Source organism: Meiothermus taiwanensis WR-220 (assembly GCF_003568585.1).
GTDB classification, from domain to species: Bacteria; Deinococcota; Deinococci; order Deinococcales; family Thermaceae; genus Meiothermus; species Meiothermus taiwanensis.
On sequence record NZ_CP021130.1, the window covers coordinates 217622 to 440588 of the forward strand.

Sequence of the window (222967 nt, forward strand, 5' to 3'; positions counted from 1 at the left end):
TTCCATGGCCTGGGCGAAGGCTTTGGGGGAGGTGATACCCAGGGCCAGCATGAGTTGTACCAGTTCACGTCGGGTCACAAAACCTCCTTTCCCCCAGGCCTAGGCCCGCTGGGGAACGCGTTGCGGTTGAGAAAACTTAGCGCTTCAGTGCCGGTTTGGTGTTGAAGTCCGAAGCTGGGTCGAGCAGGTAGGCCACCACATGGGCGATCTCCTCCGGCTTGAGCAGGCCGCCATGCCCGAAGCGGTACATCACCGTGCAGGGGAAGTAGGCCCAGGTGTTGTAGATCACCTCGTAGGTGTACTTCTGCACCGCTTCAGAGGTGCCGCGCTGGCCGTATTTCTCCAGGCTGGGCCCCACATTGCCCCCGATGTTGCGGGGAGAGCCCACATGGCAGGAGAAGCAGTTGCCACGGGCCAGGGTGTTAAAGATGGCATCGCCCTGCTTCCAGTCCCCCATCAGCTTGCCGTCGGCGGGGTATTTGATGGTCTGACGCTGGGCCTCGATAAAGGGGCCCAGCACATCGGCGGGTAGCTTGTTGCGGTGGATGGAGCACAGGGCCTGGTCGGGGGCCTGTTTGAGCAGGCTATTGGCGTAGCTCTGGCCCCCAGCCTGGATGAGCCGCTGGAGTTCGGCGTCGATGTAGGAGGGGCCGGTCTGCCCGAGCGCCAGACCCAGGAGCACCAGGGGTATGAGCAGGTAGATTCGCCGCACAGAACCCTCCTAGCGTATGAAACCGGGCAGATCCATCCGCGCCCCATTGGCCTGTACGTTCATGAACAGGGTCAGGGCGATGATGGGCTCGGAGTAGAAATCGGGTGCGGGCATGCCGAGGTTGGCGTAGCAAGCCCGGATGCGGTCGGCCATGGTCCAGGCCTGGTCGTTGGAGTAGCGGAAGGCAGGCCAGTGGCTGGCGGCGCGCTTATCCTTCAGAAGATCGGAGTAAGGAAGCACCCCCGCCCGCTTGCCCACGTAGGTCACGTGGCAGGTTGCACAGCCCATATCGCGCGGGCCGGCCCGCAGATAAAAGAGCCGCTCGCCTAGCTCGTAGAGTTTTTTCTCCTGGGGCATCAGGGGACGCACCACGACCGGTTGCTCGTTGGAGAGCGAGGCGATATAAAAAGCGATGGCCACCACCTCGCTGCGACTAATCTCCTCCGGCTTGAAACCCTGCAGGCGAATCATGCAGGTGCGGATGCGCGAGTCGAGGTCTTCCACCCGGCGGGTGTCGAAGAAGTAGCGGGGCAGCCGCCCCACCACCCCCTCGAGCTTCCCCGGCCCCCGGCCAAAGTCGCAGGCCTCGAGAGAGGCGTTTTTAGGGCCGCGCTTGGCTTTGAACAGCTGCTCACCCTGTTCCACGTACAGGTCGCTGGGAAGGATCCCCCCGCTCTGTTCCAGAAGCTGCTTCTTTTGCTTCTCGGCCTCCTTGGCCGGATCGTCTTCTTCCTGGGCCAGCACCATCAGGCTAAAAAGGGCTAGGGCAACCGCCCCTACCAAACGCCAGAAGCGACCCATCCAACCCTCCTCAGGCCAGGGTGAGATCCGCGGTTCTTTCGCCGGTCTGGCCGTTTAGGTCTTTGCAGGTGACCTTGAGCTGGCCGGCTTTGTTGGCTTTCATTTTGAAAGCGAACAAGGGGTTGGCGCTGGTGCCCGGGCCCGGCTTGACCTGGGCGATGAGCTGACCGTCCATGGTCACGTTGACCTCGTTGATGTGGTCAGCAGGAATCAGCTTCCCGCTGGCATCCCGGCGGGTACCGGGCTCCATGGGGTGCTGTACGACAATCTGTACACGAACTTCATCGCCTGCTTTGGGTCTGGCTGGGTTGAAACGAACCAAGATGTTAATCGCCATGTCGTGCCTCCTTAACCGCAACCGCCTACGGTGACCCGCACCGACTGCGAGGCCATCAGCAACCTGCCGTCTTTGGTCTCGACCACGGCCCGCACCGGGGCGGTCTCGGCGACCCGCACGCGGGTGGCGTAGTAGGGCAGTACCCCGTTGAGTACGACCGTAAAGAGCAGGGGGTTGGCGTTTTTGTCGCAGAAGCAGTGAATGGCCTTGACCTGATCGGCGGGCAGGCTAGCCTCGATCTCCACCGGTACGTTGGCGCCCGACTCGGCGATGGTGGGGGCTACGAGCTTAACCTGCTGCGAGGGGGTCAGATCCTTGAAGCTTTTGCCCAAGACCTGTCGCAGTCCCTTCTCGAGGTTGGCGATGTCCTCGCCCTCGAGGCCCCCCTGGGCCAGCGCTGAAGTGAGCTGGTTGGCCAGCACGGTTCCGGCAACGGCCCCCGCCGATGCTTTTAGGAATGTTCTTCTATCCACAACCTTCACCTCCAACTTTCGCACAGATCTGCTGCAGTTCGCTCAGAAACTGTGCACGGGTGCGGCTACCAAATAGCCGGCCCGCTTCTTTCAACGTACCCCCCTGGGGTACGAAGAAGACAAAACTGGGTGTGCCCAGGGTGCGCATCTGGGCGCTCAGGGCCCGGCCCTCGGGGCTATGGCTATCCACGCTGGCCACCACAAAGCGACGCTCGAGGATGCTCGCGACCCTTGGGTCGGACAGCACATGGGTGTTCATCTGATCGCAGTACGGACAGGCCTCACCCCAGAAATAAACCATCAAAATGCGCCCCTGCGATTGGGCATACTGGCTGGCCTGGGCATAGGGATACCAGCGGTTGAAGTCCACCCCTTGGGCCTGCACCGCCATGAAAATCCCCATCACTGTGAACAGTATGTACCGCATAGCGTACCGAAGGTTTTCGATTACCTATTAATACTACCTGGGGGTATCATCGTCAACACATTCACGCGGCTGGATGTTGGTATCTAATGTGGTTAATACGCATTATCGTACAGGCTATAGCTTAGAGATATAGCCTTCATTACTTTTTGGGTGGGAGTGCGGCTGCGATCTCGACAGTGTGTAGACGGGCCCCTTGTGCCAAGCGGGATGGTTGCTGTTTAATATACCCTCTGCAGGTATTGGGACGGGAGGAAACATGAAACGCTGGCTGGCAGTTCTAACTTTGTTTGCGGTGGGCTTGGCTGTATCGCCGGGACAGAGCGCGCCCGACTTCCGGCTGCGCGATTTATCTGGCAGGGTCTATACCCTGGCTAGCTTCAAGGGTAAGCCGGTGGTGATTACCTTCTGGGCCAGCTGGTGCCCTATCTGCCGGGCCGAGTTCCCCAAGCTGCACCAGCTGGCCCAAGAATACCAGGCGGTGCCCTTTGTGGTGATCAGCCGCGAGCCCCGCGATACCGAGCAGGTGGTGCGCGACTACATGAAAAACTACCCCCGCTTCCTTCCCCTCCTGGCCCTGCCGGGTGGTGACAACCCGGTGGCTGTAGCCAATCGCTTTAAGGTGCTGGGTCACCCCTGGACTTTTGTGCTCGACGGTGAGGGCAAGGTGGTGAACCTCTACGCGGGCCGGGTGGATGTTGAGGCGCTCAAAGACGACCTGGCCCTGGCCGGTTATTCAGAGTAAAAGCCTGCGCCAGCCAACTCGAGCGCCGTCGCCTACCCATGCAGCACCCTGGGCAGGTTCTGCCACAGGATGAAAACCCCCATCACCACAAGAAACCCGGCAAAGCCGCGCCGCAGGGTGAGCTGGGGGATCGAGGCGGCCAGGCGGCCCCCAAACAGGCTGCCCACAATGCCCAGCGCTGCGAAGAGCAGCACGATATCCCAGTGCACGGTGTAGCCCTGCTCGGGTAGCAGGTGCAGGTACTTGTAGAACCCACTGGCCGACTTCATGGCCACAATCAGCAGGCTGGTGCCCACGGCCAGGTGCATGGGCAGGCCGCCCAGCAGAACCAGGGCCGGGACAATTAGAAACCCTCCACCCACCCCCACCAGGCCGGTGAGGATGCCCACCACCAGGCCATCCAGGACGATTTTTAGGTATGAGCGCTTTGGTGTGGGGGCCTCGAGCCGCGGGGGGCGGAACATCATGTAGGCGGCCAGCAGCATTACCACGGCAAACAGCCCCAGCTGCCAGACCCCCGGCACCCATTTGGAAAAGTAGGCCCCCAGGTAGGTGCCGGCCATGCCCGGCAGGCCAAAAAACAGCACGTTGCGCCAGTCTATCTGGGCCTTGAGGGCGTAGGGTATGGCCCCCACCAGGGCAATCAGGCCCACGATGGCCAGCGACTCGGCGATGGCCAGTTTGTCGGGCTCCCCCACCAGGTAGACCAGGATGGGCACCGTGAGGATGGAGCCGCCCGAGCCCAGCATGCCCAGGGCCAGGCCAATCAGAATTGCCCCCATCCAGGCTAGGAGCATGGGGCCTCCTCGGGTTTGAACGGCGCCTCATCCGCCTGGGTTGCGCTGCGCTCGAGCGGGTAGCCCTGGGCCGCGTAGCCCTGGATACCCCCCACCAGCTTCCCCACCTCGAGGCCTTCGTACCCCAGCACCTCGGCGGCCAGCCCGGCCCGGCTGCCCGTAGCGCAGATGGTCACGACGGGGCTTTTCAGGGTATCCAGCGCCTCCAGAAGCTGTTCCAGGGGAAGGTTGCGCGAGCCTGGAATATGCCCGCTGGCAAACTCCTCCGGCGAGCGCACGTCCAGGAGTAGCGCCCCGCGCTTTTGCCAGAGCGATAGTTCACTGGGAAAAACGTCCTGCATCATTTCACCGGGAGTTTGTGCCGCTTCCAGGCCTCGAGGCCGCCCGCCAGGTTGTAGGTCTTATAGCCTTTGGCGGCCAGAAAACGCGCGGCCTGGGCGCTGCGTGCGCCGCTTCGGCACTGGCAGATGATCTCCTTGTCCCTGGGTAGCTTTTCCCATTCGCTGGCCAGCCGATCGAGCGGCAGGGCCTGCGAGCCGGGGATTTTGCCTTCCTGGCGCTCCAGTGGGGTGCGGACATCCAGAATAATGGCCCCGGCCTTGGCTTTTGCGTGGGCCTCGAGGGGGCTGAGCTGGCCCACGGTCGCCCCGCCCAGCAGGTTTTTGAGCCAGCCGATCAACGTTCCACCTCCAAGCCCGCGCTCATCCAGCCGTAGGTGCCGCCCTCGAGGTTGCCCACCTTTTCCTTGGCAAAGCCGTGCCCCACCAGGTACTCCGAGGCCTGCGACGAACGATTCCCGGAGGCGCAGACCAGCACCAGCTTGCGGTCTTTGGGTAGCTTGCCCACCTCGCTCGCAAAGCGCCCCAGCGGTATGTTGACCGCGCCGGGTACGTGGCCCATGGCGTACTCGTAGGGCTCGCGCACGTCGATCACGTAGGCCCCCTCCTGGATCCAGCGCTGGGCCTCGTGGGGGGTAAGTTCGGTAAAGGCGGTGTCCTGGTAGGTGGCCTCGATAGGGGTGGTATCCAGGGGCAGCCCGGCCTGGTACCAGGCCATGAGGCCCCCCTCCAGGTTGAGCAGGTTGGTATAGCCTTTAGAGGCCAGCCAGCCGGCGGCCTGGGCGCTGCGGTTGCCGCTGCGGCAGTAAAGCACCACCGGCTGGTTTTTGGGAATCTCGCTAAAGCGCCCGGCAAACTCGGAGAGCGGGATCAGCTGGGCCCCCTCGAGGCGCACCTGGGCAAACTCCTCCGGTTCGCGCACGTCTACAAACAGCACCTTTTGCTTCTGCAGCTCGTGGGCTTCGTGTGGCTGGATGTCTTTGTATAAAGCAGTAGGCACAAGGTTCCTCCTTTAGACCGGGCTGGCGCAGGGCAGGCCGGCCTCGCGCCAGGCTTTAATGCCGCCCTCGAGGTGCCAGACCTTGGGGTGCCCCAGGCGTTGTAGCTTCTGGAGGGCCTCCTGGGAGCGGTTGCCGCTGCGGCAGTAAAGCAGTACGGGCTTTTCGCGCTCGAGGTGCAGCGGGGCCAGCGCCTCGAGTTTGGAGAGCGGCAGGCGCAGAGCACCCGGCAGCACCCCCTCGGCCCATTCCTCGGGTTCCCGGACGTCTACAACTTGAAAGCGTTCTAGCTGGTGATAGGCAACTTTTACAGGCAGATTCATGGTCTTTGCTTCACAGGGGCCCCTGGCCGTGACCAGGGGCCAGGGGAAGAACAGGGCTCAGACACTGGCCAGCTCGCGGGCGGGGCCTTTCTCCACCGGGAAGCCCTCCTGCTGCCAGGCCCGGATACCACCGGTGAGGTTGAACAGGTTGCTAAAGCCCGCGCTCATCAGGGCGCTGATGGCGGTAGAGGAGCGGTCGCCGCCCAGGCAGTGCACCACCACCGGCCTGTCCTGGGGGATGTGCTGTAGGTTGTTCATCACCCGGCCGGCGTGGATGTTTAGGGCCCCGGGGATGTGGCCGGCTAGGTACTCGTCGGCCCCGCGCACGTCCAGGATGGTGGCCTCGCCCTTTTCCCACATGGCTTTGGCCTGGGCCGCGCTGACCTGAGGAACGGTCTCCAGCTCACCCTGTGCGTAGCCCTCGAGGCTGGGGATGTACCCCACCACCCGATCCAGCCCGATGCGGATGAGCTGCCTGACCCGCTCGCCGACCTGCTCGGGGCTGGCCAGCAGGATGAGGTCGCGCTCATAAGGCAGCAGCCAGCCGGCCCAGGTGCTGAAGCTCTTACCCCCCGGGATGTTGATGGCCCCCCTGAGGTGGCCGCCGGCGAAAGCCAGCTTGTCGCGGGTATCTACCAGCAGGGCCCCTTCGCTCAGCCTCCGCTGGAACTGCTCGGGGGTGAGCAGCTGGGGCTGCGGGAGCTGGCCCAGGATGGGCATCCCGTCGCGGTTGAGCCGCTTCATCTGGGCGAAGTAGTAGGGGGCCTCGGGCTGGCCCGAGAGCAGGGCCTTTACAAACCCCTCCTCATCACCCTTCTGCAGGTAGTCGGCCCACCAGGCAAAGCGGCGCTCGTAGCCCACGGTGGTGCTGGCCACCGCCCCCAGGCCCTTGCCACAGGCGCTCCCCGCGCCGTGGCCGGGCCAGACCTGCACATAGTCGGGCAGGGTGAGGAATTTTTCCTTCAGGCTTTTGAACATGCGCCGAGCGCCCGGTTCGGCGGTGCCTTTAATGCCCGCGGCCTCTTCCAGCAGGTCGGGGCGGCCAACATCCCCCACAAACACAAAGTCGCCGGTCAGAAAGAAGCCAGGCTCGCTGGCCGCGGCCCCATCCTGCACCAAAAAGCTGATGTGCTCGGGGGTGTGGCCGGGGGTGTGCACCACCGTAAGGGTGATGTTGCCCAGCTTGATCTGGTCACCATCGCGCACCAGCTGGTAGTCGAAGCCCTCGAGGCCCTTGTACTTCCAGTTTTCGTCGCCCTCGTCGCTCAGGTAGAGCCGGGCCCCGGTGGCCTTGGCCAGCTCGCGGGCCCCCGAGAGGTAGTCGGCGTGGATGTGGGTTTCGGCCACGGCCGCAATTTTCATCCCGTTCTTCCGGGCCTCCTCGAGGTAGACCTGGATATCGCGCCGGGGGTCTACCACAATAGCAGTGCCCTGAGATTGACAGCCGATAAAGTAGCTGCCCTGGGCGAGTCCTTCCTCGTAGATGTGTTTGAAGAGCATGCGACAACCTCCTGACGGCCAGGATATATCCCCAGGGGGTATCTTGTCAAATACCCATAGGGGATATGTGTAACCGGGGTAACCCCATCCTTGAGAAGATGCGTGATACAGGGGCTGGCCCCTCGACGAGGGGATGGGTAAACCCCCGTTGCGGTTTGGGTTGTGGGCGGACTTTGTGGGGGTGATGAGGCTGTATACTGCATTGATTTGTCCTTATGCGTCTAAATCCTCGGTACTTGGTGGTATTTTGCGTGGTAGCCGAACTGCGCAGCCTGAGCCGTGCTGCCGAAGTTTTGCACCTGAGCCAGCCTGCGGTGAGCAAAACCCTCAAGGCCCTCGAGGATGCCGTCCGTCAACCCCTCTACGAACGTACCCCTCAGGGTATCACCCTGACCGAAGCCGGCAAAGCCCTGCTCCCGTATGCCTGTGCGGTGAGCCGCAGCCTGGCCCAGGCCACCCGCTTTATCGAGGAAAGGCGGCACCAGCGCATTCCCAGCCTCGAGGTGGGCCTGGCCTGGAGCCTGATTCCGCGGTATCTGGCCGCGCTAATAGGCTGGGCGGAAACCCAGCAGGGCCGTTGCGAGCTGCAACTAAAAAACGGCACCACGCTCGAGCTCATCGAGCAGGTGTACCAGCGCGACCTGGATGCGGCCCTGGTGTTGGGGGGCACCGACGCCCTGCCCGAGCCGCTGCTGGCCCGGCGGCTGACCAGCGACGAGATGGTACTGGTGGTGGCGCCTTCCCACCCCTGGGCTCGGCTGGGGGGGGTGGCGCTGGGCCAGCTCGAGGGGATGACCCTGCTGGTTCCTCAGCGCAATTCGCGCCTGCGCCTGCGGCTCGAGCAGTTTCTGGAACGCCATGGCATTGTGCCAGCACGTCTTTTGGAGTGCGGCAGCCTGTATGGGGTCAAGGCGGCAGCCGCCGCCGGGCTGGGGGTGGGGCTGGCCAGCCGCTCGTTTGTGGAACCCGAGCAAAAGGCTGGCTTGCTACGGCTTTTATTCATTGAAGACGCAGGTTTTTCCCTGGGGGTGCACTGGATCTCCTACCCCGATTCCTCGGTGGACTTTGCCACCCGCGAACTGCTAGGGCTGCTGTGGCGCTCTCTGGGTACAGCCCCTGATCTGGTGGGTGCCTAACCCTCCAGGCCCTACTGCAGAGCCTGCCTGCTGCAACAGCCAGGACGGCCACAGCAGGGCAGAATACCGGTGGACTCCTCCGGTATGCTGGTGGGCATGAAGATCACCACCATTGTGCTGGATTCGGTGGGCCTGGGCTACCTGCCCGACGCTGCGCAGTTCGGCGATGAAGGGGCCGATACCCTCGACCACACCGTGCTCAAGACCGGGATAGAGCTGCCCCATCTGGCCGCGCTGGGGCTGGGCCACGTACCGGGGGTGCACACCCTGCCCAGGGTTGCGAAGCCACAGGGGGCCTTTGGCCGGATGCTGGAGGTCAACCCTGGCAAAGATACCTCTACGGGCCACTGGGAGTTTGTGGGGATTCGGCTTACACACCCCTTTCAGGTTTTTCCACAGGGTTATCCACAGGACTTTTTGGCCGAGTATTGCCGGCGCATTGGCGTGGGGGGTTATCTGCTCAACCGGCCCTACTCGGGTACCGAGGCCATCCGCGACTACGGCGACGAGCACCTGCGCACCGGCTTTCCCATCGTGTACACCTCGGCCGACTCGGTCTTTCAGGTGGCGGCCCACATCGGTAAGGTACCCCTCGAGACCCTCTACGACTGGTGCCGGGTGGCACGGGAGATGCTGGTGGGGCCGCTGGCCTGCGCCCGGGTGATCGCCCGCCCCTTCGAGGGCGAGCCCGGCCGGTATTACCGGCGCGAGGATCTGCGCAAAGACTTTGCGCTCGAGCCCCCGCACAACGTGCTGGACGAGATCAAGGCCGCGGGGCTGGAGGTGGTGGGGGTGGGCAAAATCCCCGATATCTACGCCCACCGGGGTTTTACCCGCGAGGTTAAGTCGGGCAGCAACGAGGAGGGCCTGGCGCGCACCCTGGAACTCATGCGCCAGGACTTCTCCGGCCTGATCTTCACCAACCTGGTGGACTTCGACGCCAAGTATGGCCACCGCCGCAACCCCCAGGGCTATGCCCAGGCCCTTGTGGATTTCGATGCCCGCCTGCCCGAACTGCTGGCCGCCCTCGGCCCGGACGACCATCTCTTTATCGTCTCCGACCACGGCAACGACCCCACCTACCGCGGCACCGATCACACCCGTGAGTACGGGATGCTGCTGGTAGCCGGGCCGGGGATGGCCGGGCGCGACCTGGGCACCCGCGCCACCTTTGCCGATCTGGCGGCGAGCTGGGCCCGGTTGTTGGGGGTGCGCTGGAACGGAGAGGGGGTTTCAATCTGAGGTCTGGGTGCGGGCTACCTGATACCCGGCCAGCGAAAAAGCCAGATAGCTCACCACCCCTGCAAGCAGCGCGGCCACGGCAAAGCTGGCCCGTACGGTGCCCACCTCGGCCACGATGCCCAGCAGCATCGGCCCCACCAGCCCACCGAAGGTGCTCATGGTAGAAATGCTAGCTATCGCGGCGGCGGGGGGCATGCCGGGGGTTTGGGCCGCGGCAGCAAACATCAGAGGGAACAGGGTGGCCATGCCAAGCCCCATGCAAGCAATGCCGAAGAACATACCCTCCACCGTGCCCGAGACCACCGCTACGGCCAGTCCAAAGCTCCCCAGCAGCGAGCCATAACGCACCACCTGCACTGCCCCGAACTGCTGCACCAGCCAGTCTCCGCTCGAGCGCCCTACCAGCATGACCGCCTGATGTACTGCAAAGCCCAGTGCGGCCAGTGACTCCGGGGCGCCCAGGCTACGCAGATACACCCCACTCCAACCGGCAATCGAGCCGTCGCTTATGGCGGTGCAAAAACCCATCAAGCCCAGCACCAAAAGCGCCCCCTTGGGCAGCACAAAGCCTTGCCGCTGCGGAGAGGGCGAGGCCGCTAGCAAGCGGCTACCCGCCTGCCAGGCCAGCCCAGCGCCTGTCCCGCCAACCAGCAGGAAGTGCCAGAAAGGTGAAAGCCCCAGCCCTGCCAACCCGGCACCGGCCAGGGAGCCCAACAGAGCCCCAGCGCTCCAAAGCGCGTGGAAGGAGGAAAAGATCGGCCGACCGTATCTGGCTTCCAGGGCGGCGGCCTGGGTGTTCATGCCGATGTTGAGGATGTTGAGTAGAAAACCGTACAGTACAAGTCCAGCAAACAACCATGCCGGAGTGAGCAGCGCCCCCAGTAGCGGTAGGGAGAGCGATGCGGCCACGCCAAAGGTGCGGGCTACCCGGCGGCTGCCCCACCAGGCTACCCAGATGCCGGCGGTCAGGCCCCCCAGCAGCGCCCCCAGCATGTTGCCCAGCAACACCAGTCCCAATACTGCTGCGCTCATCTCGAGACGCTCTTTCTCAGCGGGTATGCGTGAAATCCAAGTAGCTGTCACAAACCCGTGCAGGATGAAGAAGCTGGAGATTGCAATGCGCGTTTGGAGGAGGGTAGGCGTTGGCAGCATGCAAAGCTGAGTATACGCCTGCAAGCTCAGGGCCTCGGCCCCAAATGCCGGGGTGAAGAGGGTGGTGTGTCTAGGGGCAGGCCTGCTAGCACCCGCTTGACCTGCTCCACCCGTTCCTCCAAACTGCCACGCACGACGCTATACTCGATGCCACGGCAATCGAGGTCATGAAGTATCAGCCCCTGCATCCGGCCCCGCCAGACGGCGTTGTCGCGCCAACCATCCTGCTCGAAAGGAATGTCGTCGTCGCATACAAAAAAGTAGTGATAGCGTTCTTTGCAGGCGTTGGCCAGTTGGTGTAACCGGGGTAGGCCGCCTTGGTTGTAGTAGTAACTGAAGAAAAGGGTGGTGAGGGCATTGGTGTCTACAAACAGGTAGCTGCTACCTTTGGTGTGGGCCAGTTCAAGGCGGGCACGGTTTTCCAATTCCAGGTGTTGACAGGCGATTTGTACGTAGTCTTCCAGAACCAGCTTTCCGCCTTTTCGTTCGTAGTACTCGCGCCCGTACTCATGCACAAACAAACTGCCGAATTCCTGGGCCATGCGCTGGGTTAGGGTGGTTTTACCGGTAGACTCGGCCCCCAAAAAAACCACCTTCTTCACCGGGTCGAGCCAGTGCAACAGGTCTCTGACGACCTGGGGGTGAACCCACTGCGTCAGTCTGGCCTGGCTGTGGGAATTCTCCCACGTACCGGTTACTTTGACTTCGATACTTTCCGCGATCTCCTTAACCCACGTCCGTACCTGTGTACCCGAGATGGGGAACCGCTCGCGCTGCAAGTCCACCGATACATGCTCGGCGCCGATGTGCTGGGCAAAACCTGGGCCGTAGCCTTCACTGGTGTAGACCTTCCTCACCTCGAGCTTGTGCTGTGCCAGCCATTCTTTTACGAACTCACGCTGAGTGTGGTCGTCGGCGTCATCCGGTGGTGGGTTTTCGGGTACGTAAACCTCTGCTTGCGGGTAGAGGGCCCGAATCCAGCCAGCGCGGCGCTGGCTGGACATCCAGGGAAAGTCGGGGTTGGCATAGACCAGCACCAGTAAGCGGTCGAGGGTGGGGTCGGCCAGGGCCGTTTCGATCAAGTACTGGTGGCCCTTGTGCAGCGGGGCGAATTTCCCCACGATCAAACCAGTGATCCGGGGGTCGTTAGACATCTTCAGGCCCCCGTTCTGGCTTCGCCCATCGGGGCCGGCTCGAGCGCATCCTTTCGCCACTGCTGCCAGCCCAGAACGCTGAGCGCTGCCAGTACAAACTGCAATCCGAACAGCGCCCATAGTTCCAGGTGCCAGAAATAAACCGCGTTGATGGCGTTAACCCCAATCCAGATCGGCCAGCTCCAGATCCACTTACGGGTAGTAGCAAAATTCGCTACCAATGCCAGCGAAACCGCAGCAAACTGCACCCAGTTCCAGGCCTCTGAGAAGTCGGTGACAGCGATGGTGTAGACAAAGATGACCAGCGAAGCCACCCAGGTCACGCTGTACCAAAAGGGCTCGTTAAAGCGAATCTGGCCCAGGTCGCGGCGTTTTTCCAAATACCACAGGTATAGTCCATGGATGCCAAAAACCAAATAGGTGACCTGCAGCCCTGCCAGCAGGTACTGCTGACCCGACATGAACAACCAGAAGTAGGGTAGCAGGCTGGCGTTCGACCAGTGCCAGTAGGCCAGGTGTTTGCGAAACAGATAGAACAGCGAGACCACCACACACAGCGAGCCGCTCCAGTCGAGTACAGCCTGAGGAATGGGGATGTCAAATAGATTCATAGAGTTTTGCCCTTCCTAGCGGTTTCATTGAAACCCATTTGGGGTGCGCTTTTTGTCAGGCTAGCGCCCCTTTTCTGCAAGGAACTGGCTTGCCCAACCTGTTTTCCAGCAGCCTGTTTCCTATCTTCATCGTACAGAGCTCGTGTAGATATCCCGTGCTGCTTCAGCCGTTGCGCCGCACCTCCTCCCAGGTGTAGCGCCGCTTGATCTCACCGTTTTCGAAAACGGTTTGCAAAATGCTCTGGGGGTGGGGCTGGGGGTCGTCCAGGGGTAGCTCCACCGTGCGGATGCCGCGTTCGTCCTGGATGACGTCGAGGCGGCCCTTCTTGGAGAGTTTGCCGGGGTCGTCCACCGGGCTCTTGCCCACCCCGTAGGTCTCGCCGTCCACCGTGACCAGGTGCAGCTTCTGGGCGAACTTCTGGGTGTCGCGGTGGGGGTGCTGCAAGAGGGCCCCGCCCATGCCAAAGGCCACGTTGGAGGCGCTGTAGCCCCACTGCTCGAGCAAAAACAGCACCTTGCGGATGGTGTCGGCGTTCACCCCGTCGCCCTGGATGACCCGCACCCCGTTCAGCACCTTGTAGCCCTTCTGGTTGAGGGTGGCACCGAACTTGGCCTCGAGGGTCTGCACGGTGCGCAGCACCACGAAGGGGGGGTCGCCCGAGTCGGGCCGGATGACCACGGTGGCCCCCGACTGCTGGATGAGCTCGCGCAGCTCCTCGCCGATGATCTGGCCCACGGCGTGCTCGCGGTTGTACGAGTCAATCACCATGGCCAGCAAAGCCCCCGGCTTGGCAAAGGTCTCGAGCATCTGGCGGTAGGCCTGGGCCTCGCCGGTGCGGCCAAAGCTGGTTACGGTGCTGTGCTCCATGGCCGGGATGCTGTAGCCGGCCATCTCGGCCCCGTAGTAGTTGCGGGCGTAGATCAGGGCAGTGACGGTATCGGTGCCCATAAAGTTCACCAGGTGGGCCATCCCGCCCAGCCCGGCGCTCTCCAGGCTGCTCACCCCCCGCGCGCCAAAGTCGTGCAGCTTGAAGGGCAGCTCGGCCTCGGGGTCGTCGGCGGTTTTCTCCAGGTACTCCTTGATGGTGTTGCGGATGCCCCAGGAAACCGTGCAGACCGTGGTGGGATACCAGACCGCCCGTAGCAGCGCGGTCTCGAGCCAGCCCGGCAGCCAGGGTACTTTGGGGTCGGTGCTCTCGATGATCACCAGGGGGTTGTGTACGGGCACCACCCGACCCTCGGGCACGGCCCGGATGCGCACCGGCAGCCGCCCCCCTAAGTCCTGGGCGATGTAGCGCCAGCCTTCCTCGGGGAAGGGCAGGCCGTGGGCCAGGAAGACCGCTTTGGCCTCCTCCACGTCCTCTAGGCTCACCCCCTTGCTCAGGTACTCGATCAGGAAGGCCTGCAGACCAAAGAAGCGCACGAAGTTGGAGTCGCCCCCGCGGCTTTCGATGTACCAACTGGCATAGGTCATGCCCTTGGGGAACTGGGCGTAGTGGCTGGCCTTGTAGCTGTCGGTGTTGAGGATGAGGTTGTGGGGGTTGAGGGGTTTCACAAAAGCTCCTTTCCTTGGGACAGCGCGGGTTGGTGCGGTGCGCGCCCCAAAAACCAACAAATCTGCTGATAGTGATCCTCAAAAAAGCGGGCCTGGTGGCGCTCGAGCTCGCTCAGGGGAAGCCAGAAGGCCCCTTCGTTGGCAAGTGCTGGGGCCTCCTCCAGCTCGAAGAAGTGGCCCAGGCTAATCACCCGTCCGCGCAGGCTGCGGCCCGGGTAGTCGAAGGCCTGGGTGGCCTTGGGGTGCTGGGCTTCCAGTGCCAGGCCGGTCTCCTCGCGCAGCGCGCGCAGGGCCGATGCCAGCAGGGTTTCCTGGGGCTCCAGGTAGCCCCCCGGCAGGGCCCAGGCCCCCTTGCCGAGGGCCCCGTTGCGCTCGACCAGCAAGACCTGTTCCTGGGCCAGCACAAAAGCGTCGGTGGCGACGTGCAGGATGGGGTAGGGGTAGTGCCGCTCGAGCGCGCGGTAGTGTTGAATGGTTCTCCATTCGTCCTGCAAGCGTTTGAACTCGAGGGTGGTGGCAAACTCCTGCATATACTGCTGCACTGCCTGCGGAACCATGGCCTTCCAATCGGTGCTGCCGCCAAAGTAGCTGTTGCGCACCTCGGTGGCGCTCAAGGGGCTTACCACCCCGCTGGGCTCGAAGGGCCAGTCACCAAAGCCGTGCAGGTAGTAGCTGCTCTCGTCCTTGTCGTAGCCGGTGATGGAGATGCGGGCTTGGGGGCCCGCGAGGGCCTCTACCGCGGCCCGAACAGTACGGAACCAGCGGGGGTCGTCGTAGTAGTCGTCGGCGATGGCTACAAACTGCAAGCGGGCCGCTTCCGTACCCAAGCTGGCCCGGATCATGGCCGCGCGCGCTTCGGCGCTGAAGGGGTTTTTGGGAGTGGGGTAGCAGTAGGCGCTGCCCAGCACCACGATCAGCCGGTCGAAGCATTCCAGGGCGCGCGAGATGGTCTCGAGGTGGGCCAGGTGCGGCGGTTGGAAGCGCCCGATAAAGACAGCGGTCTTCATACCTCCCTCCGGAAGCGGTAAAGCTCGGCCGGCCGGCCCAGGCCGCGCTCGAGCTCGCCGGTGGCCTCGAGCATCCCCGAGGCCAGCATCTTGCGGCGAAAAGAGTCCTTGTTGAGCTTTTTTTGCAGGATGGTTTCGTGCACGGCTTGCAGCTGGCGCAGGGTGAAGCGCTCCGGAAGCAGCTCAAAGCCGATGGGGGTGTACGAGAGCTTGCCCCGGATGCGCCGCAGGGCCACCCCCAGTATCTCGGCATGGTCGAAGGCCAGGGAGTACTTTTTGTTTTTGCTATCGAAAATTTCTACACTGCTGGCTCCTTCCGGTGTGCGCAACTTGAACAGCGCAATCTCCTCGCCCGCCTCGCGGATGTGGCTGGCCTCGACCAGGGCGTAATAGGCCACGCTAATCACGCGCATGCGGGGGTCGCGCCGGGGGTCGCCAAAGGTGTAGAGCTGCTCGAGGTAGACCGGGTGCTTATGGGGGCTTTCCCGCTCCATGCCCACCATACCTTCCAGCCCGGCTTTTTGCCGCAGCACCCGCGCGGCGGCCTCGTCGAGCGACTCATGAGTTAGCACAAAGCCACCCGGCAGGCTCCAGTAGTTGAGATATGGATGCTCCTTGCGCTTGACCAGCAGGGCTTCCAGATGCCCTTCCCGCAGGGTCAGGATGACCACATCAACCGTGACCGATGGCCGGTCGAAGGCGTTGGGGTCGTAGCTGCTCAGGTATTGCTGCTCTTCTGGGTTGCGCTGAATCAAGGGAACCACCTGCTTATATGCGAAGAGCATATATCTAAAATGCATATAAGTCAAGTGTAAACAACAAAAGGGTAAATAGTTGGCTTTATTTCTGACAAAAGTTCACTTGCAGTGGTACATTTTGCAATTTATTGACGAACATGGTGTTGATTTTTATGGATTTATGCTATTGTGTTGTTCCAAGTGGTGCTGGATAATCGGCCCATTTAGATACACATAACATCTAAATATGCGCCGACCAGCACCACCCCCCAGGAGACCCTATGACCCACGATTTTGACGTTGTTTCGGCGGCCCGCAATTGGCGGTTTAAGGACGTTCGGCAGGTTTCCAGCGATATCGCCGGCCAGGTGTTTGCCAGCGATGTGCTGGATATGGACGAGTTGCGCGAGCTGGTCTCCAAGCCGGTTTGGAAGTCGCTGCAGGCCACCATCGAGAAAGGGGCCCCGCTCGACCCCAGCATCGCCGATACCATCGCCCTGGCCATGAAAAAATGGGCCCTGGAAAAAGGGGCCACCCATTACACCCACTGGTTCCACCCCCTCACCGGCTATACCGCCGAAAAGCACGATAGCTTTTTCGTCCCGATTTCCGAGGGCAAGGTGATTGCCTCGTTTAGCGGAAAAGAGCTTATTCAGGCCGAGCCGGATGCCTCATCGTTTCCTTCGGGGGGCTTGCGTGCGACCTTCGAGGCCCGGGGCTATACGGCCTGGGATCCCACCTCGCCGGCCTTCATCATGCGCCACTCCAACGGCGCCACCCTGTGCATCCCCACCGCTTTTGCTAGCTGGACGGGGGAGGCCCTCGACCTCAAAACCCCCCTGCTGCGCTCCATCGAGGCCCTCAACAAAAGCGCCCAGCGGGCCCTCAAGTACTTTGGAGTGGAGGCCAGCAAGGTTTCCTCCACCCTGGGGGCGGAGCAGGAGTACTTCCTGATTGACGAGGAGTTCTACTTCCGCCGCCCCGATCTGGTCATGACCGGGCGCACCCTGTTTGGAGCCAAGCCCCCGCGCGGGCAGGAGCTCGAGGATCACTACTTCGGCTCCATTCCCGACCGGGTGCTCTCCTTCATGACCGATGTGGAAAACCAGCTCTACGCCCTGGGCATCCCGGTCAAGACCCGCCACAACGAGGTGGCCCCCGGCCAGTACGAGATTGCCCCCATCTTCGAGCCCTCCAACATTGCCGCCGACCACCAGCAGCTCATCATGCAGGTGCTCAAGAACACCGCCCGCCGTTACGGTTTGGTGGCCCTGCTGCACGAAAAGCCCTTCGCCGGCATCAACGGCTCGGGCAAGCACTGCAACTGGAGCATGAGCACCGACACCGGCATCAACCTGCTGGAGCCCGGCGACACCCCGCACGAAAACCTGCAATTCCTGTTTTTCTGTGCGGCGGTGATCAAGGCGGTGGATCTGCACCAGGATCTGCTGCGCATTAGTGTGGCCTCGGCCTCCAACGACCACCGCTTGGGCGCCAACGAAGCCCCCCCAGCCATCATGTCCATCTTCCTGGGCGACCAGCTCACCGATATCTTTGAGCGCCTGGCCAACGGCAAGGGTGGCTCGAGCAAAAAAGCTGGGGTGCTCGAGCTCGGCACCCCCGTGCTACCCCCCCTGCCCAAGCACGCCGGCGACCGCAACCGTACCTCGCCCTTCGCCTTTACCGGCAACAAGTTCGAGTTCCGCGCGGTGGGTTCCTCGCAGAGCATCTCCTTCCCCATCACGGTGCTCAACACCATCGTGGCCGACGCCATTGATGCCCTGATGGACTCGGTTGAGGCCAAGATGAAGAAGAAGATGAGCTTCGAGCAGGCCGCTTTGGAGACCATCAAGGAGACCTACGCCCAGCACAAGCGCATCGTCTTCAACGGCGACGGCTACTCGGCGGCCTGGCACAAGGAAGCCGCCAAGCGGGGGCTGTTGAACCTGCGCACGGCTGTCGATGCCATCGAGCGCTTTACCGACGAGAAGAACATCAAGTTGTTTACCCGCCTGGGGGTGCTCAACGAGCGCGAGATTCACGCCCGCCAGGAGATCATGTACGACATCTACTTCAAGCAGGTCAACATCGAGGGCGAGACCACCGAGTGGGTGGCCCAGACCCAGATTCTGCCCGGCGCCCTGAGCTACCTGGCCGAACTCTCGGAGATCGAGGTCAAGTCGCGGGCGGTTGAGCGCACCATCAAGCAGGTGGTAGAAGCCACCGATGCGCTGTCGGATGCCCTGGAGAAGCTCAAGGCCCAGAACGCCGAGCTGGGCGGCGACGAGGTGCACGAGAAAGCCCACCACATGCGCGACAACGTGCTGCCCGCCATGGCTGAGGTGCGCAAGGCCGCCGATGCCCTCGAGCGCATCCTGGCCGATAAATACTGGCCCCTGCCCAGCTACCGCGAGATGCTGTTTGTGAAGTAAGCGCCGGCTTCTTCTGCCTCCAAACACCCCCGGGCCTGGGGGTGTTTTTGTGCTCCAATCGCAATAGAACGCTAGTTCTCTCGACGATCCTGCACGAGGTGCGCTAGACCGCTCTAGTTTCGCTGTTGCACATGCCCACCTGCTTTGGATTTGCTGTGGTTTTTGCCCACGTCGGCGCGTGACTCATGAAGGGTGTTTTGCTATAGCATCCTGGGCCAAAATGCCCTACACTCTGTTCTGGACAGCGCACGGTGAATGCCCCCTGACATTCCATCCGTAGCCTGTGTGAGGAGACCCGGATTCAAGTTGGAGAAGCTCAAACGTTTCACTGCCAAGGATGCCGAAGAAATCTACCTCGTCCCCCACTGGGCGGCGGGGTTTTTTCGGGTAGGGGAGGATGGCGAGCTCGAGGTCACACCCGAGGGGGCGGAGGGCCCCAGCGCCTCGCTCTTTGAGATCGTGCAGGACCTGCGCGATGAGGGGCGCCCATTGCCGGTGATGCTGCGCTTCCCCCAGATTCTGGAAGCGCGGGTGGTGGCGCTCAACGAGGCCTTCCGCCGGGCTATCAAAAAATACCACTACAACGCCAGCTACCAGGGGCTGTTCCCGGTCAAGGTCAACCAGCGGCGCATGGTGGTGGAGACGGTAGCCAGGGCGGGAAAACCTTTTGCCTATGGCCTCGAGGCCGGCTCCAAAGCCGAGCTGGCCCTGATCCTGGCCCAGGATCTGCACCCCGAGTCCATCATCGCCTGCAACGGCTTCAAGGACGACGACTTTATCCGGCTGGCCCTGATGGGCAAAAAGCTGGGCCGGAACGTGGTGATCACCCTGGAGAAGTTCGCCGAGCTGGGGCGGGTGATCCGCATCGCTAAAGAAATCGGGGTGGAGCCGCAGATTGGCATCCGCTACAAGCTCAAAACCAAAGGCTCGGGGGCCTGGGAGGAGTCGGGGGGCGAGGCGGCCAAGTTTGGCTTCACCACCCCCGAGATCATCAAAGCGGTGGATATGCTGGCCGAGGCCGGGATGCTGGGCACCATCGCCATGCTGCACTCGCACATCGGCAGCCAGGTGACCGATATCCGCCGCATCAAGCAGGCCGTGCGTGAGATTGCCCAGACCTACGTGCAGCTGCGCAAGCTGGGGGCCCCGGTGCGCTACCTCAACCTGGGTGGGGGGCTGGCGGTGGACTACGACGGCTCCAAGACCGCCTTCTACGCCTCGGCCAACTACACCCTGGAGGAGTACGCCGAGGATCTGGTCTATGTGACCAAGGAAATTTGCGACGGCCACGGGGAGCCCCACCCCATCCTGGTCACCGAGTCGGGCCGGGCCGTGACCGCCTACCACAGTGTGCTGGTGCTCGAGGTGGTGGACACCATCCGCCCCCCCGGCGAGGAGAAGCTCGAGCAGCCCAAGGACGCCCACCCGGTGGTCAAGGATATGTTCGAGCTGGCCCGGAGCATCTCGGCCAAGAACTATCGCGAGGTCTACCACGACGCCTTCGCCAACAAGGACACCGTCCAGAACCTCTACGACCTGGGCCTCATCTCCCTGCGCGACCGGGCCGCAGCCGAGGCCCTGTTCTACCAGATTGCCCGCAAGACCCTCAAGCTGGCCCTCGAGCTCGACTACCCCGCCGACGAACTCGAAGACCTGCAAAAGATGCTGGCCGACAAGCTGGTCTGCAACTTCAGCCTGTTCCAGAGCCTGCCCGATACCTGGGCCATCAAGCAGATGTTCCCCATCGTGCCGCTCACCCGCCTGAACGAGCGCCCCACCCGCGAGGCCACCCTGGTGGACATCACCTGCGACTCCGACGGCAAGATCGACCGCTTCATCGACACCCACGATGTGCGCAACACCCTGCCGGTGCACGAGATCCGCCCCGGCGAACCCTACTACCTGGGGGTTTTCCTCGTGGGGGCTTACCAGGACGTGCTGGGCATGAACCACAACCTCTTTGGCCGCATCGGCGAGGCCCACGTGGTAGTGGATGAGCACGGCTACGAGATCGAACGCTTCATCCTGGGTGAGAAGGCCCGGCGGGTCATCGAGAAGATGGGCTATGAAGAGGACAAGCTGGCCGGGGCCGTGGAAAAGCTGGTGCGATCCTCCAAAAAACTGACCCCGGCCGAAAAAGGTGCTTTTATGGAGCTGTACGCGCGGGAGCTGGTGGGGTATACCTACCTGGAGGACTAGCAAACACAGCGGCTCGTGCAGCAGGCCTCGAGGTCGTCGGCCCACATCCCGCGTTTACGGTAGGCTTCCAGCGGCGAGGTATCCAGGCCCAGGCGCTGCCCTATCTCCAGGGCCACCACCGGGAAGCGGGCGCGGAACTTGTAGATAAAGCAGAAAGCGGTTTGGTGATGGTTGACCTTGGGGCCGACCAAAAACAGCCCACGGGCCACGGTGGACTCGTCTTTTTCCGAGAGAAGGGGTCTTCCCTCGGTCACCTCGAGCAAACCCTCCAGCGGCTCCAGCCCATTTCCAAAACCCGCGGCCAGGATGGGTCGGTGGGGGGCTTGGAGTACGCCGTGCGTGTGATGCACAAGGTAGCCCCCCCGCTTTTTTTCAATGCGCTCCACGCCCAGCTCTACCAGGCTTAGCCGCCGGGTGTCCAGGGCTTTTTGCAGCCGCTCGAGGGTAAAGGGTGAAAGATCGAGGGAAGGCTCCCCCGTCCGCCTTTTCCAGGGGGCTTTGGGGTCGAAGACCATCACCTCCTTTCCCAGCATCACCAGGTGGTATGCAGCATCTATACCCGATTCGTACCCTCCAATGATGACCTGTTGCTGGCCCTCAACCGAACCCCAGGATCTGACCCGGCTGTAGGGCAGCCCGTGTTGCGCGCCCTCAAAGGGCCAGTGGGGAAAACTAAACTCACCCACCGCCCAGACCAGGAAGCGGCTTCGGAATAGGCCCCGGTTGGTATGCACCAGGAAGCCCTCGGTGCCCTCGAGCCGGGCCACCTTGGTCACCCGCGTTCCCTCCACCACCGGTAGCTCATAATGCCGCGCCAGGGCTTCGAGGTACCGGGCATACTCCCGGCCCGAGGGGTGTTCCCGGCCCAGCGAGTAGGCCGGTGAGGTCTCCGGGGTGAGGGCGTTCAGGTCGGGCAGGTTGAAGGCATTGGAGGTGAACGAGGGGGTGATCATGCGGGTTTCTTGCGGCCAGCGGCGGAACGATGCGCCTGTTTTGGCGCGCTCCAGGATGCCAAACCGCGCAGAAATTTTTTGCAAAGCCACCCCCAGGCCAATGCCGGCGGGGCCGGCGCCCACAATCAAGATGTCCTTTTCTTCCACCATCTCCCTGCTGTTTACGTCTCCACAGGCGCCAGGCACGCATTGAGGCGGCCCTCGAGCACCCGCCGCTGTTTCCGTATGCCTCGACCGATAAAGACGATCTCGGTGGGTTCTTGGTTGAGAGCTGCGAGCAGCTGTTGGTAGTGGGTTTGCTCCTCGGGCGGCAGGGCCGCGAGCTCATGCTGCTGCAGCGGCTCCATGCGAGGCTCGAGCACGATCTGTTTTCCAGCCTGAGAGAGCGTGACCGGCACATGGTTGACGAATTTGACCCAGCCCTTGGCGCGCACGATGTTCTTGGGCCAGTTGTGTAAAAACTTTTCGAAAGCATGGGCATCGAAGCCCACTTCACTGCGGTAGACGAAGCTCTCGAAGCCGTACTCCTCAACCTCCGAGCTGGGCTTGTTCCACTCGGCTTCCCAGTCGGGGTGGGCCAGACCCAGTTGGTAGTTGTAGAGGCCGGTGTGCAGGAGTTTCTCGGGCTCAATCTGGCCCCGCACCGTGCGGTAGATCCGCGCGTAAGGGTTCAGTTCGTGGATGAAGCTTTCGAGTTGAAGCAAAGCCACTTCGTCCACCCGGTCGGCTTTGTTGAGCAGCACGATGGAGGTGAACTCGAGCTGATCGGCCAGCAGGGGTGCCAGGGGTTGCTCCACCGGATTGCCTTCCTCGTCTTCGACCGTATCTTTACGGTTCCAGTCGTCCCAGAAAGCCTCGGAATCCACCACGGTAATGATGGCGTCGAGGCGCACCCGGCTGGGCAGGTCTTCCATGTGGAAGGTCTGGGCGATGGGGAGTGGCTCCCCGATGCCGGTGGACTCGATCAGGATGTAGTCCAAATCCATCTGCGAAAGCTCGCGCAACTCCAGCAGCAAGTCCTCGCGCAGGGTGCAGCAGATGCAGCCGTTGGACATCTCGACCATGCGTTCGGTGGTGTGGCGCACCAGCCGGGCATCTACGTTGACCTCGCCGAACTCGTTCACCACCACCGCTATTTTTTTGCCGTGCTTGCTTGAGAGCAGATGGTTGATCAGGGTGGTTTTGCCAGCGCCCAGGAAACCGACCAGGACGCCAACCGGAATCGGGCTGGTTCTCACAGTTCATCTCCTCAGAGGTTTTGATCGACAGAACCTAAATGCGGGGCAGTTCAGCCCCGCAGCTAATAAAGCCTGGTGGCTGTCAGTGCCGCACCCCATCCACCCACAGCCAGGCCAGGCTGCCGGGTGTGCCGTCCACCTTGAAGCGGCGCTTGATCTGCAGGCTGGAAAGCTCGACCTCGAGCACCTCTCCCTTGTCGGGCAGGGTTACAAAGGCCTTACCATCCCCCAGGGCCAGGCCGGGCCGCACCGCACCCTCGCCGCTGGCGGTGATGGGTTCGGAGACCTTCAGGCTGGCGATTACCTTGCCGGTGGGGGCCTCGAGGGTGTGCAGGCTGCCGTCGGCGGTCAGCACCACCAGCACCCCGTCCTTATCGAAGCCAAAGCGTACCGGGTTGGCAGGCAGTGGATACACGCTTATCTGGCTGTCTACCCTTGCCAGACCCTGTGCAAAATTGCCGATGAAAAAGGGGTATTTGCCGTGGCTGACCAGGGTGCCGATCCGGGCATTTTGCGGGGCTGCGGCGGGGTTGGGCAGCTTGCGGCTCACGAAACCATTGCCCTGGCGCTCCAGCAGCAAGACCCCATCGCTGCACCCGTAGGCGATCCGGTTGCCCAGCACAGCCTGGCCGTGCAGGCGCGGGCAGCCGCTAAAGCTGGTGATCTTCTGCCCGCCCCGGCTGAACACCTCCACCACCCCCCGGTTCAGGCTACCGGCCAGCACCAGGTTGCCCACCGCCAGCGGTGCGCCGTGGTCGGGGGCGCCGGTGGCGATCTCGAACATGCGCAGGTTGAGGCCCAGGCTCTTTTCATCTATTACTGCCACCGTGCCGTCGCCATCGTTGAAAATGGTAGCCATCCCATTGTGGCTGCTGAAATGGGTGGGCTTGGGGCCGGTGGTGAAGGTCTGAAGGATGTAAGGGGCTTCCACCACCAGGTCTTTGTGGTCGCCGTGGTCTTCCTGCCTCAATCCACCGTACACCACGCTTACCCGGTTCTGCTCGCGGTGCAGCGCGAAGGCATACATCCCGTTGCCGGCGGTGTACACGTTGGCGGGGCCGGGGGCCGAGAAGGAGGCCATCACCTCGCCCTTCTCGAGGTCAATTACCCGTAGCATCCCCACCTTGCCATCGGCCACCACCAGCCGCCCGGGGTGCTTGGCATCATCCGGCCCTGCCCACGCGGGGAGGCCCAGCAAGAGGCTTGCCACAAGCCATACAGTTCTTCGGTTCATCATGCACCTCCGAGATAATATTGATAACTCATTATCAAAAACTTTGCAAGCCGCCGGTGTTGTTCTAGCCCTTTGAACAGCCTAGCGGAAGGCCTCGCACATGGTCTGTCCGTTGTGCTGGATAAGCGCAAGGTAGCTGGCCACCTGGGGGGTGAGCGCGTCGGAATACAGCGTGAAAACACGGGCACCGGTGGCCTCGGCCAGGGCCCTGGCTTCGGCCTGGGCAAACTGCGGTTCGGTGAAGATCACCCGCACCCCGCGCTCGCGCATGGCTATAGCCAGGTTGGCAAAGGCGCGTGCGCCCTGTTGCTGGCCTGAGAAGTTGGCGATAGAGCCCACGAACTCGACGCCATAGTAGCGCCCGGCGTAGCGGTAGGCGTCGTGCTGCACCACCGCTTTGCGGTTGGCAGCAGGGGTGCGCGCGATACAGGCCTTTACCGCGGTGTCGGCAGCGTTTAGTTTGGCCCGAAACTCGGCCAGCCGGGTCTCGTACAGGCCGCGGCCTGCAGGGTCGAGGCGGGCCAGTGCGTCGCGGATGCGCTCGGCGTAGGCGAGGCCGTAGGTGGGGTCGAGCCAGAGGTGGGGGTCGCAGGGGCCGTGCAGGTGGGCGCCGGGGGCCTGGCGGTCGGCCTGGGTGTAGCAGATGGGATTGGGCAGCCCTTCCGCCAGCCGAACCAGCGGTGCGTTGCGGGGAAGCTGGGCGGCGATGCGATCCAGGAAGACCTCGAGGTTCATCCCGTTGGCGAAGAGCGCCCGGGCCTGGGCGAGGGCCTGCACCGTGGAAGGGCGCGGCTCGAAGCTGTGGGGGTCAGCCCCCATCGGTACCACTGTGACCACCCGCACCCGGGGCCCTCCCACCTCACGCACCAGGTCGGCTATCACGGTGGTGGTCGCGGCCACTTGAAGCGGCTGGCCCAGAGCCAGACCGCCGAGGACAATCAGCGCAAACCAGCGTTGCATATTCATATGATAATGCATTATCAAAAAGCGCCGGCCAGCGGCGCTACCTGCTCAGCCCCTCTGGGGCGCGGGTGGGAAGCCGTGTGGGTGTGGGCCCTGGGTTGAGGCTTCTGGCGTGCACCTGTGTGGAAAGGTGCGTATGATGTGGCCCGTGGACTACGACGTGCTGATTGTGGGGGCGGGGTTCGCCGGTTCCGAAGCGGCCTACGCCCTGGCTCACAAGGGCCTCAGGGTGGGCCTGGTCACCACCAGCCTGGACTCGGTCTACCTGCCTTTTACCCCAATTCAGGCCCCCTTCCCCCAGGGCTCGCTGCTGGCTTTGGTGGGTGAGGCCGGCTTGAAAGGCTGGGAACTGCACAGCCGGGCCAAGTACCGGCTCGAGAACCACCCGCGGATTCACCTGTTGCAGCTCTCAGTCACCCGGTTGCTGCTGGAAGGCCCGGCGGTGGTGGGTGTTGAAAGCTGGGAAGGGCCGCGCAAAACCGCCCCCAAGGTGGTGCTGGCGGTGGGTAGCTTCCTGAGCCCCCGGCTGCACATCGGTCAGGTGGTCGAGGAAGCCGGCCGCCTCTCGGAGGTGGCCTACCCCGATCTGTATCAGCACTTGCAGCAGCTCGGCTTCAGGTTTTCTACTCGCCACGCCGAGGTGCCCGAGCAGGATGGAACCCCCGGTTACCGGGTGGAGTACGCGGTGTTTGCCGAAGGGGAGTGGGAGCCCAGCAGCATGCGCTTGATCCGCCTCGAGGGCCTCTATGCCGTGGGGCTGTGCGTGCTGGGGCAGGGCACCTACGCCCAGATGGCCGCAGAGGGCATGCGGCTGGCCTCCTTGCTTTAGGCTACTGGATGGGCTCGAGCCGGCCCTCCACCGCCAGCCAGCCGATGCCTTTTTCTAAGGCGTATTCCTTTAGCTCGCGCAGATTATCGGTCCAGGCCAGCTCCACCCGCCTGCCCTCGGCCCGTAGCTGGCGGGCTAGGGCCCGATCCAGCGCCAGAACTTCTGGGGGGGGCTCGGACAGCGGCAGGCGCAGGGCCTCCATCACCCGTTCCAGGCCCAGGGCGAAGCCCGCGGCATAAGGGAGCAGGGCCCCATCGTAGCGGCCTCCGCCCAGGAGGGGCAGGCCGAAGTCGGGGGTGTAGGCCTGGAAGTTGAGGCCGGTGTAGAAGTTCAGAAGCCGGGCCCGGCCTAAGTCGAGCAGCAAGGGCACCTCGGGCAGCAGGGCCAGCACCGCCTCGAGCCAGTCCAGGTCGGCCTGGGCCTTCTCCGATAGGGGCAGCCGGCGGGCCTCGGCCAGCACCTCGCGTCCGCCGTACAGGTCGGGCAGGGCCAGCAGAGCGGTTTGCAGGCCCGGATGCACCTGGTAGTCCTTGAGCAAGGCCTCGAGCTCAGGGCTGTTCTTGCGGTGGATGGCCTGGCGCAGGCGCTCCTTTTGCTCGCCGGGCAGGCCTGTGGCATCCAGCAGATCCCGCACCAGCGCGGGGAGCCCCACCTCGATCCTGGCCTCGGCAAAGCCCACCAGCTGCAAGCAGGCCCAGGCCAGCTCGAGCACCTCGGCGTCGGCGCGGGGGCTCGAGACCCCCACCAGCTCGGCCCCCACCTGGCAAAACTCGCGGCTGCGCCCCAGCTCGGCGTTGGCCTCGCGCAGCCAGAGGTTTCCAGCGTACTGCAGGCGCACCGGCTGGCCGGCTACCAACCGCCCGTTGCTTTTGAGCAGCCCCGCCACCGCGGTGGTGAACTCCGAGCGCAAGGCCAGCACCTCGCCGGTTTTGTCCACCAGCTTGAAGGCCCGCTCGGCCAGGGCGTGCTGGGGGTCGTAGAGCTCGAGGGCCGGCAGCTCCACCGGCTCGTAGCCCCAGCTATACAGCAGCCTGGCCAGGCGTTCTTGCAGTTCGCGGCGCAGGCGGGCTTCCGGGGGCAGAAAGTAGCGGGTGCCTTCGGGGATCATTTACTTTTACTTTTAGCAAAAATCTTCACCGAGAGGATCTTGTCGCGCTCCCGGCTGGCCAGAGGGCCCTCGGTGGGGGCGATGCGCTCGACCACGTCCATCCCCTCCACCACCTGCCCGAAAATGGTGTACTGCTGGTTAAGGTTGGGCGTAGGGCCGTAGGTGATGAAGAACTGGCTGCCGTTGGAGTTGGGGTCCATGGTGCGGGCCATGCCCAGCAGGCCTTTTCTGTCGTAGTTGAGCCTGGGGGTGACCTCGAGGCCAAACTGGTAGCCGGGGCCGCCCATGCCGGTGCCGGTGGGGTCGCCGGTCTGGGCCACAAACCCCGGAATCACCCGGTGGAACACGATGCCTTCGAAGTAGCGGTGCAGGGCCAGAAACACAAACGAGTTAACGGTGATGGGGGCCTCGGTTTCGAACAGGTCTATGCCGATTCGGCCTTTGCTGGTCTCAATCTCGGCGTAGTAGTCGAACTTGGTCGGGTCGATCACCTGTTCGGGCTTGGCAAACCGGGTCACCGGCCGGTCGGACTTGTAGGGCAGGGCTTCCATCTTTCCTCCAAAGCCACTCTTTGCTCCGCCGTTGCCTTGCCAGAGGAAGAAAGCGGCGATGGCCAGGGCCAGCAGAGCGGCGATTAGCAAAGCAGCGCGCATCCCATCCAGTCTACCGGCCCGGATGAGAACACGCCAGCTCAGATGCGCGGCAGGGTGATGCCCCGCTGGCCCTGGTACTTGCCTTTGCGGTCGCTGTAGGTCACCTCGGGGCGCTCGCCCTCGAAGAAGACCAGCTGTACCACCCCTTCGCCGGCGTACATCTTGGCCGGCAGGGGGGTGGTGTTGGAGAACTCGAGCGTGACGTGCCCCTCCCAGCCCGGCTCCAGGGGGGTGATGTTGGCCACAATGCCCACCCGCGCATAGGTGCTCTTGCCGATGGCGATGGCCATGACGTTGTCGGGCATGCGGATGTACTCCATGCTGCGGGCCAGCACGAAGGAGTTGGGCGGGATGATCACCTCGTCGCCCTCGTAGTCCACGAAGCTCTTGGGGTCGAGGCCCTTGGGGTCGGCGATGGTGTGGAATACGTTGGCAAAAATTTTCCACTCCCGGGCCGCCCGCAGGTCGTAGCCGAAGCTCGAGAGCCCATAGCTAATCACCCCTTCGCGCACCAGGCGTTCCTCGAACGGCTCAATCATGCCTTGTTTGGCCTTTTCACGTATCCACCAGTCGGGTTTAATGCTCATGCCCCCCACTATACAAGGGGCTTCAGGGTCGGAGAACCTGCAGCCAGCAACGAGCGCAGCAGGCTTTGGGCTGTTCTCACAACGAAGGTTCATCTTGCTGCCTAAACTAATACTATGCGCCAGCGACCGGTATTGGGCAGGGTTTTATTGCTAGGTTGGTTGGTTTTCCTTGGTATCTTGCTCGCGGCCTGCGGCTCGGACAGCCAGAACAACCAGAGCCGCCAGCCCTTGCGCCTGACCCTGCGGCTCGAGCCCGGCTATGTGGACGAGCCCTACAACACCACCCTGACCGCCGATGGGGGGGTGCGGCCCTACCGGTTCACCCTCGAGGGCAGCCTGCCCAAGGGTCTGGTCTATAGCAACGGCCGCATCAGCGGCACGCCCCAGGAAAAAGGTAGCTTCGAGCTTACGGTGAGCGTAGAGGACGCCAACCTTTCCAACCGCACCCAGAAGGTCACCCTGGTGATCGGTGAGACCCCGCCGCCCCGGCTCGATCAGGTCTTCCCGCTGGCCGAGGTTGCCGACCCCTTCCCCTACCTGTTCCGGGTGCGCGACCGCGAGGCCCGGGGCTTTCAGGCCCAGATCCCCCTCAGAGACCTCAAGCCGGCCCTGGACAGCTTCAAGGCCGATGCCAGCCTGCTGTACGTGCTGCGCTACGACGAAGAAAAGGGCGTGCTGGACATTGATGCGGTCTTTACCAGCCCGCGCAAGGACCTCGAGGCCTTCCGCTTTACCGCCACCCCCCTACCCGACAAAAAAGTCCGCCCCGAGGCGAGCTTCCGCGAGACCCGGGTGGCCTTCTACGACAAAAACGGCAAGCTGGCCGGCAACGCCCCGGCCATCGAACGGGTGGCCAGCGAGGGAAAGTACAGGTACAGCGACCTCGAGGCCATCGCCCGCAACTGGGGCCGCCGCCTAGCCCCAGCCACCCCCCGCCCCACCGCGCCGCAAGCCCCTGAGAGCAACCCGCCCCAAAGCCAGGGAAGCCCCACCTCGCCCGCCAGCGAGGGCCAGGCCGTCGAGAATCCTCCGGCAGCGCCCGCCGATCCAACAGCCTCGGAGCCGGCGCAGCCACCCCAACCTGGACAAGCGCAGCCTCCTCAACCTGGACAAGCACCGCCAACCCAACCTGGGCAAGCGCAGCCTGTGCAACCCGGACAAGCGCAGCCCGCTCAGCCCGAACCCACGCAACCGGCCAACGCTCCACAGGGCCAGCCAGCGCCTACCCCGAAGCTCGAGGGCGACCTCAACGGCGATGGGGTGGTAGACCAGAAAGACCTGGATTTGTTGCGCGCCTCCTATGCCTGGGCCCGCGTGGGCGCGGGGCAGACCACCCCGCCTTCCAATCCCTCGAGCCCCCCGGGCAACACCCAGCCGGGAAGTGGTGCGCCGGGCTCGAGCAGCGCCAACCCAGGGGATAAGCAAAACCCCGAGCAGTCGGAAGGTAAGTAATCCGAGGATGGAGAGCCCCCTTCTATTTGGCGTGGAGCTTCGCTGCTATCCTGAGTAGACTGTGGGCAGGGCGCTGGTGGTTCTGGCGTTTTTGTGGGTCGTGGCCCTGGCGGGCTTTCTGGCCCTGCGCCGGACTCCCAAAACCTCGCCGCTGTGGGGGCTGCGCGACTTTTTCTGGCTGCTTTTGCAGGCCCTCAGCGTGGTCAGCCTGCTGGTCATCGTGGCCTTGGCCACCGGCCTCATTACCCTCCAGTGGAATCCCTTTACACCAGCCAACTAACCATGCGCGTCGCGGTGCTCTCGGATATCCACGGCAATCTCCCGGCCCTCGAGGCCGTCCTGGCCGATCTGAAGGAGGTGCGGGCCCAGATGGTCATCGTCAACGGCGACCTGGTGAACCGGGGGCCTTCCAACCGCGAGGTGCTGGAGCGTTTGCTCAACCTTTCCGCCTCCAAAGAGGGCCGGGCCCTGGCCCCTGAGGGGTTTTGGTTTACCCTGGGCAACCACGACGACCTATTGGTCAAGTGGGCCCAGCGCGATCCCTCGCTCAACGACCTTTACACCGACCCCCTGTTCGAGCCCACCGCCTGGTCGGTGGCCCAGCTATCCCAGGATCACCTAAACTGGCTGGACAACCTACCCTTTCAGGTGGTTATTGGAGAAGCCCCCCGGCGAACCTTTGGGCTGGAGAAGGCCGAGGGCCTGGGTGAGCAGGTATTGCTGCGGGCCACCCACGGCTCGCCCCGCCACTACCGCGAGGGCTACGACGAACACCAGGCCCCGAGCACCCTCAGCGAGATCAGCGAGGACTTCCCGGCGCGGCTTTTGGTGGGCTCGCACACCCATCGCCCTTTTATGTACCAGCTGGGCGAGGCCCTGGTGCTCAACAGCGGGGCGGTGGGGGCTCCCTTCAACGGCGATGTGCGGGCCCAGTATATGGTGGTGGAAATAGGGGAGAACCACGTGCAGGTGGACTTCCGCCAGATTCCCTACAACCTGCAGGCCGCTTTGCAGGCCTACTACGACTCTGGCCTGATGGAAACAGGCGGCCTGGGAGCCGATATCTTCTACCACGAGACCCGCACCGCGCGCTCGCTGTTGATGCCTTTCTGGTACTGGGCCGAGTCGCAGGCCCTCCCCCGCGACTGGGAGGCCTGGCGGCTGTACCAGGCGGCCCATCCGGAACGCTTCGCCTAGCCTGCGGTAGGCTATGACCATGCACCCTACGCCCGAACGCATCCGCGAGTTTGTGCTGGCCGCACACGGCGACCTAAGCAAAGTGCAAACCATGCTGGCCGAAACCCCCGAGCTGCTCAATCTGGCGCACGAATGGCGGCCCGGCGACACCGAGACGGCCATTCAGGCAGCGGCCCATGTGGGCCACCGGGAGATTGCCCTGTATTTGCTGGCTCGAGGCGCCCCCCTGGAAATCTCCACGGCGGCCATGCTGGGGCAGCTAGAAACCGTCCGGGAGATGTTGCAGCGCGAGCCTGCGCTGGCCCAGCACAAAAGCGCCCACGGGATTCCGCTATTACCCCATGCGGCCCTCTCGAGCCAGCCCGAGATGCTCGAGCTGGTCTTTTACCATGGTGCGCGGGAGGGCAGCGGCCTGGCCCTCAGCCTGGCGGTGGGCCGGGGTGATACGGCGGTGGCGCGCTGGCTGCTGGAACACGCGCACCCCGACCTGGGCTGGAAGAACTTCCAGGGCAAAACGCTGATGGATATTGCCCTGGAGGCCGGCCATGAGGAGATGCTGGCGCTGCTGCGGGCCTTTGGGGGCCGGCCGTAGCCCCAGCGGGAGGTAAGCCGGTATGGAAAACCTGCGCGAGTTTTTGCTCCAGGCCCGCACCATAGCGGTGCTGGGCGCACATCCCAACCCCGCCAAAGCCGCCTTTTACGTGCCCGACTACCTGGCCCGAAGGGGCTACGCCGTGCTACCGGTTAACCCGGCCTACGCCGGGCAGGTGCTCTGGGGGCGGACGGTGGTGGGCAGGCTGAGCGATCTGGATGGCCCCATAGACATCGTGAACGTGTTTCGCCGCAGCGAGGTCCTGATGGGTCATCTGGACGAGCTTCTCGCAACCAGGCCTAAAATGGTCTGGCTGCAGTCGGGCATTGTGAACGATGCTTTTGCAGATAGCCTGCGGCAGGCCGGGGTTGAGGTGGTGCAGAACCGCTGCTTGATGGTGGTGCACCGGCAGCTTTTAGGCTAGATCTCGCCATCAGCGCCGCCGGCCTTTGGTGCTCGAGCTTCCTATGTCCAGCGATCTACACAGCGCCCTGCTTACCTGGTACCGGTGCCACAAGCGCGAGCTGCCCTGGCGGGGGGAGCGGGATCCCTACAAGGTTCTCCTGTCGGAGGTGCTCCTGCAACAAACCCGGGCCGGGCAGGCCATTCCCTACTACCATCGCTTCTTACAGCGCTTCCCTACCCTCGAGGCCCTGGCCCAGGCCGAGCAGGAAGCGGTGCTACAGGTCTGGCAGGGGTGTGGCTACTACACCCGGGCCCGCAACCTGCACCGCCTGGCCCAGCAAGTTGTTGCTGCCGAGGGCACACTCCCAACAACGGTGCAAGGGCTGCGGGCCTTGCCGGGCATTGGCCCCTACACTGCAGCGGCGGTGGCTTCCATTGCCTTTGGGGAGCCGGTGGCGGCGGTGGATGGCAACGTGCGGCGGGTGTTGTCGCGCCTTTTTGCCTGGGAGCATCCCACCCCAAAGCAGGTGCAGGAGACCGCCGATGCACTTTTATCCGCTACCAATGCCCACCCTGGCGACTGGAACCAGGCCCTGATGGAGCTGGGGGCCACGATTTGCACACCCCAAAATCCGGGCTGCGGGGGCTGTCCGGTGGCTGCCTTCTGCCGGGGGAAGGCCAGCCCGGGGCGCTACCCCGCCGCCAAAGTGCGCAAGCAGAAAAGCCTCGAGCTGGTTGCGCTGGTACTGCAAGGGCCCGCAGGGGTTTATCTGGAACGGCGGCAAGGGCCGGTTTTAGGCGGGCTGTGGGGGGTTCCGATGGAGGAAGGGCCGGGGGCCCTGGAGCGCTTGCTGGCCCGATTTGGACTGGATTCAGCCGAACTGCTAGGCCCCGTGCACCACGAGTTCACCCACCGAAAGCTGCATATTCGGGTTTACAGGGCCCCTTGGATGGCCGGAGAGAACCCGCTGCACCGGCCCCTATCGAGGCTGGATCAGAAAATTCTGGCCCTGGCCGGAGCGGGCCCTGCTCACTTGGTGTAGGGCGCGGGGGTCGGGCCATTTGTGTGGGCTCGAGTTGAGCTGGTATACCAAAGCCGATAGCATATTCTGCATACGCTATGCTTGCTCCGCAAACCGAAGAAGCCTATCGTCGTCTGCGCCGGATGATTCTCTCGCTGGAGTTGAAGCCCGGCGAGCCCCTGGTTGAGCGCAAACTGGAAGAAATCTTGGCGGTTTCCCGCACGCCCATCCGGGCGGCCATCCAGCAGCTATTTCGGGAAGGGCTGGCGCAGCGCACCGGGCGGGTTTATACGGTAGCCCCCCTCGACCTGGCCGAGCTGGAGGAGGCCTTCGAGTTTCGCCACTGGCTCGAGGGCCAGATTATCCGGGTGGCGGCGGCCCGACGGCCCAACGCCCGCCAGCTCCGGGAGCTGCTGGCCTCGGTGGAGGCCGACCTCGACCCCGAGGTGGAACTGGAGAAAGCCACCGACTTTCACCTGGCCCTGGCCAAGCTCACCGGGAACCGCTTTGTGGTGGCCTCGCTGGCCCAGGTTCTGCAGCGCATCTACCGGGCCCGCTACCTCGAGATCACCCGTCCACAGGGGGCCGACCAGGCCCTGAGCGATCACCTGCAGCTGATTGAGCTGGTACAGCAGGGGCAGGCTGAGGAGGCCGCGAGCTTCTTACAGAAGCACCTCGAGCGCTCGAGGGAGGCCCTGCTAAAAAGCCTCGAGGGTTCTATTCTGCTGGGCGCCCGGCGGTCTTGACGGGCAGGGCCAACGGGATAGAATCTTAGACACTCAACACCTCAGGTGATTTTTGCTGAACATAGGAGGACAGACGATGCGATGGGTAACGTTGGCTGTGGTTGTACTGACTATTGGTGGTGCGCTGGCCCAGTTCACCCCGCGCAACCCTGAGTGTATTGCGCCCGCTGGTGCCGGTGGCGGCTGGGACTTTACCTGCCGCAGCGTGGCCCAGGTCATGCAAGACCTCAAGATTGTGAATCAACCGATTAAGGTCACCAACGTAACCGGGGGTGGTGGGGGGGTGGCCTACGCCAACGTGGTCACCCAACGGGGCGACGACCCCAACCTGATTGTGGCGGCCAGCCCCGCCACCACGGTGCGCCTGGCCCAGGGGCAGTTCAGCCGCTTTACCGAGCGCGACGTGCGCTGGCTGGGCGCCGTGGCTGCCGACTTTGGCCTGGTAGCAGTCAAAGCCGATGCCCCCTGGAAAACCATGCAGGAGCTGGTGGCGGCCTGGAAGGCCGACCCCAGCAAGATTGCGGTGGGGGGTGGGAGCGCCGTGGGTGGTCAGGATCACATGAAGGTGCTGCTGCTGGGCCGGGCGGTGGGACTCGAGCCGCGCTCGATCAAGTACGTGCCCTTCGACGGTGGCGGCCAGGCCCTGACCTCCTTGCTGGGGGGCTTTATCCAGGTGTTTGCCGGCGATGCCTCGGAGCTTCGCGCCCAGGTCGAGGCCGGCACGGTGCGGGTGCTGGGGATGATGTCACCCCGCCGCCTCCCCGCGCCTTACGCCAACGTGCCCACCCTCAAGGAGCTGGGCTACAACGTGGAGTGGGTGGTCTGGCGGGGCTTCTATGTGCCCAAGAACATGCCCACCCCGGCCTATGAGTTCTGGGCCAACGCGCTGCGCCAGGTGGAGCGCAGCCCCGAGTGGGCCAGGATTCGCGAGCAGAACAGCCTGGGCCAGTTCTTCATGATCGGCGCCGAGTTCCAGGTCTTCATTGACCGCCAGGTCAACCAGTTCCGCAACCTCTCACGCGAGCTGGGCATCATCCGCTAGCCCCTAAGCATCATGGCCGATAGCCCAGGGCCCACCGCTGCTGGCTGTCGGCCATACGTTTGAGCCTCCCTTATGACCGATCGCATCGTAGGCATCCTGATTCTGTTCCTGGCCCTGGGGTATGCCCTCGAGGCCAGCCGGATGCAGGTGGGTTTCCTCTCCGACCCCTTAGGCCCCCGGCCTTTCCCCTACATCATCGCCATTCTGGTGGGGCTTTCGGCCCTGTGGCTAATCTTCAAGCCCGACCCCAACCCCACCTGGCCCCCCCCGCGCTTCTGGCCGGTGCTGGGTCTGGTGCTCCTGAGCCTGGTGGCCTACGCCTACCTGGTGGTTCCGCTGGGCTTTATCCTCACCACCACCCTCGAGATGACCCTGCTCTCGGTTTTGTTTGGGGCGCGCTGGTGGCAGGGGCTTTTGGGGGCGCTGGCCTTTACCCTGGCGGTCTACTTCCTGTTCACCGAAGGCCTGGGTGTAACCCTGCCGGTGGGCCGGATTTTCGGATAGGAGCGGCCTATGGACATCCTGCAAGCGCTTCTAAACGGTTTTGGAGTGGCCCTGGAGCCCTTCAACCTGCTCCTGGTGGTGCTGGGCTGCCTGGTGGGTACGCTGATCGGGGTGCTGCCCGGCATCGGCCCCATCAGCGGGGTGGCCCTGCTGGTGCCCCTCACCTTTGCCCTCAAGATGCCGCCCGAGTCGGCCCTGATTCTGCTGGCCGGCATCTACTACGGGGCCATGTACGGCGGCTCCACCACCAGCATCCTGCTCAACATCCCCGGCGAGACCTCCTCGGTGGTCACGGCCATCGACGGCAACAAGCTGGCCAAACAGGGCCAAGCCGGCCCGGCCCTGGCCATGGCGGCCTGGGGTTCGTTCATCGCCGGCACCCTCTCGGTGGTGGGCCTGATGACCCTGGGGCCTTTGCTGGCCCAGTGGGCCATCCGCTTCGGGCCGGCCGAGTACTTCGCCCTGATGGTCTTTGGCTTCTCCACCCTCTCGGCCCTGGCGGGCAAGAACCTGTTTAAAGCCCTGATTGCCACGGGCTTTGGCCTGATGCTGGCCACCGTGGGCCAGGATCCCCAGTCGGGCATCTCGCGCTACACCTTTGGCTTTTTGCAACTGGAAGACGGCATGGATTTTCTGGTGGTGGCCATCGGCCTCTTCGCGGTGAGCGAGGTGCTGATGCTATTGGAGGAGAAAACCCCTGGGGCCGTGCGGGCCCAGGTGGGGCGCATCTACCTCTCCTTCAAGGACTTCATGGGCTCGCTCTTCACCATTCTGCGCAGCAGCGTGCTGGGTTTTCTGATAGGGGTTCTGCCCGGCGCGGGGGCCTCCATTGCCAGCTTCGTGGCCTACACCACCGAGAAGCGTCTGCTGGGTTCCAAGGCCCGCTTTGGTGAGGGCGACCTGCGCGGTGTGGCGGCCCCCGAGTCGGCCAACAACGCCGCGGCGGGCGGGGCCATGATTCCCCTGCTCACCCTGGGCCTGCCCGGTAGCGGTACGACCGCCATCATGCTGGGGGCCCTGATGAGCCTGGGGGTAACGCCGGGGCCGCAGATGTTCCAAAAGCACCCCGAGGTGGTCTGGGGTCTGATTGCCTCGATGTACGTGGGCAACGCGGTGCTGTTGCTCCTGAACCTGCCCCTGGTGGGCCTCTTTGTGCGGCTTCTGGCGGTGCCGGCCTGGTTTTTGGTTCCGGCGGTGCTGGCCATCAGCTTCATTGGGGTCTATGCGGTCAACAACAACCCCTTCGACCTGTTCCTGATGGCGGTGTTTGGGCTGGTGGGCTACCTGATGCGCAAGCTCGAGTTTCCCCTGGCCCCGGTGCTCCTGGGGTTGGTGCTGGGCTACCTGATGGAGATCAACCTGCGCCGGGCCATGACCATCAGCAACGGCGACGTGGGCTATCTGTTCAGCAGCCCCATTGCCGTTGGGCTGTGGGTGCTGGCGGGGCTCTCGTTGCTCGCACCCGTGCTGGTGGCCCGCTTCCGTAAGCAGGGCTTGGGTGGCGATGAGGAGCTTTGAAGTGTGAGGGGGCTTACGACCCCCACCCCCGGATGCGCTACCCTCAGGGCATGCAACTACTCGGGTGGTCGCTGGTGGTGCTGGCCGTTCTGCTGGTCACGGGTTTGCTGGGGCCCATCCTGGGGGTGGTGCTGGCCGTTGCGGCCCTGCCGGCCTTGGCGGTGCTGGGGGTAATGCTCTTCCCGCTGCTGCTGGTGTTGATGGTTCTGGGCCTGGTGCTGTGGGTGGTGGGCAGTGCCATTGGCGTGGCCGCGGGTCTGCTGGGGTTCTTGCTGCAGTGGGGGCTGCCCCTCCTGCTGCTCCTGGCCGGCATCTGGCTTCTGCTCCGGGCGCGCCGCCCGCGTTTGCAGGCTTAAAAAAAGCCCCCTCGCTCGAGGGGGCTTTTGCTTGTAGATCGTTTATCGGTACACGACCCGCCGACGCTCCCCTTCGCGGCGGTCTTCGGCCGGGCCTTCGAAAAGGCGCCCACCCTGGCCGCGGCGCTGTCCACTGCCTTCGCGGTGACCCTGGCCCTGGCGTTTGCCCTGAGCGCGCACAAAGCCCTGTGCCTGGCGTTCGGACGGCCGGGCTTCGGCGGGAACCTCGGTGGCCCTGGTGAGGCGCAGGTCGCGTAGGGCGGTGTGATCCAGCTTGCCCAGATCCTCGGGGCGGATGTCCACGTATGCGGCCACATCCCCATCCAGGCGAATCCGGCCAATCTCCCCGGCTCCGGCGCCCTTCAACACCGCCACCGCCCGGTTCACGCTGATACGCGAGCCCGAGAGCTTGACCGTGACCCAGTTCTCCTCACCGGTCAGCAGGCTCTTGGGGGTGGGTGCGCCGCCCAGAATCAGGGCCAGCATCCCGGCCACGGCGTCTACGCCGCCCTCGGCAATCAGGCGCTCGGCCTGTTCGCGCCAGAGCTTTTTATCGGCCTCGGGCTGCCTTGCGATGCGGCGGGCCAGCCCGGCCCATTTGGCGGCCATGACCTCCTCAGGGGTGGGCGGGTTCACCCGCTTGAAGTTGCGCTTGAGTTCGCGCTCGAGGGTCTCCAGTTCACGCTTCTCCCGTGGGCCATAAAGAATCACCACCTTGCCCGAGCGCCCGGCCCGCCCGGTGCGGCCCGAGCGGTGCAGGTACGACTCGTTTTGATCGGGCAGGCGGTAGTGCACCACCAGGTCTACCTCGGGGATGTCCAGCCCTCGAGCGGCCACATCGGTCGCCACCAGCACGCTCACCGCCCCACTGCGGAAGCGCTCCATCACCCGCTCGCGGTCAATCTGGCTCATATCGCCGTGGATGGGGGCCGCGCTATGGGCCCGGCTCTCCAGGCCCAGGGCCAGGTCGTTGCACTCGGCCTTGGTGCTGGTAAAGACGATGGCGCGCTCGGGGGCGTAGGCGAACAGCAGATCCGAAAGCACCGAGAGGCGGTTGTGCAGGGGGGCCTGGATCGCTACTTCCTCGTAGGAGATGGCCTCGTCCTTGATGACGTTGATATGAATGGCCGCCTTCTGGTAGCGCTCCGAAAGGCGGCGGGCCCAGGTGGGCAGGGTGGCCGAGAACAGCAGGGTCTGGCGGGTGGGCGGGGTGGCTTCTAAGAGCTGCTCCACCGCTTCCTCGAAGCCCATCGAGAGCATCTCGTCGGCCTCGTCGAGCACCACCATCTCAACCCTGGAAAGGTCGAGCACGCCCTGCTCCAGGTAATCAATGGCCCGGCCTGGGGTGGCCACCACCACATCGCTGCCGCGCCTGAGGGCCTCGGCCTGCTTGCCGTAACCGGTGCCGCCGTAGATGGGGGTGATGGTCAGGTGTGGGGCCAGCCACTCCAGCTCCTTGGCCACCTGAAGGGCCAGCTCACGGGTAGGGGTGAGGACGAAGGCCCGGGGGGCGCGCCCCCGCTCACGGGCCGCGTCCAGCCGGTGGGCGATGGGTATGCCAAAGGCCAGGGTCTTGCCGGTGCCGGTGCGGGCCTGGCCCAGCACGTCTTTGCCCTCCAGGGCCAGCGGGATGGCCGCGGCCTGGATGGGGGTGGCGGTGGTGAAACCTTTGGCTTTTATAGCCTGGGCAACCTCGGGTCTTAACGTAAATGCAGAAAACTCCATGTTTCTAACGTCCTTTTGGGTGTGGGCTGAATGCCACGCTGGGCGAAACCAACCCCATAGGGTTCGAGCCGCTCATCCCAGAAAGAACCGAATGTCCAAACTGTACAGGGGTAGGATGTACGGCTTTGTTGAACCATGCGCCCGACCGCACCCTGCGGTTTTGAGTAAGCGCAACCCTTGCAGTGTGGGGGATGGGAGGGGTTTTGTCAAGTCGTGCCGGGGAAAGGTATTACTTCCACGATCTCGCCCGGCTGAGCTGAAACGCCGGCCTCGAGCACCACCAGGGCATTCCCCACCGCCATTGACCGCAGTACCGCACTCGACTGGTTCCCGGTGGTGGCCACACGGTAGCCCTCCTCCGTCCAGCGCAGCACGGCCCGGCGGTAGGCCCGGCGGGTGGGGTTGGCCTCAAAGGGGGTATCGGCGATGGCCCGGCGCCGGCTGAGGGGTGGGTCGGTGCGCCCGAGCAGCTTGAAGAGCAAAGGCCGCCCGAAAAGCAAAAAGGTAACCATGGCCGAGACCGGGTTGCCCGGCAGGCCCAGCAGGGGCAGTCCATTCCAGGTGGCAAAGAGCAAAGGGCCTCCAGGCTGCATGCGAACCTTCCAGAAATGGATCTCCCCCTCGCGCTCGAGCATCCGCCGCACGATGTCGTACTCCCCCATCGAGACCCCCCCGCTGGTAAGAAGCAGGTCGAGCTGCCCGGCCCGCTGTAGCTGGGTGCGCAAGCCTTCTACGCTGTCTGAGATCTTGGGCAAAATAACAGGCTCACCCCCGGCCTCCACCACCAGTCCCGCTAAAGAGTAGCTGTTGGAGTTGTACACACCCCCATAGGGCAGCGCCTCCCCGGGCTCAACCACCTCATCCCCAGTAGACAAAATGCCCACCCGGGGCCGCTTCACCACCGGCAGGGTGGCATACCCCATGGCCGCGGCCAGCCCCACCCGTCCTGGCGTAAGCAGATCGCCTTTGCGCAGATAGGTCTGCCCCTCTACCAGATCGTCCCCCTTACGGCGGATATCCGTAGCTGAAGCAGGTTTCATCAGCCATACAAACTCGCCTTCGCGCAGGGTATCCTCCACGCGAATTACCGCGTCGGCCCCAGGGGGAATGGGGGCACCGGTAAAAACCTGCACAGCCTCACCTCTCCCAATCCTTCCAGAAAAAGGTTTGCCTGCGGGGGATTGCCCGATGACCCTTAGCCGGACTGGGTTGCCCAGAGAAGCGCTTCGAGTGTCGGCCTCGAGGCAGGCGTAGCCGTCTACCGAGGTGTCGTCGGCAGAGGGGTGATGCACCTTCGAGATCAGATCCTCCCCTAAAACCGCACCATAGCTTGCGGCTAAAGGCAGGTGCTCGATGGTTTGCCGGGGCCTGGCCTCCTGCAATACCATCTCCAGGGCTTCCTCGACAGATAGATTCTGCTTCATATTCATAAGCATAAGCGGTGCTCGAGGCGCTAATTTTCAGCGTGCCCCCCCCTCCAAGCCAGAACCCCTATTGACAGCTTTTACTGCCTTTGATATTCTTCTCGTTGCGCCGCGATAGGAAGCAGGCGCGAGGATCATGAAAAAGGGGTAGTAAGGAGTAGGAAGGAAGTCCATTCTGGGCGCTTTCATATGCGTGAGCGATGGGGGCGTTGCAGGGTGGTGTGAATAGGCCTTTATCTTCGGGGGGAATCCCTGAGGAGGAGAGTAAGGTCAAGATAGAACGGGCACACGGTGGATGCCCTGGCACCTAAGCCGATGAAGGACGTGATTACCTGCGAAAAGCCCGGTGGAGCTGGTAGTAAGCGTTGATACCGGGATGTCCGAATGGGGGAACCCGGCCTGTGGGAACACAGGTCACCACCTACGGGTGGGGGGAACCTGGGGAACTGAAACATCTAAGTACCCAGAGGAGAAGAAAGAGGAATCGATTCCCTGAGTAGCGGCGAGCGAAAGGGGAGGAGCCTAAACCGTTGAGCGTGCTCAGCGGGGTTGTGGGGCTGGCGATATCGAAGCGGAAGTCTAGTCGAAGGGTTTTGGGAAAGCCCACCAGAGAAGGTGAAAGTCCTGTAGACGAAAGGCGGAGGCTAGTAGCCAGTACCCGAGTAGCCTGTGGTTCGTGGAGCTATGGGTGAATCTGCGCGGCCCACCGCGTAAGGCTAAATACTCTAGGTGACCGATAGCGGACCAGTACCGTGAGGGAAAGGTGAAAAGAACCCCGGGAGGGGAGTGAAATAGAACCTGAAACCGTGTGCTTACAAGCAATCAAAGGACTATCTACGCGAGTAGCGGTCTTTTGGTGTGCCTATTGAAGCATGAGCTGGCGACTTACGGTAGTCGGCGAGCTTAAGCCGGAAGGCGGAGGCGTAGCGAAAGCGAGTCCGAACAGGGCGCATAGTCGGCTGCCGTAGACCCGAAACCCAGAGAGCTAGTCCTGGCCAGGCTGAAGCGCGGGTGACACCGCGTGGAGGGCCGAACCGGTGGGAGATGCAAATCCTTCGGATGAGCTGGGGTTAGGAGTGAAAAGCTAACCGATCTGGGAGATAGCTGGTTCTCCTCGAAATGACTTTAGGGTCAGCCTCGGATGCTTATTTGGGCCTGTAAAGCACTGATAGGGCTAGGGGGCCTACCAGCCTACCAAACCCTTTCAAACTCTGAAGGGTCCGAAATGGAGTCCGGGAGTGAGGGCACGAGTGCTAACATCCGTGTCCGAGCGCTGGAACAACAGAGACCGCCGAATAAGGTCCCCAAGTACAGGTTAAGTGGATAAAGATGTGGGGTTGCCCAGACAGCTAGGAGGTTGGCTTAGAAGCAGCCATCCTTTAAAGAGTGCGTAATAGCTCACTAGTCGAGTGACCCTGCGCTGAAAATGATCGGGGCTTAAACCTGTCACCGAATTCGCGGACTTAGCCGGGCTTTGCCTGGTTGAGTGGTAGAGGAGCGTTCCCTATGCCGATGAAGCCATACCGTGAGGAGTGGTGGAGGTACGGGAAGTGCGAATGCCAGCATGAGTAACGATAAAAGGGGTGGGAATCCCCTTCGCCGTAAACCCAAGGTTTCCTACGCGATGGTCGTCATCGTAGGGTTAGGCGGGGCCTAAGGATAAGCCGAGAGGCGAGGCCGACGGACAACTGGTTAATATTCCAGTCCTACTGCGCAGTGCGATGGGGGGACGCTTTAGGCTAGGCGAACCGGAGCCATGGACGAGCCCGGACAGAAGCCCAAAGGGGACTACAGGCAAATCCGTAGTCCGTTACCGGTGGGTGGTGTGGAAGCCGCAAGGTGACAACTCGCTGAAGCCATGGAGCCGAGAAAAGCCTCTAAGCATAACTGCGCAGTACCCGTACCGTAAACCGACACAGGTGGGTGGGTGTGAATGCACCAAGGCGCGCGGGAGAACCCTCGCTAAGGAACTTTGCAATCTAGCCCCGTAACTTCGGGAGAAGGGGTGCTCGCGATGAGCGAGCCGCAGTGAATAGGCGCTGGCGACTGTTTACCAAAAACTCAGCTCTGTGCGAACACGTAAGTGGAAGTATACGGAGCGACGCTTGCCCGGTGCTGGAAGGTCAAGGGGAGGGGTGCAAGCCCTGATCCGAAGCCCCAGTGAACGGCGGCCGTAACTATAACGGTCCTAAGGTAGCGAAATTCCTTGTCGGGTAAGTTCCGACCTGCACGAAAAGCGTAACGATCAGCGCGCTGTCTCAGCGAGGGACCCGGTGAAATTGAACTGGCTGTGAAGATGCAGCCTACTCGTGGCAGGACGAAAAGACCCCATGGAGCTTTACTGTAGTCTGGCCTTGAGATTCGGCCGTTTCTGCGCAGGATAGGTGGGAGCCTATGAAGCCGGGGCTTTGGTCTCGGTGGAGGCGACGGTGAGATACCACCCTGAGACGTCTGGATTTCTAACCCGTTGACGGGGACAGGGCTTGATGGGCAGTTTGACTGGGGTGGTCGCCTCCCAAAAGGTAACGGAGGCGCCCAAAGGTTCCCTCAGGTGGGACGGAAACCCACCAGAGAGCGCAAGGGTAGAAGGGAGCCTGACTGTGAGGCCTGCAAGCCGAGCAGACGCGAAAGCGGGGCCTAGTGAACCTGTGGTTCTGTGTGGAAGGGCCATAGATCAACGGATAAAAGTTACCCTGGGGATAACAGGCTGATGATTCCCGAGCGTCCATAGCGGCGGAATCGTTTGGCACCTCGATGTCGGCTCGTCACATCCTGGGGCTGAAGAAGGTCCCAAGGGTTGGGCTGTTCGCCCATTAAAGTGGCACGCGAGCTGGGTTCAGAACGTCGTGAGACAGTTCGGTCTCTATCCGTCACGAGCGCAAGAAGGTTGAGGGGGGCTGCTCCTAGTACGAGAGGACCGGAGTGGACGTACCGCTGGTTTTCCTGCTGTTCTTCCAAGGGCATAAGCAGGGTAGCCAAGTACGGGAGAGATAACCGCTGAAAGCATCTAAGCGGGAAACTTGCCCCAAGATGAGCCTTCTCACGGAGTCAATCCGGTAAGGACCCCGGTAGAATACCGGGTGGATCGGCGGGAGGTGTACGCGCAGCGATGCGTTGAGCCGACCCGTGCGAATCGTCCGAGGTCTTGACCTTTATGCACTGATCTGGATACCCCTTCCCTCCTCTACCCCTTTTTCAATCCAACTTTGAAAAGTAAAACATTGGAAACCTCTGTGCTCATAGCGGCATGGTACCACCCGTTCCCATTCCGAACACGGAAGTGAAACGTGCCTGCGCCGATGGTACTTGGCTCGAAGGGGCCTGGGAGAGTAGGGCAGCGCAGAGGTTTTTTTCTTTGCGGGAATAGCTCAGTTGGTAGAGCACAACCTTGCCAAGGTTGGGGTCGCGGGTTCGAGTCCCGTTTCCCGCTCCAAATCACCATATCCCCCTGCTGGCATGGCAGGGGGTTTTGTTTTCAACACCCTAAAGGAGTTTGGCTTAGCGGGGATGATCCATATCAGGCAGATAAGTGCGCCAGGCCTCGGGCAGGTGGGGTAGGTCGGCCACCAGCAGCAGGCTATGACGCGGCGCGATGGGGCGGCGAGCCAAACGCATCCCGGCTTCCTCGGGGGTGCGGTTTTTCTTTTTAAGGTTGCAAGGACGGCAGGCGGTAACCAGGTTTTCCCAGATGCTGCGCCCCCCCCGGCTTTTGGGGAAGACGTGGTCTACTGTGAGATCGCCCCCGCGCTTACCGCAGTACTGGCAGGTGTAGCCATCGCGGCGCAGAATATTCCGACGGTTAAGGGCAAGCCGCCCCGGAGGGCGGCGAACAAGGCGTTTGAGGCGGATAATGCTGGGGATGGGGTAGGGGGTACTGGGAGTTCGTAGGTATTCGCCGCTTTCCTCGACCACCTCGGCGGTTCCGTTCATAACCAGGATGACGGCGCGCTTGACGCTGGCCAGGCCCAGGGGTTCGTACCCGGCATTGAGCACCAGAATACGGGGGGAGTCGAGGTTCATATGGCCCAGGATACTCGAAACATGTCAGAGTATTCTAGAGCAACACGGCACAATGAACTACGGCTGGTATTGTTTGGTGATGGATTTGCAATCGCGAAACCCTGAACCAACACCCTTTTGCAGGGGATGTTGCTGTTAGAATCGGAAAGTTATGGGTCGTTTGATTCGTGGGCTGGCTGCAGAGGGAAACCTGCGGGTGCTGGCCGTAGAAACCACCGATATTGCTGAGGAAGCCAGGGAACGCCATCGGCTTTCGCCCACCGCGACCGCTGCGCTGGGCCGGGCCATGAGCGGGGTCTTGCTTCTAACTTTTCTGCTTTCTAAAACCCCCAAGGAGCGGATAAGTTTGCAGTTTATGGGGGATGGGCCGCTGGGTGGAGCGGTGGTGGAGGCTGCGCCGGATGGGTTTGTGCGGGGCTATGTTAAGAATCCCCAGGCCAATCCACCCCTAAGGTTCGATGGCAAGCTTGATGTGGGATCGGCCATTGGTAAGGGTGAACTCAGGGTTGACCGGCTTTTATCCAATGAAGAGATATACCAGTCCAGCGTGGAGCTGGTAAGCGGCGAGATCGCTGAAGACCTGGCTCGCTATTTGTGGCAGTCGGAGCAGATCCCCTCGGCGGTGCTGCTGGGGGTGCGGTTGCATGGACAGGGTGAGGTGCAGATCGCAGGGGGTGTGGCAATTCAGGTATTGCCGGGCTGCCCCGACGAGGTGATTGAGAGGCTCGAGCGCAACCTGCAGGGTCGTACCGGTATCACCGATTTGCTTCTAGAAAAAGGGTTGAATGGGGCCGTCGAGACCTTATTGGAGGGCCTGGGCTATGATCCTACCGATCTGAGCGCGGTGGGCTTCCGTGAAGGATATATTCCCCTGGCGTTCCGCTGCCGCTGCAGCCGGGAACGGGCTCTCAGCGCCCTGGTCTATTTTTCGCCGGAGGAACGTGAAGAAATGATCGAGCAGGACGGGGGGGCTGAGGTGCAGTGCCACTGGTGCGCGGAGAAGTACCAGATCACCCCGGAGGAGATCCGTTCCCTGCCGTGGGGTGAGGACTCCGGGCGCGAGGCGCCCAAAGCCTGAGTGCTTTACAGACCATCGAACAGATCCTGCAAGGGCCAGCGCGGGATGGGGCCGCGGGTTCCGCCCAGGGCGAAGGTTTCTACTGATACCAACTCTACGACGAGGTGACACATAAAGCCTCTTGAATCCAAGGCCAAAAGCAAAGCCGCTTGACCCTGGTTGGATCAGCCGCAAGCTGGGTGAGGAACTCCTCGGCAGCCAGGCGTTTGTGTTCCAGCGAAGGGTACACTTTGCCTTCAATGGCCCGCCTGACCTCCTCAAACACCCGCTCGGCAGGATTGAGCTCGGGCGAATAGGCCGGTTGAAGGATACGACTCCCCGCTAGCTCGGATAGGCTACGACCCCGATGAACCCCCGCCCCATCCCAAACGTTGATGGCTAACCCCCATTGCTCCAGCACCGGTTTGAGGTGTTCTTGCTTCAGGCGGGGAATCCAACCCCACCTCAACTGACCGATGGCCGGTATCACCGCCAGCAGCAGGTAGGCATACTGGTATGCCCGCTGTACCGTTTGAACGACCTTCACCCCCCGAGGCGCCAGCACCCGTCGAACTTGACCCAGCAGTCCCAACCGCAGCTCATCGCTAAACCCAATCCGGCCCAGAGCCTCCCCCAGGGTCTGACCCCCTCGGTGGAGCTGCTCGGCTATCAGGGCTTTGAGCCCCCCTTTTTCCAGCGCGCTTGCGCTGCCGCATCGGCCTTGGCAGCACTCGGTCGCGGTACTTTGGGGTGAATCTTCCATCGAGCCATCAGCCCATAGAGGCCTTTATAGCTGTACTGCACCCCAAAGCGTTGTTGCACCCACTGCCGCGCTTCTTCGTAGGTGCGAAAGCTTCCTTGGGCACTCTCGGCTCGCAGTTCCAGTTGTTGGTCTTGATCCAACCAGGCTCGACTGACCTTGACCCCCCAGCCCGGTACGCGCTTCAACACCTCCTGCAATCCCCCGGCCCGATACCAAGCCAGCCACCGGTTGAGGGTTTTACGTCCAATCCCCACTTCTTTGGCCGCATCCTGTGCAGCTTTGCCTCGACGTACCAGCCACATCGCCTGCAGCCGTTTACGTCGTTCCAGGTGCTTCTCCCGTCTATACTGTGCCTCCAGCTCCTCTGCGCTTTCAGTCCAATCGATTGGGGCAATCCTACGACCCATTCCCCAATCCTACTATAGGTGTCACCTCGAGGGAGATTTGGTATGAGATCAACTGCTCCATGAGGGTTTGCTGCTCGAGGGTGGCGTTCATGGCCTCTATGCGCTCGGTGAACTGCGAGCGGTGGGCGGCGATGGCCGCTCGCTTTTGGGGGAGGTAGGCCTGCACGTTCATCCGCACCGCCAAGGTGTTCTCGGCCACGCCGAAGACCTGGGGGTCGAGGCCGCCCAGGATGCTGTTGGCCTGGCCGCTTTGCTGCATGGCGGCGGCGTATTCGCTGGTGAAAACGCTGTAGAAAAGGCGCGCTGGAGGGTTGGGCAGGTGGCCTGTGGAGAAGAACGCGGCGGTGGTGGCGCGGTGAATGACCAGATGGTCGGGGTGTCCGTAGCCCCCGTGAGGGTCGAAGGTGATCAGGATTTTGGGTTGAAGCTTGGCTATAAGCTCGCGGATTTTGGCCTCCACCTCCCACAGGTTGGCGTTGTGGAGGGCCTGGGGGTCGTCGCGGCGCAGCCGCTCGTTGCAGCCCGAGTCGTGGTAGCCCAGAAAGATGGGGGGCTGGAGGCCCAGGGCCCGGCAGGAGGCCTCGAGCTCCCGGGTGCGCCATGCGCCCATATCCTCCACGGGTAGGGCGGGGTCTTTGAGCTGCCCGGCCTCGCCCCGGGTGGCGCAGGCCAGGTAGACCGGATGCCCCTGCCGGGCGTAGTGGGCCAGGGTGCCGCCGGTGGGGAAGGCTTCGTCGTCGGGGTGGGCGAACACCGCCAGGATGGGGGGAAGATCGGCCATGGTCGGGATTATACCGGAGAGGCTCGAGCTCAAAAAAAGCGTGCCCTGGGGTAGTCCTGCAAGACGCCCTTTTTGAAATCTTCGTATTTAGAGGCCTCGACCAGCGCCACCGTCGAGCCGCCAAAGCCGGCCCCGGTCAGGCGGGCCCCCACAGCCCCGTGGCGCAGCTCGGCCTCCACCAGCCGGTCGAGCTCGGGGATCGAGACCTCGTAATCGTCGCGTAGCGAGCGGTGCGAGGCCACCATCAGCTCGCCGAAGCGCTGGATATCGCCCTGCTCCAGCGCCGCCACCCCCTCCAGCACGCGCTGGTTCTCGCTGACCACGTGGCGGGCCCGGCGGTTCAGGGGCTCGGGCAGGGCCTCGAGGCGCGGAAGGTCGGCAGGGGAGAGTGCGCGCAACGACGGCACCCCCAGGAGCGCGCAGGCCTGCTCGCACTCGCTGCGGCGGGTGTTGTAGCCCGACTCGGCCAGGCGGCGCGGTACCGAGGAGTCCACCACGGCCACCCGGTAGCCGGGCGGCAGGGGCACCAGCCGGGTCTTTAGGCTTTGGGTGTCCAGAAACAGCCCGTACCCCAGCCGCCCCACCGAGGAGGCCATCTGATCCATGATGCCGCAGCGCACGCCCACGTACTCCACCTCGGCCTGCTGGGCCAGCAGGGCGATCTGCACATCGTCGAGGGGAAGGCCATAAAGCGCGCGCAAGGCCCGCAGGGTGGCCACTTCCAGCGCCGCCGAGCTCGAGAGCCCCCCGCTCATGGGCACCTCGCTGCGGATGTAGGCCCGCAGGCCCGGCACGGCATACCCCTGCCGGCGCAGCGCCCACACGCAGCCTGCGAGGTAATCCAGCCAGTCCCCCTGCCGGGCCACCTCCAGCCCGCGGCTTTTGTGCTCCTGAAAGTTTTCGGCGTAGGCCTCGAGGCCCTCGGCGGGGGCGGCTTCGATATAGGTCTGGTAGGGGAGGGGGGTGGGGAGGACAAACCCCCCGTTGTAATCGGTGTGTTCGCCCAGCAGGTTGACGCGGCCGGGAGCCGCGACGGATACGGCGGGATCGGTGCCAAAGATATCTTTGAACATAACCTGGTCAGGATAGAGAAGACAGGGGTATTAGCCCTCGAGCACCATCGGACGCCAGCGCCCACTTATCTGCATCGTCGGCCAGTTCGGGTCTTGAGTGAGGTTTTCCAACCCCGTTTCTGTCAGCAAGAAGGTGTCCTCGACCTTGGCGCCGGGCAGGCTGGGGTTCCAGGCCAGGGCCATGCCGGGCTCGAGCCGGGTGGGGTTGCCGGGCCGGGCCAGCACCTCGCGGCTTTTGTAGCCGGTCAGGCCGCCCTGGTGGTGGTTTTCAAACTCCTGGGGCTGGCCGATGGCCTGGTAGGCGGTGCGGATGCTTTCCAGCACCTCGCCCAGGGTTGCGCCGGGCCTCGAGGCCTCGAGGGCGGCGGCCTCGATCTGGCAGACCTGCTGGTTGAGGCGCTGGGCCTCCGGGTGACCGAAGCTGCGCAGGCGGCTCACATTGGCGATCAGGCCGTGCCGCCGCCCACAGATTACCCCCATAAACAGCCGCCCCAGGGGCTGCTGCTTGGGGATGGGGTGGCGGTAGCGGAAGAGCCGTTCCTCACCGGCGACCAGCAGAACCAGGGGCTGGATGCCCTTGGACAGGAGCTCCTCGCTGATGGCCCCGGCCAGCTCGTACTCGCTCCAGCCGGGGTCGGCGAAGCGGAGGCTCTCGCCCAGGGCCGCCGCGGCATCCCGCCCCAGGGCGCGGTAGCGGGCCTGTTCTTCCGGCGAGAGCACCAGGCGCAAAGGGGTGAGGTCGTGCTCGCTGTCGCTGGGCCCCTGGGGGGCGGGCGGGCTGTACCAGGGGTAGCGCACGACCTCGAGGCCCGGTACCTCCTCGTCCAATAGCCGCCCGGCCTCGATCTGCGAGGCGTGGAGCCGCACGCCGTCGGGGGTGACCTCGAGCCAGGCCGCCACCGGGCGAAAGGCGACCACGGTGTTGTCGCCGCCGGTAAGCCAGGCGAAGTTCTCGGGCTGCTGTACAAAAAAACGCGCAAAACCCTGGCCTTCCATCCAGGCCCGCAGTCGGGTGAGTGCAAAATCGTTCATACCTCAGGCTATCGCTTTCTTGTTAGGCACACTCATAAAAAATCCAGGGTAGACCAAGGGCCGTGCTCAGATCGCCACCTCGCGCAGCACCCGCGCGGTCTCCTCGGGCAGGGCATCCATGGCAAAGGTGCCGGCGGCCAGCTCGGTGCCGGCCAGGTACTTGAGCTTGTCGGCGGTGCGCAGGGCCGGGTAGAACTCCACGTGAAAATGGAAAACGTCCTCCGCGCCTTTGGGGGCGGCGTGCAGGGCCATCACGTAGGGCATGGGCTTGTGGAACAGGTTATCCAGCTTCTGCACCACCTGGCCCAAGGCTTTGGCGAAACTGCGGATCTCCTCCTCGGTAAAGGCCCACAGGCCGGGGCGGAACTGTTTGGGGAAGAGCAGCACCTCGTAAGGGTAGCGGGCAAAAGGGGGGATGCAGGCCAGCACGTGCGCATCCTCCAGCACCGTGTAGGGCCCCAGGTGCGGCAGCAGATTGAGCAGCAGGGGGCTTTTCTGGAAGGCCTCGAGCTCCTTTTGCAGGATGGGTGGAACCCAGGGGTAGGCGTAAATTTGCCCGTGGGGGTGGTGCAGCGTGACCCCCATCTGCTCGCCCCGGTTCTCGAAGGGCATCACGTACTGGATCTGGGGGCGGGCGTACAGCTCGCGGTAGCGGTCGGCCCAGACCCGCACCAGCAGCTCGCGCCGCTCGGGGCTTAAAGAGGCCAGGCTGCCGCTGTGCTCGGGGGTATACACCACCACCTCGCAGTCGCCTTTCGCATCACGGGTGGGGATGACCAGGCCCTCGGGCGGAGCCCCGGCGTGGGGGGAGAGGGAGGGCCAGCGGTTCTGAAAGACGGCGATCTCGAAGTCTTCGAAGGGAATCTCGGTGGGGAAGCCGCCGGGCCTGCTGGGGGCCAGGGGGTCATATTCTTTGGGAGGCAGGAAGGTGCGCCCCTGGCGGCTGGCGGCAAACACCACCCACTCCTGCCGCAGGGGGTGCCAGCGGGCGTGGGACTGGGCCTGGCCGGTGTTTTCGCCTTCCTCGAGCGCCGGTAGGGTGTGGGGCTTCAGGCCGTACAGATACAGCATCCGGCCGTCTTTTTTTGTATACACGCGCTTATGCATGGTCTCCTCGAGGGTCATAAGGCGCGAAGCGGGGCTAGATCTCCAGCCAGCTCGAGAAATCCACTTCACGCCCACCAATCTTGAAGGTGTAGGGGCCGGTCTGGAGGATGGAGGGGGTGGCCTCGAGCCACTCCCTGAGCTGTTCCCGCTCCTCGCCGTCCAGCCACTCGGGGGGGTCGGAGGTGGCCTTGAAGCCCGCGACCAGGGCCAGATCCTGCAACGCCGCGCGCTGGGCCGGGGTGAGCAGGTTGTAGCGGGTGCGGAAGTAGGCCACGTCGGGGTCGGTGTGCACCAGCGGCTTCAGCCAGAGGCGGTGCAGACTGGTGCGCAGGGCGTTGTAGGCGCTGGGGCCGGTGGGGTCGTGCAGGTACACCCGCCGGTCTTCGTTGTCCCAGTAAGGGGCCACGTCCGGCCCGATGCGCAGCCCATCCACCAGGCCCAGCGAGGCCAGGATGGGGGCCCCGCAGGCCAGGATGTACACATCGTCGCCGGCGGCCTCGCGGATGAGGCGCAGGGCTTCGCGGTAGGCCTCCTCGCGGGACTCGTTGGCGTGCCGTTTGCCGGGCAGCGCAGCGGCGAACAGAAAGTCCAGCTTCAAGTAGCGGTAGCCCCAGCCCCGCACCTTCTGGATCAGGCTCTGCAGCCAGCTTTGTACGGCTGGCAGGGTCACGTCCAGCGCGTAGTAGCCGCCCCAGTTGCTGCCCGCCGAGACCAGCTCGCCCTGCTCGTCGCGCAAGAACCAGTCGGGGTGCTCCTTGAACAGGCTGGAGCTGGGCCGGGCGATAAAGGGGGCCAGCCAGAGGCCGGGGGTCAGGCCCTGGCTCTGGGCCCGCAGGGCGATGGTGCTCATGCCCGAGGGGAACTTGTGGTTGGGCTCCCAGTCGCCCATGTTTTGCTGCCAGCCGTCGTCGAGCTGGAACACCTCGAAGGGCAGGCCCTGCAAACCGGCGATGGTCTCCAGCATCTTGCTTTCTGAGATATCGCTGTAATAGCTATACCAGCTACACCAGACCCGGGGGGCGGGCTGCTGGCCCCGGACGCCCAGGGTGTTGGCCAGCAGTTCGGCGTAGCGGGTCAGCACTTCTTGCTGTTCGCCGTAGGCCAGAAACCACTGGGTTTCGTGGTCGCAGATACCCTTCAAATAGAGGCGGTCGGCCTCGATGCGCGCCCCCGGACGCAGAGCCCCCAGGAAGAGCATCCGCCCGTCGTGGCCCTCGAGGCCCCCCAGGCCGCTGCCGCCGTGCACTGGCGAGAGGGCGTAGGCGGGGTCGTCGCACTGGGGCCGCCGCTCGGGGGGCTGGATGGGCTGGGGGCTCTCCTTCAGGCTCACCCAGCCGGCCTCGCTCCAGCTCTGCCAGCCGTGCTTGAAAAATAGGGTGCGTCCAAAGGGATGCCCGATCTGGACGGTTTTGCCGCTCAGCAGGTAGCCGCCCAGGGTCTCCTCGAGCCGGCCCGCGCTGATGTTGAACTCGTAGCCCTGAATCTGCACGGCGTCACTCCTCGATCCAGATACTTAGATCATAAGGGGCCACGGTGGGGCCGCCCAAAATGAACCGGGCGCCTGGGGGGGTTGGGGCGGGCTGGGGCTGGTTGGTGTAGTTGAAGGCAAACGCCCAGGGGCCCCGCCGCCGCATGCGCAGGCCCTCGGGCAGGGGTTGGATCGGCAAGCCCAGGCCCTGGGCCACCCCGGCCAGATAGCTTTGCAGAAACTCCCGGCCCGGCCAGAAGGCCAGGTAGTGCCGGTTGTGGTGCTGGTAGATGGCCCCCTTGCCATCGGCAAAGGTGGCCACCGGGGTGAGGCTGGACTCGAGCCACTCCTTCCAGACCCCCACCGGCCAGGGCCGGCCCTGCCAGACAACGGTCTCGCTCAGGCCGGGGCGCCAGCTTTCCACCCGGGTTACCTTGATGGGCAGCAGGGCCTGCAAAGCGCCAGGGGGCAGCTGGGCCGGTATGCCCAGGGCCTCGGTTTTTGAGCCGGTGCGCGGCCCAAACACCACAGCGCCAGGGGCCTCTTGGAAGGCCTGCAGGGCCGCTTCGCGCAGGATGGGCAGGCTGGGCACCACCACCAGCCGGTAAGGGCTCAGGCGGGCCCCCGGTGGCACGATGTCCACATCCAGCCCCAGGCTGCGCAGGGCCTGATAAAAATTCCAGACCAGGTCGCGGTACACAAACCCCTGGCCCTGCGGCTGGATCCGGTAGACCCAGTCGGCCTCGTAGTCGAAGACCAGGGCCACAGGGGCCGGGGCGCTTGGGGGTAGGGGCAGCTGGCCGAGCTCCTGGGCTACCTGCCGGGCCTCGAAAAAGCCCAGGTCGGGCTCGAAATCGGGCCGGTTCAGCCCGGCGTGGAACTGCTCCTGGGCCTGGGGAAACTGCCGCCAGCGGAAGTAGCTCACCACCTCGGCGCCGTGGGCCAGGGCTTCCCAGGTCCACAGCCGCACCATGCCGGGGGCCGGGGAGGGGTTGTGGTGGGCCCAGTTGACCGGCCCCGGCTGCTGCTCCATCACCCACCAGCGCGGCTTGACCCCGCGGTAGAGGTCGTGGTGGAAGGCGGCCATATCGGGGTGGCCGCTGTGGGCGTAGCGGAGCTTTTCCTCTGTTGTGCAGGGCAGCACGTCCATGTCGGTGAAGCCCAGGGGGTAGCTGTCCCAGCCGGCGATGTCGAGATCCTGGGCCAGCTTGAAGTGGTCGAAGTCCGGGGTGTAGCCCATGAAGTTGTGCACGATGAACTTCTCGGGGGCATACTGCCGCAGGATTTCAGTCTGCATGCGATTAAAGGCGGCCACCTGATCCGAGCTAAAGCGGTAAAAATCCAGCCAGTGCGAAGGGTTGGCCTCGGTAACGGTCTGGTTGGGCAGGTCGATCTCACCAAAAGCCCGGTAGGCCATGCTCCAGAACACGTTGCCCCAGGCCTGATTGAGGGCCTCGATGCTGCCGTAGCGGGCCTGTAGCCACAGCCGGAAGGCCCGCAGGTCTTCGGGGCCGTAGCTGCGGGTGGTGTCGTGGCAGCCGTACTCGTTGTCGGTCTGCCAGCCGGCCACATAGGGGTTGGGGCCGTAGCGCTGGGCCAGCAGGGTGACGATGCGGCGGGCCTCCTCGCGGTAAACCCGGCTGCTAAAGCTGTAGTGCCGGCGCGAGCCAAACTTGCGGGGCCGTCCCTGGATGTCGTAGGCCAGGATGTCGGGGTGCTGGTCGATGAGCCACTTGGGTGGGGTGGCGGTGGGGGTGCCCAGCACCACCTTGAGGCCGGCTTGGCCCAGGGTTTCTATGGCCGCATCCAGCCAGTCCCAGGTAAAGCGGCCCGGGTCGGGCTCTATGGCGCTCCAAGCAAACTCGCCAATGCGTACGTAGGTCAGGCCCAGTTCGCGCATGCGCCGGGCATCCTCGGCCCAGCGTTCGCGGGGCCAGTGTTCGGGATAGTAGCAGACGCCTAACATAGCTCAGGGTAAAGTGCGCGGTCGCGCAGAAGGGGGAATGGGCTCGAGGGATCAACCTTCACCGAAGGAATCCCAGCCGCGGGTGGGCTTTGTAGAGTGCGGAACAGGGTGTGTATCAATCCTTCACCCCTCCCGCGGTAATGCCCGCAATAAAGTAGCGCTGCAGGAACAGGAACAGCACCAGGAAGGGCAGGGTGGTCATGACCGCCCCCACCATGATGCCCCCCCACGAGACCCGTGTAAGCCCAATCAGCGAGCCCAGCGCCACCGGGGCGGTCTGCATCTCCCGATCCGAGAGCACCAGCAAAGGCCACAGGTAGTCGTTCCAGGAGGCCAAAAAGAGGATGATGGCCAGGGCGGCCATGGCCGGGAGCACCAGCGGCACGGCTATGCGGAAGAAGATGCGAAACTCACCGGCCCCATCTATACGGGCGGCCTCGAGCAGGCTTGCTGGCAGGCTCAGGAAGTTCTGCCGCATGAAAAACACCCCCAGGCTGTTGGCCAGCGAGGGCAGAATCACCGCCCACCAGGTGTTGGTGAGGCGAAAGTCGAAGGTCATGGCCTCGCGCAGCGCCGGCACCCCCCAGAAAGAGGTAGGCCAGGGCCGCCAGCGCATACCCCACCCACAGCACCCGCCCGAGCGCGGGTGAAAAGCGGAGCCAGGCCAGCAGGGCCGCGATACCACCAAACACCGCCATCCCAATCAAAATTGCCAGCAGGGTTTTGGCCTCGCGGGCTACCAGGATGAACTGGGGGATCACCACCGCAAAGTAGGGGATGGTCAGGGTGGCAATCACCAAGGAGAACAGCAGTCCCTTGCCCCAGAACTCAAAACGCGCGAAGGCGTACCCGGCCAGGCTGGTCAGGAAGATGGAGAGCACCGTGTAGATGCTGGCCACCATCACGCTGTTGAACAAGGTGCGCAGGAAGTTGGTGTCGGACTGCAGGCTTTGCAGGTTGGCGGCAAACTGGTTGCTCGGCAGGATGGGGGTGGGGGTGCTGAAGATGGCGGTCTCGGGGTGGGTCGAGAAGACGAACATTAGCCACAAGGGGGCCAGCCACAAGAGGGCCAGGGGGGTCAGGAACAGGTGCAGCCAGAAGCTGCGCCACCAGAGCCGCCGCTTCATGATTCCCTCCCAAAGAGCCGGAGCTGGATGATGGAGAAGACCAGCGCCAGCAGGGTGATGGCGTAGGCAATGGTGGAGGCGTAGCCGAAGTTGATGTTCTGGAAACCCTGGCGGTAGAGGTAGACCCCCAGGGTGGTGGTGGCGGTGCCGGGGCCGCCGTTGGTAATGAGCCAGGGCTCGGTAAAGAGCTGCAGGGTTCCGATAATGGAGAGCACCAGGCAAAACAGCAACACCGGACGCAGGCTGGGTACGGTAATGCGCCAGAACTGCTGCCAGGGGCTGGCCCCGTCAATCTCGGCGGCCTCGTAGAGGTCCTTGGGGATGCTCTGCAGGCCGGCCAGGATGATGATGGCGTTGTAGCCGGTCCAGCGCCAGGTCAGGGTGATGATGATGACCGCCATGGCCCCCACGGGGTCGAAAATCCAGTTGAGATCGAGGCCCGTGGCCGCATTAACTGCGCCGTTTTGGTTAAAAAGCAGACGGAACACCGCCGAGTAGGCCACCGCCCCCACCACCACGGGCGCAAAGAAAGCGAAGCGAAAAAAGCCCCTGGCCCGCAGCAGTTGCGAGTTCAGCGCAACGGCCAGCGCGGTGGCCAGGGCCAGCATCAGGGGCACCTGGATGACCAGGATCAAAACCGTGTTGCGCAGGGCATCCCAAAAGGCGGCGTCGCCCAGGATGCGCCCCCAGTTGACGCTCAGGTTCCAGACCGGGGGGGAGACCCGGGTGTTCTGGAACGACAAAAGCAGCGACTCGAGGATGGGCCAGGCCCAGAACAAAGCGAAAATCGCCAGGTAGGGCAGCAGAAAAAGGTAGGGGGTCGCGCTACGTTTCACGCGTCCTCCAGGTCAAAAGTCTGGGTATATTGCACCTCACGGGAGGCTCCAAAGCGATTCTACTGTTGTAAAAGCGAGGGGGTGGGGCTGCCCCCACCCCCAAAGTGGTTTTAGCGTGCGATGGGCAGACCGGTGGCCTGCGAGATCTGCTGGGCGGCGGCGTCGAGGGCGGCCTTGGCGCTCGGGAAGCGCCCGGCTACGTAGTCGGCCTGGGTCTTGACCATGATGGCGCGGGCTTCCTGGAAGAACTGGGTGCCACGGGCGGCGGGCACGTTACCCAGGGTGCCCAGGATCACCTGCCAGATGCGCTGGTTGCCCCAGTAGGGCTGAGGCTGGTTTACATAGGGGTCGCGGGTGGCGGCCAGCAGCGAGGGCACCAGGCCGAACTCCTTGAGCATGGTTACCTGGCCCTCGGTGGTGCCCAGGGCATAGCGGACGAAGGCCCAGGCGGCTTCCTTGTTGCGCGAGGAGGCCGGGATGGCCAGGGCCGAACCGCCCAGGTTGGCGGCGCGCACCCCACCGGGGCGGGAGGCGGGCATCGGGTACACGCCCCACTTGCCGCTCTGCTCGGGGGCGTTGGAGCGGATGGTGCCTTCGTACCAGGCCCCGAACATGCTGGTGGCCACGGTGCCGGCCTTGAAGGCCTGAATCTGCTCGTTCCAGCCGCCTTGCATCACGATACCGGCGTCGATCAGCTTTTTGACGGTCTCGAGCGCGGTCACACAGCCGGGCTGGTTCACGGTTACCGCGTTGGCTTCGTTGTTGAAGTAGAAGCAGCCGTTCTGGTTGGCCAGCATGCGGAACCATTCGTCGTCCTGCCCGTTGGCAATCACCCCCACCTTGACGCGGTTGTTGGTGGCCTGGGCTATGCGGCGGCCCGCGGCGATGAAGTCGTCCCAGGTGCGGATGGTGGCTGGATTGACACCGGCCTGGTTGTAGATGTCACGCCGGTAGAACATGACCACCGGGCCGGAGTCCCAGGGCATGGCGAAGACCTTGTTGCCCACGGTGAGCTCGGTCCACTTGAAGGCGGGGAACTGGTTGCGCAGGGTGGAGGCGGCGGGCTGCAGGGTGTTCAGGTCGGTAAAGCAGTTGGGGAAGCGGGCCCAGAACACCTCGGCCTCGTTGTTTTCAACGGAGTAGACATCGGGCAGGTCGCCCCCGCCGGCGGCGCAGCCGGCCAGGCCGCGGTCGTAGGTGGCCTGGTTGCCAAGATCAAGCACCCTGACTTTTACGTTGGGAAAGAGCTTGTTGAAGCCGGGGATGTTGGCCTCCAGGGCCTTGGCCGCAATGTCCCAGCTCCACACGGTGATCTCGCCGCGCAGGTTGGGGTTCCCCTGCATTTGTTGAGCCGAGGCCACCGTGAGGGCCAGGGCCGCTCCCATAACCAGTAGACGTTTCATGTATCCCTCCTTAGATACCAGCCTTTTCGGGGCCACACTTCAAGACAAAACCACATTGGATGGGCAGGAAGTTTTTCCCCGTTAAGGTTCAAGCGGAGTCTAAGGGCGGAGCCCAGGGCTTGTCAATAGTTGTGAACACTTACGAAGGTTTTCGAAAAAGCCCCCCTGCTTTAGGGTTGCCGCGCTACCGCGACCTCGAGCCCCCGCTGCCGCAATAGCTCGATGTCTTCTTTTTTAGCCTTGCGGTCGGTGATGAGCAGGTTGGCTATTTCCAGCGGCCCGATGCGGGCGGCGGCGATCTGCATGATCTTGCTGTGGTCGGCCAGCACGATAATCTCACGGGCCGCCTCGATCATGGCCCGCTTGATCTCGGCCTCCTGCAGGTTGGTGTTGGTGAAGCCTTTGTCGGGGTGTACCCCGTTGCAGCCAATAAAGGCTTTGTCGGCGTTGATCTCGCGCAACAGCAGGGTGCCGTAGGGGTTGACCAGCGAGTGCTGCAAAGGCCGCAGCGTACCACCTGTCACGATGACGGTGAGGCCGGGGTGCGACTCCAGCAGCAAGGCGATGTTAAGGGCGCTGGTAATGACCACCACGTTCTTCAAAGAGGGCGGGAGGGCTTTGGCCAGCTCGGTGGTGGTGCTGCCCACGTCCACAATAATTGTCTCACCGTCGCGCACCAGGCTGGCGGCGTAGCTACCGATGTTTTCTTTTTCCCTGGCGTGCACCTGGCGGGTTTCCTCCAGGGGAAGCTCGAAACGTTTGGTCTCGGCGGGTACAGCACCCCCCCGCGTGCGCCGCAGCGCCCCCTGTTGTTCCAGGTACTCCAGGTCGGTGCGGATGGTGACCGTAGAAACACCGAAGTGCTGGGCCAGCTTGCGTACCTTGACCCGTCCATCCCGGCGGAGCATCTCCAGGATGTCTTGATGTCGGAAGGTGGCCTCGAGGGAAGGCATAGCGAAAGAATACGAAAGTTTGCGAAGGGATGCAAACAAAAACTATTCCTCTTCAGCCAGCAGGGGCAGGAACACGGTAAAACGGGTCTCGCCGGGCCGGCTGGCTACGCGGATCTCGCCCCCATGGGCTTCGGCAATTTGCTTGGCGATGGCCAGCCCCAGCCCGGTGCCCCCCTCGGGGCCGCGGGCAAAGCGGGTAAACAGGCGCGGCAGCACCTCGGGGGCGATGCCCGGCCCCCGATCCACCACGGCAAAGGCCGCCCAGGGCTGCTTGGGGGGCTTCATCTCGGGGGTGGAGGTGGTGCGCAGCTCGTCGGCGGACTCGTAGGGGTCGGGGGGGTTGTCGGTGGGTTCCTTGACCATCCAGACCCGCACCTGCACTTTCTCCGGGCTTCCTGCGGCCCGCACGGCGTTGGCAATCAGGTTGCGGGCCAGTTGCAGCAAGCGGTCGGGGTCGCCTAACACCTCGGGAAACTCGCGGGGCATCTTGAGAACCACGCCCGGATATTCGCCCACCGCCTGCCGCAGCAGGTCGCCTAGGTTGATGATGTGTGGGTTTACGCTTCGTTCGGCCTCACCGCGGGCCAGGGCCAGGAGATCCTGCACCATGCGCACGGTATGGGCTGCAATCTTGCGGGCGCGCTCGAGCATCTCGGTATCGCCGGGGTTGCGGCTGAGGCGCTCGAGGTAGCCATTGAGCGAGGTCAGGGGGGTGCGCAGTTCGTGCGAGACCTCGGCCAGGAAGGCCCGCTCGCGCGCCTGGGCCTCGCGCAGCTCGCCCAAGAGGTCGTTGACCTTTTCCACCATCACCCCCAGGTCGTCCTTGGGGCCGGTGTAGTGGATGGGCTCGAGGTTGTGCGGGCCGCGCTTGTCCACCTCCGAGGCCGCGCGGTGCAGCGGAATGAGTGAGAGGCGGGCCGCCAACACAATCAAAAGAGCCCCCAAGGGCAATAGAAAGGCCATGCCCTGGATCAGGGTGTTGCGCACCGTGCTTGAGATGCTCTCGATGTAGCGGGTGTCCTGGCTGACCACCACCACCGCCCCTGGTATGGCCTGGTAGGCCGCCATAAAGGTAGGGGCGTAGTAGGGCTTGGCGGTGCTGCTGGCGGAACGGATAAAGTGTTTGGGTACGATTTGCTCAAAATCGGGGGTGGGGGCTATCAGGAGTTGCCCGCCTGTGCTGTAAAAGCTCACATTAACCGGGCCGCGGGGTAAGCTAATCTCCCCAGCCCGCCCTGAAGCGTACAGCAAGGCCACCTCGTTGACGTAGCGCAGGAGGGTGCGCTCGACCTGTCCATACAGGCCAAAGTTGATGCTGTAGACAGCGATGCTCAGGGTCAGCAGCAGAATCAGCACCCACAGGATCGTATAGGCCAGGATCAGTCGGGTGCGGAAGGACATAGGGGAATGGGGTGCTGGAGCCCCGGCTCACTCGGCCTCGCGCTGCCGCAGGGCATAGCCCACCCCGCGCACGGTGCGTAGGTAGCCGTAAGCACCGGCCTCGCGCAGCTTGGCGCGCAGGTTGGCAATATGCACATCGACCACGTTGGAGTCACGCTCGAGCTGCCTTCCCCACAGGTGCTCCTCGATCTCCTGACGGCTGAACACCTTGCCGGCACGGCTCACCAAAAGCGACAGCAACTCGAATTCCTTGGGTGAAAGGCGCAACTCCTGGCCTTCGAACAGCACCTGTCGCTTGGCTAGGTGGACTTCTAGGCCCCCTACGCTGATCTGCTCACCCCCCTCGCGGTGGCGGAGCTGCACCTGGATGCGGGCCAACAGCTCGGCGGGGTGGAAGGGTTTGACGATGTAGTCGTCGGCCCCGTCGGAGAGCAGGCTGACCTTGCGCTCCACCGCGTCGGCAGCGGTGAGGACGATGATGGGCACCTCGTAGCCCGCCCGGATGCGGCGGGCTACCTCACCGCCGTCCAGGTCGGGTAGGCCCAGGTCGAGGATGACCAGATCCGGTGTGGCCTCGCGTAAGCGTACCAGGCCCGACATTCCTCCCGAGGCCCAGTCCACGGTGTAACCGGCCTCGCCCAGCTCGAGTTGCAAGAGGTGTGCGATCTCGGGGTCGTCTTCAATTAGCAAAATACGTTTCATCGTACCTCCGGCAAGACACGCCCGTTGGGCAGATTCAGGCGGTATGTGCGGGTTAAAAGCTCGTTAAGGCTCACGCGTTCTCCTTGAATGACTAAGGCGACGTCCCCCCTAGGGGTGGTGATTCCATTGTAGGGCGGGCGATAGCCTCCATCTACCCGGAACAGCACCCGCACCTCTCGGTTGGCAGGGGCGGGCAGCTTGCTTTGTAAAACCAGGTTGCGTTCCTCCACTTGCCAGACCACATACACCGTGAGCAAATCTGGAGACACCACCCGAATCTCGCTGCCTGACGGAATGAAGGGCAGGTTGGGTAGCGGTGCGAGCGCTAATACGAAGGCCAGCAAAAGACTGCGCATCGTCTCACCACTATGCAAGCCTACCCAAATAGACGCATGGGATTCCAGTAAAGGGCATTTTATACGCGCTGAGGGGGTGCTTCATAGGTCTTTGGCGCTACCGCTGGCAATACCCACCGTCATGGTAGTGTAAATGGAAGCCCTAGAAGTTTAGCATTTCTTAAGCCGCGAATGCCCCGGCGAGCCATATAGCAACCAGCCCCCCCAGGGTGGTGGCCAGCAGGTTGGTGAGGTCGTTGCTCCACCAGGGCAGTTGATCTTCGCCCAGCCCCAGCAGGGTATCGGCCAGCGCGCCGGTGATGCCTCCCAGCACCACTGCCCAGATGGGTACCTCGAGCCAGGCCGCCCAGGGGGCGAACAGAAGCGCCCCGCCCAGCAGGGCCAGGGTGCCCGGCCCGCTGATGGCAGCGTTGGTTCCACTCTCCACGGGGCCTTTTAGCAGATGCCAGGCCCGCGGGCTTCGGCCACCCAGTTCAGTCGCCAGGGTATCGGCTGCGGCGGTGGCCAGGGCTGCGAGGAAAAAGGTCGGTGATCCCAGCACCAGGCCCAGGGCAGCTGGAAGCCCATTGGCCAGCACCTGTAAAGCCGTTCGGCCTGCGCGGTCGCGGCTGCGCGAGTTGAGCCGGCTGGCCAGACTGCCCAGGGCCACAAAGAACAGCACGGCCAGGGCCGCGGGGATTCCGCCGGCCCACAAGGGTAAGCCCCCCACCAGCGCGGCCGCCCAGGAAGCCCCCGGCTTGAGCCAGCCTGTGCGCTCGGCCAGCAGCCCGATTCCAAAGGCGATGAACAAGGCCAGGAACAGACTCATCGGGGCTTCCTGGGGTTGCGCGTACGGTTCACAGCACCTGCGACCATCGCACCGAGCGCACGTTGGGCACGCTGCGCAGGCGTTCGTCCAGGGCTTTTTGCTCGCCCTCGCTCAGGTCGATGCGGGTGCTGATGCGAAACAGCGAGGAAAGCGGCGAGGTGGGGCTCGAGTTTACGCCCATGGCGCTTTTGCCCATCCAGGCGATGGCATCCATGATGTCGCGTAGCAAACCAGCCCGGTCGTCGGCCAGCACCTCGAGCTGCATTACCCGGCCCAGCCCTTCCCAGTAGGCCGGCACCACCCGCCCGGAGTCGTGCTCCATCAGCCGGCGCATGTTGGGGCAGCCCGCTTTGTGAATCGTGACCCCCCGGCCCCGGGTGATGTACCCCAGGATGGCATCGCCCTTGGCGGGCTCACAGCAGCTGGCCAGCTTGATGGGTGCGTTGAGGCTGGATTCCAGGCGGATGCCCAGGGTGTTTTTAACCGGTCTGGGCCTGATGGCGGCGGATTCGCTTTTAGGTGCCAGGATGCGGGCAACTTGCTGGGGTGCCACCCGCCCAGTTGCGATGGCGGCGTAGAGGTCTTCTGGCGACGAGCTTTTGATGAGCTTGCGCCCCACCTCCTCGAGCTGGCTTTCCAGCGGCCGGGGCAGGCCCCGCCGCTTGAAGTACTTCTCCAGCATCCGCATGCCTTTTTCCAGGGTCTCGGCCCGCTCAAAAGCCCGGAAATACATGCGAATTTTTTGCTTGGCCGAGCGGGTTTTGGCGTAATCGATCCAGTCTTTGGAGGGGTGGGCGGTTTTGGCGGTGAGAATCTCCACGATCTCACCGTTTTGCAGTTCGTAGCTAAGGGGTACGATGCGCCCGTTGACCTTAGCCCCCACCATGTGGTGGCCCACCTCGGTGTGGATGTGGTAGGCAAAGTCTACCGGGCTCGAGCCCTTGGGCAGGTTGATGATTTTGCCCTTCAGGCTTTTATCACAACCCTCGGATTAGCTTCAGTAGAGCCTTAGGATTAGCCGAGAACTTTCTAACCGAGCGCAACACCGGCCACTTTTTGAGATGCAAGAGGCTCAGGATTACATCCCGTAAGTACATCAGCCCCACCGCCCCCTTGCGGCTGCGGCAGGCATCTTCTCCCAACACCGTGTCTCGTTTATGGTGTAAGCGGTTCTCCACCTCCCAGTGTCCCCGCCACAGGGTATACAGCTGCTTGGCCGATGCTTGCAGGCTGGTCAGCGCATAGGCACTCTCCTCCCGCAGCTCCCCGGTATTTTTGCGCACCACCCTCCGCCGCATCCGCAAGGCCATCTGCGAGCCCCGCCAACCGCTGACCGCCTCCGGCAGGGGCAGCACCTCTAGGTGCCATGTCCAGACCTCTCCACCCCGAACCTGGTGCTGAATATGCTGGTCTGTAGCCTGGTAGCTGGCAAAAGCCCACTGGATCAGCTCCTTGAGCTCCGCCTGGTTCTCTTTGACGCTGAGCAGATACCCCCCTTTTGCGCCACCACCGCTGCCGCCACCTCCTGGGTGCACAAGGCCGCATCCCCCGTCAGCACCCAGTCCACCCCCAGCCCCTCCATGCGTACCACCCATCCCTGCGCCGCCGCTGCCTCACCGGCAACAACCCCCTGGCTGCCCAGGGAGAGCCCCAGCCCCTGAACCAACGCCGACAAAAAGACCAGCGCCTCTTCCCCTCGCCGGATGCGCCGGGTGCCCCGCAGGTGTTTACCGTCCACGGCTACGCGCAAAGGTTCATCGCCCTCCTTGCCCAAGGCCTTGAGTACCTCCTGAGCCCAGGATAGTAGGGCCTTTTGCAAGGGTTCTAAGTGCTCGCTCAAAAACCAAAAGAAGCGGTAGAGGGTGGCTTGCGCAGGTAGTTTGCGTTCACCCCGGCGGGTACGGATATGCACCTCGTTCAGCAAGAAGCGTCGCTGGTCTTTCACCCACTGGCTGATGGCCAGGATGTTGTGCCGTCCCGAACCCACCGCCATCAAGCAGATGAGCAACAGGTCTTGCCAGCGATGTTGGGTTTTCAGGTACTCGCGGGGATCGGGTATCTGGGCTAGATATGGCAACGGACTGGGAATGGAGACAGCTTTCATATGTGATTATGATAAAACCCTGTTTGCCCTTGGGGGTGAAGACAAAAACCCGATCCCCTAGCAGCTCTTTGGTCACGGCCTCGACAAAATCGCGCGAGCTGCTGTACTCCTGCTGCCAGTCCTGGATGCTTTTGAGCCAGCCCACCCGCCGCCGGAGTTCTTCGGGGTCGGTTACACCTTCCTTGTACAGCCAGTGGGCGGCCACGCCAAACTCGGCGACCCGGTGCATCTCCCGGGTACGAATCTGCACCTCCAGCGGCAGCCCGTTCACCGCGATAACGGTGGTGTGCAGCGACTGGTAGCCGTTGGGCTTGGGCACCGCGATGTAGTCCTTGACCCGGCCCGGAATGGGCTGCCACAGGGCGTGCACCAGGCCCAGCACGTGATAGCAGACCTGCTTCTCACGCAGGCTGGTTTCCTCAGGATCCTGCCCCTGGCGCGGATCCAGAATCACCCGCAGGGCCAGCAGGTCGTAGATTTGCTCGATGGTTTTGCCTTCCCGCTCCATCTTTTTCCAGATGGAGAACAGGTGTTTGGTACGGCCGGTGACCTCGAATTTTTTGATGGACTGCTTGAGGATGAAGTCGCGGGCCAGGGCCTGTTCGAGCTTTTCCCTGGCGGCCTGCACCGCGGCTTCCCGCTCGGCCCGGTGGCTTTTGAGACGGCGCTCGAGGGCCTGGTAACTTTCGGGGTCGAGGTAGCGGAAGGAGAGGTCTTCGAGCTCGAGCTTGACCTGCCCAATCCCCAGCCGGTGGGCCAGCGGGGCGTAAATCTCCAGGGTTTCGCGGGCGATGCGCTGCTGTTTGTGGGGGGGCATGAACTCCAGGGTGCGCAGGTTGTGCAGCCGGTCGGCCAGCTTGACGATGATGATCCGCACGTCCTCGGCCATGGCGATGAACATCTGGCGCAGATCCTCGGCGTGCTTTTCCTCAGCGTGCTTGTCTTCCTGGGCGGCGTGGGCCAGCTTGTAGAGTTTGGAAACCTTGGTCTCACCCTCCACAATCTTGCGCACCGCAGCTCCGAAGCGCTCCTCGATTTCCTCCGGCCGTACCTGGGTGTCCTCGATGGTGTCGTGCAGGAGCCCGGCCAGCAAGGTCTCGACATCCATACCCAGCTCGGCCAGGATTTGCGCGACTGCCACGGGGTGGACAATGTAGGGGTCGCCGCTCTTGCGCTGCTGGCCTTCGTGGGCACGGTAGGCGAACTCGAGGGCCTCCCGCACCTGGGCCTTGGACGCATCGTTCAGGTAGTGAAGGTGGGGCTCGAGCTGCTGCCACAAGGCCTCAACTGCAGAATGCGCTGTGGGCGATGGGGGCGCCGCGGTAGGCTGGGTAGGCTCGGTCATATTGAGGTTTCAAGGTTCCGGGTCTGCGCAGGTCAGCCCTTATATGGACACGCCTCTCAGTCTAGCACCTTGCCAACAACTAGCCAATTTCGCCCTGGACGCTGCATGGGTGTGGATGGGGCCTGGTGTGTTATACGCCAATTTTTTGAAGGACAGGATACACTGGTCGCATGCTGCGGCTAGATCTGGCAAACGTACTATTCGAACGCATTGGCCCAAAGGGCATCGACTGGCCTTCGGCCCTGGCGGCCCATGCCCGGCGCTTAGAAGCGGCCCGCGATGCGCTCTGGCAGCGCAAGTCCAACCCTGCCGAGTTCCTGGGCTGGATTGACGTACCCGAGGACACCGAGACCCTGCGGCGGGTGTTGCGCTTCCGCGAGGCCCAGGCCTGGGTCGAAGATCTGGTGGTGCTGGGCATTGGGGGCTCGGCCCTGGGGGCCCAGGCGGTGGCCGCGGCCCTGGGTAAAGGCCCGGTGCGCCTGCATTTTGTGGATAATGTCGAGCCTGAACCCATCCTTGAGCTGCTGCGAAAGCTCGAGCCTTCCAAAACCCTGGTCAACGTCATCTCCAAGTCGGGCTCCACCGCCGAGACCATGGCGGCTTTTCTGGCCTTCCGCAGGTGGTTGGAGGATCGCCTGGGGCCGGAATGGAAGCGGCATGTTGTGGTTACCACCGACCCCGTCAAAGGCATCCTGCGTCCCTACGCCCAGGCCGAAGGGCTCCCGGCCTTCGAGGTGCCGCCTGCGGTGGGGGGGCGTTTTAGCGTGACCTGCCCGGTGGGCACCCTGCCGCTGGCGTTTGCCGGGGTAGACCTGGACAACCTGCTGGCCGGGGCCCGCAAGTCCAACGAACAGGCCGGGGCGGCCCTCGAGCACAACCTGCCAGCCCAGACCGCGCTGCTGCACCACCTGTTTAGCCAGAAAGGCCATCACATCGTGGTGTTCATGCCCTACTCCACCCGCCTGCGCTACCTGCCGGACTGGTTTGTGCAACTGCACGACGAGTCGCTGGGCAAGATGCACGACCGGGCGGGCCAGGAGGTGCGCACCGGCACCACCGCGGTACGGGCCATTGGCACCACCGACCAGCACGCCCAGGTGCAGCTTTTCCGGGAGGGGCCGTACGACAAGCTCATCAATTTTGTGCGCCTGCTAAGCCCCAGCGAGGATCTGGAAATCCCAGCGGTGCGGGGGCTCGAGGCCCTCGACTACCTCTTTGGCAAAAGCTTCTTCGAGCTGCTGGACGCCGAGGCCAAAGCCACCGCCCACGCCCTGGCCAAGGCCGGCCAGCCCAACTACACCCTCACCCTGGACAAACTCGATGCCTACCACCTGGGCTGGCTGCTGCAACACCTGATGTGGCAGACCGCCTTCCTGGGCGAGCTGTGGAACATCAACGCCTTCGACCAGCCGGGGGTGGAGCTGGGTAAGGAGTACACCTACGCCCTGATGGGGCGCCGGGGCTGGGAGGTGCTGGCCCAGGAGTTGCGTGCTGAAGGGGTGGAATAACAGCACCCAACCAGCTCATACCGGATTCAAAAAGATAATCTTCAAAACAAAAAACATTCAGAGGCTATCTTTTTGAATCCTAGAGCACACCCCTCGCTACGCTCGGCGAAGAAAGCGTATCCCTTCGGTCGGGTTAGTTCGCCACCATTCGGTGACGAACTAACCGAATCTGGTATCAGTGACCCAGCAGTTGGCGCATGGCCTGCGGAACGGTCTGGGGCTGGCGCGTCTGGGGGTGGGCCGCCACGTAGATGACCTCCCCGCTAATCAGGTGGGCCTCGCCCCGGAAGATGCCCAGCACAAACTGCATGCTGCTATTGCCGATGCGCCCGACCCGCACCCCGATATCCAGCTCGTCGTCGTAGTGGGCGGGGGCGTGGTACTCCACCGTTGCCTTGACCACGAATAAATCCAGCCCAAAGCGCTCCACCGTACTGGGGTAGGGGATGCCAATGGCCCGCCAGTACTCGGTGATGGCCACATCAAAATAGGTCAGGTAGTGCCCGTTGAAAACGATACCCTGGGGGTCGGTCTCGGCCCAGCGAACCCGCAGGCGATGGAAGAAGCTAAAATCTGTGCGCTGCATGTTCATCAATATAGCGCCATAAAGAAAGCCTCCCCTGTCCCCAGGGGAGGCCAGTAGTGGGTGATTGTTACTCTTCTGTACCGTTCACGTCCCAGTGCTCGGGGGAGCGCCAGAGGTTGGAAATCAGCAGCTCGCGCATGGCCAGAAACTCCTTGGGCATCCGCTCGTAGAGCTTGATGAAGAGTTCCTCGTGTGAGAGGATCTCCTTGAGCCACAGCTCGCGGTCGATGGCCATGAGTTCCTGGAACTGCTCCTTGCTGAAGTTCAGGCCGCGCCAGTCCAGGTCTTCGTAGTGGGGCACATAGCCCAGCGGGCTTTCGGTGGCGTAGCCGCGCCCGTTGGCCCGCTCCACAATCCACTTCAGGACGCGCATATTCTCACCATAGCCGGGCCACAGGTAGTTGCCATCTTTGTCCTTGCGGAACCAGTTCACGCTGAAGATGCGGGGCGGATCCACCACCCGGCGGCCCATGTCCAGCCAGTGGTTGAAGTAGCTGGCCATGTGGTAACCGATGAAGGGCAGCATGGCGAAGGGATCGCGGCGCACCTCCCCGATCTGCCCGAAGGCCGCAGCGGTCATCTCGGAGCCCATGGTGGCGCCCAGGTACACCCCAAAGCTCCAGTTGAAGCTCTGGTAGACCAGCGGCACCACCGTGGCCCGGCGCCCGCCAAAGATGAAGGCTTTGATGGGCACCCCCTTGGGGTTTTCCCACTCGGGGTCGATGGCCGGGTTCTGTCGGGCCGGGGCAGTAAAGCGGGCGTTGGGATGGGCGGCTTTGCGCCCACAGTCCGGCGTCCATTCGTTGCCCTGCCAGTCGATGGCCCTGGCCGGCGGGGGGCCGTCCATGCCTTCCCACCAGACGTCGCCCTCGGGGGTGAGGGCCACGTTGGTGAAGATGGTGTTGGCCTTGATGGTTTCCATGGCGTTGGGGTTGGTGGCGTAGGAGGTGCCGGGGGCCACCCCAAAGTAGCCGGCCTCGGGGTTGATGGCGTAGAGTCGTCCGTCGGGGCCGGGCTTGATCCAGGCGATGTCGTCCCCCACGGTGGTCACCTTCCAGCCTTCCTCCTGGAAGGGCTTGGGCGGGATCAGCATGGCAAAGTTGGTCTTGCCACAAGCGCTGGGGAACGCGGCCGCCACGTAGGTTTTCTGGCCTTTGGGATCTTCGACCCCTAGAATCAGCATGTGTTCGGCCAGCCAGCCCTCGTCGCGCCCGATCACGCTGGCGATGCGCAGGGCCAGGCATTTTTTGCCCAGCAGGGCGTTGCCACCGTAGCCCGATCCGTAGCTCCAGATGCTGCGCTCTTCGGGGAAGTGCACGATGTACTTGGTGGTGGGGTTGCAGGGCCAGGGAACGTCTTTTTGTCCGGGCTCCAGCGGCATCCCCACGCTGTGCATGCAGGGTACAAACTCCCCATCCTCGCCCAGCACGTCGTAGACAGCCTTGCCCATGCGGGTCATGATGCGCATATTGACCACCACATAGGCCGAGTCGGTGATCTCGATGCCGATGTAGCTGATGGGGGAGCCCAGCGGCCCCATGCTAAAGGGCACCACGTACATGGTGCGGCCCCGCATGCAGCCATCGAAGAGGCTCTGCAGGGTGGCGTGCATTTCTTTGGGATTGACCCAGTTGTTGGTGGGGCCGGCGTCTTCTTTGTTGATGGAGCAGATGAAGGTGCGATCCTCTACCCGGGCTACGTCGCTGGGATCGGAACGAGCCAGAAAGCTGTTTGGGCGCAGCTTGGGGTTGAGGCGAATAAAGGTGCCGGCCTCAACAAGCTTATCACACAGGGCGTTGTACTCCTCTTCCGAGCCGTCGCAGAAGTGCACCGCATCGGGTTTGCATAGTGCCACGGCTTCGGTGATCCAGTGTTTGACCCGTTCACTCTTGATATAAGGAGGGAACTCGAGGTTTAACATAAGCTCCTTTACTCTAACGGTAGCTTTGAGATATTTCACGGGTATGCGAGCCTTCTCGAGGTCAGTTTCTGCTTTTCGTCGGTCTGGCTGCCGGGCTTAAATGTCCTAAACTGGGCGCGTGCGGATTCGCTTGCGTGAGAACGGGCCGCTGGTGATAGACCTGCCCGAGGGCAGCCGGTACCTGCTAGGCGGCGAGGAGCGGGTGCTCGAGCGGGCCAAGCTGGCTTTATGCCGGTGCGGTCATTCGCAAAACAAGCCTTTGTGTGATGGCAGCCATAAACGGGTGGGTTTTTTGGCAACGGGGGGCGAGCTGGAGTTAGATCCCCGGTAGCTTTTTGTTATGCTGGGTCTGCCCATGAAGCCAGGCCGATTTAACGCCATCACCGATGTTCCAGGTATCCAGGTGGGCCACTACACCGACCTCGAGCACCTCACGGGGGTTACGGTCATCTACCCTGAAAACGGTGCGGTGGCAGGGGTGGATGTGCGAGGCAGTGCGCCGGGCACGCGCGAAACCGATTTACTGAACCCGGTCAACCTGGTTGAGCGGGTTCAGGCCGTCGTGCTCTCGGGGGGGAGTGCGTATGGCCTCGAGGCCGCCTCGGGGGTGATGCGCTGGCTCGAGGAGCAGGGCCAGGGCTTCCCGGTAGGCCCAGCCGTCGTGCCCATCGTACCGGCGGCGGTGATCTTCGACCTCTTGGTGGGCAGCGCTGCGGTGCGGCCCAATGCCCAGTACGGCTACCGAGCGGCCCAGAACCTGAAGGGCGGGCCGGTGGAGCAAGGGGTGGTGGGGGTGGGGACGGGCGCCCGCAACGGTGGGTTGAAAGGGGGGGTGGGCACCGCCAGCCTCGAGCTGCCCGGCGGGGTGGTGGTGGGGGCCATTGTGGCGGCCAACGCCTTGGGGCGGATCCACGACCCGATAACCGGCGAGCTTTACGCGCGTTTTTTGGAACAACAGGGCGAGTTCCGGCTCAAGCACCCCCCCCGGCGCCTGTCGGCCCCGGATTACACCGAGGTCTTCACCGATACCTTTGTGCGCAGCAACACGGTAATAGGCTGCGTAGCCACCAACGCCCGACTGAGCAAAGCCCAGGCCCAGAAGGTGGCCCAGATGGCCCACGACGGCATCGCTCGAGCGGTTTTCCCAGCCCACACCATGTTCGACGGCGATGTGATTTTCTGTCTGGCTACCGGCGAGGTGGAGATTGCCGGCCCTGCCGAACTCAGCCGGATTGGTGCGGTGGCCGCCGATGTGTTTGCCCGGGCCCTGGTGCATGGGGTGCTGCACGCCCATTCGGTAGGGGGGCTGGTTGCCTACCGGGATCTGTACGACTGCTGAAAACCCTAGAGCCTGCTAACTAGCTGTTCGTAAAAGCTCCACAGTTTTCGCTGTCATCAGAATCGAAAAAGCCAACCAGTGCCAACCTCGCAAGGTCTCAGCCAGCCGCTCATAGTCTCGCGCCAGCCTGCGAAACCGGGATGTCCAGGCAAACGAACGTTCCACCACCCAACGCTTCGGCAGCAGCACGAATCCTCGTTTGGCCCCTTCCACCTTGACCACACACAGGGCGATGCCTTCCGCCTCTGCCGCTTGTGCCGCTTCCTCCCCAGTGTAACCCTGATCCACAAAGGCCACTTCCACCTGCTCCCCCGTCACTTCCTGCACCTGTTGACTGAGGGCTCCCACCTGGGCCCGTTCCTGTTCACTGGCCGCCGTTACTACCAGGGCCAGCAGATGCCCCAGGGTATCTACCGCCAGGTGAACTTTGCTTCCCTTGCGTCGTTTGTACCCATCGTATCCGGCCCGCTCCCCACTTTGCGGGGTGGACTGTAGGGTGCGAGCATCGTAGATGGCAGCGCTGGGATGGGCGGCTTTGCCCTGGAGCATTCGCAGGGTCATGCGCAGGTCGTGTACCAGGTCTTCGAAGACCCCCCGGTTCATCCAGCGGTAGGCTTGCGCCTGAACGATATGGGGGGGTGGGAAGTCGTGGGGCAGGTAGTCCCACTGAGCACCGGTTCGAACCATCCAGCGCAGGGCGTTGAACACTTCGCGCAGGTCGTACTTGCGCTGGGGTGCTTCCAGCGGGGCGAGGGTCAAATAGGGCAGCACCAGAGCCCATTCCTCATCACGGACGTCCGATGGGTAAGCACGGCGGTTCATGCTCTAAACATAACTGCAGTGCCTGATTTGGGTAAGGTGGTTTGTAGATTCTAGCTGTGGGGATGTGCTGAAATGGACAAGCAGCAGCTGGCCCAAAGCGCGGCCCAGGCCGTAGACGCCGACGAACTGGTGCGCCTGACCCAGGCCCTGGTTCGCATCGCAAGCTATTATCCGGGGCCGGGGGAGCAGCCGGTGGTGGATTTTCTGGAGGCCTACCTGCGCGGGCGCGGTTTCAAGACCACCGTGCAGGCGGTGGCGCCGGGCCGCCCCAACCTGATTGCCGACCTGGGGCAGGGCGCGGGGGGCCTTATTCTGGAGGGCCATACCGATGTGGTCACGCACGGCAGCCTGGATCAATGGACGATCCCCCCCTACGAGGCCCGAATCGTGGACGGCAAAATTTACGGGCGCGGGGCCTGCGATATGAAAGGCGGGCTGGCCGCGGCCATCTGCGCGGCGGTGGCGGTGCAAAAGGTGCTGGGTACGCCCCAGAAAACCCTGCGGCTGTGCCTGCCCTGCGACGAAGAGGGCCTGATGATCGGCATCAAGGCTTTTATTCGTGCGGGTTATGCCGAGGGCTTCGCCGGGGCCATCGTCTGCGAGCCCGAGGAAAACCAGGTGTGCCTGTGGCAAAAGGGGGCCATGCGGGTCTGGGTGCACTTTCAGGGGAAGATGGCCCACGGGGCCATGCCCTACGCCGGGGCCAACCCCATCCCGTCGGCCTCCCGATTTGTGCTCGAGCTCGGCAGGCTGCAAGCGGCCTTGCAGGCAGAAAGCCGGCACGAGTACCTGGGCCTGCCCTGGATTACCCCGACTGTCTTTCAGGCGGGGGCCGGGGAGGGACAGTTCAACGTGATGCCCGACCGGGTGCGGGTGGGGCTGGACATCCGCACCAACCCCGGACAGGATCACCGGGTTCTCGAGGCCCGGCTTCGGCGGGCCCTGGATGAGAGCCTGGAGGCTGGGATAAGCGCGCGCCTCGAGGTCTTCGAAGACCGCCCCGCCACCGAGACCCCGCGCGAGGCCGCGCTGGTGCAGGCGGTGGAACAGGGCTTGCGGCTTTTGCAGATGCCCATCCGGTACGGGGGTGTGCCGGGGGCCACCGACGGCACTTTCTTGCGGGCCTGGGCTGGCCTGCCCATCGTGACCCTGGGGCCGGGCGGTAAAACCACCCCGCACCAGGCCGATGAGTACATACAGATTGAAGAAATGCTGGCCGCAGCCCGGCTGTACGCCGCCGTGGGGGTGCTGATGCTGGCCGAGTAGACAGGCTTTTTCCCTGGGGGGAAATTGTGGTATTGTCTCCTTGCGAGCGAGGCCGAAAAAAGCGTATCGGGTAGGCTTTTTTCGGATAGGAAGGGTGGAGAAAGCCCGACCTAGCATGGTGAAACTCGAGATACCGGGTTCACCCGCGCGACGCGGCCATAAATCGCGACATTCCCACAACAATCCAAGGAGGAATCGTGATGAAACGTTGGTTGCTCATCGGTGTCTTGGCTCTTGTTGGGCTGGCCTGGGCCCAGCAGCGCGGTGGTAGCATCACCATCGCCATCCAGACCGAGCCCGCGGCCTGGGATCCGACCCAGGTGGCCGGGGCGGACATCTCCCGTGTGGTCTACGACAACGTGCTGCAAGGGCTGGTCAAGCGCAATCCCAAGGGTGAGATCGTGCCCTCGCTGGCTACGCGCTGGGTGGTTTCCAACTCAGGCCTGACCTACACCTTTACCCTGCGCCAGGGCGTAAAGTTCCACGATGGCTCCGACTTCACCGCCCAGGACGTGCTGGCCAAGTTCAACCGGGCCCGCAACCCCGATACCCGCGCCTCCGGCCATTTGCGTCCTGATCTGTACCGCGACATCGCCAGCATCACCAGCCCCAACCCCAACACGGTGGTGTTCAGCCTGCGCCAGCCCAACAACGACTTCCTCTTCATCCTCTCGCGCCCCGAGTCGCTCATCGGCCCCCGCAACCGCCCCCTGGCCGAGCAGCGGGTACAGCCGATTGGCACCGGCCCCTTCCGCTTTGCAGCCTGGGAGCGGGGGGTGGCGGTGCGCCTCGAGCGCAACCCCAACTACTACATCCAGGGCCTGCCCTACCTGGATCGGGTCAACTTCCGCTTCCTGGGTGATGGGGATGCCCAGCTGGCCGGTCTGCGGGCCGGCGACCTGGACGTGATCGCCTACAGCCTGCTGCCCGAAAACGCGGTGGTGCTTTCGCGGGATAGCAACTTCAAGGTGTTCTCGGGTTCCGGGACGGCCGAAGCGGTGGCTGGTTTCAACAACAGCCGTCCCCCCTTCAACGATGTGCGGGTGCGCCGGGCCATCACCCTGGCGATCAACAAAGATGAGCTGATCCAGGGGGCCATGCTGGGCTATGGAACCAAGATCGGCTCCATGCGCTCGCCGGGTGAGGCCTGCTACGTGGGTCTGAGCAACTTTAACGCCTACAACCCCGACGAGGCCCGCCGCCTCTTGGCCGAGGCCGGGTTCACCAACCAGAACCCCCTACGCTTTACCTTTAACCTAGCCGCCGAGTTCCCCTACGAGCGCCGCATCGGCGAGGCCCTGGTGGCCCAGCTCAACAAGCTGGGGCCGCTGCAGGTGACCATCCAGGTTACCGACTTCAACACCTGGATCCAGCGGGTCTTCACCCAGGCCGACTACGCCATGACCATCATCGGGCACGTGGAGGCCAACGACATTGGCAACTACGCCAACCCCCGCTACTACTGGCGCTACAACAGCCCGCGCTTCCAGCAGCTCTTTACCCAGTACCTGCGGGCCCCCAACCAGACCAAGGCCTGCGAGGCCCTGGCGGCGGCCCAGCGCCTGCTGGCCGAGGATGCCGCGGGCGTCTGGGTGATGAGCCTGCCCGCCCTGGGTGCCTACCGGGCCCGTGTGCAGAACTGGCCCGATGGCTTCTTGTCGCCGGGCATCAGCGTGGCCGAGGTGTGGGTACGGCCATAGCGGGCTAAGCATGCTTTGAGGGTCGGGTGTCAAGGGCGTTTCAGCCTGAGACCCTCGACCCTCGGCGCTTGACTGAGTATGTTGGCCTACACGGTTCGTCGCCTTGGCTTGGCCCTCGTCACCCTGTGGCTGGCAACCCTGCTGGTCTTTGGGGCGCTGCTGCTGATTCCCGGCAACCCGGCCCAGGCCATCCTGGGGATTGAGGCCACCCCCGCCGACCTCGAGGCCCTCGAGGCCCGGCTAGGGCTGGATAAACCGCCGCTCGAGCGCTACATAAGCTGGCTGGGCGGGATCCTGCGGGGTGACCTGGGCCAGTCCATCCGCTACGAGCAGCCCATCTCGGAGCTGATTGTGGCCCGGCTGGGCATCACCCTGCCCATTGTGGTGGCTTCGCTGCTGCTGGCCACCATCCTGGCCGTGCCCATAGGCATCCTGGCGGCCCGCAAGGCCGGCAGCCCCATCGACCTGGGGGTCTCGGTGGCCTCGTTGCTGGGCATCGTGCTGCCCTCCTTCTGGGTGGGGCTGATGTTCATCTATATCTTTGTCGTCTGGCTCAAGCTGCCCCTGCCTACCAGCTTTCCCATCGGGGGTTGGGAGAACCCGGAGCGCGCGCTGGCGGCCCTGGTGCTGCCGGTGCTCACCGTGGCGCTGGCCAGCGCCTCGTTTCTGGTGCGGCTGGTGCGGGGGAGTGTGCTCGAGGTGCTCTCGCAGGAGTTTATCCGCACCGCCCGCGCCAAGGGGCTGGCCGAACGGGTGGTGCTGTACAAGCACGCCCTGCGCAACGCGGCCTTACCGGTGGTGACGGTGCTGGGGCTGGAGTTTGCCAGCCTGCTCATCGCCACGGTGGTGGTGGAGACGGTCTTCGGGATTCCGGGCCTAGGCTCGCTCTCGCTCACCGCCATCAGCGCCCGCGACTACCCGTTGGTGCAGGGGGTGGTGCTGGTAATTGCGGCCTTTATTGTGCTGATGAACCTGCTGGTGGACCTGCTGTATGGCCTGCTCGATCCGAGGGTGAGTTATGCCTAGCCAGGTTGCCCAAGCCAAAGCCTTCAAAAAACCCTCGAGGTGGGCCCGGCTACCCATTGCCCTCAGGGTGGGGGCCTTCCTGATTGCGCTCATTCTGCTAATGGTGCTGGCGAGTGCGCTCCACCCCACCGACCCCAACGCCACCACCCCCCACCGCCTGGCCCCCATCCTTTCCCCGGGGCATCCCCTCGGCACCGATATCCTGGGCCGGGACACCCTGGCGCGGGTGCTGGCCGGGGCCCAGAATGCGCTCTATGTGGGCCTGGTGGCGGTGGGCATCGGGTTGTCGGTGGGGCTTCTGCTGGGGGTGCTGGCGGGGTACTTTGGTGGCTGGCTCGACCAGGTGCTCTCGGTGCTGCTCGAGGCCCTCTACGCCCTTCCGGCCCTGCTCATCGCCCTTTTGCTGGCAGCCATCTTCAACCCCGGCGTAACCACCTCGATGGTGGCCATTGGCCTCTCGGCGGTGCCGGCCTTTGCCCGGGTGGCCCGGGCCAGCGTCTTGTCGGTCAAAACCCTGCCCTACATCGAGGCGGCCAGGGCCCTGGGTATGGGCAACGGGCGCATTATGCTGCGGCACGTGCTGCCTAACATCATGGGGCCGCTGGTGGTGCAGGCCAGCCTGGCCTTTGCCGTGGCCATTCTGGCCGAGGCCGCGCTCTCCTACCTGGGCCTGGGCACCCAGCCCCCCAACCCCAGCTGGGGCCGGATGCTGCGCGAGGCCCAGAGCTACCAGGAGCTGACGCCCTACCCGGTGATTTTCCCCGGTCTGGCCATTGGCCTGGCGGTGCTGGGCTTCAACCTGCTGGGTGATGGGTTGCGGGATTACCTCGACCCAAGAAAAAGAAGCTAGCGGGGTGGGTATGAACTACGCAGAGATGTTCCGGCTGGATGGCAAGGTGGCGCTGGTGGTAGGGGGCGGCTCGGGGATTGGGCAGGCCTCCTGCGAGGCCCTGGCGGCCCAGGGGGCGAGCGTGGTGGTGGCGGATGCAAAGGCCGAGCTGGCCGCCGAGACCGCCGGCCGGATTGAGGCCAGTGGCGGCCGGGCCGAGGCGAAGCAGGTGGACATCACCGACCTCGAGGCGGTCAAGGGCCTGATCCGGGGTATCCTGGAGCGCCACGGGCGGCTCGATGTGGCCGTGACCACGCCCAGCATTAACGTGCGCAAGCCGGCTTTGCACTATACCGGCGAGGAGTTCGACCGGGTGGTGCAGGTCAACCTCAAGGGCACTTTCAACGTGCTTGTGGAAGCGGGCCGGGTCATGGCCGAGCGGGGCGGGGGCTCGCTGATTGCCTTTTCCTCCATCCGCTCGCTGGTGGTGGAGCCGGGGCAGTCGGTCTACGCCATGACCAAGGCCGGGACGGTGCAGCTGATCCGGGGCCTGGCTGTAGAACTCGGCCCCAAAGGGGTGCGGGCCAACGCGATTGGCCCTGGGGTGATTGACACCCCCCTCACCGCCCCCATCAAGAGCAAGCCCGACTGGTACAAGGCCTACGCCGAGCGCAACATCCTAAGGCGCTGGGGCCGCCCCGAGGAGGTGGCGGCGGCAGTGGTTTTTCTGGCTTCGCCGGCGGCTTCCTACATCACCGGCACCATTCTGTTTGTGGATGGGGGCTGGACGGCCATCGACGGGCGGTTTGATCCGCCGCTGTAGGTTGAGCTTCAGCGATTGTTCAGGAAGATGCCCTAAACTTGGCTCGTGAACGCTGTGTTTCGGGCCTTCCTTTTGATCTTGTCGCTGGGCAGCGCCGCTTACGCCCAGCGGCCGGTGGATATTGCCTTCTGGCACACCCTCGAGCCCCCCGCACGGGAGGCGCTGGAGAAAATCGTGGCCGAGTTCAACAGCCGCCAGCGCGACTACCGCGTGCTGCCGCAGTATGTGGGCGACCTGCGCGAGGGGGGGATCAAGCTCACCGGGGCCATCCGGGCTGGCAACGCGCCCCCGCTCTACTACGGCGAGGTTTCGTTTGTGGGCCGGGCGGTGCAGGAAAACCTGGCCTTGCCGCTGGACGAGTACCTCGGGGCCCTGCCGGGCGACTTCTATCCGGGGCTGCTCGAGGCCGGACGGTTCCAGGGCCGCACCTACGCCCTGCCGGTGGAGCTGCACCTGCCGGTGCTGTTCTTCAACGCCGACCAACTGGCCAGCCGCCGTCTCAACCCCCCTCAAAGCTGGGAGGCCCTGGCCGCGGCGGCCCAGCAGCTCACCACCCGCTCGGCCAAGGGTTTTATTGTGGTAAGCGATGTGTACAGCTTTAACGCGGTGGTGATGAGCCGGGGCGGGCAACTGGTGCGCGAGGGCCGGCCCAACTTTACCGATGCCAAGGTGGTGCAGAGCCTCGAGTACCTGCAAAACCTGGTGCGCTCGGGCAGCGCGGTGAGCCGCAACATCGCCGAGGCCCCCTTTGCCATGGTGGATTTTGTGCGCACCAAGGTGTTTATGGGGGTGGCCCCCATCACCCTCTGGCCCACCCTGGAGAAGCGCACCCCCATTCCTTTCCGGCTGGGGGTAGCCCCACTGCCCCGCACCCCCGACGGCAAGCTGCCGCTGGCGGGGGGCACCCTGATGGTGCTGCGCGGGGCCAGCGAGGCCCAGGCCCGGGGCGCGGTGGCGCTGTGGCGCTACTGGATGGAGCCGGCGGTGCAGGCGGCCTGGGTTCAGGCCACCTACTGCCTGCCCCTGCGCCGGGGGGCCCAGCCCTTGCTGGAGGACTTCTACCGTGAAGACCCCCGCCGCCGGGTGGTGCTGGGGGGTCTCGAGCAGGCCGCGCTCTGGGTGCAAGACCCCGAGGTCACCCTGTGGTATGGGTTCTTAGAGGAGGCCCTCGAGCGTGTTCTGAAGGGCGGTGCCAACCCCCGACAGGCCCTGGAAGAGGCCCAGCGTAAAGCCCTGACGGTGGAACGCCGCTGATACCAGATTGGGCTGCTACCCACCACAGGCCCGGTGCGGTACCCGGTTTTTTACAGGTGCCGCTCGAGCCAGTCGGTTATATCGTGCAGCACCTGTTCTTTTTGCAGGTCGTTGTGGGGCTCGTGGTAGCCTTCGGGGTAGATGCGGAGCTCTTTATCGGTGGAAGATACCTCGCGGAATAGCCAGTGGGCCCCTTCTACACGGTTGATGCGGTCGGCTTCGCCGTGCAGGATGAGCAAGGGGTCGCCGATGTTTTTGACCTGGGCCTTGACCGCAGCGATGGTCTTGAGCACCTCGGTGCCCCAGCGGGCGCTGGCCCGGTTGTGTACCAGCGGGTCTTTGCGGTAGGCCTCGACCACCTCCGGATCGCGGGAAAGGGCCCGCACATCAAGCCCTAACCGGAGCGAGAAGGTGGGCAGGTATCTGGAGAGCAGTTGTGCAGCAGCTATCAGCAGGGGGTTGGCTACTTTGCCGGGCTCGAGCAGCACCCCGCTCAGGATGGCACCTTGCAGGCCTGCTATCTGATAGGTCAGGTAGTCCAGCACCACCAGGCTGCCCATGCTATGGCCGTAAACGAACATGGGCATCTGGCGTTCGCGGCCCGCGACAAAATTGCGAAACATCGACAGGTCGTACCAGTAATCGCGCCAGCTGTCGATGTGCCCTCGCTGACCGGGGGAGCGGCCATACCCCCGCAGGTCAGGGGCATACACCGCGAAGCCCCGGTGCACCAGGTGCGTGGCTAGACCGTCATAGCGCCCACTATGCTCACCGAAACCGTGGATCACTATCACGATTGCTTTTGGGGTGTCGGGCCGCCAGCAGCGGTAGAACAAACCTGTTACGAATGTGCTGGAGAAATAACCTTCGTGGATGTGCATAGTTCTGTCAACCCAATGTGGGTTTACTATACGCGATTGACCGAAAAAATTCTAACGGGCTCCAGCAGCCACTGCCCCTGAATGGGTGGGGTCTGACCCCCCGAAGGCCGCTGGTGGATGCTGCGAACCACCTCCATGCCCTGCACCACCCGCCCAAAGGCAGCAAACCCCTGACCATCGGGGTTGCGTCGGCCACCATAGTCGAGTTCGGGTTGGTCGCCAATGCAGATGAAAAATTCGGACTGGGCCGAGTTGGGCTCGAGGCGGGCCATCGAGATGGTGCCGTCTCGGTGCCGAAGCCCGGTCTGGGCGGTGGTTTCCAGGGCGATGGGCGGCAGCTTGGCCGGGTGATCACCCATGCCCAGCCCGCCCTGAATTACCTCGATCTTGATGGGGCTCTGGGCCTGGTTGTCCAGGCGCACGCTGCGGTAAAAGCTTGCGCCTTGGTAGCGCTGTTCGTCCACATAGCGCAGAAAATTAGCCACCGTGTGAGGAGCCTGGGTGGGGAAAAGCTCGAGGACGATCTCGCCTAGCTCGGTTTGGATTGACACCTGTGGGTTGCTCGGGTTCATGGGTGGGCGGCTCCTTTGTTGGAAATAGGGTACCCTTCCCAGTCGGCTGGGCGCTCCGCCAGGCCCAGGCGCCAGGCCACTCCCTGGGCGCAGCGTTCTCCAGCCCGGCCGTCGCCGTAGGGGTTGGGGCGGTGGCGCATGGCCTCCAGGGCGGCCTCATCCGAGAGCAGGGTGTCGATGGTGGCAAACACCTGCTCGGGGTCGGTTCCAGCCAGCTTGAGGGCTCCTACCTCGAGCCCCTCGGGCCGCTCGGTCACGTTGCGCAACACCACCACCGGCACCCCCAGGGTGGCCCCGCTCTCCTGAACCCCACCGGAGTCGGTTACAAGCAGGGTCGAGCGCTTCATTAAACCGGCCATGGCCCCAAACTCCAGGGGCTCGAGCAGTGTGAAGTTGGGTACCTGTTGCAGCGCTGGGTAGACCGCCTCCCGCACCGCCGGATTGAGATGCACCGGGTACACAAAATGACACTCGGGGTGGGCCTGGGCCACCCGCGCCAGGGCTGCTGCCAGCTCGTGCATAAAGGGGAGGTTTTCGCGACGGTGCATGGTTACGGTCACGATGCGCTTATCCTTGGGTAACGGGGGTGGTGTGCCGCGCTCGCTGGCATAGAGCACCGCATCCACCTCGGTCTGGCCGGTTACGATGATGTTCTGGGCGGGTTTACCCTCGCGTAGAAGGTTGGCCTTGGAGGTGTGGGTGGGGGGTAGATCCAGGTCGGTGAGCACATCGGTCAGGCGGCGGTTGGCCTCCTCAGGGAAGGGCTCGAACATATTGAAGCTTCGCAGCCCAGCCTCCACGTGTGCTACCGGAATCTGCTCGAAGAAAGCGGCCAGGGTTACGGCAAAAGTGGTTAGGGTGTCTCCATGAACCATTACATAATCGGCCTGAAGCTCCCTGAGCTTGGCGGCTGCCGCCGGCACGATGCGCCCCATCAGGTCGGGGAGGGTCTGGCGGTCGGTCATTACCTGTAGATCGCTATCGGGTTTGATGCCAAACACCCGCAGGGCGTCCTCGAGCTGGGTGCGGTGCTGCCCGGTTGAAAGCACCACGCTCTCGATGCCGGATTGTTTGCGCATAGCAAAGATGACCGGGGCCATCTTGATGGCCTCCGGCCGGGTGCCAAAAGCCAGCACCACCCGCTTCACAAGCCCTCCTGCCCAGTGAGGTTTTTCTGTATGAGGGCTATGAGGGCGTGAGGAAACATGGTTTTTGCCGTAATTGAACCGCGTGTTCTGTGGTTTTTTGGAAAATCTAACCAGAAGGCCATCCTATCGCACCATAGTACAGCCTTGTATACTGTCAAAACGAGTACAGTAGCCTTGGGATACTGCCATGCTGAGCCGCCTTGCACCGCTGGTAGCAGCCGGAATCGGGCTGCTGGTGCTGGCCCAGGGTGTGCCATGGCCGCCTGGCGAGCGGCTGACCTACAACCTAACCTGGCAGGGGATCGGCGTGGGTAGGGTCTATCTCAGCGCAGACCCGGTAGAGGGAGGGTGGCGTTTTCGAATGAAGCTCGAGCCCACCGGGCTGGCTAAAGCCCTGGGGTATGGGCTCGAGGCGGAAAGCCGGGTGGGCTTCGACTTTCGCACCGACCGCTTCTGGCAAAACCTGACCGAGCCGCTTAAAGGCACCACCCGCCTCATGTATGAGCGGCAGGAAAACAGCGGTTCGTGGGCCCGGGTGATTCAGCCCGATGGCAGCCAGACCGGCTGGGTCAGCCCAAACGATCAACTGCTGGATCAGCTCGCCCTTATCTACTACTTGCGCCTGCGCCCCGAGACGCGGCAGATCGTCGCGGTGGACTACCCCAAGCCTGCCCAAGGGCAACTGGAGGTCTTGCCAGCCAGCAACGGCCTGGTGGGCTATCGTTTTGCTCGAGACGATGTGCTGATCGAGGTCTGGTACCGCCAGAACGCCCAGCGCACCCCCGTGCGCTTTGTTTTTGGGCGCGACTTCGGTCGCCTGGAGGCCACGCTGGTCGAAAACGGGCGTTAGCGTTGATGTGAGCCAGGATTTGGTGCGCCACGGTGCAACCGATGGCTTGGAAACTGCTTCTGGGTGCGTTATAGTTGCCCTAACCCAGCCAACCCTGACATATATCCCAAAGGGCTATAGAAAAGGCTGAGGTTGCAGGCAAGACCAAGCAAATCTGGAGGCATGTGTTGAAAGGAGACATCACCGTAACGGAAGGTGCGCTGGCCGCCATTCTGGCTTTGGCCGCGCACGAGGTGCCGGGTGTGCTGGGCATGAGCCCTGCAGGCATCCGCGAATCCATTAGCCGTATCCTAGGGCGAAGTGAGGCCAGCGAAGGGGTGGTGGTAAAGCCCGACCCGGCTGCTGGTGGAAAATACCAGGCCGATTTGTACGTGGTGGTTGCTTTTGGAGCCCGCATACCCGCTGTGGTCGACAGCATTGGTGAGCGGGTGCGTTGGGCAGCCAAGAGCCTGGCTGGAGCCGAGCTTTCTAGCGTGCGTGTGCACGTGGTAGGGGTGAGCCGTGGCTAATAGCCTTTCACCCGCCGAACTGGCCAAGGCCTTTCGCTACGCCACCGACTGGTTTGCGGTGTACGTAGAGGAGGTCAATGCCCTTAACGTCTACCCGGTACCCGATGGCGATACCGGCACCAACATGCACCTCACGCTGCAGTCGGTGCGGCGGGAGCTGGATCTGACCGATACCAGCAAAATGGGAGAGGTGGCCAGGGCCATCAGCTATGGCTCGTTGCTGGGTGCTCGAGGCAACTCGGGGGTCATCACCTCCCAAATCCTTAAGGGTTTTGCTGAGTGCATCAAAGACGCCGCCTCGATCTCACCCACACTGCTGGCGCAGGCCCTCGAGGAGGGTTCCCGTATGGGCTACAGGGCGGTGATGAAACCGGTGGAGGGTACCATCCTGACGGTTTCCCGTGCGGTGGCTGAAGGGGCGCGTGAAGCAGTTGAAAAGGGGGCTGCCAGCCTTGAGGAGGTCTTACAAGGGGCTTTGCAGAGGGGCCGTGAAGCCTCCCTGCGCACCCCTGAGCTGCTGCCAGTGCTCAAGCAGGCCGGGGTGGTGGATGCCGGTGGGGTGGGCTTGCTGCACTTCATCGAGGGCCTCGAGGGCTACCTTGAGGGCCTGCCCCTGCCCGAACCGCCCAAAATTGAGCGCTACGCCCAGACCGCCTTCGAAGAAGAGGATTTCGGCTACTGTACTGAGTTCCTGATGGAGGGGGTGGCGGAGCCCATCGAGAAAATCCGCGAAGCGGTTTTGTCCTTTGGCGACTCCTTGCTGGTGGTGGGAGCCGAGGGTTACGTCAAGGGCCATATCCACACCAACGATCCCGACGGCTTGCTGGCGACCGTCGCTCGCTACGGCCGGATGATCCGTACGAAGGTTGAGGACATGTCCCAGCAGCACACCGAAATTCTTTCCATGGCCGGGGCCGCTGACGAAGCACCGCCGCCCACCGGCCTGGTGGTGGTTGCCAACGGCTGGGGGCTGGTTAAGGCCTTCCGGGGGTTTGGGGCGCGGGTGGTGGCCGGGGGGCAGACTGCTAACCCCAGCGTGCAGGATATCCTGGACGCCATCCGGAGCCTGCCCAACCCTGAGGTGATCGTGCTGCCCAACAACAGCAATGTGATTATGTCGGCCCAGCAGGCTGCGAGTCTGGCTGAGGGGAAGACCGTCCACGTGATACCTACCCGCACCATGGGGCAGGGCCTGGCGGCCAGCGTAACGTATCAGCCCGACCTACCCTCGAGCGAGCTCTTACCGGTGATGGAAGAGGCCTCGAAGCGGGCCGCTACCCTGGAGGTGACCCGGGCCAGCCGCAGCGTGGAAATTGGCGGGGTCAGCGTGACCGAAGGACAGCCCATTGGCTTGCGTGACGACAAGCTGGTGCTGGCCGCTGATAGCCCCGAGGAGGTCTTGTTTAAGCTGGTCAGCCTGGCCGTTCAGGAGAACGAATACGAAATACTCACCATTTTCCACGGGGCCACGGTGAGCAAAGAAGCCCTGGACGCGCTGACCGAGCGAATTACCCAGGCTTTCCCCGATCTTAGCCTGGAAGTCCACCCCGGCGGCCCTGACCTCTACGACTACCTGGCTGTGCTGGAGTAGTGTGGATGGGGATTCCTTGAGGGTTGTTTAGAACAGGATAACCATTGCAGAGGGCCGGCTGCAACAAGTTCAGCCGGCCCTCGAAGCTCGAGAGAGCAATAAAGGCATTGCGAGGGATGCTGCCAACGCCCCGATCCGCAGCGTTGCGGTTGGTTCGGTGAACCCCCCCGACCGAGGAGATACGCTTTATTCGCCGGGTGTAGTGTAATCGGTCAATACATTTGAGACTCCAGGGGAACCGACACCTCCTGTAGCTTAGCCAGGTACTCCACCGGCGCCAACCCCCCCAGGGCCATGTGCGGCCGGTGCAGGTTGTAGTGCTCCAGATAACCCTCCAGCTCCCCTTGAATAGCCTCTATCCCCAGCGGTAAAGCCCGCGTGTAAAACTCATCCCGAAACGTCCGCTGCAGCCGCTCTACCATCCCGTTCAGCTTCGGACTCCTCGGCGGCAAAACAAAAAGCTCTATCCCCAATACCCGACAACCCTCCTCAAACTCCGCCATGAACTCGCTGCCCCCATCCACCTGGATCGCACGGATGACACAAGGACATCGCCGCACCAGCTGCTGCAGAAAATCCAGCGCCGTCTTAGCACTCGCCCGGCTGTACACCCCCGCCGTCCCCCAGCGGCTTACCGTGTCCACCGCCGTAAACTGCCGCAGACCCGTCCCGTCCCCCAGATCCACCCACAGCGTATCCACCTGTACCAGATCCCCAGGCCGCAGCGCCGTGTACTCCGCGGGCTTCCTCCGGGCATAGGGCCGCTGGCTCTTCCTGCGCAAACGGGCCTTACGGTTTCTGGCCAGGAAAGCGCTCACCGGCTCCACCCGGCCGCTTCGCTCCAGGTAGCTCAGGATGCGTCCTACCGTGCGTTCGCTTAGGGTGTAGCCCTCTCTGTGCAGTCTCTGCCCGATGCGCCAGCGGCCCCAGGTGGGGTTTTGTTTGCGCAGCCGCTCTATGCGTATGAGGACATCGGGTTTCCAGTGTACCTTCCGGCGCAGCTTCCTGGGTTTGCGGCTTTTGGGTTTGAGGCCGGCAAGGTCTTGTTCTTCGAGTCTTTTTTTCCAGCGGTGGTAGGTGGCCTTGCTGATGCCTACCAGCTTTTGGACTTCGTCCCAGGGAACTTTCTTTTTTCTGAGGGTCTCTACCAGTTTGAGCTTCCGCAGGCGCTCGGCCACGACGGGGTCGCCGGCGCCTGCTTGTTCGAGCTGGCTGGCTTGGTTGGCGGCTTTGAGCAGGGGTTTTCCAACTGTAGTAAGCTGCATCTGGGGGAACCTCCTTTCCAGAGTCGGTTCCCCCTATTCTCTTTCGCTCAGAGTCTCACATGTATCCGGCCGAGCACAGTAGCGAGGGGTGTGCTCTAGGATTCCCAAAGATGGAGGTCTTTGCTTTGGGTGATTATCTTTACGGATGCATTTTTTTGAAGAAAAACCGTTTGGCACAATAAAGCAACCCTCTCAAAGCCCACGAATTTTGTCAGGGAGAGATCAGGGCTAAAATGAGAAAAATAAAGAAAGGCTTTAGGTTACACTCATAAAACAAAACTGCGAATAGCTCTTATTTGAGATAAAAAAAACAAGCCCCATCTGACAACCCCGCCCACTGGCCCCATTAAATGAGAGATACACGGCTTCATTCTAAGAGAACCTGAGAACTACCCTCCTAACCTCAGGGGCGTATGAAACGGCTATTGCCCCGAGCAATTTCAACTTTAATCTTGCTGATTACGGCGTTTGGATTGAGCTGGGCCCAAGCACCCAAGGTGATGACCCTCAAGGCCACGGCCTATACCTCCTCGGCTCGTGAAACCGACAGCACCCCCTTTATTACCGCCACCGGTGCGCGCACCCGCATCGGCATCATCGCAGTGAGCCGGGACATGCTGCGCGAGCTGCCCTATGGTTCAAAGGTGATGCTCGAGGATATGGGCACCCCTGGCGGTAGGAACAAAGGCCGTTTTGACTACTTGTTCAAAAACCGGGTTTTTGTTGTGGAGGATACCATGCATCCCCGCAAGCGCGAACAACTCGATGTCTGGTTGCCCGACCGTAGTACGGCCATCCGCTTTGGGGTGCGTTATGTTCGGGTAACGGTTATCCAGCGGGGCCGGGGGTAAGATGATGCTCGGCCGGGGGAACCGCGCCTTGGGTTGACAGGGGCCTGACCCGACCCGGGCAGCCGTGCGCGATCCGACCCTCGCCCTGAGCGTATGCGTTTTGTCTGGTTCCTTGCTTTACGCCACCTGCGCCACCGCCGTACCCAAAGCTTGATCAGCCTGTTGGGGGTGGCGGTGGGCATTATGGTGCTGACCACCGCCCTCTCCTTGACCAACGGTTTTATCAAAGGCCTGGTTGAAGCCACCCTCAAGGCGGTGCCTCACATCTACCTGCAGAGCCTGAATCCCGAGGAAAGCCCTCCACCCCCCCCACACCCCCAGGTGGTGGGCCAGGCCCCGGTCTTTCTGACCAAAGCCCTCCTGACCCGCAGGGCAGGGGATGGCCGCAGCGCTGGGGCCGACTTCGCCACCCTGATTGGGCTTGGCGAAGGGGGCCAGGCGGTTTATCCCGAGCTGGATCTGGGCCAGCTAAAGCCCGGAACCATCGTGCTCGGTAGCGCCCTGGCGCGAAGCCTGGGAGCTTACCCGGGTGACCGGTTGTTCCTGGTCTCCATCAATCAAAAGCGCATCGAACTGAGGGTGGTGGGCACTTTCCAGACGGGGAACTACCTCCTGGATGCGGGCTTTGCTTTCACCGCCCTGCAGGATGTTCGCGCCCTGATGGAGGCCCCCAGCGCCCTCTCAGGTTACCAGCTGCGCCTGCGCGACGCCGAACAGGCCACCCAGGTGGGGCAGGCCCTGGCCGGTTCGCACTACTTTCCCCAAACCTGGCAGTCCAGCAACCGCACCCTGATTGAGCAGCTGGCCTTGCAGAAGCGGGTAATCGGCATCGTGGTCTTCTTGATTGTGGTGGTGGCGGCTTTGGGTATGGCCAGTGTGTTGGTGCTCACGGTGATCGAGAAAACCCCGGATATCGCCCTGCTTCGGGTGATGGGTGCCAGGGCGAATCAGGTGGCGGGGGTGTTTGCCCTCGAGGGCCTGGTGCTGGGCGTGCTGGGCATTGCCTTGGGTAACCTGCTGGGCTTTGGCCTCTCCAGCTACTTTGCCTGGCGGCCTGTGGAGATTCCCGGCGAGCTTTATTTCCTGACCCGCCTGCCCGTGGAGATCAGATACTCAGACTTTATCTGGGTCTCAGCGATGAGCCTGCTGGTGGTGATTTTGGCCTCTCTCTTACCGCTTTGGCGGGCTCTGCGGATTAAGCCCGGAGAGGTGCTGCGCTAGGGGCGTAAACTAAGGGTATGTTCGGCTTTTTCCGCAAACCGGATGAGCATGTTCAGCGGGAGGGTGAGTCGGCTTTCCGTGTGCGGGTGCGTACGGCGCGTAGCGGTGACGTTGTGGAGCTGCGGCTTACCAAAGGCAACGAGATCTCCATCTCCGATGAAGGGGGGTACTATGTGCGTAAAATCATAGTATCACCCCAGCACCTGGATCGGGCTGTGCTGGAGATCTGGTTTGACCGTGCGTACCGCCCCACACGCAAGGTGGTGGAGGGGGGTGAGCTGGTTCCCATCAAGGAATGGGAGTAATTAGTTCGGCGCCGGAAGGCGGCCAACCAACCCGACCGAAGGGATACGCTATGTGGTAAAAAGCCCCTACCCAACGGGTAGGGGTATACCTGCTGAGAAAAAGGTCAGCGCAGTTCGTCCTCGAGGTTATCCATCAACCGACGGGTGAGGCTGCTTTGCTCCTCACTGGTAAAACCATCGTCGGCGACGCTGGGATAGCTACGCCGCCCGCCCCCGGTGCGCTCGAGCTGGGCCTGTAGCTCGCGCAGATCGAGGTAGCGGTCGCTCTGGTTGCGCAGCTCGAGGTCGGTAAGCTCGGGTACCCCCAGCAGGTGAATCTCCTTGCCCTGGGCCCGCAAGGCCGCCAGGGTATGGGCCAGGTCACCCGAACCGCTGGCTACCACCGCCCGTTCCCAGCGGGGGGCAGTAACAAGCAGGTCAGTGGCGATCATGGCCTCGAAACGCGGATCACCATGGGTCTCGCGGCTGCGCACAGTGTAGCCCATGAACACCAACGCATCGAGGAATTTTTGCTGACGCTCATCGTTGCTGTCGGTGACGGGGGCGTAATAGAAAGCGTTATACAGATCCTCGGGCTTGGAAAAAACCCCAATCGCCTTCCGGTGGTCAATGTTCCACCCTAGACGCTTGGCCGCATCGTACATGTAGGAACCGTCAATAAATAAAGCCGTCTTCATTTTCTTTTGTCTCACTTCCTGGTTTGCGGAGGGGCCATCCGCTACGCTAGATGTGTATGGTACACCTAGACGGCCCAATCTACTACCTCGGTACGCTCGAGCGACCGCTACTAATCAAGACAGGGCCACCCCTAGCTCTGCTCTTTACATCATGCGACATGGCCCGTCAATTTCCAAGCAACGTAACGGTTTTGGCAGGGCTGGATGTGCAGGTGGCGAACGACTGGCGAGCAAAAGAAGAACTTTTCAAAACCCTCCTTTTGCACGGCATCGAGGCTTATTTGCTCGACCCTTCCCCAGACCAGCCTCTGCAGGCACAACCCCATGCGGTGCGCGCTGCCTTGGTGTACGTGCAGAGCCACAAAACCCAGACCGCCTGCTTGTGAGCGAAAATGGCAGGCGGTTGGCAGATTTTGATGGGCGTTATTCGAACTGAGTATTAAGAACCAAAGGCAAATTTGATTTTTATAACTAAAGCAAGCCTGGCGTGCCAGCAGACCTAGCCCCAGCTACACTTCCAAGACCACCTTACCAAACACGCGGCGCTCCTCCAGCAGCCGGTGGCCCTCGGCGGCCTGGCTGAGGGGTAGGGTGGCGCCGACCACAGGCTGTAACTTTCCCTCGGCTACAAACTGCAGGATGGGGAAAAGGCGGCTTTTGGAAGCCATGGTGGAGCCAAAAATGGAAAGCTGCCGGTAAAAGATGTGTGAAAGCGGGGTTGTGGCTTCATACCCGGAGGAAGCCCCGACCAGGCTGATCCGCCCGCCCCAGGCTGTGGCCTTGATGACCCCCTCCCAGTACTGGGCCCCGGTATGGTCGACCACCGCATCGGCCCCTTTACCCCCGGTAAGCCGACGAACCTCTTTGTACCAGTCGGGATGGCTGTAGTTAACCCCCTCGTCGGCACCGAGGGCTTTAGCCTGGGCCAGCTTTTCGTCGCTGCTGGCTGTGGCGATGACCCGCGCTCCGTGCAGCTTGGCAATCTGGATGGCAGCCACCGAGACCCCAGCACCTGCTGCCATCACTAGCACATCTTCACCGGGCCGAACCTGTAGCTTATCCACCACCATCTGCCAGGCGGTCAGAAAAGTAAGGGGCAGCGAGGCGGCCTCGAGCCAGCTTAGCCGGGCAGGTTTGGGCAGGATGTTGGCCGCCGGGACGACAACCAGTTCTGCATAGCCGCCCCAGCGGTGCTCGCCCAGAATTTGATACTCGGGGCAGAGGTTGTCCTGTCCGCCCAGGCAGCGCTCGCAACGGCCACAGGAGATCCCGGGGCTTACAACCACCGCATCCCCAGGGGCGACCCCGCGGACACCTGCCCCAACCGACTCCACCACACCGGCGATGTCACACCCGAGGATATGGGGCAGGGGGAGCTTGGGGCTGGCGATGCCCTTCCGCACCCACACATCGAGGTGGTTGAGGGCCACGGCTTTCACAGCGACGCGCACCTGCCCGGCTTCCAGCAGGGGAGGGGCGATCTCTCCGTAGCGCAAAACCTCCGGGCCGCCCCTGGAGGTCATCCATACCGCCCGCATAATGGCGATTCTGACACCTATGGCTATGAGCCGTCAAACTTTACCCGCCCACAATCCGGGTGCCGGCGCTACCCTCCAAAACTTGTTGCAGGATGCCCTGGGCACCCCTGGCGATGGCGGCCCAGGGGGCGCCTTTGTGCACTGCGTTCAGGGCGGCCTCCACCTTGGGTATCATGCCCCCGGAAATGGTGCCTTCCTGCATCAGAGCCTGTACCTGGGCCTGGTGGAGCTGGGGGAGGCGGCTCGAGGGGTCTTTGGGATTGCGCAGCACACCCACCACATCGGTTAGGAAGATGGCCGGCAGGTGAAGCGCTCCGGCTATGGCGCCGGCGGCGGTATCGGCGTTGATGTTGAGGGGGCCCTGGGTATCCAGGCCGATGGGGGCGATCAGGGGGGTCAGGCCGGCCTGCAACAGTTTGTGAATAACCTGGGTATGCACCGTTGTGACCTCACCAACCCGGCCCAGGAGGGGGTCTAGTGGCTGGGCCTCGAGCAGCCCGGCATCCCGTCCGGTCAAGGCTATGCTGGGGCGTCCGCGCCGGGAAAGCCCCTCGGCGAGGTATTTCCCGAGGGTGGTGAGCACCATCTCGACCACTTCCATCTGCTCTGGGGGGGTGATGCGCAGCCCTCGATGGAAATGGGTTTCAAAACCCATGCGGTTTAACCAATCAGCGATGCGCGGGCCGCCCCCATGTACCAGCACCAGGGGGCCCGGGTAGGCGCTGATCTCATCGAGCAGCTCACCAGCCTCTTTGAGGCTGCCGCCGATTTTTACAAGCAAGGCCTGTTCCATGGTGTTCATCATACCCAGCGCAGCCTGTGCTCGGCCGGATACATGTGAGACTCTGAGCGAAAGAGAATAGGGGGAACCGACTCTGGAAAGGAGGTTCCCCCAGATGCAGCTTACTACAGTTGGAAAACCCCTGCTCAAAGCCGCCAACCAAGCCAGCCAGCTCGAACAAGCAGGCGCCGGCGACCCCGTCGTGGCCGAGCGCCTGCGGAAGCTCAAACTGGTAGAGACCCTCAGAAAAAAGAAAGTTCCCTGGGACGAAGTCCAAAAGCTGGTAGGCATCAGCAAGGCCACCTACCACCGCTGGAAAAAAAGACTCGAAGAACAAGACCTTGCCGGCCTCAAACCCAAAAGCCGCAAACCCAGGAAGCTGCGCCGGAAGGTACACTGGAAACCCGATGTCCTCATACGCATAGAGCGGCTGCGCAAACAAAACCCCACCTGGGGCCGCTGGCGCATCGGGCAGAGACTGCACAGAGAGGGCTACACCCTAAGCGAACGCACGGTAGGACGCATCCTGAGCTACCTGGAGCGAAGCGGCCGGGTGGAGCCGGTGAGCGCTTTCCTGGCCAGAAACCGTAAGGCCCGTTTGCGCAGGAAGAGCCAGCGGCCCTATGCCCGGAGGAAGCCCGCGGAGTACACGGCGCTGCGGCCTGGGGATCTGGTACAGGTGGATACGCTGTGGGTGGATCTGGGGGACGGGACGGGTCTGCGGCAGTTTACGGCGGTGGACACGGTAAGCCGCTGGGGGACGGCGGGGGTGTACAGCCGGGCGAGTGCTAAGACGGCGCTGGATTTTCTGCAGCAGCTGGTGCGGCGATGTCCTTGTGTCATCCGTGCGATCCAGGTGGATGGGGGCAGCGAGTTCATGGCGGAGTTTGAGGAGGGTTGTCGGGTATTGGGGATAGAGCTTTTTGTTTTGCCGCCGAGGAGTCCGAAGCTGAACGGGATGGTAGAGCGGCTGCAGCGGACGTTTCGGGATGAGTTTTACACGCGGGCTTTACCGCTGGGGATAGAGGCTATTCAAGGGGAGCTGGAGGGTTATCTGGAGCACTACAACCTGCACCGGCCGCACATGGCCCTGGGGGGGTTGGCGCCGGTGGAGTACCTGGCTAAGCTACAGGAGGTGTCGGTTCCCCTGGAGTCTCAAATGTATTGACCGATTACACAGCCTTGACAGGCCTCGAGGGGGGTGTTACCCTTTTGAGTGCGCTTGGGTGAGCGGGCGATTAGCTCAGCGGGAGAGCACACGCTTCACACGCGTGGGGTCGTAGGTTCAAATCCTACATCGCCCACCAAGTCCAGGACGCAAAAACCGGAGGTCGGAACAGGCCTCCGGTTGCGTTTTACCCCCATTGAGGTTCACGCTCGGTGTTTGACCCCACCCAGAAGTTCCTCGAGGGGCAGGGCTCCAGCTCGGCATTTTTCCCGCAAGGGGTGGTGGTAATACCGGATTCAAAAAGATAATCTTCCAAAGCAAAGACCTCCAGAGGCTATCTTTTTGAATCCTAGAGCACTCCCTTCGGTCGGGTTAGTTCGCCACCATTCGGTGACGAACTAACCGAATCTGGTATAAATGCTGGGGGGTGCTTGGGGTGGCGTGGCCCGGCATTTCACCGGCCAGGGATGCGCCCAGGCCTCGAGCCAGCAGCAGGGGAGCGGTGCTAATCGGACCGGAACCGGGGGGGCGTGGACAGGGTGCGCAGGGACTCCTTGTACAGCCGGGTCTGAGCGGCGATGCGGATGGGGGCGTTGACCGCGCCGTAGCCCTGGTACGCACCCCGGCGTTCGACAATTTCGATAAAAAAGAGATCGTCGAAGGTCTGGGTGTAGGCGTGGAAGAACTCACCCTCCGGGCTCTGGTCGTACAGCACGTTGAGGGCCTGCATGCGCTCTAGAAGGGCGGGCTCCAGCGCGTAGCGGGCCTCGAGGTCGTGGTAGTAGTTCTGGGGGATGGGGAGGAGCTGGAGGCCGTTGTTCTGTAGGCGCTCGAGGGTGCCAAAGATGTCGGAGGTAGCCAGGGCGATGTGCTGCACCCCGCCGCCGTAGTACTCGTTCAAGAAGCGCGCGGCCAGGGTGCCGCCGGCCTGGGAGGCGTTGAGCACCAGGCGCAGCGAGCAGTCGGGGCTTTCGGCGGCCTGGCTTTGAATGAGGCCGCCGGGGTCGGGAATCTCCAGCAGGTTGGAGGTTTGCAGGCCCAGGATGGTGCGGTAGAACAGAACCCAGGAAAGCACCTGGGCTGCCGGCATCACCTGGGCCAAATGGTCAATGCGCTGTAGAGCGGTGGGTGTGGGCTGGGGTGCGGCCAGCTCGAAATCCACTGCCCAGAAGCTGTCCATCTCCTGCTGGGCTTCAATCAGGTACAGCAGGCTTCCATCCAGACCGCGCAGGGCCGGGATCTGGTGCTCACCGGGGCCGGTTGGGCCGTAGAAGATGGGGGCCTTGTAGGTCTGGGCCCGTTGCAACACCTCCTCCACCCCCTCGACCAGAACCGCCACCGCGCAGACCGAGGTGCCATGCACCTGGTTGTAGGCCTGGGCAAAGCTGCCCGGCTCGCTGTTGAGAATGAAATTAATCTGCCCCTGCTGCCACAGGCTCACCTCCTTGGAGCGGTGCTGGCCGCGCTTCTGGAAGCCCAGGGCCCCAAGGAACTGAGCCAGGGTGGGAGCCATCTCCTCGCTGACGGCGAACTCCACGAAGGCCACCCCGCCGGTTTGCACGGGGAGCTTTTCCAGGGGGTTTTCCTGCAGGTAGACCAGCGAGCGGTAGCCGTCCAGGGCGGTTTCCTTGGGCGGGGTGGTGCGAAACTGGTCGTTGAAGACCTCGAGGGAAAGCCAGCCGTCGTAGCGGGTCTCCCTGAGCACCTGCATGAAGCGATCCAGCGGGAGCTGGCCCTGGCCGGGGAAGCTGCGGAAGTGTCGGCTCCAGGGCAGCACCCCCATCTCCAGCAGGGGGGCGTCGGCGATCTGCACCAGAAAAATCTTTTCCTTTGGGATCTTGGCGATGGCCGAAAGCTCGAGGTTTCTGGAGAAGATATGGAAGGTATCGAGGATCAGGCCTACCGCGGGGTGGTTGGCCCGGCGCACTACCTCCCAGGCGTCGCGGTAGTCGTAGATGTGCTTGGACCAGGCCAGCGCCTCGTAGCCGACCCGGAAGCCCCGCTGTCGGGCGCGTTCGCCCAGCTCATAGAGGTCTTCGGCAATGCGCTCGAGGCTCCCCGTGCTTTGCGGTGAGGTGTTGGCGCAGACGAAGAACAGGTCGGTGCCCAGCTCGGCCATCACGTCCATCTTGCGCTCGGCCCGGTCGAAAGCCCGGCTGCGCTGGGGTTCGGGCAGGCCTTCAAAGTCGCGGAAGGGCTGTAGGGTTACGATGGTAAGCCCCAGATCCTGGGCCATCTGCCGGATTTCCTGGGTGGAGCCCTCGAAGCTCAGCAAGTCGTTCTCGAACAGCTCGAAGCCCTCAAAACCAGCGGCGGCAATGGCCTCGAGCTTGCCCCGGAGGTCGCCGCTCAAACAAACCGTGGCCATGGATCTACGCATTGCATCCTCCATGCAGCAATACCACCTTGGCCTCGGCCAGCCGACCGGCCAGCAGCTCTTCGAAGCTGGTCTGGGCCATGGCAAAAGGCCGCCGGACGGCCAGGGTATCCGGCAGATGAGCCAGCAGCGCGGTGGCCCGGGCAAACTCGGCCTGGGTGAACACATACGAGCCCTGGATACGAATCTCCTGCAAGACTGTGCGCTGCAAGGGGAGGGGGGCCTCGAGGTCGCTCAAACCCACCAACACCACGCTACCCCCCGGCCGGGCGGCGTTCACGGCCAGGGCCAGGGTGCTCTGGGCCCCTACGGTCTCGAGCACCCGGTCGTACTGTCCGCTGGGGGTCGGCACCACCTCGGCGATAAAGCCCAGCCCCTCGAGCCAGGCCGCGCGCAGCGGGTTGCGCTCGCTGACCGTCACCCGCGCCCCGGCCTGGGCCAGCAGCCAGGCCGCCAGGGTGCCGATGGCCCCCCCGCCCAGCACCAGCACCGACCTTCCCAGCACCGGCCCGGCCAGCTCCACGGCCCGCAACGCTACCGCCAGCGGCTCGGCCAGGGCCCCTTTCCACAGCGGTACCCCGGCGGGCAGCCGGTGGAGCTGGGATAGGGGCACCCGGATCTGCTCGGCGAAGCCCCCCCAGTAGTGAAAGCCGATATTGGTGCGATGGGCGCACAGGTTGCTCAGCCCCTCCCAGCAGGCCGGGCACTGGCCGCACGCCACCAGCGGGTTGACCGTCACCGCCTGGCCCAGCCAGTCCGGGGGGCCCTCCTGCACAGTACCGGCAATCTCGTGCCCCAGCACCAGGGGCGGTTTCCAGCGGGCCCGCATGGCCGGGGCCCCCTTGTATACGCTCAGGTCGCTGCCGCAGATGCCGCAGGCCGCGACCTGCAAGAGCACCCCTGCCCCTTCCGGGGTCTCGCGGTGGTGCACGCTGAGTCGTCCGTAGTCCTCTAACACCCATGCTTGCATCCGGTCACCTCACGGGTTGCTGGGCCTGGCCCGCTGCCTGCGCAGCCAGAGCATGCCCACAATGAGCAGCAGGTTGCATACTGCCAGCCCAACGGCCACGGGCCGGCTGAAAAACGCGGTCAGATCCCACTGGGTTTTGATCAGGCTCATCATCAGGTACTGTTCCAGCAAGGGCCCCAGCACCATGCCTAAAATGAGCTGCCCCACCGGAAAGCCCCCCCGCTGCATCAAAAGCCCCAGCAGGCCCAGCACCACCAGCAGGTACAGGTCGAAGGGGTTGCGGTTGATGGCGTAGGTGCCCACCAGGCACAGGCCCATCACCGCGCCCAGCAGCAGGCGCAGGGGAATGCGCAACAGGGTGCTGATCAGGGCCGCCCCCAGGTAGCCCACCAGGGGCATCATGAGCAGGCTGGCCAGTATAAAGGCCATGTACAGCTGCACCACAAAGCCCAGGTTTTTGGCGAAGAGGTCGGGGCCGGGGGTAATGCCCATGGTGAGGAACATGCCCAGCACGATGGCGGTCAGGGTGTCGCCGGGGATGCCCAGCGAGAGGGCCGGGATCCAGGTGCCGGCCACCGCGGCGTTGTTGGAGGAGGCCCCGCTCAGGGTGACCTGTTCCTTGCTGCCCCGGCGCAGCCGGGTGAAGTTGCTGCTGATCCAGGCCGCCAGGTCGGAGCCGGCCCCCGGCAAGAAACCGATAAAAGTGCCCAGCAGGCTCGAGCGCAGCAAGAGCCGGCGCTCCCGCCAGACCAGCCGGCCCGCTGCCCCGAAAAACTCCTGGGCCACCGAGCGGTTCTGGTTGGGGTTGGGGGCGGGCGGAGGGCCCTTTCTGTAGCTGTAGATGTTGTTGAGCACCTCGGCCACGCCAAAGAAGGCGATGAGCGCGACGATAAAGGAGATCCCCCCCAGCAGGTTGGGGTTGCCAAAGTTGAAGCGAGGGGTGCCCAGGGCCGGGTCGTAGCCGATGGTGGCGATGAGCATGCCCACCCCGAAGGCGATCAGCCCCTTGGCCATGGAGGGCGAGGCAAACACCCCGCTCACAATGCCCAGGAGCACCAGCCAGAAGTACTCGAAGGAGGAGAACTGCTTGGCCACCTGGGCCAGGCCCAGCGAGCCCCCAATCAGGATGGCGATCCCCACCAGGCTGCCCAGGGCCGAGCTGAGGGCCGAGATGCCCAGGGCAAAGGCGGGGGAGCGCTCCTTGCCGATCTGATGAATCTCCTCGGTATAGGCCGCCGAGGCCGGGGTGCCGGGGATACGCATGGCAGTAGCCCCGATATCCCCGGCGAAGATGGCGGTGGCGGTGATGCCGATGATGGCCGAAAAGGCCACCGCCGGGTCTAAGAAGATGGCGATGGGGATAAAGAGGCTGATGGCCAGGGTGGCGGTAAGGCCTGGGAGCGAGCCGAATAAAACCCCATATAAGGCCCCCAAGATCATGGCGATAAAAGACTCGAGGCTAAAAAAACTCATAGCGGCACCTTGAGGAGCTGTACAAAGACCACATACACGAAGGCCACCATGAACAGCGCGGTCAGCAGGGCCTCGAGCCAGCGCGCACCCAGCAGCAGGCAGGACAGCAGTACCAGCAACCCGGCAGAGCCCAGCAGGCCCAGCTTGTCCAAAGCCCAGGGGGTCAGTAGCAAGGCCAGCAGAACGCCGCCGATGCGCAGCAGGTTGCCCCAGGCCAGCAGCCCGAACGAGGCCGCCAGCCCGGGCAGGCGCAGGTTGCGGTAGATCAGGCCTAAGCTGGCCGCGGCCAGCCCCACCGCCAGCAGCTTGGGGAAGAGCGCTGGCCCTAGATACCCTTCCGCGGTGCGGGGGAAGGTATCGCTAATGAACCAGGCGGCGAGCCCCAGGGCCAGGGCGATCAGGCAAACCAAAAGCTCAAAAGGGCGGGCCGGATTGACCATTGGAATCTTCCTTTCTGTTTCTGTTGTGCCTCCAATATAACCCTGTCGTGAAGAGATATGGCTTACTTGAGGCTGGACGCTAAATCGCGGCAACTTTTCAACGTACCTGGGCAGACATGGGTCTGCCCAGGTTATGTTGCATCTTCAAAGGCTATTTCAACTCGTCGGCCAGCTCGGCCATGGCCCGGTTGCGCTCGGCCAGGAAGGCTTTGGTTTGGTCGAAGTTGAGGTGGTTGATGACCAGGTTGGCGTTGTTCATGAAGCGGACAAACTCCGGATCCTGCACGGCCTTGGCGAAGGCCTGGTCGAGCTGGCGGGCGACCGAGGGCAGGGTGTGCTTGGGGGCCGCGGCCATCAGGAAGGAGGCAAAGGTCCAGTCCACGCCCAGCTCTTTCAGGGTGGGTACGTCGGGGAAGGCCGGGAAGCGCCGGTCGGTCATGAAGGCCAGGTAGCGGGCCTCACCAGCCTTGACCAGCGCGCTGGCCTCGCCAATCGAGACAAAGGCCACATTGATTCCGCCGGAGATGAGCTCTTGCAAGGCAGCAGCGGCACCCTGTGCGGGTACCCAGGGCAGGGCCGCGTCCCTCAGTCCCAGCTTTTTGAGGAAGCCCAGCCGGGCGTAGTCGTAGGAGCCTGCGCGGGCGGTGCCGGAAGCCTTGTACTTGCCGGGGTTGGCCTTGATATCGGCGATGAACTCCTGGGCGTTTCTCCAGGGAGCGTCTTTGCGAACCACGATGGCCACGGGGTTCAGCACCAGAAGTGCAATCGGCGTAAAGGCATCGGCGTTAATTTTGGTCTGATTGACCCAGGCCGGGAGCACCACTTCCAGGGTGATAATCCCGATGGTGTATCCGTTGGGGTCGCCCTGGGCGATGGCGGCGTGGCCGATGGCCCCACCTCCACCAGTGCGGTTGACCACCTGTACCGGCTGGCCCAGGATGTTGCCCAGCACCGGGGCCAGAGAACGGGCGGTGAGGTCGGTGCTACCGCCGGGCGACCAGGGCACGATCAGGGTAATGGGTCGGACAGGGTAGCGCTGCCCCAGCGCCACCAGGGTAAGCGCCAGCACAGCCACAACCGCTATAGTGCCAAAAACTCGCTTCATGTAGACTCCTCCCTTGCTCGATAGCATCAAAGGTAAACCGTATTGTGGATGTCCTTTGGGACGCTGGACAATCTAGCACAGTTTTTATAAAGATGCAACTGGCATCTCAGTTGAGTTTTAGTGCGTGGCTTGTTAAACTGGCCTCATGGTTCAACCCAGTGATGTGGAGGAGCTGCCCTTACGGGAGCGGGCCTACCTGCACATCAAGCGCCTGATTCTCAACGAGGAGCTGCCACCCAACAGCTTTTTATCGGAACGGAGCCTGGCCCAGCAGCTTGGCATGAGCAAAACCCCGGTGCGGCTGGCTATTGCCCGCCTCGAGAACGAGGGTTTTGTGCGGGTCTCGCCCCAGCAGGGCATTGTGGTGCTGGCCCTGAGCTTTGAGGAGGTGCTCGAGCACATCGATTTTCGCCTGGCCCTGGAGAGCTTCGTGGTCAGGCGCCTGGCCGGTAACCTGAGCCGTAGCCAGGCCAAGGTGCTACAGGAGCATATTCGGGAGCAGCAGGCCCTGGCCCAGCACCCCCAAACCCAGACCGAACAACTGGTGTACGCCGATATGGCGTTCCATCGCCGGCTCGCCACCACGCTGGGCAACCGTCAGATCGTGCAGGCCCTCGAGCGCCAGCAAGACATGCTGTACCGGGTGGCCCACCGTGTTTACCAGAAACACCCCTCCCGGCGTGAGCAAAGCATTGCTGAACACCAACGCCTGCTGCAGTTTTTGGTCGAGGGGGCGCAGGCCGAGGCCCTGGAACTGATTGAGCAACATATCAGCCGCATTAAGTCTTTGTTGATCAGTGCCGCTGGGAGCTAATAAAAGATAGTCCTCCAAAGCAAGGACCCTCAGAGGCTATTGTTTTGAATCCTAGAGGGCTTCCTTCGCTCGGGCGAACTAACTGCATCTGGTATAAGGTTTCCCAGGCCGGGTTTCACGCGATTATGGCTGGGCGCTCATGGGTGTTTGGGTGTCCCAGCAGGCCAGGGCTTTGAGGACGGCGTTTCGCTCGTTTTGATGCGAAAGTCGCTTAAGGGCCTCGCGTACAGGGAACCAGGCCACCCCGTCTACCTCTTCTTTTTGGGGTCGGGGTGTGCCACCTACGTAGCCCATCAAGAAGTGATGGACTTCCTTGGTGACAGTGGTTTGTATCCCGTCATCCTTGACAGTGAAGTGGTAGCGGATGCTGCCCAGGGGGGCCAGTACCTTGGCCTCGATGCCAGTCTCCTCACGCACCTCGCGGACGGCCGTTTGTGGATAGCGCTCGCCCGGCTCTACCTGGCCCTTGGGCAGGCTCCAGACCCGCCCGTCTTTGATGGCGATGAGGAGCACCTCGAGGCCCTTCCCTCCGGCCCGCTCCCGCAACACCACCCCTCCAGCCGAGGTCACCCGGCGACGGGACTGCGGCAGTGCTTGGGGCCTCGAGCCCCCCGCCATGCCGCGTTTAGGTCTACGGCGGCGTAAACTTACCGAATAACGCATACTGCAACTACTTTCCAATGACCCAGTAATGGGTACCTGTTCTCAGTTTACTAGGAACCGGCGCTTTTGTCGTGTGTGAAGGCACACATGGGCTATAGGCCGACCCTGCAGAATCCGGGTAAAAAGAAAAAGCGCCCCAAGGGGGCGCTTGCCTTGAACAAAGAAAGATCAGCCGAGCTATTTATGCTCCTTAGAAAGGAGGTGATCCAGCCGCACCTTCCGGTACAGCTACCTTGTTACGACTTAGCCCCAGTCATGAGCCTTACCCTAGGCGCCTGCCTGTGGCTCCCGGCGACTTCAGGCAAAACCCACTCCCATGGCTTGACGGGCGGTGTGTACAAGGCCCGGGAACGTATTCACCGCGGCATGGCTGATCCGCGATTACTAGCGATTCCGGCTTCATGGGGTCGAGTTGCAGACCCCAATCCGAACTGAGCCTGCTTTTGTGCGATTGGCTTCCCGTTACCGGGTCGCAGCGCTTTGTGGCAGGCATTGTAGCACGTGTGTCGCCCAGGTCGTAAGGGCCATGCGGATCAGACGTCATCCCCGCCTTCCTCCTACTTTCGTAGGCAGTCTCGCTAGAGTGCCCAGCCGAACTGCTGGCAACTAGCAACAGGGGTTGCGCTCGTTGCGGGACTTAACCCAACATCTCACGACACGAGCTGACGACGACCATGCAGCACCTGTCTCTGGGCTCCCTTGCGGGCACCCCCGGCTTTCACCAGGGTTCCCAGGATGTCAAGACCTGGTAAGGTTCTGCGCGTTGCTTCGAATTAAACCACATGCTCCACCGCTTGTGCGGGCCCCCGTCAATTCCTTTGAGTTTCAGCCTTGCGGCCGTACTTCCCAGGTGGAGTGCTTAACGCGTTAGCTACGGCACCCAACAGATGTCGGACACCCAGCACTCATCGTTTAGGGCGTGGACTACCCGGGTATCTAATCCGGTTTGCTCCCCACGCTTTCGCGCCTCAGCGTCACAAATCGTCCAGGTAGCTGCTTTCGCTATCGGCGTTCCTTCCGGTATCTGCGCATTTCACCGCTACTCCGGAAATTCCGCTACCCTCTCCGACCGTCTAGCCTCACAGTATCCAACGCACCCCCGGGGTTGAGCCCCGGTCTTTAGCATCGGACTTGAGAGACCGCCTACACGCCCTTTACACCCAGTAAATCCGGGTAACGCTCGCACCCTCCGTATTACCGCGGCTGCTGGCACGGAGTTAGCCGGTGCTATTACCTCGGTACCGTCATTATCGTCCCGAGTTCAGAAGTTTACACCCCGAAGGGCTTCGTCCTTCAAGCGGTATCGCTCCGTCAGGCTTTCGCCCATTGCGGAAGATTCCTAACTGCTGCCTCCCGTAGGAGTGGGGTCCGTGTCTCAGTACCCCTGTGGCTGATCGTCCTCTCAGACCAGCTACGCGTCGTCGGCTTGGTAGGCCATTACCCCACCAACTACCTGATGCGCCGCAGGCCCATCCCAAAGCGCCCGAAGGCTTTAGACACCCACCAAGGTGAGTGTCCACATCCAGGATTAGCTAAGATTTCTCCTAGTTGTCCCAGACTTTGGGGTAGGTCACCTACGTGTTACTCACCCGTCCGCCACTGGCTGCATAAAACAGCCCGTCCGACTTGCATGTCTTAGGCATACCGCCAGCGTTCACCCTGAGCCAGGATCAAACTCTCCAAAAATGCTCGCTTTATGGCGAGATTTGGACGTTTTCTCGTTTGTATATATCCGAGAAAACGAGGTATGATTCGTGTTTCTGCTGATCTTTCTTTGTCAAGGTGCTTGGCTACCTCGCGGCAGCGCAACGAGAAGTGTACAGACTACCCCCAAACCTGTCAAGCCCTAGGGCTGGGGCGACTGGATAAGCTCATCTGAGCGGCGCGAAGCTGGAGGGCTCGCAGCAGGTCGGTTTTGCTTAGAATGCCGATCAGGCGGCCCTGTTCGTCGGTAACCAGGAGCCTCGAGAAACCCTGCTCGGCCATGCGCTGCAGGGCGACGAGGGCCTCGGTGTCTTGGTTTACCTGCAAGGGGGGGCGCATCCGCTCGAGCACCCGGGTCTGGGGCGAGGCCCCGTGCAGGTCTTCCAGGCTGATCAGGCCCAAAAGCCGCCCTTCCTCCACCACCGGGTAGCCCACATGCCGCTCGAGCATCATTTTTTCTAGGAGCTCGGCCACGGTCAGACTGGGGGGCACGGTGCTTACCTCGCGGGTCATCAGGTCGCGCACCCAGAGGCCCTCGAGGGTGCGGCTAAGCACAGCTTGTTCGGCCTCGGCGCTGGCCGCCATAAAGACGAAAAAGGCGATCAGGAGCATGAAGAGGTTGCCGATGAGCAGGCCCAGCAAGCCCAGGGCAAAGGCCATCACCTTGCTGACCGCAACAGCGGTGCGGGTGGCCTCGAGGTAGGGTTTGTACAGGGCCAGCAGGCTGCGCAGGATGCGTCCACCGTCGAGGGGTAGGGCCGGTAGCAGGTTGAACAGGGCCAGGCTCAGGTTGATGAAACTCAGGTAGCCCAGCAAAAACTGCCCTTCGGCAGCAGGGGGTGCGATGTTGCGTAAAAAGGCAAACAGGCCCGAAAGCAGCAGGCTCACAATGGGGCCGGCAATGGCGATGACGGCCTCGGCCCCGCGGGCGCGGGGGATCTGCTCGAGCTGGGCCACCCCACCCAGGAGCCACAGGGTAATCTCGCGGGTCTGCACGCCATAGGCCCGCGCCGTGAGGGCGTGCCCCAACTCGTGAACGAGCACGCTCAGAAACAGGCCCAGGGCGGCCAGCAGGCCCAGCACATAGGGCATGGGGCCTTGGAGCCAGTCCGGTGGGGCGCTGATCTGCAGCAGCCGCAGGTAGACTGGAAGCTGGCTGCCAATCAGAAAGGCCAGGAGGGGCAGTACAACCAGGAAGCTCAGGTCGAGCGAGACAGGAATGCCCAGAAGCCGGAAGGGCAGGCGGAGGGTTTTGGCGAACATTTGGACGTATGGTACTACATTGCGAGGAGCTCCCGGCAGGCAGTGCAGGGTTTCTGGGTGAGGGGTGATGGGTTGTAGGATACGGAAGCTCATGCGCTTGAGTCTGGTGCCCACCCCCATCGGCAACCTCGAGGACATCACCCTGCGGGCCTTGCGGGTGCTCAAGGAGGCCGAGGTGGTGGCCTGCGAGGACACCCGGCGCACCGGTATTCTGCTCAAACACTTTGGCATCTCCAAGCCGATGGTGCGCCTTGACCAGCACACCGTGGGCCAGGCCCGGCGGCTTTTGCAGGGGTACGAACGGGTGGCCTACGTGACCGATGCTGGCACCCCCGGCATCTCCGACCCCGGCGCCGAGCTGGTGGCGCTGGCTCTAAGGGAAGGCTGGCAGCTCGAGGTGCTGCCCGGCCCCACCGCCCTGATTCCGGCTTTGGTGGCCTCGGGCCTGCCGACCGCCCGCTTCGCCTTCGAGGGCTTCCTGCCCCAGAAGCGCTCGGAACGGCGGGCCCGCCTGGCGCAGGTGACCGGCCGTACCGTGGTGCTCTACGAGGCCCCCCACCGCCTGCGCGAGACCCTGCAAGACCTGCTACAAATCTACGGCCCCGAGCACCCGGTGGCGGTGGCGCGGGAGCTTTCCAAGCTGCACGAGGAAATTTGGCGGGGCCGGCTGGCCGACGCGCTGGAATACTTCAAAGAACCCCGAGGTGAGTTTGTGCTGGTGCTGGGCCCCAAAGCGGAGCCTACAGCAGGTCTCGAGCAAGAAGCAGAAGCAGTGCTCGAGCACCTCAAAGCCCAGGGCCTGAAAGGCAAGGCGCTGGTCAAGGCCCTGACCGAGGCCGGGGTTCCCCGCAACCGGGCCTACGAACTCGCCCATAAGCCGGATACACCATAGTTGCCAGGTGGGTGCTACAAATAGACTTTCTGGGTAAACTAACAGGCAGTTTTGGCTGAGGGCTCCGAGGCTCTTCTTTTGAGGAACGATGGGATGAAGCGAATCGCGGTTTTTACCAGTGGAGGCGACGCACCCGGCATGAATGCGGCCATCCGGGCTGTGGTGCGTTCAGGTGTGGCCCACGGCCTGGAGGTTATCGGCATCCGGGGTGGTTACCAGGGCATGATTGAGGGCGACTTTATACCGATGGGGCCGCGGGATGTGGCCAATACCTTGCAGCGGGGGGGCACCATTCTGCTCACTGCCCGCAGCAAGGAGTTCATGACCCCCGAGGGCCGGGCCAAGGCCGCCGATAAGCTCAAAAAAGCCGGCATAGATGGGGTGATTGCCATTGGGGGCAACGGCACCTACGCCGGCGCGGCCAAACTGCTGGCCGAGCACCACATCCCGGTGGTGGGCGCGCCCGGCACCATTGACAACGACCTCTACGGCACCGATTACACCATTGGCTTCGATACAGCGGTGAACACCGCGCTGGAGGCTATCGACCGCATCCGCGATACCGCGGCCAGCCACTCGAGGGTCTTCTTTATCGAGGTGATGGGCCGCCATGCGGGTTTTATTGCGCTCGAGGTGGGCATTGCCGGGGGGGCTGAGGTAATCGTGATTCCCGAAATACCCACCAACGCCCAGGCCTGCGCTGAGGTAATCAATAAGTCGGCGGAGAAGGGCAAGCGCTCCTCCATTGTGGTGGTGGCCGAGGGCGGTTACGAGGGGGGCGCCGAGCAGTTAGCTAAAGATGTGCGGCAGTACTCGGGCTTCGACGCGCGGGTTACGGTGCTGGGCCATATCCAGCGCGGCGGCAGCCCTACCGCCAAAGACCGGGTGCTGGCGAGCCGCCTGGGGGCTGCCTGTGTAGAAGCCTTGCTAAGCGGGGCCAGCGGGGTTGCAATTGGTGAAGTGAACGGTGAAATTCGCCTCACCCCTTTCAAAGAAGCCATCGAGAAGCGCAAGGATATCAACCACAAGAAATACGAGCTGGCTAAGGTGCTGGCTTTATGACCGTTGCCTGTCTCACATTAGCCTGCACGGTCTCGGCGTAAGAATGCCACCATGCAAGCCTTAGAACTCGCTACCCTGGGCGGTGGGTGTTTTTGGTGCCTTGAAGCCGTTTTCGACGAGCTAAAAGGTGTGGTGGATGTGGTTTCGGGGTATTCGGGGGGGCATGTGCCCAACCCCACCTACGAGCAGGTGTGCAGCAAGCAGACCGGCCACGCTGAGGTGGTGCAGATCGCCTTCGACCCCAGCGTCATCTCGTACCGGGAGGTGCTCGAGGTCTTCTTCACCATCCACGACCCCACCACGCTCAACCGCCAGGGCAACGATGTAGGGCCGCAATACCGCTCGGTGATTTTCTATCACTCCCCGGAGCAACAGGCCGTGGCCCGGGAGGTCATGCAGGCCCTGACCCAGGCCAGGGTGTGGGACAACCCCATTGTGACCGAGCTGGTGCCGTTTGAGCGGTTTTACCCTGCCGAGGATTACCACCAGGAATACTTCAAACGCAACCCCTACCAGCCCTACTGCGCGTTGGTGGTGGGCCCCAAGGTGGCCAAGTTCCGTAAGCAGTACTTCGACCGGCTCAAGCGCACGGTTTGAGTGGGGTTCCGGGGTTATGGCTCGAGCGGCGAAGAATCAAAGCAAGCATTACGTGGTCTGGAAGGGCCGAAAGACCGGTATATTCTCCTCCTGGCCCGAAGCCGAGGCCCAGGTCAAGGGTTTTGCGGGAGCCGAGTACAAGGCCTTCGATACCCTGAGCGAAGCCAGAGAGGCCTTTTCTGGAAGATACCAGGACTACCTGGGCCCAAAAGCCACGCAGAACCGCCTCCTGGAAGTTCCCCCACCGATTACCCCCAGCTACTGCGTGGACGCAGCCTGCAGCGGCAATCCGGGGCTGCTGGAGTACCGCTGTGTAGAGACCGCTTCGGGCAAGGAGATTTTTCACCGGGGCCCCTTTGCTCAGGGCACCAACAACGTGGGCGAGTTTTTGGCGATTGTCGAGGCCCTGAGGCTTTGCAAAGAAAAGGGCTACACCTGGCCCATCTACTCCGACTCGATTAACGCGATTGCCTGGGTCAAGGCCAAAAAAGCCCGCACCAACCTGGTGCGCACCCGGCAAAACGCCGAGCTGTTCGAGCGCATAGCCCAGGCCGAGGCCTGGCTACGTTCTAATACCTACCCCAACCCGATTCTCAAATGGCAGACCGATAGCTGGGGAGAAAACCCAGCGGATTTCGGGCGGAAATAATCGGGTTTAGGGGTGATGCACGTGCGGGATTAAGGCGGTTTTGAATAGGGGGTTGCCCGCTGCCCAATCGAACAAAGGGCGGGCAAAAGCGCTACTAACGATGCCGTCCTTGACCCCGCTGGAAATTTGTTCGGAGGGGTAGCGTAAAGCGCCGGTGGAGGCCACAAATTCGCTGGGGAAGCTCACCCAGATCACAGAGGCCAAGAACAGGCCCCAGACCAACCCCCCAAAACCGCCGACGACGCCCTCGAGAAGCGGACTGAGGGGATTAACCGGAATGAAATGGCGCACGTAGGCCGTACCTAAGCTCAGGGCCAGGGCCAGCACCGGCAGGGCCGCGATTGGCAGCAGAGACCCAACCCAGGCCGTGAGCAGTATGTAGAGCAGCAAAGCGGGTACTACCGCCAGCGTAAAAGCAACCCCCTGGCGAATGCCTACGCCGAGGGCAGCCGAAAGGACTAGAAGGGCCACTAAGTCGAGCCAGCTAAGCATCAAACCGGAGTATACCCGCCCTGAGGGGCTTAGAGGCGCTATTTTGACCAGACCGGCTCGAGGTGAATTGAACCGTTATTTTTCCGCTTGTGGCTGATATGCTGCTACTATGCGACTTCCGATTGGTTTTCGCGCCGGTGCAACCCGGGCTGGTATCAAGCCTTCCGGCAAGCCCGACCTGGCCCTTCTGGTTTCAGGCACGCCCTGTAGCTGGGCTTTTGTGGGAACCCTGAACAAAGCCGCTGCGCCTTGTGTGGCTCGAGGCCGCCAACTGCTGCATAGCGGTCAGGGCTTGCAAGCCATTGTGGTCAATGCCGGCAACGCCAACTGCGCCACGGGTGAGCAGGGCATCTGGGCCGATGCGCGCATGGCCGAGCTGGCAGCGGCACAGCTACAGCTTGCACCCGGGATGGTTCTGACCGCCTCTACCGGTGTGATTGGGCAGCCCTTGCCGGTGGAAAAGATCGAGGCGGCCCTGCCCCAGATTCGGCTGGGGCTGGAAATAGACCCCTTTATGGAGGCCATCATGACCACCGACCTGGTGCCCAAGATGGCCGAGGCCACCCTCTCGAGCGGGGCGCGGGTGGTGGGGGTTTGCAAGGGGAGCGGCATGATTGCCCCCAACATGGCCACCATGCTGGCCTATATCGTTTCGGACGCGGCGGTGCCCCAGGAAGAGCTGCGCCGGGGCTGGCAGGGCGTGGTGGATAAAAGCTTCAACCAGGTGACCGTGGACACCGACACTTCCACCAACGACATGGCCGTTCTGATGACCAACGGCGCGGCGGGGCCGGTGGATTTGGCTGAGTTCTGGCAGGCGGTGGAGCGGGTTTGTGTGGAGCTGGCCCGCAAGCTGGCCCGCGATGGCGAAGGGGCTACCAAGCTGCTAACTGTGAAGGTAACGGGGGCTGTTAGCGACTCAGAGGCCCGGAAAGCCGCCCTGTCGGTGGCGGCGAGTCCTTTGTGGAAAAGCGCGGTCTACGGCAACGACCCCAACTGGGGCCGCGTCATGATGGCGCTGGGCAAGGCGGGGGTGGCGCTCGAGCCCGACAAAGTGCGCATTACCCTGCAGGGCATTCCTCTTTATGCCGGGAAGGTGCTCGAGTTCGACCGGGCCCGGGCCAGCCAGGCCATGCAAGCCGAAGAAGTGCTGGTCGAGGCCGACCTGGGGCTGGGGGAGGGGCAGGGAACGGCCTGGGGATGCGACCTCACCGAGGGCTACGTGCGAATTAATGCGCTCTATACCACCTAGAATAACGCAAAAATAACGCAAAGGTGCTAAACTACCCTTGGAGGTGAGCAAAAGATGAAACGTGTAGCGCCCCTGGTTGTGTTGTTTGCGTTGCTGTTTGGCTCTCTCGGCAAGGCCCAGTCGGATGGTTTTGGCCTTTACTCGGGCTTCCCGACCTGGATCGGTGTGCAGTACCAGGTCAGCAGCTTCCGCCTGGGGGCCGGCCTGGCCTTTGCAGGCTTGGGGGCTGGGGCCGATTACATCGTGCTCGAGCAGGCCATCCCGGCTGCACCGGGCTTTGACCTGAGCTGGTACGCCGGCGCCGGGGCCTCGGTGGGGTTCTGGACGATTCAGAGCAACACCGGTATTTACGTCTTCCCCCACGGTTTGGTGGGCATCGAGTACGCCTTCCCAGCCCAGCCCTTCAGCGTCTATGGTGAGCTGCAGGTAGGCTTCGGGATTGGTACCGGGGCGCTCTCGAGTGTGATTGGAGGCGTGGACTTCAACGCGCGGGCCGGCCTAATTTTCAGACCCTGAGCAACTGTTAGGATGAAGGGGTGCGGTACGCGCCCCTTCTTTTTTTGTTGCTACTTGCGGGATGCCAGCGGCCGGGGGATACCCAGCCACCGCTCATTGGTATTACCCAGCCCAAAAGTGGGGTGCTTTCCCAGCGCTCGCTGCAGGTGCAGGGGTACGCCCTCGACGATGTGGGGGTGCAGAGCGTGAAGGCTGGTGGGAAGGAGCTGCTTTCCGAGGCCAGCCGGGGGCAGAAGCTGGTGCGCTTCAGCTTCCGGGTGCAGGCCCCCCAGTCGGGGCAGGTGGAAATCAAGGTGGAGGCCACCGATATGAGCGGCCAGACCCGCACCGTGCGCCTGCCGCTGGTGCTGGACGCCCGCCCGCCGCAGATTGTTATCGAGCGGGCTGAGCGCGTTGTTACCGTGGTGCAACCAGCCCGCAAGCGCACCCTGCCCGATGGCACCGAGGAGGAGATCCCGGCCCGCACCGAGTCCACCCTGCAGATCTCCGGGCGGGTGCTGGACGACACCGGGGTGGATCGGGTTACCTTGCAGTACAACCGCACCTTTAGCCCGCTGTCGCTACCCAAAGGCAAAGAGGTCAGTTTTTACGTGGAGCTGCCGGTGCGGCGCGTGACCCTGATTGCCGTGGACGCGGCTGGCAACCGCACCAGCGTGGATGTGAGCCGCTGACCTATGGGTTGGGCTCGAGCTGAGCGCTGCTCATGGCGAGGCCGCGCGCTGTCGGGCGCAGCCCTTCCCGCACCACCTCGAGCCAACCCGCTTGCAGGGCTTTTTCCCTGACCTGCCCGAGAAACCTGGGGTTCCACCCAAACTCCTCGAGCACCTCCTGTTCGGGCACCGGCTGGCTGTGATGGGCCAGGTGCGCGACCAGCAGACGGGCGGCGACCTCGAGGCGCTGCCGTTCCCGGCGCAGGCGGGTGGTGAGGTAGCCCTCCACAGGCGAGAAGAGGAAGGCCAGGGCAAAGCAGAGGCCGGCTACCGTGGCCATCATGCCGGCGATGGAAGCGTCCAGCCAGATGGCCAGCGCATACCCCGCCAGGCTGGAAACCACCCCGACCCCCACCGCCAGGGCCAGCATGACCGGCAGGCGCTGTGTGAGCAGATAAGCTGTAGCGGGGGGGATGATCAGAAAGGCCACAATCAAAATGGCCCCCACCGACTGGAAAGCCCCCACCGAGGTGAAGGAGACCAGGGTCATCAGGCCGTAGTACAGCGCACCGGGGGCGAAGCCCAGCGCGGCAGCCAGGCCGGGATCGAAGGTGGCGAGCTTGAGTTCCTTGTAAAAAAGCAGCACGAACAGCAGGTTGAGCAGGGTCAGCGAGCCCATCACCAGCCACGACTCGGGAACTTCCCGGCCCCACAGGCTCAGGGTGTTGAAGGGCGCATAGGCGATCTCGCCGTAGAGCACGGCGTCCATGTCCAGGTGCACGTTGCGGAAGAAAAGCGAGACCGCCAAGACCCCCAGGCTGAACAGCGCAGGGAACACAATGCCGATGGCTGCATCGTTTTTGACCCTGCCGGTGCGGGTCAGCCACTCCACCAGGACGACAGTCACCAGGCCTGCGGCGGCGGCCCCCAGCAAAGCTGGCAATGTGGCCCGCTCGCCACCGGAAAGCCAGTAGGCCAGCACGATGCCCGGTAGCACCGCGTGGGAGATGGCGTCGGACAGCAGGGCCATGCGCCGCAGCACCAGGAAGCTGCCCACCAGGGCCGAGGCCGTGGAAACCAGGATGGCGGTAAGGATGATGACCAGGTCGGCGTTCATGACGAACCCTCCACCCTATGCAGCAAAACCCGCATGGCCTGCTCGAGTTCGTGGGCTTTCTGTTCGCCGGTCGGTGTGAGGATAAAGCCCTGCGGGTGTTCCTGTACCCAGCCCAAAGACCGCAGGGCCTCGAGGTTCTGTAAGGCCACCGCCACCGGCTCGCGGCGGCGCTCTGCCAGGGACTGCGGGGTCAGGGTGCCGTGGGCGTGCAGCACGTGGGCGTCCAGCAGGAGGCGCTCGAGGTACACCCGGCGGCGGTGCTGCCGGGTGCGGGCCCAGTCCCACACCAGCCCCCTGAGTGGGGCAAAAAAGAGCGAGACCAGCAGGATGGCGCTCATCGAGAGCACCACCAGCGGGCCGGTGGGCAGGTTTTCGCGGGTGGCCGAGATCAAAGCCCCGCTCACCCCGGCCAACGCCCCAAACAGCGCCGAGAGCCCGATCATGGCCCCCAGCCGGTCGGTCCACTGTCTTGCGGCAGCAGCCGGGGCAATCAGCATGGCCGCCATCAAGACCACCCCCACGGTTTGCAGCCCCACCATGACCGCCAGCACCGTCAGCGAGGTGAGGAGGGTGTTCAGCCCCCGCACCGGCAGGCCCAGGCTGTGGGCGTAGGCGGGGTCGAAGGCCAGCAGCTTGAACTCCTTGTAGAAGAGGCCCACGGTGAGGAGGGCCAGCCCGCCCAGCACCGTAAAGTTCAGCACGTCGGAGGCCACAATGGTCGCGGCCTGCCCGAAGATGTACTGATCCAGCCCGGCCTGGCTGGCGTTGTTGCTGTGCTGGATAAAGGTGAGCAGGGCCACGCCAAACCCAAAAAAGCTGCTGAGCATCACCCCCAGGGCCGAGTCCTCGGGCAGGCGGCTATGGCGCAAGACGGCCAGCACCAGCCAGGCGGCCAGCCAGCCGGCCAGGCCCCCGCCCACCAGCAGAATGAGCGGGGCCTTGGCGCCGGTGAGGATGAAGGCCAGGCAGATGCCCGGTAGCGCGGCGTGGGCCAGCACATCCCCCAGCAGGCTCTGGCGGCGCAGGACGGCAAAAACCCCCAGCACCCCGCCCACCACCCCCAGCATGGCCGAACCCAGCGCCACGTTGCGCAGGGTGTAGTCGGTAAAGATGAGCAGGAGGTCGGACATACCCACTCCCGTTTAGGCTTCCCACCGCATCCGCTCCCCGTAGGTTCGCTTCAGGTTCTCGGGGGTGAAGGTCTCGTCCATGGGCCCGCTGGCAATGACCTGCACGTTGAGCAGGGTCAGGTGGTCGAAGTAGTCGCGCACGGTTTGCAGGTCGTGGTGCACCACCACCACGGTTTTGCCCTGCCCTTTGAGCTGGTGCAGGACGTGCAGGATGGCCTCCTCGGTCACGGCATCCACCCCGGCGAAGGGCTCGTCCATAAAGTAGAGATCGGCGTTCTGGGCCAGGGCGCGGGCCAGAAACACCCGCTGCTGCTGCCCGCCCGAAAGCTGGGAAATTTGCCGCTCGGCGAACTCGCTCATCGAGACCTGCTCCAAGCAGCGCAGGGCCGCCTCGCGCTCGAGCCTCCCAGGCCGCCTGAACCAGCCCAGCCGGCCGTAGAGCCCCATCATCACCACGTCCAGCGCGCTGGTGGGGAAGTCCCAGTCCACCGAACCCCGCTGGGGCACATAGCCGATGCGTTTGCGGGCCTGTTCCAGGCTCTGGCCGAAAAAACGCACCTGCCCCGAGGCCACCGGTACCAGCCCCAGGACGGCCTTAATCAGGGTGGATTTGCCCGCCCCATTGGGGCCCACAATGGCGCAGAGCTGCCCGGCGGGCACTTCCAGATCCACATCCCACAAGGCCGGCTTCTCCCGGTAGACCACGGTCAGGTCGCGCACGCTGAGGGGGCTCGAGGCCCCGGATTCCGGGTGCTGAACGGTTTTGGGCTGGGCGATCACGGCTCCCTCCCCAGCAGCCCGTTCACGATGGTGCGGATGTTGTGCTCCATCATGCCCACATAGGTGCCCTCGGGGGTGCCGGGGCTGCCGGCGGCGTCGGAAAAAAGCTCACCCCCGATGGTTACGCGCCAGCCTCGAGCCCGCACCGCTGCCACCACCGCCTCGATGGCGCGCCGGGGCACGCTGGACTCCACGAAGATGGCGCGAATCCTGCGCTCGACGATGAAGTCGGCCAGGGCCTGCACGTCGCGGGTGCCGGCCTCGGATACGGTGGAGATGCCCTGCAAGCCCCGCACCTCGAGGCCATACCGCCTGCCCAGGTAGTTAAAAGCGTCGTGGGCGGTGATCAGCACCCGTTGCTGCGGCGGAACCTGGGCAATTTGCTGGCGGATGAAGGCATCCAGTTGCTCGAGGCGCTTGCGGTAGGCTTCGGCATTGGCCCGGTAGCGGCTGGCCCCGGCGGGGTCTACTCTGCTGAGCGCATCCCGTACCTGGTTGATGGTGAGCTGCCAGAGGGTTACATCGAACCAGACGTGGGGATCGTAGGTGTACTGCCCCTGGAAGCCGCCAGCAGGCCGAATCAGGCGCTCGCGGGGGATGGTGTCGGTCACTGCGATGGCCTTGGGTAGGCGTTCCAGCAGTTCCACCATCTTGCCCTCGAGGTGCAGCCCGGCGTAGAAGACCAGGTCGGCCTGCTGGAGCCGGCGCACATCGCCCGCCGAGGCCTTGTAGAGGTGGGGGTCTACCCCGGCCCCCATCAGGCCCTCCACCCGGACGCGGTCGCCCCCTACCTGCTGCACCAGGTCGGTGATGAAGTTGACTGTGGTCACCACCCGCACCGGGGTTTGCCGCACCGGCTGAAGCTGGGCGATTTTGTCCGGCTGGGCGGCGGCCTGGGTTGCCAGGCCCGGCGCCAGCAGGGCCAGCAGTACAAGAAGTCTTAGGTGGTTACGGATTTGCATCCTGATCCTCCTCGATCTGTATCCACAGCACCTGGGCCAGGCTGGTGGGTAGCAGGTAGCGCTGGCCCCCCACCTGTATGCGGCTGCCCTCGGCCCCCTGCTCGAGCAGGTGCAGCGTAGCCCCGGGCTTGAGGCCTAGCTGGGCCAAGAGGTTAAGGGCGTCCTGATCCTGGGTGGCCACCCGCGCCACCGTGCCGCACTGGCCGCTTTGCAAGGCCGCCAGGCGGCGGTTGGGGGTGGTGGGGGGGAGCTCGAGGGCCGCGCTGGGGATGACGTCGCCGTGGGGGTCGTGGGAAGGGTGGCCCAGCCACTCGGCGATGCGCTGTTCGAAGGCTTCCGAGATGTGGTGCTCGAGCTTTTCTGCTTCGGCGTGCACCTCCTCCCAGCCATAGCCCAGGGCCTGGTGCAGATAGGCCTCGATGAGCCGGTGGTGGCGGAGCACCTCGAGGGCCACCTTGTAGCCGGCCTCGGTAAGCCGCACGCCCCGGTAGGCCTCGTACTCCACCAGGCCGAGCTCGGCCAGCTTCTTGAGCATCCCGGTGACGGAGGCGGGCTTGACCTGCATCCGGTCGGCCAGCGACTGGGTGGATACCGGCAGGGTGTCCTCCAGCCGGCCCATACCCTCTCCACTGCCCAGCAGCAAGACCTGCTTTAGATAGTCTTCCTGGGCTTCGGAGAGGGGGGTGCGGTGGGTGTTTCTGCTCATAAGACCATATTTAGGCGAGGCTCTATAATCAGGCTTTTATTTTTAGGTAAAACTAAAAAACTGTCAAGCCTGCCCACCCTCACGGTTGGTTTAAGGTATCTGTGCCAGACTGGGCCCGATGACCTACGAAGCCTTTGTTGAAACAGCCGAGCGCTTGTGGGACGAAATTCCAGCCGAGTACAAGCGAGGCTTGCACGGCCTTCATGTGCTTGAACAGCTCAAACCCGACCCCGACGAGCCCGAACTGCTGCGGCTGGGGGAGTACTACGACCCTGGCTATCCTTCGGTGCTGGGGGGATTTGAGGGCATCGGGCGGCACATCGCCCTGTTTTACGGCTCTTTTGCGGCACTGGCTGCCGAAGATCCCAGCTTCGACTGGGAGGGCGAGATCTGGGAAACCCTGCTGCACGAACTGCGCCACCACCTGGAGTCGCTGGCCTGGCGGGACGACCTGGTGCAGGAAGACATGGAGAACCTGCGGCGATACCGCGAAAGCCGGTAGCCTGCAACAGCAAAAGCCCCCATACGGGGGCCGCCGATTTTGCCGAGGAACCTGTGGTTTCTGGCCCACTTCGCCGGCTTCTGAACACTAAGCTCCAGCACCGAGCGAAGGTGGGCAGTCATTATCCCAGCGTGAGCGGGTGGCTGGTGAGGCTAGGCCAGCTCGAGGCTGCTCAGGTCACCCAGAACCAGCTTGTGGGCTTTGGGCAGGCCGTGGCGCCTGGTTACCCGGGCCTTTACACCCAGGATGCACTCGTGTAAGCGCAGCGGTACGTCCTCGACCACTGCACCGTCTTCAAGGATGGAATACTCCACCTCGGCCTGCCGTACCACAGCGTTGGGCCCCACCGAGGTAAAGGGGCCGATATAAGCGCCCTCGATTATTGCGTTGGGGGCGATGTGCACCGGGCCCAGAATGGTGCTGTTTTTGACCACTGCGCCCTTTTCAATAACCACGCGCCCTGTTACCTGGCTTTCGTAGACCTGCCCTTCGATGACCGGGGTGGGGCTTTTTTGCTCCACCAGCAGGAGTCGGTTGGCATCCAGCAGGTCGGCGGGGCGTCCGGTATCCTTCCACCAGCCGGCAATTTCCTGCCCCAGCACGGTGTGGCCCTGATCCACCAGGGCCTGGATGGCGTCGGTAATCTCATACTCGCCCCGGGCGCTGGGTTTCAGGTCGGCAATGATGTCCATGATGACCGGGCCAAACACGTACACCCCGGCCACCGCCAGATCGGAAGGGGGATCTTGGGGTTTTTCGAGGAGCTGCCGGATCCGCCCTTCCTCCAGCACGGCCACCCCAAACTGCCGGGGATCGGGTACGCGCACCAGGGCTATCACCGCCCCCAGCCCAGGTGTATAGGCTTCCACAAATGGTTTGACGCCTTTTTGAAAGAGGTTGTCGCCCAGGTACAGCACAAAAGGACTCTGCCCCAGCCAGTCTCTGGCCGTGCCGACCGCATGGGCAATGCCCAGGGCTTCCTCCTGCACAATGAAGCTGATCTGAACCCCTGGGCAACCTTTGAGGGCCTGCTTGATATCTTCGATGGTGTCGGGAGAGACCACCACGCCTATTTCGGTGATACCGGCCTCGAGCAGGTTGTCCACAGCATAGCGAATGATGGGCTTGCCAGCCAGCCGGATGACCGGCTTGGGGCGCGTATGGGTGAGGGGACGAAGCCGGGTGCCTCGTCCAGCGGCAAGAATGAGTCCTTTCATGTCGCCCATCATCTTATCAGTAGGCAGGCTGGCCCAGCTTTTGTAAGCGTTTACAAAATGCTATTCAGTAAAAAATATTTTGCCTATTGACATAGATTTTTGAGAGGTTTTATTATAAACGAAACTCTGTAAGCGTTTACAAAACCGGCTATGAACAACCAACAGACCCCCACCATTCAAGATGTGGCCCGTCTGGCCGGGGTATCCACTGGCACGGTCAGCCGGGTGCTCAACCAGCGGCCCGGGGTGCACCCCGAGACCAAAGCCCGGGTGCTCGAGGTGGTGCAGCGCCTGGGCTACGTGCCCATGCAGGCCGCCCGCGAGCTCACCGGCAAGGGCGACACCGTGGGCATTCTGCTGGCCCCTGGGGTGCGGCGCTACATCCCGTACTTTGTGCTGTTGTTCGAACGCCTTTCCGAGGCGCTGTGGCAGGCCGGGCTGCGCCTGGAGGAGACCCCCACCGACCCCGCCGGCCTGCCCCTCAAGCCGGCCAAAGGCTACATCCTGCTGGGGGCGCACGACCACGACCCCCGGCTCGAGGCCCTGGCCCAGGCCCGGACGCCCCACGTGCTGGTGGGGGTGTATCCGGGGGCTTTCTGGGTGGCACCGGACGACGAGGGTGGGGCCTATGCGGCCACCCGGCACCTGCTCGAGCTCGGCCACCGCGAGATTGCCCACCTGACCGGCCAGCCCCAACACCAGGCCGGACGGGAGCGGCTGCGCGGCTACCGACGGGCGCTCGAGGCCTACCAGGTACCCTACCGGCCCGAGCTGGTGCTGGACGGCGACTTTTCCACCCTTACGGCCTACCGGGTGGTGCGCAAGGCCTGGGAAGGGGGCCTGCGCTTCAGCGCCCTTTTCGCGGCTTCCGATGAGATGGCGGTGGGGGCCCTGGCGGCCTTGGAGGATCTGGGCCAGCGGGTGCCCCAGGACGTCTCGCTGGTGGGCTACGACGACCTGCCCGAGGTGGGCGAACAGCTCACCACCGTGCGGCAGGAGATCGCAGAGATTGCCCGTACCACGGCCCGTCTACTCAAAGAGGCCCTGGCAGGGGCCGCCCCCCATGGAGTACGGGTGCCGGTGCGCCTGGTGGTACGGGGCACCACCTGTTTGAAGGAGGTGGGAGGGTAGGAAGATATCCCAACAAAAGCGGACAAATCGGTTAAAGGCTTCATTTCTATAGGAGGAACCTATGAAGAAAATACTGGTAACCCTGGCCCTGGCTGTGCTGGGCCTGGCCTCGGCGCAAACGGTAGTGAAGCTACAAGGTTTCGGCGGCAACGATACCGCCATCATGAGCAGCCTGGTGCGGGAGATCGTAAACCCGGCCCTGGAAAAAGAAGGCATCCGGGCCGAGTACCAGGGCATCGAGGGCGATTACCGCGCGGCCCTGCTCAACGCCCTCTCGGCAGGCACCGCCGCCGACCTCTTTTATGTGGACATCTTCTGGTCGGAGCCTTTGTTTGCTTCGGGCCGGGTGGAGCCCCTGAACAAATACTTCACCCCGCAGGAGCTGGCCGTCTTCAACCGCAACCTGCTGAACGCCTTTACCCTGCGCGGCAACGTCTACGGCCTGCCCAAGGACTTCAACACCCTGGCTGTGCAGTTCAACAAAGACCTCTTCGACGAGGCCAAGGTGCCCTATCCCAACCAGACCGACACCTGGGACACCTTCAAAGACAAGCTCAAACGCGTACAGGCTGCCATTAAGGACGTGGCCGGGCTCTGCGTGGTGGCCGACCACGCCCGCTTCGGGGCTTTCGCCCACGCCACCGGCTGGCGGCCCTTCAACGCCCAGGGCCGCACCGTGCTGGACGCCAACTTCCGCCGGGCCTTCGAGTGGTACACCAGCCTGGTCAAGGATGGGGCGGGTAAGTACGCCCAGGATCTGGGCGAGGGCTGGACGGGGGGCTGCTTTGGGGCCGAGAAGGCCGCGGTGGCCATCGAGGGGGCCTGGATTGGCGGCTTCCTGCGCGACAAGGCCCCCAACATGCGCTACGGCACTACCCTGATCCCCCTCGATCCGGTCACCAAGCAGCGGGGCAACTTCATCTTCACGGTCTCCTGGAGCATGAACGCGGCCTCCAGAAACAAGGAGGCAGCCGCCAAGGTGCTGCGGGCCCTGACCAGCCCCGAGGCCCAGAACTGGATTCTCTCCCGCGGCCTGGCCCTGCCCAGCCGCAGCGCGCTGGCCAACAGCCCCATTTTCCAGCGCCCCGGCAAGGAAAACGAACTGAACCGGGTGGTCTTCCAGGGCTCGACCAGTGTGGGCGGGGCGGTGCTGCCCTTCAAGTTTGGGGCGCTGGACGGGGGTAACTGGATGCGCCCCATCAACGAGGCCTTGCAGGCGGTGATTACCGGCAAGAAGACGGTGGATCAGGCCATTGCCGACGCCCAGGCCGAGCTGAACCGCATCGTCCGCTAAAGGTTGGAGGTCTGTGGAGCAGGGCCGGGCCCTGCTCCAACCCTTAGGGGGTGTGCATGCTTCGCTCACAGCGAATAGAAGCGCTGTATGCGCTCTTGTTTCTGGCCCCGTTTTTGATTCACCTGGGCATTTTCTTCGTCTTCGCCTTTGTCCGCACGGTGGGCTTTAGCTTTACCGACGCCACCCTGATTGGGCAGTCGAGCCGGTTTGTGGGCTTTGCGAACTTCGTGGAGCTTTTCCGCGAGCCGCGCTTTCTGGCCGCCCTTACCCACTCCATCAGCTTCATGCTGGTGGTTACTACGCTGCAAACCTTTCTGGCTTTGGCCCTGGCGGCGGTGCTCAACCAGCGGCTGCGCGGGATTACCTTTTTCCGCACGGTTTACTACATTCCCAGCGTGCTCTCCTCGGCCGCGGTAACGGTCATTGCCATCTGGTTTTTCCAGAAAACCGGTTTTCTGAACACCTTTATTGGGTATATCGGCTCGCTGAGCCCGGTGCTACTGACCTTTGGGGTGCTTTTTGTGCTGGCCCAGGCGGTGCAGGTGGGCCTGGAGCGCTGGCGGGGGCTGCCAGTGCCCTGGCTCGACCCGGCCCTGGCTACCATCTCGCTGGTGGTGGCGCTGGCCCTCACCTGGGGGCTGGTGGGGCTGGGGGTGGTGCGGCCCCTCGAGGCCCGCCCCCCCGAGTTCACCTGGCTCACCAACCCCGACCGCTTTCTGGGGGTTCCCATCCCGCTTTGGAGCATCGTTATCCTCAACACCTTCACCACCATCCCCACCCTGATGCTGATCTTCCTGGCGGGCTTACAGGACATCCCCAAGAGCCTCTACGAGGCGGCCTCCATTGACGGCGCAACCCCATTGCAGCAGTTCTTTAGCGTGACCGTGCCCATGCTGCGCCCGGTGACTTTTTTGGTGATCACCCTGTCGCTCATCGGCACCTTGCAGATGTTCGACCAGGTGGCCCTGATGGGCGATGCGGCCCCGCTGGACTCGATCATCGTGCTGGCCTATTACGTCTACAACAACGTGTTTAGCGGGGAGGGCAAGGTGGGGCTGGCCTCGGCGGCGGCTTTGATTCTGGCGGGGCTGACCTTCGCCATCGTGCTCTTGCAACGGGCTTTGGGCATCTCGGAGAAGGCCCACTAGGGGGTGTGGGATGGCGACACAAGCAGTCCGACCCATGCGCAAACCGGACGAGCGCCACCTGGCCCGCCAGCGCTGGGCTCGAGCGGGCTGGGTGTATGGCACCATGCTGGCGCTGGCGGTCTTTTTTATCGGGCCCTTCTACGTGGCCTTTCTGGGTAGCCTTAAGGACAACCCGCTCGAGTGGCCCTTCCGTTACTCCTTTCCCCAGACCCAGCCCAAAAACTGGGCGGCGGCCTGGCGGCTGGGGCAGCTGGGCGCGGGCAACCCCTGGACGGGCGGGTTTGCACCGGGCGCCGAGGTTCCCTTCCAGATCAGCTATTTTGTGGAGGAAGGGCAGGAGCCCGAACCCCCCACCGTCACGGTGCCCACCCGGCGGGCCGGGGCCGGCCTGGGGGCCATCTTCGACGAGGTGCAGGCGGCCCCGTACGCCCAGGTTTCCGAGGTGCAGGAGGTGAGCCGCCGTCCGGCGGTGGTGGGGGGTCAGCCGGGCCAGATCGTGACCTATGCCTTCACCATCCGCTATCCCAGGGGCGATGCTACGGCGAGTTTACCCACGGTGCCCCGCCTGCCTTTGGATATAGAGGCCCCCAGGGGCCAGCGGTACTACGCGGCCACCCTCGACCCCAACCGCCTCGAGCGCCGCGGACGGGTGGCGAGCTGGGATAGCATCACACCGGGCTTCTTCGGCTACGTTTTCCGCAACTATGTGCGGGTCTTCAACGAGGCCCGCGACCCCAACACCGGGGCCAGCTTCTTTCTGCGCTGGACGGCCAACAGCTTTTTTGTGAGCCTGGCGGTGGTGCTCACCACCCTGCTCTTTGCCTCGCTGGGGGGCTACGCCCTGGCCCGCATGTACCTGCCGGGCAAGAACTACCTGTTCGCCTTCATCGTCTTTACCATGACCGTGCCCGGCCAGGCCACCTTTATCTCCAACTACCTGGTGCTGCGCGACCTGGGCTTGCTGGGGAGCCTGTGGGGCATGATCGTCTGGAGCGCGGTGGGGGCGGGGGCGGTGTTTATCATGAAGCAGTTTTTCGAATCCATCCCCCGCGAGATCGAGGAGGCGGCCCTGATCGACGGGGCCACCCCCGTCACCACCTTCTTCCGCATCATCCTGCCCATGGCCACACCCGCGCTGGGGGCGCTCACCATCCTGACCTTCCAGGGTATGTGGAACGAGTTTTTCAAAGCGGCGGTGGTGCTCTCGGGCCAGCAGGCCAGCTACACCCTGCCCCTGGGCCTTTCCTTCTTCCGCAGCGCCTACGGAGTGGCGGGCGACTGGGGCCTGATGCTGGCCAGCGCCTTCCTTTCCATGATCCCCATTATCATCTTGTTCGTGGTGTTTCAGCGCTACTTTGTGGAAGGGGTTTCCACCAGTGCGCTCAAGGGATGAGGCCGGTACCTACCGCCAGTCCATACCCTACTGGAGCCTTAAGATAGAGGGTTTTTAATGCTTCCGCTCAAAGAAGACGATACTTACGCAGTTTTATCAGACCAGGGCCTGGTGGAAGCGGGGGAGCAGGGCTTTTACCGGCACGATACCCGCTACCTCTCGAGGTACACCTGGATGCTGCCGGGCTTCAGCCTGCTGCTCTCGCACAGCCCCCGCCCCGACCGCCTGGTGCAGCACTGGAGCTGGATTAAAGGCCCCGATCAGGTGGTGGGGGTGCGGCGGGAGCTCCAGATGGAGCGGGGTGGGTTCTGGGAGCGGCTGGAGCTGGAGAACACCGCACTGGAAGCCCAGGCCGTGGAGATTGCCCTGCAGGCCCAGGCCGATTTTGCCGACCTGTTCGAGGCCAGGGGCTGGCACAAGGTTAACCGCAAGATCCAGGGCCTCGAGTACACCGCCCCCGACGGCCTGCGGCTGGCTACCCGCCTCACCTTCGACCCCCCTCCGGTTCAAGAGACACCGCTCGAGGGCGGCGCGGTGTACACCTGGCGCTTCGACCTAGAACCCAAGCAGAAAGTGCTTTTGCACCTGAAGGGCCGCTTCGAGAGCCCCTTCGAGCCCCACACCCCACCCCTGCCCAGCTACCAGGAGTGGCGGCAGCGCTTCCCCCTGCAGATGGAAAGCGGGCGCAGCCAGCAGGTTCTGGAGCAGGCCATCGCCGACCTGCGGGCGCTGCTTTTCTCCCTGCCCGAGGGGCTGTTTCCGGCGGCGGGGATCCCCTGGTATGTCTGCCCTTTTGGCCGCGACTCCCTGCTAACGGCCTACATGATGCAGCCCTGGGCCAGCGAGGTAACCCAGGGGGTGCTGACCTACCTGGCCAAGTACCAGGGCCGGGAGGTGAACCCGTTTTTGGACGAGACCCCCGGCAAGATCATCCACGAGATGCGCCTGGGTGAGCTTTCGCGCACCGGCCAGGTGCCCTTTGCCCGCTACTACGGCACCGTGGACGCTACCCCGCTGTTTGTCATCCTGCTGCACCGGTACTGGAAAGACAGCGGCGATATGGCCTTTGTGCGCCGCTTGCAGCCCCACTGGGAGGCGGCCCTGGCCTGGATGACCGACTACGCCGACCCCGACCAGGACGGCTTTCTGGAGTACGCCCCCAACACCCAGAAGGGCCACCTGGTGCAGTCCTGGAAAGACTCCTTCGACTCCCAGAGCCACCAGGACGGCTCGCTGGCCCAGGGGGCCATTGCCGTATGTGAGGTGCAGGGCTATGCCTATATGGCCTATCGGTGCGCGGCGGAGTTTTACCGGGCGCTGGGCGAGGCCGCTCAAGCCGAAGCATGGGAGGCCAAAGCCCAGGCCCTCAGGACGCGCTTCCACCAGGCCTTCTGGCTGCCCGAACTGCGTACCTACGCGGCGGGCCTGGATGGGGAAAAACGACCCATGGCCATCCTCACCTCTAACCCCGGCCACCTGCTGTGGAGCGGCATCGTGCCGGAGGAGGTAGCCCCCCAACTGATCGAGACCCTCTTCTCCGAGGCGCTTTTTAGCGGCTGGGGGGTGCGCACCCTGGGCGCGGGGGAGGTGCGCTACAACCCGCTCTCGTACCACAACGGCTCGGTCTGGCCGCACGACAACGCCCTGTTGATTGGGGGGCTGGTGCGCTACGGCTTTTACGAGGAGGCCCTGCGGGCCATGGAGGCCCTCTTCCGCTTAGCCATGAGCCAGCCCGACGGGCGCCTGCCGGAGCTGGTGGGGGGCTACCCCAAGCGGGAAGGGGAGCCGCCGGTGCCCTACCCGGCTTCTTGCCGGCCCCAGGCCTGGGACGCGGCGGCGGTGGTGTATATGCTGCGGCTTCTTCAGGAGATTGACCGTAAGCATCCGGTGCAGGGGCTTTTGGCGCTGGCCACACTTCGGGTGTAGCTACAGCCGCACGCGGCCGGGGTAGGGGTTAGCCCCCGACCCCGCCTGTCCCGGTGCTCTCGCTGATCCAATCCAGGTAGCTCATTGACCCCTGCTCGATGGCCAGGGCGATGATCTCGGGCACCTGGTAGGGGTGCAGCGCTTTGATGCGGGCTTCCAGGGCGGGGTAGCGCTCCTGGCGGGTTTTGATGATGAGCAGCAGTTCGCTGCTCTCCTCGACCTGGCCCTGCCAGCGGTAGACCGAGGTGAGGCCTGGCAGGAGGTTGACACAGGCCGCGAGTTCCTCGTGTACCAATGTGCGGGCAATGCGCCGGGCGGTCTCGAGGTCGGGAACGGTGCAAAAAACCGTGAGGTACATGCCTACCAGCTTACCGGATGCCCAGCGATTGCACCGCCAGGCGGGCTGCGGCCAGATCCCACAGCGCATGCCCCACGCTCTTGAAGAGCACCGTACTCGAGGCCGGCCTGGGTTGCTGCAGGGCCGCCTCGAGCGGCTGCACAAGGTTCCAGTCCGCCCCGGCCTGCAAAAGGTCGCCGGCCTCCGCACGGGCCCCCTCGAGGGTATCCACGTACAGCCGGGCCTGCCGCACCAGCTCCGGGGCCACCTCGGCCATCTCGGGACGGTAGGCCCCCACGGCGGCGATAAAAGCCCCCGCAGGCGCTCGCCGCAGCACCGGGGTGGGGCTGGTGGTGGCGGTTACGATCAGGCGCACCTCCTCGAGGACGGGCTCGAGGCTGCGCACGGCCTGGGCCCGCAGGCCGCGCCCACGGGCGTAGGAGGCCAGGGCTTCGGCGTGTTCGAAGTGGCGCGAGTGCACGTATACCTTGTCGGTGCCCAGGCCCTCCTGAAAGGCCTCCAGGTGGCTTCTGGCCTGCACGCCCGCCCCGATGATGAGCAGGGTGCCGGTGGGATGGGGGGCCAGGGTCTGGGCGGCCAGCAGCGAGACCGCCGCCGTGCGCCGGGCCGTGACCACCGCGCCGTCCAGCAGGGCCAGCCGCTCGCCGGTATCGGTGCGCATCACCCAGACCTCGGCCCGCACGCTGGGGCGCTCTTGGGGGTGTACCGTCACCAGTTTGGTCACGGTGATCTGGGGGTCGGTGGCGGGCATCAGCAGCAGGGTGGCCCCGCCCGCCAGCGGTACCACCAGGCGCTCGGGGGCCTGAACCAGCCCCTGGGCACGGGCCTCGAGCACCCCGGCGATGGCCTGGGCCAGGGCCGGGTAGGGGAGGGCTTGGGCGGTTTCTTCAGCGGTGAGAATGCGCATGACCCCAGCCTACCCCATGCGGGGCAAGGGGTTGGGGGTGAGCACCTCCACCGGGTCACCTATGCGCACCACCCCACCATGTAATACCCGCGCATACATTCCACGGGCCTTGTAGAGCAGCTTGGGCAGGCGCAGATCGAAGGCCGAGAGGGCCTCGCAGACCGTGCAGATGGTGGTGAGCTCGAGCACCGCCGTTCCGATCTTCAACCGACTGTGCGGGCCCAGTGCATGGGGGTCGAAGTCCACCAGCAGGTTCTCCCCCAAGGCCCCCCAGGGCAGCTCGATGCCGGCCTGGCGTGCTTTGGCGTAGCTGGTCTGCCCGGCGATGAGCACCGCCCGGTCGGGGTGCTTGCCAAAATGCCGGTCGCCCAGCACGCCCTGGCCCTCCACCAGACGAGCCTGCGCCAGGGCCGGCTTGGGCAGCGCAGGCTCTAGCCCAGCATGGAGGGAGAGGATCCGGTTCATCGCAGGCCGAGCTGTTGTCTTGCCGCCAGCACCTGCTGGGCCGTCAGGTTCTTGTTGCGCTGGGCCTGGATCTCCTCCGGCGTAAAGGGGGATTGGCCGCTGGGGAAGGCATTGCCCCACTGGGTTGCGATGTGGTTGAGAAGAGCGGCGATCTCGGCATTGCTGAGCTGGGGGTAAGCGGGCATCATGCCGTTATAGTTGGCCCCCTTGACGCTGATGCTGCCCTGTAACCCGTAGAGTAAGACCTGGACAAGCCACTCCCGCCCCCCTTTGGCCGCCAGAATGTCCGGTATGTGACCGGCCAGCGGAGGAAACACCCCGGGTACACCCGCCCCGTTGGCCTGATGGCAGCCTACGCAGTTGCTGTAAAGGGCTGCGCCATTGGCAGGCGCTGAGGCTGCAGGACTGGCCGGGGCCGGGGCGGCAGCCCCTGGAGCCAGATAGGTGGCCAGGTAATTCAGGATGGCCGCCCGCTCCTCGTTGGTGAGGCGCAGGCCGTAGCTTTGCATCTCGGTGATTATCGCGTCCCAGCGATCCCGGGGCTGGCGCTCCCGGGATACAAAGCCTATGTCATGGCAGGTCTGGCATTTTTGCAGAACCAGCTCACGCCCAGGGCCTTCGGGCAGGGCATTCTGCCCCAGACCCATCAGTATTCCAGCGGTCAGTAAGAGTCCTGCCCACACAAACAAACGTTGTTTTATCAAGAGATACCTCCCTGGGGTTTAGGGTAGCCTGGGTGTGCGAAAAGGTTATACCGGCGATGTTGCCGGTCGAACCTGCTACCCTGCGGCTTCAGGTAACCGTAAACTTGACCCGCATGATGCCGTTCCACTCGTAGCCGCGCTCGTTCCACCAGACGTTGCCGTTAAGGGGTTGGGTACGGCCCACGGCGTCGGTGGCCCGAACCATGGCTTCGTACTCCCCCGGGGCCAGGAGCTGGGGCGAGACCCAGTGGTACCAGCCATACTTGCCATTGTCCCGCTCGATGAGGGCCTTGCGCCAGGTGGTACCCCCGTTCAGCGAGACCTCGATGGTCTCGATGGGGGCCAGACCGTCGTTCCAGGCTACGCCGCGGATATCCACCCGCCGGCCTCTAACGCTGGCACCCGGCAGGGGGGAGAGGATGAAGGAGTTGATGTTGGCCATCCAGTTGGAGCGGGAGTTCTCCAGGGTGTAGTTGTAGCGGCTGCCGGGCTGGGTGGGCAGGATGGGGATGTTGACGCCCGGTAGCACCGGCACCCGGTAGCGCGGCACCTGCTCGTTGCCGCTGCTTTCGCTGGCGGTGAACTCTACCTTGGCGATCCACTTTACGTTGGCAGTGCCAAAGGTACCTGCGGCAACCAACCGCACCGGCCCCCCGTGGACAGCCGGGAGGGGCTCGCCGTTCATGCCCAGGGCCAGCATGGCGCTGCTGTACTCCATGACGCTGATGGGGAAGCTCTTCTCGTAAGGGGCGGCCCCGCCCTGGGTGGAGGCGTTCATGGTGATGAAGCGGGCCTTGGGGTCTAGATTGACCCCTTTGGCCTCGAGCAGGGTCTTGAGTAGCACCCCCCGCCAGGTGACCTGCCCCACGCCGCCATACGTCCAGGGGTTGCCTGAGGGGCGTGGGTTGAAGAAGCTGCGGCCGTTGCCTGAGCACTGGAGCACGGTGGTAACCTCGGTCTGGGGCAGCCTGGAGAGCTCCTCCACCGTGACTTTGAAGGGCTTGTCGATCAGACCGCTGAACTCTACCTCCCAGCCCGGCTGCACATTGGGCTCGGTGGTATTTAGACCGGGTAGGTCGATGTTGTTACGGACGAAAAGGTTGGCCTTGCTGGTAATACGTTCGCTTCCCAGGAGTTCCAGCGTCGACTCCAAAACCACCGGGCGCGGGGAGAGTACCACCAGCTTGGGGTTCTTACCCCGGACGACCTGGTCGGCGGTGGGTTGCTGCTGGGCAAAGCTGCTGCCCATCAAGCCTACTGCGCCTGCGGCGGCTGTTGTTTTCAGGAAGGTGCGCCGATCCATCTCGAGCTGTTCCAGGTTTTTATCTTTCATGATGGCCTCCTTAGATTACCCAGCGGATGAAAGGAGTCTGGGACTGATTTATAGATTCCCCCCAACTATACCCCTCGGCCCTAGGATACTCAAGAGGGGTATATTACAGGGCTACTCGGTGCGGTGCGGGCTGGGTTCCACCACTGCGCGCACGCCCCGCCGGCCAAAGCGCCGGGCCAGCTCGCCCTCGCCCAGCACCAGCACCGTGGGCCGCCCATGCGGGCAGACCCAGGGCAGCTCGCACCCGGCCAGCGCGTCCAGCAAGGCCTGGGCCGAGGCGCTGGCGAGTGGGTGTCCGGCCTTGATGGCGGGCAGGCAGGCCAGCCGGGCCAGCACCGTGCGCCAGGCAACGGCGAAGCTCGAGGCCCCCAGGCTGCCCTTCACCACCTCGCCCACCAGCGAGGGGTAGCCGGCCAGGAAGGCCGGGATGGTGCGGACGCGGTACCTGCCGGGGCCAAAGGGTTCGATCTGCAACCCGGCCTGCTCGAGCGCCTCCAGCCGTTCGGCCAGGTTTATCTCTTCGCCCAGGCTCAAGGAAAGCAGCTCGGGGTGGGGCAGCTCGAGCGGAGGTTCCTCGAGGTAGCGGCGCGACAGCTCCTCGTAGAGGATGCGCTCGTGGGCGGCGTGCTGGTCCACCACATACAGCTCGTCCCCGGCCTCGGCCAGCAGGTACAGCTCGCGGAAGCTGCCCAGGTAGCGCAGGCGGGGAAAGCGGGCCCGCTGCACCGGGGCCGGGCCGGTGAGGGGGGTGGGTTCGGGCAGGGCGCGGGCCAGGGGGTGGGCCGAGAGCAGCCCCTGCACGGCCTGGGAGACAAAGCCCAGGATGGCCTCGGGCCGGATCAGCCGAACCCTGGACTTGTCGGGCGAGGTGTTGACAAGCAGGTGTTCGGTGGGAAGCTCCAGGTTCAGCACCCCCACCGGAAACTGGCCCGTTGGGAGGAGCTCCTTGTAGGCGGCCAGCACCGCTTGCAACAAAGGCTCGGGCCACTCCACCGGGCGCTGGTTGAGCGCCAGCAGCAGCCGGTCGCGCCGGGGGCGGGAGAGTTCCGGCCTGGAGAGCAGGCCCCGCAGGGTAAAAGGCCCCTCGGCGGCCTCGAGCGGCAGCAGCCGGTTGGCCACCACCGAGCCCCACAGCAGCTTGACCACCTCGGCAAAGCCACCCCCGGCGTGGGCGATCTTCTCCTCGCCGTCCACCACCAGCCGCAGGGCTATTTCCGGGCGGTGCAGCAGGTAGCGCGAGACCAGGTGCACCACCTTGCGCGCCTCGACGGCGGGGGCCTCGAGGGCGTTGCGGCGGGCGGGCAGGTGACAGAAGAGCGCCGTCACCTCGACCTGGGTTCCGGCGGGGGCGGGGTGTTCGTGCAGTTCGGTTTTGTCCTGAAAAGCCGTCAGGGTGGCCCCGCCAAGCTGCTGGGGGGGCCTCGAGGTGAGCCGCACCTGGGCGGCCTGGCGGATGGCCCACAGCCCCTCCCCCCGAAAGCCCAGGGTGCGGATGTTTTGCAGGTCGGTGAGCTTGCTGGTGGTGTGGTGCTCGAGGGCCAGTTCCAGCTCCTCCTTGGGGATGCCCAGGCCGTTGTCGCGCACCAGGATTTTGTCCAGCCCCCCGCCCCACAGCTCGATATAAAGCCGGGTGGCGCCCGCGTCCAGGGCGTTCTCGAGCAGCTCCCGCACCACGTCGGCGGGGCCCGAGATCACCTCACCAGCGGCAATCTCGCGGATGAGTTCGGGCGGCAGTTTGCGAATCATACCTGCGAAAGGCGTTCCGCTTCGGCCTCCTGAGGGGCCAGGCCCCGGAGCTGGTCTTGCAGCCGGCGCAGGAACAGCAGGGCCTCCAGGGGGCTGGTGCGGGCCAGGTCGAGCTGCAAAAGCTCTTCCAGAATCTCTTTGGACAGCCCCTTCTGGCTGGCTTCCAGGCTGTCCAGCACGCTTCTGGCCCGCTGCAAGACGGCCTGGGGGAGCCCCGCCAGCCGGGCTACCTCGAGGCCGTAGCTCTGGCTGGCCGGGCCGGGCAACACCTGGTGATAAAACACCAGGCCCCCTGCTTCCTCTTTGGCGGCTACGTGGGCGTTGCGGGCTGCGGCCATGCGCAGGGGCAGGGCGGTGAGCTCGAAGTAGTGGGTGGCAAACAGGGTGTAGGCCCGCACCTGGTCGTGCAGGTACTCGCAGGCCGCCCAGGCCAGGGCCAGCCCATCGTAGGTGCTGGTGCCGCGCCCGATCTCGTCCAGCAGCACCAGGCTCCTGGGCGTGGCCCCCTGCAGGATGCCGGCCAGCTCGTCCATCTCCACCATAAAGGTGCTGCGCCCGCCGGCGATATCGTCGGAGGCTCCAATCCGGGTGTAGATGCGGTCGAAGAGGGGCAGGGTGGCCGACTCGGCCGGCACGAAGGAGCCCACCTGGGCCAGCAGGGCGATCAGGGCGGTCTGCCGCAGGTAGGTGGATTTGCCGGCCATGTTGGGGCCGGTCAGGATCAGCAGCCGGGCCGCCGGGCTCATCGTGAGGTCGTTGGGGATGAAGGGGTTGTTGCGCTCCACCACCGGGTGACGCCCGGCCACAATCTGCAAGGTTCCATCCCGGGAGAAGCGGGGGCGGCTGTAGCCGTACTCCACCGCGGCCTCGGCCAGTGCGGCGTACACGTCCAGCTCGGCCAGCACCTGCGCGGCCTGGCGCACCTCGTCGGCGGCCTGGGCCACCCGTTCGCGCAGCTCGAGGAAGACCGCGTACTCGCGCTTGACGGCCTCGGTCTCAGCCTGCAGAATTCTGCGCTCCTGCTCCTTAAGTTCGGGTGTGCTGAAGCGCATGCGGTCTTTGAGGGTTTGCAAGGCCCGCCAGTCCTTGGGCACCAGGGCGTAGTGGGGCCGGGTGACCTCGAGGTAATACCCAAACACCGCGTTGTAGCCCACCTTCAGGTTGGGGATGCCGGTCTTTTCGCGTGCCTCGCTTTCCAGCCGGGCGATCCAGGCCCGCCCTTCCTCGGCCCGCTGGCGCAGCTCGTCCAACTCGGGGTCGAAGCCCTCGCGGATCAGGCCGCCGTCGGTAATTTTGAGCGGTGGGTCTTCTACCAGCGCCGCGGCGATCTGCTCGGCCACCTGGGATAGATCGGGCAGGCGCTCGGATACGCTCAAGAGCGGCCCCACCCCGGCCAGCAGCCCGGCCAGCTCGGGCAGCAGGGCCAGGCTGCGCTGCAAGGCCGCAAGGTCGCGGGGGCTGGCCCGTCCGGCCAGCAGGCGGGCGGCCAGGCGCTCGAGGTCGTGCATCCGGTAGAGCACCTTGCGCACCTCGGCCCGCAGCACCCCGTCCTTCACCAGGGCCTCCACCGCATCCAGCCGGGCTTGCAGGGGGGCTTCCTCCACCAGCGGATGCCGCAGCCAGGCCCGCAGCAGGCGTCGCCCCGGCGCGGTGCGGGTCAGGCCCAGCACCCCCAGGAGGGTGCGCTCCTCGCTGCGGTCGCCCACAAAGCTGGGCTCGAAGATCTCCAGGGTGCGCAGGGTGGCCTCGCTGAGCTGCATGAAGGCGCCGGGGTCGTAGCGCACGAAGCTGCGCACCTGGGGCAGCCCGTTTTCCTGCACCCGCAGGGCGTAGGCCAGCACCGCCCCCGCCGAACGCTGCAGCGCGGGGTGCTCGAGGCCGGCGGGCAGGGGGTCGAACTGCTTGTGCAGGGCGGCTTTCCCCACCCCGTCCTGAAAGCCCTCCTCCGAGAGCATCACCGGAAAGCGCCGCTGGAACTCCTGCAAAAAGGTGGGGTTGTGGTACAGCTCCGGGGCCAGCAGCACCTCGGCGGGCCGGAAGCGGAAAAGCTCGTCGTAGAGGGCGCTTTTACTATAGAGCACGCTGCCTCGAAACTCCCCGGTGGAGACGTCCAGCAGGGCCAGGCCGTAGCCGTCGCCGGTGCTGATGGCGGCCAGGTAGTTGGCTTCGGGCTTCAGCAGGTTCTCGCGCAGGATGGTGCCGGGGGTGAGCAACTGCGTGACCTCGCGGCGCACCAGCTTGTCGGCCTCTTCGGCCAGCTCGACCTGGTCGGCCACCGCCACCCGGAAGCCCAGCTTGAGCAGTTTTTCCAGGTGCACGTCCACCGAGCGCACCGGAATGCCGGCCATGGGGGTGGTGAAGTCCTTGGCGGTTTTGTGGGTTAGGGTAAGGTTCAGGGCCCTGGAGAGCCGCTCGGCGTCCTCGCCGAAGGCCTCGTAAAAGTCGCCCACCTGGAACAGCAGCAGGTAATCGGGATAAGCGTCCCGTAGTTCGACGTACTGTTCGAGCAGAGGTGGTAGGGGCCCGGGCCCCTGGCCCTTGAGGGTCATGCTCCCCATGATACCCCCAAGCAGCCGGGTTCAAGGATGGGCGCTTGTGTTGTGCAGGACAAAGGAAGAACTACCGGGCCACTTCCCAGGCCAGGTGCTCGAGTTCGGGCTTGATCAGCTTCTCCCAGGCCACCTTCACCGCATTGGGCGAGCCGGGGGTGGAGATCACCACCTTTTTGCGGTAGGTGCCGGCGGTGGCCCGCGAGAGCATGGCCGCGGCCCCCACCTCGCTGTAGGAGAGCATCCGGAACAGCTCGCCGAAGCCTGGCATGGGTTTCTCGATCTTGCGGGCCAGCACGTCGTAGGTGGTGTCGCGCGGGGCGATGCCGGTGCCGCCGTTGAACAAGATAATCTGCGCCCCGGCCTGCACCATCTCCTCGAGGGCCTGGGCCACCTGGTCGGGCTCGTCCTTGATGATGCGGTAGCCCACCACCCTGTGCCCCAGCGCCTCAATTTCGGGCTTGAGGTAGTGGTAATTGGTGTCGGTCTCGGGGGTGCGGGTATCGGAGACCGTCACGATGGCAAGGCTCACCGGGCCCCGGGCCCTGGCAATCTCCCTGTGCTTGGCGGTGCTCTCGGACATGCCAGTTATTGTATGCCGCTCGAGGGCGCCTAATCCTGCGGTGCAATCACAAAGGCCGAGGCGATCTCATCCCGATCGCTCAGGTTCATCACCTTGACCCCACTGGTGGCCCGCCCGTACTGGGCTATGCTGGAAACCTTGGTGCGGATGGCGTTGCCCCGCCGCGAGAGCACCAGCAGGTCTTCGTTCCCCTGTACGCGCATCAGGGCCGCTAGCTGGCCCACCTTTTCGTTGGTGTTGAAGGTGATCACCCCCATGCCGCCCCGGCCCTGCACGGGATACTCGGAGACGGGGGTACGCTTGCCGTAGCCGTGCGTGCCCACCGCCAGTACCTCGCCTTCTTCGCCCTTGGGCAGAATGACCAGCGAGACCACCCGGTCGTTGCGGCCCTCTTTGAAGCGGATGCCGGTCACGCCCTGGCTGGCCCGTCCGGTGGCCCGCACGTCCGACAGCTCAAAGCGAATGGCCTGGCCGCTCTGGGTTGCGAGCATCACCTGGTCGCCTTCCTGGGCGATAGCCACCCCCACCAGGGCATCGTTTTCTACCAGATTGATGGCAATCAGGCCGGCGCTGCTGAGGTTTTGGTATTCCTTAATTTCGGTCTTCTTAATCAGGCCGTCCCTGGTAGCGAACACAAAGTAGCCTTCCTGGGTCAGGTCGCGCACGTTGAGCAGGGCCGCAACCTCCTCGCCCTCTTGCAAGGGCAGCAGGCTCACGATGTGGGTGCCTCGAGCCTGCCGGCTGGCCTCGGGCAGCTCGTGGACTTTCTCGCCGTAGACCCGGCCGCGGTTGGTGAAGATCAGCAGGGTGTCGTGCATCGAGGCCACAAACACCGAGATGGCCTCGTCCTCTTCCTTGGTTTTGCTAGCTGTGCCCCCCGAGCCGCCGCGGCCCTGGGCCCGGTAAGCCTCGAGCGGGGTGCGCTTGACGAAGCCCTGGCTGGTCAGGGTGATGACCATCGGCTCGTCCTCAATCAGATCCTCGAGGCTGAAGCCCTCCTCGAACTCGGTAATCTGGGTGCGCCGCTGGTCGCCGTATTTGTGCTTGATTTCCAGCAGCTCGTCCCTCACCACCTGCCACAACCGCTTCTCGTCGCCCAGGATGGCCTCGAGCCGGCCAATCTCCTCCATCAGCTCGCGGTACTCGGCCTGGAGTTTGTCGCGCTCGAGGCCCACCAGCCGCTGCAAACGCATGTCCAGGATGGCCTGGGCCTGCACCTCGGTCAGGCTAAAGCGGCTCATCAGCCCGCTGCGGGCTTCGGCGGCATCCTGCGAACCCCGGATCAGGGCGATCACCTCGTCGATGTGGTCGAGGGCAATCAGGAGTCCCTCGAGCACGTGGGCCCGCTCTCTGGCCTTACGCAGCTCGTACTCGGTGCGCTTGCGCACCACCAGGCCCCGGTGGTCGAGGTAGTGGCGCATGAGTTCCAGCAGGGTGAGCACCTTGGGCTCGCCCTTGACAATCGCCAGCAGGTTCACGGTGAAGCTGGTCTGCAGGCGGGAGTGTTTGTAGAGCTTGTTGAGCACCACCTGGGGGTTGGCCCCGCGCTTGAGCTCCACCGCAATGCGCATCCCCTGGCGATCCGACTCGTCGCGCAGGGCTGCGATCTCGTCGATCACCTTGTTGCGCACCAGCGAGGCGATCTGGGCGATCAGGTCGGCCTTGTTGACCTGGTAAGGAATCTCGGTAAAGACCAGCATGGCCCGCCCGTTTTTCTCCTCGTGGCGCACCCGGGCCCGCACCTTCAGGCTGCCGCGTCCGGTGGCGTAGGCCTCCTTGATACCCCGGCGCGAGAGCTTGGCGCCGGTGGGGAAGTCGGGGCCGGGCAGCACCTTCATGACCTCCTCGAGGGTCACCCCGGGGTTGTCGATCATCAGCACCAGCGCATCCACCACCTCGCCGAGGTTGTGGGGCGGGAGGCTGGTGGCCATGCCCACGGCGATCCCCGCCGAGCCGTTGACCAGCAGGTTGGGCAGGGCCGCCGGGAGCACCTCGGGCTGGAGCTGGGTGCCGTCGTAGTTGGGCACGAAGGGCACGGTTTCCTTGTCGAGGTCTTGCAAAAGCTCGAGGCCTATATTGGAAAGCCGGGCCTCGGTGTAGCGCTGGGCCGCCGGGGGGTCGCCGTCCACCGAACCGAAGTTACCCTGCCCGTCGATCAGGGGGTAACGCAGGTTCCAGGGCTGCGCCAGGCGTACTAAGGTGTCGTAGATGGCGGCGTCGCCGTGGGGGTGGAACTTACCCATCACCTCGCCCACAATCTTGGCGCATTTGACGTGTTTGCGGCTGGGCAGTACGCCGTCCTGGTAGGCCCCGTAGAGGATGCGCCGCTGCACCGGCTTGAGGCCGTCGCGCACATCGGGTAAGGCCCGGTCTACAATGACCGACATGGCGTAATTGATGAAGCTTTGCTTGACTTCGTCGGTGATTTCAACGGGTAAGACTTGGGACATTCAATATCTCCTGTGTGCGACACAAAAAAAGCGCATGTGGGCGCGCTTTATATCCAGCGCTCCATTATACTCCAATCGGCGTGATTATGGAATAAACATAAAAATCCTCCAGTGCACAGGGCGTGTACTCGAATGTCCATGATCCGCCTTGCAGCCACTACCGTATACTCAACCCGGGCGTAGTGCTCGCGAATGCCTGGGACGGCTTTTTAGTCCACGGGCTGGAAGCGGAAGGTGCTCGAGCAAAGTACAATTCTGCGCGAGCTTGCAGCCTGTCCTGTGTAGCCAGCTTTAGGAGGAATCCATGCCCTACATCCTTGCCCTCGACCAGGGAACCACCAGCAGCCGGGCGATCGTCTTCGACCTGGAAGGCCGGCCCCAGGCCATGGCCCAGCAGGAGTTCATGCAGCACTTTCCCCAGCCGGGCTGGGTCGAGCACGACCCCCTGGAAATCTGGCAGACCCAGCTTCGGGTAGCCCAGGAGGCCATCCAGCGGGCGGGTATTCAACCCGGCGAGATTGTGGCCCTTGGGATCACCAACCAGCGCGAGACCACCGTGCTGTGGGAGCGGGCCACCGGCCGGCCGGTGCACCGGGCCATCGTCTGGCAGGATCGCCGTACCGCTCCCATCTGCGACGAGCTGCGCAAGGAGGGCTACGAGGCCCTGTTCCGCCAGAAAAGCGGGCTGGTGCTGGATGCCTATTTCTCGGGCACCAAGGTCAAGTGGCTTTTGCAGAACGTACCGGGGCTTCGGGAGCGGGCCAGGAAAGGGGAGCTGTGCTTTGGCACCATCGATAGCTGGCTCATCTACAACCTGACCGGGGGCCGGGTGCACGCCACCGATGTCTCCAATGCCTCGCGCACCCTGCTTTTCAACCTGCACACCCTGCGCTGGGACGAAGAGCTGCTGGGCATCCTGGGCCTGCCTGAGGCCCTGCTGCCCGAGGTGCGCCCCTCGGCGGGGCTATTCGGTGAGACCCTGCCCGAGCTGTTTGGGGCCCCCATCCCCATTGCCGGGGTGGCGGGCGACCAGCAGGCGGCTCTGTTTGGCCAGGCCTGCTTCTCCCCCGGCATGGCCAAGAACACCTACGGCACCGGCTGCTTCTTGCTGATGCACACCGGGCAGGAGCGGGTGGCCTCGCAGAACGGCCTCTTGACCACGCTGGCCTGGCAGTTGGAGGGGCAGCCGCCCGAGTACGCCCTGGAGGGCTCGGTGTTTGTGGCCGGGGCGGTGGTGCAGTGGCTGCGGGACGGACTCGGCATCATCCAAAGCTCGAGCGAGGTGGAAGACCTGGCCCGCCAGGTGGAGCGCACCGACGGGGTCTACCTGGTGCCGGCCTTTGTGGGGCTGGGCGCGCCCTACTGGGACGCCTACGCGCGTGGAACCATTGTGGGTCTGACCCGTGGCTCCAGCAAAGCCCATCTGGCCCGGGCTGCTTTGGAGGCCATCGCCTACCAGAGCCGGGATGTGCTCGAGGCCATGAAGGCCGATGCCGGGCTGAAGCTCTCCGAGCTGCGGGTGGACGGGGGCGCCACCGTCAACGATCTTTTGATGCAATTCCAGGCGGACATCCTGGGTACCCCGGTGGTGCGGCCCCAGGTGACCGAGACCACCGCCCTGGGGGCCGCCTACCTGGCTGGGGTGGGGGTGGGACTGCTTACCCAAGCGCAAATTGCCCGGCGCTGGGCCGTGCAGAAGCGCTTTGAGCCGGCCATGGGCCAGGAGGAACGGGCGCGGCTGTACAGCGGCTGGAAGAAAGCGGTGGAGCGGGCTAAAAGCTGGGCGGACGCTTAGCTTTCATACCCAGGTCATGCCGGGGTGCTAGGATTGGGGTTGGAGGAGACCATTATGGACTTCAAAGAGCTGGTCAACCAGGCCCGCGAAGCTGCGGAAAACGCGCTCAAACAGGCCGAAGCTAAATTCAACGAGGTCAAGGCCAGCCTCGATAAGGACGGCGACGGGGTGCCGGATCAGCTCGAGGGGGTGATGAACCAGGCCAAACAGGCCGCTGAGCAGGCCAGGGCCAGGTTCGAGGAATTCAAAGCCAGCCTCGACAAGGATGGTGACGGCATTCCCGACCAGCTCAAGAACCTGGGCGAACAGGCCAGGCAAGCGGCTGAGCAGGCCAAGGCCAGGGCCGAGGAGCTGGCCCGGGCTGTTCAGGAGCGCCTGGGTAAGAAAAGCTAGTTGGGGCTGTAGGGCTTTTATAGCGACGGCCAGACCAGCACCTCCTGCCCGACCCGCAGGTTATAGAAAAAGAGCGCATCGGAAGAGAGTAGTAGCTGCGGGCCCGCGTTGCTTGCGGCGGCTACAGGCATTTGCAGGGTGCGGTCTTCCGCGCGCACTTCAATTTGCGTGAAGGAGCCAAAATGACTGCGCCAGGCCCGCAGCAACTGGGTGTCGATGCGGGCTTCGGGGGTTCCCTCGAGCCGGGCGACCACCAGGCGCACGGTGTGGGGGGTGCGGGGGGTAATGCGCACCAAACCCAGGCGGGCCAGGCGGCTCACGTTGAGCTGCACCACCTCGCCAGAAAGACCGCTGGCAGCGGCCAGATCGAAGAGGCTAATGGGCTTGCCCATGTGCCGCAGCAGCTCAAACTCGTCGGGGGAGAGGGTGAGATGGGTGGTGCGTTGGGCGTCGGTGAGCTGCACCTGGTCGAAGGGGCTTAGGTCGAGCCGGGCATCCATAAAGCGGATGGCCTCGAGCAGGTAGTTGTCGAGCGTGCCCTGTAAGCTGGACTGTTTGGCCCGTTCACCGACTAAAAAGCGAAACTTGCCCTCTTTGAGAGCCAGAATCTGAAACAGCCCATCTTTGCCAACCTGGCCTCTGTACTGCGCATGCACTGGCTGGCCGTGCTCGAGGTAGACCTCCCCGCCCGGAACTTTGAAAGCACCGGTCTGCCGGGCCTGTGAAAGGAGCTGCAGAAGCTCAATGGGCCCTAAAAGTTCGAACGTACCGTCCATAGAAGCTGTTTGTATCTCTCCTGTGGTGCCTTTGAGAAGGGTGGGCTGGGGGAGCCTCCACCCTAAAGCATAGAACTATTTTGATGGGCGATTCGCCTGTAAAAAGTTTTGCCCGGTCTCCAAACAGCTTGCTCGAGGCACCCTTGCGGCAGCGATGACATATCACACGCGAAAAAAGCCGCTCAGGTTTTTCCTGAACGGCTTTTTATTGGTCGAGGCGAGAGGATTTGAACCTCCGACCACACCCACCCCAAAGGTGTGCGCTACCAGGCTGCGCTACGCCTCGATTGGTTGTACCTGAGTTACAGCCTCAGGCGCATCCACAAGTTTAGCCACCAAAAGCCCAAACGTCAACACATTGGCTTGACCTCTGGCGGGGCCACCGCTATACTCATAACTCGCTGTGGGCGGTTAGCTCAGCTGGTTAGAGCACACGCCTGATAAGCGTGAGGTCCCGGGTTCGAGTCCCGGATCGCCCACCAAAGCCCTGAGGTAGTGGCCCCCCTAACCCATGGGGGGCTTCTTCCTTGTGCCGGGAAGATTCGGTTAGTTCGGCCCCGGAAGGCGGCGAGCTAACCTGACCGAAGTTATCCGCGTAGCGGAGGGCGATACCGCCCCTTGGAAGGGATACGCTTTCTTCGCCGAGCCTAGCGAGGGGCGTGTGCTAAGATGCAAAAAGATAACCCCTTGAATCCGGTAGGACTTACGCAGTTGGGTGAAGGATGTGTATGGGATTGGCCAGGTAACTTCGTATCGCCTCGCGGATAATGCTTGCCTTGGACTCATACCAACTCACCCCCGTTCGCAAGCGGTACACCTCCAGCCTCAGAAAAGCACGTAGGGACAGAAGAAGGTGGCCCAGGATAGAGGCCCTCTTTCTCACCTGGGCCCGCTCCACCCCGCAACACCCCTTGAGCCCCCGGTGGTAGACCTCGATACCCCAGCCTGCCCGCTCCAACTCCCCCCGCCGACCTTCAGTCATCCCCAGGTCGTTGGTCGCCCAGTGCTCCGCGTCCCCGTCTTTCGAAACCGTCCGGAACACCCTGACCAGACCAAAACCCCTCAGGTGCACCACCCGCCCCTCCGGCGGTATCTCCACCTCGCTCACCGGCCGAAGCCCCTCCCTATCCGGGTTCACCTGCCGGTTCCCCTTCAGCCGCGTGAGGAAGCGCCAGCCCAGGCGAGCAATCTCCTTCAGGTTCTCCAGCGAAGCGTACCAGCTATCCATTAGCACGTACGCTGGAGCAAACCCCCGTCCCTTGGCTACCCGCAGCATCTCCATAAAGTGCTCGTTCTTGGTCTTCCCTTCCCAGGGCTTGTCATAAATCCTGAAGTCGCAGGGGATGAGGGCCTGGCCCTCCGTCCACAGCAGGGTCATGAGGGCGATCCCCTTGACCACCCGCTGGTGCTTGCCGCTCCAGTGGTAGGTCACCAGCTCCATCCGCTGGGCGTAGGGTTTATCCAGGGTGGTGTCGTCCAGGATCAGAAGCCCCCGGCTGGGCTCCACCACGGCCCTGGCCTCCTGCCACAGCGCCTCCGTGTCGGGAGGCTGTCGCTGGAGCAGGCGGGTGAAGGCGTCGTGGGCGGGAGCGCTGGGTTCCTCGGGTTGGCAGCGGGCGGCCTCGGTACAGGTGAAGACCCTCTGGGCGGCGATGAGGAAGTGGATATAGTCCAGGTCGGTGCACTTTGGGGGGTTCATGGCAGCTAACTCCTCTTGGCCTGTTTGCTTTGCAGAAAAGGGTAGCCGAGTAGAGGGGTGAGGGGCAACTGCGTAACTCCTATCCGGTATAAAAACCAGGCTAGTAGTAACGAGACGGGTCTACATAGCGAAAGCTACCGTCGCTGTCGATTACAATTACCCGGAACCACATCTGGTTGCTGGGGATTAGCACACCTCCTCCGGTAAAACCAATCACCTGGCCCTGGGCGACCCGTTGGCCTACCGAGACGCGGGGCTCGAGCACATTGACATACTGGGTGGCCATCTGGTCGGAGTGGCGAATGGTGAGGGTGTAGCCCAGATTGGCGATGAAAAGGCTATCAATCACCACACCGTCGGCGGCGGCTACGATGGGACTGGACGCTTCGCTTCCTTGAAGGGTTTGCCAGTCGTTGCCCTGGAATCCGTAGGGCTCGGCTACACGGCCACCGCGAACGGGGAATTGCAATGCTCCCACCACCTCACGCGGAACCGAGGGAAGTACCAGCGCAGCCTCCCGTTCCCGCTGGGCTTGTAGCTCCCGACGGCGGCGTTCCTCGGCCTCCCGACGGCGGCGCTCCTCCTCGGCGCGGCGGCGCTCTTCAGCGATGCGGCGTAGCTCGGCGGCAATACGACCTTGCAATACCTGCAGCTCGGCCCGTAGCTGAGCTTGGGCCTGCAGGGTTTCGCGCAGAATAATCTGCCGCCCGGCCTGCTGCCGCCGCAGGTTGGCGAGGGTGAGCTGTACCGTCTGTCGGTTCTGCGCCAGGGCAGTTATGCGCTGCTGCCGTTCGGCCCGGCGTTCGCTAAGGGTATTGACGAGCAGCTCGAGCCGCACCCGTTCTTCGTCTAGCTGCCGTACGGTGGTTTTGATGCGATCCATCAGGTCGGTCTGGTGCTGTCCTAACACCCCCACCCATCGGCTCCGTACCGATAAATCGGTGAAAGATTCGGCTCGCAAGAGAGGTAGATAGCGCCCGGCCCGCTCACGGTGCAGGCTCTGCAACAAGGCCGAAAGCCGCTCGCGGAGTCCCGCGAGCTCCTTTTGTAAGCTGGCTATACGGGCTTCGGCTTGCTGCTTTTGGCTTTCCAGCAGGGTGATCTGGCGGGTGAGTTCGGCACGTTCGCGCTCGAGGCGGGTCATCTCGGCCTCTAGACGCCGCAATTCCTGGATTTGCTGCTTGGTGGCTGCATCAAGGTTGGCTAGGTCGCGGTTGAGCTGTTCGATGCGCTGTTGTTGCAGCTGCAAAAGCCGCCGGTTTTGTTCAGCTTGCTGCTGCAGCTGGTTGAGGGTGGTTTGTCCCAGCGCCCAGGGTTGGAGAACTAGCAAAATACCTGCAAGCCACAAGACTGTGGCAATACCCCCAGCGCCATGGCGGAAGCACAGGGCCGCTGATCCGGTTGTTTGGGCTTGCCTCATAGATCGGTCTCCCGCAGGTGGGCCCGGCTGGCTAGAATCTACAAACCACCTTACCCAAATCAGGCACTGCAGTTATGTTTAGAGCATGAACCGCCGTGCTTACCCATCGGACGTCCGTGATGAGGAATGGGCTCTGGTGCTGCCCTATTTGACCCTCGCCCCGCTGGAAGCACCCCAGCGCAAGTACGACCTGCGCGAAGTGTTCAACGCCCTGCGCTGGATGGTTCGAACCGGTGCTCAGTGGGACTACCTGCCCCACGACTTCCCACCCCCCCATATCGTTCAGGCGCAAGCCTACCGCTGGATGAACCGGGGGGTCTTCGAAGACCTGGTACACGACCTGCGCATGACCCTGCGAATGCTCCAGGGCAAAGCCGCCCATCCCAGCGCTGCCATCTACGATGCTCGCACCCTACAGTCCACCCCGCAAAGTGGGGAGCGGGCCGGATACGATGGGTACAAACGACGCAAGGGAAGCAAAGTTCACCTGGCGGTAGATACCCTGGGGCATCTGCTGGCCCTGGTAGTAACGGCGGCCAGTGAACAGGAACGGGCCCAGGTGGGAGCCCTCAGTCAACAGGTGCAGGAAGTGACGGGGGAGCAGGTGGAAGTGGCCTTTGTGGATCAGGGTTACACTGGGGAGGAAGCGGCACAAGCGGCAGAGGCGGAAGGCATCGCCCTGTGTGTGGTCAAGGTGGAAGGGGCCAAACGAGGATTCGTGCTGCTGCCGAAGCGTTGGGTGGTGGAACGTTCGTTTGCCTGGACATCCCGGTTTCGCAGGCTGGCGCGAGACTATGAGCGGCTGGCTGAGACCTTGCGAGGTTGGCACTGGTTGGCTTTTTCGATTCTGATGACAGCGAAAACTGTGGAGCTTTTACGAACAGCTAGTTAGCAGGCTTAGGTAGGCCCCGGTGGCCCCCAGCAATACCGCCAGTACAAGCATGGCTAAGGCGGCACGAGCCAGGTCGCCATCGGCCAGCACGGGTACAAAGGGCAGTAGGTTTTGTAGGGCCTCTGCCAGAAAGCGATAGGAAACCGTCCCCAGCCCCAGCGCCACCAGGCCGGCGGCCAGGGTTAGGAGGGTTCCTTCAGCCACAAAAGGCCCCTGGATGAAGCGGCGGGTGGCCCCTACCAGCTGCATGACCCGCAGCTCCTCGCGGCGGTTCTCGATGGATAGCCGAATGGTGCCCATTACGCTAAAAAGCGTATCCAGCAAAAGTAAAACCACCAATATATTGACCGCTACCCGTAAGCCTGCCAGTACACGAACCAATTGCTCGGTGAGAGCACCGCCGTACTCCACGCTATCGACACCGTCCAAGCGGGCCACCCTTCGCCCCACCTCACGCACCGCCTGGGCGTCGTTCAATTTGATGCGAATAGTGTCGGGAAGGGGGTTTTGGATAAACTCACGGGCCTGGGCCAGGTAGGGGTAATCCAGCTGCAAGGTGGCGAGGGCTTCTTCTTTGGTTTGCAGTCGAGCCTCGCTGACCTCCGGCCAGGTTTTGATCTGCTCGAGCAGCGCATCCACCCGAGCCTCGGGTTTGAGGAAGGCCGCCACCTCCAGCTCGCGCTCGAGTGAGGCCACCACCCGATCCAGGTTCCACAGCAACAAACCCAACAAGAACAGGAGCGAAAACGATACCAGGGCGGTAAAGAAGGTGGCTAGGGTGCTGGTTAGGTGCTGGCGCAACGATCGCAGAGCCTGGAGAAGGGCGTACACAACCATAGTGTATCGGTTGTGGGCTGTGGGTGGGTGAATTCCTGCTAAGTGTGTATTTGCAGGGGGCTGGCTGGTCGGGGTTTGCACCAAACCCCCGCTGGCTTCCTGTGTAGAATAGGCTTGTTGTACGACCGCGGGCGGTTTTTGTAGCTACAGGAGGCCGGAATGTGCTAAGTGGAAACCTGGCAGAGTTCCCCCTTTTGCGGCTCTTGGAGACCCTGATGGGGGCGGCCAGGGGTGGGGTTTTACGCATCGAGCACCCCAGTTTTGTGGGCAGTATCTACCTTGAGGGTGGGCATCCCATACACGCCGAGGCTGGTGGGCTGCGGGGTTTAGAGGCCTTGGAGCTGCTGGCTGGTCTCAAATCGGCGCCGTTTCGCTTCGATTCTGAACTGAATACCCGTGAGCGCAGCATTGAGCCTGGCCTCGAGACCCACCAGCTCATCGTGCATCAGTTTGAAGCCTGGAACGAGATCAATCTGCCTGATAACTGGATGCTAACGCTTCAGGCCGGCGCGGTTCAAGGGCCAACCCAGCTCAGCCCCCTCGAGGCCAGTGTTTTGGCCCAGGTACAGGGCAAAAGCCTGGCCCAGGCCTTGATGAATGGAGGCCTTTCGCCCCTCGAGGCCGCCCAGGTGCTCAGCAAGCTATTGCGGCTGGGTTTGCTCGAGGCCCGGAACCACCTCGCGATTGAGCCAGAGCCTTTGGTGGTGCTCACTTTATATGGTAGGGAGCAGGGGGTGGCTGCCATTGACGAGGAGCTGTTTGTGCGCTGGCAGGGCCTGGTAGGTGGGGGCTTTATGGTGCGCTTGCGCGCCAAGAACCAGGAGGCCACCCTGCGCCCGGAGCCCCGCATTAACATGCAAGGCCGGGTCGGGTTGTTCGAGCGTGATCTGCGTCAACTGCGCCTCAGCCGGGGTGTATCGGTGAAAGTCTGGCCGGAGGCCAGGTAGAACAAAGGCAGCCTATGGATATACTCACGCTTAACGACTACGTTAATCGAGCGGTTTATGGCGAATGGATGATGCTGGTGTTCATCCTGGTGGGGCTATACCTCTCCTTGCGCACCGGCTTTCCGCAGTTGAGCCGGCTGGGGGTGGCGCTCCGTGAGACGCTGGGGGCCATCCGGGAGCGCTTTCTGAGCTTTGGCGGCCAGATTACACCCTTCCAGGCCGCGATGGTGGCTATGTCGGCCACCATCGGAACCGGGCACATCATCGGCATGGTGGGGGCGGTGGTGCTGGGGGGCCCCGGTGCGGTGCTGTGGATGTGGGTGGCCTACCTGGTGGGTATGGCAACCAAGTTTTCCGAGGCGGTTCTGGCAGTGCACTTTCGCCGCCAGTACACCGACGGCTCGGTGCTGGGGGGCCCTATGGTGTACATCCGCTATGGCCTGGGCCGACGGATGGCCTGGCTGGCGGCTTTGTTTGCCCTCTTTACCGCTATTGCCGCTTTTGGGATTGGCAACCTTTCCCAGGCCGGGGCGGTGGGGGCAGCCCTGGCGCAGGAGTTCAACGTGCCGCCAGCGGTTACCGGCCTGCTGGTGGCCTTGCTGGTAGGAATCCTGCTGGCTGGCGGCATCCGCTCGGTGGCCCGCTTCGCCCAGATGATCGTACCCCTCAAGCTGGTGTTGTTTTTGCTGGCGATTCTGCCCCTTATTTTCATCCACCTCGAGGGCCTGCCCGCAGCCCTGGCGCTGGTGTTTTCCTCGGCCCTTAGCTTTCAGGCGGCTGCCGGGGGGGCTGCGGGGGCGGCGGTCTCGCTGGGGCTGGCTGAAATTTTGAAGGCGGGGGTGGGACGGGGCATCTTTGCCAATGAAGCGGGCCTGGGTTCGGCTGCCATTGCCCACGCGCAGGCCCAGGTCGATCACCCGGTGCGGCAGGGTTTCTGGGGCCTCACGGAGATGCTTTTGAGCCTGACCGTGACCACCCTGATGGCCCTGACCTTTATCGCCAGCGGGCTCTGGCAGCGCTTTCTGGGCGGCGACCGGGTAGAAGCGGCCCGTGCCCTGTTCGCCGAGCACCCCCTGGGGGTGGCTATGCTGGGGCTGATGCTGGCAGTTTTTGCCCTGGGAACCATGGTTTCCTGGGGGTTTTACGGTGAGGAAGGCGCGGCCTATCTGTTTGGTGAGGGTATCCGTTGGCCTTACCGCCTAACCTTTGTTACGTTTGCATTTGTAGGGCCGATGGGTGGCCTGGCAGCCCTGACCAGCGTGGCCGACACCCTCAACGGCTTGATGGCTATCCCCAACCTGGTGGCCCTGCTGGCCCTGGGGGGGCTGGTAGGCCGGCTGGTGCGGGAGTTCTTCAGCGGAATGCCCTGGCAGCCGCCGGAGGAAGACTAGGGTGACAACCCGGCCTCGCAGGCAAGCCGGTTTTCATCTAGGGCTGCATTCGCCGCACGGGCCTGACTGTACACTTGGCGCATGAGCGTACCCAAGCGACTGGTGGTGGGGCTTTCGGGCGCCTCGGGGATGCCCTATGCCCTGGATTTACTGCAAACCCTGCGACGGATGGGTGGGCTGGAAGTCCATCTGGTGATGAGCCAGGGGGCCAAGCGGGTGCTGGCGGAGGAGGCAGGGCTTGGCCTCGAGGCCGTGGAGGCCCTGGCCCATGTGGTGCACAAGAGCAGCGACCTGGGGGCCTCCATCGCCTCGGGGAGCTTTCGTACCCTGGGGATGGTGATTGTGCCGTGCAGCGCGACCACCCTGGCCAAGGTGGCCTACGGTCTGGCCGACAACCTATTGACCCGGGCGGCCTATGTTACCCTCAAGGAACGCCGCCCCCTGGTGCTGGTACCGCGCGAGGCCCCGCTGCCCTTGCCGAGCCTCGAGGCCATGGTTCGAGCGGCCCAGGCCGGGGCCACCATTTTGCCGGCAGCCCCTGGGTTTTACCACAAGCCCAAAACCATCGATGATCTGCTGGCTTTTATGACCCAGCGCATCCTGGATCTGTTTGGTCTGGAGTACGCCAGGGCACCGCGCTGGGGTGAGCTACGGGAGCTCGAGCTCGACTAGCGCAGGAAAAACACCCCGTACACCACCCCGATCAGAATGCGGTAGATGGCGAAGGGTACGAAACTGTTGCGGCTTACGAAGGCTAGAAGCCAGCGTACCGTTAGCAAAGCCGATACGAAAGCGGCCAGAAAGCCCACCGCCAGCAGCCCCCAGCTATCGGCGCGGAACTCGTCCATATGGCGCAGCAGGGAGAAGCCGGTGGCCGAGAGCATGGTGGGTACGGCCAGGATGAAGGAAAACTCGGCAGCGGCCCGGCGGGATAGCCCCAGGGCCATACCCCCCACGATGGTGGCCCCGCTACGCGAGACCCCTGGCATCATGGCAATGGCCTGAAACAGGCCAATCAGCGCAGCGTAAGGTGCTGGTAGCTGGTTGACATCGTCGTAGCGCTGATGGGATTGCAGCCAGCGATCCACAAACAGCAAAAGAACGCCCACACCAATCAAATTAATCACCACAATCAGGTCGTTGCCTAAAAAGACGTTTTCGATCACATCGGCCAGCGCAAAGCCCAGGATGCCGGTAGGGATGAAGGCTACGATAATGCGCTTCCAGACCTGCATGTCCTGTAGGAAACGCTTGAAGTACAAAGCTAAAACAGCCAGAATAGCCCCCAGTTGGATGACCACGATGAAACTTTTGATAAATGGGTCGTTCTCAATATCCAGATGGAGCAGGTGGGCAGCCAGGGTGAGGTGGCCGGTGGAGGAGATGGGGAGGAACTCGGTTAAGCCCTCCAGAATGCCCAGTATGAGCGCCTCAAAAACAGTCATGCCCCAGAGGATAACACGCGGGCCTGTGGGCTGTATGGGAGGGCTTTTTACGGTACGATGCCAGGCATGAGGGTCTCGGTACTGCTGCCGGCAGCCGGCCAGGGTGAGCGGATCGGGCGGGGGCCCAAGGCTTTTTTGCGGGTGGGTGGAAAGACCCTGCTGGACTGGGCCCTCGAGGGCTTTGCCTGGGCCGACGAGGTGGTGGTGGCCCTCCCGCCGGGTTTCCGGGTGGATGGCCTGAAAACCGTTCCGGGCGGCCAGACCCGCCAGCAAAGCGTGTTTAATCTGGTGCAGGCGGCCACCGGTGAGGTGGTGCTGGTGCACGATGTGGCCCGGCCCTTTGTGGTGCGGCCCGCAATAGAACGGCTTCTGCAGGCGGTGCGGGCCACGGGTGCGGCCACCCTGGTGGTACCGGTGCCCGATACCCTGGTACGCGAAGACGATGGGCGCTACGGGGGGGTGATCGCCCGCGAGCACCACCGGCTGGTGCAGACCCCCCAGGGCTTCCGCCGCGAGCTCTTGTGGCAGGCCCACCAGCAGGCCCGGGCAGCTGGGATCGCCTTCACCGATGACGCACAGCTGGTTCGCTGGTTGGGTCATCCAGTGGCGCTGGTGGAGGGCGACCGTCGGATGTTCAAGGTGACCTATCCCGAAGACCTGATTCTGGCAGAAGGGTTGGCCCAGGTATGGAACTCCTAGCCCCGGCCAAGGTGAACCTGGGTCTTTCGGTGCGGGGCCGCCGGCCCGATGGCTACCATGAGCTGCACACCCTGTTTGCCGCGTTGCGGGTGGGCGACCGGCTCTGGGTGGAGGCCATTCCCGAGGGAATTGAGCTGGAGGTGCGGGGCTGGGGCCTGCCCGCTGATACCAACAACCTGGCATACAAGGCTGCACAGGCTTATCTGCAGGCTGCTGGCTGGCCCGGCGGGGTGAGGGTGGTGCTGGAAAAAAAACTACCCCTGGCCGCGGGGCTGGGCGGGGGCTCCTCCGATGCGGCGGCGGTGCTGCGGGCTTTGTCCCAGCTCTACCCATCCGCTCTCGAGCTTCCGGCCCTGGCCCTTGGGCTGGGGGCCGATGTGCCCTTTTTCCTGGAGCCGGGCCTGGCCGAAGGGCGGGGGGTGGGTGAACAACTGACCCCCCTGCCCCCTCTTCGGGCGGCGTTGGTGCTGGTCAACCCTGGTATTGCGGTTTCGGCGGCTGAGGCCTACAAAGGCCTCACGCCCGAGATGTGGCAGCCCGAGCTGGATATAGCGGGGATTATAGAGGCCATTCGGGCAGGGGAGGAACCCCTCTACTGGAACACCCTCGAGCGCCCCGTATTCCGGAGGCACCCCCACCTCGAGGCCCTCAAGCAAGAGCTGTGCCGCCTGGGGCTGAGGGGCGTGCTGATGTCGGGCTCAGGCTCTACCCTGTTTGGTCTGGCCCGTGCGGCCGAGGAGGCGCTGTACCTGGCGGGGGTGCTGCGAGGCAGGTACCCGAATTTCTGGGTGGCTGCTACCGAGACCGTAAGCTGAGCGCTGTACATTTGGGGGTGCAAGCCGTATTATCCGGGCGTCATCGGGGGTGCCTGGGCAGCCCAGGCTGAGAAACACCCTTTGAACCTGATGCGGTTTGTACCGCCGTAGGGAGCATGACGCGGAACCCTCCCGATGACATGGAGGGATTTTTTTATGCAAAAAACCCCAAAAGTTGGATGGTCGGTCTGGCTAGGTGTGCTGTGGATGCTGCTGGTGTTATGGCCCGCGTGGGCGCAGCAAACCACCCTGACCGTTCTTACCCACGATAGCTGGAGCCTCGACAAGAACCTGATCGCTCGCTTCGAACAGCAGAGCGGTATCCGGCTTCGCTTTTTGAAGGGCGGCGATGCAGGCGAGATGCTCAACAAGGCCATCCTGAGCAAAGGCGCACCCATTGCCGATGTGATCTACGGTTTCGATAACACCATGCTCTCGCGTGCGCTGCAGGCCGATATTTTACAACCCTACCGCTCGCCTGAGCTGCCCAACCTGCGCCCCGAACTGATCATTGACCAGACCTTCCGGGCCACGCCGGTGGACTTTGGCTATGTGGCCCTTAACTACGACCGGGATTTCTTCAAGGACAAGCCCCTGCCCCAGCGCTTCGCCGACCTGGCCTTGCCGGAATTTGCCGGGCTGCTGGTGGTGCAGAACCCGGCTACGAGCTCGCCGGGGCTGGCCTTCCTCCTAGCCACCGTGGCGGCCTTTGGCGAGGAGGGTTACCTGGATTTTTGGGAGAACCTGCGCAAGAACGGGGTGCGGGTGGTGAGCGGCTGGAGCGAGGCCTACTACACCCACTTTACCCGGGCTGGCGGCGACCGCCCGCTGGTAGTCTCCTATAGCACCAGCCCGGCCGCCGAGCTGTACTACAGCGAGGCCCAGCCCAAGCCCAGCGAGCCCCCCACGGCCAACCTTTTCCTGCCCCGCAGCTCGTTTTTCCAGGTGGAGTATGTGGGCATCTTGAAGGGTACGCGCAATCTGCGGGCGGCCCAGCGTTTTGTGGACTGGCTGGTTTCCAAGCCCGCACAGGAGAACATCCCCACCCAGATGTGGGTCTATCCAGCCCGGCGGGATGCCAAGCTGCCGGAAGTGTTCCGCTTTGCCCAGGTGCCCCCTGAGCCCGCCCGCCTGACCCCCCAGCAGATCGCCAACAACCGCGAGCGCTGGATCCGCGAGTGGACGCAGGTGGTGGTGCAGGGGCAGACGGCGCAAGCGGTAAAGGCGCGGCGTTAGGCTGGCGGCGGGTATGGCGAAGGCCTCCCGCGCCGCTGCTTGGCTGGCCCTGCCGGTGCTGGTCTTCCTGGCCCTGGCCTTGCTGTACCCTTTGGGGCGAATCGTGGCCTTGGGTCTGGGTGAGGGTATTGTGCCTACGCTGGCCGACCCCTACTACCGCTCGAGGCTGCTCTGGAGTCTGGTCTACGGCCTGGGCTCCTCGCTCTTGTGTGCCCTGGTGGCCCTGCCCCTGGCTTATGCCTTTCGTTACCGCTTCCCGGGCCGGGACTTTTGGCTGGCCTTCTCGGTGGTGCCCTTTGTGCTGCCTACCCTGGTGGTGGCGATGGGTTTTTTGAGCCTGGTGGGCCCCCGGGGGCTGCTGGGGGTCAACCTCTACGGCACGCCCTGGATTTTGTTCTGGGCCAGCCTGCTCTATAACCTGGGCCTGGTGCTGCGCCCCCTGGTGGCCCTGCTGCCCAAGCTGAACACCCCCATGCAGGCGGCCCGCACCCTGGGGGCCAGTCCCTGGCGGGCCTACCTGCGGGTGGGGGTTCCTCTCCTGGCCCCTGCTCTACTGTCCGGTGGGAGTCTGGTTTTTTTGTTTTGCTTTACCAGTTTTGGTGTGCCCTTGCTGCTGGGAGGGCCGGCCTGGGCCACCCTCGAGGTGGCTACCTACCAGGCCCTGGCCCAGCGCCTGGCCTTCCCTGAGGCCAGCGCACTGGTATTGATGCAGCTGGGGGTGACCGGGCTGGTATTGTGGCTGTACCTGCGCTTGCAGGCAGGATGGGCGGTGGGGCTCGAAGGCACCGAAGCCCCCCTAGCCCTCGCACGGGGGCCTGCATTAATGCTGAGCATCGGCGTCTCGGGGTTTTTTTTGCTGCTGTATAGCCCCCTGCTGGCGCTGGTATGGCGGGCGCTGGAGCGCCCTGGGGCCTGGCTATCGGTGTGGCACAACCCCGACTTCACCCCCGGCCTGCTGGCCTTGCAAAACACCCTGGTCTTTGCCGGAATGGCCCTGCTGGGAGTGCTGCCCGTGGGTCTTTTATACGCTTATGCGGTCTGGCGGGGGGCCCGCTGGCTGGATGGGCTGGGCCTGCTGCCCCTGATGGTCTCACCGGTGGCCCTGGGCCTGGGCTACCTGCTGGTCTACCCTGGGCTTAGGGGCTCTATCGGGCTTTTGATAGGGGCCTACATCCTGCTCAGCTACCCCTTACTCACCCGCGCCCTGTTGCCGGCCCTGCAGGGGCTGCCCAGGGGGGTGCTCGAGGCCGCCCGGGTGCTGGGGGCCTCGCCCTGGCGGCGGTTTATACGGGTGGAGTGGCCCCTGGTTCGATCATCGACAGTAGCCGGGCTGGCCCTGGCCCTGGCGGCCATCCTGGGGGAGTTTGGGGCCACCCTCACCCTGCAACGCCCGGAATGGGCCACCCTGTCCCTGGCCATCTACGAGCGCCTGGGCCGGCCTGGGGCCACCCCCTTTTACGAGGCGGTGGTGCTGGCGGTGGTGCTGATGGTGCTGTGCAGCGTTTTGCTGCTGGGGTTGCAGAAGGGCTCCTGGGATCGCTGATTTTTCCCCCAGCAAACGCTATTGACTGCGAGCAGCTAGGGCTCCTCCTAGGCCCGCACCTCCCGCCGCTGGAAGAGCACGTAGGCCACGGCGAAGAGCCCTATGGTGAGGGCGATCAGGCCCGTGAGTTGCGGCCAGGCCAGCAGAAAACTCTGCCCCAGGGGAAGGGGTGAGCCCAGCAAGGCCCCCTCGAGCTGGCTGATGAGCACCGGCCCCAGGCTGCGCACCCCAGGGTTGAGCAGGGCCTGGATGGCCTCGGCGTATAGGGTGTTGGGCGAAAGGCGCGAGAAAGCCAGCAGGGCCTCGGTCTGGCGCAGCTCGCTCTCGGGGTCGAAGGGGTCGAAAGGGGCCACGGCCTGGGCCAGCAACTGGGCGATGATGCCCCAGAACAGCGCGAAGAAGAGCCAGACCGCAATGGCCGCCAGCGCCGAGGTGGCCGCGCTGCGGAAGAGCACCGAGGTGACCAGGGCAATGCCCAACCAGACCCCGGTATAGGCCAGGGTGGCCAGCAAGAAGAGCAGGGCCCGCGCAACCTCCTCGCTGCTGGGGGGTACGCCCAGGAAGATCAGGCTCAGGCCCACCACCAGCAAAAACAGGGCCAGCAGAATCAGGGCTATGGTGGCCAGCCCGGCTAAAAACTTGCCCCACAGCAGGGCGTCGCGGTAGATGGGCTGGGCCAGGATGCGCGAGAGGGTGTTGCGGTTGTACTCGCCGTTGATGGCATCAAAACCCAGGGCGATGGCGGCCAGGGGCAGAAAGAAGCTCAGGAAGGCCACAAACGAGGGTAGCGGATCCTGGGCCGCAGTAAAAACCCGCAGCAAGAGGAAGGGGTCTTCGCTGATGGTCTGGCGCAGGGTCTGGGCCCCGGCATACACCGCGCCCACCGCCGAGAGCAGGATGAGCACCTCCAGGATGCGCATCCGGGTGCTGGAAAGGTGGTCGGCCATCTCCTTGAAGAAGACTGCCCACAGCCCTGTCCAGGGCGAGCCTTCACGACGACGCGAGGTAGAACTACGCTGCATGGCGCACCTCCTGGAAATAGCGGGCGTACACCTCGTCCAGGCTGGGCTGCTCCAGCACGAGGCTCTGCAGGGCGGCCCCGGCCTCGAGCACGGCCCGCGCCACCTGTGGGCGGATGTCCTGGGTGGCTTCCAGCCGCAGCCCCTGCGCCTCGGCCTGTACCCGGCTCACCTCGGGCAAGGCCTGAAGCCGCTCTGCGAGGCCTTGTAGGGGGGTGGCCTCGAGGCGGATGCGGTAAGCGCCCCCCAGCACCCGCTGGGCCAGCTCCTCCACCCGCCCCTCCAGCACCAGCCTCCCCTTATGGAACAGCCCCACCCGGTCGCAGATGGCCTGCACCTGGTGCAGCAGGTGCGAGGAGAGCAGCACGGTAATGCCCTCGGATTTCAGGCTTTGTATCATCTTCAAAAACTCCTGCGCGGCCTCGGGGTCCAGGCCCAGGGTGGGCTCGTCCAGAATCACCACCTTGGGTTCTTTGAGCAGCACCTCGGCCAGCCCCAGACGCTGGCGCATACCCCGGGAAAAGGCACCCACCGGGCGGTGGGCCACCTCGGCCAGCCCCATGCGTTCCAGCACCCGTTCCATGCGGGCCTTGGCCAGGGCGGGGGGCAGTCCGTTGAGCCGGGCGATGTAGGAGAGGTTCTCCCAGGCGGTCATCTCGCCGTAAAACCCCACCGAGTCGGGCAGGTAGCCCACCTGCCGCTTGAGCGAGAGCGGTTCGCGCACCGGGTCGAGGCCCAGCACCCGCACCTGGCCTGCGCTGGGCTCGGTGAGGCCCAGGAGCATCAGGATGGTGGTGGTTTTGCCGGAGCCGTTGGGGCCCAGGAGGCCATACACCTCGCCCGCTTCGATGCGCAGCTCGAGGCCCTCCACCGCCACCACCCTGCCGTAGCGTTTGGTTAGGCCTTGGGTCTCGATGACCATAGGCCCTCCTAGCGCCGCCCAAAGCGCGAGACCGCAAAGCCCACCGCGCCCACCGCCACCGCAATCAAAAGTACCCCGATCAGCCCCCACAGCGTGGAGGTCTGCACGGTGACCCGGTAATCGGCCGAGGCCTGGGCTCCTTCGGCACTGGCCCGCAGGGTCAGCATGTAATCGCCTGCAACGGCCCGGGGGGAGGGCTTGATGCGGGCGGTGACCTCCGACTCGGCCCCGGGGGCCAGCCGCTCGATCTTGTTGGGTTCAAACTTGACCTCCCAGCCCGTAGGCTCGCTGGCGGAAAGCTCGAGGTTCTCCGCCGGGGCGCTGCCGTTGTTCTTAATCACCAGCTTGATGGGGTTCTCGCGCCCGGCATAGGCCCGCCCGGAAAGCCGCCCCTCGGGGGTGGAGAGGCTCAGTTCGGCCTGGCCGGTGATGTCCAAGTTCACGGCCAGCTCGGCCCTGGCCTCCCCGGCCAGGGCCCGCAGGGTGACGGCATACACTTTGGCCTCCACCTGCCGGGGAGGGGTAACCTGGACGTCCAGCTCGCGGCTTTCCCCAGCCTTTAGGGGCAGGCTGTTGACCTCCTGCCCGCCAAAGGCGGTGCTGAAGCTCACCCGGAAGTTTTCGGGGGCGTCGGCCTCGAGGTTGACCAGCAAGTCCTGGTCGCTTTCGTTCCTGAGGGTCACGCGGTAGCGGAAGCTGGCGGTGGGGGTGCCCTTGAGCACCGGAAGCTCGGTCTCGAGGGAGAGCCGCTTGGGCAGCACCTGGCCCAGGGTGAGGGCAATGGGCAGCTCGGCCCGTACCCCGCTGCCCTCGGCCACCAGCCGGAAGCGGTAGGTGCCGGCCCGCACATTTTGTGGCGGCTCGAGCCGCAGGGAAAGGCTCTGCTCCCCATCGGGCAGCACATACACCGCGCCCACCACCCGGCCCCCGCCCAGCAGGCTGGCCTTCCAGCCCGGGGCCAGCTCGGCGACCCGTACCTGCACGGTCTGGGGTGGTAGGTTGTAGCCCTTGAGGGTGATGGGCAGGCTGATGGTTTCACCCAGCCGTACGCTTTGCGAGGGGTAGGGGGTGTACAGGGCCAGACCGCGGAACCCCTGGGCCAGGCCCAGGCTCATCAGCAGTAGCAAGAGCGCAAGTAGGCGTGGCATACTTCACCTCCAGACGAAGTTTTTCACCTGTGAATCTAAAAAAGAAAGATGAAATATACATTAAAATCATAACAATACTTGACAATATCATGCTCAACTTTTATAATATGTGACTGTAGGGAATCTGCCAACACAACCCTACGAAAGGAGGTTTCAGTATGCTGGACATTGTTCGGAACATACCTGTTCAGACGATGCCTCTGCGGAGCTGGAATCTCTCGAGCGTAAACGACTTCTTCCAAGAGTTCGACCGGCTCTGGAACGAGGTGACGACATCTTTAGGCAGCCCAGTGTCTGTTAGCGCCTATCCCTACGATCTCTACGAGACCGGGGACAGCCTGGTGCTGGAGATGGCGGTGCCGGGCCTGCGCAAGGACGACCTCGAGGTTCGCCTGGAGGGCAACCGGCTGACCATTCGCGGCACCTATCCGGAGGCCCAGGGCAGCGATGAGCGCCGCTACTGGTCGCGGGGGCTGCCGCGCGGGAGCTTCGTACAAAGCCTGACCCTGCCCGCCTCGGTGGAGGTGGATAAGATTCAAGCCACCATCACCGATGGCCTGCTGCGCCTGACCCTGCCCAAGGTAGAGCAGGCCCGCGTGCGCAAGATCGCCATCAGTGCGGCCTAAATAAGCTGGCTTTCCCCAAAGCGCAGTTCCAGTTACTGGAACTGCGTTATTCCTTCTTAACTTGCAGTAGACCGGCCAGCAGGGTAATCACCACGGCCAGCCCCGCCACCGCTGCAAAAGATACCCGCAAGGATGTGGCCTGTGCGATCAGACCGATTACGGGTGGCCCGCTCAAAAAACCCAGGTAGCCCAGCGTGGCCACCGAGGCCAGCGCCACCCCAGGCTGCACCCCCGGTACCCTGCCGGCGGCGCTAAATACCAGGGGAAACAGGGTGCAGTAACCCAGCCCGATCAGTGCAAAGCCTAGCATGGCGACCTCGGGGCGGTTGGTAACAAGCGTAATTATGAAACCGCTGGCAGCCAGCAGCCCACCGGCTCGCGCCATCGCCACCGGCCCAAACCGATGTATGAGGGCGTCGCCGCTCAGGCGGCCCACCACCATGGACACCGAAAAGGCCGAGAAGGCCAGCGCAGCCACGGCCTCGCTGGTGCCCATCTCATGCTTCATAAATACCGCGCTCCAGTCGGCCACAGCCCCCTCGCCCAGGCCGGTGCAGAAAACGATGAACCCCAGGCCCAGCAGCACCCCTCGAGGCCAGACAAAGCGCGGCCCGCTGGCGGCTGGCCGAACCTCGAGCAGATATCGAATGGCTGCCAGCATCAGCAGCCCCATGAGCAGGGCCGTCCAGGCAAAGAAGGGCAGCGGCTCCAGTCCGCCTGCTGCGGCGGCCCCTCCCAGCGCGGCACCCACCAGACCCCCCAGGCTAAACAGCGCGTGGAAACTGGACATAATGGGCCGGGCATAGCGTTTTTCAACCTCCACGGCCTGGGCGTTCATGGAGATGTCCATGGCCGCGTTGGCGAAGCCAAACACAAACAAGGCCAGGCCCAGTGTCCAGCCAGTGGGGGCCAGGGCCAGCAGGGGTAGTGCAGCGCAGTTGCTCATGGCGGCCCAGGCCAGCACCGGTCGGCTGCCCCAGCGCGCGATAAGCCAGCCGGTTAGGGGCATGGCCAGCACCAGCCCGATGGGGCTTCCCATCAGCACCAGGCCCAGCTCGCCGGCGTTCAGGCCTAGCTGCTGCTTGATGGTTGGAATGCGCGAGACCCAGGCAGCCAATACCAGACCGCATATAAAGAAAGTTACATAGATGGCGATCCGGGCCTGAGACAGTTGATTGGGTGAAGACTTATCCAATGGGTGTTCCTTTCTTGGAGCATTGTCTTTTAGCGGGTCAGCCGTTCGATGAGGGGGCGGTGCTGCGGAAACTGCCGGGCCAGGGTCTCACGCTCAGCCAGCTCGAGGTCGGCGAAATCGAAGCCAGGGGCCATGGTGCAGCCCACCAGGGCGTAGGTTCCGGGGGTGTCCAGGCTGGCTGCAAACCAGCAGCCGGCAGGAACCGTTGCCTGAAAGCGCTGTCCTTTGCTGGGATCGGGGCCGAGAGATAGCCTCGAAAGCGCGCCCTGGGGCGAGATGAGCCACAGGGTCAGGGAAGCGCCGGCGTAGAAATGCCAGATCTCGTCGCTTTTTAGCCGGTGGAACGCGGAAAAGTCGGGGTGCTCGAGCAAAAAGTAGATGGCCGTGGAAAAAGCCCGCGGGCTGTCAAAACGAGGGGGTAGGTGGGGCTGCGCGATAAGCTCGCTGGATACGTAGGTCTGACGATAGAAGCCGCCCTCGAGATGGGGTTGCAGACCGAGGTGTTCCACCCAGAATTTGGCACTATACATACGAGCAGCCTCCAGTTCATCGTTGGCGACGGCGCCTGCTTAAAAAAATCCGACCGCTATCCGGCCAGATGCCGTCGGCGATAAGGTGCAGCCATTGTGAGGCATAATACCCCAGCACCAGTGCCCAAATAATCTCCTGGGGTGGGGCCTTGAAGTGGGGTTGCAGGTGGATGTTCACCCCCAGGTAGCTCGAGAGGGCGGTGAAGAGCCAGTACACCAGCACGCCCATCGCCCCCAGGTACAGAATCCGGGTTAGGGGGCCCACCACCCAGGTGTGCGAAAGGCCCCGATGGGTGAACATCCAGCCATAGGGCACCCAGATCCAGCCCAAAAAGCCCCAGCGCCCCTTGGCCCGCACCTGTTGTTCAGCCAGATCCAGGTCGGGGGTGATGAGGAAGGTTCCCAGCAGGTAACTGCCCATAAAGGCCAATGCAACCGGCTGGGGAACCTCGAGTTCTTGCCGATAGACCCAGTAGACGGCTGTGGCCAGTCCCAGGACGCTGAGATTGATGGCTTCGTGAACGCGACCCGAAGGCACGGCCGTAGTTTACGTGTTTGGGGGAATAAGAGGGGTTGTTGATTCCCAATTGACCCTGGGGTGGCCTCCAGGGGTAGATTGGCGGCAAATTTGTTTTAATCAGAAATTTTGTGCAAATATAGCAAATGACGAAATGTGACAAATCTTGGAAAAAGCTGTTTTGGACGGCCTTACAACCACAAACGCCCGACTGAAAAAATAGGTCTCATCTTTGCCCTTCGGGGTTCTGGTACACTTTGTAGCCGTGACCGTGGAGGCTCGGACTGCCCCCAAACGCGAAGCAATCCTCGAGGCAACCATCCGAGTGTTGAGGGATCGGGGGTTGTCGGGGCTCAAAGTCGAGGAGGTGGCCCGAGAAGCCGAGGTTGGCAAAGGCACGGTTTATCTATACTTCCAAGATAAACAGGATCTGCTCAAGGCGCTGGTGGAACACCACACCTTTGCCTACTACCGCAAGGTGGAGGAAGTGGTGAGCCGTGGCGGCCCCTTTCGTGAGCGCCTGGCTGAGGTGCTGCGACTTCGGGTGGATTGGGTTGAGGAGTGGCGTGGTTTGTGGGCGGCTGTAGCCCGAGAGGCCCAGCCTGAGGACACCACAGGCTGGCTCAGGGGTATGCATGAGCACTACCAGCGCTTGCTGGAGAGGCTGGTGCAGGAAGGTAAAGCCAGGGGTGAGGTGCGGCCCGAGCTCGACACCTGCCTTACCGCCGCCAGCATTGCGGCACTGGCCTGCAATCCCCAGCTCGAGTTTCCACGGGAAGCCTACCTCGAGCACCTGCTCGAGGTGTTACTGAAAGGAGTGGCGTTGTGAGCGAATACCGTCCAGGAGACAAGGTTGTTTTGCCGCCGTATGGTGTAGGTGTGGTGGCGGGGATCGCCCAGCGTTCGGTGGCTGGCTCAGACAAATCCTACTATCAAGTCGACTTTCCTGGAACCCGCTCGAAGGCTTATGTGCCCGTAGAAGCACCGCAAACCACCCGTTTGCGCCGGGCCTTGTCGCCGGATCAGGTAAACGAGATTCTAGCTTTGCTACAAGAAGGCCGACTGCCCCTGCCCCGGCAGTGGGCCGCCCGTCACCGCAAGACCACCGAGATTCTGGCCGATGGCGATCCTTTTCGCATCGCCACCCTGGCCGGTCAGCTTCGGGCCTGGGAACAGGAAAAAGGCCTTCCTGATCTCGACCGCCAAGCCCTTCGCCGGGCCATGCACCTTCTGGCAGAGGAAATTTCACAGGTGCTGGAGATTACCCTTGACGAAGCCCGCAAACTCTTTGAAGAAGCTGTGGGCGAGAGCCTAAACTAATACCAGATTCGGTTAGTTCGTCACCGAATGGTGGCGAACTAACCCGACCGAAGGGAGTGCTCTAGGATTCAAAAAGATAGCCTCTGGAGGTCTTTGCTTTGGAAGATTATCTTTTTGAATCCGGTATAAAAACCAAGACAATTTTTATCGGTAGGGCCTACAAGCCCCACCGATTAAGCACAGTGGTACTAGGCCCCGTACTTTTGCAGCTTGCCGGCATGGGCCAGCAGCAAGGGCATCAGCTCCACCCCGCGCAGGTGGCCCAGGCTGCCTTTAGCGGCTTCGTCCTCGGTGAAGCGCCGGGCGGCGTCGTTGCGGAGGTAGGGGCCATGGAGCAGCAGCGGCACTGGGTGCCAGGAGTGGGCCTTGAGCACGCTGGGGGTCGAGTGGTCGCCGGTGATGGCCAGCACATCCGGCTTCAGGGCTAAAAGCTCGGGCAACAGCTGATCAAAAAGCTCGATCTTATGCACTTTTTCCTCGAAATTGCCGTCCTCACCGGTGCTGTCGGTTTTCTTGAAGTGCAAATAGAAGAAATCGTACCTGGCCCAGTTTTCCTGTAGGGCCTTGACCTTGCCCTCTGGGGCGTCCTCCACCCCCTCCACCTGCAGCACCTCCATGCCCACCAGGCTGGCCAGCCCTTTGTACATGGGGTAGCTGGCAATGCAGGCCGGTGTGAGGTGGTACACCTCGGAGAGCAGAGGGAAGCGGGGGCGTTCGGAGATACCCCGGAACAACGCACCGTTGATCTGGGGTTCATCGGCCAGCACCTCGCGGATGCGCTCGGACAGTCGGTTGAGCACACGGGCGGTGCGCTGGCTTTCGTCGCTGGCGGTTTTGGGCTCGGCCTGCAAGGGCGGCACGCCGGTTTTCTGGGGGTCGGTGTCGGAAACCTGCTCACTCAGCCCCTCGCCGCGCAAAATCACCACAAAACGGTGCTCGCTTTCGGTGTAGAAGCTGACCTGCACCCCCTCGAGCTCCTGTATGGCGGCTTTTAGCCTGTCCACCACCCGCCGGTTCTCCGCGTCGCTGGGCCGGCCTGCCCGGCGGTCTTTGACCAGTCCGGCGGCATCCAGGGTTGCAAAGTTGCCACGCACCGCCACGTCGCCGTCTTTGAACTCGGCCCCAATCCCGATGGCCGAGAGGGCCCCGCGCCCCACCAGGTATTTGAAGGGGTCGTAGCCAAACAGCGAGAGGTGGCCGGGGCCGGAGCCGGGGGCCATGCCGGGGTAGACCGGGGTCAAAAGCCCCAGGGCGCTCTTCTGCGCCAGAGCATCCAGGTTGGGGGTGTGGGCCGCGGCCAGCTCGGTGGGGCCGCCGGGGGTCTGGGGTAGGCCGCCTACCCCGTCCAGCACAACCAGGAGAATCTTGGAAGGGGTCTTTTGCGATAATTCTTTGATGATGGGCAGCATGTCCATGCGCCCATTCTACCGAGGGAAAATCGTCCGCCTAGCTCTGGGGTTCATACCGGTTCCGCTTGAATCCTTCACCCGGGTGTAACCAAAGGTGAAGGGTTCGAGCCGACCGAAGGGAGTAGAAGTGCATTTCGGCAGTATCGTTCACTTTTGAAAGCCTAGACGATACTGCCAGAATGCGTATCAGAAGCGGAAGACTCCCAGCCGCACCCGCCCGCTGGGGGTGTCCAGAAACTGCTCGAGCAGGTTCCCAGTCAAAGCTTGTCCAAAACCCCCTACCCGCGTGTTGCCCCGCAGCAGGTCACCCTCGGCTGTCCAGAAATCGAGCTCGATGGGGTTGCCGTCGCGGAAGACCCGCTTGATCAGGCCGTTTTGCAGGCGGAACTGCTGGCCGCCCTCGCTCCAGGCGTTGTTGAGGGTGCGGATGGTCTGCATCACCAGGCTGTCACTGCCCACCAGGCGGAAGTCGTAGGTTTCGTTCACCTGAATCTGGAAGCTGGGGCCCTGCAGGCTGCCCTGGAGGGTGTCCTGGTGGTGGAACAGGATGGAACCGGGGCCAAAGTCGGAGAGCACCTGCTGGGCGTAGTTCAGGTTCAGGGTGTGGGTCTGGCCGTCAAAGACCGCTGTCCCACCCAGGCTCACACTGAGGGTGCTACCCTGCCGCTGCGAGCGGAGGCTGAGGTTGACCGGGCCCATCTCGTTGTCGGGCTTGAGCTGGGCGCTGTACTGCAGCAGGTGGTTGCCCTTGTAGAAAGCGGTGGCCCCGCCCGCTAGGTTGCCCTGGAACTGGGTGATGACAAACTCGTAGACCACCCCATCGCTCCAGACCACCCGCAGGCGGTCGGTGGGGGTGGAGCTATAGGTGAAGGTGTTGCCGCTTTGCGTGAGGGTGCCGGTGAGGGTGGCGGCATTCTGGCTCTTGCTGCGGGCCAGCTCAACCAACTCCACCAGCAGGGGCGAGAGTTCTTGCTCGAGGTTCTTCAAACCCTCGGGCAGCACCGCCGCGGTTTTGAAGCCGGTAGCGCCTGGGTTGGGCGTACCGGGGTTGGGGTTGCTGGGGTTGCCGGGGTTGGGGTTGCTGGGGTTTGGGCCGGTGGTGCTGCCACAAGCACCAAGGACGGCAACCAGCAGACCGACGAAAATCCAAGCTAGGGGTTTCATGCGCTCCTCCTTTGTGAATGGTCTTTGCCCATTTGGTTCAGCGATAAGGGTTGCTGGGCATCTGAGCGCAGAATAGGAGGCTGGCGTTACACCAGCGTCTCAAGGAAAAACCCCGCCGAAGCGGGGCTTTTCTTTGGGCAACGGGCTGCTTACGGGTATAGGTCGATACCAGATCCGGCCCGCTGCCCTCAAAAAATGCAGAACCCCGCTCTTGCAGGGCTCTGCGATGAATTCGGGTTGAACTCACGGATACTCGTAAGTAACCCTGAGATAGGGTTTATTGCTTGAGGCATCCCCACTATAGAAAAGAGCTAGATCCCTTCTGCCATCGACATTGGTGTTGGTAGGGAAGCGCAGGCGGAACTGAGAGCGGTTGCCCCGGGCTGCCCGGTTGGTGTAATCGTCGCGTACTTTCGAGGTAACTGTGGTGCTTTTCCAGCCAGCAGTAGCGTCGCTGCTTAGGATATAAGTGTAGGTAAGCACGGGGGTCTCGAAGTCGGCAGTATCCAGGCTGGGGCCATAATAAACGCTTTCGGCGCGCACGCTACCACCCAGGTCGGTGTAGGGATTTCCAAAATCAGGACCCTGTAAGGCGTAGAGGGTAGCCGAGTTGATGAAGGTAGCGCCATCGGTCACCAGGGGGCTGAGGTCGAAGCTGAGGAAGCTACGCACGTAGGTGTTGTCCGTAGTATCGCCTACCGACAGCAAACTCGAGGTAGTGTTTACGGCTCCGGTGTTGTAAACATCCCCGTCCAGCGCGGCCTGGCTTAGGAGGTCTACGGTTTTCTGCCGGATGACCCGGAAGGTGCGGGTTACCGTAGCGGCCAGGGTATTGCCCGCCAGGTCTTTGGCCGCAGTGGTTACTTGCCAGGTCACGTTGGTACCATAGGCGAAATCGCTGCTGGGGTTAAAGACCATGCGGTTGCTGCTGGGCCAGCTGAAGGTTCCTGTCACACCGGCCGGGCTGGTGATCTGGAAGGCGGTCTGGGTGGATGCTTTATCCATCGGCTCGGAAAAGGTGACCTCGATGTTGGTGTTGCGGGCAATCCCGGTAGCCTCGTTGGCCGGAACATGCGCGGTTACGGTGGGCGGGGTGGTATCGGGCGCGCTGGCGGTTGTGAAGCTGAAGTTGTAGGGCGCACTCATCGGGTTGCCGGCCTGGTCTCTGGCCCCAGTACCCAGGGTCACGCTGTAGTTGGTGTTGAAGCTAAGATTGCTGGGGGGGTTGCAGGTGGCCAGCCTGCTGTCGGATGTCCAGCTCCAGGCGCAGGTGATGGCGGGGCTGCTGCTGAACGCTCCCTCTACCGAGGCACGGTCCATGGCTTCGGAGAAGCTGAAAGTAATGTCGGTGTTGACCGGAATGTTGGTGTCGCCATTGGCCGGTGCCGTGCTCGAGACCGTCGGGGGGCTGCCCACGGTGGTGAAGCTGAAGGTCTTGCTGCCCACCAGGGCGTTGCCCGCAGGGTCTTTGCCCTCTACCGTCACGGTATAGGTGGTCTCGCTGTCCAGGCTGGTGGCCGGATCGAAGCTGACCTGGGTGTTGCCGGGGTTCCAGGTGGGGTCGCCCAGGTCGAAGCTAGGATCGATGGTCACCGTAACCGTTCCCACGTCCATGGTCTCGCTGAAGTTGATCTGGAGGTTGCTATCCGGCGCGACCAGGGTGGCTCCGTTTGCAGGAACTGTTGAAACGATTTGGGGTGGGGTTCTGTCGGGTTCGAATGGAGTTGCGGCCACTTCATTGGTTTTGGCCGACTTGAGGCCTCCTGTATTCAGAGCTTCCAGGACAAAGAAATAGGTGGTGCCGTTGGTCAGGCCGGTGATGGTCTTGCTGGTGGCGGATCGTGGGGCATTCTCCACATTGGTCAACGCACCCGAGGCGCTACCCCAGTAGACGGTGTAGCCCTCGAGGTCGGGCTCGGTGTTGGCGTTCCAGTTGAGTACGACCTGCCTATCGCCCGGGATGGCCACCAGGCCGGTGGGTGTGGCGGGCGGGTTGTTGGCCGGAGGGTTGTTACACCCGGCTACTACCAGCAAGTTACCCAAAATGAATAAAAGCCAGCTTCCAATACGCATAAGATCTCCTTTCTCGTTGCTCTGTTGAGGTTGCAAGGTGGGCGATGGGTTGAAGGTTCCCGAACCAGGGTAGGTTGGCTGAGAGTCTGCTCTGCTTCGCACGTACCTCCTTTTTATGGGCGCCCAAAGCCAAGGGCCTTGTTGGGAATTTGGGCTCCCTTTGGGGTAAAGGTAGCGAAGCAGCGTTACACCAGCGTCTCAAGGAAAAACCCCGCCGAAGCGGGGTAGGGTGGGCTGGGCCGTTGGGCTACCGCAGGGCAGCGTCCAGGAAGGCAAACACCTCGGGCCCCCAAATTGGGTGGCCCTGGAAGCAAAAGTTGTGCCCGTCCTGGTTAGAGGTGCCAAAGGGCGGGAAGACCCTGGCCTGGAAGGGTTTGCCGGCCCTGCGCATCTCCTCCGAGAGGGCCTCGAGGGCGCTCAGGGAGTAGTCGTTTTGGGCCTGGATAAAGAAGACCGGCATGACGGCGTTCCGGGCGGCCTGGATGAGGCGGGCCCGTAGCTCGGGGGAGTTGTTCCAGGTCTGGGCTGCCCCGGCGCAGTTCACCGCGGCCTTGTACCCCGCGTCGGCGCGCTCGACGGCCAGCATGGTCTGAATCCCACCAAACGAGAAGCCGAACACCCCGATCCGTGCCGCGTCCACAAAGGGCTGGGCCTTTAGGAAGGCCACGCCCTCGAGCTGATCGGAGAGCTGCTCCTCGTGCAGGCGCACCAGGGCCCGGCTCCACTCGGCTCCCCGTAGCTGGTTCAGCTCATCCACAATGTAGGGGCCGGGGGAGCGCCCGTGGCCCCGGCGGTTGGGGGCAAAAAACACATACCCCCGCTCCACAAAAGGCACCGCCAGCCGGTCAATATAGGCCAGGGTTTTCTCGCTGCCATGGTTGTAAACCACTGCCGGGAACGGCCCCGGCCCCGGCGGGCGGTACAGAAAACCGCGCAGCTCGAGGTCGCCGTTCTTGTACACCACGGTCTGCACCACCATCCCCTGGCCCCAGGCCAGGCAGCCGACCAGCAACCCAACCACCAAAAAAATCGTCCTAATCCCCATAATGCACCTCCTCGTTCAGCGCAGGCGACGCGGCCTGCGATGTTGCAAAAACCCCCTCAGCTCCTCCCAGGTGGCAAACGCTCGCTCCTCGCCAGTTTTAAGGTCGAGTACTACAAAGCGGGGAGAGTGGTCAGGCCGGGTATGAGCTGGCGCTGTGTATAACACCCGCACCACAAAACTGCGATGAAGTTTTGGTGCCATGAGCCGAGCTTATAAGGCGAGCATTACACTATCGTCTCAGACCGTTTCGGGCGGCATGTTCGGCTAAAGCCTGCTCGAGCTCTTCTTGCAGCCAGGGTTCGATGTTCTGGTCACGCAAGTAGGGCATCATCTGCGCCACCTGGGCCTCGTTGCCGTACTTGAGGGTGGAAATCAGCACCCGGATGTGGGCGATGTACAGGTCGGTCTGCTCCACGCTCGCAATGGCCTGGTTCAGTGCCTCTGCCGCCTGTGCGGTAAGGTTTATCCTGGCGTAGAGCGCGACCAGCTGGGCCCAGGCGATGCAGCGGATGCTGGGGTCGGCGGCGTGCTGGGCCAGCCACTCGTAGTGCTCGCGGGCCAGCTCCCAGCACCCCAGGTCGGCGTAGGCGAAGGCCAGGTTGTTGCGCAAGACCTCGCTGCCTCCGTACTGCCCCAGCTTTAGGGCTTCCTCGCCCAGCGCCAGGGCTTCCTTGGTGGGGCGGGGGTCGTTCCGCACCTGGGACAAAGCTATCGCCGACCACAACAGGTTGAGACAGATGTCCACCTGCACGTGCTTGGCCCCCAGATCCCGGGCCAGCGCTAGGGCCTGCTGGTGCATAGGCCAGGCTCGCTCGGGGTCGCCCAGCTCGTCGTAGGTGGCCCCCAGGCTGGTCAGGATGGTGGCCTGCAGAGGGTCCCGGGCGGGTGCCCCGACCAGGGGCGCCAGCAACCGGGCCGCGGCTTCGGCCTGGCCCAGATAGTGGGCCACTTTGGATTCGATGAGCCAGAAGGGGCGGCGATCCACTATCGCGCCCGCTTGATCTTGTTGATCCAGTTGGTCTAACAAAAGCCGCAGGACCTGGACGGTTTTCTCGGCCTCGCCAACCTGCCCAAGCGCGATGTGGGCCTCGGCCTGGATATTGGCGGCCTTGGCCTGCTGGTACAGGGTCTGCCCCTGCGGCTTCACCCCCTGCACCGCTGCCAGCGCCTCGGCAAAGCGACCCAGCTCGAGCAGAACCTCGGCCCTGAGCAGCCCGGCCTCGCTGGCCTCCAGGGTCTCGGAAGCCCGCTGCAGCACCACCAGAGCCTGCGTCTGCATTCCCTTTTGGCGGTAGCTGTGGATGGCCTCGAGCCACAGTTCACGCGCTTTACCCTTCTCCCCGGCTCGCTGCCAGTGCTCGGCCAGTACCGCAGCCTCGGCCTGGGTGCCGAGTGCTCGTGCGATCTGAGCGTGCAATATTTTGCAGCGGGTGCTGGGGACTGCCCCATACACGCTTTGCCGCAACACGTCGTGGACGAACCGGGTTCCCGCCAGTATTCCCGCTTGTTCGGCCTGCTCGAGGCCGTCCAGCACCATCCACTCCGAGAGCCCGGTCGCGTCCGCCAGCAGCCCCGGGGTGAATCCTTCCCCCACCACGCTGGCGGCCTGCACCACCCGCAGCGCGGCCTCGGAGAGGCGGCCCACCCGCCGACGCACCACCTCGGCCACCTTGGGCGGAATTTGCAGCTCCGAGTAGTCCTGGGTGATCTCGTCGAGGTCGGTGTGCCACTGGCCGCCCTCGGCGCGCAACACCCCGTTCTCGAACAGCGACTTAAGGGTTTCCAGGGCGAAGAAGGGGTTGCCCCCGGTCTGGCGGTGCAGCCAGCTCGAGAAGAGGGGCGGCCCCTCGGGGGTTCCGATCAGGTCGGCCAGAAGCGCCTGTACCGTGCTGTTTTCCAGGGGTTCCAGGGCCAGCTCTTCCACCCCGCTGCTGTGCAGGGCCTCCCGCACCTTGGCCAGGGCAGGCCCGGCCTCGTGGGTGCGGAAGGCCCCCACCCAGGCCTGGCCCCGGTTGTGCAGGTAAAGCAGCAGCTCCAGGGTGCTCTCGTCGGCCCATTGCAGGTCGTCGAAGAGCAGCCGCCCGGCGGGGGCCAGGGCGCGGGCCAGGGCTTCCAGCAGCCGGGCGCGCGCGCTGCTGGGCTCGGCGGGGGGTGGGGTAAAGCCGGGGTAGGCCTCCGGCAGCAGCCGGGCCAGATCCTCGCGGTAGGGGCCCAGGTCGGGCAGGGTGTCCAGGTGATGCCTGAGGTAGTCCAGCACCGGATAAAAGGGCAGGTTTTCCAGCCCCTCGCGGCAGCGCAGCAGGGGGGCCTGGGGGAAGACTTCCTGCAGCAGGCGGGTTTTGCCGATGCCGGGCTCGCCGTGGACGAGCAGGGCGGTGGAATGGCGCAGGCGGGCCTGCTCGGCCTCGCGGCCTACCAGCCGGGGGGGCCTGAGCACCTCGAGGGGAATCCGGGGCGGGGGTTTGGGGGCCGCCATGGGCGGGGGTTCGGCCCGCCGCAGGGAGGCGGCCAGCTCCTGGGTGGCCCGCATGGGCTCGAGGCCCAGTTCGCGCTCGAGCTCCTGCACAAAGCGCTCGTACAGCCGCAGGGCGGCCTCGCGCTGGCCGGCTAAGTAGGCGGCCCGCAGGTAGTTTTGCAGTACGTCCTCCGACAGCAGGTTGTACCGCAGAATTTCCGCTAAAAGCCGGCAGGCCTCCGGATGTTGCTGGGCCTGTTGTAGGGTCTCGGCGTGGCGCTGGGCGGCCTGCTGCCAGGCCTCCAGCAGGCTTTCGCGCTCGAGGGCGGCCCAGTCCTCCAGCGCGGGGGTGTTATGCCAGGGAAAGCCCTGCAAAAAAGGCCGCCGGTGGAGCTTCACCGCGGCCTCCCAGTCGGCCCGGCCCAGCGCGGCGCGGAACAGAGCCACATCGGTCTGAACGGCAAAGCGCAGCCGGTCGCGCTCGACCTCGAGGGCCTCGGCCCAGGGCAGGCTTCTGGCCCGGTGCAGATTAACCCGCAGGTTGTGCCGGGCCTCCTCCTCGGGGCTGTCGGGCCACAGCAGATCGGCCAAGCGTTCCCGCTCCACCCAGGCCCCCTGGCAGGCCAGGTAGACCAGCAGGTAGGTCGGGCGCGAAGGGGTGAGCTCGAGCCGCGCCTCACCCAGCCGCACGTGGGGCTCGTCCAGCAGGTACAAGCAGGCAGAGGGCATACAGACTCCAGCGGGTTTGGCCCTATTGTAGCGCCGGCCCCTTGCAAGGGTGTAGTGGCAGAGCCTTCAGTAAAAGATAGGGGGCCGGCTCGACATCCACTCCTCGGGCAGCAGGCTGTACATGTAAAAATCCCAGGGCTCCCCCCGGATCCAGCGCCAGCGGCGCAGAAGCCCCTCGCGCTGGAAGCCCAGTTTTTCCAGCGCCCGCTGCGAGCGGGGGTTGTGCACATGGGCAATGGCCTGGATGCGGCGCAGATCCCAGGGCCCAAAGGCAAAATCGAAGAGCAGCACCTTGGCCTCGGTGTTAATCCCACGGCCCCAGTAGGGCCGCCCCAGCCAGGTCTCGGTCTCGCCCAGCTTGTTGGGCCAGTCCAGGTGCAGCCCGATCACCCCGGCGGGCCTTCCTCCGGCCTCGATGATGAAAAAGCCCTCTTTGGCCTGCAAACTCTCCAGGTACTGGTAGGTTTCGTCGGGGCTCTGGTGGGGGTTCCAGTAGACATACGGGGCGAGCTCCGGGTCGGACATCAGCGCGAACAGCGCCTCGGTGTCCTCGAGCCGGGGAGGGCGGAGCAGCATGTGGGGGCCGCGCAGTTCCATGTGGCTCTAGCATACGGAAAAAGGCCCGCCGAAGCGGGCCTTTAGGGGGTTTGCTTTTCTATGGGCGGGCGATGGTGATCACCGGCGAGGTCCAGCTCTCCCAGTCGGCGGGGTTGCTCATCCTGCCGGTGGGTTTGAGCACTCGGATCTGCAGCTTGTACTGCCCGTTGGGCACCGCCTGGAACTCGCTGGGTACCGGTATCTTGTTGCCGTAGATATCTTCCCGGGCGTACTTGGTGATACGGGTGCCGTCCCAGGCAATGGCGAAGAAACCATTGGCGCTCGAGTTGCGCGGGAGGTACTCACCGTAGTCGGCCCGGTTGAACTTGGGATGGATGGGGGTGTTGGTGGCCGCGTTCAGGATCACCATCTCGTAGGCCTGGGCCCCGTGCTCGAAGTGGGCCAGAATCACCGGAACGTCGTTGCCCTGCAGGGTGAAGGTGCCGCCGCTGGGAAGGATGTCGTAGCCGGTGCCGGCGGCGTTAAGCCTGCCGAGCAAGGGGAAGCCGGCAGAGGCCGGGGTCAGAATTTGCACGGCCTGGTAGCCGCCTTGCATACCCACGTAGGGCACGTTCATCATGATGCCCGCGCCCACTGGCTGCAAGAGCACATAACCGCCGAACAGGCCTTTGCTGGGCAGGCCTGCCGGTGGGGTGATGGTGACCGTAAGCACGGCCTCGCCCCGGGCCGGTACGGTGATCTGGGTGTGGCTAAAGTTCACCGTGGCTGGGGCAATGGCAAAGCTGGGGCTGTAGATGCTGCCGAAGGCCGAGGGGCCGGGGAGGTGAACGGGTTTGTAGATGAGGGGTACGTTGCTGCGGTTTTTGAGCACCAGCCGCTCGGTATGGGCACCGGCCTTCTCGGCGAAGGAGATGGCCGAGGGGGTCACGGTCACCCGGTTCTGCACCGCTGCCACGATGTCGATCATGCCCGCGCCTTGGCGGTAACTGGTCTCGGGCAGGCCACTGCTCGGGGCCAGGGCGAAGAGCTTGGGCATGGCGGTGTTTTGCAGGTACTTGCGCACCTCGCTGGGTTTTTGCGGGCCCCAGAAGGCCGGGTTGCCTTCCAGCAGCAGTGCCACCGCACCGGCCACGTGCGGAGCCGACATCGAGGTGCCGCTCAGAATGGCGTAGCCGCCCTGCTCCAGCGGAACTGCTGAGCGGATCAGGCCGCCCGGAGCGCCCAGGTCGGGCTTGAACTTCAGATCCTGGCTCAGACCCCAGGAGCTAAAGCTGGAGATCAGGTTGCCGGTGGGGTTGCTAACCAGGGTGGTGTCGGGTGTCCAGGTGAGGGTGGTGGGGGTGCTCAGAGCACGCAGGGCCAGGCCGTCGGCCTGGGAGATGCTAATGCCAAACTTGCCGGCCACACCGACCACGCCGCCGCCGGCAAACAGACCGGGGGCGTTGTTGTGGATGATCACGCCCACCGCTCCAGCGGCCACAGCCCTTTGGTACTTCTCGTTGAAGGTGCAGGCCCCGCGTTCCATCAGGGCCACCTTGCCACTGGGGTTGGCCAATAGCGCATCGACGTTGCAACCCCGCCCCACCCAGACCACCTCGGCGCTAATGCCGCTGGTGGGGGGTGCTTCGGCCCCGCCTAAGACCAGGTAGCCCAGCGGGGCCCCGGTGGCATTAACCACAGCTTTCTGGGCATTCACCGCAATGTTGTCGAAAGAGGCTACGCTCAGCACGCCCTCGGTGGCGGCGGGATCGCCGGTGGCGAAGAGGCCCAGGTTGCCGTTGTTACCGGCCGAGGCCACCACTACGGTGCCCCGCTTGACCATTTTGGTGATGGCCTTGCCCAGGACGCTCCAGCCGAAGGGCGAACCCAGGCTCATATTGACCACATCCATGCCGGCGGTTTCGGCCCGCTCGAGCGCGGCCAGGATTACGTCGTCGCTGGTAGAGCCCTCACAGCCGAAGACCTTATAGGCCCCGAATTGAACCCCTGGGGCCACGCCGGTAATCTGGCTGTCCTTGCCCCCTACAATGCCGGCCACATGGGTGCCGTGGCCGTCGCAGTCGTCGGGGTTGGGGTCGGGCACGGGGGTGGATCGAGCGGGATCGGAGGCGTCGTAGGCGTCGCCCACAAAGTCGTAGCCGTCCACGATGCGGCCCGCAAAAGCAGGGTGCTCGAGGTCGATGCCCGAGTCGATGATGCCCACCTTGACACCCCGCCCGGTCAGGCCCAGGTCGTTCTGGGCGATATCGGCCCCGGTCTGGGTGATGGCGCTGGCCAGATCGGGGTTGGCCGCTTCACGCGGGGGGAGTTTGTAGGTGCCGATGGGGTAGATGCCCTCTACCCCGGGCAGGGTGTAGAGCAGTTTGCGGTTTTTGCCAGGCACCTCCACCGCGAAGCCGTTGAAAAGCTGGGTGTAGGCAAACAGAATTTTCACCCCGGCGGCCTGGGCGGCCTGGCGGAAGGCGGCGTGCTGGGCCTGGATGCTCTGTAAGCTGATGCCATCGCTCACCGCCCCCCCGGAGAGCTCCACAAACCAACGGCTGGGGGTTTCGTCCACCATCGGGCCGGCAGGGGCCGGGGGTAGGGCGGCGATGACCTCGAGGCTGGGTTTACTGCTCCTAGGGCCGCCGCAGGCTGCCAGTAGAGCAGCCACTCCGACTAACAAAAGTAGCTTTCGCACATAAACTCCTTCTGGACTTTTACACAGACAAAGCTTCTATTGGCCTAATCCGCACGACAAAGCTTCTATATCCCCACGAACTTTGCTTAAATCGTCAATAATTGACCCAATCACCCCCTTCCCCGAAGACCTTTATAGGACTTACGCAGTTGGGTGAAGGATGTGTATGGGATTGGCCAGGTAACTTCGTATCGCCTCGCGAATAATACTTGCCTTGGACTCATACCAACTCACCCCCGTTCGCAAGCGGTACACCTCCAGCCTCAGAAAAGCACGTAGGGACAGAAGAAGGTGGCCCAGGATAGAGGCCCTCTTTCTCACCTGGGCCCGCTCCACCCCGCAACACCCCTTGAGCCCCCGGTGGTAGACCTCGATACCCCAGCCTGCCCGCTCCAACTCCCCCCGCCGACCTTCAGTCATCCCCAGGTCGTTGGTCGCCCAGTGCTCCGCGTCCCCGTCTTTCGAAACCGTCCGGAACACCCTGACCAGACCAAAACCCCTCAGGTGCACCACCCGCCCCTCCGGCGGTATCTCCACCTCGCTCACCGGCCGAAGCCCCTCCCTATCCGGGTTCACCTGCCGGTTCCCCTTCAGCCGCGTGAGGAAGCGCCAGCCCAGGCGAGCAATCTCCTTCAGGTTCTCCAGCGAAGCGTACCAGCTATCCATTAGCACGTACGCTGGAGCAAACCCCCGTCCCTTGGCTACCCGCAGCATCTCCATAAAGTGCTCGTTCTTGGTCGTCCCTTCCCAGGGCTTGTCATAAATCCTGAAGTCGCAGGGGATGAGGGCCTGGCCCTCCGTCCACAGCAGGGTCATGAGGGCGATCCCCTTGACCACCCGCTGGTGCTTGCCGCTCCAGTGGTAGGTCACCAGCTCCATCCGCTGGGCGTAGGGTTTATCCAGGGTGGTGTCGTCCAGCACCAGAAGCCCCCGGGTGGGCTCCACCACGGCCCTGGCCTCCTGCCACAGCGCCTCCGTGTCGGGAGGCTGACGCTGGAGCAGGCGGGTGAAGGCGTCGTGGGCGGGAGCGCTGGGTTCCTCGGGTTGGCAGCGGGCGGCCTCGGTACAGGTGAAGACCTTCTGGGCGGCGATGAGGAAGTGGATATAGTCCAGGTCGGTGCACTTTGGGGGGTTCATGGCAGCTAACTCCTCTTGGCCTGTTTGCTTTGCAGAAAAGGGTAGCCGAGTAGAGGGGTGAGGGGCAACTGCGTAACTCCTACCTTTATTTAGGACGTCTGCTATCCTAGCGCTTTTAGTGCAGGGAGTGGGTAACCTGCTACAGTTACTTAGACGTTTCATCGAGACTGGATTCGTTACAGCTTTATTTTCATTGCCAGCACCGGATTGTGTGGCATCGGCTATGATGGGTCGGTATGGCGAAGGACAAAGGCCTCACCCCACAATCGCAAGACTTCAACGAGTGGTACAACGAGGTGGTGCTCAAAGCCGATCTGGTGGACTACGGCCCGGTGCGCGGCACCATGGTGGTCAAGCCCTATGGCTATGCCATCTGGGAGAACATCCAGCGCGAGCTCGACCGCATGTTCAAGGAGACCGGCCACCAGAATGCCTATTTCCCACTATTCATCCCCATCAGTTTTCTGCAGAAGGAAGCCGAGCACGTGGAGGGCTTTGCCCCGGAGCTGGCCATCGTCACCCAGGCCGGCGGCGAAACCCTGGAAGAACCCCTGGCGGTGCGCCCGACCTCCGAGACCATCATCGGGCATATGTGGGCCAAGTGGATCCGCACCTACCGCGACCTGCCCCAGCTTCTGAACCAGTGGAACAGCGTGGTGCGCTGGGAGCTGCGCACCAAACTATTCCTGCGCACCACCGAGTTCTTGTGGCAGGAGGGGCACACCGCCCACGCCACCCAGGAAGAAGCCGAAGAGGAGGCCCGCCGCATGGCCGGGGTGTACGCCACGGTGCTGCGCGACTGGTGCGCCATTCCGGGCTGGGAAGGCCCCAAGACCGAGTCGGAGAAGTTTGCCGGGGCAGTCTACTCGATCAGCTACGAGGCCATGATGCGCGACGGCAAGGCCCTGCAGTCCTGCACCTCGCACTACCTGGGCCAGAACTTTGCCAGGGCCTTCGACATTCAGTTCCAGGATAAAGACCAGCAGAACAAGTACGTGCACACCACCTCCTGGGGCTTCACCACCCGCGTGGTGGGGGCCATCGTGATGACCCACGGCGACGACAAGGGCCTGATTCTACCGCCCCGCCTGGCCCCCATCCAGGTGGTGATCGTGCCCATCTACAAGGCTGAGACCCGTGAGCAGGTTCTGCCGGCCACCGAGCGGCTTTACCAGGAGCTCAAGGCCGCCGGTATCCGGGTGCACCTCGACGACCGCGACCAGTACAGCCCCGGCTACAAGTTCAACGAGTGGGAGCTGAAGGGGGTGCCGCTGCGCCTCGAGCTCGGCCCGCGCGATGTGGAGGCGGGCACCGCGGTGCTGGCCAGCCGCCTGGGGGGTAAGGAAACCGTGCCGCTGTCCGAGCTGCCGGGCCTGCTGCCGGCCCGGCTCGAGCAGTTCCAGCGCGACCTGTACCAGCGGGCCCTGGAGTTCCGCGACGCGCACACCTGGGCGGTGGACAGCTACGACGAGTTCAAGGAAAAGGTCGAACAGGGCTTCGTGAAGGCCTTCCACTGCGGCGATGCAGCCTGTGAAAAGCAGATCAAGGCCGAGACCACCGCCACCACCCGCTGCATCCCCTACGACGAGCCCGAGGCCCACGGAAGCTGCATCCGCTGCGGTAAGCCCAGCGCCTATGGCCAGCGGATTCTGTTCGCCAAGGCCTACTGAGCGATGCCGAAAACCTCGAAGGCCAAAGCACAGGGCTCGAGCGGGCCGCGCCTGCCCAGGGAATCGCTCAAGGCCAAAAAAGAGCGGGCCGCGCGAATTCTGGTGGTCATGGAGCAGCTCTACCCGCAGGCCGCCACCGAGCTATGGCACCGCAACCCCTTCGAGCTGCTAATTGCCACGGTGCTCTCGGCCCAGGCCACCGATGCCTCGGTGAACAAGGCCACCCCGGCCCTCTTCCAGCGCTACCCCGACGCTTTTGCCCTGGCCCAGGCCACCCCCGAGGAGGTGGAGCCCTACATCAAGACCATCGGCCTGTACCGCTCCAAGGCCAGGAACATCGTGCTGCTGGCCCGCCGCCTGGTGGAGCAGTACGGGGGGGAGGTGCCGGTAGACAAGGCCCAGCTGCGCGCGCTGCCGGGGGTGGGCTGGAAGACCGCCACGGTGGTGCTGGGGGCGGCCTTTGGGGTGCCGGGCATTGCGGTGGACACCCACCTGACCCGGCTGGCCCGGCGCTTAGGGCTTTCGGAACAGAAAGACCCCGAGAAGATCGGGGCCGACCTCGAGCGCCTCTTCCCCAAAGAGAAGTGGGTGTTTGTGCACCACGCCCTGATTCTTTTTGGCCGCTACCGCTGCACGGCCCGTAAGCCGCTGTGCTTGGGCTGCCCCCTGTACGACGACTGTCTGAGCAAAGGGGCCTGGTAGCTAGTCATCCCAGCGGCGGATTTTTTGTGGCAACCTGCGCCAGCGCCTGGGGCGAAAACGAACCTCCAGGCGCCGCCAGCCATAGGCCAGCGCCCCCACCAGGCCTGCGCCCACCGCCAGCACCCACAAGGTGGTAAGGAGCCACAGCACCAGGAACAAACCCACCGTTCCCGCCAGCAGTAGTATCAACACCCCCAGGGGGCCCTGTGGAAGCCTGAACTGAAACTGTCTCACACTAGACAGGGTAAAACAAAAGGGATGAGGAGGGTGATGGCCCCAGCGCTCGAGCCCGGCCTGGCTCTGAACCTGCTGTGTAGCACCTGGCCCTTGGTGGCAAGAGGGGCGGAATCGCTGTGATTTTTTGGCCGCCTTCTGCCCGGATGTGGCCTATAATGCGCCTTATATGCCGGGCTCCGACAGCCTACCCATGGTGTTCACAGCGGCCCTGACCGACCCGGGGCGCAAGCGGGCCCTCAACGAGGATGCGGTTACCCAGCTAGTAACGCCCTACGGCGGTATTTTTATCGTAGCCGATGGTATGGGGGGCCACCGCACCGGCGAGGTGGCCTCGCAGATGGCCGTCAGTCAGATATTGGAAATCCTTAGGCATAAGGAGCCCTCGCCCCAAGGCTTGCTGGAGGCCTACGAGGCGGCCAACGAGGCCATCTATCTGGCTGGGCAGAAGCCCGAGTCGCGGGGGATGGGCACGACCTGCACAACCCTCTGGCTCGACCTGCCCTATGCCCTGATCGCCCATGTGGGCGACTCGAGGGCCTATCTGCTGCGCGACGGCGAGCTAATGCAGCTGACCCAGGATCACTCCTGGGTGGCCGATCGGGTGCGGCAGGGCCTTTTGAGCGAGGAGGAGGCCCGCAACCACCGCTGGCGGAACGTGATTACCAATGCCCTGGGCTCTTTCTCCAGTGCGCGGGTGGATCTGGTGGGTTTGAAGGTGCGCCCCGGCGACGTGTTTTTACTCTGCTCCGACGGCCTCAGCGGGGTGCTGGAAGACAGGGTGCTGGCCGAGATGATCCTGACCAATCCCCCTGAGCCGGCGGTGGTTAAGCTGGTGAAGCTGGCCAACGACTGGGGAGGCCCCGACAACATCAGCGCGGTGGTGGTGACGATTGGCAGCCAGGTGGCTGAGAATCCCAGGCCCTATGCCTTACCGCTGGAAGCCAGCGAAGGGCGCCCTGTGCGACTGCAGAGCGGTAGCGACCCTGAGGTGCTCACCACCCAGATTGTAGAGCCGGAGAGGAGGGTTACTTTTTGGCAGCGCTGGGGTAGTTTGATTCTGCTCCTGCTGTGGTTCGGTCTGCTGGGCTTTGTTTTGTTCAACCAATTCGGTACAGGGTCTACCCCATAAAGGACATTTTTCCGTCCCCCACTGCCTACAATGCGCTGCGGGGGTGGGTATGCCTATCCAGTGGAGCCAACAATACGAAGTAGGAGACCCTCGAACCGATAGCCAGCACCAGAACCTTTTTGAGTACATCAATCGCATCGAACAGCTGATTGAGCAGGGCAGAACCGGGCAGCTCAATCGCCAGGAGGTGGAGCATGTGTTTATTTTTTTGGATGCGTATGTGAACACCCACTTTGCCTATGAGGAGCTGTGTATGACTTTGCGCGGCTGTAAGATAGCGCAAAAAAATAAAGAAGCCCACGACAGGTTTCTGGCTTTCTGGGCAGAGTTTAGCCATGCATATGCGCCGCAGAACATCACGGTCGCTGCTCTAGAGACCCTGCACGCCACGCTGGCCAGCTGGCTGACCCAGCATATCTGCAAGATAGATGTGGCCTTGCGGCAAAGCTCCTAATAGGAGCGCTGCACAACCTGGAGTCCCTGACCCTCGAGCCAGCCCACCAGCCACTCCACCGCAGCTTTGACCCCCGCGGTGCTCAGGGGCGCACCAAAACGACCGATGCCCACATACAGGCCGTGGGCGCTGGGGCGAACCTCCAGAAGCACGTCCTGAATGAGATCCTCCTCTTCGAGGTGGGTGTGGAAGTAATAGCCGCCTTCAGGGCCAAGGGCGCGGGCGGCCTCGAGCAGCACCGCCGTACCCCCATCGAAGCGAACCACGGTTTTCTCGAAGCTTCCAAGTTCGGGCAGCGTACCGGACATCAGGGCATGGGGCATAGGGTACCTCGGAAGGGGCGGCCAGGGGGCGGGGTCTTCGGCGATCTTGCGAAACACCGCATGATAAAACTGGCGGCCCTGGGCTTTCCATTTGAGTGCGTACTTGGTGGTGAGGTGGTGTTCGGGGGGCGGGGGGGTCTCGATCTCGAAAAGCCCGCTGGCCCGGCCCTCGGCCTGGGCGAACCTCCAGTACTCCTCGTGATCGGTGGTGAGGAGCAGCTCGCCCCCTGCGGCCAGGCGGGTGGAAAGGCGTCGAAAGAAGCTCTGCTGCAAAAGGCGGTTTTCCTGGTGCTTGGACTTGGGCCAGGGATCGGGAAAATTGACATAAACCCGCTGTAGGCTCTGGGGGGCGACCAGGTTGCGCAGGGCAAAGCCTGCAGCACCGTGGTAAACCCGCACGTTGGTGATGCCCTCACGCCGCAAGCGCTTGAGGGCCCGGGCCACCGAGCCTGCCGAAATCTCCACCCCCAGGATTTGCCACTCAGGGTACAGGCGGGCCACCTGGGCGGTAAAGCGCCCGTCGCCAAAACCAACCTCGAGCACCTGCGGTGCTGCGGGCAGGGGAAACTCGGTCTCGCCCAGACGAATCAACACAAGAGGCTATTATATCCACAGGGGTGGTAGACTCGAGCCAGCTATGGTAGACGTGGGCCTCGAGCAAGCCTTTGCCAAGGTGCGGGCTTTTCTGGAGGGCGATTTTGAGCACCCCGGCCTGACCCTCTACGATTTGCAGAACCTGGTGGGCTACAACAGTCGCCTCAAAACCGATGGCCCGCTCTCCTATACCATGCCGCCCGAGCCGGCCCTGAGCGGGGTGGCGGCGGTGCGGTTGTACTACTACCCCAAAGACCCCGAGGTCAATCTGATTGTCGAGATAGAGGACAAGGCCCGCAAGCGCCACCTGCGCCACTTTAAGTGGAACGGTGTTTCCTGGACAGCGGCCCGGGGTCTTAAGGCCGATCTGACCGCCACCCGCGAGGTGCTGCCCTCTATCGAAGAGGTAGGCGGTGATTTCTTTTTAGGCTATGCCTCCGAAGAGGCCAAAGAGCTGGCCGAGGCCATCCGGCGCGGGGAGGCCGCGGGGGCCAAGTACATGCTCTGCACACGCGACAACACCCGCATCTTTTATGCGCCTGCCAGCTCGCCTCCGGCAGTGCCCTGCCCGCGCTGCGGTAACACCAACATGATCTTCAAAACCCTCACCCTGGCTACCCCAGAGGATCGCATCGAGGCCATTCTGCGTGAACAACGGGCTTTGCGTACGGCGTTGGAGGATTTGTTGCTGTACTTGAAACGCAAGCTTGGGCCGTGATGGGCCGGCTTTTGGGCTGCCGTTCCCCTCACCGTTGGACGCGCTCGGAGGCGAAGGATTCAAGCGAACCGATCGCTACGCTCGGCGAAGAAAGCGTATCCCTTCCAAGGGGCGGTATCGCCCTCTGCTACGCGGATAACTTCGGTCGGGTTGGTTCGCCGCCTTCCGGCGGCGAACCAACCGAATCTGGCGTGAGATATCAAAAAAGCCGTCTGACACAGTTTTGCATGCAGTATTATTTGTCATTTGGTAAAAGTTTTTTATGAGCCGTAAAAAACATACCTCCTTACGATTGGCCGGCTAGGAATCTGCTGTAATGTAAGGTTGATGACAAAGAACCGCCGGCAAAAGCTGAAAACCATCTGTCCGGAACCAGAAGGAGTACCCCATGGTTGAAGACCGCGAACTGATTGCCGCCCGTGCCGGGCTGTCTGCCGAGGAGCAGATCAAGCTCGAAGACCTCGAAAACCAGGAGTGGCGCGAGAGCCTCGAGTACGTCCTGCGCACCGCCGGGCGCGACCGGGTGGCGCAGCTCATGGAGATGCTCGAGAACTACGCCTACCGCAACGGGGTGGTGATCCACGACAAGGTCAACACCCCCTACGTGAACACCATCTCGGTGGAGCATCAGCCCCCCTATCCGGGCGACCTCGAGCTCGAGCAGCGCATCGCCAACATCCTGCGCTGGAACACCATCGCCATCGTGCAGCAGGCCAACAAAAAATCCGACGGCATCGGAGGGCACATCGCCACCTACGCCAGCATTGCCGAGCTGATGGAGATGGGCTTCAACCACTTTTTCCGCGGGCACGACTCTCCCGACCGCGACCTGGTCTTCTACCAGGGGCACATGTCGCCGGGCATCTATGCCAGGAGCTACCTGGAGGGCCGCCTGAGCGAGGACGACCTGGGCAAGTTCCGCCGCGAGCTTTTGGGCGGGCCGGGCCGGGGCCTTTCCAGCTACCCCCACCCCTGGCTGATGCCCGACTACTGGGAGTTCCCCACCGTGAGCATGGGGTTGGGGCCCATACAGGCCATCTACCAGGCCCGCTTCATGCGCTACCTGGAAGACCGGGGCCTCAAGCCAAAAACCAACGCCAAGGTCTGGGCTTTCCTGGGCGACGGTGAGCAGGACGAGGTCGAGACCCTGGGGGCTTTGCGGGTGGCCGCGAGCGAGGAACTCGACAACCTGATCTTCGTGATCAACGCCAACCTGCAGCGCCTCGACGGGCCGGTGCGGGGCAACTCCAAGGTGATCCAGGAGCTCGAGAGCGTCTACCGGGGCAACGGCTGGAACGTGATCAAGGTGGTGTGGGGCAGCGCCTGGGACGAGCTTTTTGCCAAGGACACCGAGGGCGTGCTGCTCGAGCGCATGGAGCAGCTGGTGGACGGCGAGAGCCAGCGCTACGCGGCCTACGGCGGCAAAGAGCTGCGCGAGAAGTTCTTCAACACCCCCGCCCTCAAAAAACTGATCGAGGGCCTGAGCGACGAAGACCTCGACCGCCTGACCCTTTCGCGTGGGGGCCACGACAACCGCAAGATCTACGCCGCCTATAAAGCCGCTATGGAACACCGCGGCTCGCCCACCGTCATCATCGCCCGCACCGTCAAGGGCTACTGCTTAGGCCCCACCGCCCAGGCCAAGAACGTGGCCCACCAGGTCAAGAAGCTCACCCTGGAAGACCTGCGCGAGGCGCGGGATCACCTGGGTATTCCCATCCCCGACGAAGACCTGGAGAAAACCCCCTTCTACCACCCCGGCAAAGACTCGCCGGAGGTTAAGTACATGCTCGAGCGCCGCCGGGCCCTGGGCGGTCTGATCCCCGAGCGGCGGGTGCGCGAGTACCGGCTCAAAACCCCCGACCTGGCCTTCTTCGAGGAGTTTCTGGCCGGCTCCGGTGGACGCGAGATCTCCACCACCATGGCCTTCGTGCGGATGCTAACCAAGCTGGTGCGCCACCCCGAGGTGGGCAAATACATCGTGCCCATCGTGCCTGACGAGGCCCGCACCTTTGGCATGGAGGGCGTGATTAGCTCGGTGGGCATCTACTCGCCCAAGGGTCAGCTCTACACCCCGGTGGATGCCGGCACCGTGACCGTCTACCGCGAGTCCGAGACCGGCCAACTGCTGCAGGAGGGTATCAACGAGGCCGGGGCCATGAGCAGCTTCATCGCTGCCGGAACCGCCTACGCCCACCATGGCATTCCCACCATTCCCTTTTACATCTACTACTCGATGTTTGGCCTCCAGCGGGTGGGTGACCTGGTCTGGGCGGCGGCCGATCAGCGCACCAAAGGCTTTTTGCTAGGGGCCACGGCTGGCCGCACCACCCTGAACGGCGAGGGCCTGCAACACGAGGACGGCCACAGCCACGTGCTGGCCCTGCCGGTGCCCAACATGCCGGCCTACGACCCGGCTTTCGCCTACGAGCTGGCGGTCATCCTGCAGGATGGGATGAAGCGCATGTACCAGGACGGCGAGGACATCTTTTACTACATCACCCTGATGAACGAGAACTATGTCCAGCCCGCCATGCCCGAACCGCGCGAGGAAACCCGCCAGGGCATCCTGAAGGGCCTGTATTTGTTCAAGAAGAGCGAGCTGAAAAGGCCCAAGGCCAGGGTGCAGCTCCTGGGTAGCGGCACCATCCTGAACGAGGTGATCAAAGCAGCGGAGATGCTCGAGCGCGACTACGGTATCGCAGCCGATGTCTGGAGCGCCACCAGCTACAAGACCCTCTACTACGAGGCCCTCGAGACCGCCCGCACCAACCGCCTCAACCCCAGCAGCAAGCCCAAGCAGTCTTATGTGGCCCAGTGCCTGAACCCCACCGAAGGCCCCATTGTGGCGGCCTCGGACTACATGAAGGCCCTGCCCGATCTGCTATCGGGCTACCTCAACCGGCCCATCCACAGCCTTGGTACCGACGGTTTCGGGCGCTCCGAAACCCGCGAGGCCCTGCGCGACTTCTTCGAGGTGGACGCCAAGCATGTGGTGATAACAGCCCTTTCGGCGTTGCGCGGTGAGGGTAAGGTTAGCGCCGGTACCTTTACCGAAGCCATCAAGAAGCTCGGCATTGATCCCAAGCGGGAGCACCCGCACAAACGCTAAAAGTTTAGGTTGTTGGCGCGATATACGGGAGCAAACATGGCTGAATTGAAACTACCCGATCTAGGCGATAACGTAGCCTCCGCTGTGGTGGTGGGGGTGCTGATTAAGGAAGGCGATACCATTGCGGCAGGCCAGCCGGTGTTGGAGCTGGAAACCGACAAGGCCGTGATGGAGGCCCCTGCTTCTGAGGGGGGTACGGTTTCCAAGGTTTTGGTTAAGCCCGGCGACGAGGTAAAAAGTGGGCAGGTAATTGCGGTGCTGGGGGGGGATGCCGCACCCAGCGCGGAGCAGCAAGAGCCCCAAAAACAGCCGGAACCCAAAGAGGAAAAAGTCGCGCCAGCGCCGGCCCCCGCAGCCGCACCCAGGCCGTCGGTTCCGGCGGTACCGGCAGGCCAGCGCAGGCTGATTCCGGCAGCTCCCAGCGTACGCAGGCTGGCCAGGGAGATGGGCATCAACCTGCTGGAAGTGGTGGGCAGCGGCCCGGCCTACCGCATCTCGGAAAACGACCTTAGGCGTTTTGCGGCCGGGGAAGTTACCGCCCCGGCACAACAGCCCCCCAGCACACCCGCGCCTGCCCTGCCCGATTTCAGCAAGTTTGGGCCGGTGCGCCGCGAGGCCATGTCGGGGGTTCGCCGGGCCACCGTGCGCAGCATGGCCCAGGCCTGGAGCACCATCCCCATGGTCACCCATTTTGACCGGGCCGACATCACCGAGATGGAGGCCCTGCGCAAGCGGATGGCCCCCAGGGCCGAACAACGGGGGGCCAAGGTTACCATGACCGCCATCCTGCTTAAAATTGCCGCGGCGGCCCTCAAGCAGTTCCCCAAGTTCAACGCCTCGATTGATACTTCGAGCAACGAGATCATCTACAAGGACTACATCCATATCGGCGTGGCGGTGGACACCCCCACGGGCCTGCTGGTGCCGGTGGTGCGCGATGTGGACAAGAAGGGGGTGATTGCCCTGGCCAAGGAGCTGGGCGAGATGGCCGCCAAAGCCCGCGAGCGCAAGCTCACCCCCGAGGAGATGCAAGGGGCTACCTTTACCATCTCCAACCTGGGGGGTATTGGTGGTACGGGTTTCACCCCCATCGTCAACTGGCCCGAGGTGGCTATTATGGGCGTTTCGCGCAGCAGCCTGGAGCCGGTGTGGAACGCCGAGAAGGCGGTCTTTGAGCCGCGCAACATCATGCCCTTCTCCCTCTCCTACGACCACCGCCTGATTGACGGGGCCGATGCGGCCCGTTTCTGCCGCTTTGTGGCCGAGATGCTGGAAGACCCCTTCCTGCTGGGGTTTGAGGGCTAACCTTTAGGTTTTTCATCCGGGTGGGAGGGTCGGCTGGGCGGGCTGGAGCCGACCCTCCCTGCCCTGGCCTGTCCGGCTAGGAAAGGGGATGGATGTGCTCGAGCACCCTTTGCACCACCCCATCGAGGTCGAGGTAGCTGGTGTCCAGGATGATGGCATCCCTGGCCGGGGCGCTCTGGTGCTTATCGGCCTCGTCGCGCCGGATGATTTCGGATAGCACCGTGTCGAAGGCGGCGCCCCGCTCGGGGACGCGGCGCTGGGCCCGCACCTCGGGGGTGGCGGTGAGGTAGAACTTGTAGCGGGCCTGGGGAAACACCGTGCTGCCCATGTCCCGGCCATCCACCACAAAAGGGGGCGGTATCCTGCGCAGCACCTGGTTGACGTATTCCCGGATGGCGGGGCGCACGGCTACCGCCGAGACAACCTGGTCTACCTCGAGGCTGTGCAAGGCCTCGCTCACCTCGTGGCCGTCCAGAAAAACCAGGTTCTGGGTGGGGGTGGGTTGGAGCTCGAGGCGGTGCTTTGGCAGGCGTTTTTCAATTTCTTCGGCTGAAACATTCTCGAGCAAGCACATCAGGGCCACCGCCCGGTACAACAGGCCGCTGGAGATGTAGGGAATGCCCAGGCGCTGGGCTACCAGTTTGGCTACGCTGGTTTTGCCCGAGGCGGAGGGGCCATCTATGGTAATAACCTCGTTCATGGGTGAAGGGCTGGAAGGGGTGGGGCAGAAACTATACCTGGCCGGCCAGGCGATCCAGATCCTGCCAGAAGCTCGGGAAGCTGATGCTGGCCCACTCGGCGTCCTGCACCGTGACCCCTTTGGGCAGGCCACACACCGCAAAGGCCATGGCGATGCGGTGGTCGTGGAAGGGCTCAACCAGGCCGCCCCCCGCCACGCTGCCGCCGCGAATCCGCAGCCAGTCGGGGCCTACCTCGACCGGCACGCCCAGGTTTTGCAGGTTTTTGGCGATGGCCGCCACCCGGTCGGACTCCTTGACCCGCAGCTCCTCGAGGCCCGGAATATAGGTCTCACCCTCGGCCCAGGCCGCCGCCGCCGCCAGGATGGGCACCTCGTCCACCATCAGCGGAATCAGTCTGGGGTCTACCGCCACCCCCCTAAGCGCCGACGAACGGGCCCGAATCCAGCCCACCGGCTCGCCCTCCTGTCCCTCGGTCACTTCCCAGCTCAGGTCGGCCCCCATCTCTTTGAGCACCGTGAGCAGCCCGGTGCGGGTGGGGTTGAGGCCCACACCCTCCAAGGTAACCTCGGAATCGGGGGTGATCAGGGCGGCCACAATGAAAAAGGCCGCGCTGCTGAAATCGCCGGGTACGGTCAGGTCTTTGGCGGCGAAGGGTTCGGCCCGGCGGGTGCGGATCAGGCGGCCCTCCACCTCGATCGGCAGGCCGTAGTGCCTGAAGACCCGCTCGGTGTGGTCGCGGGTGGGGGCGGGCTCCAGCACCTCGGTGTCTTCTTCGGCGAAAAGCCCTGCCAGCAGAAGGGCGCTTTTGACCTGGGCGCTGGCTACCGGCAGCTCGTAGTGGATGCCCCGCAGCCCGCCGCCCCGGATGGCCAAGGGGGCCAGCTGGCCGTTCTCGCGGCCTTCGATGCGGGCACCCATCTGCCGCAAGGGGAGGGTCACCCGGCCCATGGGCCGCCGCCGGAGCGAGGCATCGCCGGTGAGCACCGCGAATATATCCTGCCCCGACAAAAGCCCCGCCACCAGCCGCATCAGGGTGCCGGCGTTGCCGCAGTCGAGCACGTCGCCGGGTTCTTTGAGCCGCAGGCCCACCCCTTTAATGTGAAAATGCTCGCCCTGCTCGGTAATTTCCGCCCCAAGCTGGCGCATCACCTGCGCGGTGGAGAGGGTGTCGCCGGCCTTGAGCGGGTAGTAGAGGGTGCTTTCGCCCTGGGCCAGCGTGCCCAGCATAAGGCCGCGGTGGGTGACCGATTTATCGCCGGGAACGCGAAGGGTGCCCTTGAGGGAGGAGGTAGGGGGAATAAGCCGTTCCATAAGTCCAACCGGGATTATAGCCTGTACGCGCACGAGGGGAGTTGGCGAATAGCGTACTCGCCTGGCTGGATGATTTGCCGTTATAGTGGGGTGTCATGGACGCTGCACACAACGCCCCCGAGCCCCGCTACTGGGAGAAGATTCGAACCGTGGCTGATACCTTACGCGAGCTCGAGGGCCCCATCATCGTGGTCTCGCATGTAGACCCCGATGGCGACGCGATTGGCTCGTCGCTGGGGCTCTTTCGAGCCCTCCAAGCCCTGGATAAAAAAGTGACCTGGATTGCCGACCCCCCGCGCTTCCTGCGGTTTTTGGTGCGGGAAGACGAGTACAGCGACCCCATCCAGCACGTGCCGGAGGGGGCCACCCTGGTGGTGCTGGACTCGGCGGAGCCCAGCCGGGTGGCGGGCGCGCCGGTGGAGGGATTCGTGATCAACATTGACCACCACGGCACCAACCCGCGCTTTGGCTACCTTTCGGTGGTAGATCCCTCCAAGGCCGCCACCGCCCAGATTGTCAAAGACCTGATTGATGCGCTGGGGGTCACCTGGACGCCTGAGATTGCCACCCCGGTGCTCACCGGCCTGATCACCGACACTGGCAACTTTCGCTTTGCCAATACCACCCCTGAGGTGCTGCACACCGCTGCCGAGCTGGTGGGGTACGGGGTGCAACTGGCCGAGCTGACCGACCGCCTGCAGTGGCGGCCGGTGGGCTACTTCAAGGCTATGGGGGCGGTGCTTTCCACGGTGGGGTTCCATTTTGGGGGGCTGCTGGTGACAGCCCATATGCCCCCTGGGATCAACGAGGAAGACTCCGACGACTTCGTGGGCATCATCCGCTACGCCGAGGGCAGCCAGATCGCGGTTTTTCTGCGTGAGCGCGAGGAAGGGGTGAAGATCAGCATCCGCAGCCGCGGCGGGGTTTCGGCCCAGGCGGTGGCGGTCAAGCTGGGCGGCGGGGGCCACGTGCCGGCGGCGGGGGCTACCCTGCGCGGCCTGACCCTGGAAGAGGCCTACCCCAGGGTGCTGGCGGTGGTGGAGGAAGAGCTCCGGCGGGCAGGCTACCTGTAGCACGGAAGCTGCTTGTGGACAAAACCGGCCCTGCCCAAGGCTGAAACAGCCGCATCGGTACCGATGCGGCTGTTTGGTTGTCTTTTTGACCCTGTATTTATCTTGACGATGACCCTTCCAGCCCATACCATTGCATAGAACCTTACCCGCCCAGGGTAAGCAGTTCTTCTATCCAGAGCAGCGGAGGGAACGGCCCGATGAAGCTGCGGCAACCTGCGGGGGCAATCGCCCATTACCGAGAAACCCCCGCGCTTGGTGCCAAATCCGCCCCGGTGTCGCTAGGCACAGCAAAGGCACCAGGGGAAAGATGGAAGAAGGGAAAAAAAAGCCCTTCTTCGCGCAGGACTGAAGGAGGGTAGATGGAGTTTTCCAGTCTAGCTGTTTTGAGTGGGCTTCCCCTACAAGATCCCCATAACGCGGTGGGCGTGCCGATCTATGCGACGGCGGCCTATGGCTTCGCCGACCTGGAGGACGGCGCCCATAAGTTTGCCACCAACCAGGGCTATACCTATGCCCGCATCCAGAACCCCACGGTGGCGGCCCTCGAGGCCCGTCTTACCGCCCTCGAGGGGGCTTTGGGGGCGGTTTGTTTGGCCTCGGGGCAGGCTGCCAGCTTTGCCAGCCTGCTGGCCCTGGTGCGCTCGGGCGACGAGATCGTGGCCAGCCCCGGCCTGTTTGGCGGTACGGTGGGCCTTTTGAACCAGGTGTTTGGCCTGATGGGGGTGCGGGTGCATTTTGTAGCGCCCGAGGTGGCGGCGGTGCAGGCGGCCTTGAGCGAGAAGACCCGGGCGGTTTTCGTGGAGGTGCTGGGGAACCCCTCGCTCGAGCTCCCCGACCTGCAAGGACTGGCGGAGCTCTGCGAGGCCCACCGGGTGGCCCTGGTGGTGGACAACACCTTTGGCGCGGTGGGGGCCTTAGCCCGCCCCCTGGAGCACGGGGCGCACGTGGTGGTGCACAGCCTGACCAAGTGGGCCAGCGGCCACGGCTCGATTCTGGGGGGGGCGGTGCTCTCGCGGGAAACCACCCTTTGGCAGCATTACCCGCAGTTCACCAGCCCCGACGCCCAGGGAAAAATCCCCTGGGAGCAGTTTGGGGCGCGGTGTTTTCTGGAGCGGGTGCGCCAGTTGGGGCTCTCGCTGGGCGGGATGGTGCTCTCGCCCTTCAACGCCTATTTGCTCTTCCAGGGCCTCGAGACGGTGGCGCTGCGCATCGAACGGGCCAGCCAGACCGCGCTGATGCTGGCCCGCTGGCTCGAATCCCAGCCCCAGGTGGCCTGGGTGCGCTACCCCGGCCTGCCCACCGACCCGGCCCACCCCCGGGCCACCCAGTACCTGCGCGGTGGGTATGGCAGCATTCTGACCTTTGGCATCCGGGGCGGGCTCGAGGGGGCCAGCCGCTTCCTTGCTAACCTGAAGATCATCCAGGCGCCCAATGTGGGGGACGCCCGCACCCTGGCGGTGCACCCCTGGACCACCACCCACAGCCGCATCCCCGAGGCGGCCCGCCGGGCGGCGGGGGTGGGCCCGGAGACCATCCGCCTTTCGGTGGGCCTCGAGAGCCCCCAGGATCTCCAGCAGATGCTCCTGGAGGCGCTGGCTGGTGTGGAGCAGGTGGGCCATGAAGATTAGCACCCTGCTGCAAAGCGGCCGGCCGATTTTTTCCTTCGAGTTCTTCCCGCCCAAAACCCCCCAGGGCGAGGCCGCGCTCTTCCGCACCCTGCACGAGCTCAAGCCCCTGAATCCCGCCTTTGTCTCCATCACCTATGGCGCTGGGGGCAGCGAGCGCAACAAAACCGCCGAGTGGGCCGCCCGCATCCAGAAGGAGGTGGGGCTGGTGGCGATGGCCCACCTGACCTGTGTGGGCAGTACCCGCGAGGAGCTGCTGGCCCGCCTGCACGAGTACGCCCAGGCGGGGGTAGAGAACATCATGGCACTGCGGGGCGACCCCCCCAAAGGCGTGCGGGAATTCCAGCCGGTGGCGGGGGGGTTCCGCTACGCCGCCGATCTCATCGCCCTGATCCGGGCCGAGTTTGGCGACCGCTTTGCGCTGGCCGGGGGCGGCTACCCCGAGGGGCATCCGGAGGCGGTGAGCCTCGAGGCCGACCTGCACCACCTGAAGCAAAAAGTGGAGGCCGGCCTCGACTTCGTGGTCACGCAGCTCTTCTTCAACAATGCCCTTTACTTTGGTTTTGTGGAGCGGGCCCGCCGCATTGGCATCGAGGTGCCCATCGTGCCGGGCCTGATGCCCATCACCGACCTGGCCCAGGTGCGCCGCTTTATGGATCTGTGCGGGGCCAGCATTCCGGGGCCGCTGCTTTCGCGCTTGGAGCGTGCCCAAAGCCCCGAGGAGGTGCTGGAGATTGGGGTCGAGCACACCACCCGCCAGGCCCAGGAGCTGCTCGAGGCCGGGGTTCCGGGCCTGCACCTCTACACCCTCAACAAATCGCCGGCCACGCGAAGGGTTATGCAAAACCTGCAAATGGTTCTGCGGTGACTTTTCCCCAGGCCACAAATGGGAGCAAAATGGAGGGGCATGCAAACCTCGACAACGGCGCCAACCACCCAAAGCCTGACCCGTTTAAGCGCTGGTTCGCGGGTGCTTATGCGCGGTTTGCTTTTTACACCCTCGGTGCCCCGCTATGTCGCCGCCAGGCTGTTGGGTAAGCGCTACCCGGCCCGTGCGCTTTCCCTGCAGCTGGCCACCCTGGCCGAACCCGAACGGCCCGCGGGTTTTGAGCGCCTCAAGGTGCGGCTATCGGGCATCTGTGGGAGCGACCTGGCTCTGCTTTACGGCAAGCAGGCCCCCACCCTTTCCGGGATGTTCTCCTTCCCGGCGATTCTGGGGCACGAGATTCTGGCCGAGCTGGGAGGGGTGCGGGTGGCGGTCAATCCGGTGCTGGCCTGCCTCGAGCGCGGCCTGCCGGACTGCCCGGCCTGTGCCCGGGGTGACGATCACCTCTGCCTCAACGTGGCCGAAGGCAACTTTGGCCCCGGTATGCTGGGCTTCTGCAAAGACCTGGGGGGCGGTTGGGCCCAGCGCATGGTAGCCCACCGCGAGCGCATTTTTCCCATTGCCGAAAGCGTACCCGACGAGCGCGCCGTGCTGACTGAACCGGCGGCGGTGGTGCTGCACGGACTGCGGCAGGCCTGGGGGGAAGGTAAACCCCGGCCCAACCCAGCCATCCACCGCATGCACTGGCCCGCTCAGATACTGGTCATTGGGGCCGGAACCATCGGTCTGCTGGCTGTGAAAATGCTGCGTGTGCTGGGGTTTGAGGGGCCTTTGTGGGCGGTGGCCCGCCACCCCCGCCAGGCCGAGCTGGCCCGACAGTTTGGTGCCAGCCAGGTCTTTCCCTCCACCCAGGCGGCCCAACAAGCGGCCGGTGCCCGGCGTTACCGAGGTATTTTGCGAGCCACCTCCTGGCGGGGGGGGTTTGAGGGGGTGGTGGAGGCCTCGGGCTCCCCCCAGGGTTTGCAGGAGGCCAGCTGGGCTGTGCAGGAAGGGGGGCGGGTCTTGCTGCTGGGGGCCCCGGCCACCGCTTTGCACGACTTTTCGCCCTACTGGTTCCGCGAGGTGGGGCTGGTGGGCAGCTATGCCTATAGCTGGGACGACTTCGCCGAGGCGGTCAAGCTGCTGCCCGAGATGGAGGGTGTGGAGGCCATGGTCACCCACCAATTTGGCCTCGAGGCCTGGCCCGAGGCCATCAAAACCGCGGCCACCCGGCGGGGCATCAAGGTGGTGTTCAAGCCGTAACTGCTTTCGCGATCTCATCCCCGAGGCCTCCTTTTTTCTGTGTGGGGTTTTGCGCTACTCTGAAGGAAGTATGCCCATCCGCGAGTTCTGCATGGCCGACTACACGAGTGTACTGGCCCTCTGGCAAGACGCGGGCCTGGAGCTCAACCCCTCGGATAGTTTCGAGGGTCTACAGAAGAAGCTCGAGCGCGACCCCGATCTGTTCTTGGTGGTCGAGGAAGACGGCCAGATTCTGGGGGCCTTGCTGGCAGGCTACGACGGACGGCGGGGCTGGCTGTACCACATGGCCATCCACCCCTTCGGCCAGGGGCAGGGCTGGGGCAAGCGGATGCTGGAGGAGCTCGAGGCCCGCCTCAAAGCCAAGGGCTGCCAGAAGCTCAACCTGCTGATAGAGCCTTCTTACACCGGAGCCCAGGACTTCTTCGAGCGGCTGGGCTACCGCTGCGACGAGCTGATCTTCATGGAGAAGTGGCTGGATTAAAGTCGCTGGGCAGGCCTGGCGATAGTCTGGAGCTTTGCCCTCTAATACGCATTTAGGTGGTGTTGCCCATCTTGGCAAGCCTCAATGCCGCTACCGAAATGCTTTTCTACTCCCTTCGGTCGGGTTGGTTCGTCACCGAATGGTGGTGAACTAACCCAAGCGGAATGGCCTCCATGCGGAACCATATGCTGTTTCTTTTTCGCGCCCCCAAAGCAGGCTACTCTAGAAGCGCAGATCGATGTCTATAGGTTCCTGCGCCTTTCTTTTGCTTTCCAAGGCCCCACCCACGATGGTGAGCGCGATGCCCACCATCAGATAGACGTCACCCAGGCTAATTACGTTGGTGTAGCCCAGTATGCGCACCGGAATTATGTCGGCCAGGAACCATAGCCGCGTGGAATCGGTCATCAGGGTATGGACGGCGTCGTACTGCTGCTGGAGCCTGGGAATATAGGACTCCAGACCTACCTTGTACAGCGCCTCGCTGCTTACAGGCATGTGCCCGCGGTTGGCAAAAATTACCAGCGCGTTGCAAAAAAGACCCAGCCCCACAAACCATAGCCCGCGCAGGTGGGCGTTGGCCCACAAACCATAGCCCACCAGCACCAGCACCAGGGTTTTTGCCAGCGGGCCGGCAATTTCGGGGGCCACCAGGCCGCGAACGGTGGCAAAGGCCAGGCCCCCTTCCAACAGCGCCGCGGCTACAAAGACCCAGGCCGACCTGAGCTCGAGGTTGGCGATGTCGCGGAGGCTGGCCCGGAGTCCAAGAGCGAGGACAACCCCGATAAGTGCGCTGGCAAGGTATAGCGTCGTAAGAACTCCCCCCGATCCTTCCAGATCAGATCTTCGTGCCACAAAGCCTCGAAATGCCGCACCACCTGCGGGTCAAACTGCCGCCCCGCCTGCATGATTATCTCATTAAGGGCCTCCTGGGGCGTTTTGGCCGGGCTGTAGGCCCGGCCCGCGGTCATGGCCTCGTAGGCGTCGGCCAGCGCTATAATGCGTGCCCAGAGCGGAATTTGCTCCTCCTTGAGCCCGTGGGGATAGCCGGTTCCATCCCAGCGCTCATGGTGATGCAAAATAACCCCCTGGATATCTTTAGACAAGCGGCTGAGCATGGGTCGGAGCACCTCGAGGCCCTTGGCAGGATGGCTCTTGATCAGGGCAAATTCTTCCGCAGACAGCTTGCCGGGCTTGAGCAAGACCGAATCTGGAATGGCCACCTTGCCAATGTCGTGGATACGCGCCGCATAGGTGATGCGCTTGGTGTCCTGCTCGTCGAAGCCCATGCGCTTGGCAAGGCTGCTGGCAATGGCTGCTACCCGCTCGGAGTGCAGGCGGGTAAAGGGGTCTTTGGCATCCAGCGCCGATACCAGCAACTCGATGGTGGTATCGAACGACTCTTCCAGCTTCACCTTCTCGTCCCAGTAGTAGCGCGAGAAGTAGAGGAGCAGCATCAAGAAGAGCACCGTAAAGCCCCCCCAGCCCCAGACCAGCGGAGTCTGATAGGCCTTGGCCAGCAGCAGCCCCGCCGGTGCTTGCACGAGATAGCTCACCCAGAGCCAACTGTAGTTCTCAAACCAGACCTTGCGCAGCCCCACCCCGCTGGCCAGGTGGATCACGTAGGTTACGCTGCCCACATTGACAAAAAAATACACCAGCGAGGCAGCCACGATCCCCACGGCCTCCTGCAGGTAGGGGTGGGAGCCAAGGTGGGCCTGCGCCCAGCCCCAGGCCCAACCGGCCAGACCGGTGGCCAAGCCCGACTGGGTGCGGTTGAAGAGGTCTTTGTACCAGGTGTAGCCGGGCCGGCCGAAGTCCTTGTTGAAGCTAAAGATAAACATCAGGCCCGCAGCCAGCCAGGCGGGGAAGAGGGTGACCGTGGCCAGGGCCACCACAAAGGCGTGGGACATGGCCGCATTGAAGGGCAGGGGTACGTGGATGCGCCTTGCAAGGACGATCAACACTGCCCAGAAGACCATGTCCAGGGCTTCTGGGGGGTAGGGGCCTGGCTGCAGGCGCAGCGCGTACAGCAGGCCCACAAAGGCCCCCAGCAGGCACAACAAAAAGAGTAGGACGCGTAAAGGGGGCAGTGGCAGCAGGGCCTTCACTGCTTCAGTCTATGGCACCAAAAAAAGATAGCGGGTGCGGTTTGCACATCCGCACCCGCTGAAGCGTTACGTGATTACTGCCAGGTCGTGTCGGCACCAGCGGCTACGGCCAGGGCGACCAGGGCGGCGATCAGGGTGGCGATTTTGAAGGCGAGCTTCTTCATAGTTTCCTCCTCCTAGACGATGTGGAAGCGCTTTTATTTTTTGACTTCCAACCTTGGAGAAGAAAATACCCCACGACCCCCTGTGCGGTCAATACCGACAAGGCAAAACCTGCACTTCGTTTACAAAGTGCATAAATCACATTGTGCTACCCACCCCGCTCGACCGAGGCAGATGAGTTCAGTCTAGGGGCAGCTTGCTGGCCGGGCTGTGATATTTGCACCACCCAGCACAGCCGGGCCTTATGCGGCTCAGGAAAGGGCTATATCGAAGGTGGTCTGGTCGAGGGTGAGCTCGAGCCGGTGTGCGGTCAGATCTCCAACCACCATGCGGAAACCTGCTTTGGGGGTTAGTTCTGCTACCTGAACGGGTGTTCCCTTGGGGTCTAGCAGCGTGGCTTTGGCTGAGGTGAAACTAACCCCGCCCTGACGGAGCAACTGCCCTAGCAGTAGACTCTGCGGGCCGTCCTGTTTGTAGCTGAGATCGAGGTAGCAGTCGGCGGCCTGGTAGAGTTTGCTCCAGCCCGTGCCGGTGGTGGAGCGCATGGAAGACGGGTTATTCTTTGATGTCATTATGAGAATGGCAGCCTGTTTCATAGGTTCTTGCCTTTTCAATGCCCGGTTCTGCACAACGCAAATTGCGGGTACGCGAATGGCTTTGTGGCACCCTTTGTGTCATTATAATCTAAAACCGTAGGAGAGTTCCTAGTATATATGCCTAAAAAAACGCCGGGACAATATTTTCTGAGTAAGGGTATATCACCAAGCCAGCTGGCTGACCGCCTTGAGCTACTCTATCCGCTCGAGCGCGAGGTATTGCTGGCCCGGGCGTCGGGCGAGACCCTGCGGGCCATTGGAGGGCGGCTCGACCTGACCCCCGAGGGGGTGCGCCAGGTGGAGATTCGCGCCCTCAAAAAACTCCGTGAAGAAGACAATACCGCGCAAATCCAGGGCCGCCGCTTTCGTCTGGCCGTGGAACAGCGCCTGGGGGTACCGCTGGAGAAAGCGGTTGAGGAATTGCCCGAGCCCCAGCCCATGCTGGTTTTAGCCTACGCCCGGGGCGAATCGCTGGCCGATCTGGCCCCCAGCCTGGGTTTGAGCATTATCGAGGCCACCGTCTTGCGCGACCAGGCGGTGGCCTGTTTGCTGGGTGAAGACCGGGGCTCGAGGGCCGGCAAGTGGGCCGAACTCAAAGCAGCGGTGGCCGCTGCGCTCATCGAAAGCCCCCTTACCTACGACGACCTCGAGGCCCGCTTCCCCATGTCCCGCCGACGCCTGATGAAGCTGATGCAGGAGCTGGTCAACGAAGGCCGGGCCGAGCTGAGCGACGAGTATCCGTTTCGCTTTTTGGGTGTTAAACCGGCCCAACAGGCTTTGGAGTGAGCCGGCCGAAGGTAGCCTGGCTGCATCTAAAAACCCCCTTTATGCGCTCTTTGCATAAAGGGGGTTTCTCGTGCTGGACGTGGTGGGCGCGATTGGACTCGAACCAACGACCCCTACCGTGTCAATGCTATTTTTGGCCTTCCAAGGCGTTCTGTATAATGCCGGGACACCCCACAGAATACATGTCCAGGACACTAAAACTCCCTTTGCCGATTCTACCGCTTTCCACCCCTTACCAGGGTATTCCGGGCTTCCCGTTGCACCACGGTTGCACCATGAGAAAACGAGGGAACCCGGTGGTACAATCGAACAAAACCCCGGCCATTAGCCGGGGAGCCTGTGCGGGGCTTCCCCTATTCTACCGGTGGCCGGGTGGAGGGGGCAATTGCTGACAGCCTACGCACCCAAAAACGTCCGGGCCTGGGAATACTGGCAAGCATTCCTAGCCATAATCGCCAAAGAGCATCGTGAGGTGTTAGAAGAATTGCGCAAGCTGCTCCCGGCCTACATCGAAGCCGTGAAGCTGACCAAAGAAACCGGCTGGCGGATCGGTGACGGCTGGCGCGTCAGCCTCGACCGCTTGCGAAGCCACGTGGAGGAGGCCCCCGACTTGGCGGAGATTTCTCCGGCTCTAGCTCCTGCCCTGGAGGCTCTTACCGGCTTGTACCACGGACTCGAGGAGTGGGCTAGGCGCTGGTGGATTTATCATCCGCAGGCCCTCGAGGCCGGGCTAGCCCGGCTCGAGCTAGGAGTTACGCAGTTGCCCCTCACCCCTCTACTCGGCTACCCTTTTCTGCAAAGCAAACAGGCCAAGAGGAGTTAGCTGCCATGAACCCCCCAAAGTGCACCGACCTGGACTATATCCACTTCCTCATCGCCGCCCAGAAGGTCTTCACCTGTACCGAGGCCGCCCGCTGCCAACCCGAGGAACCCAGCGCTCCCGCCCACGACGCCTTCACCCGCCTGCTCCAGCGTCAGCCTCCCGACACGGAGGCGCTGTGGCAGGAGGCCAGGGCCGTGGTGGAGCCCACCCGGGGGCTTCTGGTGCTGGACGACACCACCCTGGATAAACCCTACGCCCAGCGGATGGAGCTGGTGACCTACCACTGGAGCGGCAAGCACCAGCGGGTGGTCAAGGGGATCGCCCTCATGACCCTGCTGTGGACGGAGGGCCAGGCCCTCATCCCCTGCGACTTCAGGATTTATGACAAGCCCTGGGAAGGGAAGACCAAGAACGAGCACTTTATGGAGATGCTGCGGGTAGCCAAGGGACGGGGGTTTGCTCCAGCGTACGTGCTAATGGATAGCTGGTACGCTTCGCTGGAGAACCTGAAGGAGATTGCTCGCCTGGGCTGGCGCTTCCTCACGCGGCTGAAGGGGAACCGGCAGGTGAACCCGGATAGGGAGGGGCTTCGGCCGGTGAGCGAGGTGGAGATACCGCCGGAGGGGCGGGTGGTGCACCTGAGGGGTTTTGGTCTGGTCAGGGTGTTCCGGACGGTTTCGAAAGACGGGGACGCGGAGCACTGGGCGACCAACGACCTGGGGATGACTGAAGGTCGGCGGGGGGAGTTGGAGCGGGCAGGCTGGGGTATCGAGGTCTACCACCGGGGGCTCAAGGGGTGTTGCGGGGTGGAGCGGGCCCAGGTGAGAAAGAGGGCCTCTATCCTGGGCCACCTTCTTCTGTCCCTACGTGCTTTTCTGAGGCTGGAGGTGTACCGCTTGCGAACGGGGGTGAGTTGGTATGAGTCCAAGGCAAGCATTATCCGCGAGGCGATACGAAGTTACCTGGCCAATCCCATACACATCCTTCACCCAACTGCGTAAGTCCTAGAGCTTTGGGAGAGATACCCCGAAGACAGATCGTTGTCGCGAGGGTGGGGGATAGGCCCGGCTGTGGTGTATGACCCCCTGAGCTTTGGCCCCCCGCGCCTCCCCGCGTGGAATCCTGAAGACGAGTCAGAGGCGGCATACCTGGAGCGGATGGTGTGGCTTCTGAAGGACTACATAGCCGAGGTGCGCGAACAGGCCGAAGCACAAGGCTGGGACCTCGAGCGCAAGCGCGAGCTTGAAGAGCACCTGAGGTGGCTAGCTGAACGGCAGTGCAAAGGAACCCCTAACCAAGTGCTAGCCAGACGGCTTAAGTCCAGGGGTTACCGAGGGACCGAACGGCCAGACTTGACTATCTTGAAGGCTCAAAAAGAGCTTGCCGAAGCGCTAGGGATTGAGCTACGCCCACTTAGAAGACGTTAACTTCCCGTCAAAAAACACGAGTTTACATGCCCGGCCCCACGATGGGGCCGGTATGCTTAGGGAACCGACAGCAACCACCGGAAAACGGCTACTGGCCCCCTCTGATATCCGGCGCACCTACGGGCTATCGCGCCAAATCGCGTACGCGCTGGCGAAGCGCCTCCCGCACGTGCGGGCCGGGACGCGCTATCTGGTGCGGGTAGACGACCTCGAGGCTTTCCTCGAGCAGGCTAGCCGTGAGGGGGCCGACCTCGTGGCACTAATCAAAAACCCCGCCGGGGCTGGCGGGGCTGAGTAGGGGGGCTGACTGTGGGAATCCCTAACGACATTCTACATGCTCGGCTGGCCTTCCTCTCACACTTCCCCCCCGAGCAACGGAGCACCGCCGCTAACAGCCTGCTCGAGGCGGTACGCGCCGGGTGCTCCGAGCCTCACCAGGTGGTGGGCTACGCCCTCGAGAAGGCCGCCCGTCGCACCTGGAACGAGGCCGCCCACACCTTGAGGTTGCTGGCCGAGCTGGACCCCGAGGCCCTGCTAGCCGGGGCTCGCTGGGCCTTGTGGTGGGAAAGCTTGCCCCTGCGCGAGCGACAACGGCTCAAGGCCGAGCGGTCGGAAACCGCTATAGAGCGCTGGATGGCGGGACAGCCCCCGACCGAAAAACAGCTACGCTACCTCCACAACCTGGGGTACCGTGGGCCGACACCCGCTAATCGGCTCGAGGCTTCCAAGCTCATTGACGGGTTCATGAAGGGGTGGAAGGATGCGACTCGCTAGCGTGCCTTCCTCCCTGCGTTCATTGAACCAATGGGTGCTGTGGCGCTTTGTCGAGCGGGACGGCAAGCGCACCAAGGCCCCCTATCAGCCGTCGGGCAAGCCCGCGAGGAGTAACGACCCTACCACCTGGACTGATTTTGAAAGCGCCGTGAAGGCCCTCAAGGCGGGCAACTTCGACGGCCTGGGCTTCGTCTTCGCCAAGGATGGCGGCATCGTGGGGGTGGACCTCGATTGGAAAGCGTGGGCTGGGGAAGGCGTGCCCCTCGAGGCTCAGACCATCGTGGATAGGCTGAACTCCTACACCGAGTGGAGCCCAAGCCGGAAGGGTTGCCACGTCCTGCTAAGGGGCAAGCTACCCGACGGGATCGGCAACCGCAAGCAGCTAGCCCCCGGTGTGGACCTCGAGGTGTACGACCACGGGCGATTCTTCACCGTCACGGGCTGGCACTGGACGGGGTACCCCGAAGACCTCGAGGACCGCCAAGCCGAACTCGAGGCCCTGTTAGCTGAGATATTCCCGCGAAAGCAGGAAACGCTCAAAGGAGCCCCCCAACCTGTGGCCCTCGACGACACCGCCCTGCTCGAGCGCATGTTCTCGAGCAAGCACGGGGCTAAGATTCGCCGGTTGTGGGACGGCGACACCAGCGGCTACCCCTCCCAGTCTGAAGCCGACTTGGCCCTGACCCAACACCTCATGTGGTGGTGCGGCAACGACACGGGCCGGGTGGATCGGCTCTTCCGGCAAAGCGGGCTCTACCGCCCAAAGTGGGATGAGAAACGCTTTAGCGACGGCAGAACCTACGGAGAGGGCACGTTGGAGAAAGCCCGGGCGAGCGAGGCTGCGGAAGCGCCCACATGCCCCCTGGATGGCCGCACCGGAGGCGGGCTGGTGCTCGGGGAACCGCGCTACAAGATCGAGCGCGGGCAGATTTGGGCCGCCAAGCCGGAAAAGCGGGGCGAACAGCAGCGGGTGGGCTACTACCCGCTAAGCAACTTCTGCGCCGTCATCGAGCGCGAAATAATCGCAACCGACGGGCTCGAGGCCGAGACGCTGTTTGAGGTCAAAGGCTACACCTCCACAGGCCGGTCTCAGCCCGTGGCCTTAGTCAGGGCGGCTGAGTTTTCCGCCCTCAACTGGGTAGCCCGCCATTGGGGAAGCGAGGCTGTGGTGTTACCGGGCCAGTCCAACCGGGACCACCTGCGCGCCGCGATCCAGTTCTTGAGCCTGGAGGGGCTACGCCGCGCTACCGTGTACCGCCACCTGGGTTGGGCGAAGGTTGGCGAGCAGTGGGTGTACCTCCATGCTGGGGGCGGTATCGGAGCAGAGGGGAGTGCGGAAGCCCTCGAGGTTGCCCCTGGCCGCGTCTTCGAGGGTTTCGCCCTACCCGACCCCCCCGAGGGTGAGGCCGAGCGCGAGGCCATCCCCACCTTGTGGGGCTTGCGCGAGGTGGCCCCCTCACGGGTGAGCGTGCCCCTGTTGCTTTACGCCCTGGCCGCACCGCTGGGCCACAGCCCCTTCTCGCTCTACCTAGCAGGGCCTAGCGGAAGCCAGAAAACCAGCCTAGCCCTGGTGGTTCAGTCTTTGTGGGGCTGGCACGAGGCCCCACCCGCAAGCTGGGAAGGTACCGCCAACGCCCTCGAGGGCTACGCGTTCACCGCTAAGGATGCCTTGCTGCTGGTGGACGACTACGCACCACAAGCGTCTGAGCAGAAACAGAAGGAGCTACAGGCCAAGGCTGCCCGGCTGTTGCGCTCCCAAGGCAACGCCACAGGCCGTGGGAGGATGCGGGCTGACGGCTCACTGGCAGGGGATAGGCCCCCTCGAGGTAGCCTTCTGGTCACCGGGGAGGACTTACCGCCGGGTCATTCCATCCGTGCCCGCTGCCTCTTCCTCGAGCTAGAGAGGGGCGAGGTGCGCTTACCCCTGCTCACCGAGGCCCAAACCCAAGCCCGTGAGGGGGTGTACGCCCGTGCCCTGAGCGGCTGGGTGCGCTGGCTGGCCCGAGACCTCGAGGCCCACCGCGACCGCTTGCGGAGTCAGATAGAAGCGCTCCGACCTCGCTACAGCAGTAGTCACGCCCGCACTACGGATGCGCTAGCCCGCCTTCACGCTGTGTGGGAGCTTTACCGCGCTTATGCCGCCGCCGTGGGGGCAGACCAGGCCGCCCTCGAGGGCGAAGTGCTCGAGGCCCTGGGCCACGTGCTGCAAGCACAGGGGGAGCACCAGCGCGGCTCGGACCCCGTAGAACGCTTCGGTGGGCTACTCTTCTCCGCCCTACGCATGGGACGGGGCCACCTCATGCCCTTGAACTGGCGACCCGGGCGGGACATAGAGGATTACCTCTCCGACCCCTCCCACTGGGGCTGGCGCTACCGGGAAACCACCAGCGGCCACCCTGACGCGCACGGCGTGTGGGAACCCCTAGGGCCACAGGTTGGGTGGCTACCGGACGACTTCGAAACCCACGGGTTGTACCTCGACCCGACCCCCACCTATACCGTGCTGGCCCGTTTGGCGAACGAGTCGGGCGAACCTTTACCCACAGAACGCACCCTGTGGAAGCGGCTAGCGGAGCGCGGGGCTATCCACGCTCGGGTTGAGGCAGGGGTAACCCGGTATCAGGCCCGGGTCAGGGTTGGGGGTGAGCTGGCCCGAGTGATTCACCTGGCAGGGGTATATATCGCTAAAAGTGGGAACAGTGGGAACAATGAGCACAACACTGTCCAGGACGGCATAAACCCTGTTCCCACTAATCCGGGTGTTCCCACTCAGGAGTGGGAACAAAAACCCCCTTCTGGTGCGGCTTCGGAGGTGTTCCCACTCGCGAGTGGGAACAGCGGAAAAAGTGGGAACAGCCTAAACCACGTCCAGGACGGCACAAAACACACTGTTCCCACTGTTCCCACTCCTGGAGATATAAGGGGTAGCCGCGCTACGCAAGCAGCGGATGAGGAAGAGGGGGGGGACTGGGAGGTGAAACTGCTGTGAACCCCTGGCACGCGCTCTACCCCCTGCTGCCCCAACTGGTAGACAAGCTCGAGGAGATAGGCCACCCCCTGCTAGTTGTGGAAGCGGACGGGGAGGTGGTGGCCCGGCTGGTGCGCCCTAGCCGGGCTGACCTCGAGGCCCACGCCCGCTGGCCCGGTATGCCCACCCACACTCCTGAGGGGTGGCTATTCGAGGCCCTGAACAAGGTACGCCGCTACTACCCCGAGCCACGGGAGGGGGTGGCCCTATACGCAGGCAATCACCCTGTGGCGGTGGTGCGACGCAAGGAAAAGGTGGGCCATGCCGCCTAGGTATCCCCACCTACCCCCCGCCCTGCTCCGACTGCTCGAGGCTGGCCCCTGGGAGGGAACCCCTACCGAGCTATACGCCACCCTCGAGGCCCACCGGGTGGGAGCCATGACCCGCGTTACCCTTGCCCTATCGGCTCGAGCGCCCCCTACCCCCGCCGCAAGCCCTCAGGCCCTCGACCCTAAGTCCCCTCTCAAACCCTCATAGGAGTACGCTCATGTTGACCAACAGCACCCAGACCCTTCTAGCCGCAACCAGCGAGGAAATCGTCTCCAAGCTCAACCCCCCTGACTCGATCACCGGCCCGGTGCGCCAAATCTTCGCCGCCCTTGCCGATTACCCCCGCCGGGCCGCGCTGATTGACCGTGACGAGTCCCTTTCCCCATTGGGCAAATCGCAAGCCTGGGACGCCCTTCGTCAGTCGTTCAAGAACCGCCTTGAGGCGCTCGTGAACGAGTACCGCCAAGCCCGCGCCACCTACCTCGCCAACCTCGAGGCCCGCTCCAAGCCCAACCCGCCGAGCGAGACGGCCCAACTGCTCGCGGCCACGAACTTTCAAACCCTCTGGGCCAACACCCCCGGTCGTCTTGGCGAGCGCTTCGATAAGCTGGTGAAGCACGCCCTCGAGCACCAAGACACCGCGCTACAGCACTACTTGGCCTCCCCAACGGTGGGTAAGCTCGTCCAGGACGGTGACGAGGCCGATAAGTACCAGTACAAAGAGGCTATGGCCCGCTTGCGCCGGGGCCTGGCTGGACCAGAGAAGGCCGCCGCTGTGGATGCGCTCGAAGCGGCTGAGGAATACCTGCCCAAGCTCGATGAGACCCTAGCCGCCGCGCTGCACTTTGGTGCACAGGACTACAAGATCCCGGTGCCGCCGGTTCAGAAGATGTTCAGAGGGGAGGGGGGGTAGCCCCTCCCCGGAGGTGAGATAATGCCGCGCCCGCCGTCAAAAACCACCGATCTGAACGTGGCCCGAAGCGCCCTTAAGCGGGGCCTGAAAACCGCCGTAAACCTGCTCGAGGATGGTGACCCGCAGGTGAGGCTTCGGGCCGTTCATGCCACCGCCCAAGCCGCCTCAGCCCTGATCAAGCTAGCCGAGTTGGGCGACCTCGAGGCCCGCCTTGAAACCCTCGAGCGCGCTCTATCGCAGTACCGAGGTGCCGCATGAAGACCCGACTCGCCAAACTCGAACAAGCCGCGCAAAGCCTGCTAGATGCCGACGCACCTTTTGTCGGACTGTGGCTTGATGCTCGAGGGGATACCCCGTCCTGGTTCGCGGTGCGGGCCGATGAGGCCGATTCGCCGGGTGTGAAGGCCCTCGAGCAGGGCCGCCCGGTGATGGTCTTGTTGCTGCTGCTAGCCGCCGACCGCCCAGAGGCACTCGTGCCGGTAGAGGTTCACCCGGCTCTGGTGAAGGCCATCCAGCGTCACCGGGCCGCTGACGGGGGGCTTTTGGTGCTGCTGAAGCCCTAGCAAAGCTCGAGCCCCCGGTGATGAGCCGGGGGCTCTGTGTTTGGACTTGAGCCTACCGCACCCTTATAATAATCAACTGATGGTTGATTATAGGTGAGAACATAAACCGGGCTGAATGATGGAGGGGTGACTAAGGTGCAATGGCGACTTGAGCAAGTCCTGAGCGAACACCGGATCAGCGCTTATCGGCTGGCAAAGGAATCGGGCCTGACCCCGCAAGCGGTGCATAAGATCGTTCATAACCGTGTGGGTGGGGTGGACTTCGGAACCCTCGAGCGCATCCTTAGCGCCCTAGAACGGCTCACGGGTAAACGGCTCGAGGTGGGTGACGTGCTGGAGGTGGTGCGGGATGGGCAAGAGTAAACCAGAACCACGCAAGCGAGCTAACGGCCTTGGCTCCAAGCCGGTGAAGCGCGGGGATTCGTGGAGCGTTCAAGTGACCGTAGGCCGCCGCCCGGATGGGAAGCTGGACCGCCGCCGGGTGACGGGCCACACCCCGGAAGAGGCCATGCAGAAGGCCCGTGAACTTCAGGTAGCTGCCGCCCAGGGGATGCTAGCCACGCACGAACGCCTGACGGTGGGCGAGTGGGTGAAGACCTGGGTCGAGGCCAAGGCCACCCGCGCCGCGCCCACCTACCGGCTCAAGCTCGAGGCCCACGCCAAGCACATCACCCAACACCTGGGGAGCATGGAGCTTCGCAAGCTGAGGCCGGGGCACGTCCACACCTTCGCCCGCGCCCTGGAGGCCAAGGAGTTAGCCCCTTCCTACCGCCGTGAGGTGCTGAGCACCCTCGAGGCCGCCCTTGAACGCGCCGTGGTCATGGAGCTCATCCCGCGCAACGTAGCCCGCCCGGTGAAGCTGGAGGCCGCCCCCGCGACCCGCAAGGTCAAAGCCTGGGACGCCGCGACCGTGGCCCGTTTCCTCGAGGTGGCCCGCCCCTACCGGCTGTATCCGCTGTTCTACCTGGGGTTTGCCACCGGCCTGAGGCGAGAGGAGCTGCTAGGGTTGCGTTGGGTGGACGTGGACCTGGAGGGCCGCACCCTTCGGGTGGAGCAGACCCTAACCCCGGACAAGGGCGGTGTCCACATCGGCCCGCCCAAGACCCGCACCAGCCGCCGGGTGGTGGGCTTCGGGCCGGACGTGGCCGCCGTGCTGGAGGAATGGCGGGCCAAGCTAGCCGAAGAGCGCCGCATCCTGGGGAAGGAGTGGTACGATTCGGGGTTGGTGTTCCCCTCGAGCACCGGCCACCCCCTGCACCCGCGCAACGTGAACCGGGACATGGGCCAGATCATCAAGACCCACAATGCGAAGCGGGGCAAAGAGCTTAGAAAGGCCATGCGCGGCCAACCCGAAGAGGAAGTGACGCGGGCCATCGAAGCGGCCATGCTGCCCCACCTGTCGCCGCACATGATGCGCCACACCCACGCCACGCTACTCGCCCAGAAGACCCGGCAAATCGAGCTGGTGAGCCGCCGTTTGGGACACGCCCGGCCCTCGATCACCCTGGACATCTACCGCTCGGTTTCGGCGTGGGAACTCGAAGAGGTGGCCGTGCCCCTGAGCGAGCTGCTGAACCCCACCCCTCGCACCCTGAACTAGGCGCGTTGCACCACGGTTGCACCAAAAACCCCCTTATGCAGTCTTTGCATAAGGGGGTTTTCTCGTTGGGAACGTGGTGGGCGCGATTGGACTCGAACCAACGACCCCTACCGTGTCAAGGTAGTGCTCTAGCCATCTGAGCTACGCGCCCGCATAGGGCTTCAATCCGGTATTCTCGCTAAAACAAGCGGAGAATCTTTGGAGGCGCTGACCGGATTCGAACCGGTGAATGGAGGTTTTGCAGACCTCTGCCTTACCACTTGGCTACAGCGCCGCGCCCGCTGCCCCTTGAAGGGGTTCAGCAAGCGTTAGGTTAGCACCTGCGAATGGGGTGTGTCAAACCTTTTTCGGGTACGATTGAACCGTGCGCGAAGTGTTTATCAAGACACCTGGGGGGTTTCGGTGGCCGTTTTCGAAGGGGCTTTTGGTGGAGTCCATGATGATGGCGGGCCTCAAGATGGAGCCGGCCATGTCGGTAGCCCACACCATCGAAGAACAACTGCGGGCCCGCAAAAAGCCAGAAGTTACTGCCCTTGCGCTTAAGAAGATGCTGATTCAAGAGGTGGAAAAAAACTTTGGCCCCGAGATGGCCGAACGGCTTAAGGGCCAGACCCAGGCCTTTGAAGACATTGTGGTCAGGGAGGGCTACCGCCGCCGGCCTTTCTCCAAGGGGGTGCTGGTGCGCAGCCTGGAGGATGCGGGGTTTTCTATGCGCGAGGCTCAGACCATTGCCCGCTCGCTGGAGAACCGCCTGCGCCGCAGCGGGGTGCGCTCTATTGACGCCGACGAGCTGGAGCAGCGCATTGCAGCCGAGATTGAAGAGTTGTTTGGGCCTGCTGCAAAAAACCGCTATGCCGGAAGGCAGGCCCTGGCCGGAGAAATTTTTGTGGAAGAAGGCGAGGGTGAGCCGCGGGTGCCTTTTTCCAAAGGGGTGCTGGCCCAGTCGGTGATGGCGGTGGGGCTTTCACCCGATGCGGCCTACCGGCTGGCCCGCGACGTGGAACGCCGTCTGCGCGATAGCGGTTCGACGGTGGTCAAGCGCGACGACCTGCGCAAAGCGGTCGCCGAGGAGCTGATGGAGGAGGCAGGGGAGGAGGTGGCCCGGCGCTACCACCTGTTGCGCAGCATCCGGCGGGCCGTGAAGCCGGTGCACCTGTTGATTGGAGGGGTGGCGGGGGTGGGGAAGAGCGTGCTGGCCTCGGCGCTGGCCTACCGGCTGGGCATTACCCGCATCATTTCGACCGACGCGGTGCGGGAGATCCTGCGGGCGACCATCCCCAAAGACCTGCTGCCCACCCTGCACACCAGCAGTTTTGAGTCGTGGCGGGTGCTGGCCATGCCCCAGAAAGCCGAACCCAGTGCGGCCCTGGTGATGCAAGGGTTCCGCGATCAGGTCTCGAGGGTGGCGGTGGGTCTGCGGGCCATTCAGGAGCGCAGCGCCCGGGAAAAAACTTCGCTGGTGGTGGAGGGTGTGCATGTGGTGCCGGGCTATATGACCCACCAGTACCAGCACGAGGTCATTCAGATTCCTATCATGCTGGTGCTCGAGGACGAGGCCCTGCACCGCGACCGTTTTGCCCTGCGCGAGCGGGAGACCGGAGGGTCGCGCACCAGTGGGGCTTATGCGCAGTACTTCAGTGAAATTCGCCTAATCCAGCAGCACCTGGTTGAACTGGCTCGAGGCGCCGGGGTTCCGCTCATCCCGGCAGAAAACCTCGACCGGGCTATAGACAAGGGCCTCGAGGTCATCGTGAATCGGCTGCAGGAGGCCTATTTCGATGTGGTGCAGGGGTAGCCGGGCTGCTCATATGTCACATACCTGGGCCGGATGGGCAGGGTAGGCTCGAGGGGTGAGCGAACGGATTCAAATCAAGGGGCTTCCGGCGATTCCACCCCTGGGTATCGGCACCTGGCAGTGGGGCGACCGGCTGGTCTGGGGCTACGGCCAGGGCTACCAAGCAGACGATACCGAGGCGGCCTACCGAGCGGCCCTGCAGGGAGGGGTGCGGCTTTTTGACACCGCCGAGTTCTATGGCTTTGGTCTTTCGGAAAGGCTGATCGGGCGCTTCTACCACACCTATGAGCCCAAGCCCCTGGTGGTCAGCAAATTATTTCCCTACCCCTGGCGGCTCTCCCGCAAGACGCTCCTGGGTGCGCTCAAGAAAAGCCTGCAGCGCTTGCAGCTGCCCCAGATCGACTTGTATTTGCTGCACTGGCCCTGGAGGCCGGTGCCGCTCGAGCAGTGGGCCCTTTCGTTGGCCGAAGCCTACGAGCAGGGGCTGACCAGGGCGGTGGGGGTCTCCAACCATAACCTAGAGCAGCTCGAGCGTGTGGCCAAGGTGCTCGAGCAGCACCGGGTTCCCCTGGCGGTCAACCAGGTGGAGTACCACCTGCTCGAGCGCAAACCCGAGCAGACGGGCCTTCTGCGCGCCATGCAGGCCGAGGGCATCGTACTGATGGCCTACAGCCCGCTGGCTATGGGCTGGCTCACCGGCAAGTACAGCCTGGAAAACCCTCCACCCGGCCGCTACCGGGCCCAGCGCTACGTCACCCACAAGGCCCGGATTCCCGCACTGCTCCAGGCTCTTCACAGGATCGCTGAATCGTTGGGCGCCACCCCTGCCCAGGTGGCCCTGCGCTGGTGCATACAAAAAGGCACCCTTCCCATTCCTGGAGCTAAAAACGCCCGCCAGGCCGAGGGAAACGCAGCGGCTTTGCGAATCTGTCTTTCCGAGGCGCAGATGGCCTGGCTGGATGCCTCGAGCAGTGGAGAAGGGCCGGGCTAGATCTCGCCGATCTCGATGGCTGCGGTCAGGGCCGCCCCCAATAGCCCGGCTTCGCCCCCCAGCTTGGCCAGGTGGAGGGGCGGCGTAATCCAGTTCTCCATGTAGCGGTGGTAGCTGCGCTGCACCTCCTCGAGGTAGGCCGGGCCTGCGTTGAGGGCCACTCCGCCACCCAGGACAATTACTTCGGGGTCGTAGCACTTGACCAGGGAAGCCAGCGCGATGCCCACCCAGCTTGCTGCCTGCAACACGATGCGGCTGGCACGGGGGTCGCCTTGCTGGAAAAGCGCGAACAGCTCGCGGGTGCCCATTTCACGCTTGAAGGAAGCCAGCGCCATGCGCTCCATGGCCGGGCCGGTGGCCAGGGCCTCGAGGCAACCGTCCAGCCCACAGCCGCACAGGGGGCCGCCCGGCTGCATGGTGATGTGCCCGATCTCGCCCCCCTGTCCGTTCACGCCGCGCAGCACCTTGTTGCCCCAGACAAAGCCGCCCCCCACCCCGGTTGAGACCGTCATGTAGAGGGTGCTTTCGGCGCCCTGGGCGGCCCCCAGCTTGTGTTCGGCCAGGGCTGCGGCGTTGGCGTCGTTTTCCATGTAGACCCTGAGGCCGGTGGCCTGCTCGAGCCGCTCCACAATGGGGAAATCGGTAAAGTTGGCGATGTTGGGGGCAAACTTGATCCGGCCCCGCTTGAAGTCGAGGGGCCCCGGGGTGCCCAGTCCAATGGCCTGCACCCCCACGCCCGCGGCCTCGATGGCGGCCTTGGCGGCCTGGGCCATGGCGTCGACCACGGCCTGGCCGCCTTCCTCCGGCGTGGGTACGGTCACCTTGGCCTTAATCACGCCCTCGCTGAACACCCCGGCCATAATCTTGGTTCCGCCTAGGTCAATTCCCACTACGCTCATGACGCTTCTCCTTGGTGGTCTCGCTCGAGAATCAGGGTGGCCTCGTGGTACAGCGCCTCGGGCACCCAGAGGCTCACATTCCCGGTGTAGGTGCCCAGGTAGGCCTCGGGCAGGCTAAAGGGGGTCTCGAGGTGTACCGGAATCCGGCGCGCTTCTAAGTGAGCCCGCACCCCATCGGCAATCACCCTGGGTGCCGATAAAAACAGCACGTACGACACTTCTCCAATCCGGCGACGGGGAAGGCTGGGGTCTTCTGCACCGCTCATCGGCTAACAGCATAACAGCGCCAGTACCCCAGGGTTATCTACCCCACGGGAAGCCTTGCCCCTCCAGAACGAGGGAGAAGCGGCGGTCGAGCACGTAGACTGAAAGGCATGTTGGCGCAGGTACGCACCTACAGTCTGTTTGGCCTCGAGGCCCAGCCCATCACGGTCGAGGTGGACGTTTCCCAGGGGATGCCTTTTTATGCGGTGGTGGGCCTGCCCGACAAGGCCGTGGAGGAGTCGCGCGAGCGGGTGCGCTCAGCCCTCAAGAACGCCGGGTTTCCCTACCCCCAGGGGCGGGTGGTGATCAACCTGGCCCCGGCCGAGCTGCGCAAGGAAGGCACCCACTACGACCTGCCCATCGCGTTGGGGCTGCTCTGCGCGCAGGGGGTCATCCCGCTCGAGGCCCTGCAAGGCTTTGCCGCGGCGGGCGAGCTGGGCCTGGACGGCGAACTGCGCGCGGTGCCCGGCGCGGTGAACCTGGCCTTGGGGGCCTACCAGGAGGGCTACCGGCTCCTGATGCCCCAGGCCTCGGCCCAGGAAGCGGCCCTCATCGAAGGGGTGCAGGTCTTCGGGGCGGCCCACCTGGCCCAGGCGGTGCGCTTCTTGCAAGGCCAGGAAGACCTGGCCCCCACCTGCCCCAGCCTGGAGTCCGAACCCGCCGAAGCGATCCTCGATCTGCTGGACGTGAAGGGCCAGGCCAAGGCCAAGCGGGCTTTGGAGATCGCCGCCGCCGGTGGCCACCACCTGCTCATGACCGGTACCCCGGGCTCGGGCAAGACCATGCTGGCCAAGCGCATGGTGGGGCTGCTCCCGCCCTTGCAGAACCAGGAGGCGCTCGAGGTCACCCGCATTCACTCCGCTGCCGGACGGCTTTTGCGCGGCCTGATCCAGACCCCGCCCTTCCGCAGCCCGCACCACACCGTCTCCGATGCGGGCCTGATCGGCGGGGGCACCGTCCCCAAGCCCGGAGAAATTTCCCTGGCCCACCGGGGGGTGCTCTTCCTGGACGAGTTCCCCGAGTTTTCCCGCGATGTGCTGGAGGTGCTGCGCCAGCCCCTGGAGGACGGGGTGGTGACCATCGCCCGGGCCCGGGCTAGTTTTACCTATCCCGCGCGGTTTTTGTTGATTGCGGCTATGAACCCCTGCCCCTGCGGCTGGTACGGCGACCCTCAGAAGAGCTGCACCTGCACCCCCACCCAGCGCACGCGGTATGTGGGCCGCATCAGCGGACCTTTGCTCGACCGCTTCGATCTGGTGGTGGAGGTGCCCCGCCTCACCCCCGAGGAGCTGGCTCGAGCCCCCGAAGGCGAGCCTACCGCCGTTGTCAGGGAAAGGGTGCTGGCGGCCCGGGAGCGGATGAAAGCCCGCCAGGGGAAGCTCAACAGCGAACTCTTTGGCCGAGCCTTGCGCCAGCACACCGCGCTCTCCCCCTCCGGTGAGGCCCTCTTGCAGGCCGCTACCCAGCGCCTGGCGCTCAGTGCCCGAAGCTACGACCGCATCCTGCGGGTGGCCCGCACCATCGCCGACCTCGCAGGAGCCGAGCACATTCAGGAAGCCCACCTGGCCGAGGCGTTGACGTATCGCAGGGCTTTGCTCTAACGCGCTGCCCTACAACATCACCGGTGCGCGAGGTTCCTGGCTGTACGGGGGCTGAATCGGAGTGGGCTCCTTCGCTACCTGCTTGCTACCTCGAGCTGGCTAGGTTGAGGAAAAACGGAGGTGATCGAGGGGGTGGCACAGGTGCTCGGAGGGTTATGGACATACCCTGTTTCGACAAAGCTTGGTCTGGGTTGTTTCTTCACAAGGGCGGTCAGCGCCGCGGATATCGAGTCCGATCTGGGCCTGGACGGTGCACAGCAGGGGGTGATGGCCTGCGGGCCACTCCGGGGTTCGGCCCGTTTGTTTCTCGGAGGATCTGAAGTGGGCATCCTCGAGGTCTCCGACCTGCGCAAACAGTACGGCTCAATTCCGGCGCTGAAAGGCATCAGCTTTACGGTGGGGGTGGCCGAGCGGGTGGTGGTACTGGGGCCGAACGGATCGGGCAAAACCACTACCCTGGATATTTTGGGTGGTTTTCTGCGGCCCACGGCGGGGTGGGCCAGGGTTCTGGGGGCCTATGTCCCGCACCTGCCGCCTGGCGTGCGGAGGCAGATGGGATTTGTCTTCCAGGACAAAGCAGGGCTTTACCCAGAGCTGACCGTCCGGGAGACCCTCGAGCTCTTCGGCGGCTACTACCCCGACCCCCTTCCAGCCCCGGAGCTTTTGGAAAAGCTGGGCCTCGCGGATCGGCGGGATCGCTGGGTGCGCAACCTGAGCGGGGGCGAGCGTAGGCGGCTCGAGCTCGCCGTAGCCCTATTGGGCAGGCCCCGCCTGATCTTCCTGGACGAACCCACCGCCAGCCTTGACCCGGAAGCCCGGCTGCTCATCTGGGCTCTTATCGAAGAGCTAGCGGATCGCGGGGTGACCTTCGTTCTGACCACCCACAACCTGGAGGAGGCCAGACGGCTGGGTCGGCGGGTGTTGCTGCTGCGAGGAGGGGAGCTTATCTTCGACGGTTCCCCCCAGACCATGATCGCCCAGGCCGGCCTTCCTTACCAAATCAGCTTCCGGCGGACTGAGGCTACGCTGCCTCCTGCGTTGGCTGTGCGGGCCAGGGTCGAGGGGGATCGGGTCACCCTTCCCAGCTTGCGGCCCGACGAAGACCTTATGGCTTTGCGGGGAAGTGGGGTAGGGCTCGAGGAGGTAAGCATACAACCCCCCACCCTCGAGGAAGCCTACCTGGCCCTGTTGAAAGGAGCCTCACATGAACATCACTCGCCAAACGCCGTCGCCCCTTCGCTTGCTGGCCAGTGAGACCGGCTGGCAGACCCGCCTTTACCTCAGGGACCGGGCCGCCACCTTTTTCACCTTTGCTTTCCCCCCGCTGGTGCTGCTCTTCTGGAGCCGGCAGTCCGGGCCAGATGTTCTTTCGGCTACGGCCCTGGTAGCCGCGCTGGCGCTGGCTATGGCGGCGTACGCGGGTCTGGCGATGGGCATTGCCTCGGCCCGGGAAGTCGGCTTACTCAAGCGGCTACGGAGCACACCCCTGCCTATGGTCGTGCACATTGCGGCCAGGGTGGCGGCCTGTGCGCTGCTGGGGACGCTTGCGCTGGCGCTTACCCTGGGGCTGGGCGCCTTTGGGCTGGGCCTGCCCCTTGGCCTGGCCAACTTCGCCGGGTTGCTGCCCGGCCTGGTGCTGGGCTTTGCGGTACTTGGGAGTTGGGGACTGGTGGTGGGCAGTCTGGTACGCACCGCGAGCGCAGCCTCGTACCTGGTCAATGCCACCCTCTTTCCCTTGTTTCTGCTCCCGGTGGCGGCCCAGCGTGGGATGCTTCCGGAGTGGGCAGCGGCCCTGGCCTCGCTGCTGCCGATACAGCACCTGGGCCTTCTGATCCAGGCCGCCCTCAAAGGCGATGGGATAGGGCTGTACCCGTTGCTGGTGCTTCTCGGCTGGGCGGTGCTGGGGGCTGTTATTGCGGCCCGGCGGCTGTCCCGGCCGCTGTAAGCGGGCGGTTTGCGGTTGCTTGTACGCCTGCGCACACCCCCATAAGATGCTTCCATGGATCTGGAGGCGGCCTGGGCCGCAGGCCAGCACCGGGAAGGGCTGGCCTGGTGCTTGGAGCGGCTTCGCCAGACCCCTGTTCCCGACCCGCTGCTTTTGCGCTATGCCCTCGAGTTTGCCCTGGAGCTCGGCCAGGAAGAGGCGCTTTTGCACTTCCCCGACCTAAGCCACACCCCGCCCCCCGAGGTACAGGCCCTCCTGAGCCAGATCGCCTGGCAGCGCGGCCAGCTTTCCCAGGCCCTGGAACTGGCCCAGCAAGCCTATCGGCAAAGCCCATGCTTCCTGACCGCTTACGCCCTGGCCACCGCGGCCTTTTTGCGCAGCCCCCAAGAGGCGGGGCGCTGGCTGCGCGAGGCCTTACGGCAGGCCGAGGCCGCGGGCCAGCCGCAGCGGGCGGCCCAGGCGGCCGCGGCCCTGGCCCTGCTCGAGGTGACCCTGGGGGCTTATGCCCAGGCCGAGGTCTGGGCGGCCTGGGGCGTGCGGGTTGCTGAATCCATTGGGCTAAAGCACCCCTCCCTGCGCAACGCCTTGTACATGGCGTGGGGCTACGCCCGGATTTTAGGGGGACGGCTGGAGGCGCTTCCGCCGCTGGAGACAAAGCATCCAGAAGCCCTGCTGGCCCAGGGGGACTTTTGGCTGGCTATGGGGCAGGCCGAGGCGGCCCTTGGGGCTTACAGAGCTATGGACGATCAGCTGCCGCCCATCCGGGCTCGTCGGCTGCCCCTTCTGGCCCGCCAGGTGCGAGCACTTTTGGAACTGGGCCGGCTGGAAGAGGCCCGGGCGCTGGGCCTGGAGGCCAGGGTGCTGGGGGCGGAAACCCCGGAGGCGCTTCGCGACTGGGGTGAGCTGGCCTACCTGATGCCGCTTTCCTTAGCGAACCCTTCGGAGGCGGTGGAGCCCCTGGCGGAGCTTCTGGGGCGTTTCCTGCGGCGACCCAGCGCGCCCCGCGCGGCCATGACGGCCCTGTACCTGGCCCGGGCCTACCTCAGCCTGGGCCTGGCGGCCAGGGCCCGCGCCACCCTGGCCGAGGCCTCGTGGGCCCTCGAGGGGTTGAGCCCAGAGGGGCGGGCCTTTCTGGCCGGTTCGGCGGCTTTTTTTCGAGAGGTTTTTGCCCTGCTCGAGCCGGCCCCGCGGCTCCGGCTGCACTTTCTGGGGGGTGAGGGCGTTTGGCTCGAGGGGGCCCCGCTCCAGCTCACCCCACGGCAGCGGGAGATTCTGGTGGCCCTGGTCCTCAACCCCGCCGGTCTGAGCGCAGAGCAGCTGGCCCTTAGGGTCTGGGGCGAGGGGGGTAGGGCCGAGGTGGCGAAAGCCGAGGTTCGGCGACTGCGGCAGCGGCTCAACCTGGTGATGAGCCGTCCTTACCGGCTTATAGGCCGGGTCTGGGCCGATTTCGTCGAGCTTCGGGAGCGGCTCTTGCGCGGCAGTCTGCAAGGTGCACTGGCGCTTTATGGGGGGCCGCTCCTGCCCGGCTCGGACGCCCCGGTGGTGATAGAAGCCCGCGAGGAGATCTCGGCGCTGCTCAAGAAAACGCTGCTTTCCCAAGGGGCGATCCAGCCGGCCTTCGAGCTGGCCATGCAAGAGGAAGACCCGGAATTTTGGCAGGCTGTCCTGGCCCAGCTGCACCCCGGCGATCCCCGCCGGGTTCTATTGGAAGCACGCTGGCAGCGCTTCTGGTCTGCTGTGTGACTGAACTCTGCACCCACACCACCAGGCCGTTGCGCTGCTCACCCCGTACTTCCGGGCCAGACTGTGGGCGCTGGCGGTGCTCCGAGTACCCCGATTGCCCTGCACGCCTGCCCCTATGGCGGAGGCCCAGCTGGCCGAGGCACTCGGAGTTTGTCCTAACGCACGACCCGCACCTCAACCCCTGCCTCGAGGTGGTTCCAGGCGCTGTCGGTGGTGACGGCTGGCAATCCCAGCCGCATAGCCAACGCCAGACAGACCCAATCCCCCAGGGCTTTTGTCAGGGGTTGCAGGGTTGCCACGAGCTGGACGTCTTGGGGGCCAAAGGGCACTACTTCTAATCCCAGCAAACCCTGACGTACCAAGGTCTGCTCCAGCAGGTGCGCGTCCAGGCCCCACTCGGTTACCTTGCTGTAGACTTCGGCCAGATTGACGGCGTTGATGCCTCCAACCATCTGCCCAGCGACTTCCTCGGCCCCTGCCTCCTGGTTGAGGTAGGCCAGCAAGGCCGAGGCATCCAGCACCACGCTCATTCCTGCAGGGCCTCCCGGCGCCGTTCCTGGTTCAGCTCTCGAGCCAGTGTGTTTCCCTTCAGGGCAGGATAAAGACGTTTCAGAAGCCCCTTGCTTCCCATTGCAATGTCCTCTGCCTTGACCAGCTCGATCACCCCATCGTCCCGCAGCCGCAACAGCAGACGATCCCCCTCCCGCAGCTGCAAAACCTTACGCACCCCAGCCGGTAGCACCAGGCGCCCTTTGACGGCTTGTGGAACCACGGGGTGTTTCACATTCGTATCGTACCGCACTCTGAAATGTCCCACTTTGCTGACACTTAGGCTTTTATCACGAAGGGCACAACAACCGGTAGAGTTCGTTGGGGTTGGCAGAGAAGTAGCGAATGGAGCGCAGTGGGGATAGGTTGTGGAGATGTAAAAGGTTGATGAGCACATCACGGAAATACATCAACCCAGCGGCCCCCTTGCGACTGCGGGAAGCGTCTTCACCAAAGACGGTATCGCGGGGGTGGTGCAGGCGGTTCTCTACCTGCCAGTGCCCGCGCCAAAGGGCATAGAAACCCTGAGGGGTGCGATCCAGCGAGGTGATGGCATCGTCGGTCTCCTCGCTGACGTGGAACCGGCAAAGCCACTGACGCTGGGAGGCATGGGGGCGATGCTCAGTGTCCAGATCCACAACTGACCGCTCCGCACCTCGTGGTGCTGGTACTGCTCAGCCGGGTGGGGTGGGTATGTGTCCAGGGCCCAGGCTATCAGCTGCTGCAGGTCTTTCTGGTTACTCTTGACCGTGAAGAGGTAGCCCCCTTTTGCGCCACCACCTGCTGGGCCAGGGTCGGGCTCATCACCCCAGCATCCCCCGTAATCAGCCAGTCCACCCCCAGGTCGCTCATCCGCACCAACCAACCCTCGGCTGCCTTGGCCTCGCTGGTCGTAACCGCTGTGCTACCCAGGCTCAGCCCCAATCCCTGCACCAAGGTGGAGAGGAAGACCAAAGCCGCCTCACCCTTGCGGCCCCGCCGGGTACCTCGCAGGTGTTTGCCATCGGTGGCTATGGCCAGCGGCTCTTCCCGGCCCAGCGCCCGCAGCACATCCTGGGCCCAGGCCAGCATGGCCTCCTGCAAGGCTGCCAACTGCCCATCCAGGAACCAGAAGAAGCGATACATCGTGGCCTGGGCGGGCAGTTTGCGTTGCCCGAAGCGGTTGCGTAGCTTCAGGGTGTTCAGCAGGTACTTCTCCTGATCCCTGATCCAGTGGGCGATGGCTAGGATATTTGTCCGACCGCTGCCCAGGGCCATCAGACTGATCAGCATCAGGTTTTCCCATTCATGCTCGGTCTTCAGATATTCCCTCGGATCGGGTATCTCCGCCAGGTATGGCAAGGGGCTGGGTATCTGTGTGGGATTCATAGGCTCTTATGATAAAAGCCTGGCTGACACTGGCTTGGGCTGCAAAAGCCAAAGGGTCATCATACTGCCCTCGAGCGCAGCCCAATAGGGACATTTGCTTGGGTACAGATTCACCTACTGCTGCTTTGCTTTTGGTCGTACTTTGAATTTCGAAATAGGAGGAGGTAGGTATGGCAGCAGCAAGAATCAACACCAACCTGCAGGTTCCCGAGCCCAGGATCACCCGGTTTCTCTTTGCGGATGTGCGGCTCGCGCCCATCTGGCTGGTGCTCAGGGTGTACCTAGGCTGGCAGTGGCTCGAGGCGGGCTGGGGCAAGCTGAATAACCCGGCGTGGGTGGGTGACAAGGCCGGTGTGGCGGTGGGGGGGTTTCTCGAGCGGGCCCTGACCAAGACCACCGGCGACCACCCCGACGTAACCGGCTGGTACGCCTGGTTCATCCAGAACGTGGCCCTGCCCAACAAGGTGCTCTTCAGCTACCTGGTGACCTTCGGCGAGATCCTGGTAGGACTGGCGCTCATCCTGGGCCTCTTTACCGGTCTGGCGGCCTTCTTCGCCGGCTTTATGAACGCGGCCTTCCTGCTGGCGGGCACGGTAAGCTCGAACCCCTGGATGTTCATCGTGGCGACCTGGCTGGTGCTGGCCTGGCGCACGGCGGGCTATATCGGCCTCGACTACTATGTGCTGCCCCGCTTGGGGGTGATGCTCCGGAGGAACGCAGAGCCGGCCTCGTAGGCCTAGGGCGGGCCTAGAACCCCGCGCGTCCGACGCGGGGTTTTTTAGCGCCGATCTGCATTTAGTGTGGTGAGGGTGGTGCCGGGGTAGAAGTGCTCCAAGATCTGCTGGTAGCCGTACCCCCGCCGGGCCAGCCCCAGCGCACCGTACTGGCTCATCCCCACCCCATGCCCAAAGCCCCCACCCCAGAAGGTGAGGCCCAGAAGATTTCCGCGCTCGTCACGTTCCTCTTGCAGGGCAAAGGCCGCACTGGGCAGGCTGGGGAAGTTGAGGCGTGGTTCCCCTTGCCACAGCTCCAGCCGCACGTCGTTCCCTCCGGTCAAAGCCTTGTCGGGCCGCAGCAGGCTGCGGATATGCGACTCCCGCTGCACCACATAGCGCCCGGTGGAGGTCTGGATTTCCAGGGCGGTCACGTAGCCGCCGGTGGTGCGCCTCAGCACGGCGATTTTTTGCAGGCTTCCCAGCTCGAACCCCGGGGCGTCCGGCGAAAGCGGGCCTTCGGGGGTTTGTACGAACTGGGGGGCCAGCCGGGCCCTTTCCGGGAGGGTGCGGCGCAGGAGGGCCTCGAGCTCCTCCCGGCTCAGCCTGAGCTTCCAGCGCCAGAAAGGTGAGATGGCATCGTAAAAGCCCTCGGGGTTCCAGTCCTGAAAAAAGGCCAGCGCTTCGCTTTCGCTCTCGAGCGAAACCCGGGCGGGGTTGGTCTGGGAACGGCCCTTCAGGTAGGGTGCGGGGGGCCGATCCATCCAGACCTCCTCGATGCTGGCGGTAGCACCGGGGCTGGTGGAGAAGAAAAAGCTCTGGATGGGCCGGCCCTCAAAGGTCAGGATCTGATTGCGGGTGGCCTCTACCGCAGCGTCGGTGGCGGGGTGGCGGCGGGTTTGGTGGTAGACCTGCTCGCTCGAGGAATCGTCCACATCGGCTCCAAACTGCTTCCAGTAGGTGCTGGCCTGCTGCCGGACGAAGGCATAGGTGCGGGCTGCCACCGCCTGGGCCTTGAGGGCCTCGGGGTGAAAGTGCGGGGGCATCTCGCTGGGCAGCACCCCCTTGAGGTAGTCCTGGTAATCCACCCGATTGACCACCAACAGGCCGTTGCTGCGCAGCTCGAGCCAGAGTTCGCCGGGGTACTCCGATAGGCGGTTGGGCCGGGAGGTGAGCAGGCGGTACAGCACGGGCTGGGCGGGGTTGGCGGCTTTGAGCTGAACCACGCCCTCCAGGGCAAAGGTAAGCCCCTCGAAGGAAGCCACCAGACGGCCATTCTGTGGGGTGAAGGTGAGGGGTTTGTCGGCAAAAACCGTTACCACGGGCCGCAGGTTTGCGCGGTCGGGGCCGCTCGAGATCTGTACGCTTCCTCCCAGCGGAACCAGGCCCAGGGTAGGGAAGAGGTACTTCGCCTCGAAGGACGCCGCCCCCGGCTGATAAGAAAGCAGCACGCGGATCTCCTGGCCGCTGGGGGCGGGGGGCGGCGGGGTTTGCTTTGGATTGAGGGTGCCAAACAACAGGGCTGTGACCATGGCAGGTACCAGCAAAAAGGCCAGCTTCATCCGCGTCATTCTTACCCTTTGGTATGAGAACCTGAGAGGAGCTGGGCTGCACCAAGTTCCCCCACGGCATAGCGCACGTGGGCCAGCAAGGCCAGCAGCAGGCGATCCAGCGGCGCGCCTTCTTCCAGTACCGCAATGGCCTCGCTGCCAGGCAGACGCAGGATGGCAGTTAGGGCCTGTATACCCTCGAGCCCCAGATAAACCCCGCCCCGCTCCACCCGCTCGCCATCCAGCAGATACAGGCCCGTGCCCCCCAGGTTGGGGGCCAGCCCCGCGGCTTTGAGGATTCGCCAGCCAGCCCACAGCAGAGCGATGCGGGGGTTGGGGTGTTTGGCGATGCCTTTCAGCCCCGAGGTGAGCAAAGGCCAGATTTTGCCGCCTACCTCGGGGGATGCGATGCGAAAAGCCAGCTCGGCCAGGTAGCTGGCATAGGGGAAGCGTGTGGGGGCCTCGAGCCCCTCGAGCCGCCCCACCAGCTCCACCTGGGTGAGGGTGGGGAGGTCGTTGCCGGGCTTCTGATAGACCTGGTACCGGAGGTGGTGAAACAGCGAGAGCCGCCCGCTGCGCCCGGTGGGCCGCAGGGCTTTGCGGGCGATGGCCTGGGCTGCGCCTTCCGGCCCCACAAACGAGAGAATCACATCGCCGGCCGGGAGCGGTTTGCGCCCTACCACCAGTCCTTCGCTGAGCCGATAGCGTTCCACTGCCCTCATGGTACGTGAGCAGAGCACCGATTGGGATAAGGCCGGGTGGGGTGGCTGCGGATCGTTTTCATCCGAAAGGGGGATGAAGCCAGCCGGCATTGTGCTATCCTGAGCCTTATGAACGAGCGGTCGTTGCAGGACATCCTCGAGTGGGTGGTGTTGGGCCTCCTGATAGCTGTAGCGGCACTGGTAGTACTGTGGGTGGGGGGTTGGCTTTTCACTTTCCTGGGCACCATTCTCAAGGGGCTGGCCGGTATTGTCTGGGCGCTGCTGCGGGTGTTGGTGCCGGTGCTGATTGTAGCCGCGGTGGTTTACTTTGTGATGCGCTTTATTCAAAAGCCCAAAACGGCTTGAAGGACTTTCTAGAATAGCCCATCGGTAGAGTCGTCCTGACCCTACCGACTGCTATTGCACCCAGCCCAGGGGGCTGCTCTGCTGCCTGGAGCAGTGCGAGCCACAGTAAGCTTCGACCGCGCAGGACTTGTGCGCATTCCGCCAGTATCGTTTGCTTTTGATAGTCTAGAGCGTTTCCCACGAGTACCCAGTACAGCGTTTTTTGCTGTATGTGGATAAGTTGCTCGCTACCGTGGGGCGAGTAATTGCGGAAACGCGATAAACGATACTGTCGATCGGATTGAATTTTTCACTTTATGAAACCGGATTCAAAAAGACAGTTATCCAGGCTTTTATCACAACCCTCGGATTAGCTTCAGTAGAGCCTTAGGATTAGCCGAGAACTTTCTAACCGAGCGCAACACCGGCCACTTTTTGAGATGCAAGAGGCTCAGGATTACATCCCGTAAGTACATCAGCCCCACCGCCCCCTTGCGGCTGCGGCAGGCATCTTCTCCCAACACCGTGTCTCGTTTATGGTGTAAGCGGTTCTCCACCTCCCAGTGTCCCCGCCACAGGGTATACAGCTGCTTGGCCGATGCTTGCAGGCTGGTCAGCGCATAGGCACTCTCCTCCCGCAGCTCCCCGGTATTTTTGCGCACCACCCTCCGCCGCATCCGCAAGGCCATCTGCGAGCCCCGCCAACCGCTGACCGCCTCCGGCAGGGGCAGCACCTCTAGGTGCCATGTCCAGACCTCTCCACCCCGAACCTGGTGCTGAATATGCTGGTCTGTAGCCTGGTAGCTGGCAAAAGCCCACTGGATCAGCTCCTTGAGCTCCGCCTGGTTCTCTTTGACGCTGAGCAGATACCCCCCTTTTGCGCCACCACCGCTGCCGCCACCTCCTGGGTGCACAAGGCCGCATCCCCCGTCAGCACCCAGTCCACCCCCAGCCCCTCCATGCGTACCACCCATCCCTGCGCCGCCGCTGCCTCACCGGCAACAACCCCCTGGCTGCCCAGGGAGAGCCCCAGCCCCTGAACCAACGCCGACAAAAAGACCAGCGCCTCTTCCCCTCGCCGGATGCGCCGGGTGCCCCGCAGGTGTTTACCGTCCACGGCTACGCGCAAAGGTTCATCGCCCTCCTTGCCCAAGGCCTTGAGTACCTCCTGAGCCCAGGATAGTAGGGCCTTTTGCAAGGGTTCTAAGTGCTCGCTCAAAAACCAAAAGAAGCGGTAGAGGGTGGCTTGCGCAGGTAGTTTGCGTTCACCCCGGCGGGTACGGATATGCACCTCGTTCAGCAAGAAGCGTCGCTGGTCTTTCACCCACTGGCTGATGGCCAGGATGTTGTGCCGTCCCGAACCCACCGCCATCAAGCAGATGAGCAACAGGTCTTGCCAGCGATGTTGGGTTTTCAGGTACTCGCGGGGATCGGGTATCTGGGCTAGATATGGCAACGGACTGGGAATGGAGACAGCTTTCATATGTGATTATGATAAAACCCTGACAGTTATCCAGAGCAAAGACCTCCAGGTGGTTAGTTTTTGTATAGCTCGAGCACCTTTTCTACCGCCTGGGCATAGGCTTTGCGGAGGGCCTCAAGGCCCTCCAGCGGGGGGGTGGCGGGCTGCTCACTGGGAGCCGTGGCCTCCAGGGCCTCGCGGAGGCTGGGATACACCCCGGCCCCCACCAGGGCCAGAATTCCGGCGCCCCGTGCTGCGCCCTCATCCCCCACCACCCGGTGGATGGGAACCCCCAGGGCCCCGCCCACCAGCGCCAGCCACAGATCGGAGGCCGAGCCGCCCCCGGTGGCCAGCAGCCGCTGGGCCTTGGCCAGGGGGCGCATCACCCGGTAGACCTCGCCCAGGCTCAGGGCCACCCCTTCCAGCACGGCGCGCACCAGGTGGCCCCGGCGGTGGGCCAGCGAGAGGCCCAGGAAGGCCCCGCGCAGGTGGGGGGACAGGTAAGGGCTGCGCTCCCCGGCCAGAAAGGGCAGAAAGTACAGGCCCTCACAGCCCAGGGGGGCCTGGCGGGCCTCCTCGAGCAGGGTTTCCAGGCCCACCTCGGGAAAGAGGCCCCGCAGCCACTCCAGGCTGCCCGCCGCGCTGAGCGTCACCCCCAGCAGGTGGTACCCCCCGTCGGCGTGGGCAAACAGGTGCACCCGGCCCTCGGGCTCGGGGGTGGGCTGCTCGGTGGGGATGAAGATCACCCCGCTGGTGCCCAGGGAGAGGCTGCCCACCCCCGCGCGGTAACGCGAGACCCCCAGGCCCAGGGCCGCGGCGGCGTTGTCGCCGGCCCCGGCCACCACCGGGAGGCCCGCCTTGAGCCCGGTGGCCTGGGCCCAGGCCGGGCTCAGGTGCCCCACCACCCGCTGGCTTTCACCCACCTCGGGGAAAAGGTCGGGGGAAAGCGAGAGGGCTTGCAGAACCTCGCGATCCCAGCTTTTTTGGGCTAAGTTCAGGGCCCCCACGCCCGAGGCATCGGAGTACTCGCTGGATAGGGCGCCGGTTAGTAGGAAGGCCAGGTAGTCCTTGGGTAGCAAGACCTTATAGAGCCGGCGAAATAGCTCGGGGTGCTGGTTTCTCAGCCAGAGCAGCTTGGGGAGCTGGAAGCCGGTCACCGCCGGGTTGCCGGTGCGCCGGATGAGCTCGCTGCGCGGGATGGCCTGTTCGATCTGCTCGACCTCGCGGGCGGTGCGCTGGTCGTTCCAGAGCGGGGCCGGGCCCAGGGGGTTCCCGGCTTTGTCCAGGAACACCGCCCCGTGCATCTGGCCCGAAAGCCCGATGCCCACCACCTCGGCGCCCGGCAGCTGCTCGCAGAGGGCGCGCAGGGCTTCCTGGGCGGCGCGGGCCCAGTCCAGGGGGTCTTGCTCGGTCCAGCCGGGGCGGGGGGTGTGGAGGGGGTAGGCCGCCCGGGCCTCGGCCACCTTCTGGCCCCTGGCATCCAGTGCCACCGCCTTGAGGCCGCTGGTGCCCAGGTCGAGGCCCAGCACCAGGCTCATCCCCGTACCCCCAGCAGGTGTTCTACCGCGAGCTGATCGAGCTGCTCCAGGGCATAACCGCGGCTGCGGCGGGCCTCGGGCAGCTCGAGCTGCTTGAGCCGCTGGGCTTTTTCCCGGCTGTAGGCCCCCAGCAGGGCCTGAGGCTCGGGGTCGGCCTGGTAGTAGGCCTCGAGCAAAGCCTGCACCTCGGGGTCGGCCCGGAAGGCCTGGGCTTTCTCCTTCAGAATCAGGTAGGTGCGCATGCAGCCCTTAGCAAAGGCCCAGACCCCGGCCTCGTCCTCGGTGCGCAGGGCGTGGGCGTCGAAGTGGCGGGGGCCGTCGTAACCGCTGGCCTCGAGCAGATCCACCAGGAAGAACGCGGCCTTGAGGTTCTCCGAGCCAAAGCGCAGATCCTGGTCGAAGCGGCTCATGCGCTGGTCGTTCAGGTCGATGTGGAAGAGCTTGCCCATATCGAGAATCTGGGCCACCGCGTGCACGAAGTTGAGCCCGGCCATGGTCTCGTGGGCGAACTCGGGGTTGAGGCCAAAGCGCTGCGGGTGCTTCAGGGTGCCGATCAGGGCCAGCATGCTGCCCACGGTGGGCAGGTAGATGTCGCCTCGCGGCTCATTGGGCTTGGGCTCCAGGGCAAAGCGGTAGTTGTAGCCCTGCTCCTCCGCATATTCGGCCATAAAGTCGAGGGCCTCGCGGAACCAACCCCATACCCGCGGGGCCTTGCCGGTGGCGTCCACCTCGGCCCCCTCCCGCCCCGGCCAGACCACATAGATCTGGGCCCCCAGCTCGGCGCCCAGGTCGAGGGTCTCGAGGCTCTTCTTCAGGGCGTAGGCCCGCACCCAGGGATCGGGGCTGGTCAGGGCCCCATCCTTGAAGGCCGGGTCGGAGAAGAGGTTGGCGGTGACCATGGGCACCTTAAGGCCGGTCTCCTGCAGGGCCTTCTTGAAGCGGCGCAGGATGGCCTCGCGCTCGGCGGGGGGCGTGCCGCGGGGAATCAGGTCTTCGTCGTGCAGGTTGACCCCGTAGGCCCCCAGCTCGGCCAGCTTGTGTACCACGTAGTCGGGCTCGAGCCGTTCCCGCACAGCCTCGCCAAAGGGGTCGCGCCCGATGTTGCCTACCGTCCAAAGGCCAAAGGTGAACTTGTGCTCGGGTCTGGGTTCGTACATTATGCCTCCTCGTAGCTCATCTGCTCTATAAACACATCGGCGGCCAGCGCGCCCACCCCCAGCAGGGCGGCCTCGCGGCCCAGGGGCGAGACGGTGATCTGCGCGGGGTCGTGCACCGCCAGGGCATAGCGGGGAAGCCGGGCCTGCACCGCTTCCAGCAGGGCTTCACCGGTGGCCTCGATGAGGGGCCCGCCCAGCACGATGCGTTCGGGGTCGAGGGTGGCCAGCACCATGGCCGAGAGCTGGGCCAGCCGCTCGGCCATCTCCTGCAGGCGGGCTGGGCTGGGGTCTTCCTGCCAGCGGCGGTAGCTCAGGAAAGCCTCGGCGCAGCCCCGTTTGCCGCAGCGGCAGGGGGGGCCTTCCGGGTCGAGGGGGATGTGCCCCACCTCGCCGGCGTGGAAGCGGGCCCCGTGGTACACCTTGCGCTCCACCACCACCCCGCCCCCCACGCCCACCCCCAGGTTCAGGTAGACGCAGTGCTCGAGGGCCAGCCCCCCCAGGGCGTACAGCCCGTAGGCGGCTGCGTTGGCCTCGTTTTCCACAACGGCCGGGATCCCCACCAGGCCCAACGACCGCAGGGCCTCCTGGAAGCGCTCGAGCAGCGGCAGGTCGGCCCAGCCCAGGTTGGGGGCCAGGGTCAGGTGGCCCTGGGCGGGCTCGAGCAGCCCCGGCAGGGCAAGGCCCGCCGAGAGCACCCGCACCCCCGCCAGCAGCGGGGCGGTGTGCTGCTGGAGCAGGGCCAGGGCCTCGTCCAGTTGCATGGGGGCCGGGGGCAGCACCACCCGGGCCCGCACCTCGCCCTTCAGGTTCAGAAGGGCCACGGCCATCCGGTCTACGTCGATTTCCCAGGCCAGCGCCAGGTGGCGCTTCTCTTCGACCTCGAGGGCCACCGAGGGGCGGCCCTGGCCTGTGGGGGGCAGGGGGCGCTCGGTCAGGAGGCCCTCGTTCAACAGCTCGGCCACCACCTCGGTCACCGCCGAGGGCGAGAGGCCCAGCTTGCGGGCCAGCTTGAGGCGGGAGATGCCGGCCTCGGCCCGGATGGCCTGCAGGATGCGTGCGCGGTGCCAGCGCCGTAATTGCCGTGTGCTGCCCAGGGGGGTGTGCTCGAGGTACTTAGGCATCCTGCATGCTCCGTTAAGGCTTTCCGCTATTTATTTCCCGACTCAAAATAACAACTTTTGCACGGGGTGTCAATCAAAGCCGTGTCGGCTCGAGGCAATCGGTGCATCGGTTACCTTTGTTATGCAGCCGCGGTGGCTAGAATCGGAATTCATGCAGGCTACCCCGCTGCTGCACAGACTGTTCAGGTGGGGCCTGGTTGGGCTGGTGCTGGGCGTGCTGGGCTTGCTGCTGGCCCAGCCGCTTACGCCCGAGGGGCGCTTTGCCCTGGCCATGATTCCCCACCATGCCCAGGCGGTTGAACTGGCTAAAATTCTGGAGCCTCGAGCCACCGATCAGAACCTGCGCTATTTTGCCCAGGATGTGGCCCAGACCCAGGCCGCCCAGATCGCCCAGATGCGGCGCTGGCTGCCGTGGTGGCGGCAGCTCACGATTGGTTTTGAACGCCCCAGCCCCCAGGCCGCTGCTGCCATGGGCATGGCCTCGCAGCAAGAGATTGCCGAGCTGCTGGCCCTGCAGGGCCGCGAGGCCGAGATCAGGTTTTTGCAGCTTATGATTCGGCACCACCAGGGGGCGCTGCCCATGATTGAGCAGGGTCTGGCCGAGGTGCAGTCCCCAGGCCTCTCGCGCCGGCTTATCGAGGCCATGGGCCAGAGCCAGGCGGGTGAAATTCAAACGATGAAACGCTGGTTGCTCGAGCGCGGGGGAACGCTCCTTCCCTTTGATCCCACCACCCTGCCCATGCATAACCACTAGAGCGTTTCCCACACATACCCAGCACAGCGTATTTAGCTGTACTGGGTAAATTGCCTGCCACCGTGGGGCAGGTAATTGTGGAAACGCGATAAGCGCCGCGGTCTAGCCGCCTGGTGAGCGGGCTGCAGCCAGGCCACCGCTGGATGATGTCCACAAGCCCTGGATACCCAAAACTAGGACGGCAATGCGAATCCATAGAGGGCGAAGGTGAAGGATTCAAAAAGATGGCCTCTGGGGGGTCTTTGCTTTGGATGATTATCTTTTCCGCTATAAGGCCGGCCCTGTAGAACAGGGCCGGTGGGTCTGGGCCCTGCGCCTGCCGGGACAATTGTCCTAATGGTGCATCCTGGGGCCTTCTGGCAGAATAAAGGCACTGCCCCCAGGGGGGGTCTTTTCCTTATGTCCAACCGACGGTTTACCTACTACGCTTGGGGGGTGGTGGTTTTTACCCTGGTGGTCATCTTGTGGGGCGATGTGGTGCAGGCCACCGGCTCCGGGGATGGCTGCGGTGCCCACTGGCCCACCTGCAACGGGGAAGTGCTGCCCGCTTTTAGGGGCCTCGAGACCTTCATCGAGTTTTTCCACCGGGTTACCAGCGGTCTTTCGCTGCTCCTGACCATCGGGCTTCTGATCTGGTCACGCCGGGCTTTTCCCAAGGGCCACCTGGCCCGGCTGGGGGCCGGTCTTGCCATGTTCTTCATGATTACCGAGAGCCTGGTGGGGGCCGGGCTGGTGCTCTTCCGGCTGGTAGGGGAGGATGCCAGCGTGGCGCGGGCCATTGTGGCACCCGTTCACCTGATCAACACCCTTTTCCTGATCGGTGCGCTGACCCTCACCGCCTGGTGGTCGCGCCACCCCGAGCAACGCCCGGTCTTGCAAGGCCAGGGACTGATGGGTTGGGCCCTGGGTCTGGGTTTTGGGGGCATCCTGCTGGTTGCAGCGGCCGGGGCCCTGACCTCTCTGGGCGATGCCTTGTTCCCGGTGCGCAACACCGCCGAGGCGGTGGGGCGGGCGCTCACCCCCGGCGAGCATTTTTTGGTACAGCTTCGCATCTACCACCCCTTTATCGCGGTGGTGGTGAGCGTGTACGTGGTTCTGGTGGCCAACCTGGTTGCATTGCTGCGCCCCAGCCGCCACACCAAACTATTCGCCCGCATGGCCGGCCTTCTGTTTATCCTGCAGCTTGGGGTGGGCTATCTTAACGTGCTGCAAGCAGCCCCGCTGTACACCCAGCTTCCCCACCTGTTGCTTTCCGATCTGATCTGGGTGACCTGGCTCTTGCTCACGGTCTCGGCCCTCAGCCTGGGCTACCCTGTGAGGCCATCTAGGGCCGAAGTGGCTAAAGCGAGGTAGACTGCTGTGGTGGTTTCTATTGCTAGCACCGAGCGCGCCACATGGCGGGACTATTTTTGGCTAACCAAACCTCGAGTCATCAGCCTGCTGCTGTTTACCACCCTGGCGGCCATGTTCATTGCCGCAGGTGGGTGGCCGGGCCTGGGCTTGTTCCTGGTGGTTTTTGTGGGCGGTTATATGGCGGCTGGTGCGGCCAACGCCTTCAACATGGTCATTGACCGCGACATCGATGGCCGCATGAAGCGCACGGCCCAGCGCCCTACCGTTACCGATAAGATCAGCAGCCGGGATGCCATCCTTTTTGCTACCACCCTGATGCTGCTCTCCTTTGTACTGCTGTGGTGGGGTGCAAACCTGACCACCGCGCTTTTGGCTATGGCCGGGCTGGGCTGGTACGTGCTGGTCTACACCCTTTACATGAAGCGCCGTTTCTGGAGCAACATCGTAATTGGGGGGGCTGCCGGGGCTTTCCCGCCTTTGGTTGGTTGGGCCGCCGTGACCGGTGGACTGAGCCTTTTTGCCTGGTATCTGTTCTTGATTATCTTTTTCTGGACACCCGTGCATTTCTGGGCGCTCTCGCTCATGATCAAAGACGACTACGCCGCGGTGGGCGTTCCCATGCTCCCAGTGGTGCGTGGTGAGCGCGAGACGGCCTATCAGATAGGCCTTTATGCCATTCTGACCGCTGTCATTACCCTTATCCCGGTGCTGATGGGCGAGCTGCGCTGGGTGTATTTGCTGGCGGCACTGCTGCTCAACAGCTTGCTTTTGCTGTATAGCTGGCGCTTATACCGAACCTTGGCGCGAAACTGGATGCTTACGCTGTATAAGTACTCGATGTTATACCTGGCATTACTATTTGTCGCGATGGCCATAGACCGGGCCCTGTGGATGTAGCTAAAATATCCTATCGGGATAGGATATAGGATGCTTGGAGGCGAGTATCCTAAAATGGTTCCAAATAAAATGCTATAGAATACCCCAAGACCAAGGGAGGATGCGAGGAATGCTGCAACGAAGTTTAGGTTTGATCGTCCTGCTGTTGCTGGGTTTGGTGCTAGCAGCAGAGCCAGGCCAGGCCGGGGGGCACACCCTTAACATCCTGGATCGGGATGCTTCGGCTTTTAACCGGGAAGTCCGGGGGTTGCTGGTCTGGGTCATGGGTTTTGCGGCCCTGGTGTTTGTGGTGGTGACCGGGGCCCTGGTGTACGTAACCGTTAAGTTCCGGCGCACTGGTAAAGAGACTGGCGAACCCGAGCAGCTGCACGGCAACGATCGCCTCGAGGTGGCCTGGACGGTAATCCCCACAGTGATTGTGCTTATCATCTTTGGTCTTACGGCTCAGAGCATGTTCAAACTGGATCGCCCGACGCCGGGGGCCATGGTGGTGGAGGTGCGGGGCTGGC

Annotated in this window: 214 protein-coding genes, 6 tRNA genes, 3 rRNA genes, 5 pseudogenes and 2 riboswitches (2 of these 230 cut by a window edge); of the genes and pseudogenes, 103 read left to right on the top strand and 125 right to left on the bottom strand. The window is 63.7% G+C overall.

What is annotated here, in order from left to right; genetic code table 11:
• The 6 genes in view from soxB to MTAI_RS01185 are tightly spaced (at most 58 nt apart) and all read right to left on the bottom strand, a layout consistent with a single transcriptional unit that may run on beyond the window.
• Positions 1-78, bottom strand: the start of a protein-coding gene (soxB, locus tag MTAI_RS01160; RefSeq protein ID WP_027886564.1) for a thiosulfohydrolase SoxB. Its footprint begins 1629 nt before the window's first position; only the first 78 of its 1707 coding nucleotides appear in the window; the start codon lies at positions 76-78; its stop codon lies off the left edge, out of view.
• Positions 79-136: 58 nt separating this feature from the next.
• Positions 137-712: a sulfur oxidation c-type cytochrome SoxX gene (soxX, locus tag MTAI_RS01165; protein WP_027886563.1), complete on the bottom strand. Its 576-nt coding sequence runs from the start codon at positions 710-712 to the stop codon at positions 137-139.
• Between the two features lie 9 nt (positions 713-721).
• Positions 722-1513, bottom strand: coding sequence for a sulfur oxidation c-type cytochrome SoxA (gene soxA / locus MTAI_RS01170; RefSeq protein WP_027886562.1), 792 nt, complete (start codon positions 1511-1513; stop codon positions 722-724).
• A gap of 10 nt (positions 1514-1523) precedes the next feature.
• Positions 1524-1850: a thiosulfate oxidation carrier complex protein SoxZ gene (gene soxZ, locus MTAI_RS01175; protein WP_027886561.1), complete on the bottom strand. Its 327-nt coding sequence runs from the start codon at positions 1848-1850 to the stop codon at positions 1524-1526.
• A gap of 11 nt (positions 1851-1861) precedes the next feature.
• Positions 1862-2323 (bottom strand): thiosulfate oxidation carrier protein SoxY, encoded by a 462-nt coding sequence (gene soxY / locus MTAI_RS01180; protein ID WP_027886560.1) that lies wholly within the window; start codon positions 2321-2323, stop codon positions 1862-1864.
• Positions 2316-2750 carry a thioredoxin family protein gene (locus MTAI_RS01185; RefSeq protein ID WP_027886559.1) on the bottom strand — a complete coding sequence of 145 codons (435 nt, stop codon included), beginning with the start codon at positions 2748-2750 and terminating at the stop codon, positions 2316-2318. Before MTAI_RS01185 ends, soxY begins: the two co-directional genes overlap by 8 nt.
• Before the next feature lie 256 nt (positions 2751-3006).
• Here MTAI_RS01185 and MTAI_RS01190 point away from each other — a divergent pair, with 256 nt between their 5' ends.
• Entirely contained in the window at positions 3007-3492 is a 486-nt protein-coding gene (locus MTAI_RS01190; RefSeq protein ID WP_027886558.1) for a TlpA family protein disulfide reductase, read from the top strand.
• 32 nt (positions 3493-3524) lie between these two features.
• On the opposite strand, the gene MTAI_RS01195 is transcribed toward MTAI_RS01190, so the two are convergent.
• The 6 genes from MTAI_RS01195 to MTAI_RS01220 are packed head-to-tail and all read right to left on the bottom strand — an operon-like array spanning position 3525 to position 7448.
• Positions 3525-4289: a sulfite exporter TauE/SafE family protein gene (locus tag MTAI_RS01195; RefSeq protein ID WP_027886557.1), complete on the bottom strand. Its 765-nt coding sequence runs from the start codon at positions 4287-4289 to the stop codon at positions 3525-3527.
• Positions 4280-4633: a rhodanese-like domain-containing protein gene (locus tag MTAI_RS01200; RefSeq protein WP_223299620.1), complete on the bottom strand. Its 354-nt coding sequence runs from the start codon at positions 4631-4633 to the stop codon at positions 4280-4282. Before MTAI_RS01200 ends, MTAI_RS01195 begins: the two co-directional genes overlap by 10 nt.
• Positions 4630-4968: a rhodanese-like domain-containing protein gene (locus tag MTAI_RS01205; RefSeq protein ID WP_027886555.1), complete on the bottom strand. Its 339-nt coding sequence runs from the start codon at positions 4966-4968 to the stop codon at positions 4630-4632. Before MTAI_RS01205 ends, MTAI_RS01200 begins: the two co-directional genes overlap by 4 nt.
• Positions 4965-5627 carry a rhodanese-like domain-containing protein gene (locus MTAI_RS01210; protein WP_027886554.1) on the bottom strand — a complete coding sequence of 221 codons (663 nt, stop codon included), beginning with the start codon at positions 5625-5627 and terminating at the stop codon, positions 4965-4967. The genes MTAI_RS01205 and MTAI_RS01210 overlap by 4 nt, the downstream gene beginning before the upstream one ends.
• A gap of 12 nt (positions 5628-5639) precedes the next feature.
• Positions 5640-5948: a rhodanese-like domain-containing protein gene (locus tag MTAI_RS01215; RefSeq protein ID WP_027886553.1), complete on the bottom strand. Its 309-nt coding sequence runs from the start codon at positions 5946-5948 to the stop codon at positions 5640-5642.
• Positions 5949-6005: 57 nt separating this feature from the next.
• Positions 6006-7448 carry an MBL fold metallo-hydrolase gene (locus MTAI_RS01220; protein ID WP_027886552.1) on the bottom strand — a complete coding sequence of 481 codons (1443 nt, stop codon included), beginning with the start codon at positions 7446-7448 and terminating at the stop codon, positions 6006-6008.
• A 215-nt stretch (positions 7449-7663) separates the two neighbouring features.
• Here MTAI_RS01220 and MTAI_RS01225 point away from each other — a divergent pair, with 215 nt between their 5' ends.
• Together MTAI_RS01225 and MTAI_RS01230 are read left to right on the top strand one after the other, a co-directional pair.
• A complete protein-coding gene (locus MTAI_RS01225; RefSeq protein WP_027886551.1) occupies positions 7664-8584 on the top strand; it encodes a LysR family transcriptional regulator in 921 nt (306 codons plus the stop codon).
• 96 nt (positions 8585-8680) lie between these two features.
• A complete protein-coding gene (locus MTAI_RS01230) occupies positions 8681-9826 on the top strand; it encodes a phosphopentomutase (RefSeq protein WP_027886550.1) in 1146 nt (381 codons plus the stop codon).
• Here the strand turns inward: MTAI_RS01230 and MTAI_RS01235 are convergent.
• The 6 genes from MTAI_RS01235 to MTAI_RS01260 all read right to left on the bottom strand — a co-directional run bounded on the left by MTAI_RS01235 (position 9818) and on the right by MTAI_RS01260 (position 16105).
• Positions 9818-10978: an MFS transporter gene (locus MTAI_RS01235; RefSeq protein WP_027886549.1), complete on the bottom strand. Its 1161-nt coding sequence runs from the start codon at positions 10976-10978 to the stop codon at positions 9818-9820. The two genes, MTAI_RS01230 and MTAI_RS01235, sit on opposite strands and share 9 nt — an antisense overlap.
• Before the next feature lie 26 nt (positions 10979-11004).
• Entirely contained in the window at positions 11005-12132 is a 1128-nt protein-coding gene (locus MTAI_RS01240; RefSeq protein ID WP_043982135.1) for an AAA family ATPase, read from the bottom strand.
• A 2-nt stretch (positions 12133-12134) separates the two neighbouring features.
• Complete coding sequence (locus MTAI_RS01245; protein WP_027886548.1) at positions 12135-12743, bottom strand: nicotinamide mononucleotide transporter family protein; 609 nt, start codon at positions 12741-12743, stop codon at positions 12135-12137.
• 163 nt (positions 12744-12906) lie between these two features.
• Entirely contained in the window at positions 12907-14298 is a 1392-nt protein-coding gene (locus MTAI_RS01250) for a nicotinate phosphoribosyltransferase (protein ID WP_027886547.1), read from the bottom strand.
• The gene (locus tag MTAI_RS01255; RefSeq protein ID WP_027886546.1) at positions 14295-15305 is read right to left on the bottom strand and encodes an NUDIX domain-containing protein; all 1011 of its coding nucleotides are present in this window, start codon (positions 15303-15305) and stop codon (positions 14295-14297) included. The genes MTAI_RS01250 and MTAI_RS01255 overlap by 4 nt, the downstream gene beginning before the upstream one ends.
• Positions 15302-16105, bottom strand: coding sequence for an NUDIX hydrolase (locus MTAI_RS01260; RefSeq protein WP_210210035.1), 804 nt, complete (start codon positions 16103-16105; stop codon positions 15302-15304). Before MTAI_RS01260 ends, MTAI_RS01255 begins: the two co-directional genes overlap by 4 nt.
• 218 nt (positions 16106-16323) lie before the next feature.
• Here MTAI_RS01260 and MTAI_RS01265 point away from each other — a divergent pair, with 218 nt between their 5' ends.
• Both MTAI_RS01265 and speA read left to right on the top strand, forming a co-directional pair.
• Positions 16324-18474, top strand: a complete 2151-nt coding sequence (locus MTAI_RS01265) for a glutamine synthetase III family protein (protein ID WP_187388566.1) — start codon at positions 16324-16326, stop codon at positions 18472-18474.
• A gap of 306 nt (positions 18475-18780) precedes the next feature.
• Positions 18781-20673 (top strand): biosynthetic arginine decarboxylase, encoded by a 1893-nt coding sequence (gene speA, locus MTAI_RS01270; RefSeq protein ID WP_027886543.1) that lies wholly within the window; start codon positions 18781-18783, stop codon positions 20671-20673.
• Here speA and MTAI_RS01275 read toward each other — a convergent pair.
• From MTAI_RS01275 to MTAI_RS01290, 4 genes are all read right to left on the bottom strand, one after another.
• Positions 20670-21776 carry an NAD(P)/FAD-dependent oxidoreductase gene (locus tag MTAI_RS01275; RefSeq protein WP_027886542.1) on the bottom strand — a complete coding sequence of 369 codons (1107 nt, stop codon included), beginning with the start codon at positions 21774-21776 and terminating at the stop codon, positions 20670-20672. The genes speA and MTAI_RS01275 overlap by 4 nt on opposite strands.
• An 11-nt stretch (positions 21777-21787) precedes the next feature.
• On the bottom strand, positions 21788-22864 hold the full coding sequence (locus MTAI_RS01280; RefSeq protein WP_027886541.1) for a CobW family GTP-binding protein: 1077 nt from the start codon (positions 22862-22864) through the stop codon (positions 21788-21790).
• A gap of 82 nt (positions 22865-22946) precedes the next feature.
• Entirely contained in the window at positions 22947-24074 is a 1128-nt protein-coding gene (locus MTAI_RS01285; protein WP_223299618.1) for a PQQ-binding-like beta-propeller repeat protein, read from the bottom strand.
• A 105-nt stretch (positions 24075-24179) separates the two neighbouring features.
• Complete coding sequence (locus MTAI_RS01290) at positions 24180-25058, bottom strand: metal ABC transporter substrate-binding protein (RefSeq protein WP_027886539.1); 879 nt, start codon at positions 25056-25058, stop codon at positions 24180-24182.
• Positions 25059-25197: 139 nt separating this feature from the next.
• Here MTAI_RS01290 and MTAI_RS01295 point away from each other — a divergent pair, with 139 nt between their 5' ends.
• Positions 25198-25890, top strand: a complete 693-nt coding sequence (locus MTAI_RS01295; protein ID WP_036196768.1) for an FAD-dependent oxidoreductase — start codon at positions 25198-25200, stop codon at positions 25888-25890.
• Position 25891: 1 nt separating this feature from the next.
• Here the strand turns inward: MTAI_RS01295 and MTAI_RS01300 are convergent, their stop codons facing one another.
• Genes MTAI_RS01300 through dcd form a run of 3 tightly spaced genes read right to left on the bottom strand, consistent with a single transcriptional unit; the run spans position 25892 to position 28238 of the window.
• On the bottom strand, positions 25892-26998 hold the full coding sequence (locus MTAI_RS01300; protein WP_027886537.1) for an ATP phosphoribosyltransferase regulatory subunit: 1107 nt from the start codon (positions 26996-26998) through the stop codon (positions 25892-25894).
• On the bottom strand, positions 26995-27651 hold the full coding sequence (locus tag MTAI_RS01305; protein WP_027886536.1) for a peptidylprolyl isomerase: 657 nt from the start codon (positions 27649-27651) through the stop codon (positions 26995-26997). The genes MTAI_RS01300 and MTAI_RS01305 overlap by 4 nt, the downstream gene beginning before the upstream one ends.
• Positions 27652-27689: 38 nt before the next feature.
• Positions 27690-28238 carry a dCTP deaminase gene (gene dcd, locus MTAI_RS01310; protein WP_027886535.1) on the bottom strand — a complete coding sequence of 183 codons (549 nt, stop codon included), beginning with the start codon at positions 28236-28238 and terminating at the stop codon, positions 27690-27692.
• 114 nt (positions 28239-28352) lie between these two features.
• On the opposite strand from dcd, the gene MTAI_RS01315 reads away from it, so the two are divergent.
• The 11 genes from MTAI_RS01315 to MTAI_RS01365 all read left to right on the top strand — a co-directional run bounded on the left by MTAI_RS01315 (position 28353) and on the right by MTAI_RS01365 (position 37072).
• On the top strand, positions 28353-29690 hold the full coding sequence (locus MTAI_RS01315; RefSeq protein ID WP_027886534.1) for an Ig domain-containing protein: 1338 nt from the start codon (positions 28353-28355) through the stop codon (positions 29688-29690).
• Between the two features lie 61 nt (positions 29691-29751).
• Complete coding sequence (locus MTAI_RS01320; protein WP_027886533.1) at positions 29752-29970, top strand: hypothetical protein; 219 nt, start codon at positions 29752-29754, stop codon at positions 29968-29970.
• A 2-nt stretch (positions 29971-29972) separates the two neighbouring features.
• Positions 29973-30887: a metallophosphoesterase family protein gene (locus tag MTAI_RS01325; protein ID WP_027886532.1), complete on the top strand. Its 915-nt coding sequence runs from the start codon at positions 29973-29975 to the stop codon at positions 30885-30887.
• A gap of 13 nt (positions 30888-30900) precedes the next feature.
• A complete protein-coding gene (locus tag MTAI_RS01330) occupies positions 30901-31479 on the top strand; it encodes an ankyrin repeat domain-containing protein (RefSeq protein ID WP_027886531.1) in 579 nt (192 codons plus the stop codon).
• Between the two features lie 22 nt (positions 31480-31501).
• Positions 31502-31903, top strand: a complete 402-nt coding sequence (locus tag MTAI_RS01335) for a CoA-binding protein (protein ID WP_027886530.1) — start codon at positions 31502-31504, stop codon at positions 31901-31903.
• Between the two features lie 43 nt (positions 31904-31946).
• Positions 31947-32927 (top strand): A/G-specific adenine glycosylase, encoded by a 981-nt coding sequence (gene mutY, locus MTAI_RS01340; RefSeq protein WP_027886529.1) that lies wholly within the window; start codon positions 31947-31949, stop codon positions 32925-32927.
• Positions 32928-33004: 77 nt separating this feature from the next.
• Positions 33005-33652, top strand: a complete 648-nt coding sequence (locus tag MTAI_RS01345; RefSeq protein WP_027886528.1) for a GntR family transcriptional regulator — start codon at positions 33005-33007, stop codon at positions 33650-33652.
• A 76-nt stretch (positions 33653-33728) separates the two neighbouring features.
• Positions 33729-34694, top strand: a complete 966-nt coding sequence (locus tag MTAI_RS01350; RefSeq protein WP_027886527.1) for a Bug family tripartite tricarboxylate transporter substrate binding protein — start codon at positions 33729-33731, stop codon at positions 34692-34694.
• Positions 34695-34766: 72 nt separating this feature from the next.
• A complete protein-coding gene (locus tag MTAI_RS01355) occupies positions 34767-35198 on the top strand; it encodes a tripartite tricarboxylate transporter TctB family protein (protein ID WP_027886526.1) in 432 nt (143 codons plus the stop codon).
• A 9-nt stretch (positions 35199-35207) separates the two neighbouring features.
• A complete protein-coding gene (locus tag MTAI_RS01360) occupies positions 35208-36716 on the top strand; it encodes a tripartite tricarboxylate transporter permease (RefSeq protein ID WP_027886525.1) in 1509 nt (502 codons plus the stop codon).
• Between the two features lie 50 nt (positions 36717-36766).
• Complete coding sequence (locus tag MTAI_RS01365; RefSeq protein WP_027886524.1) at positions 36767-37072, top strand: hypothetical protein; 306 nt, start codon at positions 36767-36769, stop codon at positions 37070-37072.
• Positions 37073-37114: 42 nt separating this feature from the next.
• On the opposite strand, the gene MTAI_RS01370 is transcribed toward MTAI_RS01365, so the two are convergent.
• Both MTAI_RS01370 and MTAI_RS01375 read right to left on the bottom strand, forming a co-directional pair.
• Positions 37115-38797, bottom strand: coding sequence for a DEAD/DEAH box helicase (locus tag MTAI_RS01370; RefSeq protein WP_027886523.1), 1683 nt, complete (start codon positions 38795-38797; stop codon positions 37115-37117).
• A 206-nt stretch (positions 38798-39003) separates the two neighbouring features.
• On the bottom strand, positions 39004-40221 hold the full coding sequence (locus MTAI_RS01375; protein WP_027886522.1) for a molybdopterin molybdotransferase MoeA: 1218 nt from the start codon (positions 40219-40221) through the stop codon (positions 39004-39006).
• A 268-nt stretch (positions 40222-40489) separates the two neighbouring features.
• Between MTAI_RS01375 and MTAI_RS01380 the strand changes: the two genes are divergently transcribed.
• The 3 genes from MTAI_RS01380 (at position 40490) to MTAI_RS01390 (ending at position 43654) form a co-directional block, all read left to right on the top strand.
• Positions 40490-43374, top strand: a 23S ribosomal RNA gene (locus MTAI_RS01380).
• A gap of 76 nt (positions 43375-43450) precedes the next feature.
• A 5S ribosomal RNA gene (gene rrf, locus MTAI_RS01385) occupies positions 43451-43567 on the top strand.
• A gap of 11 nt (positions 43568-43578) precedes the next feature.
• A tRNA-Gly gene (locus MTAI_RS01390) sits at positions 43579-43654 on the top strand.
• 65 nt (positions 43655-43719) lie between these two features.
• Here MTAI_RS01390 and MTAI_RS01395 read toward each other — a convergent pair.
• Positions 43720-44241 (bottom strand): HNH endonuclease, encoded by a 522-nt coding sequence (locus MTAI_RS01395; protein WP_024050607.1) that lies wholly within the window; start codon positions 44239-44241, stop codon positions 43720-43722.
• Between the two features lie 151 nt (positions 44242-44392).
• On the opposite strand from MTAI_RS01395, the gene hslO reads away from it, so the two are divergent.
• Complete coding sequence (hslO, locus tag MTAI_RS01400) at positions 44393-45319, top strand: Hsp33 family molecular chaperone HslO (RefSeq protein WP_027888968.1); 927 nt, start codon at positions 44393-44395, stop codon at positions 45317-45319.
• 94 nt (positions 45320-45413) lie between these two features.
• Here the strand turns inward: hslO and MTAI_RS01410 are convergent, their stop codons facing one another.
• The 21 genes and pseudogenes from MTAI_RS01410 to MTAI_RS01500 all read right to left on the bottom strand — a co-directional run.
• On the bottom strand, positions 45414-45845 hold the full coding sequence (locus MTAI_RS01410) for a transposase (RefSeq protein ID WP_157413585.1): 432 nt from the start codon (positions 45843-45845) through the stop codon (positions 45414-45416).
• Between the two features lie 122 nt (positions 45846-45967).
• The gene (locus tag MTAI_RS01415) at positions 45968-46468 is read right to left on the bottom strand and encodes a winged helix-turn-helix domain-containing protein (RefSeq protein ID WP_081439958.1); all 501 of its coding nucleotides are present in this window, start codon (positions 46466-46468) and stop codon (positions 45968-45970) included.
• Positions 46458-47249 carry a PIG-L deacetylase family protein gene (locus MTAI_RS01420; RefSeq protein ID WP_027888642.1) on the bottom strand — a complete coding sequence of 264 codons (792 nt, stop codon included), beginning with the start codon at positions 47247-47249 and terminating at the stop codon, positions 46458-46460. The genes MTAI_RS01415 and MTAI_RS01420 overlap by 11 nt, the downstream gene beginning before the upstream one ends.
• A gap of 29 nt (positions 47250-47278) precedes the next feature.
• The gene (galK, locus tag MTAI_RS01425; RefSeq protein ID WP_027888643.1) at positions 47279-48322 is read right to left on the bottom strand and encodes a galactokinase; all 1044 of its coding nucleotides are present in this window, start codon (positions 48320-48322) and stop codon (positions 47279-47281) included.
• Between the two features lie 30 nt (positions 48323-48352).
• Entirely contained in the window at positions 48353-49354 is a 1002-nt protein-coding gene (locus tag MTAI_RS01430) for a M24 family metallopeptidase (RefSeq protein ID WP_027888644.1), read from the bottom strand.
• Positions 49355-49420: 66 nt separating this feature from the next.
• Positions 49421-50461: a galactose-1-phosphate uridylyltransferase gene (gene galT, locus MTAI_RS01435; protein WP_027888645.1), complete on the bottom strand. Its 1041-nt coding sequence runs from the start codon at positions 50459-50461 to the stop codon at positions 49421-49423.
• Between the two features lie 34 nt (positions 50462-50495).
• Positions 50496-51950: a glycoside hydrolase family 36 protein gene (locus MTAI_RS01440; protein ID WP_027888646.1), complete on the bottom strand. Its 1455-nt coding sequence runs from the start codon at positions 51948-51950 to the stop codon at positions 50496-50498.
• A 4-nt stretch (positions 51951-51954) separates the two neighbouring features.
• A complete protein-coding gene (locus tag MTAI_RS01445; RefSeq protein ID WP_027888647.1) occupies positions 51955-53895 on the bottom strand; it encodes a beta-galactosidase in 1941 nt (646 codons plus the stop codon).
• A 115-nt stretch (positions 53896-54010) separates the two neighbouring features.
• Complete coding sequence (locus MTAI_RS15160) at positions 54011-54415, bottom strand: carbohydrate ABC transporter permease (RefSeq protein ID WP_245453123.1); 405 nt, start codon at positions 54413-54415, stop codon at positions 54011-54013.
• Positions 54306-55022 (bottom strand): ABC transporter permease family protein, encoded by a 717-nt coding sequence (locus MTAI_RS01450; protein ID WP_245453124.1) that lies wholly within the window; start codon positions 55020-55022, stop codon positions 54306-54308. The genes MTAI_RS15160 and MTAI_RS01450 overlap by 110 nt, the downstream gene beginning before the upstream one ends.
• Positions 55019-55858 carry a carbohydrate ABC transporter permease gene (locus MTAI_RS01455; RefSeq protein WP_027888649.1) on the bottom strand — a complete coding sequence of 280 codons (840 nt, stop codon included), beginning with the start codon at positions 55856-55858 and terminating at the stop codon, positions 55019-55021. The genes MTAI_RS01450 and MTAI_RS01455 overlap by 4 nt, the downstream gene beginning before the upstream one ends.
• A 110-nt stretch (positions 55859-55968) precedes the next feature.
• Positions 55969-57261 carry an ABC transporter substrate-binding protein gene (locus MTAI_RS01460; RefSeq protein ID WP_027888650.1) on the bottom strand — a complete coding sequence of 431 codons (1293 nt, stop codon included), beginning with the start codon at positions 57259-57261 and terminating at the stop codon, positions 55969-55971.
• Positions 57262-57431: 170 nt separating this feature from the next.
• Positions 57432-58214, bottom strand: coding sequence for a DeoR/GlpR family DNA-binding transcription regulator (locus tag MTAI_RS01465; RefSeq protein ID WP_027888651.1), 783 nt, complete (start codon positions 58212-58214; stop codon positions 57432-57434).
• Between the two features lie 42 nt (positions 58215-58256).
• Positions 58257-59615, bottom strand: a complete 1359-nt coding sequence (locus tag MTAI_RS01470) for a sensor histidine kinase (RefSeq protein ID WP_027888652.1) — start codon at positions 59613-59615, stop codon at positions 58257-58259.
• Positions 59616-59642: 27 nt separating this feature from the next.
• A complete protein-coding gene (locus MTAI_RS01475; protein ID WP_013015050.1) occupies positions 59643-60317 on the bottom strand; it encodes a response regulator transcription factor in 675 nt (224 codons plus the stop codon).
• Positions 60314-60673, bottom strand: a complete 360-nt coding sequence (locus tag MTAI_RS01480) for a hypothetical protein (RefSeq protein WP_013015049.1) — start codon at positions 60671-60673, stop codon at positions 60314-60316. The genes MTAI_RS01475 and MTAI_RS01480 overlap by 4 nt, the downstream gene beginning before the upstream one ends.
• 160 nt (positions 60674-60833) lie before the next feature.
• Entirely contained in the window at positions 60834-61481 is a 648-nt protein-coding gene (locus MTAI_RS01485; protein ID WP_027888653.1) for a DUF92 domain-containing protein, read from the bottom strand.
• Between the two features lie 28 nt (positions 61482-61509).
• A pseudogene (locus MTAI_RS01490) lies at positions 61510-62448 on the bottom strand (TGS domain-containing protein); the annotation flags it as partial.
• Between the two features lie 10 nt (positions 62449-62458).
• Positions 62459-63016, bottom strand: coding sequence for a DDE transposase family protein (locus tag MTAI_RS15165; protein ID WP_245392049.1), 558 nt, complete (start codon positions 63014-63016; stop codon positions 62459-62461).
• Positions 62926-63585, bottom strand: coding sequence for a transposase family protein (locus MTAI_RS15170; RefSeq protein ID WP_245392050.1), 660 nt, complete (start codon positions 63583-63585; stop codon positions 62926-62928). The genes MTAI_RS15165 and MTAI_RS15170 overlap by 91 nt, the downstream gene beginning before the upstream one ends.
• A gap of 22 nt (positions 63586-63607) precedes the next feature.
• Positions 63608-64930 (bottom strand): annotated as a pseudogene (locus MTAI_RS01500) (RelA/SpoT family protein); the annotation flags it as partial.
• 170 nt (positions 64931-65100) lie between these two features.
• Between MTAI_RS01500 and MTAI_RS01505 the strand changes: the two are divergent.
• Entirely contained in the window at positions 65101-66438 is a 1338-nt protein-coding gene (locus MTAI_RS01505; protein WP_027888655.1) for a hypothetical protein, read from the top strand.
• Positions 66439-66613: 175 nt separating this feature from the next.
• Here the strand turns inward: MTAI_RS01505 and MTAI_RS01510 are convergent, their stop codons facing one another.
• Positions 66614-67024 (bottom strand): acyl-CoA thioesterase, encoded by a 411-nt coding sequence (locus MTAI_RS01510; protein ID WP_027888656.1) that lies wholly within the window; start codon positions 67022-67024, stop codon positions 66614-66616.
• Positions 67025-67091: 67 nt separating this feature from the next.
• Positions 67092-68945 carry a phosphoenolpyruvate carboxykinase (GTP) gene (locus MTAI_RS01515; protein ID WP_027888657.1) on the bottom strand — a complete coding sequence of 618 codons (1854 nt, stop codon included), beginning with the start codon at positions 68943-68945 and terminating at the stop codon, positions 67092-67094.
• 118 nt (positions 68946-69063) lie between these two features.
• On the opposite strand from MTAI_RS01515, the gene MTAI_RS01520 reads away from it, so the two are divergent.
• Positions 69064-69276: a CDGSH iron-sulfur domain-containing protein gene (locus MTAI_RS01520; RefSeq protein WP_027888658.1), complete on the top strand. Its 213-nt coding sequence runs from the start codon at positions 69064-69066 to the stop codon at positions 69274-69276.
• Positions 69277-69300: 24 nt separating this feature from the next.
• Positions 69301-70284, top strand: a complete 984-nt coding sequence (locus MTAI_RS01525) for a P1 family peptidase (protein ID WP_027888659.1) — start codon at positions 69301-69303, stop codon at positions 70282-70284.
• 15 nt (positions 70285-70299) lie between these two features.
• Here MTAI_RS01525 and MTAI_RS01530 read toward each other — a convergent pair whose 3' ends face one another.
• Positions 70300-71106, bottom strand: a complete 807-nt coding sequence (locus tag MTAI_RS01530) for an IS5 family transposase (protein ID WP_119342530.1) — start codon at positions 71104-71106, stop codon at positions 70300-70302.
• A gap of 72 nt (positions 71107-71178) precedes the next feature.
• Here MTAI_RS01530 and MTAI_RS01535 point away from each other — a divergent pair, with 72 nt between their 5' ends.
• From MTAI_RS01535 to MTAI_RS01560, 6 genes are all read left to right on the top strand, one after another.
• Positions 71179-72372 (top strand): M20 family metallopeptidase, encoded by a 1194-nt coding sequence (locus MTAI_RS01535; protein WP_027888618.1) that lies wholly within the window; start codon positions 71179-71181, stop codon positions 72370-72372.
• Positions 72373-72572: 200 nt separating this feature from the next.
• The gene (locus tag MTAI_RS01540) at positions 72573-74072 is read left to right on the top strand and encodes an ABC transporter substrate-binding protein (protein WP_027888617.1); all 1500 of its coding nucleotides are present in this window, start codon (positions 72573-72575) and stop codon (positions 74070-74072) included.
• Positions 74073-74150: 78 nt separating this feature from the next.
• Positions 74151-75098, top strand: coding sequence for an ABC transporter permease (locus MTAI_RS01545; protein ID WP_027888616.1), 948 nt, complete (start codon positions 74151-74153; stop codon positions 75096-75098).
• Positions 75091-75948: an ABC transporter permease gene (locus MTAI_RS01550; RefSeq protein WP_027888615.1), complete on the top strand. Its 858-nt coding sequence runs from the start codon at positions 75091-75093 to the stop codon at positions 75946-75948. The genes MTAI_RS01545 and MTAI_RS01550 overlap by 8 nt, the downstream gene beginning before the upstream one ends.
• Before the next feature lie 10 nt (positions 75949-75958).
• Complete coding sequence (locus MTAI_RS01555; RefSeq protein ID WP_027888614.1) at positions 75959-76750, top strand: SDR family NAD(P)-dependent oxidoreductase; 792 nt, start codon at positions 75959-75961, stop codon at positions 76748-76750.
• Between the two features lie 45 nt (positions 76751-76795).
• Positions 76796-78004, top strand: a complete 1209-nt coding sequence (locus tag MTAI_RS01560; protein ID WP_027888613.1) for an extracellular solute-binding protein — start codon at positions 76796-76798, stop codon at positions 78002-78004.
• 50 nt (positions 78005-78054) lie between these two features.
• Here the strand turns inward: MTAI_RS01560 and MTAI_RS01565 are convergent, their stop codons facing one another.
• From MTAI_RS01565 to wecB, 3 genes are read right to left on the bottom strand one after another with little or no spacing between them, the layout of a single operon-like run.
• Positions 78055-78885 (bottom strand): alpha/beta hydrolase, encoded by an 831-nt coding sequence (locus MTAI_RS01565; protein ID WP_027888612.1) that lies wholly within the window; start codon positions 78883-78885, stop codon positions 78055-78057.
• Between the two features lie 26 nt (positions 78886-78911).
• A complete protein-coding gene (locus tag MTAI_RS01570; protein ID WP_027888611.1) occupies positions 78912-79457 on the bottom strand; it encodes a peptidylprolyl isomerase in 546 nt (181 codons plus the stop codon).
• A complete protein-coding gene (gene wecB / locus MTAI_RS01575) occupies positions 79454-80605 on the bottom strand; it encodes a non-hydrolyzing UDP-N-acetylglucosamine 2-epimerase (RefSeq protein WP_027888610.1) in 1152 nt (383 codons plus the stop codon). The genes MTAI_RS01570 and wecB overlap by 4 nt, the downstream gene beginning before the upstream one ends.
• A gap of 187 nt (positions 80606-80792) precedes the next feature.
• On the opposite strand from wecB, the gene MTAI_RS01580 reads away from it, so the two are divergent.
• The 3 genes from MTAI_RS01580 to MTAI_RS01590 all read left to right on the top strand — a co-directional run bounded on the left by MTAI_RS01580 (position 80793) and on the right by MTAI_RS01590 (position 83555).
• The gene (locus tag MTAI_RS01580) at positions 80793-81455 is read left to right on the top strand and encodes a DUF3108 domain-containing protein (protein ID WP_027888609.1); all 663 of its coding nucleotides are present in this window, start codon (positions 80793-80795) and stop codon (positions 81453-81455) included.
• Between the two features lie 167 nt (positions 81456-81622).
• Positions 81623-81964, top strand: coding sequence for an Asp23/Gls24 family envelope stress response protein (locus MTAI_RS01585; RefSeq protein WP_027888608.1), 342 nt, complete (start codon positions 81623-81625; stop codon positions 81962-81964).
• On the top strand, positions 81957-83555 hold the full coding sequence (locus MTAI_RS01590; RefSeq protein WP_027888607.1) for a DAK2 domain-containing protein: 1599 nt from the start codon (positions 81957-81959) through the stop codon (positions 83553-83555). Before MTAI_RS01585 ends, MTAI_RS01590 begins: the two co-directional genes overlap by 8 nt.
• 186 nt (positions 83556-83741) lie before the next feature.
• Here MTAI_RS01590 and MTAI_RS01595 read toward each other — a convergent pair.
• A pseudogene (locus tag MTAI_RS01595) lies at positions 83742-84820 on the bottom strand (integrase core domain-containing protein).
• A 500-nt stretch (positions 84821-85320) separates the two neighbouring features.
• On the opposite strand from MTAI_RS01595, the gene MTAI_RS01600 reads away from it, so the two are divergent.
• The 3 genes from MTAI_RS01600 (at position 85321) to MTAI_RS01610 (ending at position 87197) form a co-directional block, all read left to right on the top strand.
• Positions 85321-85671 (top strand): 3D domain-containing protein, encoded by a 351-nt coding sequence (locus tag MTAI_RS01600; protein ID WP_223299623.1) that lies wholly within the window; start codon positions 85321-85323, stop codon positions 85669-85671.
• 93 nt (positions 85672-85764) lie between these two features.
• A complete protein-coding gene (locus MTAI_RS01605) occupies positions 85765-86892 on the top strand; it encodes an ABC transporter permease (protein WP_027888605.1) in 1128 nt (375 codons plus the stop codon).
• A 17-nt stretch (positions 86893-86909) separates the two neighbouring features.
• A complete protein-coding gene (locus tag MTAI_RS01610; protein WP_027888604.1) occupies positions 86910-87197 on the top strand; it encodes a hypothetical protein in 288 nt (95 codons plus the stop codon).
• A 104-nt stretch (positions 87198-87301) separates the two neighbouring features.
• Here the strand turns inward: MTAI_RS01610 and MTAI_RS01615 are convergent, their stop codons facing one another.
• Positions 87302-87874: a LabA-like NYN domain-containing protein gene (locus tag MTAI_RS01615; RefSeq protein WP_027888603.1), complete on the bottom strand. Its 573-nt coding sequence runs from the start codon at positions 87872-87874 to the stop codon at positions 87302-87304.
• A 158-nt stretch (positions 87875-88032) separates the two neighbouring features.
• Here MTAI_RS01615 and MTAI_RS01620 point away from each other — a divergent pair, with 158 nt between their 5' ends.
• Positions 88033-88260: a hypothetical protein gene (locus MTAI_RS01620; RefSeq protein ID WP_223299615.1), complete on the top strand. Its 228-nt coding sequence runs from the start codon at positions 88033-88035 to the stop codon at positions 88258-88260.
• A gap of 123 nt (positions 88261-88383) precedes the next feature.
• Here MTAI_RS01620 and MTAI_RS01625 read toward each other — a convergent pair whose 3' ends face one another.
• Positions 88384-89412, bottom strand: a complete 1029-nt coding sequence (locus MTAI_RS01625; RefSeq protein WP_027888601.1) for a zinc-binding dehydrogenase — start codon at positions 89410-89412, stop codon at positions 88384-88386.
• Positions 89413-89452: 40 nt separating this feature from the next.
• Positions 89453-90205: an acetylglutamate kinase gene (argB, locus tag MTAI_RS01630; RefSeq protein WP_027888600.1), complete on the bottom strand. Its 753-nt coding sequence runs from the start codon at positions 90203-90205 to the stop codon at positions 89453-89455.
• 103 nt (positions 90206-90308) lie between these two features.
• Between argB and MTAI_RS01635 the strand changes: the two are divergent.
• Both MTAI_RS01635 and MTAI_RS01640 read left to right on the top strand, forming a co-directional pair.
• Positions 90309-91423: pseudogene (locus tag MTAI_RS01635) on the top strand (integrase core domain-containing protein).
• Between the two features lie 2 nt (positions 91424-91425).
• Positions 91426-91500, top strand: a tRNA-Val gene (locus tag MTAI_RS01640).
• Between the two features lie 366 nt (positions 91501-91866).
• Here the strand turns inward: MTAI_RS01640 and MTAI_RS01645 are convergent.
• The 5 genes from MTAI_RS01645 to MTAI_RS01665 form a co-directional block, all read right to left on the bottom strand.
• Positions 91867-93741: a bifunctional sugar phosphate isomerase/epimerase/4-hydroxyphenylpyruvate dioxygenase family protein gene (locus tag MTAI_RS01645; protein ID WP_187388567.1), complete on the bottom strand. Its 1875-nt coding sequence runs from the start codon at positions 93739-93741 to the stop codon at positions 91867-91869.
• The gene (locus MTAI_RS01650) at positions 93734-94708 is read right to left on the bottom strand and encodes a zinc-dependent alcohol dehydrogenase (protein ID WP_187388568.1); all 975 of its coding nucleotides are present in this window, start codon (positions 94706-94708) and stop codon (positions 93734-93736) included. Before MTAI_RS01650 ends, MTAI_RS01645 begins: the two co-directional genes overlap by 8 nt.
• Before the next feature lie 9 nt (positions 94709-94717).
• Positions 94718-96181 (bottom strand): tripartite tricarboxylate transporter permease, encoded by a 1464-nt coding sequence (locus MTAI_RS01655; protein WP_027888597.1) that lies wholly within the window; start codon positions 96179-96181, stop codon positions 94718-94720.
• Positions 96178-96621, bottom strand: a complete 444-nt coding sequence (locus tag MTAI_RS01660; protein ID WP_027888596.1) for a tripartite tricarboxylate transporter TctB family protein — start codon at positions 96619-96621, stop codon at positions 96178-96180. The genes MTAI_RS01655 and MTAI_RS01660 overlap by 4 nt, the downstream gene beginning before the upstream one ends.
• A gap of 151 nt (positions 96622-96772) precedes the next feature.
• Positions 96773-97726: a tripartite tricarboxylate transporter substrate binding protein gene (locus tag MTAI_RS01665; RefSeq protein ID WP_027888595.1), complete on the bottom strand. Its 954-nt coding sequence runs from the start codon at positions 97724-97726 to the stop codon at positions 96773-96775.
• Positions 97727-97871: 145 nt separating this feature from the next.
• Between MTAI_RS01665 and MTAI_RS01670 the strand changes: the two genes are divergently transcribed.
• On the top strand, positions 97872-98540 hold the full coding sequence (locus MTAI_RS01670) for a GntR family transcriptional regulator (protein ID WP_027888594.1): 669 nt from the start codon (positions 97872-97874) through the stop codon (positions 98538-98540).
• A 123-nt stretch (positions 98541-98663) separates the two neighbouring features.
• On the opposite strand, the gene MTAI_RS01675 is transcribed toward MTAI_RS01670, so the two are convergent.
• From MTAI_RS01675 to MTAI_RS01685, 3 genes are all read right to left on the bottom strand, one after another.
• Positions 98664-99158 (bottom strand): NUDIX hydrolase, encoded by a 495-nt coding sequence (locus tag MTAI_RS01675; RefSeq protein ID WP_036197383.1) that lies wholly within the window; start codon positions 99156-99158, stop codon positions 98664-98666.
• Between the two features lie 239 nt (positions 99159-99397).
• A 16S ribosomal RNA gene (locus MTAI_RS01680) occupies positions 99398-100889 on the bottom strand.
• Between the two features lie 153 nt (positions 100890-101042).
• Complete coding sequence (locus tag MTAI_RS01685; protein WP_027888483.1) at positions 101043-102170, bottom strand: site-2 protease family protein; 1128 nt, start codon at positions 102168-102170, stop codon at positions 101043-101045.
• A gap of 91 nt (positions 102171-102261) precedes the next feature.
• Here MTAI_RS01685 and rsmI point away from each other — a divergent pair, with 91 nt between their 5' ends.
• The 4 genes from rsmI (at position 102262) to MTAI_RS01705 (ending at position 105370) form a co-directional block, all read left to right on the top strand.
• A complete protein-coding gene (gene rsmI, locus MTAI_RS01690) occupies positions 102262-103062 on the top strand; it encodes a 16S rRNA (cytidine(1402)-2'-O)-methyltransferase (RefSeq protein WP_027888482.1) in 801 nt (266 codons plus the stop codon).
• 93 nt (positions 103063-103155) lie between these two features.
• The gene (gene pfkA, locus MTAI_RS01695; protein ID WP_027888481.1) at positions 103156-104124 is read left to right on the top strand and encodes a 6-phosphofructokinase; all 969 of its coding nucleotides are present in this window, start codon (positions 103156-103158) and stop codon (positions 104122-104124) included.
• 51 nt (positions 104125-104175) lie between these two features.
• The gene (gene msrA, locus MTAI_RS01700; RefSeq protein WP_027888480.1) at positions 104176-104721 is read left to right on the top strand and encodes a peptide-methionine (S)-S-oxide reductase MsrA; all 546 of its coding nucleotides are present in this window, start codon (positions 104176-104178) and stop codon (positions 104719-104721) included.
• A gap of 16 nt (positions 104722-104737) precedes the next feature.
• Positions 104738-105370, top strand: coding sequence for a ribonuclease H1 domain-containing protein (locus MTAI_RS01705; RefSeq protein ID WP_036197275.1), 633 nt, complete (start codon positions 104738-104740; stop codon positions 105368-105370).
• A gap of 6 nt (positions 105371-105376) precedes the next feature.
• Here the strand turns inward: MTAI_RS01705 and MTAI_RS01710 are convergent, their stop codons facing one another.
• Positions 105377-105862, bottom strand: coding sequence for a hypothetical protein (locus MTAI_RS01710; RefSeq protein ID WP_027888478.1), 486 nt, complete (start codon positions 105860-105862; stop codon positions 105377-105379).
• Positions 105863-105971: 109 nt separating this feature from the next.
• Here MTAI_RS01710 and argJ point away from each other — a divergent pair, with 109 nt between their 5' ends.
• The 3 genes from argJ to MTAI_RS01725 are packed head-to-tail and all read left to right on the top strand — an operon-like array spanning position 105972 to position 108301.
• Entirely contained in the window at positions 105972-107114 is a 1143-nt protein-coding gene (gene argJ, locus MTAI_RS01715; protein ID WP_027888477.1) for a bifunctional glutamate N-acetyltransferase/amino-acid acetyltransferase ArgJ, read from the top strand.
• A 54-nt stretch (positions 107115-107168) separates the two neighbouring features.
• Positions 107169-107630, top strand: a complete 462-nt coding sequence (locus tag MTAI_RS01720) for a hypothetical protein (protein ID WP_027888476.1) — start codon at positions 107169-107171, stop codon at positions 107628-107630.
• A gap of 20 nt (positions 107631-107650) precedes the next feature.
• A complete protein-coding gene (locus MTAI_RS01725; protein ID WP_027888475.1) occupies positions 107651-108301 on the top strand; it encodes a hypothetical protein in 651 nt (216 codons plus the stop codon).
• A gap of 1 nt (position 108302) precedes the next feature.
• Here the strand turns inward: MTAI_RS01725 and MTAI_RS01730 are convergent, their stop codons facing one another.
• The 5 genes from MTAI_RS01730 to mntR are packed head-to-tail and all read right to left on the bottom strand — an operon-like array spanning position 108303 to position 112975.
• The gene (locus tag MTAI_RS01730) at positions 108303-109397 is read right to left on the bottom strand and encodes a metal ABC transporter permease (protein ID WP_027888474.1); all 1095 of its coding nucleotides are present in this window, start codon (positions 109395-109397) and stop codon (positions 108303-108305) included.
• Complete coding sequence (locus MTAI_RS01735) at positions 109394-110527, bottom strand: metal ABC transporter permease (RefSeq protein WP_027888473.1); 1134 nt, start codon at positions 110525-110527, stop codon at positions 109394-109396. Before MTAI_RS01735 ends, MTAI_RS01730 begins: the two co-directional genes overlap by 4 nt.
• Before the next feature lie 12 nt (positions 110528-110539).
• Complete coding sequence (locus tag MTAI_RS01740) at positions 110540-111307, bottom strand: metal ABC transporter ATP-binding protein (protein WP_027888472.1); 768 nt, start codon at positions 111305-111307, stop codon at positions 110540-110542.
• Complete coding sequence (locus tag MTAI_RS01745; protein ID WP_027888471.1) at positions 111304-112269, bottom strand: metal ABC transporter solute-binding protein, Zn/Mn family; 966 nt, start codon at positions 112267-112269, stop codon at positions 111304-111306. Before MTAI_RS01745 ends, MTAI_RS01740 begins: the two co-directional genes overlap by 4 nt.
• Entirely contained in the window at positions 112256-112975 is a 720-nt protein-coding gene (mntR, locus tag MTAI_RS01750; RefSeq protein ID WP_027888470.1) for a manganese-dependent transcriptional regulator MntR, read from the bottom strand. The genes MTAI_RS01745 and mntR overlap by 14 nt, the downstream gene beginning before the upstream one ends.
• A gap of 118 nt (positions 112976-113093) precedes the next feature.
• On the opposite strand from mntR, the gene MTAI_RS01755 reads away from it, so the two are divergent.
• Complete coding sequence (locus MTAI_RS01755) at positions 113094-113477, top strand: metallopeptidase family protein (protein WP_027888469.1); 384 nt, start codon at positions 113094-113096, stop codon at positions 113475-113477.
• 152 nt (positions 113478-113629) lie between these two features.
• Here the strand turns inward: MTAI_RS01755 and MTAI_RS01760 are convergent, their stop codons facing one another.
• Entirely contained in the window at positions 113630-114694 is a 1065-nt protein-coding gene (locus MTAI_RS01760; RefSeq protein WP_027888468.1) for a glucose-1-phosphate thymidylyltransferase, read from the bottom strand.
• A 150-nt stretch (positions 114695-114844) separates the two neighbouring features.
• On the opposite strand from MTAI_RS01760, the gene MTAI_RS01765 reads away from it, so the two are divergent.
• The 5 genes from MTAI_RS01765 to MTAI_RS01785 all read left to right on the top strand — a co-directional run bounded on the left by MTAI_RS01765 (position 114845) and on the right by MTAI_RS01785 (position 121586).
• Complete coding sequence (locus MTAI_RS01765) at positions 114845-115825, top strand: LacI family DNA-binding transcriptional regulator (protein ID WP_027888467.1); 981 nt, start codon at positions 114845-114847, stop codon at positions 115823-115825.
• 61 nt (positions 115826-115886) lie between these two features.
• On the top strand, positions 115887-117119 hold the full coding sequence (locus MTAI_RS01770; RefSeq protein ID WP_027888466.1) for an extracellular solute-binding protein: 1233 nt from the start codon (positions 115887-115889) through the stop codon (positions 117117-117119).
• A gap of 56 nt (positions 117120-117175) precedes the next feature.
• Positions 117176-118267, top strand: a complete 1092-nt coding sequence (locus MTAI_RS01775) for a carbohydrate ABC transporter permease (RefSeq protein ID WP_027888465.1) — start codon at positions 117176-117178, stop codon at positions 118265-118267.
• Between the two features lie 10 nt (positions 118268-118277).
• The gene (locus MTAI_RS01780) at positions 118278-119660 is read left to right on the top strand and encodes a carbohydrate ABC transporter permease (protein WP_043982856.1); all 1383 of its coding nucleotides are present in this window, start codon (positions 118278-118280) and stop codon (positions 119658-119660) included.
• Positions 119661-119717: 57 nt separating this feature from the next.
• Positions 119718-121586: an amylo-alpha-1,6-glucosidase gene (locus MTAI_RS01785; RefSeq protein ID WP_187388569.1), complete on the top strand. Its 1869-nt coding sequence runs from the start codon at positions 119718-119720 to the stop codon at positions 121584-121586.
• A 28-nt stretch (positions 121587-121614) separates the two neighbouring features.
• Here the strand turns inward: MTAI_RS01785 and cutA are convergent, their stop codons facing one another.
• The 9 genes from cutA to gyrA form a co-directional block, all read right to left on the bottom strand.
• Positions 121615-121944 carry a divalent-cation tolerance protein CutA gene (cutA, locus tag MTAI_RS01790; protein ID WP_027888462.1) on the bottom strand — a complete coding sequence of 110 codons (330 nt, stop codon included), beginning with the start codon at positions 121942-121944 and terminating at the stop codon, positions 121615-121617.
• 10 nt (positions 121945-121954) lie between these two features.
• Positions 121955-122851 carry a delta(1)-pyrroline-2-carboxylate reductase family protein gene (locus MTAI_RS01795; protein WP_027888461.1) on the bottom strand — a complete coding sequence of 299 codons (897 nt, stop codon included), beginning with the start codon at positions 122849-122851 and terminating at the stop codon, positions 121955-121957.
• A 9-nt stretch (positions 122852-122860) separates the two neighbouring features.
• A complete protein-coding gene (locus tag MTAI_RS01800; RefSeq protein WP_027888460.1) occupies positions 122861-123316 on the bottom strand; it encodes an MOSC domain-containing protein in 456 nt (151 codons plus the stop codon).
• Positions 123313-123999: a c-type cytochrome gene (locus MTAI_RS15565; RefSeq protein ID WP_280938758.1), complete on the bottom strand. Its 687-nt coding sequence runs from the start codon at positions 123997-123999 to the stop codon at positions 123313-123315. Before MTAI_RS15565 ends, MTAI_RS01800 begins: the two co-directional genes overlap by 4 nt.
• A gap of 109 nt (positions 124000-124108) precedes the next feature.
• The gene (locus MTAI_RS01810) at positions 124109-125353 is read right to left on the bottom strand and encodes a molybdopterin-dependent oxidoreductase (RefSeq protein WP_027888458.1); all 1245 of its coding nucleotides are present in this window, start codon (positions 125351-125353) and stop codon (positions 124109-124111) included.
• Between the two features lie 111 nt (positions 125354-125464).
• Positions 125465-127099 (bottom strand): DNA mismatch repair endonuclease MutL, encoded by a 1635-nt coding sequence (mutL, locus tag MTAI_RS01815; RefSeq protein ID WP_187388570.1) that lies wholly within the window; start codon positions 127097-127099, stop codon positions 125465-125467.
• Positions 127096-129657 (bottom strand): DNA mismatch repair protein MutS, encoded by a 2562-nt coding sequence (gene mutS, locus MTAI_RS01820; RefSeq protein WP_036197270.1) that lies wholly within the window; start codon positions 129655-129657, stop codon positions 127096-127098. The genes mutL and mutS overlap by 4 nt, the downstream gene beginning before the upstream one ends.
• A gap of 61 nt (positions 129658-129718) precedes the next feature.
• Entirely contained in the window at positions 129719-130231 is a 513-nt protein-coding gene (locus MTAI_RS01825) for a MogA/MoaB family molybdenum cofactor biosynthesis protein (RefSeq protein ID WP_027888456.1), read from the bottom strand.
• 29 nt (positions 130232-130260) lie between these two features.
• On the bottom strand, positions 130261-132681 hold the full coding sequence (gyrA, locus tag MTAI_RS01830; RefSeq protein WP_027888455.1) for a DNA gyrase subunit A: 2421 nt from the start codon (positions 132679-132681) through the stop codon (positions 130261-130263).
• Between the two features lie 304 nt (positions 132682-132985).
• On the opposite strand from gyrA, the gene glpK reads away from it, so the two are divergent.
• Together glpK and MTAI_RS01840 are read left to right on the top strand one after the other, a co-directional pair.
• Positions 132986-134476, top strand: coding sequence for a glycerol kinase GlpK (glpK, locus tag MTAI_RS01835; RefSeq protein WP_027888454.1), 1491 nt, complete (start codon positions 132986-132988; stop codon positions 134474-134476).
• A gap of 54 nt (positions 134477-134530) precedes the next feature.
• Positions 134531-134869 carry a hypothetical protein gene (locus MTAI_RS01840; RefSeq protein ID WP_027888453.1) on the top strand — a complete coding sequence of 113 codons (339 nt, stop codon included), beginning with the start codon at positions 134531-134533 and terminating at the stop codon, positions 134867-134869.
• 17 nt (positions 134870-134886) lie between these two features.
• On the opposite strand, the gene MTAI_RS01845 is transcribed toward MTAI_RS01840, so the two are convergent.
• Both MTAI_RS01845 and MTAI_RS01850 read right to left on the bottom strand, forming a co-directional pair.
• Positions 134887-135645 (bottom strand): DUF4388 domain-containing protein, encoded by a 759-nt coding sequence (locus tag MTAI_RS01845; protein WP_027888452.1) that lies wholly within the window; start codon positions 135643-135645, stop codon positions 134887-134889.
• Positions 135646-135854: 209 nt separating this feature from the next.
• Positions 135855-135931 (bottom strand) — tRNA-Pro (locus MTAI_RS01850).
• Positions 135932-136050: 119 nt separating this feature from the next.
• Here MTAI_RS01850 and MTAI_RS01855 point away from each other — a divergent pair.
• Positions 136051-136127: transfer RNA gene (locus tag MTAI_RS01855), tRNA-Ile, on the top strand.
• A 221-nt stretch (positions 136128-136348) separates the two neighbouring features.
• On the opposite strand, the gene MTAI_RS01860 is transcribed toward MTAI_RS01855, so the two are convergent.
• Positions 136349-137344, bottom strand: coding sequence for an IS701 family transposase (locus tag MTAI_RS01860; RefSeq protein WP_187388537.1), 996 nt, complete (start codon positions 137342-137344; stop codon positions 136349-136351).
• A gap of 100 nt (positions 137345-137444) precedes the next feature.
• On the bottom strand, positions 137445-138674 hold the full coding sequence (locus tag MTAI_RS01865) for a murein hydrolase activator EnvC family protein (RefSeq protein ID WP_241768763.1): 1230 nt from the start codon (positions 138672-138674) through the stop codon (positions 137445-137447).
• A 175-nt stretch (positions 138675-138849) separates the two neighbouring features.
• On the opposite strand from MTAI_RS01865, the gene MTAI_RS01870 reads away from it, so the two are divergent.
• Positions 138850-139656 carry an IS5 family transposase gene (locus MTAI_RS01870; protein ID WP_119342530.1) on the top strand — a complete coding sequence of 269 codons (807 nt, stop codon included), beginning with the start codon at positions 138850-138852 and terminating at the stop codon, positions 139654-139656.
• On the opposite strand, the gene MTAI_RS01875 is transcribed toward MTAI_RS01870, so the two are convergent.
• Positions 139639-140493 (bottom strand): cell division protein FtsX, encoded by an 855-nt coding sequence (locus tag MTAI_RS01875; RefSeq protein WP_425373712.1) that lies wholly within the window; start codon positions 140491-140493, stop codon positions 139639-139641. The genes MTAI_RS01870 and MTAI_RS01875 overlap by 18 nt on opposite strands.
• Positions 140494-140654: 161 nt before the next feature.
• On the opposite strand from MTAI_RS01875, the gene MTAI_RS01880 reads away from it, so the two are divergent.
• The 3 genes from MTAI_RS01880 to MTAI_RS01890 all read left to right on the top strand — a co-directional run bounded on the left by MTAI_RS01880 (position 140655) and on the right by MTAI_RS01890 (position 143503).
• Entirely contained in the window at positions 140655-141440 is a 786-nt protein-coding gene (locus MTAI_RS01880; protein ID WP_027888592.1) for a DUF4388 domain-containing protein, read from the top strand.
• Positions 141441-141454: 14 nt separating this feature from the next.
• Entirely contained in the window at positions 141455-142831 is a 1377-nt protein-coding gene (locus MTAI_RS01885) for an alanine/glycine:cation symporter family protein (RefSeq protein ID WP_027888591.1), read from the top strand.
• 81 nt (positions 142832-142912) lie between these two features.
• Entirely contained in the window at positions 142913-143503 is a 591-nt protein-coding gene (locus MTAI_RS01890; protein WP_027888590.1) for a UbiX family flavin prenyltransferase, read from the top strand.
• On the opposite strand, the gene MTAI_RS01895 is transcribed toward MTAI_RS01890, so the two are convergent.
• Positions 143500-144276 carry an undecaprenyl-diphosphate phosphatase gene (locus tag MTAI_RS01895; protein ID WP_027888589.1) on the bottom strand — a complete coding sequence of 259 codons (777 nt, stop codon included), beginning with the start codon at positions 144274-144276 and terminating at the stop codon, positions 143500-143502. The genes MTAI_RS01890 and MTAI_RS01895 overlap by 4 nt on opposite strands.
• A gap of 66 nt (positions 144277-144342) precedes the next feature.
• On the opposite strand from MTAI_RS01895, the gene ispD reads away from it, so the two are divergent.
• The 4 genes from ispD (at position 144343) to MTAI_RS01915 (ending at position 148569) form a co-directional block, all read left to right on the top strand.
• Entirely contained in the window at positions 144343-144975 is a 633-nt protein-coding gene (ispD, locus tag MTAI_RS01900) for a 2-C-methyl-D-erythritol 4-phosphate cytidylyltransferase (RefSeq protein WP_027888588.1), read from the top strand.
• On the top strand, positions 144963-145790 hold the full coding sequence (gene ispE / locus MTAI_RS01905) for a 4-(cytidine 5'-diphospho)-2-C-methyl-D-erythritol kinase (protein ID WP_027888587.1): 828 nt from the start codon (positions 144963-144965) through the stop codon (positions 145788-145790). Before ispD ends, ispE begins: the two co-directional genes overlap by 13 nt.
• A gap of 35 nt (positions 145791-145825) precedes the next feature.
• Positions 145826-145922, top strand: a riboswitch (TPP riboswitch).
• Positions 145923-145997: 75 nt separating this feature from the next.
• Positions 145998-147026 (top strand): thiamine ABC transporter substrate-binding protein, encoded by a 1029-nt coding sequence (locus MTAI_RS01910; RefSeq protein ID WP_036197373.1) that lies wholly within the window; start codon positions 145998-146000, stop codon positions 147024-147026.
• Positions 147027-147039: 13 nt separating this feature from the next.
• Positions 147040-148569 carry an ABC transporter permease gene (locus tag MTAI_RS01915; protein ID WP_043983022.1) on the top strand — a complete coding sequence of 510 codons (1530 nt, stop codon included), beginning with the start codon at positions 147040-147042 and terminating at the stop codon, positions 148567-148569.
• Between the two features lie 47 nt (positions 148570-148616).
• Here the strand turns inward: MTAI_RS01915 and MTAI_RS01920 are convergent, their stop codons facing one another.
• Genes MTAI_RS01920 through MTAI_RS01930 form a run of 3 tightly spaced genes read right to left on the bottom strand, consistent with a single transcriptional unit; the run spans position 148617 to position 151658 of the window.
• Positions 148617-149591, bottom strand: coding sequence for an ABC transporter permease (locus tag MTAI_RS01920; RefSeq protein WP_027888584.1), 975 nt, complete (start codon positions 149589-149591; stop codon positions 148617-148619).
• Positions 149581-150510: an ABC transporter ATP-binding protein gene (locus MTAI_RS01925; protein ID WP_027888583.1), complete on the bottom strand. Its 930-nt coding sequence runs from the start codon at positions 150508-150510 to the stop codon at positions 149581-149583. Before MTAI_RS01925 ends, MTAI_RS01920 begins: the two co-directional genes overlap by 11 nt.
• Before the next feature lie 8 nt (positions 150511-150518).
• Positions 150519-151658: a COG1470 family protein gene (locus MTAI_RS01930; protein ID WP_027888582.1), complete on the bottom strand. Its 1140-nt coding sequence runs from the start codon at positions 151656-151658 to the stop codon at positions 150519-150521.
• Positions 151659-151852: 194 nt separating this feature from the next.
• Here MTAI_RS01930 and MTAI_RS01935 point away from each other — a divergent pair, with 194 nt between their 5' ends.
• Positions 151853-152284, top strand: coding sequence for an Hsp20/alpha crystallin family protein (locus MTAI_RS01935; RefSeq protein ID WP_245453125.1), 432 nt, complete (start codon positions 151853-151855; stop codon positions 152282-152284).
• Positions 152285-152330: 46 nt separating this feature from the next.
• On the opposite strand, the gene MTAI_RS01940 is transcribed toward MTAI_RS01935, so the two are convergent.
• The 3 genes from MTAI_RS01940 to MTAI_RS01950 are packed head-to-tail and all read right to left on the bottom strand — an operon-like array spanning position 152331 to position 154547.
• On the bottom strand, positions 152331-153479 hold the full coding sequence (locus tag MTAI_RS01940; RefSeq protein ID WP_027888580.1) for an MFS transporter: 1149 nt from the start codon (positions 153477-153479) through the stop codon (positions 152331-152333).
• Between the two features lie 29 nt (positions 153480-153508).
• Positions 153509-154009 (bottom strand): cupin domain-containing protein, encoded by a 501-nt coding sequence (locus MTAI_RS01945; protein ID WP_027888579.1) that lies wholly within the window; start codon positions 154007-154009, stop codon positions 153509-153511.
• A gap of 16 nt (positions 154010-154025) precedes the next feature.
• Complete coding sequence (locus MTAI_RS01950; protein WP_027888578.1) at positions 154026-154547, bottom strand: metal-binding protein; 522 nt, start codon at positions 154545-154547, stop codon at positions 154026-154028.
• A 244-nt stretch (positions 154548-154791) separates the two neighbouring features.
• Here MTAI_RS01950 and MTAI_RS01955 point away from each other — a divergent pair, with 244 nt between their 5' ends.
• Both MTAI_RS01955 and MTAI_RS01960 read left to right on the top strand, forming a co-directional pair.
• Positions 154792-155355 carry a TetR/AcrR family transcriptional regulator gene (locus MTAI_RS01955; RefSeq protein ID WP_027888577.1) on the top strand — a complete coding sequence of 188 codons (564 nt, stop codon included), beginning with the start codon at positions 154792-154794 and terminating at the stop codon, positions 155353-155355.
• Positions 155352-155846, top strand: coding sequence for a CarD family transcriptional regulator (locus tag MTAI_RS01960; protein ID WP_027888576.1), 495 nt, complete (start codon positions 155352-155354; stop codon positions 155844-155846). Before MTAI_RS01955 ends, MTAI_RS01960 begins: the two co-directional genes overlap by 4 nt.
• A 188-nt stretch (positions 155847-156034) precedes the next feature.
• On the opposite strand, the gene MTAI_RS01965 is transcribed toward MTAI_RS01960, so the two are convergent.
• The 8 genes from MTAI_RS01965 to MTAI_RS02000 form a co-directional block, all read right to left on the bottom strand.
• A complete protein-coding gene (locus MTAI_RS01965) occupies positions 156035-157261 on the bottom strand; it encodes a 2,3-bisphosphoglycerate-independent phosphoglycerate mutase (protein ID WP_027888575.1) in 1227 nt (408 codons plus the stop codon).
• A 180-nt stretch (positions 157262-157441) separates the two neighbouring features.
• Positions 157442-158419, bottom strand: coding sequence for a hypothetical protein (locus MTAI_RS01970; RefSeq protein ID WP_027888574.1), 978 nt, complete (start codon positions 158417-158419; stop codon positions 157442-157444).
• Positions 158420-158662: 243 nt separating this feature from the next.
• Complete coding sequence (locus MTAI_RS01975) at positions 158663-160492, bottom strand: Ig-like domain-containing protein (protein ID WP_027888573.1); 1830 nt, start codon at positions 160490-160492, stop codon at positions 158663-158665.
• Between the two features lie 247 nt (positions 160493-160739).
• Positions 160740-161537 carry an alpha/beta hydrolase family protein gene (locus tag MTAI_RS01980; protein WP_027888572.1) on the bottom strand — a complete coding sequence of 266 codons (798 nt, stop codon included), beginning with the start codon at positions 161535-161537 and terminating at the stop codon, positions 160740-160742.
• Between the two features lie 229 nt (positions 161538-161766).
• Complete coding sequence (locus tag MTAI_RS01985) at positions 161767-164721, bottom strand: ATP-binding protein (RefSeq protein ID WP_043983289.1); 2955 nt, start codon at positions 164719-164721, stop codon at positions 161767-161769.
• A gap of 66 nt (positions 164722-164787) precedes the next feature.
• On the bottom strand, positions 164788-165318 hold the full coding sequence (locus MTAI_RS01990; RefSeq protein WP_027888570.1) for a GNAT family N-acetyltransferase: 531 nt from the start codon (positions 165316-165318) through the stop codon (positions 164788-164790).
• A gap of 58 nt (positions 165319-165376) precedes the next feature.
• On the bottom strand, positions 165377-167959 hold the full coding sequence (locus tag MTAI_RS01995; protein ID WP_027888569.1) for a S8 family serine peptidase: 2583 nt from the start codon (positions 167957-167959) through the stop codon (positions 165377-165379).
• Positions 167960-168100: 141 nt separating this feature from the next.
• On the bottom strand, positions 168101-169096 hold the full coding sequence (locus MTAI_RS02000) for an IS701 family transposase (RefSeq protein ID WP_187388572.1): 996 nt from the start codon (positions 169094-169096) through the stop codon (positions 168101-168103).
• Between the two features lie 236 nt (positions 169097-169332).
• Here MTAI_RS02000 and proS point away from each other — a divergent pair, with 236 nt between their 5' ends.
• Positions 169333-170766, top strand: a complete 1434-nt coding sequence (gene proS / locus MTAI_RS02005) for a proline--tRNA ligase (protein WP_027888742.1) — start codon at positions 169333-169335, stop codon at positions 170764-170766.
• A gap of 3 nt (positions 170767-170769) precedes the next feature.
• The gene (gene nth / locus MTAI_RS02010) at positions 170770-171468 is read left to right on the top strand and encodes an endonuclease III (RefSeq protein ID WP_043983140.1); all 699 of its coding nucleotides are present in this window, start codon (positions 170770-170772) and stop codon (positions 171466-171468) included.
• On the opposite strand, the gene MTAI_RS02015 is transcribed toward nth, so the two are convergent.
• Positions 171469-171702, bottom strand: coding sequence for a hypothetical protein (locus MTAI_RS02015; RefSeq protein ID WP_027888740.1), 234 nt, complete (start codon positions 171700-171702; stop codon positions 171469-171471).
• A gap of 169 nt (positions 171703-171871) precedes the next feature.
• Between MTAI_RS02015 and MTAI_RS02020 the strand changes: the two genes are divergently transcribed.
• Together MTAI_RS02020 and MTAI_RS02025 are read left to right on the top strand one after the other, a co-directional pair.
• Positions 171872-172834, top strand: a complete 963-nt coding sequence (locus MTAI_RS02020) for a PP2C family protein-serine/threonine phosphatase (protein WP_027888739.1) — start codon at positions 171872-171874, stop codon at positions 172832-172834.
• Positions 172835-172883: 49 nt separating this feature from the next.
• On the top strand, positions 172884-173288 hold the full coding sequence (locus tag MTAI_RS02025) for a bacteriohemerythrin (RefSeq protein WP_027888738.1): 405 nt from the start codon (positions 172884-172886) through the stop codon (positions 173286-173288).
• Here MTAI_RS02025 and trmB read toward each other — a convergent pair.
• Entirely contained in the window at positions 173285-174205 is a 921-nt protein-coding gene (gene trmB / locus MTAI_RS02030) for a tRNA (guanine(46)-N(7))-methyltransferase TrmB (RefSeq protein WP_027888737.1), read from the bottom strand. The genes MTAI_RS02025 and trmB overlap by 4 nt on opposite strands.
• A 43-nt stretch (positions 174206-174248) precedes the next feature.
• On the opposite strand from trmB, the gene MTAI_RS02035 reads away from it, so the two are divergent.
• The 3 genes from MTAI_RS02035 to MTAI_RS02045 all read left to right on the top strand — a co-directional run bounded on the left by MTAI_RS02035 (position 174249) and on the right by MTAI_RS02045 (position 179340).
• A complete protein-coding gene (locus MTAI_RS02035; RefSeq protein ID WP_027888736.1) occupies positions 174249-174923 on the top strand; it encodes a hypothetical protein in 675 nt (224 codons plus the stop codon).
• Positions 174924-175311: 388 nt separating this feature from the next.
• Positions 175312-178035 carry a pyruvate dehydrogenase (acetyl-transferring), homodimeric type gene (gene aceE, locus MTAI_RS02040; RefSeq protein WP_027888735.1) on the top strand — a complete coding sequence of 908 codons (2724 nt, stop codon included), beginning with the start codon at positions 175312-175314 and terminating at the stop codon, positions 178033-178035.
• A 36-nt stretch (positions 178036-178071) separates the two neighbouring features.
• Positions 178072-179340, top strand: coding sequence for a 2-oxo acid dehydrogenase subunit E2 (locus MTAI_RS02045; protein WP_027888734.1), 1269 nt, complete (start codon positions 178072-178074; stop codon positions 179338-179340).
• 76 nt (positions 179341-179416) lie between these two features.
• On the opposite strand, the gene cmk is transcribed toward MTAI_RS02045, so the two are convergent.
• Together cmk and aroA are read right to left on the bottom strand one after the other, a co-directional pair.
• Positions 179417-180040 carry a (d)CMP kinase gene (gene cmk, locus MTAI_RS02050; RefSeq protein ID WP_027888733.1) on the bottom strand — a complete coding sequence of 208 codons (624 nt, stop codon included), beginning with the start codon at positions 180038-180040 and terminating at the stop codon, positions 179417-179419.
• Positions 180041-180071: 31 nt separating this feature from the next.
• A complete protein-coding gene (gene aroA / locus MTAI_RS02055; RefSeq protein WP_027888732.1) occupies positions 180072-181352 on the bottom strand; it encodes a 3-phosphoshikimate 1-carboxyvinyltransferase in 1281 nt (426 codons plus the stop codon).
• 95 nt (positions 181353-181447) lie between these two features.
• Between aroA and MTAI_RS02060 the strand changes: the two genes are divergently transcribed.
• The 5 genes from MTAI_RS02060 to MTAI_RS02080 all read left to right on the top strand — a co-directional run bounded on the left by MTAI_RS02060 (position 181448) and on the right by MTAI_RS02080 (position 186659).
• Positions 181448-182425 (top strand): DHH family phosphoesterase, encoded by a 978-nt coding sequence (locus MTAI_RS02060; protein WP_027888731.1) that lies wholly within the window; start codon positions 181448-181450, stop codon positions 182423-182425.
• 165 nt (positions 182426-182590) lie between these two features.
• Positions 182591-182739, top strand: a riboswitch (SAM riboswitch).
• Between the two features lie 45 nt (positions 182740-182784).
• Complete coding sequence (locus tag MTAI_RS02065) at positions 182785-184053, top strand: O-acetylhomoserine aminocarboxypropyltransferase/cysteine synthase family protein (RefSeq protein WP_027888730.1); 1269 nt, start codon at positions 182785-182787, stop codon at positions 184051-184053.
• Positions 184043-184918 carry a methylenetetrahydrofolate reductase [NAD(P)H] gene (gene metF / locus MTAI_RS02070; RefSeq protein ID WP_027888729.1) on the top strand — a complete coding sequence of 292 codons (876 nt, stop codon included), beginning with the start codon at positions 184043-184045 and terminating at the stop codon, positions 184916-184918. Before MTAI_RS02065 ends, metF begins: the two co-directional genes overlap by 11 nt.
• 108 nt (positions 184919-185026) lie before the next feature.
• Positions 185027-186178, top strand: coding sequence for a zinc-dependent alcohol dehydrogenase (locus MTAI_RS02075; RefSeq protein WP_027888728.1), 1152 nt, complete (start codon positions 185027-185029; stop codon positions 186176-186178).
• A gap of 70 nt (positions 186179-186248) precedes the next feature.
• The gene (locus MTAI_RS02080) at positions 186249-186659 is read left to right on the top strand and encodes a GNAT family acetyltransferase (protein WP_027888727.1); all 411 of its coding nucleotides are present in this window, start codon (positions 186249-186251) and stop codon (positions 186657-186659) included.
• A 222-nt stretch (positions 186660-186881) separates the two neighbouring features.
• Here the strand turns inward: MTAI_RS02080 and MTAI_RS02085 are convergent, their stop codons facing one another.
• The 3 genes from MTAI_RS02085 to MTAI_RS02095 form a co-directional block, all read right to left on the bottom strand.
• Complete coding sequence (locus MTAI_RS02085) at positions 186882-187349, bottom strand: DUF5317 domain-containing protein (RefSeq protein WP_245391994.1); 468 nt, start codon at positions 187347-187349, stop codon at positions 186882-186884.
• A gap of 11 nt (positions 187350-187360) precedes the next feature.
• Positions 187361-188770 (bottom strand): HD-GYP domain-containing protein, encoded by a 1410-nt coding sequence (locus MTAI_RS02090; protein ID WP_036197468.1) that lies wholly within the window; start codon positions 188768-188770, stop codon positions 187361-187363.
• Positions 188771-189183: 413 nt separating this feature from the next.
• Positions 189184-189477, bottom strand: coding sequence for a hypothetical protein (locus MTAI_RS02095; RefSeq protein WP_223299652.1), 294 nt, complete (start codon positions 189475-189477; stop codon positions 189184-189186).
• Positions 189478-189645: 168 nt separating this feature from the next.
• Here MTAI_RS02095 and MTAI_RS02100 point away from each other — a divergent pair, with 168 nt between their 5' ends.
• From MTAI_RS02100 to MTAI_RS02160, 13 genes are all read left to right on the top strand, one after another.
• Entirely contained in the window at positions 189646-190314 is a 669-nt protein-coding gene (locus tag MTAI_RS02100) for a sigma factor-like helix-turn-helix DNA-binding protein (protein WP_027888853.1), read from the top strand.
• 385 nt (positions 190315-190699) lie between these two features.
• A complete protein-coding gene (locus MTAI_RS02105) occupies positions 190700-191137 on the top strand; it encodes a hypothetical protein (RefSeq protein ID WP_187388573.1) in 438 nt (145 codons plus the stop codon).
• A gap of 5 nt (positions 191138-191142) precedes the next feature.
• Positions 191143-192138, top strand: coding sequence for an IS701 family transposase (locus MTAI_RS02110; RefSeq protein WP_187388574.1), 996 nt, complete (start codon positions 191143-191145; stop codon positions 192136-192138).
• Between the two features lie 478 nt (positions 192139-192616).
• Complete coding sequence (locus MTAI_RS02115; protein ID WP_187388575.1) at positions 192617-192862, top strand: MerR family transcriptional regulator; 246 nt, start codon at positions 192617-192619, stop codon at positions 192860-192862.
• An 11-nt stretch (positions 192863-192873) separates the two neighbouring features.
• Positions 192874-193338: a hypothetical protein gene (locus MTAI_RS02120; protein WP_245453126.1), complete on the top strand. Its 465-nt coding sequence runs from the start codon at positions 192874-192876 to the stop codon at positions 193336-193338.
• Entirely contained in the window at positions 193325-196327 is a 3003-nt protein-coding gene (locus MTAI_RS02125; RefSeq protein WP_245453127.1) for a phage NrS-1 polymerase family protein, read from the top strand. Before MTAI_RS02120 ends, MTAI_RS02125 begins: the two co-directional genes overlap by 14 nt.
• A complete protein-coding gene (locus MTAI_RS02130; RefSeq protein ID WP_187388576.1) occupies positions 196324-196638 on the top strand; it encodes a hypothetical protein in 315 nt (104 codons plus the stop codon). Before MTAI_RS02125 ends, MTAI_RS02130 begins: the two co-directional genes overlap by 4 nt.
• Positions 196628-196843, top strand: coding sequence for a hypothetical protein (locus tag MTAI_RS02135; RefSeq protein WP_187388624.1), 216 nt, complete (start codon positions 196628-196630; stop codon positions 196841-196843). The genes MTAI_RS02130 and MTAI_RS02135 overlap by 11 nt, the downstream gene beginning before the upstream one ends.
• A 10-nt stretch (positions 196844-196853) precedes the next feature.
• Entirely contained in the window at positions 196854-197549 is a 696-nt protein-coding gene (locus MTAI_RS02140) for a hypothetical protein (RefSeq protein ID WP_187388577.1), read from the top strand.
• A 21-nt stretch (positions 197550-197570) separates the two neighbouring features.
• Positions 197571-197807, top strand: a complete 237-nt coding sequence (locus MTAI_RS02145; RefSeq protein WP_187388578.1) for a hypothetical protein — start codon at positions 197571-197573, stop codon at positions 197805-197807.
• Entirely contained in the window at positions 197804-198112 is a 309-nt protein-coding gene (locus MTAI_RS02150) for a hypothetical protein (protein WP_187388579.1), read from the top strand. Before MTAI_RS02145 ends, MTAI_RS02150 begins: the two co-directional genes overlap by 4 nt.
• A gap of 135 nt (positions 198113-198247) precedes the next feature.
• Positions 198248-198475: a helix-turn-helix domain-containing protein gene (locus MTAI_RS02155; protein ID WP_187388580.1), complete on the top strand. Its 228-nt coding sequence runs from the start codon at positions 198248-198250 to the stop codon at positions 198473-198475.
• A gap of 73 nt (positions 198476-198548) precedes the next feature.
• Positions 198549-199712, top strand: coding sequence for a tyrosine-type recombinase/integrase (locus MTAI_RS02160; protein ID WP_187388581.1), 1164 nt, complete (start codon positions 198549-198551; stop codon positions 199710-199712).
• Between the two features lie 74 nt (positions 199713-199786).
• On the opposite strand, the gene MTAI_RS02165 is transcribed toward MTAI_RS02160, so the two are convergent.
• Positions 199787-199863, bottom strand: a tRNA-Val gene (locus MTAI_RS02165).
• A 48-nt stretch (positions 199864-199911) separates the two neighbouring features.
• Positions 199912-199986, bottom strand: a tRNA-Cys gene (locus MTAI_RS02170).
• Between the two features lie 90 nt (positions 199987-200076).
• Between MTAI_RS02170 and MTAI_RS02175 the strand changes: the two genes are divergently transcribed.
• The gene (locus MTAI_RS02175) at positions 200077-201507 is read left to right on the top strand and encodes an ATP cone domain-containing protein (protein WP_027888854.1); all 1431 of its coding nucleotides are present in this window, start codon (positions 200077-200079) and stop codon (positions 201505-201507) included.
• 55 nt (positions 201508-201562) lie between these two features.
• Entirely contained in the window at positions 201563-202498 is a 936-nt protein-coding gene (locus tag MTAI_RS02180) for an aldo/keto reductase (RefSeq protein WP_043983223.1), read from the top strand.
• Here the strand turns inward: MTAI_RS02180 and MTAI_RS02185 are convergent.
• Positions 202495-203397 (bottom strand): ROK family protein, encoded by a 903-nt coding sequence (locus MTAI_RS02185; RefSeq protein WP_027888856.1) that lies wholly within the window; start codon positions 203395-203397, stop codon positions 202495-202497. The two genes, MTAI_RS02180 and MTAI_RS02185, sit on opposite strands and share 4 nt — an antisense overlap.
• Positions 203394-203663: a hypothetical protein gene (locus MTAI_RS02190; protein ID WP_081698432.1), complete on the bottom strand. Its 270-nt coding sequence runs from the start codon at positions 203661-203663 to the stop codon at positions 203394-203396. The genes MTAI_RS02185 and MTAI_RS02190 overlap by 4 nt, the downstream gene beginning before the upstream one ends.
• 108 nt (positions 203664-203771) lie before the next feature.
• On the opposite strand from MTAI_RS02190, the gene MTAI_RS02195 reads away from it, so the two are divergent.
• The 4 genes from MTAI_RS02195 (at position 203772) to MTAI_RS02210 (ending at position 208950) form a co-directional block, all read left to right on the top strand.
• Complete coding sequence (locus MTAI_RS02195; RefSeq protein WP_027888858.1) at positions 203772-205262, top strand: YifB family Mg chelatase-like AAA ATPase; 1491 nt, start codon at positions 203772-203774, stop codon at positions 205260-205262.
• Positions 205263-205583: 321 nt separating this feature from the next.
• Positions 205584-206516 (top strand): ABC transporter ATP-binding protein, encoded by a 933-nt coding sequence (locus MTAI_RS02200; protein WP_043983225.1) that lies wholly within the window; start codon positions 205584-205586, stop codon positions 206514-206516.
• Positions 206467-207207: an ABC transporter permease gene (locus tag MTAI_RS02205; RefSeq protein ID WP_081698434.1), complete on the top strand. Its 741-nt coding sequence runs from the start codon at positions 206467-206469 to the stop codon at positions 207205-207207. The genes MTAI_RS02200 and MTAI_RS02205 overlap by 50 nt, the downstream gene beginning before the upstream one ends.
• A gap of 54 nt (positions 207208-207261) precedes the next feature.
• The gene (locus tag MTAI_RS02210; protein WP_027888860.1) at positions 207262-208950 is read left to right on the top strand and encodes a winged helix-turn-helix domain-containing protein; all 1689 of its coding nucleotides are present in this window, start codon (positions 207262-207264) and stop codon (positions 208948-208950) included.
• A 155-nt stretch (positions 208951-209105) separates the two neighbouring features.
• On the opposite strand, the gene MTAI_RS02215 is transcribed toward MTAI_RS02210, so the two are convergent.
• The 4 genes from MTAI_RS02215 to MTAI_RS15185 all read right to left on the bottom strand — a co-directional run bounded on the left by MTAI_RS02215 (position 209106) and on the right by MTAI_RS15185 (position 210867).
• Positions 209106-209480, bottom strand: coding sequence for a type II toxin-antitoxin system VapC family toxin (locus MTAI_RS02215; RefSeq protein WP_027888861.1), 375 nt, complete (start codon positions 209478-209480; stop codon positions 209106-209108).
• Positions 209477-209734, bottom strand: coding sequence for an AbrB/MazE/SpoVT family DNA-binding domain-containing protein (locus MTAI_RS15175; protein ID WP_027888862.1), 258 nt, complete (start codon positions 209732-209734; stop codon positions 209477-209479). Before MTAI_RS15175 ends, MTAI_RS02215 begins: the two co-directional genes overlap by 4 nt.
• Before the next feature lie 55 nt (positions 209735-209789).
• Entirely contained in the window at positions 209790-210137 is a 348-nt protein-coding gene (locus MTAI_RS15180) for a hypothetical protein (protein WP_052488391.1), read from the bottom strand.
• Between the two features lie 76 nt (positions 210138-210213).
• Positions 210214-210867, bottom strand: a complete 654-nt coding sequence (locus MTAI_RS15185) for a transposase family protein (RefSeq protein ID WP_245453120.1) — start codon at positions 210865-210867, stop codon at positions 210214-210216.
• A gap of 170 nt (positions 210868-211037) precedes the next feature.
• Here MTAI_RS15185 and MTAI_RS02230 point away from each other — a divergent pair, with 170 nt between their 5' ends.
• Positions 211038-211601: a TQO small subunit DoxD gene (locus MTAI_RS02230; protein ID WP_027887452.1), complete on the top strand. Its 564-nt coding sequence runs from the start codon at positions 211038-211040 to the stop codon at positions 211599-211601.
• Positions 211602-211645: 44 nt separating this feature from the next.
• Here the strand turns inward: MTAI_RS02230 and MTAI_RS02235 are convergent, their stop codons facing one another.
• Positions 211646-213142 (bottom strand): SpoIID/LytB domain-containing protein, encoded by a 1497-nt coding sequence (locus tag MTAI_RS02235; protein ID WP_027887453.1) that lies wholly within the window; start codon positions 213140-213142, stop codon positions 211646-211648.
• Between the two features lie 11 nt (positions 213143-213153).
• Entirely contained in the window at positions 213154-213852 is a 699-nt protein-coding gene (gene recO, locus MTAI_RS02240) for a DNA repair protein RecO (RefSeq protein ID WP_043982182.1), read from the bottom strand.
• Between the two features lie 108 nt (positions 213853-213960).
• Here recO and MTAI_RS02245 point away from each other — a divergent pair, with 108 nt between their 5' ends.
• On the top strand, positions 213961-214197 hold the full coding sequence (locus MTAI_RS02245; protein ID WP_027887455.1) for a hypothetical protein: 237 nt from the start codon (positions 213961-213963) through the stop codon (positions 214195-214197).
• A 335-nt stretch (positions 214198-214532) separates the two neighbouring features.
• Here the strand turns inward: MTAI_RS02245 and MTAI_RS15190 are convergent, their stop codons facing one another.
• The 5 genes from MTAI_RS15190 to MTAI_RS02265 are packed head-to-tail and all read right to left on the bottom strand — an operon-like array spanning position 214533 to position 219454.
• Positions 214533-215090: a DDE transposase family protein gene (locus MTAI_RS15190; protein ID WP_245392049.1), complete on the bottom strand. Its 558-nt coding sequence runs from the start codon at positions 215088-215090 to the stop codon at positions 214533-214535.
• The gene (locus MTAI_RS15195; RefSeq protein ID WP_245392050.1) at positions 215000-215659 is read right to left on the bottom strand and encodes a transposase family protein; all 660 of its coding nucleotides are present in this window, start codon (positions 215657-215659) and stop codon (positions 215000-215002) included. The genes MTAI_RS15190 and MTAI_RS15195 overlap by 91 nt, the downstream gene beginning before the upstream one ends.
• Before the next feature lie 53 nt (positions 215660-215712).
• Positions 215713-217176, bottom strand: coding sequence for a xylulokinase (gene xylB / locus MTAI_RS02255; protein WP_027887456.1), 1464 nt, complete (start codon positions 217174-217176; stop codon positions 215713-215715).
• A complete protein-coding gene (gene xylA / locus MTAI_RS02260; protein WP_027887457.1) occupies positions 217173-218333 on the bottom strand; it encodes a xylose isomerase in 1161 nt (386 codons plus the stop codon). The genes xylB and xylA overlap by 4 nt, the downstream gene beginning before the upstream one ends.
• Entirely contained in the window at positions 218333-219454 is a 1122-nt protein-coding gene (locus MTAI_RS02265; RefSeq protein WP_027887458.1) for an ROK family transcriptional regulator, read from the bottom strand. Before MTAI_RS02265 ends, xylA begins: the two co-directional genes overlap by 1 nt.
• Positions 219455-219605: 151 nt before the next feature.
• Here MTAI_RS02265 and MTAI_RS02270 point away from each other — a divergent pair, with 151 nt between their 5' ends.
• The 3 genes and pseudogenes from MTAI_RS02270 to coxB all read left to right on the top strand — a co-directional run.
• On the top strand, positions 219606-220208 hold the full coding sequence (locus tag MTAI_RS02270; RefSeq protein WP_027887459.1) for a DUF305 domain-containing protein: 603 nt from the start codon (positions 219606-219608) through the stop codon (positions 220206-220208).
• A 399-nt stretch (positions 220209-220607) separates the two neighbouring features.
• Positions 220608-222458 (top strand): annotated as a pseudogene (locus tag MTAI_RS15200) (heme o synthase).
• A 109-nt stretch (positions 222459-222567) separates the two neighbouring features.
• On the top strand, positions 222568-222967 hold the beginning of the coding sequence (gene coxB / locus MTAI_RS02285; RefSeq protein WP_027887462.1) for a cytochrome c oxidase subunit II. Its footprint extends 668 nt past the window's final position; only the first 400 of its 1068 coding nucleotides appear in the window; the start codon lies at positions 222568-222570; the stop codon falls past the right edge of the window.

What these genes read in the sequence shown, in the direction of transcription:
- soxA (WP_027886562.1), bottom strand. Translation starts at nt 1,513, where the DNA reads ATGGGTCGCTTCTGGCGTTTGGTAGGGGCGGTTGCCCTAGCCCTTTTT.
- soxZ (WP_027886561.1), bottom strand. Translation starts at nt 1,850, where the DNA reads ATGGCGATTAACATCTTGGTTCGTTTCAACCCAGCCAGACCCAAAGCA.
- MTAI_RS01185 (WP_027886559.1), bottom strand. Translation starts at nt 2,750, where the DNA reads ATGCGGTACATACTGTTCACAGTGATGGGGATTTTCATGGCGGTGCAG.
- MTAI_RS01190 (WP_027886558.1), top strand. Translation starts at nt 3,007, where the DNA reads ATGAAACGCTGGCTGGCAGTTCTAACTTTGTTTGCGGTGGGCTTGGCT.
- MTAI_RS01195 (WP_027886557.1), bottom strand. Translation starts at nt 4,289, where the DNA reads ATGCTCCTAGCCTGGATGGGGGCAATTCTGATTGGCCTGGCCCTGGGC.
- MTAI_RS01200 (WP_223299620.1), bottom strand. Translation starts at nt 4,633, where the DNA reads ATGATGCAGGACGTTTTTCCCAGTGAACTATCGCTCTGGCAAAAGCGC.
- MTAI_RS01215 (WP_027886553.1), bottom strand. Translation starts at nt 5,948, where the DNA reads ATGAATCTGCCTGTAAAAGTTGCCTATCACCAGCTAGAACGCTTTCAA.
- MTAI_RS01220 (WP_027886552.1), bottom strand. Translation starts at nt 7,448, where the DNA reads ATGCTCTTCAAACACATCTACGAGGAAGGACTCGCCCAGGGCAGCTAC.
- MTAI_RS01225 (WP_027886551.1), top strand. Translation starts at nt 7,664, where the DNA reads ATGCGTCTAAATCCTCGGTACTTGGTGGTATTTTGCGTGGTAGCCGAA.
- MTAI_RS01230 (WP_027886550.1), top strand. Translation starts at nt 8,681, where the DNA reads ATGAAGATCACCACCATTGTGCTGGATTCGGTGGGCCTGGGCTACCTG.
- MTAI_RS01235 (WP_027886549.1), bottom strand. Translation starts at nt 10,978, where the DNA reads ATGCTGCCAACGCCTACCCTCCTCCAAACGCGCATTGCAATCTCCAGC.
- MTAI_RS01240 (WP_043982135.1), bottom strand. Translation starts at nt 12,132, where the DNA reads ATGTCTAACGACCCCCGGATCACTGGTTTGATCGTGGGGAAATTCGCC.
- MTAI_RS01245 (WP_027886548.1), bottom strand. Translation starts at nt 12,743, where the DNA reads ATGAATCTATTTGACATCCCCATTCCTCAGGCTGTACTCGACTGGAGC.
- MTAI_RS01255 (WP_027886546.1), bottom strand. Translation starts at nt 15,305, where the DNA reads ATGAAGACCGCTGTCTTTATCGGGCGCTTCCAACCGCCGCACCTGGCC.
- MTAI_RS01260 (WP_210210035.1), bottom strand. Translation starts at nt 16,105, where the DNA reads ATGCATTTTAGATATATGCTCTTCGCATATAAGCAGGTGGTTCCCTTG.
- MTAI_RS01265 (WP_187388566.1), top strand. Translation starts at nt 16,324, where the DNA reads ATGACCCACGATTTTGACGTTGTTTCGGCGGCCCGCAATTGGCGGTTT.
- MTAI_RS01275 (WP_027886542.1), bottom strand. Translation starts at nt 21,776, where the DNA reads ATGGTGGAAGAAAAGGACATCTTGATTGTGGGCGCCGGCCCCGCCGGC.
- MTAI_RS01290 (WP_027886539.1), bottom strand. Translation starts at nt 25,058, where the DNA reads ATGCAACGCTGGTTTGCGCTGATTGTCCTCGGCGGTCTGGCTCTGGGC.
- MTAI_RS01295 (WP_036196768.1), top strand. Translation starts at nt 25,198, where the DNA reads ATGATGTGGCCCGTGGACTACGACGTGCTGATTGTGGGGGCGGGGTTC.
- MTAI_RS01300 (WP_027886537.1), bottom strand. Translation starts at nt 26,998, where the DNA reads ATGATCCCCGAAGGCACCCGCTACTTTCTGCCCCCGGAAGCCCGCCTG.
- MTAI_RS01305 (WP_027886536.1), bottom strand. Translation starts at nt 27,651, where the DNA reads ATGCGCGCTGCTTTGCTAATCGCCGCTCTGCTGGCCCTGGCCATCGCC.
- dcd (WP_027886535.1), bottom strand. Translation starts at nt 28,238, where the DNA reads ATGAGCATTAAACCCGACTGGTGGATACGTGAAAAGGCCAAACAAGGC.
- MTAI_RS01315 (WP_027886534.1), top strand. Translation starts at nt 28,353, where the DNA reads ATGCGCCAGCGACCGGTATTGGGCAGGGTTTTATTGCTAGGTTGGTTG.
- MTAI_RS01325 (WP_027886532.1), top strand. Translation starts at nt 29,973, where the DNA reads ATGCGCGTCGCGGTGCTCTCGGATATCCACGGCAATCTCCCGGCCCTC.
- MTAI_RS01330 (WP_027886531.1), top strand. Translation starts at nt 30,901, where the DNA reads ATGACCATGCACCCTACGCCCGAACGCATCCGCGAGTTTGTGCTGGCC.
- MTAI_RS01335 (WP_027886530.1), top strand. Translation starts at nt 31,502, where the DNA reads ATGGAAAACCTGCGCGAGTTTTTGCTCCAGGCCCGCACCATAGCGGTG.
- mutY (WP_027886529.1), top strand. Translation starts at nt 31,947, where the DNA reads ATGTCCAGCGATCTACACAGCGCCCTGCTTACCTGGTACCGGTGCCAC.
- MTAI_RS01345 (WP_027886528.1), top strand. Translation starts at nt 33,005, where the DNA reads ATGCTTGCTCCGCAAACCGAAGAAGCCTATCGTCGTCTGCGCCGGATG.
- MTAI_RS01350 (WP_027886527.1), top strand. Translation starts at nt 33,729, where the DNA reads ATGCGATGGGTAACGTTGGCTGTGGTTGTACTGACTATTGGTGGTGCG.
- MTAI_RS01355 (WP_027886526.1), top strand. Translation starts at nt 34,767, where the DNA reads ATGACCGATCGCATCGTAGGCATCCTGATTCTGTTCCTGGCCCTGGGG.
- MTAI_RS01360 (WP_027886525.1), top strand. Translation starts at nt 35,208, where the DNA reads ATGGACATCCTGCAAGCGCTTCTAAACGGTTTTGGAGTGGCCCTGGAG.
- MTAI_RS01365 (WP_027886524.1), top strand. Translation starts at nt 36,767, where the DNA reads ATGCAACTACTCGGGTGGTCGCTGGTGGTGCTGGCCGTTCTGCTGGTC.
- MTAI_RS01370 (WP_027886523.1), bottom strand. Translation starts at nt 38,797, where the DNA reads ATGGAGTTTTCTGCATTTACGTTAAGACCCGAGGTTGCCCAGGCTATA.
- MTAI_RS01375 (WP_027886522.1), bottom strand. Translation starts at nt 40,221, where the DNA reads ATGAAGCAGAATCTATCTGTCGAGGAAGCCCTGGAGATGGTATTGCAG.
- MTAI_RS01395 (WP_024050607.1), bottom strand. Translation starts at nt 44,241, where the DNA reads ATGAACCTCGACTCCCCCCGTATTCTGGTGCTCAATGCCGGGTACGAA.
- hslO (WP_027888968.1), top strand. Translation starts at nt 44,393, where the DNA reads ATGGGTCGTTTGATTCGTGGGCTGGCTGCAGAGGGAAACCTGCGGGTG.
- MTAI_RS01415 (WP_081439958.1), bottom strand. Translation starts at nt 46,468, where the DNA reads ATGGGTCGTAGGATTGCCCCAATCGATTGGACTGAAAGCGCAGAGGAG.
- MTAI_RS01420 (WP_027888642.1), bottom strand. Translation starts at nt 47,249, where the DNA reads ATGGCCGATCTTCCCCCCATCCTGGCGGTGTTCGCCCACCCCGACGAC.
- galK (WP_027888643.1), bottom strand. Translation starts at nt 48,322, where the DNA reads ATGTTCAAAGATATCTTTGGCACCGATCCCGCCGTATCCGTCGCGGCT.
- MTAI_RS01430 (WP_027888644.1), bottom strand. Translation starts at nt 49,354, where the DNA reads ATGAACGATTTTGCACTCACCCGACTGCGGGCCTGGATGGAAGGCCAG.
- galT (WP_027888645.1), bottom strand. Translation starts at nt 50,461, where the DNA reads ATGCATAAGCGCGTGTATACAAAAAAAGACGGCCGGATGCTGTATCTG.
- MTAI_RS01445 (WP_027888647.1), bottom strand. Translation starts at nt 53,895, where the DNA reads ATGTTAGGCGTCTGCTACTATCCCGAACACTGGCCCCGCGAACGCTGG.
- MTAI_RS01450 (WP_245453124.1), bottom strand. Translation starts at nt 55,022, where the DNA reads ATGAAGCGGCGGCTCTGGTGGCGCAGCTTCTGGCTGCACCTGTTCCTG.
- MTAI_RS01460 (WP_027888650.1), bottom strand. Translation starts at nt 57,261, where the DNA reads ATGAAACGTCTACTGGTTATGGGAGCGGCCCTGGCCCTCACGGTGGCC.
- MTAI_RS01465 (WP_027888651.1), bottom strand. Translation starts at nt 58,214, where the DNA reads ATGCCTTCCCTCGAGGCCACCTTCCGACATCAAGACATCCTGGAGATG.
- MTAI_RS01470 (WP_027888652.1), bottom strand. Translation starts at nt 59,615, where the DNA reads ATGTCCTTCCGCACCCGACTGATCCTGGCCTATACGATCCTGTGGGTG.
- MTAI_RS01475 (WP_013015050.1), bottom strand. Translation starts at nt 60,317, where the DNA reads ATGAAACGTATTTTGCTAATTGAAGACGACCCCGAGATCGCACACCTC.
- MTAI_RS01480 (WP_013015049.1), bottom strand. Translation starts at nt 60,673, where the DNA reads ATGCGCAGTCTTTTGCTGGCCTTCGTATTAGCGCTCGCACCGCTACCC.
- MTAI_RS01485 (WP_027888653.1), bottom strand. Translation starts at nt 61,481, where the DNA reads ATGAGTCTGTTCCTGGCCTTGTTCATCGCCTTTGGAATCGGGCTGCTG.
- MTAI_RS15170 (WP_245392050.1), bottom strand. Translation starts at nt 63,585, where the DNA reads ATGAAAGCTGTCTCCATTCCCAGTCCGTTGCCATATCTAGCCCAGATA.
- MTAI_RS01505 (WP_027888655.1), top strand. Translation starts at nt 65,101, where the DNA reads ATGCTGCGGCTAGATCTGGCAAACGTACTATTCGAACGCATTGGCCCA.
- MTAI_RS01510 (WP_027888656.1), bottom strand. Translation starts at nt 67,024, where the DNA reads ATGCAGCGCACAGATTTTAGCTTCTTCCATCGCCTGCGGGTTCGCTGG.
- MTAI_RS01515 (WP_027888657.1), bottom strand. Translation starts at nt 68,945, where the DNA reads ATGTTAAACCTCGAGTTCCCTCCTTATATCAAGAGTGAACGGGTCAAA.
- MTAI_RS01525 (WP_027888659.1), top strand. Translation starts at nt 69,301, where the DNA reads ATGAAGCCAGGCCGATTTAACGCCATCACCGATGTTCCAGGTATCCAG.
- MTAI_RS01530 (WP_119342530.1), bottom strand. Translation starts at nt 71,106, where the DNA reads ATGAACCGCCGTGCTTACCCATCGGACGTCCGTGATGAGGAATGGGCT.
- MTAI_RS01535 (WP_027888618.1), top strand. Translation starts at nt 71,179, where the DNA reads ATGGACAAGCAGCAGCTGGCCCAAAGCGCGGCCCAGGCCGTAGACGCC.
- MTAI_RS01540 (WP_027888617.1), top strand. Translation starts at nt 72,573, where the DNA reads ATGAAACGTTGGTTGCTCATCGGTGTCTTGGCTCTTGTTGGGCTGGCC.
- MTAI_RS01545 (WP_027888616.1), top strand. Translation starts at nt 74,151, where the DNA reads ATGTTGGCCTACACGGTTCGTCGCCTTGGCTTGGCCCTCGTCACCCTG.
- MTAI_RS01550 (WP_027888615.1), top strand. Translation starts at nt 75,091, where the DNA reads ATGCCTAGCCAGGTTGCCCAAGCCAAAGCCTTCAAAAAACCCTCGAGG.
- MTAI_RS01555 (WP_027888614.1), top strand. Translation starts at nt 75,959, where the DNA reads ATGAACTACGCAGAGATGTTCCGGCTGGATGGCAAGGTGGCGCTGGTG.
- MTAI_RS01565 (WP_027888612.1), bottom strand. Translation starts at nt 78,885, where the DNA reads ATGCACATCCACGAAGGTTATTTCTCCAGCACATTCGTAACAGGTTTG.
- MTAI_RS01570 (WP_027888611.1), bottom strand. Translation starts at nt 79,457, where the DNA reads ATGAACCCGAGCAACCCACAGGTGTCAATCCAAACCGAGCTAGGCGAG.
- MTAI_RS01580 (WP_027888609.1), top strand. Translation starts at nt 80,793, where the DNA reads ATGCTGAGCCGCCTTGCACCGCTGGTAGCAGCCGGAATCGGGCTGCTG.
- MTAI_RS01600 (WP_223299623.1), top strand. Translation starts at nt 85,321, where the DNA reads ATGACCCTCAAGGCCACGGCCTATACCTCCTCGGCTCGTGAAACCGAC.
- MTAI_RS01605 (WP_027888605.1), top strand. Translation starts at nt 85,765, where the DNA reads ATGCGTTTTGTCTGGTTCCTTGCTTTACGCCACCTGCGCCACCGCCGT.
- MTAI_RS01610 (WP_027888604.1), top strand. Translation starts at nt 86,910, where the DNA reads ATGTTCGGCTTTTTCCGCAAACCGGATGAGCATGTTCAGCGGGAGGGT.
- MTAI_RS01615 (WP_027888603.1), bottom strand. Translation starts at nt 87,874, where the DNA reads ATGAAGACGGCTTTATTTATTGACGGTTCCTACATGTACGATGCGGCC.
- MTAI_RS01620 (WP_223299615.1), top strand. Translation starts at nt 88,033, where the DNA reads ATGGCCCGTCAATTTCCAAGCAACGTAACGGTTTTGGCAGGGCTGGAT.
- MTAI_RS01625 (WP_027888601.1), bottom strand. Translation starts at nt 89,412, where the DNA reads ATGCGGGCGGTATGGATGACCTCCAGGGGCGGCCCGGAGGTTTTGCGC.
- argB (WP_027888600.1), bottom strand. Translation starts at nt 90,205, where the DNA reads ATGGAACAGGCCTTGCTTGTAAAAATCGGCGGCAGCCTCAAAGAGGCT.
- MTAI_RS01645 (WP_187388567.1), bottom strand. Translation starts at nt 93,741, where the DNA reads ATGCGTAGATCCATGGCCACGGTTTGTTTGAGCGGCGACCTCCGGGGC.
- MTAI_RS01650 (WP_187388568.1), bottom strand. Translation starts at nt 94,708, where the DNA reads ATGCAAGCATGGGTGTTAGAGGACTACGGACGACTCAGCGTGCACCAC.
- MTAI_RS01655 (WP_027888597.1), bottom strand. Translation starts at nt 96,181, where the DNA reads ATGAGTTTTTTTAGCCTCGAGTCTTTTATCGCCATGATCTTGGGGGCC.
- MTAI_RS01660 (WP_027888596.1), bottom strand. Translation starts at nt 96,621, where the DNA reads ATGGTCAATCCGGCCCGCCCTTTTGAGCTTTTGGTTTGCCTGATCGCC.
- MTAI_RS01665 (WP_027888595.1), bottom strand. Translation starts at nt 97,726, where the DNA reads ATGAAGCGAGTTTTTGGCACTATAGCGGTTGTGGCTGTGCTGGCGCTT.
- MTAI_RS01670 (WP_027888594.1), top strand. Translation starts at nt 97,872, where the DNA reads ATGGTTCAACCCAGTGATGTGGAGGAGCTGCCCTTACGGGAGCGGGCC.
- MTAI_RS01675 (WP_036197383.1), bottom strand. Translation starts at nt 99,158, where the DNA reads ATGGCGGGGGGCTCGAGGCCCCAAGCACTGCCGCAGTCCCGTCGCCGG.
- MTAI_RS01685 (WP_027888483.1), bottom strand. Translation starts at nt 102,170, where the DNA reads ATGTTCGCCAAAACCCTCCGCCTGCCCTTCCGGCTTCTGGGCATTCCT.
- rsmI (WP_027888482.1), top strand. Translation starts at nt 102,262, where the DNA reads ATGCGCTTGAGTCTGGTGCCCACCCCCATCGGCAACCTCGAGGACATC.
- pfkA (WP_027888481.1), top strand. Translation starts at nt 103,156, where the DNA reads ATGAAGCGAATCGCGGTTTTTACCAGTGGAGGCGACGCACCCGGCATG.
- msrA (WP_027888480.1), top strand. Translation starts at nt 104,176, where the DNA reads ATGCAAGCCTTAGAACTCGCTACCCTGGGCGGTGGGTGTTTTTGGTGC.
- MTAI_RS01705 (WP_036197275.1), top strand. Translation starts at nt 104,738, where the DNA reads ATGGCTCGAGCGGCGAAGAATCAAAGCAAGCATTACGTGGTCTGGAAG.
- MTAI_RS01710 (WP_027888478.1), bottom strand. Translation starts at nt 105,862, where the DNA reads ATGCTTAGCTGGCTCGACTTAGTGGCCCTTCTAGTCCTTTCGGCTGCC.
- argJ (WP_027888477.1), top strand. Translation starts at nt 105,972, where the DNA reads ATGCGACTTCCGATTGGTTTTCGCGCCGGTGCAACCCGGGCTGGTATC.
- MTAI_RS01720 (WP_027888476.1), top strand. Translation starts at nt 107,169, where the DNA reads ATGAAACGTGTAGCGCCCCTGGTTGTGTTGTTTGCGTTGCTGTTTGGC.
- MTAI_RS01730 (WP_027888474.1), bottom strand. Translation starts at nt 109,397, where the DNA reads ATGAACGCCGACCTGGTCATCATCCTTACCGCCATCCTGGTTTCCACG.
- MTAI_RS01735 (WP_027888473.1), bottom strand. Translation starts at nt 110,527, where the DNA reads ATGTCCGACCTCCTGCTCATCTTTACCGACTACACCCTGCGCAACGTG.
- MTAI_RS01745 (WP_027888471.1), bottom strand. Translation starts at nt 112,269, where the DNA reads ATGCAAATCCGTAACCACCTAAGACTTCTTGTACTGCTGGCCCTGCTG.
- mntR (WP_027888470.1), bottom strand. Translation starts at nt 112,975, where the DNA reads ATGAGCAGAAACACCCACCGCACCCCCCTCTCCGAAGCCCAGGAAGAC.
- MTAI_RS01755 (WP_027888469.1), top strand. Translation starts at nt 113,094, where the DNA reads ATGACCTACGAAGCCTTTGTTGAAACAGCCGAGCGCTTGTGGGACGAA.
- MTAI_RS01760 (WP_027888468.1), bottom strand. Translation starts at nt 114,694, where the DNA reads ATGAAAGGACTCATTCTTGCCGCTGGACGAGGCACCCGGCTTCGTCCC.
- MTAI_RS01765 (WP_027888467.1), top strand. Translation starts at nt 114,845, where the DNA reads ATGAACAACCAACAGACCCCCACCATTCAAGATGTGGCCCGTCTGGCC.
- MTAI_RS01770 (WP_027888466.1), top strand. Translation starts at nt 115,887, where the DNA reads ATGAAGAAAATACTGGTAACCCTGGCCCTGGCTGTGCTGGGCCTGGCC.
- MTAI_RS01775 (WP_027888465.1), top strand. Translation starts at nt 117,176, where the DNA reads ATGCTTCGCTCACAGCGAATAGAAGCGCTGTATGCGCTCTTGTTTCTG.
- MTAI_RS01780 (WP_043982856.1), top strand. Translation starts at nt 118,278, where the DNA reads ATGGCGACACAAGCAGTCCGACCCATGCGCAAACCGGACGAGCGCCAC.
- MTAI_RS01785 (WP_187388569.1), top strand. Translation starts at nt 119,718, where the DNA reads ATGCTTCCGCTCAAAGAAGACGATACTTACGCAGTTTTATCAGACCAG.
- cutA (WP_027888462.1), bottom strand. Translation starts at nt 121,944, where the DNA reads ATGTACCTCACGGTTTTTTGCACCGTTCCCGACCTCGAGACCGCCCGG.
- MTAI_RS01795 (WP_027888461.1), bottom strand. Translation starts at nt 122,851, where the DNA reads ATGCGCATTCTCACCGCTGAAGAAACCGCCCAAGCCCTCCCCTACCCG.
- MTAI_RS01800 (WP_027888460.1), bottom strand. Translation starts at nt 123,316, where the DNA reads ATGAACCGGATCCTCTCCCTCCATGCTGGGCTAGAGCCTGCGCTGCCC.
- MTAI_RS01810 (WP_027888458.1), bottom strand. Translation starts at nt 125,353, where the DNA reads ATGAAAGATAAAAACCTGGAACAGCTCGAGATGGATCGGCGCACCTTC.
- mutL (WP_187388570.1), bottom strand. Translation starts at nt 127,099, where the DNA reads ATGATTCGCAAACTGCCGCCCGAACTCATCCGCGAGATTGCCGCTGGT.
- mutS (WP_036197270.1), bottom strand. Translation starts at nt 129,657, where the DNA reads ATGGGGAGCATGACCCTCAAGGGCCAGGGGCCCGGGCCCCTACCACCT.
- MTAI_RS01825 (WP_027888456.1), bottom strand. Translation starts at nt 130,231, where the DNA reads ATGTCCGAGAGCACCGCCAAGCACAGGGAGATTGCCAGGGCCCGGGGC.
- gyrA (WP_027888455.1), bottom strand. Translation starts at nt 132,681, where the DNA reads ATGTCCCAAGTCTTACCCGTTGAAATCACCGACGAAGTCAAGCAAAGC.
- glpK (WP_027888454.1), top strand. Translation starts at nt 132,986, where the DNA reads ATGCCCTACATCCTTGCCCTCGACCAGGGAACCACCAGCAGCCGGGCG.
- MTAI_RS01840 (WP_027888453.1), top strand. Translation starts at nt 134,531, where the DNA reads ATGGACTTCAAAGAGCTGGTCAACCAGGCCCGCGAAGCTGCGGAAAAC.
- MTAI_RS01845 (WP_027888452.1), bottom strand. Translation starts at nt 135,645, where the DNA reads ATGGACGGTACGTTCGAACTTTTAGGGCCCATTGAGCTTCTGCAGCTC.
- MTAI_RS01860 (WP_187388537.1), bottom strand. Translation starts at nt 137,344, where the DNA reads ATGAACCCCCCAAAGTGCACCGACCTGGACTATATCCACTTCCTCATC.
- MTAI_RS01870 (WP_119342530.1), top strand. Translation starts at nt 138,850, where the DNA reads ATGAACCGCCGTGCTTACCCATCGGACGTCCGTGATGAGGAATGGGCT.
- MTAI_RS01875 (WP_425373712.1), bottom strand. Translation starts at nt 140,493, where the DNA reads ATGGTTGTGTACGCCCTTCTCCAGGCTCTGCGATCGTTGCGCCAGCAC.
- MTAI_RS01885 (WP_027888591.1), top strand. Translation starts at nt 141,455, where the DNA reads ATGGATATACTCACGCTTAACGACTACGTTAATCGAGCGGTTTATGGC.
- MTAI_RS01890 (WP_027888590.1), top strand. Translation starts at nt 142,913, where the DNA reads ATGAGCGTACCCAAGCGACTGGTGGTGGGGCTTTCGGGCGCCTCGGGG.
- MTAI_RS01895 (WP_027888589.1), bottom strand. Translation starts at nt 144,276, where the DNA reads ATGACTGTTTTTGAGGCGCTCATACTGGGCATTCTGGAGGGCTTAACC.
- ispD (WP_027888588.1), top strand. Translation starts at nt 144,343, where the DNA reads ATGAGGGTCTCGGTACTGCTGCCGGCAGCCGGCCAGGGTGAGCGGATC.
- ispE (WP_027888587.1), top strand. Translation starts at nt 144,963, where the DNA reads ATGGAACTCCTAGCCCCGGCCAAGGTGAACCTGGGTCTTTCGGTGCGG.
- MTAI_RS01910 (WP_036197373.1), top strand. Translation starts at nt 145,998, where the DNA reads ATGCTGCTGGTGTTATGGCCCGCGTGGGCGCAGCAAACCACCCTGACC.
- MTAI_RS01915 (WP_043983022.1), top strand. Translation starts at nt 147,040, where the DNA reads ATGGCGAAGGCCTCCCGCGCCGCTGCTTGGCTGGCCCTGCCGGTGCTG.
- MTAI_RS01920 (WP_027888584.1), bottom strand. Translation starts at nt 149,591, where the DNA reads ATGCAGCGTAGTTCTACCTCGCGTCGTCGTGAAGGCTCGCCCTGGACA.
- MTAI_RS01925 (WP_027888583.1), bottom strand. Translation starts at nt 150,510, where the DNA reads ATGGTCATCGAGACCCAAGGCCTAACCAAACGCTACGGCAGGGTGGTG.
- MTAI_RS01930 (WP_027888582.1), bottom strand. Translation starts at nt 151,658, where the DNA reads ATGCCACGCCTACTTGCGCTCTTGCTACTGCTGATGAGCCTGGGCCTG.
- MTAI_RS01935 (WP_245453125.1), top strand. Translation starts at nt 151,853, where the DNA reads ATGCCTCTGCGGAGCTGGAATCTCTCGAGCGTAAACGACTTCTTCCAA.
- MTAI_RS01945 (WP_027888579.1), bottom strand. Translation starts at nt 154,009, where the DNA reads ATGTATAGTGCCAAATTCTGGGTGGAACACCTCGGTCTGCAACCCCAT.
- MTAI_RS01965 (WP_027888575.1), bottom strand. Translation starts at nt 157,261, where the DNA reads ATGGACATGCTGCCCATCATCAAAGAATTATCGCAAAAGACCCCTTCC.
- MTAI_RS01970 (WP_027888574.1), bottom strand. Translation starts at nt 158,419, where the DNA reads ATGAAACCCCTAGCTTGGATTTTCGTCGGTCTGCTGGTTGCCGTCCTT.
- MTAI_RS01975 (WP_027888573.1), bottom strand. Translation starts at nt 160,492, where the DNA reads ATGCGTATTGGAAGCTGGCTTTTATTCATTTTGGGTAACTTGCTGGTA.
- MTAI_RS01980 (WP_027888572.1), bottom strand. Translation starts at nt 161,537, where the DNA reads ATGGGGATTAGGACGATTTTTTTGGTGGTTGGGTTGCTGGTCGGCTGC.
- MTAI_RS01985 (WP_043983289.1), bottom strand. Translation starts at nt 164,721, where the DNA reads ATGCCCTCTGCCTGCTTGTACCTGCTGGACGAGCCCCACGTGCGGCTG.
- MTAI_RS01990 (WP_027888570.1), bottom strand. Translation starts at nt 165,318, where the DNA reads ATGGAACTGCGCGGCCCCCACATGCTGCTCCGCCCTCCCCGGCTCGAG.
- MTAI_RS02000 (WP_187388572.1), bottom strand. Translation starts at nt 169,096, where the DNA reads ATGAACCCCCCAAAGTGCACCGACCTGGACTATATCCACTTCCTCATC.
- proS (WP_027888742.1), top strand. Translation starts at nt 169,333, where the DNA reads ATGGCGAAGGACAAAGGCCTCACCCCACAATCGCAAGACTTCAACGAG.
- nth (WP_043983140.1), top strand. Translation starts at nt 170,770, where the DNA reads ATGCCGAAAACCTCGAAGGCCAAAGCACAGGGCTCGAGCGGGCCGCGC.
- MTAI_RS02020 (WP_027888739.1), top strand. Translation starts at nt 171,872, where the DNA reads ATGCCGGGCTCCGACAGCCTACCCATGGTGTTCACAGCGGCCCTGACC.
- MTAI_RS02025 (WP_027888738.1), top strand. Translation starts at nt 172,884, where the DNA reads ATGCCTATCCAGTGGAGCCAACAATACGAAGTAGGAGACCCTCGAACC.
- MTAI_RS02035 (WP_027888736.1), top strand. Translation starts at nt 174,249, where the DNA reads ATGGTAGACGTGGGCCTCGAGCAAGCCTTTGCCAAGGTGCGGGCTTTT.
- aceE (WP_027888735.1), top strand. Translation starts at nt 175,312, where the DNA reads ATGGTTGAAGACCGCGAACTGATTGCCGCCCGTGCCGGGCTGTCTGCC.
- MTAI_RS02045 (WP_027888734.1), top strand. Translation starts at nt 178,072, where the DNA reads ATGGCTGAATTGAAACTACCCGATCTAGGCGATAACGTAGCCTCCGCT.
- cmk (WP_027888733.1), bottom strand. Translation starts at nt 180,040, where the DNA reads ATGAACGAGGTTATTACCATAGATGGCCCCTCCGCCTCGGGCAAAACC.
- aroA (WP_027888732.1), bottom strand. Translation starts at nt 181,352, where the DNA reads ATGGAACGGCTTATTCCCCCTACCTCCTCCCTCAAGGGCACCCTTCGC.
- MTAI_RS02060 (WP_027888731.1), top strand. Translation starts at nt 181,448, where the DNA reads ATGGACGCTGCACACAACGCCCCCGAGCCCCGCTACTGGGAGAAGATT.
- MTAI_RS02065 (WP_027888730.1), top strand. Translation starts at nt 182,785, where the DNA reads ATGGAGTTTTCCAGTCTAGCTGTTTTGAGTGGGCTTCCCCTACAAGAT.
- metF (WP_027888729.1), top strand. Translation starts at nt 184,043, where the DNA reads ATGAAGATTAGCACCCTGCTGCAAAGCGGCCGGCCGATTTTTTCCTTC.
- MTAI_RS02075 (WP_027888728.1), top strand. Translation starts at nt 185,027, where the DNA reads ATGCGCGGTTTGCTTTTTACACCCTCGGTGCCCCGCTATGTCGCCGCC.
- MTAI_RS02080 (WP_027888727.1), top strand. Translation starts at nt 186,249, where the DNA reads ATGCCCATCCGCGAGTTCTGCATGGCCGACTACACGAGTGTACTGGCC.
- MTAI_RS02095 (WP_223299652.1), bottom strand. Translation starts at nt 189,477, where the DNA reads ATGCGCTCCACCACCGGCACGGGCTGGAGCAAACTCTACCAGGCCGCC.
- MTAI_RS02100 (WP_027888853.1), top strand. Translation starts at nt 189,646, where the DNA reads ATGCCTAAAAAAACGCCGGGACAATATTTTCTGAGTAAGGGTATATCA.
- MTAI_RS02110 (WP_187388574.1), top strand. Translation starts at nt 191,143, where the DNA reads ATGAACCCCCCAAAGTGCACCGACCTGGACTATATCCACTTCCTCATC.
- MTAI_RS02115 (WP_187388575.1), top strand. Translation starts at nt 192,617, where the DNA reads ATGCTTAGGGAACCGACAGCAACCACCGGAAAACGGCTACTGGCCCCC.
- MTAI_RS02125 (WP_245453127.1), top strand. Translation starts at nt 193,325, where the DNA reads ATGCGACTCGCTAGCGTGCCTTCCTCCCTGCGTTCATTGAACCAATGG.
- MTAI_RS02135 (WP_187388624.1), top strand. Translation starts at nt 196,628, where the DNA reads ATGCCGCCTAGGTATCCCCACCTACCCCCCGCCCTGCTCCGACTGCTC.
- MTAI_RS02140 (WP_187388577.1), top strand. Translation starts at nt 196,854, where the DNA reads ATGTTGACCAACAGCACCCAGACCCTTCTAGCCGCAACCAGCGAGGAA.
- MTAI_RS02145 (WP_187388578.1), top strand. Translation starts at nt 197,571, where the DNA reads ATGCCGCGCCCGCCGTCAAAAACCACCGATCTGAACGTGGCCCGAAGC.
- MTAI_RS02150 (WP_187388579.1), top strand. Translation starts at nt 197,804, where the DNA reads ATGAAGACCCGACTCGCCAAACTCGAACAAGCCGCGCAAAGCCTGCTA.
- MTAI_RS02185 (WP_027888856.1), bottom strand. Translation starts at nt 203,397, where the DNA reads ATGAGCGTAGTGGGAATTGACCTAGGCGGAACCAAGATTATGGCCGGG.
- MTAI_RS02190 (WP_081698432.1), bottom strand. Translation starts at nt 203,663, where the DNA reads ATGAGCGGTGCAGAAGACCCCAGCCTTCCCCGTCGCCGGATTGGAGAA.
- MTAI_RS02195 (WP_027888858.1), top strand. Translation starts at nt 203,772, where the DNA reads ATGTTGGCGCAGGTACGCACCTACAGTCTGTTTGGCCTCGAGGCCCAG.
- MTAI_RS02205 (WP_081698434.1), top strand. Translation starts at nt 206,467, where the DNA reads ATGAACATCACTCGCCAAACGCCGTCGCCCCTTCGCTTGCTGGCCAGT.
- MTAI_RS02210 (WP_027888860.1), top strand. Translation starts at nt 207,262, where the DNA reads ATGGATCTGGAGGCGGCCTGGGCCGCAGGCCAGCACCGGGAAGGGCTG.
- MTAI_RS02215 (WP_027888861.1), bottom strand. Translation starts at nt 209,480, where the DNA reads ATGAGCGTGGTGCTGGATGCCTCGGCCTTGCTGGCCTACCTCAACCAG.
- MTAI_RS15185 (WP_245453120.1), bottom strand. Translation starts at nt 210,867, where the DNA reads ATGAATCCCACACAGATACCCAGCCCCTTGCCATACCTGGCGGAGATA.
- MTAI_RS02230 (WP_027887452.1), top strand. Translation starts at nt 211,038, where the DNA reads ATGGCAGCAGCAAGAATCAACACCAACCTGCAGGTTCCCGAGCCCAGG.
- MTAI_RS02235 (WP_027887453.1), bottom strand. Translation starts at nt 213,142, where the DNA reads ATGAAGCTGGCCTTTTTGCTGGTACCTGCCATGGTCACAGCCCTGTTG.
- recO (WP_043982182.1), bottom strand. Translation starts at nt 213,852, where the DNA reads ATGAGGGCAGTGGAACGCTATCGGCTCAGCGAAGGACTGGTGGTAGGG.
- MTAI_RS02245 (WP_027887455.1), top strand. Translation starts at nt 213,961, where the DNA reads ATGAACGAGCGGTCGTTGCAGGACATCCTCGAGTGGGTGGTGTTGGGC.
- MTAI_RS15195 (WP_245392050.1), bottom strand. Translation starts at nt 215,659, where the DNA reads ATGAAAGCTGTCTCCATTCCCAGTCCGTTGCCATATCTAGCCCAGATA.
- xylB (WP_027887456.1), bottom strand. Translation starts at nt 217,176, where the DNA reads ATGAGCCTGGTGCTGGGCCTCGACCTGGGCACCAGCGGCCTCAAGGCG.
- xylA (WP_027887457.1), bottom strand. Translation starts at nt 218,333, where the DNA reads ATGTACGAACCCAGACCCGAGCACAAGTTCACCTTTGGCCTTTGGACG.
- MTAI_RS02265 (WP_027887458.1), bottom strand. Translation starts at nt 219,454, where the DNA reads ATGCCTAAGTACCTCGAGCACACCCCCCTGGGCAGCACACGGCAATTA.
- MTAI_RS02270 (WP_027887459.1), top strand. Translation starts at nt 219,606, where the DNA reads ATGCAGGCTACCCCGCTGCTGCACAGACTGTTCAGGTGGGGCCTGGTT.